Below are 220,476 nucleotides of genomic sequence, written 5' to 3'. Positions count from 1 at the left end.
GTCGCCGCAGTACGTGCTCTGGCTGATCCCCTTCGCGGTGCTGGCCCGGCCCAACTGGAAGGCGATCGCGCTCTGGCAGGTCGCCGAGTGCTGGTACTTCTTCGCGATCTGGCTCTACCTGGTCGGTCTCCAGCCCGGCAACGAGGCGCTGGGCATCTCCGGTGACACCTACTTCACCGCCGTGTGGGGACGCGCGATCACCATCCTGATCATGATGGGCCTCGTCGTGCGCGACATCCTCAGGCCGGACAAGGACGTGATCCGGCAGGGCGGGGTCGACGACCAGGCCGGGGGCGTCTTCGACGGGGCTCCCGACCGGTTCCGCATCGCGCTCTCCTAGCCCCGGTCCGCGCCCGGCCGGTCCCGGGCCGACCCTCGCCTCCGGCCGGTCCCGCGCCGGCCTTCCCGGTCCCGCCCGGCCCGGCGCCCTCCCGGCCGCCACGCCCGGCCCGTGGTCCGCCGGGCGTGGCGGACGCGGCGGGCGCGCCGGTCGGCCACGGTGGTCAACTTCATGGCGTTCCCGGCTGGCAGAAAGCCGGGCTAATCCGCCACAATTCCACCATATGATCACCCCCCTTGAGCCTCCACGCGCCGCCGCGCTTGAGCCTCCACGCGCCACCGTGATGGAGGCGTTGACGCTCTGGCTGGGTTCCCGGCTGGGAACGGTCGTCCTCGCGATCGTGGGAGCCGGAGTCATGTCGGGGGGAGAGACCGTTGCACCGTTCCTGGAGCGCTGGGGGCACTGGGATGCCAAACTCCTGGCCACCATCGCCCAGTACGGCTACGCCGGCGACCCCACCGTGGAGCCGGACAAAGGGCTGCCCGCGTTCTTCCCGGGAATGCCGCTGATGCTGCGCGCGGTGCATCTGTTCGTGGACGACTGGACGCTCGCCGGGCTGCTGATCTCCTTCGTGGCGGGCGGCGTCGCGACGGTGGCGCTGGCCAGGCTCGCCGAGTTCGGGGGGCCGCCGGGAGCCGGGTGGCGGGCGGTGCTGGCGCTGCTGCTGTGGCCGATGTCGGTGTTCCTGTTCACCGGCTACAGCGAGGCCCTGTTCCTGGCGTTCGCGCTCCCCGCCTGGCTGGCGGCGCGCCAGGGCCGGTGGTCGCTGGCCGCCGGCCTCGCGGCGGGCGCCTCCTGCATGCGGATCACCGGCCTCTTCCTGGCCTGCGCGCTGATCGTGGAGTTCTTCACCAGACGGCAGCCCGTACGGCAGGCGGCCTGGCTGGCGCTGCCGTTCGTGCCGCTGGTGCTGTACTCCGCCTACCACTACAGCCGCAGCGGTGACTGGCTGGCGTGGAAGCACGCCCAGGAGGCCGGGTGGGGGCGGCACATGGTGTGGCCGTGGGAGTCGCTGATCACGACGTGGAACTCGGCCATGGGAGACGGCGGCTTCGCCTGGGCGTTCCGGATGGAGATAGCCGGGGCGGTCGTCGGGATCGGGCTCGTGCTGGTCCTGCTCTACCTGCGGCGGTGGAGCGAGCTCGTCTACGTGGGGCTCCAGGTGGGCGCCCTGGTCTGCTCGGCCTACTACCTGTCGATCCCGCGTTCGGCACTGCTGTGGTGGCCGCTGTTCCTGCTCATCGCCCGGGGGAGCACCCCGGGCGCGCGCTGGAGGCAGTGGGTGATCGTCCTCTACGCGCTGGTCGCCGGGCCGCTGATGGCGCTCAACACGCTGACTTTCATGGACGGCGCCTGGGTGGGGTGACTCCCCTTACCCACTCTTGGTGAGAAGTAATCCAGAAAAGTTATCCACAGGCTGGGGATCAAAGGTTCTTCCTGAGGAGGGCGATGTCCTCGGCCTGTCCCTCGAACGGGGTCTCCACCACGATCGGTGCTCCCGCGCTCCGGCACACCGCGAGGATGAGCTCGGGGTCGATCTGGCCCGCGCCCAGGTTGGCGTGCCGGTCGGCGCCGGAGCCCGCCGCGTCGCGCGAGTCGTTGCAGTGGATCAGGTCGATCCGGCCGGTGATCGCCATGATCCGCTCGACCACGTCGGCCAGTTCCTCACCGGCCGCGTGCGCGTGGCAGGTGTCGAGGCAGAAACCCACGTCGAAGCCGTCGAGGGCCTCCCACAGCCGGGCGATGCGCTCCAGCCTGCGGGCCATCGCGTTGCCGCCGCCGGCGGTGTTCTCGATGAGCACGGGGACCTCGTGCTCCTCCAGGCGCTCGAACACCTTGCGCCAGTTGTCGAAGCCCTTCTGCGGATCGTCGCCGGCGCCGACGTGCCCGCCGTGCACGATCAGGCCCTTGGCGCCGAGTTCGGCCGCCGCCGCGAGGTTGGCGCTCAGCAGCTTGCGGCTGGGGATGCGGATCCGGTTGTTGGCGGTGGCCACATTGATCACATAGGGCGCGTGGACGTAGACGTCCACGTCGGAATCCTTGATCTCCCGGGTCTTCTCGCCGATGACGGGGCCCTTCCAGCCCTGGGGGTCGCCCAGGAAGAACTGCGCCACCTCGGCGTCGCGCGCCCTGGCGTGGGCCAGCGGGTCGTCCTGGTCGACATGTGCTCCGATACGCGGCATGTGTTCGAGCCTAGCCGTTTCGAGGCGCGGCCCACGGGCAGTCGCACGACGCGCCCCGATGCCCGCTCCCCCGGCGGGCTGAACCCGAGGAGTCGAAATGGCTTACTACCGAAGAGGGGTCAGCCTGATCGGGCTGATCTACATCCTGGTCGGCCTCTACGTGGCCTGGGTCCACCACTACATCACCCCCAAACTCCTGAAGGACATCGCCGAGGCACTGCTGGCCGTTCTCCTGTGGTTCCTCGTCCTGCTCGGTGTCGACCTGCACCTGGGCGGCTAGCCCGCCGGGCGCGGCCTTCGGCCTTTCGGGGCGCTACGGGTAGAAACCACCGTGGTAGATGCCGAAGGCCACGCCCACGAACGAGGCCACGATGCCCACGATGTTCAGCGAGCGCTCCGCGGTCGTCGCCGAGACGTACTGCGAGTAGAGGCCTCCGACGAACCCCACCGTCCCCAGCCACGCCCCCACGGCGTGCGCGCCCGGGATGAACACACTCACGAAGGCCACCAGCCCGCAGACGAGCGTGACGACGCTCAGCACGTTCTCGACGGGGTGCCGTCGCCCGTCGCTGTTCAGCCTGAACCGGGACGGCCGGCCTCCGGTGGACCGGGACACGCGCGACATGCTCACCACCCCCTTTTTTCCTTGGTAGGGAGGTGCCCGGCGGGGTGACGGCCCAACCCTTGACAGGCTGGTAGGCTGGCACGGCTACGTCGCATGGGCGTGTTATTGCCCGCCCTCCTTCACGGTCGCCGAAATGGGCGTCCGTGGTGAAGACGTCAGCGTCCTCCTGTCACGGCACGGTGTCGTGACCGCAAGAGTCCAGAGGAGGTTGGAAGCCAGCATGCGTCGTTACGAAGTGATGGTCATTCTCGACCCTTCGCTCGATGAGCGTACGGTGGCCCCTTCCCTCGACCAGTTCCTCACGGTGATCCGCAATGACGGCGGCACCGTGGAGAAGGTCGACGTGTGGGGCCGTCGCCGGCTGTCCTACGACATCGCCAAGAAGCCCGAGGGCATCTACGCCGTCATCGACCTGACCGCCGAGCCCGCCACGGTCAAGGAGCTCGACCGGCAGATGAACCTCAACGAGGGCATCCTCCGCACCAAGGTCCTGCGCCCGGACGTGCACTAACCCCCGGCATTTTGTCGGGCGGCAGCCGTACTCTGAGCCGGTAATCCAGCTGAAGCCGCAGGAAGGGCAGCGCTAGCCATGGCAGCAGGCGACACCACGATCACCATCGTCGGCAACCTCGTCGACGACCCGGAGCTGCGGTTCACCCCCACGGGGCAAGCTGTGGCCCGGTTCCGCATCGCATCCACTCCACGGTTCCTCGACAAGACGACCAACGAGTGGAAGGACGGCGAAGGCCTGTTCCTGACCTGCAACGTGTGGCGGCAGGCGGCGGAGAACGTCGCCGAGAGCCTCCAGCGCGGCATGCGGGTCATCGTTCAGGGACGGCTGCGCCAGCGGTCTTACGAGACCAAGGAAGGCGAGAAGCGCACGGTTTACGAGGTCGAGGTCGACGAGGTCGGCCCCTCCCTGAAGAACGCGACCGCCAAGGTCAACAAGACCGCCCGTCAGGGCGGTGGCGGTGGCGGCGGTTTCGGCGGCGGCCCCGCCAACGACCCGTGGGCCTCCGCGGCGCCCTCCGCCCCGCAAGGTGGCGGTTTCGGCGGCGGCGGTGGCAACAACTACGGTGGCGGCGGCAACGGTGGCGGCAACTACGGTGGCGGCCAGCAGGGCGGCGGCAACTTCGGCGGCGGCGACTTCAGCGACGAACCGCCCTTCTAGGTCCGGCGGCCGTCCTCACCGGCGGCCGGGGATCGCATCCTTGAACCCAGTCCATATCCGCAGCGACCATTCCCGCCGTACGGCGGGGCTCTGAAAGGAGCACCACGATGGCCAAGCCGGCACTGCGCAAGCCTAAGAAGAAGGTTTGCCTGTTCTGCCATGACAAGATCTCCTACGTCGACTACAAGGACACGGCGCTGCTTCGGAAGTTCATCTCCGACCGCGGCAAGATCCGTGCCCGCCGGGTGACGGGCAACTGCACCCAGCACCAGCGTGACGTGGCGACCGCTATCAAGAACGCTCGTGAGATGGCGCTCCTGCCGTACATGAGCACCGCGCGCTAAGGAGGTCCGGACAGATGAAGCTCATTCTCACCAGTGAGGTCTCCGGCCTCGGCGCCCCCGGCGACATCGTCGAGGTCAAGAGCGGCTACGGCCGTAACTACCTGCTTCCCCGCGGCTTCGCCATCCTGTGGACGCGCGGCGGAGAGAAGCAGATCGCCTCGATCAAGAAGGCGCGTGACGCCCGCGAGATCCGCGACCTCGGCACTGCCCAGGAAGTCGCCGGCCAGCTCAAGGCCCTGAAGGTGGTCCTGAAGACGAAGGCCGGCGACTCCGGCCGTCTCTTCGGCTCCATCACCACCGGCGACGTCGCCGAGGCCGTCAAGGCCGCCGGCGGCCCCCTGCTCGACCGTCGTCGCATCGAGATCGCCCCGGCGATCAAGAGCCTCGGCTCCCACCGGGTCAGCGTCAAGCTGCACCCGGAGGTCTCCGCCGCCCTCGAGATCGAGGTCGTCGCGGCCTGACCGGTCACGTCTGACGAGGGCCCTTTCCCGGCTGCCGGGGAAGGGCCCTCGCCCGTATGGTGGGACCGTGTTACCGGCGGTCACGATGCGTACGTACAATTCGTGAGTTGCTGCTTGATTCTGGAGGTTTTCATGGTCCGTCCTTCGACGCTGCTCGCGCTCGGCGCCCTCGCGGCTGTCGCCGTGGCCTGTGCGCCGGCCTCGGACACGACGGCCCAGGCCGGTCCCTCCGCCGCCGCGCCGGCGACCTGCGCCAAGGACCAGCTCAAGCTGAAGACCGCGGGCAAGCTGACGATCGGCACGGACAAGCCCGCCTACGAGCCGTGGTTCAAGGACGACGCCCCGGCCAACGGCAAGGGCTTCGAGAGCGCGGTGGCCTACGCCGTCGCCAAGCAGCTCGGTTTCGACGGCGGCGAGGTGAGCTGGGCGACGGTGAAGTTCGACTCCGCGTTCGCCCCCGGCGCCAAGCAGTTCGACTTCGACCTCAACCAGGTCTCGGTGACCCCCGACAGGGCCAAGGTCGTCGATTTCAGCAAGGGCTACTACACGGTCAAGCAGGCCGTGGTCGCCCTGGACGGCTCCAAGGCCGCCTCGGCCACGGACCTGGCCGCCTTCAAGGACGCCAAGATCGGCGTGCAGATCGGCACCACCTCGCTGCAGGCGGTCAAGGACGTCATCAAGCCGACGGCCGAGCCGAATGTCTACAACGAGCAGATCGACGCGGTGAACGCGCTCAAGAACAAGCAGGTCGACGCGGTCGTGGTCGACCTGCCCACCGCGTTCTACGTGACCGCCGCCCAGGTCGACAACTCCAAGATCGTCGGTCAGTTCGGCTCCGTCTCCGGCACGCCCGAGGTCTTCGGCGCGGTGTTCGAGAAGGGCAGCCCGCTGGTGAGCTGCGTGAACGAGGCGATCGACAAGCTGACCTCCTCCGGCGAGCTCGCCAAGATCGAGACCCAGTGGCTCGGCTCGGCCGCGGGTGCTCCGGAGCTGAAGTGACCGGCACGCGCTCAGCGGCCGCCGGCCCGGCGCCGGAGCCGGCCCTCCGGGTGACCGGGGACACCGTTCCCGCCGGGGAGCGGTGATCGCGTGACGGCTCACACCGAGAAGAACGGCGGTCCCGTCACGGTGGCCCACGCCGGGTGGGTGAAGAGCCAACGGCAGGCGGAGCGGGAGCGACTGCGCAGGAACAGGGCGATCCGGTCGGGTTCGATCGCGACCGGATCGACGATCCTGCTGATCGTCCTGCTCGTCTGGGTCTTCACCAATTCGCCCGGCTGGCCGCGGGTCCAGGAGACGTTCTTCGACTCCGAGCAGTTCGTCAAGGCGCTGCCGGACGTGCTGAGCGGGTTCCTGCTCAACGTCAAGATCTTCCTGATCGCCGAGCCGCTGATCCTGCTCGTGGGGTTGCTGGTCGCGCTGGCCCGCAACCTCACCGCCCCGGTGTTCTTCCCGCTGCGCGCCCTCGCGGTGGCCTACACCGACGTCTTCCGCGGCGTGCCGACGATCCTGGTCATCTACCTCGTCGGCTTCGGCCTGCCCGCGCTCGGTCTGCAGGGCATGCCGACGGACCTCGCGACGCTGGGCGTCATCGCGCTCACCCTGTCCTACGGGGCGTACGTGGCGGAGGTGTTCCGGGCGGGCATCGACTCGGTGCACCCGAGTCAGTGGGCCGCGGCCCGATCCCTGGGGCTGAGCCACGGCAAGACCATGCGTTACGTGGTGGTGCCCCAGGCCGCGCGCCGTGTCGTGCCGCCTCTGCTCAACGACTTCGTCTCGCTGCAGAAGGACACCGCGCTGGTCGCCACGATCGGCCCGCTGGAGGCCCTGCGTCAGGCGCAGATCCACGCCGCCAGCACCTTCAACTACACGCCGTACCTGGCGGCGGCGTTGCTGTTCATCCTGCTGACCATCCCGATGGCCCGCTTCACCGATTATCTGGCGGCCCGGTCGCAGCGGCGGCGGGGCCAGTGAGCGCGCGGGGCGGGCGGGCCGTACGGGGTGGCTTCGCCTCACGATCCGGCGAGCCATCGGGCGAGGAGAACCCATGAGCCTTCTGACCGTCGAGGGCGTCTGGAAGAACTACCACGGCAACAGCGTGCTGCGCGGGATCGACCTGTCGGTCGAGGCGCACGAGGTGGTCTGCCTGATCGGCGCCTCGGGTTCGGGCAAGTCCACCCTGCTGCGCTGCGTGAACCTGCTGGAGACGGTGGACGACGGCGCCATCTATCTGGACGGTGACGAGATCACCGACGTCCGGACCGACGCCGACCAGGCGCGCAGGCGCATGGGCATCGTCTTCCAGGCCTTCAACCTGTTCCCGCACATGACCGTGCTGGACAACATCACACTGGCCCCGCGCAAGGTGCACAAGGTCGGCAAGGAGCAGGCCGAGGCTCAGGCCCGCGAACTGCTGGCCCGGTTCGGGCTGGCGGACAAGGCGGACTCCTATCCCGACCGGCTCTCCGGCGGCCAGCAGCAGCGCGCCGCCGTCATCCGGGCGCTGGCCACCCGGCCCAGCCTGATGCTGCTGGACGAGGTCACCTCCGCTCTGGACCCGGCGCTGGTCAAGGAGGTCCTTGAGATCATCCGGGAGCTCAAGGAGGGGGGGATGACCATGATCCTGACCACCCACGAGATGGGTTTCTGCCGGGAGATCGCCGACACCGTCTGCTTCCTCGACGGCGGCGTGCTCCTGGAGCGGGGAACTCCCGAGCAGATCTTCACCGACCCGCGGCAGCCCCGGACCCGCGAGTTCCTGCAGAGCGTGCTGGACGCCCGGCGCCTTTGAGGGCCTCGGCAGGGTCTCGGTAGGGCCTCGGCGGCGGTGCTCCGGCCGCGGCCTCTCGGCAGGGTCTCGGCGGCGGTGCCCCGACCCGGCTCTCGGTGCTCAGCGGCGATGCCTGCCGCGGCCCTCGGCGCCCAGCGGGTCAGTCGATGGGTGCGCCCCGGAGAGCACGCTGTTGCGCCTGCCGTACATCAGGTAGACCAGCACGCCGAAGGCCATCCAGGCGGCGAAGTACAGCCAGGTGATGACCTGGAGGTTCACCAGCAGCCACAGGCAGGCGATGATCGAGGCGATCGGCACGCCGGGGGAGAGCGGGACACGGAAACCGCGGGGCAGGTCGGGCATCGTCTGCCGCATCCTGATCACTCCGGCGGCCACCGCGATGAAGACGAACAGGGTGCCGATCACGACCAGCGGTTCGAGCGTGAGCACCGGCACGAACTCGGCCAGCAGGATCGCCAGCCCCCCGATGAGCAGGGTGACCCGGGTCGGGCTGTGGTAGCTACGGTTGATCCTGGCCAATGGGCGGGGGATCAGCCCGTCGCGGGCCAGGGAGAACATCACCCGGGTCAGGCCGACGAGCAGCACCAGCACGACCGTGGTCAGACCGAGGACCGCGCCGATGTTGATGATGTGCACCATGAAGCCCTCGCCCGCGCGGCGGAAGGCGTTGGCCAGCGGGGCCTTGGGGTCGATCTTGTCGTAGGAGGTCATGCCGATCATCACCACCGCGACCGCGATGTAGATGACCGTTGTGATCACCAGACTGAGGATGATGCCGCGCGGGATCGACCGGGGGGCGTCCTCGGCCTCCTCGGCCGCCGTGGCCACGACGTCGAACCCGATGTAGGCGAAGGCGATGACCGCCGAGGCGGCGAAGATGCCGAACCAGCCGAACGCGCTGGTCTGGCCGAAGAGGATGCCGAGCAGCGGCGAGTGCAGGGTGTCCGCGGCCGTCTCCGCGGGAGCCGGCGGGACCGGGATGGTCGAGAGGTTGCGCTGGTCGAAGTGCGTGGCGCCCACCACGATGACCGCGCCGACGGCCAGCAGCTTGGCGACCACGATGATCCACAGGGTGCGCAGGCCGATCCGCGCGCCGAACGCCACCACGGCCGTCAGCACCACCAGGATGAACAGCGCGAACAGATCGAACCCCTCGACCTGGCCGGTGATCCCGGCCAGCGGGCCGGGCAGGTGGACGCCGAGGTCGGTGAGCATCTGGGCGGCGTAGAGGGACCAGGCGCGGGCCACCACCGCGGCGGCGAGCAGGAGTTCCATCACCAGTGCCCAGCCGACGATCCAGGCCCACACCTCACCGAAGATGACGTAGGTGAAGGTGTAGGCGCTTCCCGAGGTCGGCATGGCCGACGACAGTTCGGCGAAGCAGAAGGCCACGAGCAGGCTGGTGATTCCAGCGATCATGAATGACAGGATCACGCCGGGGCCGGCCATGGTGGCCGCCTGGCGACCGGCGATGCTGAAGATACCCGCGCCGATCATGACGCCGACACCCAGGACGATGAGATCCGTACGGCCGTAGGCCTTGGGCAGACCATGACGTGCGCCGGTCCACCGATCGGTGGCCTCACTCGGCGGCAGGCGACGCACGATGGACAGAGATGTACCTTCGGGCACGGCGTGACCCAATCATGGTGGGTAGAACACCCTTGTATGGATGTGTTCACAGTGCCGCAGGGGATTCGCCGGGACAAGAGGTAGCCGGTTACGTGGTGGACACCACCAGATCACGCACCGATCACCAGCCACGCCCTGCCGTACGCACGTAGGCCCAGAGTGACCAGCCGGGCCGTCATCCACACCCCGAGCGCCAGCCACAGCGCGACCAGCCCGCCACCGGTGACGATCACCAGCAGCGCGGCGGGCAGATAGGCCAGCGTCGTCCACAAGCCCGCCCAGGCGAGGTAGCGCTGGTCACCGGCGCCGATCAGCACCCCGTCCAGGACGAACACCACCCCGGCGACCGGTTGCAGGGACGCTATCACCCACAGCAGGACGGACAGCTCCCCGCTCACTTCGGCTCCGGCGTCGAACAGCGCGGGCACGAACGGCCTGGCCGCGACCACGGCGAGGCCGAGCACCACGCCCGAGCCGATCCCCCACGCGACCATCCGCCGGGTCGCCGCCCGGGTCCCGGCCACGTCACCGGCGCCCAGGGTGCGGCCGGTGATGGCCTGCCCGGCGATGGCGATCGCGTCCAGGGCGAAGGCCAGCAGGGTCCAGATCCTGAGGGCGACCGTGTGGGCCTCGATCTGGCTCTCTCCCATGCGGGTGGCCACGGTCGCCGCGAGGGTCAGCACCACCTGCATGCACGCCGTACGGATGACCAGGGCGATCCCGGCGGAACCCGCGGCTCTGATGCCCGCCAGGTCGGGCCGGAGCGGGGCCCTGTGCCGTCCGAAGATCAGGGCCAGGTAGACCGCGGCGGCGAGCGACTGGGCCAGCACCGTGCCCCAGGCGGAGCCCGCGACCCCCCAGCCCAGGCCGAGGACGAACACGAGGTTGAGCACCGCGTTCAGCGCGAAGGACCCGACCGAGACCAGCAGCGGTGTCGCGGTGTCCTGCATGCCGCGCAGCACGCCGGTTCCGGCCAGGACGAGCAGCATGGCCGGAACGCCCAGCAGGCTGATCCTCAGGTAGGTCACCGCCTGGCCTGCGAGCTCGCCCTCGGCGCCGATGAGGTGGACGAGCGAGGGCGCGAGCGGCCAGACCACGGCGATGATCGCCAGTCCGACTCCGGCGGCCAGCCAGAGGCCGTCCACTCCCTGCCGGAGCGCCCGCCGGGTGTTGCCCGCGCCGATCTGCCGGGCCACCGCCGCCGTCGTGCCGTAGGCGAGGAACACGCACAGTCCCACCAGGACGCTCAGCACGGTGCTCGCCACTCCCAGCGCGCCGAGCGCGGGCGCGGGCAGGCGGCCGACGATGACGGTGTCCGTCAGCAGGAACAGCGGCTCGGCGACCAGCGCTCCGAAGGCGGGCACGGCCAGCCGGAGGATCTGTCTGTCGTGGTCGCGGCCGACTCTGGGGGTAAGAGGCACCTGTCCATTGTGCCTCTTACTCGCGGGGTGGCTCCGCAGTGGATCACGAGGATGGATCACGCTGTGTGAGGAGAGTCTCGGCGTGTCGCTCCAACTTTCTTTCCTCCACAGGCGGTGGATTACGTTTTCCCTGCTCAGGAGCACTTTCCGAGTTGTGGAAAAGAGTTATCCACAGCACTGTCCCCAGGGTGCCCACATCTCTGGGGAAGAACTGCACACCTTATCCACACCTCTGTCGACAGGACGCGTTGCCACGTGGTCCGGGAAGCGGCGAAACTGTCAGACTGGTCGGCTAGTAATAGGGATAGCGCAACTGCGTTCGAAAGAAGGGGTGTGCGGTGAGCATCGCGGAGCCGCCGGTCTTCGAGCCGGGATTCGAGCGCACCCCACCGAACAACATCGAGGCCGAGCAGTCCGTCCTCGGCGGCATGCTGCTGTCCAAAGACGCCATCGCCGACGTGGTCGAGATCCTGCGATCCGACGACTTCTACCGTCCGGCCCACCAGATCATCTACGACATCATCACCGACCTCTACGGCCGCGGCGACCCCGCCGACGCCGTCACCATCTTCGACGAGCTGCAAAAGCGCGGTGAGGTCGCCCGGGTCGGCGGCGGCGCCTACCTCCACACGCTGACCGCCGTCGTGCCCACCGCCGCGAACGCCGGCTACTACGCCAGGATCGTCCGCGAGCAGGCCATCCTGCGGCGGCTGATCGAGGCCGGCACCCGCATCGTCTCCTTCGGATACGGCGGGCAGGACGAGGAGGTCGACGACCTCGTCGACCGGGCCCAGGCCGAGATCTACAAGGTCACCGAGCGCCGCACCTCCGAGGACTACGTCCCCCTGGCCGACATCATGCCGGGCGCCCTCGACGAGCTGGAGGCCATCGGCGGCCGGGGCGGCCAGATGGTCGGCGTCCCCACCGGCTTCCAGGACCTCGACGCCCTCACCAACGGCCTCCATCCCGGCCAGATGATCGTCGTGGCCGCACGACCGGCGATCGGTAAGGCACTCGCCCTCGACACTCCGCTGCCCACTCCGACCGGTTGGACGACCATGGGAGAGGTCGAACCCGGCGACTGTCTGATCGGCGCCGACGGCAAGCCGACCCGGGTCGTTGCGGCGACCGAAGTGATGCACGGACGGCCCTGCTACGAGGTGGAGTTCAGTGACGGGACGGTAATCGTCGCCGACGCTCAGCATCAGTGGCGGACGACCACGCGCGCGAGCCGCCGTCAGAGGCCGGAGAGCGGGCGTGCGCTCCACCGGCCCGCCGAGTCCGTCGCGCGGGTCAAGGGCGCGTATGAAACCTCGATGGCGGAGCCGGACCGGCTCATCACGCACCGGGAAGCCGTCTCCGTCGTCGGTGAGGAGCTTCGTAACGTTCTCCACGTCGTGCAGCGAGAGATCGGTTCGACGGGCAGAGTTCCGCGGCCTGTCACCGGCACGGCTCGGAGCTACACGTGGAACGCCCCCGCGTACTCACACAGGCGTCTCTTCGAAGCCCTGCACGCGCGAGTGCCCCGGCCGAAGAACGTCGCCACGACGGTCGCCCACACGGACGTCGTGACGACAGAGGAGATCGCAGCCACGGTGCGATGCGCCTCGGCGGACAGGCGACCCAACCACGCGGTCGCCGTAGCCGCCCCGTTCGATCTGGATGAGCAAGACCTGCCTTTGCCGCCGTACGCGCTCGGTGTCTGGCTGGGTGACGGTCACAGCGCCGGGGCTCGATTCACCACGGCCGATCCGGAGATCGTTGTCAACCTCGAAGCAGAGGGACTGCGGGTCACCCCCCTGGCTGCGAACCTCGCCTACTCGATGGCCTTCCCCGACCCGCAGCCTGTCGCGTCCCGTCTCTGTGTCGTCTGCGGGGCATCGTTCACCCCCCAGACCTCCCAGGTGCGCACATGCGGTCGTTCCTGTGGAGCGAAGGCCCGTTTCGTTTCGGATCCGGTTCCGGCGCCCACCTGCCCCGACTGTGGTGGCCCGTCCAGCGGATTACGGCAGTGCCAGGCATGCCGAAACCGTCAGGGCACGGTGCAGGCCGTTCTGCGCACCATCGGAGTTCTCGGCGACAAGCACATCCCCCATTCCTACCTGCGTGCCTCCGAAAGGCAGCGGCGAGCGCTGCTGGCCGGGCTCCTTGACACGGACGGCTACGTGAACCGCAACGGTCAGATCCAGTTCGCCGTCACGAACCAGAGGCTGGCGGAGGACGTTTTCGAGCTCGTCCTGAGCCTCGGCTACCGGGCGACCATGAGGACGAAGGCTGTCAAGGGCAGGACGGCCGACTCCTCCACCTCCTACATGATCAACTTTACGGCTGCCGAGAAGGTGTTCCGCCTGACCCGCAAGATCGCTCGACAGGTGACCGAGGCGCACCCGGCGACCCTTGTCCGGTCCATCGTGGATGTGCGAGCCGTACCGTCGGTACCGGTGCGATGTGTGCAAGTGGACAACGCCGACCACATGTACCTTGCGAGTAGGGCGTGTATTCCTACCCATAACAGCACCCTGGGGCTGGACTTCGCCAGATCTGCCGCTATCAAGCACGGTATGACCACTGTCGTATTCTCGCTGGAAATGTCCCGTAACGAGATCACGATGCGCCTGCTGTCGGCCGAGGCGAGGGTGGCGCTGCACAACATGCGCTCGGGCACGATGACCGACGACGACTGGGCCAAGCTGGCCCGGCGGATGGGCGAGGTGGCCGAGGCGCCGCTGTTCATCGACGACTCGCCCAACATGTCGATGATGGAGATCCGGGCCAAGTGCCGTCGCCTCAAGCAGCGCAACGACCTGCGCTTCGTCATCATCGACTATCTCCAGCTCATGTCCTCGCCGAAGAAGACCGAGAGTCGCCAGAACGAGGTCTCCGAGATCTCCCGGGCCATCAAGCTCCTCGCCAAGGAGCTGGAGGTCCCGGTCATCGCGATCTCCCAGCTCAACCGTGGCCCTGAGCAGCGGACCGACAAGCGTCCCATGGTCAGCGACCTTCGCGAATCCGGCAGTATCGAACAAGATGCGGACATGGTCATCCTTCTCCACCGAGAAGATGCCTATGAGCGCGAATCGCCCCGAGCGGGCGAAGCCGACCTGATCGTGGCCAAGCACCGTAACGGCCCCACCGCCACGGTCACCGTGGCCTTCCAGGGCCACTACAGCCGCTTCGTCGACATGGCCCCGCACTAGCGGGCACGCAGCGGGTACGCTCCGGAGTCCGATGGGCGGCTCGGGGCACCGTACGGCGGGCGCGCGATGGGTGAAAGAACGCCCGCCGGTGACGAGTAGGCCGGGGGGCTCCGCCGCGGCGAAACGGTCGCCGTGGCCGGACTCCGGCCGGTGCGGTTCACTCCCGCGGCGCCGGAGTGGTTGACTGCTGCGGTGAGTTCTGATGTGGAAACTCTCTCGTTCCCCTCGGCCGTGGCATTCGAGGAATGGCTCGCCGTCCACCACGACTCCTCGCCCGGCATCTGGCTGAAGATCGGCAAGAAAGGGGCGGGTGTCGAGTCGCCGGACTACGCCCAGGCGCTCGACGTGGCGCTGTGCCACGGCTGGATCGACGGGCAGAAGCGCGCGTTCGACGATCAGCACTGGCTGCAGCGGTTCACTCCGCGCCGGCCGAGGAGCAAATGGTCGAAGATCAACCGGGACAAGGTCGCCGCGCTGGTCGAGCAGGGCCGCATGAGGCCCGCGGGCCTGCTGGAGGTCGAGCGCGCCAAGGAGGACGGCCGCTGGGACGCGGCGTACGACGGATCGCGGACCGCCGCCGTGCCCGAGGATCTGGCGCACGCTCTGGCCGGCAATCCCGCCGCGCAGGAGTTCTTCGCGACGCTCGACAGCCGTAACCGATACGCGGTGCTGTACCGCGTGCAGGACGCCAAGAAGGCCGAAACCCGGGCACGTCGCATCGAGCAGTACGTCACGATGCTGGCCGAGCACAGGAAGATCTATCCCTGACGCGCCCGGCGGGGCCCGCCTACCGCCTGATCAGCGGCAGGATGAGCCGGACGCGCCGCCGCTGATCCTCACCCACGGCCGGCCCGGCTCGATCGTGGAGTTCCTCGACGTCATCGGCCCGCAGGCGGATCCGCGTGGCCACGGTGGCGATCCCGGCAGGGCATTCCACCTGGCGATCCCCTCGATCCCCGGTCACGGCCTCTCCGGACCGACCCGCGAGGCGGACCGTCACGGCTGGTCGGACGGCTTGGGTCCGTACTGCCTGGGGAGCTTGAAGCCGCGTTCGGCCATCAGCTGCCGCAGCCGGTCGGGGTAGTCGGTGATCATGCCGTCGACGCCGTCGTCGATGAGCTTGTTCAGCGTCGGCACGTCGTCGACGGTCCACGGGATCACCTTGATGCCCAGTTCGTGCGCCTGGTCGACCATCTCCCTGGTGACGTAGGGCTGGTAGCCGGGGTCGGTCACCTTCCCGTTCTGCGGGAAACCGTGCACGGGAGAGAACGCGTCGGCGCCGAAGGACTTGATCGCCTTGAGCGGGTCCCCGCCGAAGTCGTCGATGTCGATCCCGCCGAGCCAGGGCGACGCCCCGGGCCGGCCGGTCTGCAGGAAGTCCCGGTTGGTCAGGGCCACGATCGGCAGACGCGGTTCGACCTCCCGCATCCGCATCAGGGAGCCCCAGTCGAAGCTCTGGACGGTGACCTGCCGCAGCATGCCGGCCCTGCGGATCTCCTCCAGCGTGACCTGGACGAACTGCTCCCGGGGCGCCGTCTCCTGCGGGGCGCCCGCCTCCACCTTGGTTTCGACGTTGAGCATGACGTGGCGCGCGTGGTAGCGCCTGACAAGGTCGAAGACCTCGCGCAGCATCGGCATCCTCGCTCCGGGAACCGGCCGCTGCCCGGGAAACTCCGGCAGGGTCCGGGTGCCGCAGTCCATGGTCCTGATCTGTGCGAGGGTCAGGGTGTTGACGTATTTGCCGATGTAGGGAAACTCGGGGTCACCCGGGAAGGCGGGGGTGGTGTCCGCGCACTTCCTGTCGCTGATCTTGCGGTCGTGGGTCACGACCGCCTGACCGTCCTCGGTGATCTGGACGTCGAGTTCGAGCGTGCTGACGCCGATCTCCAGCGCGTTGGCGAAGGCGGGAAGCGTGGCCTCCACCACCAGTCCCAGCCCGCCTCGGTGGGCCTGGAGGTCGAAGGTGCGACGGGACCCGCCGTGGACGTCGTCGGCTCCGGCCGTCCCGGGCAGGGCCGCCACGGCGGTGCCGAGGACCGTGATCGCGGTGATCGCGCGCCATCTGTTCATCGGGCATCCGTTCCTTGCCTCGCGGGTGTTGCGTGGGGTCGGAGCGTGAACGTGACCCCGGCCGTCATCGACAAGATCGACGACAGGGGCGGCCGGAGGGCGTATGGGAGTTGAGCGCGAGACGAAGGTTCGGTGAGTAACCGGAGCCGACGGCACCGGGGTGAACCGGCGTCGCCGCGGTCACGGAGGCGGAGATCCTCCGTTTCCTCCGTCCCGCTGGGTCAGGCGGCCGTCCCGCCGGGTCAGGCGGCGCCCCCGTGCAGCACCAGGGCCCAGACGAGGCAGCCGAACGCGCCCGTGGACGACACCGCGCGGACGATGTTCCAGCGGTTCCACGTCGCTTCGAAGGCCTCGCGCACCGCGGCGAGATCGGCGATGCCGTCGGGGTCTCCGGCCGCGGCGAGCCTGTCGTTGAGCGGCACGTTGACGGCGAAGGTGGCGCCGAGCGTCACCCCGTACAGCACGAGGGCGGCCACGATCCAGGGCAGCGCGGATCGTCCGTTCCCGTCCAGATGAAGCACTCCCGCCGCGACGATCAGCACCGGCGCTCCCATGAAGGCGATCAGGAACCAGCCGTTGAGGATCTTCACGTTGATCCACTGCATCGCGCGGATGAAGGTTCGGTCGTCCGTCTTTCCCAGGCCGAGCATGACCGAGCAGGCGTAGGCGTAGAACAGGCCGGCTATGAGCCCCGTGGTCAGCGTGGCCGCGACAAGGGTGGCGCTTTTCAACATCTCAGACATCGCATTCTCGGTGGGGGAGACGGAAGCCGCCGTGCCGCCCGGCGGCGGATCTCGTCCGTTCCGCCGGAGCCCGGCGTCGTCGCCTGCCGCGTGTTCCTGTTACATCACCAGTGAAGCGTCAGGGAGGCGAGACGGTCCATGGTTGAGAGCCTCAAATCCATGTTTATCCGTCTAAAGTGGATTGATGGACGCACTTACCGGCCTGCTGGACGGTCCGAGAGCCCGGGGAGCGTTCCTGCTGCGGTCGATTCTGGACCCACCGTGGTCCATGAGGATCCAGGATCGGGCGCCGCTCACCCTGCTGGCCATGGCGCGCGGTCAGGCGTGGGTGATCCCCGACGCCGGCGATGCGGTACGGCTGAGCCCCGGAGACGTCGCGATCGTGCGCGGCCCGGACTCGTACACGGTGGCCGACGACCCGGCCACCCCGCCCCAGGTGGTGATCCATCCCGGGCAGCACTGCACCACCCTGCGGGGCGAGCCGCTGGAGCAGGCGATGGATCTGGGCGTCCGCACCTGGGGCAACAACCCGGACGGCTCGACGATGATGATCATCGGGACCTACCAGATGCAGGGGGAGATCAGCGGGCGTCTGCTCGCGGCGCTGCCCCCGCTGCTCGTCCTGCCGGCCGACGCCTGGGACGCTCTCCCGCTCTCGCTGCTCGGTGACGAGATCGTCAAGGACGAGCCGGGGCAGGAGTCCGTTCTCGACCGGCTGCTCGACCTGCTGCTCATCGCCGTCCTGCGGGTCTGGTTCTCCCGCCCGGAAGCGCAGGCCCCGGCCTGGTACCGGGCCCACAGCGATCCCGTGGTGGGCCGAGCCCTGCGGATGATCCACAACAACCCGGCCCACCCCTGGACGGTGGCCGCCCTGGCGGCCGGGGCCGGCGTCTCCCGCGCGTCGCTGGCACGTCGCTTCACCGAACTGGTCGGCGAGCCGCCGATGGCCTTCCTTACCGGCTGGCGGCTGGCCATGGCCGCCGACCTGCTTCGCGGAAGCGACGCCACCATCGGCGCGGTGGCCCGGCAGGTCGGCTACGGCAGTTCCTTCGCGCTCAGCGCCGCCTTCAAGCGCGTGTTCGGGGTCAGCCCGCAGGAGCACCGCGGCTCGGACGAGTCCAGGACGTCGTCGCCGACCGGCCCGCCCTTGACGGGCACCTCGTTCCTGCCGAGGAGGATGGCGGCGAAGTAGGCGTCCGAGGAGCCCGAGGTGCCGGGGTGCGCGGCGACCGGCGCCAGGGCGGCGCCGAGTAGGGCGGCGGTGAGGACGGTGCCGAGTAGGGCGGCGGTGAGGGCGGTGCCGGGAAGGCTCTCACGTCGCTGGAGGCCGCGCGGGCGACGAGGTCAGGTGAGCAGGACGAGGCGGCCGCGGAGGCCACCCTCGGCGAGGCGCTCGTGAGCGGCCGCGGCCTGGTCGAGCGGGAAGGTGCCGGCGACCCGGAAGGTCAGCCGGCCGTCGTCGGCCAGCTTGGCGAGCTCGGCGAGGCGGGCTCCGTCGGCGCGGATCCAGACGTTGGCCACCCGGGTGCCGCGCAACGCGACGGGCGCCGCGCCGCCGCGCACGGCCGCGAAGGAGCCGCCGTTGCGCACCGCGGTGAGCGCGGCCGTGCCGATCGCGGCGGCGTCGATCGCGCCGTGCACCCCACCCGGCACCAGTCCCCGTACGGCGGAGCCCAGCTCGGCGCCGCGGGATACGAAGAACTCCGCGCCGAACCCCCGGACGAGATCCTCGTCCCCGGCGCCCGCCACGGCGACCACCCGCAGCCCCCGCGCCACGGCCAGCTCGACGGCGTAACCGCCCACCGCGCCCGCGGCGCCGGTCACCAGCAGGGTTTGGCCCTCGGCCAGGCCGACGAAGTCGATGGCCTGGTCGGCCGTCAGGGCGTTGAGCGGGAGCGTGGCGGCCTGCACCGAGGTGGCGTGGGCGGGAGCGGGGGCCACCGCGTCGGCGTCCAGCACGATCTGCTCGGCGTAGGCGCCGAGCGACAGATCGAGCCGGTCGGACAGGGCGATCACCCGATCACCCGGAGCGAATCCGGTGACCCCCGCGCCGATCTCCTCGACCGACCCGGCCACGTCCCAGCCGAGGCCGTGGACCTCGCGCCGCTCCGACAGCCCGCCCTCGACGAGCGCTCCGGTCCGGACCGCCACGTCGACGGGGTTGACGCCCGCCGCCTCCACCCGAATCCGCACCTGGCCGGCACCGGCCCGGGGTACCGGGACCTCTTCGACCTTCAGGACCTCCGGCCCGCCGAACGAACGAATCACCACCGCGCGCATCGTCGTCTCCATGTCTCTCGTTCCGATGGAACGAACCTACGGAGTGCTACTCTCCAAAAGGAAGTACGCACGTTAAGGTGCGTATCCCACCAGAAGGGGCGCCATGGCCACCCAGACGGCCGTACAACGACGAGACGACGCGCGAGCCGCGTATGACGCCTATCTGGCGGCCTGCCCGGCCAGGGAGCTGCTCGACACGATCAGCGACAAGTGGGTCAGCCTGGTCCTGAACGCGCTGTCGGGCGGTCCGTTGCGCTACAGCGATCTGGGCCGGATCATCGCGGGCGTCAGCCAGAAGATGCTCACCCAGACCCTGCGCGGCCTGGAGCGCGACGGCCTGGTCTCCCGCGCGGTCACCCCCTCAGTGCCGGTCCGCGTCGACTACGCCCTCACCGACCTCGGCCGCGATCTCCAGCCGGTGATGCTGGCCATCAAGACGTGGGCCGAGGGCCACATCGAGCAGGTCCACAGCGCCCGCGAGGCCTACGACGCCCGCGCTCGACCGTAAGGCGCCCGCGTCTAGCCACGAGGCCCGCGCCTAGCCACGAGGCCCGTGTCTAGTCACGAGGGCTGTCGCCTCGGGGGTCGAGGGGGCGGTCGAAGAAGGTCTCCAGCACCACCACGGTCCGGGTGCCGGTGACACCGGGGACCTCGTGCAGGCGTCTGAGAACGGCCTGCAGATCCTCGGTGCTGGAGGTGCGCACCTTGACCAGCAGCGAAGCGGCCCCCGCGACGATATGGGCCTCCTCGATCCAGGGCAGCGCGGCGAGCGCGGACGCGGTCTCCTCGCCGCCCATCCACGCGTTGGCGTCGATCATCACGAAGGCCGCCACGCCCTTGCCGATCGCCGCCGGATCGACGTCGATCGAGGTGCGCCTGATCACCCCGCGCAGCCGCAGCTTACGCACGCGCTCGTGGGTGGCCCCGCTGGACAGGCCCACGGCCTCGCCGAGCGCGGCGTAGGACCGGGTGGCGTCGGTTTGGAGCAGGGCGAGGAGCTCGCGATCGATATCGTCCACGACGACCCATCGTATCCCTGAACAACAGTCGGTGAATATAGAGCTTGACCGAATGCCATCCTGTGTTCTTAGGTGTATGCAGAACGAGTTCCTGAGAACGGGGATGATTGTGGAGACGATCGAGGCGCGCTTCGAGGTGCTGGACGACCGCTTCAAGGCGTGCCGGGGTGACGATCGCATCGAGCGGCTCCACACGGGCTGCCGCTGGGCCGAGGGGCCGGTCTACTTCCCGGCCGGCCGGTTCCTGGTCTGGAGCGACATTCCCAACGACCGGATGCTCCGCTGGGACGAGCCGACGGGTGCGGTCGGCCCGTTCCGCCGGCCCGCCGGTTACGCCAACGGCCACACCGTGGATCGCGAGGGGCGGCTGGTCTCCTGCGAGCAGGGCGACCGCCGTGTCACCAGGACCGAGCACGACGGCTCCATCACCGTGATCGCCGATCGTTGGGAGGGCAGACGGCTCAACAGCCCCAACGACGTGGTGGTCAGGTCGGACGGGTCGATCTGGTTCACGGATCCGTCCTACGGCATCGACAGCGACTACGAGGGCCAACGCGCGGAGAGTGAGATCGGGGCCTGCCACGTCTATCGCGTGGACCCGGCCACCGGCGAGGTCCGGATCGTGGCCGACGATTTCGTCCGCCCCAACGGGCTGGCCTTCTCCGTCGACGAGTCCACGCTCTACGTCGTCGACACCAGGGTCAACCACATCCGGTCCTTCGGCGTGACCGAGGACGGCGCGCTCACCGGTGGCCACGTGCTCGCCAAGTGCACCGCGGGCAACTTCGACGGCATCCGGCTGGACACCGCCGGGCGGATCTGGGCCGCGGCCGGGGACGGCGTGCACTGCTTCGACCCCGACGGCACGCTGATCGGCAAGATCCACATTCCCGAGGCCGTGTCCAACCTCTGCTTCGGCGGTCTGAAGCGCAATCAGATGTTCATCACCGCCACGTCCTCGGTCTACTCCATCCTGCTCACCGTCAACGGCGCCGCCCGGCCCGAGTAGGCCGGGCGGGAGAGTCGCCCGGCGTCACCAGGTCAGGCGGTGGAGCCGCCGTCCACCACGACGTCGCTGCCGACGGCGAAACCGGCGTCCTCGGAGGCCAGCCAGAGGACGGTGCCGGTGATCTCGTCGAGAGAGCCGACCCGGCCGATCGGGACCTGCCCGCTCATCCGAGCCGCCCGATCGGCCTCCGTCTCACCCGGGCGCAGGGACATCGTGGTGTCGTGCGAGCCGGGGCTGACGGTGTTGATCCGGATGCCCTGTCCTATGTACTCCAGCGCCGCGGTGCGCGTCAGCGCCGTCACCCCGGCCTTGGACGCGGCGTAGGCGCCGAACCCGGGGATGCGCTTGTGCGCCCCGATCTGCGAGCTGAAGTTGATGATGACCCCGCCGCCGGAGGACAGCATCGCCGGGATCTCGTGCTTCATCGACAGGAAGACCCCGGTCAGATTGGTGTCGACGACGCGGGCGAAGTCGGCTTCGGCCAGGTCGGCGATCTGGCCCGCGGCGAGCACCCCGGCGTTGTTGATCGCGATGTCCAGCCTGCCGTACCGCGTCGTGATCTGCTCCACCAGGCCGGCGACCGAGGCGGAGTCGGTGACGTCGACGACCAGCGCGGTGGCCCGGCCGCCCTCGGCCTCGATCAGCTTCACGGTCTGCTCCAGCGCGTCCAGGCCTCGCCCGGACACCACGACCTGGGCGCCCTCACGGGCGAATCCCCGCGCGACGGCCCGGCCGATGCCTGACCCGCTCCCGGTCACCAGAACCACTTTGTCCTGAAATTTCATGACTACCCCAAATGGATTGATCGTTCTATATTACGGGCGCCTGGCGGCGTCGCATGTGCGTTCACATCCGCCGCCCCGCTACCGTTGACCCGCTTCTTCGGGAGAAAACGGAAAGTCAAGTCGATACCATGGGATCGCGGCCTCGATCGCCTGCTCAGAGAAACCGTAGAGCAAACTAGAACGATCAGTCAAATAAGGTACGGCCTGCGCCCCGGAGCGGGCCGTACCGGACCGGAAGCTATTCCCACCTGAACAGCCGCGCGGCGAGCAGGCCGGTGACGAGCACGGTCACCGCCATCACCGCCAGGTGCAGCGGCTGGGGCGCGTGACCCGCCCATGTGTCGCGGAGCGCCTGGGCGAACGGCGCCATCGGCAGGAAGTCGCCGATCCGCCGCGCCAGGTCCGGCAGGAGCTCCCGGGGGACCCACATGCCCGACATGAACATCAGCGGGAACATCAGCAGCGAGCCGATACCGGGGGCGACCTTGGCACTGGGCGCCACGGCGGCGATCAGCAGGCCGAGCCCGAACATCGAGGCGGTGCCGAGCAGGAACACGCCCGCGAACGCCAGGGGGCTCCTGGGCGCGGCCACGCCGAGGACGAGGCCGCCCAGGACGATCAGCAGGACGGTCGCGACGACCGCCACCGCGAGGTTGTTCACGACCTGGGCGACCAGCAGCCGGGCCGGGCCGACCGGAGTGGTCGACATCCGGCGCAGCACGCCGCTCTCCCGATAGGTCACCAGCACTGCGGGCAGCGCGGTCAGCGCCATCGTCACCACCGACAGGATCACCATCATGCCGGGGAGCTGGGTGTCGATCACCCGCTGCCCGCCCAGCTCGGGGCTCGCCTCCTGGAAGTCGGGAATGCTGCCCAGCCCCAGCAGAAGTGCCAGCGGGAGCAGGATCGCGAAGATCGGGCCCGCCGGATCGCGGAGGAAGAGCTTCGCCTCGGTCACGATCGTCTTGTTCATACGGAGAGCTTCTTTCCGGTGAGGGCCAGGAAGGCGTCGTCGAGGGTGGCCTGCTCCACCCGGAGGTCGTTGGGAACGACCCGAGCCGCGGCCAGTGCGGTGGTAACCGCCAGCAGCAGGTCACCGGTTCCGGTGATCTCGACCTGGCCGCCGCCGCGGCTCACCCCGCTCACCTCGGGCAGGGCTCTGAGCGCCGCGTCGTCGAAGGCGCCGGACGGCCGGAACCTGACACGCTGCCCGTGACCGATCCGGGAGATCAGCCCGGACGGGCTGTCGACGGCGACCACCCGGCCGGAGTCGATCACCGCGAGCCGGTCGCAGAGCCGTTCGGCCTCCTCCATGAAGTGGGTGACCAGCACGACCGTCACGCCGTCGGCGCGCACCTGCTCGATGAGCTCCCAGGTGTCCCGCCGGGCCTGCGGGTCGAGGCCGGTGGTCAGTTCATCGAGGATCGCCACGCGGGGACCGCCGATCAGTGCGAGCGCGATGGACAGCCGCTGCTGCTGGCCGCCGGAGAGCTTGCCGTAGGGGGTGTTCCGCTTGCCGGCGAGCCCGAATCGCTCCATCAGCGCGGGCCAGTCCGCGGGGGTCCGATAGAAGGAGGCGTAGAGGTCGAGCGCCTCCCAAACCTTGATCTTCGCGGGTAGCGCGGAGCTCTGGAGCTGCACGCCGAGCCGTTCCTTGAGCTCGGTGCCGCTCAGCCCGCCCAGCACCTTCACGGTGCCGGAGTCGGGGGCGCGCAGGCCGGCGACGCACTCGATGGTGGTCGTCTTGCCCGCGCCGTTGGGGCCGAGAACGCCGAAGATCTCGCCCTCCTCGACGGTGAACGACACATCGTCCACCGCGAGCTGGTCGCGATAGCGCTTACGGAGGTTGCTGACCTCGATGACCTTCATGCCGACGACGTTAGAAACCGCGCGGGTCACGCGGAATCCGTCTGGGCACCAGGCGGGGGTGGAGGTAGCCCCACCTTCGGACGGCGTCCAGCGTCACTGGGCACGGCGGAGCCGATCGCCGACACTTCTGAGTATGAGGCGACACGCGGTGACGATAGGCCGGGCCCTGGGCCTCGGGGCGCTGGCTCTGACGGACGTCTTCCTGGTCGGGATCGCCCTGGTCACCTTCATCCTGATCGGGGTGGGGATGATCTTCTTCTTCACCCCCACGATCCGGCTGATCAGGCGCCGCACGATGGCGGCCAGGAAGCTGACCGGCGAGTGGCTGGGCATCGGGATAGCGCCGTCCTACCTTCCGCCCCCGCCGCCGCCCCAACCCCAGCCCGACGGCTGGTACCGCCATGACCGCCAGCTCTACAAGACGCCGTGGTGGCCCGAGTGGAACAACCGCTGGAAGTGGATGTTCACCGACCCGGCCACCTGGCGTGACATGGTCTGGCTGGTGCTGAACCCGCTCGTCGGCGGAGCACTCCTGCTGCTGCCCCTGGCCATGGCCGGGTACGGCCTGGCCATGCCGTGGTACTGGAGCCCGCTGGTCACGCCCCTCGGGCTGGCCCTCGCCGCCGCCGGGGTGGCCGCGGTGCCGTGGTTGCTGCGTTTCTACGGGTGGTGGAACCGGCTGCTGCTCTCGCCCACCGCGAAGTCCGTCCTGGCCGGCCAGGTCCAGCGGCTCGACCAGGTCAGAGTGGAGGCCGCCGACTCCCAGGCGGCCGAGCTGCGGCGGATCGAGCGCGACCTGCACGACGGGGCCCAGGCCAGGCTCGTCGCCATGGGGATGACGCTCGGCGCGGTCGAGGAACTGGTGGACCGGGACCCGGCCGCGGCCAAGGCGCTGCTGGCCAAGGTGCGCGAGGCCTCGTCCGTGGCGCTGACCGAGCTGCGCGACCTGGTCAGGGGCATTCACCCACCGGTTCTGGCCGAACGCGGCCTCGGCGACGCCGTACGCGCGCTGGCGCTGGACAGCCCGCTGAAGGTCACGGTCACCGTCGATCTGGAGTCGCGCCCGGAATCGCCCGTCGAGTCGGCGGCCTACTTCTCGATCAGCGAGCTGCTGACCAACGCGGCCCGGCACGGTGGCGCGGACCGCGTGTGGATCGACATCAGCACCGAGGGCAGAGACCTGCGCGTCACCGTCACCGACGACGGCTCCGGCGGCGCCGACCCGTCGCGAGGCAGCGGCCTGCACGGCATCGAGCGGCGGCTGGCGGCCTTCGACGGGGTGCTCGCGATCAGCAGCCCGTCCGGTGGCCCGACCACGGCCACGATCAGCCTGCCCCGCGCGCCGGGACACGCCGAACCGGACACCAAGGTGCCTATGCCGCGATGGAAGTACATGGTCGTCGCGCTCGGCTGGGGCCTCGGCTGGCTCCCCCTGTTCCCGCAGGGGCTGGTCACGATGGTCCTCAAGATCGTCGGATTTCAGGAGGACCGCAGCTGGTTCCTCGCCCTCTACCTGCCCGAGCCGCTGCAGTGGCCAATGATCATCCTCAACATCATGCTGGGCATGGCCCTGTACGGCGCGGCCATAGCGCTCCCCATCGTGCACTCACGGCGGCAGTTGCTGTCGGGAGCCTCGACGGCTCCCCTAAGGTCGAAGCCGTGAACAGCCCCCGAGTCGTCATCGCCGAAGATCTCTATCTGCTCCGGGACGGTCTGGTCCACCTGCTCCAGGCCCACGGTTTCGAGGTCGTCGCCGCGGTCGAGTCCGGTCCCGAGCTGCTGAAGGCGCTGCTCGACGAACGGCCCGACGTCGCCGTGGTGGACGTACGGCTGCCGCCCACGTTCACCGACGAGGGGCTCCAGGCGGCGCTGGCCGCCCGCAAGACCGTCCCCGGTCTTCCCGTGCTGGTGCTCTCCCAGCACGTCGAGCAGCTCTACGCCCGCGAACTGCTGGCCGACGGCTCCGGGGCGATCGGCTATCTCCTCAAGGACCGGGTCTTCAACGCCGAGCAGTTCGTCGACGCCGTCCGCCGCGTCGCGGCCGGGGGCACCGCGATGGACCCCGAGGTGATCGCCAAGCTCCTGGCCAGCACCGCCCGGCACGAACCGCTCGGCGCGCTGACCCCGCGAGAGCGCGAGGTGCTGGAGCTGATGGCCGAGGGCCGCTCCAACGCCGCCATCTCCCAGCGCCTGTTCCTCAGCGAGAGCGCCGTCGGAAAGCACACGGCCAGCATCTTCGGCAAGCTGGACCTCGTCCCCTCCGACGACGACAACCGCCGCGTCCTGGCCGTCCTGACCTACCTCAACGCCGCCCGCGCCTAGACCGTCCCTCTGGAGAGGGAGCGTAATCCCCCGAACGAGGGAAGATGGGGAGCACCCGTCCGCTGAGACTGGCGTCATGGCTGAGATCGTGGTGAACGCCCCTTCATCGTTCCGGCGGCGTTGGTCCGCATGGGCCGCCCCCGCCGCGGGTGTGTGGTCCCTGGTCTTCGGGCTGGTGGGCGCCTACTGGGCGTTCGGCGGGAGCGGATTCCCCTTCGGCCACAACGATTCTCGCGCCCGGCAGGTGGGCTCGCTGTTCGGCGCGGCGGAGCCGGGTGCGACGGGTGCCGTTATCGCGGCCCTCGGGCTGCTCGGCGTCGTCGCCGCACTGGTGATGAACAGTTCGGTGCGAACGAGGCTGCCGCTGGTCTTCGCGTCGGCGATGGCGCTCGGCCTGATCGTGATCGTCCCCGATATACGCGTGGTGCAGAACTTCGGTTACCTGTTCATGGGATACACCGGCCTGTGGGACGGTCCGCTGCTGTACATGCTGTTCTGCATCGGCGGTGGCGCGCTCTGGGGGGCGGCGGCCAAGGTCTATGGCAGCCGCCTCGCAGGTGGGTTCGAGGACTCCGCCAGACGTTCGCGGGCGGCGGCGCGCTGGGGGCGGTGGGCCACCTACGCGGCCGCTGTGTTCGCCCTGCCGTACGGCATCGTGCGCCTGGCGTGGGCGGTGAACATCCCGCTCGGTGTTCCGGCGGGATTCCTCGCCGGAGGGTCCGGCGCCGAGAGCGCCAAAAGCTCCCTGGCCTGGCTCTCCGAGTTCGTGCTCGGCGGGTTGTGCGTCGGTGGAGCGATCCTGACGCTCGGCCTGATCCAGCGCTGGGGCGAGATCTTCCCCCGTTGGATCCCCTACCTGCGGGGCCGCCGCGTGTCGATCTCACTCGCCGTCGTGCCCGCGCTGTGCGCCGCCGCGATGATGATCGAAGCGGGACTGCGGATCCTGATGTGGGTCGTGACCGGTGAGGTCACCATAGGTGCCGACACCTGGGGTATGGCCGGACCGGGCCTGTTCTGGCTGCCCTGGGGGACGGCCCTCGCCACCGCCACCTACGCGTACTACCTGCGCCGCCGTGGGACGGCCGGCTGACGCAGAAGCATCACCGGCCACCACCGCCGACCAACGCCGTTCCCGGCGCTGGTCGGTTCCGTCGTCGAGGCGTCAGCCGCGCTGGATCAGCCCGGTCTCGTAGGCGGTGATGACCGCCTGCACCCGGTCGCGCAGGCCGAGCTTGGTCAGCACGTTGCTCACATGGGTCTTGACCGTGTGCTCGCTGACCACCATCGTGGCCGCGATCTCGGCGTTGGACAGGCCGCGGCCGAGGAGTTCGAGGGTTTCGCGCTCCCGGGTGGTCAGCACGTCGAGCCCCACCGCCGCGGCCGCGGGCCTGGCCTGCTTGCGCACCATGTCGTCGATCAGTCGCCGGGTCACCGACGGCGCGAGCAGTGACTCCCCGCCGGCCACCACCCGCACCGCGTGCACCAGGTCGTCGCGGCGCACGTCCTTCAGCAGGAACCCGCTGGCCCCGGCGTGCAGCGCGTCGTAGACATAGTCGTCCTGGTCGAACGTGGTCAGCATGAGCACCTTGGTGGAGGTCTCCTCGCAGACCACCCGGGCAGCCGCGATGCCGTCCATTCTCGGCATCCGGATGTCCAGCAGCAGCAGGTCGGGCCGGTGCTCACGAACCGCGGCGACCGCCTCGGCCCCGTCGCCCGCCTCCGCCACGACGGCGATGTCCGGCTGGGCGTCCAGGATCATGGAGAACCCACCCCTGACCAGTTCCTGGTCATCGGCCACCACCACACGAATGCTCATCTGTTCGGCAACTTTCTCCTTCTGCCCGCACCGGCCGGTGCGACGTCCCGGTTCGGGACGTAACCTGTTTCCAGTCGGCATCCCGACCATATCGGTCGGCGCATTCCGCACTATCCGAAAGCCGTGGTCCGAAAGCCGCTGTTGACGCGAATGCCGCCTCATCGGTGTGAGCCACTGCGAAGGGCGCATGACCGTCGTTCTGTCGGTCCCACCGGATACCGTTCTGAGGACCTACGGCCCCCGCACGAGGTTGTGCCGTTCAGGACGAAGGGATGATCAGGTGAAGTTCCAGGTTAACCGTGATGTCCTGGCCGACGCCGTGGCCTGGGTCGCCCGCGCGCTGCCGAATCGCCCGGCCATGCCCGTTCTCTCCGGCCTCCTGCTGACCGCGGAGGATGACCTCGTGCTGTCGGCCTTCGACTACGACGTCTCCGCCCGCGCCTCGATCGAGGCCGACGTGGCCGAGCCGGGCCGGGTGCTGATCCCGGGCCGGATCCTCGCGGAGATCACCCGAAGCCTGCCCGCCGAGCCGGTGGAGATCGTCACCAGCGGTTCCGAAGCGGTGCTGACCTGCGGCAGCGCCGAATTCGGCCTGCTCACCATGCCCGTGGAGGACTTCCCGACCCTGCCGGCCATGCCGCCGAAGATCGGTGCGATCGGCGGCGGGATCTTCGCCACCGCGGTCGGCCAGGTGGCGCCCGCGGCCAGCCGCGACGAGACGCTTCCCATGCTGACCGGCATCCGGGTCGACATCTCCGGCGAGTCGGTGACCATGGCGGCCACCGACCGCTACCGCATCGCGGCCCGGGAGTTCGGCTGGCGTCCCGAGGAGGCCGGCGTCACGGCCGCGGCCATGGTGCCCGCCCGGGTGCTCGTCGAGGTGGCCAGGTCGTTGCGCGGCGGTGAGGTGTCGGTGGCTCTGGGTGAGGGGGTGGCGGGGTTCGAGAGCGTCGGCCGGAGCACCACGGTCCGCCTGCTCGACGAGCAGTTCATCGACTACCGCTCACGGCTGACCGACGACTGGTCGATCCGGGCCGACCTGCGGGTGGCCCCGTTCATCGAAGCGATCAAGCGCGTCGCGCTGGTCGCCGAGCGCAACACCGCGATCCGGCTGTCGTTCAGCCAGGGACAGGTGCTCATCCAAGCGGGTGGCGGCGACATCGGCCGCGGTGCCGAGGTGGTCGACGCCGAGCTGTCCGGTGACCCCATCCAGATCGCCTTCCAATCCCAGTTCCTGCTGGACGGCCTGGCCGGAGTGGAGACCGAGCTCGTCCGGCTCAACATGCAGTCCCCGAGCCGCCCGGCTCTCATCACCGAGGTTCCCGGCGACGCCGATCCGGTCTTCCGCTACCTCGTGATGTCCCTGCGACTCACCTGAGCGCTCACACGGCGAAGGGCTCCCCTCCCACGTGGGAGGGGAGCCCTTCGCCGTCGATCGGGGGAAGGCTAGATCGGGGGAAGGCTAGGAGGACAGCTCCTGGGCCTCGGTCAGAGCGATCAGGATGTGCTCCATGCACGCGTGGCCGGCGCGCTCGGCGGCGGACACGTCGCCGGCCGCGATGGCGCGGGCGATGGCCTCGTGCGGGATGTAGGTGCTGTTGAGTGAGGTGCCCGCGGCGGTGATGCTGGCCCGCAGGGCGACCGAGAAGTCCTCGTAGAGGTCGATCAGCACACGGTTGTGGGTGGCTTGGACGACTGCGACGTGGAAGGCGAGGTCGGCCTCGACGAACGCGTTGGGCTCTCCGAGCTCCCAGGCTCGCTCCCGTTCGGCCAGGGCGGTCTCGATGCGGACGATGTCGGCCTCGCTGCGCCTGGTGGCGGCCAGCCGGGCGGCCTCCACCTCCAGCGCACGCCGTACTTCCAGGATCTCCAGCTGTTCGGCGGTGCGCAGCCGCCGCAGCATGGCTCCCGACAGCTCGCTCGTCGCGCGGACGTACGTGCCATCGCCCTGGCGGCACTCCAGCAGGCCGGCGTGGGTGAGTGCCCTTACCGCCTCGCGCACGGTGTTGCGTCCGACCCCGAGCTGCTCGGCCAGCACGGTCTCGGTGGGGATCTTCGCGTGCATCTGCCAGGAGTTCGAAGTGATCTGCTCTTTGAGCTGATCGATCACCTGGTCGACGAGGGACGCTCGCTGCGCCGTACGCAGACTCACAGTCCGCCTCCTCCGGGGAAACCAATCATCCTATGAGTCAATGACTGGTCGACCCTAGTTATTCCGGAGGTGGAAAAACAAATCCGGAGCGCCGACAGGCGGTTATCTTTACCGAATCAGCGCCGAATCGACCGTCACACCCACCATCGCACCCCGCACTCCGGCGGCTTCGAGCGCCTTGCGATATGCGCTCGCCTGCTCCTCTCCGGCACCGATGTGGCTGTAAAGATCGCCCAACTCACGCCAGACCCGTGCGGCTTCCCGGTCGGGATTGGAGTTCGCGGAACGCATGCTGGTGAGCAGTTCGTGCGCGCTGCGCAAGATGGCCGCGACGTCGCCTTCGCCACGGCTGAGCGCGACCTGGGCGAGGACCAGGTGTGCGGTGGCCGCCGTGGCGTTGGCCCGACCGACCAACATGTCGAGGGCGGAGCCGGCCAGACCGGCCGCGCCGTCCGGATCGCCGCTCCTGAGCTGGACGTAGGCGAGCACCACCAGGCTCCTGGCGTGATCGTGAAGCCTGTCGGGGAACGTGCCAAAAACCTCCCGCGCGGCGGTCGCGAGCTCGTGGGCCTCTTCCAGCGGCTCCTCGCCGAGAGAGGCGGTCAGGCGCGACCACTCCATCGCGATACGGGCGAGCCGGAAGGACATCCGGGCCGGACGCCCGGTCGCGATCGCGTCGTCGGCGAGGCGGACGGCCAGCGCCGAATCCTCACCCTCGGCCGCGACGACGCTCGCGTCCCACAGGGAGCGGATCTCGGCGAGGCGGTTGGCCACGGCTGGGACGCCGTTGACCGACAGGACATGCCGGACGTAGGACAGGCCGGGCGAATCCGGCCCGCGGGTGGCCTCGGTCTCTACCAGAGAGGCGGCCAGATCCACGGCGATCTCACCCTGGGACAGGGCCAGCCGGTTCACCTGGGCAAGGGCCTGGGCCGCCAGGTCGTGGGCGCGCAGGGTGTCTCCGGCGTACTGGTAGCAGCGGCTCAGCGCCACCGTCAGCGGCAGGTCGGCCAGCCGCTCGGGGTGGGTGGCCGCCTCGCGGCGGAGCCGTTCGAACGCCTCCACCGCCGGGCCGATCCTGCCCTGAGACTCCAGAGCGCGGGCCCGGCCGAGCCGCGCGTGCGCGGCGAGCATGGCGTTCTCCTCGCCGGCGACCTTGACGATCTCGCCGAACCGCTCGGCCGCGGTGGCCGGGTCGCCGTGCTGAAGCTCCAGCTCCGCGTGGCGAAGGCCCAGTTCGGTGTCGATGCGCTGGCGCGGCTCGATGCCGTGCAGCAGAAACTCGGTGGTGCACCCCAGCCGTTCGGCGAGAAGGCGCGCGACAACGGGAGTCGGCGTGCGCTTGCCCGACTCGATGAGGGAGACGTAACTGTCGGAGAGGTCAGGCCCTGCTAGCTGGGCCTGAGACATGCGCCTACTCAGCCGCAGTCCACGGACGCGGTCACCGATGGTTCCCTGACTCGGCATCTGATCTCTCAGGGCGGGGGATGGTCAATGTTCCCGCCATGATTGCATGAAGCAGTCGAATCGGGTAACCCCACGTGAAGAATCCTCAGATGGACTCTTCCGTAGCCCTACGTCATAAAGGACACAGGGGTATTAATCATCCGAGTCGTTTCCTCCGGGGAACAGCATCTGGCAGACCTCGAGGTAGAGGGTCTCCGGATAGGGGATATAGGTCACCGTCGATAATGCCTGATCTTGACCGGCCGATTCCAGGACGAACTCACCGTAACCCAGCATCCGGCCGAGCAGTGAGCGCTGGAAGCTCATATCGGTCACCTTGCCGAGCGGCATCATCGCGACCTTGCGCGTGATGAGGCCGGTGGTGAGCAGCATGCGCTTGGAGGTGACCACGAAGTAGTCGACCGACCACTCCGCCACCTTCCACACGAAGCGGATCAGCAGCAGGAGCCATGCCCACCAGACGATGACGAGCGCGCCGCCACCGCCCTGGTCGCCGAACCACTTGCTGAGCAGTCCGGCGAGGATCAGGCCGCCGAAGACCTCGGCGACCGGACGAAGCAGTACGGCTGGGTGGCGCCGCACCATGATGACCTGGTGTTCGTGGGGGAGTAGGTAGCGGTTGACCGACGAGGGAGCTGAGTCCCCGTGGGTCACCAGCCTCATGACAGATGAGAAACGAATTGGGCCAGCGAATTGGCCGCCGTGTATACCGTGTCCATGGCCCCCCGAACTGCGTTCGCAGCGTCACCTGGTCGTGTGAACAGGAAAAACGCTACGAAGGCGGCACCGCCATACGTTAGAACCTTCTTGACCTGCACTGCGGCCTCCTACTACCACTGACCCACTGCACCCGCCGTATACATTACCCACGCCAAAGGCGGGGTAAAGCGCATCGACCCATCGCGATCTCGGCCCGTCCCGAAGACCTGCTCGGAGCGATGTGACCTTCATCACCCGCGCTCGCTCGCGACCAGCGCGAGGACCTCGAGGTGTTTGCGGGCGATCCGCTCGACCAGCCCGGGATGGGCGTGGCCGGTGACCTCCAGCGCGCCGTAATGTGCCGCCTCTATGCAGCGGGTCACGGTGGTCGCCGGGTGGACTTCGGAAAACTCATCTCGCAACGCGGCGCTGACGTCCTCGTAAGGATCCGGCTCCGCATCGGGGATGACTCGCTCGCTCATGGTTCTCCCTGGTGTGCGCCCGCGACCCCTCGGGCCGGGGACACAGAAGAGATGTCTTCATCACTATCGGTACCCACATAAGCACACTCTGTAACGGAGAAATAGCGAAACGACCCTCCCTTGGGGAGGAAGATTCCTTAAACGACCCCGTAAAGGCGGTCGCCGGCGTCGCCGAGCCCGGGAACGATGTAGCCGTGCTCGTTCAGCCGCTCGTCCAGGGCGGCGGTCACCAGGCGGATCGGCTTGGCGCTGCCGGCGAAGACCTCGTCCATGTGGGCGATGCCCTCGGGGGCGGCCAGCAGGCACAGCGCGGTCACGTCGTCGGCGCCACGCTCGAAGAGGAACTCGATCGCCGCGGCCAGGGTGCCACCGGTGGCCAGCATCGGGTCGACCACGTAGACCTGCCGGCCCGACAGGTCGTCGGGCAGCCGGGTGGCGTAGGTCTCCGCCTTCAGCGTGGACTCGTTGCGGATCATCCCGAGGAAGCCGACCTCGGCCGTCGGCAGCAGGCGGGTCATGCCGTCCAGCATGCCCAGTCCCGCGCGGAGGATCGGGACCACCAGCGGGTAGGGCTGGGCCAGCCGCACGCCCCGCGCGGCGGCGACGGGAGTCTTCACCGTCACCTCGGTCGTGCGGACCTGGCGGGTCGCCTCATAGGCGAGCAGCGTCACCAACTCGTCGGCGAGGCGCCGGAAGGTGGGCGAATCCGTGTTCACGTCCCGCAGCACGGTCAGCTTGTGGGCCACCAGGGGGTGGTCGACGACCAGGGTCTCCATGGGCGTCAACGGTATCCCGAATGGCTGCTCAGGGGATAACAGGCCGCACGCGCGGAGCAGGGCCGACCGCGCGGATTTGATCACAATTTGGTCGGAGGGGCGTACGGTGATGGGCTGGTTCTGAAAGCATTGACATCCGTAGAGAACACATCGGTGGGGATGACCATGGCAGACGAAGACTCGCTGGACTTTGCCATCGTGGTCTATCGCGAGGACGACACCTGGGAAGCGGAGCTGCTCCCGGTGTCGCTCACCTCGGATCTCGACGGCCTGATCCACGCGCTGCGCCAGCAGCCCAGCATGAACGGCACGATTGGCCTGGTCGCCGTGGGGGATGAGTTCTTCGTGGCGTTACGGGTGTTCGGTGAGCGGGTGGAGGTCTTCCTCTCCGACATCGCCGCGTCCTGGGACTTCCCGCTCGCGCAGCAGGCGCTGGAATACCTCGACGTGCCGGTTCCCGACGAGGACGAGCTGGAGGCGATCCTCCAGGACGAGGAGACGGCGCTCCCCGCAGGAGATCTGTCGATCTTCGCCGACCTGGGCCTCGACGAGATGGAGCTCGGCATCCTCTCCGGGGACATCGACCTGCTTCCCGAGGACGTTCTGTCCAGCATCGCCGCGCGGCTGGGGTTCTCCGAGCCGTTCGAGCGCGCCATCGACTCGGTGTTCGGCTGACCTTGGGAGATCGGCCATGTCCTCCAAACCATCCGGCAACAACGTGTTCTCGGCAGCCTTCGTCCGCACCGCGGACGGATGGAACGGCGCGGAGGTCGATCTCAGCGCCGCCGAGATAGCCGACGACCTGGGCGACGCCGTCCAGGAGCACCTCGGGCTCAACGGCGACGAGCTCGCCCTGCTCTGCGTGGAGGTGGAGGACGAATGGTTCGCCATCGTCCGATATCAGGGTGACCAGGAGCCCCGCACGTTCCTGTCCGACGCCCAGGCCGGCCTCTCCGACGCTCTCGGAGAGCTCTTCACCGAATTGGCCGGGGTCGCTCCCGACAAGGACACTCCCGATCTGGGCGTACGGCCGGCGGGTGACTTCGAGCTCCTGAACGACCTCGGTGTGAGCTCCGACGAGCTCATCGAGCTCAGCATGGAGGAGGGCGTGCTGCCCGCGGACACGCTCTCGGTGATCGCCGAGCGGCTGGCCTTCGCCGAGGAGCTCGATCGGCTGCGGTGACGGATACGGATTCTGCGGTGACGGGCCGCGAGGTGACGGACCCCGAGATGACGGATTACATCCCGCAGATGCGACTCGCCCTGGCGCAGGCCGCCGCGGCCGGAGTCCGCGGCGAGGTGCCGGTCGGTGCGGTGGTCCTCGACCGGGACGGCTTCGTGCTGGGGCAGGCCGGCAACGACCGGGAGTCCCTGGCCGACCCCACCGCGCACGCGGAGGTCCTCGCCCTGCGGGAGGCGGCCCGGGCCCGCGGGGAGTGGCGGCTGACCGGCTGCACGCTGGTCGTCACGTTGGAGCCCTGCACGATGTGCGCGGGAGCGTCGGTGCTGGCCAGGGTCGATCGCATCGTCTACGGCGCGGCCGACGCCAAGGGCGGGGCCGCCGGCTCGCTGTGGGACGTGGTCCGGGACCGTCGTCTCAACCACCGGCCCGAAGTCGTCGGGGGAGTGCTGGCCGACGAGTGCGCCGGCGTCCTCACCGAGTTCTTCGCCGTTCGCCGGACGCGCGAGCAATAGCGGTTATCGAGCAATAGCAGTTATCCGGTAAGCTGCTCCGCGGTGGAGTCGCCTAGTGGCCGAGGGCGCACGCCTCGAAAGCGTGTGATGGGGCAACCTATCCGTGGGTTCAAATCCCACCTCCACCGCCACTATGAGAGCCTCTGACCTGCGAAAATAGGTCAGGGGCTCTTCGTTTATCAAGATCATGGGGGCACGGTCCTCAATCTTGAGATGCGGTCCCCGGTGGCGGTGGTGCTCACCTGCCGCTCCGTACGGCAAGAGCGATGCGGCGCTGCGGACGATCCGGATCCCGGACAGCGTCGTGCTCACGCTCAAGCGCCGGATGAAGGGCGTGCCCGACCGTGAGCTGATCTTCACCGCGCCTCGGGGCGGAGGGCGACGTGCCCTCGGCCGTCTTCACACGCCGTCGACCGGCGACAACTCCCGCTCGATGGCGTAGCGCGTGGTCGGGATCGCGATATCGGCTGAACTTCAGACCGCGGCGGGCCCATCGGGCCCCCACCTGACGAGCGTCGCCTGGTGGCCGAGCTGTATGCCGGTGTCGGGGTCGATCTTGAAGGCACCGAACAGCGTGGTCGTCTCCAGCTCTGTGGCAGCCGACCACAAGGCGTCGCGTCCCGTGCCGCCGGCCGCCGCGCAGTGGGTCGCGATGGTCGCGGCGGCCGCCGCCTGAACGGCTGGATAGTCGGGGAGCACCCCGGCGCGGTCCCGATAGGCGGCCAGGAAGTCGGGCTCACCGATGCCCAGCTCGGCCGGGCCTGCGGCGCCTGGGAACCACTGCCCGACTCCGTAGACGCCGCGGGGGTCGTCGAGTGCCTGACCGAACTCGCGGACGCCTGCCGCTACCGCGCACACCACCTGCGGCGGCGTAGGCAGTGACCTGGCCTGCTCGATCGTCTCGATGTCCTCCTCGAAGGCGCCGGCACAGAACAGGGCCCAAGCGTCTCCGGCCGACTGCGGTAAATCGTCTCCGGGGCCGAGCCGGACCGTGTCGATTCCAAGGGAACGCGCGATCGCCTCGGCGCCGGCTGCCACCTGCCGGCCGAAACCGCCCTTGCCCTGGACGATCCGCACGGTGAGCGCTTCGGCGCCGGCCAGGTGCCGCAGGAACGGCTCCGCGTATCGGCTGGTAGGTGTCAAGACCGAGACGACGTGTTCAGGGTGGGCCGCCTCGACGTCGTCACCTGACCCGCCGTGGTTCCAGATCAAGCGGCCGAGCTCGGTGGCGATATTGCCGGCTCTTCGCATCAGCTGGGTCGAGTAAGGGCCGAGCAGGATGTCGCACTGATCCGACAGCCTGCGGAGTGAGACCTGCAGGACCGCGGGGTCACTCCGGTCGTCCTCGATCACCAGATCCAGCGCGCTGTTCGAGGCGTGCCAGATCTCCAGGCCGAGCCGGGCCTGAGTGCCGAACCGGGCGTGCTTGCCCGAGAGGGACAGGCAGGCACCGACGGTGAGCGTCGTCAACGCATCTTCACCTCGTATCGGAACACGTGGCTGTCTGCGGCCACGATCGAGGTTATCCATGTTCGGCTGCTTCAGCCGGTCATGAGCTCCTGGTTTCCGGTCGATGCCCTCGTTAACCGATGGGCTGGTGGTACGACAACTCGTAGAGGTGGCCACCCTTGATCAGAACCGAGACTTCTACGGTCGGTTGGCGTCGCTGTAGATCACTCGAAACTGCCGGAACACCGGGACCCCACCTTCCGCCAGGGGGCGGCCGATCACGCCGCCGACTTCCGCTGAGGAGAACCCCTCCCGGGCCGTCGATCGCCGATCCGTCGACACGCATCGGCGATCTTGGCCTGGGAAGGTTCCGCGGTCCGGTGGGAGACGGGCTCCGCGGCCGGATGCGACCACCGGGAACAGCCTGGGCGGAACTCCGCCTCTCGGAGGCGGGGGTGTACGCCGGTGTGAGTGGATCAGTTCTTTTCGAGCAGGGCTCGCGCGGCGGGCACCACGTCGGTGGTCCAGGCGGCGATCTGGGCCTCGTCGGCGTGTTCGGGCCAGTAGACGAAGGAGTCGAAGCCGACGTCGGTGGCGAGGTGGGCGATGACCTCGGCCCACTGCCGGGCGGAGGCGCGGATGGGTGCGGCGCCTTGCAGGGTGACGTCGCCGGGGGTGTCGGTGATGTGGCCGACGAGCTGGGCGATCCGGGTGATGCCGGAGGGACTGCGCCCGGCGTCGAGGGCCGCGCGGTCGATGATGTCCTGGGACTCGCGCCACTTCTCGTAGGGCAGGTAGGAGGGGATCGGGGCGGCCCAGCCGTCGGCGATGCGGCCCGTCTGGGCGAGGGCGCGGGGGCCGACGCTGCCGAGCCAGATGCCGACGGGGTGGGCGGGGGCGGGCCCGGCCTGGATGCCGTCGACCGTGTAGTGCTGTCCGGTCACCCTGACGGTGGTGCCCGGGATCCACATCGCCCGGATGATCTCTATTCCCTCCTCCAGCGCCGCCTGCGCCGTGCCGGGAGTGTGGGCGGGGCCGCCCATGGCGGTGATGGCCTTCTGGAAGCCACCGGCGCCGAGACCCAGCTCGAACCGGCCTCCGCTGAGTAGGTCGAGGGTCGCCGCGGCCTTGGCGATGACACCGGGACCACGGAGCGGCAGGCTCGCCACATCAGGAAATATCCGGATCTGGGTGGTGTCGGCGAGAAGCGTGGCGATGAGGCTGAAGGTGTCGGCCAGGCCCGCCGCGTAGGGGTGGTCCTGGACGCCGAGGAGGTCGAGCCCCTCCCGGTCGGCGCGTCTGGCCAGCGCGCGGATCCCGGGCAGGTCCCCGGCCGAGGGGTTGAGCTGGACGCCGAATCGATAAGTCATGTCATCCCACCGGGAATGGTCTCAAGGAGCGGAGCAGGGGCGTAGGAGAGCAGGACGACGTCGAGATCGACGCGGACGCGGTCGCCGACGCTCGGAATGCTCAACACGGGCAGGATCTTAGGGCGGATATCGAAATCGCCCAACGCGATGGTGGCGGCCGCCGCCCCGGCCGGAGACAACTTCCTCGTCCGCGGGGAGCGGTGGCACCTGGCCGACGCGCTCGCCGAGGTCGCCACGATGCTGGGCGAGGCGGAGACCACGCCGCCGGGCGAGAGCGCCCGACGACGTCACCGACTACTGCGCGAAGAAGATCTGGGCGCAGGCCGCGGCCGCGTTCAGCGGGCCGGTGATGACCTCCTTCCACGCCTTGGGTGAGGGGATGCGCTTGTCCGCGTGGTCCGCCCAGCGCGCCCTGGTCGAGCTGCACAAGGCGGGCAGGGTGCGGCTGTATCGGTATTTCGCGGCTCCAGAGCGGGGTCGACCCGGCGCAGCTGCACGAGAAGGCTGGCTTCCACCTGGTCCTCGTCGGCCCGCGCCCCGACGGCGAAGGAGAGGCGCCGCGGCTCGCGGTGATCGTGGACCTGTGACCTGATCCCGTCGTAGGGGTGCGCGAAGGGTGCTGGGGACCCGATCCTGACAGGTACGGGGGATGAGGAACATCCGTGTCAGATCGTGCGCTAAGCGTGATCCGTCCGCGCGTGGGCGGCGCCGGCCGGGACCGGCCGCCAGAGCCGCACGCCCGGTCGGCTGGCCGCCGGGCGCAGGGCGGGCCGCGCGGCCGCGGGTCGCCACTGCCCGTGATAGTCGCACCGCAACCAGCTGAGCGCCGTCAAGAACTCGGCAACACAGCCCCGCGGTCTACGCGACCGCTACCACGGCTGACCTGCAAACGCTGTCGCGACTCAGGGTCTGGCGCACATTTCGTGAAGGACCCTGCCGGTCCCGCAGGCGGATCACCATGACCTGCGCCGACAGACCAACCAGACACGCTTCGGTCGCCCGGATCCACTGGTTTCACGGACTTTGAGCCAGAACCGCGACTCATGTACAGAGTCACCAGGACCGGTCATCGCCCCGTTGCCGCTCGTCATCCGCGGTACGACACGGAATCTCCATGATGGCTACTGAAAGAAATTCTCTGATTACTATCAGTAATATCACCGTGGATTTGATCTTGAACGTGTTCCCACGATAGATCGGGAGTTCCATGGCGATATCACAACGGCCCAGGTCCGCGCTCACCACGCTTGCCTGTGCCCTGACCACGCTGCTGGCCGCATGGGTGACCCCGGCGGTAGCCGACACCGATGCGCACACCGGCGCTACGACGCGGCAGGCCACCACACAGGCCGCCGCACCCTGCGTCCGGCACGGACAGCACAACTACCCCGTCGACTACTACTGGAAGAACGTGTTCGGCATGAGGCTGGGCAACGGATCGGTGGCGGTCACCACCTCCCCGTCCCTGTGGGGCGGGCAGATCGCCCCCGGCACCACCTTCACCCTCACCCTGACCCACCGCACGGCTCGCTGGCCACTGCTGGTCAGGACCTACACCACCACCTGGGACCTGTCGTCCCTGCGGGCCAGCGCCGACATCGTCGGCCAGTCCGGGACCGGCGTCATCAACGGCAACACCCTGTCGATCACCTCGCCGGGCACCAAGACCGACCCCGTCTCCAAGACCATCACCTTCCAGGTCAGGCAAGGCACCGTCGGGCGCAGCATGACGATTCGGCCGAGCGGGATCAGCAGCGTCATCGCCTTCCCGGGCCAGCTCGGAAACAACGCCTCCGCCCCGCCGATCCACATCGTCAACGGCCAATCCATCTCGCCCACCAACGCCGCCGACGACACCGCCACCACCACGGAGGGCACCGCCGTCACCGTACCCGTGCTGGCCAACGACACCGCGACCGCGCCGACGATCACCAGCGTCACCCAGCCCCGCCACGGCACCGCGACGATCTCCGGCAACACCGTCATCTACACGCCCAATCCGGGCCTGGGCGGCACCGACACCTTCACCTACACCATCACCACCGCCTGCGGAACTGCCACCGCCACGGTCACCGTCACCGTCACCTGCGTCCGCGAGCCCATCAACCTGGTCAACGGCAGCTTCGAGACCCCCGTCGTGCGCCGGATCGACTGGAACATCCCCGACGCCTCCATCAACCCCGCCGTCGGCTGGCACACCACCGCCTCCGACCACAAACTGGAGTTCTGGAACAGCTCCAGCGGCATCCCGGCCGCGGACGGCCAGCAGTTCGCCGAACTGAACGCCAACCAGGTCTCCACGCTCTACCAGGACGTCCCCACCGTTCCCGGCACCCAGATGACCTGGTCGCTGTATCACCGAGGCCGTCTGGGGACCGACGTGATGCGGGTGCTCATCGGCGCCCCGGGCGCGACCGTACCCCAGACCCCGACCGGAGCCTCCTCCCCGGACATCTCCGACGACAACACCGCCTGGGGCCACTACAGCGGCACCTACGTCGTGCCCGCCGGGCAGACCGTCACCCGATTCGCCTTCGAGTCGGTGTCGGCCGCCGGAGGCCGCCCGACGTTCGGCAACTTCCTGGACGGCGTGGTCTTCCAGACACCGCCCTGCCAGCCCATGACCGAAAGCACGGCGAAAGCGGGCCGAGCCCACAACGCGCGCCGAGCCCGGTGACCATCCCGTCCTGAACGCCCCCGGGTCGGCCCGTGCACCTGCGGCGGGCCGCCCCCGGGGGCACGTCACCGGGCCCCGGTCAGGGTGAGCCGCCCCCGGATCCGCTGTTCCTCAACCCCGGTTCCGGCCCATGCTCGGCCGGCGCAGCTTCGGCGACGACGGCGCGGGCGGCCGGTTCGCCTTCGGCGACGACGAGTTCGGGGTGGGCTTCGGCTACGTCGCCGACCGGATGATCGGCCATGGCGAAGCGCGTGCCGACCGGCTCATCGCGGCAGCACGGGAGTGCTCGACCGGCGGATGAGCCATACGGGGCGCTCGTGGGTGGAGAGCCGTGCTTGGGAACTGCTGGTCGTGCCGGGCGAAGTCGGGAGGCCGGGAAATCGGGAGGCCGGGCCGAATGCCGGGGCAGCGGTCCGGCCAGGCAGATTCTCAGTCGCCCGGAGGAAGGTCCAGGACGCGAGCGTGCAGGACGGAGCGCTGGTGCAGGGCCGAGCGCAGCGCGCGGTGCAGGCCGTCCTCCAGGTAGAGGTCGCCTCGCCACTGCACCACGTGCGGGAACAGATCGCCGTAGAACGTGGAGTCCTTCGCGAGCAGGGAGTGCAGGTCGAGCACCGCTTTCGTGGTGATCAGCGTGTCGAGCCGGACCTGTCGCGGTGGTATCTGCGCCCACTCGCGATGCGAGAGGCCGTGCTCGGGGTAAGGCCGTCCATCACCGATCAGCTTGAAGATCACACTATGTAGTTTAGGAGAGATTCCGACCCTTTGCCTGCTGTGCCGCTCTCATTGCAGGTCAACGGTCTGTTCAGATGCCACCGGAGAAGGTGTCGCACCTGCGGGGATCACCGCTCTCGTAACCGGTGGTGAACCACTTGACACGCTGTGCCGATGTTCCATGGGTGAAGCCCTCCGGGTTGACCCGGCCCTGGGTCCGCTCCTGGATGCTGTCGTCGCCCACGGCCGAGGCCGCGCTGAGCGCCTCCTCGATGTCCGTCTTGGTGAAGGGCTTCTCGAACAGGCCGGTCTCGTAGGCGTTCTTGGCCCACGCACCGGAGTAGCAGTCGGCCTGCAGCTCCAGCCGGACCGAGCCGCTCTCCGGGCCCTGCTGGTCACCCTGGGCCCTGGCGTTGGTGCCGAGCAGGTTCTGCACGTGGTGACCGTACTCGTGGCCGATCACATAGGCCTGGGCGAACGGGCCGCCCTTGGCGCCGAACCTGCTCTCCAACTGCTTGAAGAACGACAGGTCCAGGTAGACCTTGCGGTCGGCGGGGCAGTAGAACGGGCCGACCGAGGAATCGGCGGCGCCGCAGCCGGTGTTGACCTGGTCGGAGAACAGGACGGTCTTGGCCGGCTCGTAGTTCTGCACGGCCTTGGGCCAGTAGTCCTGGACGCTGTTGACCACGCCGACCACCCGGCACTCCTCGCTCTGGTCGGCGTCCTGACCGGTCTTGCACTGTGCGCTCAGGTCGGAGCTGGGGCCGACCGGGGCCGGGTCACCGCCCCCGGTGATGTCTCCGGGGTTGACTCCGAATATCAGCGCCACGATGAGCACGAGGATTCCAGCCGCACCCCCGCCGACCGCGAGGCCGCCACCGGGAATCCTCCCCCGGCCGCCGCTCTCGACCTGCGAGCTGTCCAGCTGGGCATCGTCCTTGAAATCCATCGCCGACGTCCCTTCGATCCGCTTAGGACCCTCCGACTGCCCGCAGGAGGGCCGGACATGCAGGCGGGCTCGGGGACGCGTCCCCGGAGGGAGACATCGCGGCGTCGTGGCCATCGATCCGGTGGCCGGTGGACCGCGCGTCCGGCACCGCCTCGCCCCGTCTCGCCGCGCCCGATCGGACGAGCCCGGTGAACAGGCGAGACCCGCCCCGTTGACTGTCTCAGACATTCCCCGAACGGCCTCGTCTACGCCGCCCGGCGGCAACGCGAGAGGGGCCGGACCGCGGCATGCGGTCCGGCCCCTCTGAGGTGGCGGAGGATAGGAGATTCGAACTCCTGAGGGGTTGCCCCCAACACGCTTTCCAAGCGTGCGCCCTAGGCCAACTAGGCGAATCCTCCGTGGAGAAGCTTACCGAACTTTCAGCGGTGCGTGGACCACATATTCGGGGCCCCGAGTACTCCGTTCAGCGGCTAGACTGTGCCAGGACCCCTCGCGCGGCGTCATCCTGTGAACCTCCCCAGGGCCGGAAGGCAGCAAGGATAAGCAGGCTCTGTCGGGTGTGCGAGGGGTCTCTTCGTTTCAGGCCCCTCGCAGGTGGGAGCGTCGCATGAGTCTTGCGCTCTACCGCAAGTACCGGCCCGGGACCTTCGCGGAGGTCAAGGGACAGGAGCACGTCACCGAGCCGCTGCGGCAGGCGCTGCGAAGCGGCCGGATCAATCACGCCTACCTGTTCAGCGGGCCCCGGGGATGCGGCAAGACCTCCAGCGCCCGGATCCTGGCCCGTTCGCTGAACTGCGAGAAGGGCCCGACCCCCGACCCGTGCGGAGTGTGCGAGTCCTGCGTCGCGCTGGCCCCCACCGGACCCGGCCACCTCGACGTCATCGAGATCGACGCCGCCTCGCACGGTGGCGTGGACGACGCCCGCGACCTGCGTGAGCGAGCCTTCTTCGCGCCCGTGTCGGCGCGCTTCAAGATCTATATCATCGACGAGGCGCACATGGTGACCCGCGAGGGTTTCAACGCGCTGCTCAAGCTCGTCGAGGAGCCTCCTCCGCACCTGAAGTTCGTCTTCGCGACCACCGAGCCCGAGAAGGTCATCGGGACGATCAAGTCCCGGACCCACCACTATCCGTTCCGGTTGATCCCGCCCACGGCGCTGCGCACGCTCATGGAGGAGATCCTCACCTCGGAGAAGGTGCCGTTCGAGCCGGCCGCACTGCCGCTGGTGGTCCGGGCGGGCGCCGGGTCGGCGCGCGACTCGCTGTCGATCCTCGACCAGCTGTTCGCCGGATCCGACGAGGCGGGCATCACCTACGCACGCGCGGTGTCCCTGCTGGGCTACACCGACGGAGACCTGCTCGACGACGTGGTCGCCGCCTTCGCGACCCGGGACGGCGCGCAGGTCTTCCAGACCGTGAACCGGGTGATCGAAGGGGGTCACGACCCCCGCCGGTTCGCGATGGACCTGCTGGAGCGCTTCCGCGACCTGGTGATTCTGGCCAATGTGCCCGAGGCGGCCGGCAGCGGGTTGCTCGACAGGCCCGCCGACGAGCTCGAACGACTTCAGGCGCAGGTCGCCTCCATGGGCCCGGCCGAGCTGACCCGCGCCGCGGAGATCTTCAACGCGGGCCTGACCGAGATGCGCGGCGCGGCCTCACCTCGGCTGCTGCTGGAGTTGATGTGCGCCCGGACGTTGCTTCCGGGGGCCGCGCAGGGTGAGGCCGCGTTGCTGGCCAGGCTGGAGCGGTTGGAGGCCGGTGGTGTCGCGGCGGCTCCCGTCGCTCACCTCTCCGTCGCCCATGCCGCTGTCGTCTCCGCTCCCCCCGCCCCCGCGATCTCCGCCCCGACGGCCCCCGCGATCTCCGCTCCGGCGGTCCGCGCGACGCCGGCGTCCCAGGCCCCGCCGGCCGTACCGGCGACCGCCGGCACGGCCCCGGCCTCTCCCGACGAGCGGCCGTCCGCCCAGAACGGTGGAGACTGGCCCGTCGCGGTCAGACCGGGTGCTCCGGCTGCCGAGCCGCAGATCCAGCAGGCTCCCGGCGCCCAGGCGGTCGCACCGGCGGCACCGGTCTCCGCGACCGGCGCCGGAGGCGGAGCCGTTCAGCAGGCCTGGCCGCAGGTGCTCGCGGTGCTCAAGCAGCGCAGCATCGTCGTCTGGGCGAACGTCAACACCAACGCCCAGGTGGTCGGAGTCGAGGGCAAGGTCGTCACCCTGGGCTTCACCCAGGTCGGCGCCATGCGAAACTTCACCGGCGGCGGCAAGGACGCCGTGGTCGCGGCGGCGCTGCAGGACGTGCTGGGCGGCAGCTGGAAGGTCGAAGCCGTCGTCTCCGGCGGCGGCGGACCGGCTCCCTCCGGCGGTGCCCGTCCTCCGGCCGGGCCGCCCCAGAGTCCTCCACCTTCGCCCCAGAGCCCTTCGCCCCAGAGCCCGCCCGCGCGGCAGGAATCCGCTTCCCGGCCGGAGCCCGTACCGACCGCTTCGGCGGCTCCGGCGGTCGCGCCCGCCCCGGAGGCCACGGTCGCCCCGGTCCGCGAGGCTCCCCCCGCCACCGACGAGTCCTGGCCGGATGCGCCGCTGCCCGACGACCCCGGCTCCCCGCCCACCCCGAGCCCCGGCCTCGCCGCGGCCCGCTCGGCCGCCAGGGCCGCCGCGCAGTCGGGCCCCAGAGCGGCCGGCGGCAACAAGGCGGCCTGGCCGGACGCGGTGCCGAGCCGTAAGCCCGCCGTGGAGACCGACGAGGTGGATCCGCTGAACGACGCGGACGCCGACGTCGACGCGCTCACCGGCATGGCCCTCATCCAGCGCGAGCTGGGCGGCCAGATCATCGGCGAGATCGACCACACCTGACGGCCGGTCGAGGTCGCACCCGGCTATCGGCCGGACATGTCGAGGTCGCACCCGGTCACCGGTCACCGGTCGGGACATGTCGAGGTCGCACCCGGTCACCGGTCACCGGTCGGGACATGCCGAGGTCGTCCAGCCGGATCCGCGCGGCCACGGCGCGATGGTCGTCCGCAGGGAGCGTGGCGACGAGGCGTTCCAGGATCTGGATGTCGTTCCTGGTGTGCTCGGCCCCCGCGTAGGCCCATAGATCCTCCGGGGCGCCCCTGAGGAGGAGCCTGGCGCGGACCTGCCCCTCGAGCTCCTCGCGTTCGCGGCGGACGGCGGGCGCCTCGGAGCGGGGAAGCAGCGGCCCGCCGTACGCGCGGACGATCGCGCCGGCGTCCTCGGTGGCGAGGAGACGCTTGAGGTCGAGGAAATCGGCCTCGACCACGCAGGTCAGGCGGTACGGCTTGGCGGCGACGGTGGGGCCGAGCCGGGCGCGGAGACGGTGGATCTCGGCACGGACGGTCACCGAGTTGCCCTCGTCGCCGTACAGGTGGAAGGAGAGCTGATCGGTCGTCATACCGTGGGGGTTGAGGGCGAGCAGCGCGAGGATGTCGGCGTGGCGCGGCGACAACGGGACGCGGACTCCGTCGAGGCGGGCCGAGGGGTGCTCGGTGCCGAGGAAGGACAGGCTGAGCACGGGAACGCGCGGCCGGTCGCCGAGGCGCAGCAGGAAGCCCTCTCCGAGCGGGTCGAGGAAGGCCGCCCGGCCGTCGGGCAGGAGCACCCGCTCGCCCGACTCGGGCAGCCGGACACGGTACCCCCATCCCTGCGCTCGGTCACCGGCGACGACACGCCCCGTCGCGGTGACCAGCGCGCCCGGTTCGCCCCGCAACGTGCGTAGATGACTGTCTTGGCGGGCGCGGAAAAGGTCGTCGCGTTCGCGCATGCGTAGCGCGAGATGGCTCTCGACCAGGCGCGCGGTGGTCCCGACGAGCGCGACGGTCGCCGGGTGCAGGGCGCGCGTGGTGCCGCTGATGTCGATACAGCCGAGCACCTCGCCGCTGTCGGGGTCGACGATCGGCGCGGCGGAGCAGGACCAGACGTGCAGCACCCTGACCAGGTGCTCGGCGGAGAAGATGTGGACCGGTCGCCGGATCGCGAGCGCGGTGCCCATGCCGTTGGTCCCGATCGCGTCCTCGCCCCAGTGGAAGCCGTCCGCCAGTCCGACCTCGTCGGCCCGGCCCATCACCCGGCGGTCGCCGCCGCGCCAGAGCACCCGGCCGTCGGCGTCGGCGACGATCAGGACGTGCGCGCTCGCCTCGGCGGTCTCCAGGAGCGTCCCGGTGATCAGCGGCAGTAGCGCGCTCATCGGATGCGCCGACCTGACCTCGCGGATGTCCTGCTGCTCGACGGCGAGTGGGGCCGACGGCGCCTCGGGGTCGATACCGGCCTCCAGGGACCGCCGCCACGACGCGGAGATCAGGCTCCGTGGGGCCTCACCCGCCGGCCGGACGCCGGCCGGCCCGGATTCGTGCAGACGGCGCAGCCGTACCGAGTAGGAGTCCAGGTCGGGGACCGCTCTCGGGGGGCCTTCGGGCATGTGCCACCCCCGGATTCGTGCCGATTGCCGAAGCATCGACGGTGGAGGCCCCTGCTCGCAACCCATTCGACCGAACATGACGCACGAAGGGTGATTGGCCGAACGCAACCCGTGTGCAACCTGTGTTGGGCTAGGTTCGGTGTACACGCCGCCGTGTGCGGCCGCTCCGGTGCGTGTGACGTCGGGTCCCGGACGTCTGGAGGGGGGCCGGGGCCCGACCGGGGTTTAGTGCCCGTCCCTGGGGAACACGTGCCCAGGCCAGTACAACACCTGGCCGGAACCCCGTAGGCTCGTGACGACTGATGTCACGGACGAGGAGCACACGACGGTGAACCCAGGGGATGTCAACCTGCAGCAGCTGCTGGAGCAGGCACAGCTCATGCAGCAGCAGCTTGTGAGCGCCCAGCAGGAGCTGAACGACGCGGAGGTCGAGGGCTCGGCGGGCGGCGGACTTGTCGTGGCCACGGTCAACGGTGGAGGTGAGCTGCTGGAGCTGAAGATCAGCCCGGAGGCCGTCGATCCCGGTGACCCCCAGGAGACGGCCGACACCATCGCCGATCTGGTCATCGCCGCGATTCGCGATGCGGTGCGCGCCGCGGCAGACCTCCAGCAGGAGAAACTCGGCCCACTCGCACAGGGACTGGGAGGCGGGAGCGGGCTCGGCCAGCTACCCGGATTCTGAGCCATGTACGAAGGGGTCGTCCAGAACCTGATCGACGAGCTGGGAATGCTTCCCGGCGTCGGTCCCAAGAGCGCGCAGCGGATCGCGTTCCACCTGCTGGCCGCGGAGCCGGCCGACGTGAAGCGGCTCGCCCACGCGCTGCTGGAGGTCAAGGAGAAGGTCCGCTTCTGCCGGGTCTGCGGGAACGTCGCGGCCGAGGAGGAGTGCCGGATCTGCCGTGACGTCCGGCGCGATCCCCACGTGATCTGCGTCGTCGAGGAGTCCAAGGACGTGGTGGCGATCGAGAAGACCCGCGAGTTCCGGGGGCGCTACCACGTGCTCGGCGGGGCGATCAGCCCGATCGACGGCGTCGGCCCCGACGACCTCAGGATCCGCGAACTGATGACGCGCCTGGCCGACGGCCAGGTGGCCGAGCTGATCCTCGCCACCGACCCCAACCTCGAGGGGGAGGCGACGGCGACCTATCTCGCCCGTCTGGTCAAGCCGATGGGTCTGAAAGTCACACGACTGGCCAGCGGCCTGCCGGTAGGCGGTGACCTCGAATATGCCGACGAGGTCACCTTGGGCCGCGCGTTCGAAGGAAGGAGGCTGTTGGATGTCTGACGCATGGGGTGCTCTCGCGGAACGGATCGCCGAGCACGCGGAGAACTACATCGACGGCCTGACCCGGCTCGCGGGCGGTGAGGGCGGAGACGCCATCCTGCCGTTGCTCCTGGTGGAGGTGGCGCAGGTCAGCTCGGCGGGAGCGCAGCTCGGCGCCAGCCAGGACGTGATCCTGTCCGGAAACTGGGAGCCGCACCTGAGCGAGGATCCGGACGTCGACATCGTCCGTACGGCCCTGGCCGAGCGTCTGGGCCCGGTGGACGACTACGCCGAGGTCTTCGACCCCTACAAGGACACCTTGGTCACGCCGTACCGGCTGTCGGACGACCTGACCGCGGTGGCCGCCGATCTCATCCACGGCCTGCGGCACTACCAGGCGGGCCGCCCGCTGGAGGCTCTGTGGTGGTGGCAGTACTCCTATTTCAACACCTGGGGCAACCACGCCGGGGCGGCGATGCGCGCCCTCCAGGCTCTTGTCGCGCACACCCGTCTGGATGTGGCGGAAGAGCGTACAACGGTGTGATCGTCCACATGCTGGGCCATACCAGGAGTGACTTACCAGAGCGCCAGTAGAATGTGAGCTCCACAGCCCTAGATTGCTTCGGAGACATCTCGTGGCGCTCGTTGTTCAGAAGTACGGTGGTTCGTCCGTCGCCGACGCGACCTGCATCAAGCGGGTCGCCCAGCGGATCGTCGCGACGAAAAAAGCCGGCAACGACGTCGTGGTGGCCGTCTCGGCGATGGGCGACACCACCGACGAGCTGCTGGACCTCGCCCAGCAGGTCTCGCCGCTGCCCCCGGGGCGCGAGCTCGACATGCTGCTCACCTCCGGCGAGCGCATCTCGATGGCGCTGCTGGCGATGGCGATCGCCAACCTGGGTTACGAAGCCCGGTCGTTCACCGGCTCCCAGGCCGGGGTGATCACCACCTCCTCCCACGGCCGCGCCCGCATCATCGACGTGACGCCCGGCCGCATCCGGGAGGCCCTCGACGGCGGTCAGATCGCGATCGTGGCCGGCTTCCAGGGCGTCTCCCAGGACACCAAGGACATCACCACGCTCGGCCGGGGCGGTACGGACACGACCGCCGTCGCGCTCGCCGCCGCCCTGGGCGCGGACGTGTGCGAGATCTACACCGACGTGGACGGCATCTTCACCGCGGACCCGCGCATCGTCCCGGTCGCCCGTAAGATCCCCCAGATCTCCTTCGAGGAGATGATGGAGATGGCGGCGTGCGGTGCGAAGATCCTGCACCTGCGCTGCGTGGAGTACGCTCGCCGTTTCAACGTGCCGATCCACGTCAGAAGCTCGTTCAGCACCAAGGAAGGCACGTGGGTCATCTCCGACCCCGACAGCGAAGGAAAAGAGATGGAGCAGCCGATAATCTCCGGCGTCGCGCACGACCGGAGCGAGGCCAAGATCACCGTTGTCGGGGTGCCCGACAAGGTCGGCGAGGCTGCCACGATCTTCAAAACGCTGGCCGACGCCGAAGTCAACATCGACATGATCGTGCAGAACGTGTCGGCGGCGGCGACCGGTCGGACGGACATCTCCTTCACGCTGCCCACGAGCGACGGCTCCACGGCACTCACCGCACTGAAGAAGATCCAGGAGCGCATCGGCTTCGAATCGCTGCTCTTCGACGACCAGATCGGAAAGGTGTCGCTGATCGGCGCGGGCATGCGCTCGCACCCCGGCGTCACCGCGACGTTCTTCGCCGCCATCGCCGACGCGGGCGTGAACATCGAGATGATCTCCACCTCGGAGATCCGCATCTCGGTGATCGTCGGGCAGGACGAGGTGGACGCCGCGGTCACCGCCGCGCACCACGCGTTCGATCTCGACGCCGACCAGGTTGAAGCTGTGATCTACGGAGGTACCGGGCGATGAGCCGCAAGCCCACTCTTGCTCTGATCGGTGCGACCGGTGCCGTCGGCACCGTCATGCGCGACATCATCTCCACCCGGGAGGACGTCTACGGCGAGATCAAGCTCGTCGCCTCCGCCCGGTCGGCAGGCAAGGTCCTGCAGGTCCGCGGGGAGGACCTGGTCGTCCAGGAGCTGACCCCCGAGGTCTTCGACGGCGTCGACATCGCCATCTTCGACGTGCCGGACGAGGTCTCCGCGGTCTGGGTGCCGATCGCCGCCGAGCGCGGCGCGATCGCCGTCGACAAGTCGGGCACCTTCCGGATGAACCCCGAGGTTCCGCTGGTCGTGCCGGAGGTCAACCCGCAGGCCGCCCGCAACCGCCCGCTGGGCATCATCTCCACCCCCAACTGCACCACGCTGTCGATGATGGCCGCGATGGGCGCGCTCCACGAGGAGTACGGCCTGCGCGAGTTGGTGGTCGCCTCCTACCAGGCGGTCTCCGGCGCGGGTGTGGCAGGCTCGGCCCGTCTCTACGACGAGATCGAGGCCCTGGCGGGTGACCGGACGATCGGGCAGAGCGCCGGTGACGTGCGCAAGGCCCTGCAGAACAAGCTGGGCGAGGGGGAGTCGCCGTTCCCGGCGCCGGTGGCGTTCAACGTCGTGCCCTGGGCGGGATCGCTCAAGGACGGCGGATGGGCCTCGGAGGAGATCAAGCTTCGCAACGAGTCCCGGAAGATCCTCGGGATCGACGACCTGAAGGTCTCGGCGACCTGCGTCCGCGTCCCGGTGATCACGACCCACTCGCTTGCGGTGCACGCGACCTTCGAGCGCGAGATCACCGTCGCCGACGCGCACCGGATCCTGGAGGCCGCCCCGACCGTGGTCGTCATGGACGACCCGGCCAACGGCGTCTTCCCGACCCCGGCCGACGTGGTCGGCACCGACCCGACCTACGTGGGGCGCATCCGTCAGGCGCTCGACTTCCCCAATACCCTGGACCTGTTCGTCTGCGGTGACAACCTTCGCAAGGGCGCGGCCCTGAACGCGGCGGAGATCGCCGAACTGGTCGTGGCCGAAATCGTCTAGCCCTCTCCGTCGCGTGGCGGAGGCCGTTCTCTCGCCGTACGGCGGCGCCGAGCGCCGCCGTACGGCCTTTTCACGCCGGACGGGGCTGTGTGTCCTTTCCCGCGGGCGCGGCTGCGCCGTCTTTCCCATGGGGCGCGGCTGTGTGTTCTTTCCCATGGGACGCGGCTGCGCCGTCTTCCCTGCGGGGCACGGTCGTGCGGGCGGGGACGTCGCAGCCACGGGCCTCAGCGGAAGAGGATGTCCCAGTGGTCGGCCTCGCGGGCGTAGATGGTTCCCGAATCCCGGTAAAGGGGGGCTCCGTCGCCGCGGACGCTGTCGAAGACATGTTCGTGCGTGATGTATTGGTTGATGCAGTGGTTGGGCTTGATGTCCAGTTTGTAGCCCCGGTGATGGCTGTAGCGGCCGGGAGCGTGGCCGACCTCGGTGCCGCCGGTGACGACGATCGGGCAGTCGCTTTGACGCTTCAGCGCGATCACGTCGGTCACGGTGGCCGTCCGTATCGCCTCCAGCGAGGTGCACCAGCGCACCTGGCGGTCGGTGCAGTGTCCGGACGACTTCCAGCGCAGGCCGGCGTTCCTCAGCTGTTGGGCGGCCTGCGCGTGAGCGAGCCGGATCGGCTGATCGGGCCTCGTTCCCGACCCCGTTCCCATCACGACCACCCGCTGATATGGGTCTGACAGGCCGGTTTCGCGGTTTCCGGCGGCCGCGGCGAGGCCCGGCGAGGCCAGCGTGATGGACGATATCTGAACAACCAGCAGCATCCCGGCCGTGAGCCGTGCGGCACGCTGCATACAGGGACGTGTCCCCATCTCATTTATCCCTTGTGACGGGAGCCCTCCCACCAAATGGATCAATCCCACATTGGAACCGGTATGACCCCTCTGGGCGGTTGATTTTTGCCCGGTGATGGTGATCATCGTGTGGCGCGATGACCTAACGGCGCCATGGGTCGTAAAGTGACGAACGTGGCCGAGCCGACCCAGAGAAGCCGGGGATCAGACAAGACCCGCGAAGTCATCGTGGAGACGGCCTTACGGCTTTTCCGTGAGCGTGGATACGAAGCCACCACGATGCGGGCCATCGCCGCCGAAGCGGGCGTTTCGGTGGGCAATGCCTACTACTACTTCGCCTCCAAAGAGGCCTTGGTCCAGGCCTACTACGACCGAGCACAGGCCGAGCACGAGGCCGCCTGCGAGGAGCTGCTGGCCACCGAGCGCTCCTTCGCCGTGCGGCTGGGCGGGGTGCTGCGGGAGTGGGTGCGCGTCTCGGAGCCGTATCACGAGTTCGCGGTGAAGTTCTTCAAGCACGCGGCCGAGCCGAGCAATCCCCTCAGCCCGTTCAGCGCCGAATCGTCACCCGCCCGGGACTCGGCGATCGAGATCTACCGCCGGGTGGTGGAAGGGTCGGCGGACCGGATGGACGCCGAGCTCAGGGCCGAGCTGCCGGAGCTGCTGTGGCTGATGTCGATGGGGGTCGTGCTGTTTTGGGTGCACGACACCTCGGAAGGGTGCCGGCGGACCTACCGGTTCATCGATCTCAGTGTGCCGCTGGTGGACCGGTTGGTCGGGTTGTCCCATCTGCCGGGCCTGCGCGGCATCGCCCGTGACTTCATCGCGGGGGTCCACGAACTTCGTGCGTGACGTTCGGCGCGAACCACGAGAATTCGAGTAACGAACACATTACCCTCGGTAGTTAGTTTGATGACGAGTCCGAGGGAGTCTCATGGGCTGGGTAACCATGCTGGTCGTGACATCCGTCGCGATCATGCTGATCGCGCTTCTCGTGCTCAGGCGCAGGGGCAGGGCGGACGAGAGCGGCGGCTCCGCGTCGGTGGACTTCTCCGCCAATCTCGCCCTCGCCGTCTACCTGCTGGTGCTGGCCTACGCCGCGGTGCTCTGCCGCGACGCGCTCTCGACGTCGCAGACCGACGTCCAGGCCGAGGCGGAGACCCTCACCGAGATGTACTGGTCGATCGCGCCGATCCCGGAGGCGGCGCCGATCCGGGCCCAGATCCGGGACTACTCCACCAAGAGCGTCGAGCTCGACTGGCCGCTGATGGCCAGGGGCGGCATGTCCCCGATCCCCACGAGGATGCTGGAGGACATGCGCACCGCGACGATCCAGTTGCGGCCGGCCCAGGAGGAGGGCAAGGGCTTCCAGCAGGACGCGATCAGCCATGTCTCCGAGGTCGCCCACGCGCGCGCCGTCCGCGCGGACGACGCCGACACGGGCCTGGAGAGCATCTTCGTGATCTCGATGATCATCTCCGGGTTGCTGGTCATCGCGCTGCCCTGGACACTCGGCGCGAAGCCCACCCTCCCGTCGATCGTCGGTGACGCCGTCAGGGTGGGTGTGGTCGTCATCGGCATCGGCTTCATCATGCTGATCAGCCGTCCGTTCAGCGGGGTGGGCGCGGTCGGGCCCGAGGCCTTCAAGGCGGCGCAGCACCAGTACGACCAGATCGACGCCCGGTTCCCGGTGCGGTTCCCGGCGCAGTAGCGGCTGCTGCGTTCCTTCGAAAAGCCCGCCGGCGGAAGTGTCCGCCGGCGGGCTTTCGCGTCCGGTCGCTACCGGCGTGCCTTGCCGTTCAGCGCGGCGACCGCGGTGACAGAGATGACGCCGGTGAAGACCACCAGGATGACCATCCGGCGGTCGGTGCCCCGGCGCCGCTCGGCGAAGCGGTCCAGCACCAGGTGTCGCTCCAGCAGGCGAGGGGCGGGAGACAACGTGGGCGTGGGCGTGGGCGTGGGGGGCGGGCTCGGGCTCGGAGTCGGTGAGGGGACGGCCTCCGGCGCGACGGCGATACGGCGAGGCCGGGGTCGCGGCGGGGGCGGTTCGGCGGGCCGGACCGCCGAGGGCCGGGGGGTGGGCGGTTTCGGCGGCATGGGCGTGGGGGGCGGGGGTGCCGTCGGGTACGGCGGCTCGGGTGTGGGGTATCCGGGCTCCGATGGATAGTCCGGCTCCGCCGGGTAGTCCGGTTCCGTCGGGGGGTCGGTCTCCGGATGGTCGGCGTCCGGGGATTGCGACTCCGTCACCGTCGGCTGGGCCTGGAAGGACGGCTCCGGGGTGGCGGGGGACTCCGGTTCGGAACAGGTCGGGGCCGGATCCGTGCGGATCCGCAGGAGACGGCCGAGCAGTGACCTGTCGTGTCCGGACTCCCGGCAGTGGGGGTGATGGGTGCTCTGATCGCCGGCGAACGCCGCGGTGCCGCCGAACCCGGCCAGCGCCGGTGCGGTCATGCAGGTCGCTAGGATCGCCGCGCCGAGCAGCCCTCGTCGTTGTCTCACGCGCCGCTTCATCGTCACCTAAAGGTTCTAACATCTGACGCAGTGTGATGAAGGGATAAGTGTGCGGACGGTAAAGATCGTTCCTCGACTACATACCGTCCGGTTGGTACGGTCAACCCATTGACGACCCCCCAGGCCGGTGCGGCAAGCTACATCAGAACATCGTTCTAGACGGCAATCACGAACACGGAGGCGGCACGATGGCTACGGGCGCACGCTGGGGCATGACGATCCCCTTCCATGACCGCACGCTGGCCGAGTCCAGGGAACTGGTCGCCGAGCTGCCCGGGCTCGGCTACACCGACGTCTGGTCCGCCGAGGTCAACGGCGTCGACGGCTTCGTGCCGCTGGCGCTGGCCGCCGAATGGGCCCCCGGCGTACGGCTCGGCAGCGCGATCGTCCCGGTCTCCACCCGGGGTCCCGGCCTGCTGGCCATGTCCGCCGCCACACTCGCCGACCTCGCCCCCGAACGGTTCGTGCTGGGCATCGGCGCCTCCTCCCCGGTCATCGTCGAGCGGTGGAACGCCGGCGAGTTCGTCAAGCCGTTCGCCAGGACCAGAGACACCCTGCGCTTCCTGAAGAAGGCCCTCGCCGGGGAGAAGGTCACCGAGAAGTACGAGACGTTCGAGGTCAAGGGATTCAAGCTGGAGCGCACCCCCGGCATCCCGCCGAAGATCGTGCTCGCCGCGCTGCGGCCCCGCATGCTCCGGCTGGCCGCCGCCGAAGCCGACGGCGCGATCACCAACTGGCTCTCGCCGCAGGACGTGCGCAAGGTCAGGGCCGAGGTCGCCCCGGACACCGAGCTGATCGCCCGGCTGTTCGTGTGCGTCAGCGAGGACGCGGAGAAGGTGCGTGAGCTCGGTCGTCGGATGCTCGCCGCCTACCTCACCGTCCCGGTCTACGCGGCCTTCCACGACTGGCTGGGACGCGGTGAGGTGCTGCGGCCGATGCACGAGGCCTGGGCCGCCGGTGACCGGCGGACGGCGCTCAAGGCCATCCCGGACGAGGTCGTGGACGCGCTCATCGTGCACGGCGACGCGGCGACCTGCCGGGCCAGGATCCGGCAGTACGTGGACAACGGGCTGACCACCCCGGTGCTCGCCCCCGTTCCCGGAGGAGAGGTTCCCCTCGCGCAGGCCGTACGGGATATGGCGCCCAGCGCGGGTGACCGGACGCGGTGACGGCGCGGCGTGCAGTGACGGCGCGGGACGCGGTGTGCGGTGACGCGGTGCGCCGTGGGAACCGGCCGTGGAGATCACGCGTTATATCGTGAGACGGCGGGGTAGGGCACCGCCAGACGAGCGTGCTCCCAAGGAGGTTCCCCCATGGCGAAGGCGGCGCGTGCGGCACAGGCCTGGCGGACGTACAAGAACGTGACGGAGCCGGGGTCCCCCGCTCTCGGCACCCGCCTGCGGGCCATCCCGAAGATGGTCGGCGCGGTGATGCGCGGGCACTACCCCGGCATGGGCAGGAGCAAGCTGGCCATGCTGGGCCTCGGCGTGCTCTACATCATCTCGCCGATCGACATCGTTCCTGACTTCCTGATGCTCATCGGGGTGGCCGACGACTTCGGCGTCTTCCTGTGGCTGATGGGCTCGCTGCTCGGCGAGAGCGGCCGCTACGTCGACTGGGAGCGCAGGCAGGTCAGAGCTTTTCCATCCTGAGCCAGGCGCGGGAGGGCAGCGGGTGGCCGAACAGGCGGGCGGCGTTGCCGTAGGCGACCCTGGCGATGTCGGCGGGCGGCAGGCTGCCCAGGTTCGTCGCCACGGCCTGCTGCGTGTCGGGCCAGGTGGAGTCGGAGTGGGGGTAGCCGCTCTCCAGCAGGACGTGCTCCAGGCCCACGGCCAGGCGCACCCCGGACAGGGCGTGGTCGTTGAGCGTGCCGAAGAAGAAGTTGCGGCGCAGGACCTCGCTCGGCTTCAGGCCGCCCTCCCATGAGGCCTCGCCCGCGACCGGGTGGTCCAGCGCGTAGTCGGCCCGCTCGGCCAGCATCGGCAGCCAGCCCACGCCGCCCTCCACGATCAGGATGCGCAGCGCGGGGAAGCGCAGCGGCACGCCCGACCAGAGCCAGTCGGCGCAGGCGAACATGGCGCTCGCCGGCATCAGCGTGGTGATCGCCTCGATCGGGGTGTCAGGAGACGGTACCGGGGCCCAGGAGCCCGCGCCGGCGTGCAGGCAGACGACGGTGCCCGTCTCCTCGCAGGCCTGGAAGAACGGGTCCCAGTGGTCGCTGTGGATGGACGGCAGGCGCAGCCGGGTGGGGAACTCGGGAAAGAGCACGGCTTTGAAACCGCGGGCCGCGTTGTCCCGGATCTCCTTGGCCGCGACCTCCGGGTCGGTCAGCCAGGGCAGCTGCAGGGCGATGATCCGCTCCGGGTAGGTGCCGGCCCAGACGTCGACGTGCCAGTCGTTCCACGCCCGCAGGACCGACAGGCCCAGCTCCTGGTCGCGGGTCTTGGCGAAGACCATCCCGGACTGCCCGGCCAGCATGCCGGGGAAGCACAGCGCCGCCCAGACGCCGGCCCGGTCCATGTCCTCGATGCGGGCCTCGATGTCGTGACAGCCCGGCCGCATCTGCTCGAACCGCACGGGGTCGAGCGTCCACTGTTCGCGCGGCAGGCCGGCGCCCACGTCGAGTCCGGCGCAGGGGTAGGTGGCCCCGCCGTATCGCCACACCTGGTGGCCTGAGTCGGTCTCGACCACCTTGGGGGCGAGATCGGCGTATTTCTCGGGGAGCCGGTCGGTGAACATGTCGGGCGGCTCGATCAGGTGATCATCGGCGGAAATGATCACATAGTCCCGCCGCCTGGGCTCAGGGTCGGGCAGCGGCGTAGTCACGCGGTAAACCGTACGTCGCTGGCATAACGCTCATCAAGCTGCGAGGTCTCCGCTTGGTATCTCTCGGCTCCTGGATGGGCCCCGGGACCACCGTCGGGGGAAAGGCAGCGGCCCCGGGGGCGGACCCGCCCGGAGGGTGCTGCTCTTGGCGGGCCCTGATGGCTGCCCCTACCCAGAGATCGTCCAAATATCGGGATTTTTCAGAAGATGGTGTTGGAGGGCGGCTATCACTTTCTCGTCCAGCCCCAGCGTTCCCAGGCAGTAGTCACGGACCGGGCCGAGCTCGGCCAGGAACAGCCGCATCGCCTCTGCGGGCGCCTGGCCGAATCCGGGCCACGGCACCGGCTCGGTGGGATTCTCCCGCCGCCAGTACGCGATCAGCCGGGGAGTGGCCAGCCCGGTCAACGCGTAGTCGGCGATCACGTCTTCCTCCGCCACCGACAACAGGCGCAGGACCAGCGCCGCCAGCACCCCGGTGCGGTCCTTGCCCGCCGCGCAGTGGATCACCACGGGCGCGTTGCCCGCCTCGGAGATCACCTCCAGGGCGCTCCTGATCTCGGTTTTCCCGTCCTGGGCCACCTCGTGGTAGCGGTCGGCGAAGAACCGGGCGAGCCCGGCGTCGGGCCGGTAGTCCCGCTCGACGTTCCAGTACCGGTGCTCCACCGAGAGGTTGTGGTAGCGCGGCCCGTGCGGCGCCCGGCCCCGGCGCTCGATCTCCACGGGGTGGCGCAGGTCGATCACCGTGCGGATGCCGAGGCCGTGGAAGCGCTCAAGGTCGTCGTCGGCGAGCCGGTGCAGCGAGTCCGAACGGTAGAGCCGCTGCCAGCGCACCTCCCGCCCGTCCTCGGTGGCGTAGCCGCCCACGTCCCGGAAGTTGTGCAGCCGCGCGAACTCGATATGCCGGATCACGCGCACCAACTTATCCAGTGGCGGAGATCTTTCAACGGGCGTGCGCGACGGGAGCCGCCCGCGGCAGAGGCGCCGGCCCGCGGTCCTGTCGCCGGGAGGAACGCGGTGTCAGGCGTCGACGGGCTGCGTCTCCTTCTTCCCGGCCTCCTCGGCCCTGAGGTCGGCGGCCTCCCTGCGGATCAGCAGCGCCCAGCCGCCGACCGCGATGCCGATGAACAGCCACCACTGCACGCCGTACGCCAGGTTGAGGCCGCCACCCGCGCCGACGTCCGGCTCGGGCACGGGCACGGGCGCCGCGGCGGCCGCGGGCGACTGCGCGGTCAGCTCCACATATCCGCCGAAGAGCCGGTACGGCAGGCCGCGCCCGATCGACTCGGTGTTGATCAGCAGGACCTGGCCCGGGGGAAGACCGGCACGGTTCTGGATGCCCGAGGACTCCTCGGTCTCGGTGGGACGTAGCCGCCCGGTGACAGTCACCTCACCCGCACTCGGCGCGGGGACCTCGGGAAGGGCGTCGGCCGTGGCTCCCGCCTTGACCCAGCCCCGGTTCACCAGCACGCCCTGGCCGTTGCCGGTGTTCAGCGGGGTGAGCACGTAGAAGCCCAGCACGCCCTCCTGGGGGCGGCGGCGGACCAGGAACTGGTGGGCCGGGTCGAACGTTCCGGTGGCGGTCACCGAGCGGTATTTGTCCTGGACGCGCACGGTGCCGCCGGGGGTGGTCAGCTTCTCCACGGGCACCGGGGCGGCCGCCAGGTTGGCGGTGATCTCGTGGCTGCTGGTGGACCGCTCCTCGTAACGCCCGAACTGCCAACGGCCCAGGAACACGAAGGCGGGAATGACCAGCAGGACCACCACATGAAGGGCGATCCAGCGAGGAGTCAGAAGGAACCGGTACACGTCCCCAAGGGTAGGCACCACGGGTACCGCTCCGTCCTCCGACCACGTCTTTCGCCGTAGTAGGGTGCCCCGGAGCGCTCGATCGTGGAAGTCGGGAAGGCCTGTCGGGCACTCCGGACATCCCGTATGGTCGGGTGGATTCGTCCCCCGGATCGTTCCATCACCTCCGGAGCCCGCGCCTGATGACTCTGCTCCTGTCGCCCCCCGTGGTTCCGGTCGCGCTGCCCCGCCTCGGGGTGCTGCTGCGGCACGCCGCTCCCCGGGTGCTGGAGGGAATGATCCTCCCCGTCGCCGTCTTCTACGCCGGACTGGTGCTCTTCGGCCTGTACGGCGCGCTGGTCGTGGCGGTGAGCTGGGTCTACGGCGGGATCGTCTGGCGACTGGTCAGGCGCAGGCCGGTGCCCGGCACGGTGATCCTGGCGGGTGGGATGATCACGATCAGGGCGGTGCTGGCCGGGGTGACCGGCAGTCCGGTGCTGTTCTTCCTGCAGCCCTGCCTCGGCGTCTTCTGCGCGAGCATGGGCTTCCTGCTCACCGCGACGCTGCGGCGCCCGCTGGTCCAGCGGGTGGCGACCGACCTGGTCCCGCTCCCCGAGCACCTGCTGGAGCATCCGCGAATGCGCCGTTTCTTCGTGTGGCAGTCGGTGCTGTGGGGCGGCGCGCAGTTCCTCAACGCGACGCTGAGCCTGTGGCTGCTGCTCAGCCAGTCCGTGGAGACCTATCTCGTCGTGCGGACCACGGCGGTCGCGGTACTGCTCGGCGCCGCGGCGCTGATCTCGGTGCTCAGCTTCCGGAACTGCCTGCGCGCGCTGCAGCGCGCGGGAGCATGCCGGGTCCGGGGCGCGGGGTGACCTCTCGGGGACCGGCGATCTCGTGGCCGTCGGCGCAGTGGAAGTGCTGCTCGACCGGGGCCCCGCAGCCTCGGTGGGTGAGCAGGACCGGCGGACCCTCCTGGTCGGCGAGATGGCGGTCGCCCCATCGCATCAGCGCCACCAGCGCCGGATAGAGGTCGAGCCCCATCGGCGTCAGCCGGTATTCGTCACGCCTGCGCTGGCCGGGCTCGCGGTAGGGGACCTTGCGCAGCAGCCCCTCCTCCACCAGCCGGGTCAGCCGGGCACTGAGCACCTGCCGGGGGGCTCCGGTGGCCGCCTGCATGTCGGCGAAGCGACGCACCCCCTTGAACGCCTCTCTGAGCACAAGGAACGTCCATTTCTCGCCGACGACGGTCAGGGCGCGCTCGATGGAGCAGTTGTCCACCCGGAAGAGCATGTCGCCCGGGGCCGTCTCACTCATCTCCGCATCGTAAGCCGCCATGGCGTCACCTCCAACGCGCCTAAGTCTAGTTGACATACCCAGCTGATGAGAGAACTCTAGGTTCATGCTACGAACTCAGCTCGCGCGGCCGCACCGCGTTCCGTCGCCGTCCCCGTACGGCGGCGGCGTCGAGATCCGGCCGGCGCGGGCCGACGACGAGGAGCGGGTCCGCCGCTTCCTCGCGGGACTGTCGCCACGCACCCAGACGCTGCGGTTCTTCACCGTGGTGAGCCATCCGGGCGCGGGCTTCGTGCGGGCACTGCTCGCGGTGGACGAGCGGCGCGACGTGCTGCTCGCCGTGATCGGGGAGGTCGTCGTCGGTCATGCGATGAGCTTCAAGGGAGCCGCCACCGACGTCGAGATCGCCCTGGTGGTGGCCGACGAGTGGCAGGGGCGGGGGCTCGGCTCCCGGCTCACCCGGCGGCTGCTGCGCAGGGCCTTCGCCGCCGGGGCCCGGACGCTGGGGATGGACGTGCTCGGCGACAACCGGAAGGTGTTGTCGATGGTCCGGGGGGCATGGCCGGATGCGATCATGAAAGCCTCCGGCGGGACCGTTGAGGTGACCGCCACGGTGGACCTGTGACCTGGGGCGGGGTTTCCCGCCACCGGCAGGGAGCGGGCGGGGCGGCGACCGCCGGGACTTGGCCGGGGCCCGGCTGGGGCTCGGCGCGCGGGGCGGGCCGTTCCGGCCGGGCGTTATGATCGACCTGCTCCGAGGTGGTGCCGCGGTATTTGCGGAATAAGGTTCTGTTGCCTCACCATTGGCTTTGTGAAGAGTGCCAAGAACGGACGCGACGGCCGCACCCGGATCGTCGAGGGCGCCCTGCGCCGATTCAGCCAGGACGGGGTCTCGGCCACCACCCTGGCCAGCCTCCGTGAGGAGAGCGGCGTCAGCGTCGGTAGTTTCTACCACCACTTCGCCAGCAAGGAACACGTCTTCGGCGTCCTGTACGCCGACACCCTCCAGATGTACCAGGAGGCGTTCCTCGCCGAGTTGGGGCGGCACGAAGGGGCGAAGGAGGGCGTCGAGGCCATCGTCGCCATGCACATGGCCTGGTGCGGCGAGAACCGCGAGCGGGCTCACCTGCTGATCAGCGAACGGCCCCCTCGGCGTGAGGAGCCCGGCGGCACCGAGGTGTCGGATTCGCGCAGGGCGTTCTTCCGGCAGGTCGCCGACTGGTGGCGACCCCACATGAAGGACGGCCTGCTCCAGCCCTTCCATCCGACCATGTGTTACGTGCTCTGGCTGGGTCCGGCCAACGAGATGTGTCGTCTGTGGTTCGCCGGGGCTCACCAGCCCACCCCGGAAGAGATCGCGGGCCTGTGCGAGGCCGCCTGGCAGAGCCTGCGCCAGCAGCCCGTCTGAATCCCCGTCAGGGGCCCGCCTGATCCTTCGTCAGGGACCCTATCCCCGTCAGAGCTCGCCTGATCCTTCGTCAGGGACCCTGCCTGATCTCCGTCAGAGCCCGCCTGATCCCCGTCAAGGGGGCCCGCCTGATCCCGTCGGGACCGCCGTCGGGGGTCGTCCGGTCCCGTCGCCCACCGGTGTCGCCGTCGTCGAGGGACGTCGCGGGAGCCGGGGAGGCCGCCGGACGGGAGAGACCGGGCGGGAAGTCAGGGAGGCCGCCGGGCGGGAAGGCGGAAGGGAAAAGAGAAGATCGTCGTTCTGAGTGCTCCGACCCGAATCACGGGGGCTCCTTCGGGCCGGAGCGGTCTCAGTGTGCTCCCACCAGGCGGCGCAGCCGGGTGGGGATCCGCCAGACCTCCTCGTCCAGCGAGATGTCCAGCCGCAGGTCCTGGCGGCGGCGCCGCAGGCCGGGCACGCGCACCCGGTCGCAGACGTCGTACCTGCCGCGCAGGGGATAGCCGAACCCCAGCTCTCCGGGAAGGACCCGTAGCTCGTCGCGGTTCCCGCAGCGGGGACAGGTCCAGGCGACCAGATCCGTTCCCCGGTTGTAGTCGTGGCAGGCACGGAAATACTCATCAGGTAGGAAACGGGACTCACAGGCGAAGCACGGGATCAACATCGCAGATCCTTGGGGGCGGGTGGTGCGGCCCTAAAGAATTACCGCTTCGCGCTTGAGGTCCGCTTGCAGAATGCTTGCTCCGCTCTGTAACAGAATCATCACCATGAGCTCCAGGAGTGTGCTGAGGCTCGTGGTGCGAGGATGATCCGGTGAACGATCTGCCTGACCGGCTCAGAGAGCTGATGCTCGACGCCGGATACACCATCGACGGCGTCCGCGAGCGCCTCGGCGAGGTCGCCGCCACCGCGCTCTCGCGTGAGGAGACGGTGCCCGCGCTACGCGCCACTCGCGACGGGGACCTCCTCGGCACGCTGATCCGGCTGTGGTGGCTGGGCGTGCCGGTGGAGGCGCCCGCCGGGCTCCCGTCGGCCGACCTGGTCGCCGCGGGACTGGTGGCCGCCGACGGCGGCCGGATCACCGCCACGGTCCACCTGCAGCCCTGGGAGACGGGCGGTTACGTCGTTTCCGACCGTAAGGTCAGGCCCGGCGACCCGGCCCTGCGGGCCGACCACGTCGTCGGGGCGGGCGGGGCCTCGGCGAACCTGGCCCAGCTGGTGTCCCGCCGCCCGGTGGAGCGTGCCCTCGACCTCGGCACCGGATGCGGGGTCCAGGTGTTGCACCTGGCCGAGCGGGCCCGGGAGATCGTGGCCACCGACGTCAATCCCCGTGCCCTGGAGCTGGCTCGGCTGAGCTGGGCCCTGTCCGGGATCGAGGGGGTGGACGCCCGGTCGGGCTCCCTGTTCGACCCGGTCGTCGGCGACCGGTTCGACCTGATCGTCGCCAACCCGCCGTTCGTGATCTCTCCCGGCGGCCGGTTCACCTACCGGGAGTCCGGGTTCGAGGGCGACGGTTTCTGCCGCGACCTCGTCGGATCGGCCTCCCGCTTCCTCGCGCCCGGCGGCACCTGCCAACTGCTGGCCAACTGGCTGCACGTCGACGGTGAGGACTGGCGGGACCGGGTGGGCGGATGGCTGACCGGAACCGGCTGCGACGGCTGGGTGGTGCAGCGGGACGTGCAGGATCCGGCCGAATACGTCGAACTGTGGTTGAGGGACGCCGCCGAACAGGGCACCCCTCGCTACCGCGAGCTCTACGACGACTGGCTCGGCTGGCTGGAGTCCCGGAACGTCACGGGAATCGGCTTCGGCTGGATCACCATGCACGACTCCGGCAGCCTCGACCCCGTCGTGCGGGTGGAGGAGTTCGGACAGCGGGTGGAGCTGCCGGTGGGCGGATACGTGGACGAGGTGCTCGGCTCGATCGCCGAGTCCCATCGGCTGACCGACGCGCAGTTGCTGGATGCCAGGCTCGCTCTGGCCGGCGGCGTGCTGGAGGAGCGGATCGGTCCGCCCGGTGCCGAGGACCCGGCGAGGATCGTGCTCAGGCAGACCCGGGGGCTGCGCCGAAGCGCACAGGTGGGAACCGTGGAAGCGGCTCTCGCCGGGGTCTGCGAGGGCGACTATCCACTGGCCCCGCTGCTGGCCGCGATCGCCGAACTCACCGATGAAGACCCCGATGACCTGCGGTCCAAGGCTCCAGAAGTGCTCCGTCCACTGATTGCCGAAGGGTTTTTCCACATATCCACAGGGTGATCCTCCACAGGTTGTGGATATCTTTGCCGATCGGATGTTGATCGGATGTTGAGTGTCGGAGAGCACCCTGAGGATGTGGGCACGGCCCCGGGGGGAAAAGGGGACGTGTCAAGTCCGGCCGGCCGTTAATGTGAGGCGGCCGGCCATCGGGTGACGCACCGGATAACCGGGCCCCCTACGCGTCACCCGATGGTCCGACGGCCGGCCGGGCACCCCACGTCCCTTCCATAGTTCGGACCGACGGGAAAACCGGTGATCAACCACTTCTGGATGACGCGTCTCGACGACGACCTGTACGACGGACTCGAGTCAGTTGCCGACGTGATCACGGTCGAGCAGGGCACGCAGGTCCGTGGCCTCGGGCGCGCCGAGCCTGACGAAGATGTCGTGGGCGCGCTGGAGGCAGTCGCGACTGCGGCTCGCGGTGCCCAGACCGGCGAGCGCCCGGCCTAGCACCCACAGCGACAGCGCCTCACCGTACGGATGACCGATCTCACGGCTGACCGCCAGGGCCTGTTCCGCATGGCGGGTCGCGTCGGAGAACCGGCCGGCGGTGATGAACGTCTCGGCCAGCCGGGAACAGACCCGCTGCTCCCACACCCGCTGGTTGCTGGCCCGGAAGAAGGCCAGGCATTCGGCGTGGTGGTGGACCGCCTCGTTGAGCCGTCCGACCCGCGACAGGATCATCCCGAGGTGGTATCGGGCCCGGGCGGTGCCCGCGCTGGAGCCGAGCTCGATGAAGAGGGCCAGGCCCTGCTCGGCGGCGGTGATCGCCTCCGCCCGCTGGCCCAGGAACAGGTGGTCGCGAGCCGAGTAGCTGAGCGTCAGAGCCTCGCCGCCCCGCGCGCCGACCTCCCTGAACACCTCGCGCGCCGAGTCGAACCAGGCCAACGCCTCCGCGTGGCGGCGCTGGCGGCCGGCCACGACGGCCAGCGCGTTCATCGCCTCGCCGGCGACGATCCGGTCACCTCCGGCGGCCAGATCCAGCGACGCCCGGAACTCCTGCTCCGCCTCGGCCAGCCGGTTGGCGCCGAACAGCACCCGGCCGAGCACGTAGCGGCAGCGCAGCTCGCTGGAGACGGCGCCGAGCCGCTGCGCGGCGGCCAGCACCTCCCGGGTCCGCTGGTCGAACTCGCGGGCGTGGCTGCCCGACTCCAGCAGTGGCTCCATCGCCAGCAGCAGGTCGGCCCCGGGCAGCAGGGCCTCGGCCTCCCCGACGTCGGTCACCTGGGAGATCGACGCGAACAGCGACTCCGCCTCGACCGACAACCAGGCCACGGCCTCGTCGGCGGAGGCGAACACGTGACCCGGTCCGGTCACCGCGAGCTGGTCGGCGATCGTGCTGCCCTCGTAGGCGAGCCGGTGCGCCGACCGCGCGGAGGCCAGATAGAAGTCGAGCAGCCGCCGCAGCGCGGGCACGCCCTCCCCGGCCTCGGGCTCGACCCGTTCCGCGATGCGGCGGGCGAAGAGCTTGAGCAGGTCGTGGAAGCGGTAACGGCCGGGAGCGGGAGCCTCCAGCAGGTTGGCGTCCACCAGGGACTCCAGGACGTCCTCGGTGTCCACCGGGCGCAGCGCCAGCAGCGCGGAGGCGGCGCCGATCGAGATGCCCGGACCCCTGGGCAGGGAGAGCAGCCGGAACGCCCGGGCCTGCACGGGGCTGAGCTGGCCGTAGCCGAGGGCGAAGGTCGCCTCCACCGCGAGGTTGCCCACGCGCATCTCGTCCAGACGGCGGCGCTCGTCGGCCAGCCGGGGCACCAGCGAGGCGACCGTCCAGGAAGGCCGCGCGGCCAGCCGTGCCGCCACGATCCGCACCGCGAGCGGCAGGAAGCCGCAGGCGGCGACGACGTCCATGGCGACGGCGCGTTCCGCGGCCACCCGCTCGGCCCCGGCGACCGTGGCGAACAGGGTCAGCGCCTCGTCCGGCTCCATGACGTCCAGGTCGACCATCCGGGCCGCGGTCAGGTCGGCGAGCTTGCCCCGGCTGGTCACCAGCGCCGCGCAGCCGGTCGAGCCGGGCAGCAGATGGCTGACCTGGTCGGCGTCCCTGGCGTTGTCGAGCAGCACGAGCATCCGCCGGTCGGCCAGGAGTGAGCGGAACAGCGCCGACCGCTCGGCCAGGCCGTCCGGGATGACGTCCGCGGGCAGGCCGAGCGCCCGCAGGAACGCCCCCAGCACCGACTCCGGCGCGGTCGGTTCCTCCCCGTACCCGCGCAGGTCGGCGTAGAGCTGGCCGTCGGGGAACAGATCGTGCATGGCATGGGCGACGTGTACCGCCAGCGTCGTCTTGCCGACGCCGCCGATGCCGGAGATGGCGGCCACCGGCACGCCGTCGGCGCCACCCTGGGCGGACAGCAGGGTGCACAGCCGGGTGACGATCTGGCGACGACCGGTGAAGTCGTTCACGGCCGCGGGGAGCTGCGCCGGACGGGGCAGATCCGGGATGCCGGGCTCGGCGGGCTCCGCATCCCGCGCCGGTTCCGAGGCGTCGGCGGGGGCGAGCCGTACCGGGTCGGCTCCCGTGCCGGGGGCGAGGCCCGGGTCACCGGTGAGAATGCGCTGGTGCAGGGCGGTCAGGTCGGGGCCCGGTTCGATGCCGAGCTCCTCGATCAGCGCGGCGCGGGTGTCGGCGAAGGCGGCGAGCGCGTCCGCCTGCCGCCCGCATCGGTAGTAGGCCAGCATCAGCTGGGCCCGCAGCCGCTCACGGAGCGGGTGGTCGGCGGTCAGCGCGATCAACTCGGAGACGACGTCGGCGTGCCGGCCCAGCTCCAGATCCATGTCCATCAGGGTTTCCAGCACGCTCATCCGGCGCTCGACGAGCCGGCCGCGCTGGTGCTCGGCGTAGGGGCCGACGGCCCCGGCCAGCGGCTCTCCGGTGCACAGCCTCAGGCTCGCGCGCAGGCTCTCGGCGGCTCCGGCGAGATCGCCGGCGCGGCGGGCGACCTCGGCCTCCTGCACACCCTGTTCGAAGAGCGCCAGGTCAAGGGTGCCGCCGTTCAGCCGCAGCGCGTAGCCGCGACCCACCGAGGTGAGGAGTTCGGGACGGGTGCGGGGAGACCTGCCGGGCTCCAGCACGGCCCGCAGCCGCGAGACGTAGGTGCGCAGCGCGCCGAGCGCGCGAGGCGGGGCGTCCTCCCCCCAGACCGCGTCGATCATCTCGGTCGGGGTCACTGCCCGGCTTTCGCGCAGAAGCAACATCGCCAGAATGGAACGTTGCAGAGGAGTGCCCAGGTCAAGCTCGGTGCCGTCCCGCCAGGCCTGCACAGGGCCGAGCACGGCGAAGCGCAATCCGTCTTCGCTGCCCTGAACAGCCATTTCGCCAATCCCCGCCTCAATGGAAAGTTTTATCGCCAATATAGATCCTTCGTTGCCCGCTCCATAGACGGTCGTCGGCCCGTTAACCAAAGCGTTGATTGGCCGTTAATCGGGTGTTGAGCCATGAACGTGATGCTGAAGCAGGTCGGGCATGGCGCCATACGGGGGCTGCCATGCCCGACATGTCAGCAGATTGCAGGTGTGGATAAAGGCGCTGTAAGCGCGGTGCAGGCGGCTCGTCTTATCAATGAGCCATGGCTCCTCGGCCAGGAAAGAGGAGCCCCCACCCTCAAGGGAGAACCACCATGCGCCGCACGACCCGCACCATCCTGGGCCTCGCCGCCGCCACCGCCGTCATCGCGGCCGGCGCCCCGGCCTTCGCCTCCTCCGCCTCGGCCGCCACGACCGCCACGGCCGCGACCGCCGCCGACGGGCATGACTACTGGGGCTACGACTACTCCAAGTACTACGACGACTCCCGCGCCAAGGCCAAGGGCAGCGTCTGGGTCGACGGCGCCGACCGGGTCCACGTCCAGGGCAGGCTCTACGACAAGTACTCGCCGGTATGGCTCTGCGGCTACGTCCAGGTCAAGTTCGAGAACGCCGACGGCGACGAGTCCATCTCCTGGGCCAAGAAGTGCGGCTCCAGCGGTTACCAGCCCTTCCACTTCTGGCAGGACGACGTCGACAACGTCCAGGTCAGGGTCTGCTACTGGGACAACGCCCATGCCAAGAAGACGCTGTGCGGCAAGTGGGACTACGTCTACGAAGTCGACGGTGACGACGAGGAGTAAGGCGGCGACCAGAAGTGAATCGGCCGCCGGATGAACATCAGGCCCGCCCGAAATCCCGGGCGGGCCTTTTGTTCCATGAAGTCATCGAAGTGACGGGAGGTCTCTACGCAGCCTCGACCAGGCCGAGCCGCGCGTGGAGCCGTTCTCGGACCAGCGGCCATTCGGAGCTCAGAATCGAGTAATAGGCGGTATCTCGGACCGTGTCGTCGGCGCCTCGGCTCTCCGCCCGCCGCACACCGTCGAGGTGCGCGCCGAGGGCTTCGATGGCGGCCCGGGAGCGTACGTTCCGTACGTCAGCCTTGAGGGTGATGCGGTGGACCTGCCACGTCTCGAAGGCGAGCGAGAGCATCAGATACTTGCTCTCCCGGTTGACACCCGTTCCCTGGGCCGAAGCGGCCAGCCAGGTGTAACCGATGTCCGCCACGGACGGGACCTCGCCCACCGCACTGCGTGCACCCGGAGGCCAGGGCATGGGGCCCTGCCAATACTCCAGGTTCATGAGACGGGTGGCACCGACGACGCGGTCGGTGTGCAGCCACCGGATGGCGAAGGGCATCGTGCGGCCCTCCGCCTGCTCAGCCAGAGTGGCCTCCACGTAGGAGACCATCTCGCCCCGGCCTTGGGGAACGCGGGTGAAGGCGTAAGTAGAACGGTCTTCACTCGCCGCGGCGACGAGGTCGTCGACGACCGCGAGGCTGAGCGGTTCCAGGCGCACGGAGCGCCCGGACAGGGTGACAAAAGCGGGCATGAGCACATGATGAGGGCTCTCCGAGATGCCTGGTGCCAAATGACACGAGACATCTTGGTGAGCATCCGGGAAAGTGCCCGCCTTCCCGGCGCGTGGAGGGTAAAAGCCCAGGTCAGCCATGCGAACGTTATCTCGGGCGCACCTGGCGCCCAGGTAAAGTTTCCCCAAAGTGGCGTCTTGACGATCACCCCGCCGCCGGGACCGGGGTCAGGGGGTGCGCACGAGCCGGCCGGATGCCGGTCGTGACGCGTTGAGGCTGCTCAGAGCCTCGCTCAGGTGGTCCAGCGAGGCGGCGATCCAGGGCAGTGCGAGCGGGTCGGGAGCGGCCAGCGCGGCCAGCCGCCGCTCGGTCGTCTCGCCGTACAGAAGGCTGGTCGCCACTCGCGCCCGAAGAGCCCGGGGATCATCGCCGAAGACGTGTCCGGCGAGCACCCCGACACCGTGTCTGTCGAGCAGGTCCGCGGCAAGCTCGGCGGAGGTGGCGAAGGCCAGTCCGGCGAAGTCGGGATAGAGGTAGAAGCCGCCCTGCGGCGCGGCCACGCGCACGCCCGCCCGGACGAACCTCTCGTACACGGCCCAGGCCACCGCGCCGTGCAGCCGCCGGCTCTCGTCGATCCGCTCGACGAGCTCCGCCGGCTCGGTGTAGGCGTAGGCCGCGGCCTGCTGGACGGGGGCCGCCGGGCTCGACCAGATCTCACTGGCCACCGCGAGCAGCCGGTCACGCAGCTCCGTGGACGGAAGGCGGGCGACGCCGATCCGCCAGCCGCCGAGGGCGAGGCTCTTGCTGAGCCCGCTGGTGATCACGGTCCGTTCGGGAGCCAGGTCGGCCGGGCTGAGGAAATCCGCGGCGGGGTCATGGACGAGGTCGCGGTAGATCTCGTCGGAGATGATCGTGAGGTCGAGCTCGCGGGCGACCTCGGTGATCCGCCTGATCGTGCGCGCGGCGGCCAGCGTGCCGGTGGGGTTGTCGGGCAGTGTGACCAGCAGGGAACGCACCTGGCGCCCCTGGGATCGCGCGTGCGCGACCGCGGAGGCCACCCGCTCGGGATCCGGCACCCCTCCCTCGCCGGGGGGTGCGGGAACGAGCAGCGGGCGCGCCCCGACCAGGTCGGCCTGGGCGGCGTAGCTGACCCAGCTCGGCCTCGGCAACACGATGTCGCCGCCGATCGCCAGCAGCAGTCCGTAAAGCAGGGACTTGCTGCCGGGGCCGCAGACCACCAGCTCGGGATCGGTGGTCAGGCCCCGCCGGTGCCAGTATCCGGCCGCCGCCTCGCGCAGCGCGGACGCCCCGGCGACCGGCCCGTATCCGTTTTGCTCGGACGCGGCGGTCAGCCGCTCGCGCAGCGCCGGATGAACGGGGAGACCGGCCTCGCCGAAGGCCAGGTGCAGCACGCGTTCACCGGCGCGCCGTCTTCGCTCGATGTCCTCGTTGGCCGCCAGCGTGGCGGAGAGCGTCACGTTCATGAGGAGTCCTCTCGCTCATTGCGGAACGTTCCCAAGCGTGCTGGGCTACAGGCATCAGGACAAGCTTTGGTTGTTGTGGGTAGGCATAAGGAAGTCTGATGCTGGATTTGCGCCGTTTGGCTTTGATCTGCGAATTCGCCCGTCGTGGGAGTATTGCGGCGACCGCCTCCTCCCTCGGCTACAGCCCCTCGGCCGTCTCCCAGCAACTGGCGGCGCTGGAGCGGGAGGCCGGAGCGGTGCTGCTCGACCGGACCGCGCGCAGCGCCGAGCTGACCGACGCCGGACGTCGTCTGGTCGAGCACGCCGAACGCATCCTGTCCATGGTCGAGACCGCCGAATCCGACCTGTCCGCGCAGGCGGCGACCCCGTCGGGCCGGGTCACCGTCACCGCCTTCCCCACCGGCGCGGTGGCCTTCGCACCCGCTCTGGCCCGGTCGCTGCGCCGCCACACCGCGCTGACCCTGCGGATGGGGCAGGGCCGCTCCGGGCGCGGGATGCGCGAGGTGCAGTCGGGCGAGGTGGACATCGCCCTGGTGGACGACTGGTACGGCCGGGTGCGCGAGACCGCCACGATGCGGGTCTTTCCCCTGCTGCACGACCCGCTGGTGCTCGTGGTGCCGCGCAGGCACCGGCTCGCCTCCCTGGAAGAGCCCGTCGACCTGCGCGAGCTTCGTGACGAGCCGTGGATGGCCACCCCGGACGGCGAGCCCTCCCGCCTGGCCGTGGACCGCCTGCTGGCCGACGTCGGCGGTGCCCAGCCGGTACCGTGGGAGTTCGAGGGCCTGGGCACGATACTCGGCCTGGTCGCCAAGGGCATCGGCATCGCGGCCGTCCCCGCCCTGGCCCTGGCCTCCGGGGTCCGCGGCATCGTCGTCCGGGAGTTTCCCGGTGCCCCGGTCGGCCGTGACGTCCACGCGATCGCCCGCGCCTCCAGCGTCCACCGCCCCGCCGTCTCCGTCACCCTGCGCGCCGTCCACGTCGCCGCCCGCCTCCTCGCGGCCGACCTCGCGGCGGTCGAGCTCGCCGCCCGGTAACGTCGGAGGGTGCCTCCCTCCTACACGCTAGAGCGCCTGCTGTCGGCCGGCGGGACGAAACCGGTGGCCGGGATCGACGAGGTCGGACGCGGCGCCTGGGCCGGACCGGTGGCGGTCTGCGCGGTCGTCACGGACCTGTCGGAGCCGCCCGCGGGGCTGACCGACTCCAAGATGCTCAGTCCCGCCCGCCGTACCGGCATGGTCGCCGAGATCACCGCCTGGGCGGCCGGGATCGGGTACGGCGAGGCATCGCACGAGGAGATCGACGCCCTGGGCATGACCGAGGCCCTGCGCAGGGCGGCCAGACGGGCGCTGGCGGAGCTGCCGGTCAAGCCCGACGCGGTCATCCTGGACGGCAAGCACGACTATCTGGGCGCGCCGTGGCCGGTCCGATGCGAGATCAAGGGGGATCTGTCCTGCGTCTCCGTGGCCGCGGCCTCGGTGATCGCCAAGGTCCGCCGCGACGCCTACATGGCCTCACTCGGCCTGGAGGAGTACGGCTTCGCCGACAACGCGGGCTACCCCTCCCCGGTCCACCAGGCGGCGCTGGCCTCCCTCGGACCGACCGAGCACCACCGCCTGTCCTGGTCCTACCTGGACGACCTGCCCCGCTGGCGCCACCTCAAGAAGCACCGCAACCCCCTGGCCGGCGAGGGGCAGCTAGGGCTGTTCGGCTAAGGAGGTCATACGCCGGATGGTTCGAAGTCTTTCGCGAGGTCAGGGTTGATCAGCCAGAGAAGGTCCAGCGCGTGTCCTTCCGGAATCGGGATGTCCATCTCCGCCTCCCTCTCCATCGTGCCATGAGTCCTGGTCCGTACTCGGTTGAGCAAGGGTTTTCCTTGGGATGATGACGATCTCATCATCTATCTCCGTGAAGGTGACATAGTCACCTGTCTAGAGTCCCGACTTTCTGCGAAGTCTGGCGGGAATGGTGATCTGACCTTTCCGGTTCACGCGCACCGTCCCAAAGTACTCACCATGCGTATCGGTGTCTTTCTGATTGCGGCCGGCTTTCCCGGGCGGAGTGCGGGGGAGGTGCTGCGGGACACGGTGGAGGCGGTCGTGGCCGCCGAGGAGGCGGGGTTCGACGACGCGTGGATCGCCGAGCACCACTTCATGTCCTACGGCGTGTGCCCGTCGGCGGTGACGCTGGCCGGGGTGGCGCTGGGCCGTACCTCCAGGATCGGGGTCGGGACGGCGGTGAGCGTGCTGTCCACGCGGCATCCGGTCGACCTGGCGGAGCAGGCGGCGGTCCTCGACCAGGTTTCCGGGGGGCGGTTCACGCTCGGGGTGGGCCGGGGCGGGCCGTGGGTGGACCTGGAGGTGTTCGGCACCGGGCTGGCGAGGTTCGAGCGCGGCTTCGGCGAGTCGCTCGACCTGCTGTGCGCGGCGCTGGCGGAGGACACGGTCGGCGCCGACGGGGAGTTCTTCCGGTTCAGAAGGGTGCCGATGGTCCCGGCGGCCCGGCTCCGGCCGGTCGTGGCGTGCACCTCGCCGCCGACCGTGGCGCTCGCCGCCCGGCGCGGGCTGCCGATGCTGCTGGGCATGCACATCGGTGACGAGGAGAAGGCCGCCATGCTCCGGGACTACCGGGAGACGGCGGCCGTACGGCCGCCGCCGGACGGGCGGGCGGAGGAGCGGGCCGGCGGCGGGACGGACGACGGAGGGGCGGACGGGGGGACGGGTGGGAACGCGACAGGGGCGGGAGTTCCGGGCGACCCCGGGCACGTGGCGGCGGTCGTGGGGCATGTGGCCGACTCGACGGCACAGGCCGTGGGGGAGCTGCGCAGGGCCATGCCGCGATGGCTGGAGCCGGGACTCGCGGGATACGTGCCGGTGGACGGCCGGGCACGGCCGCGGCGCGACGTCCCGGGATATGTGGACTTTCTCTGCGACACGCATCCGGTCGGCTCGCCCGGCCACTGCGTCGAGAAGATCAGGCGGACCACGGAGACCACCGGGCTGGAGCACCTGATCCTCATGGTCGAGGGTGCGGGCGATCAGGCCCGCACCCTCGACAACATCAGACGGCTCGGGGCACAGGTGCTACCCCACGTCCGTGGTGACTAGCAGTCGACAAGCTCCGGCGTCTGGTTGAGGATCTGGGACCTGGCGGTGACGAACTCCGCGTGTGCCTTGGTGGCGGAGGGGTCGAAGACCGCGACCCGGTGGCAGTTCTGGAAGGCGAGCCGCACCCCGAAGTGGCGCTCCAGGGCGCCGCGCATGGAGTCGCTGGCCAGACAGCGCAGGAGCTGGCCTCGGGCGGACTCGTCCGGCGGGGGGACGGTGTTGTCGGCGAACTCCGCGCCGCTCCGGTCGCGCTGCCGGACCAGCTCGGTGATCACCGACCAGGCGTAGGGCAGGGAGTCGCGGACGCAGGCGACGAATGCCGCATCGTCCACCTCGCCGGCTTTCGCCTGGTCGAGAAGATCCTTCGAAACGGTCAGCGACATGCTGCGTTCTCCTCTCAGAAGGGGATCGTTCAGACAGTAGGGCGGGCCCGCCGATCACTCCATCTAGCCCGGGAGCGACACTCGTGTGGGCCCGAAGACGAAGTCCGGGTCGATCTGGGCGGCCAGATCCTCGCCGGTGGCCCTGTTGGCCCAGGCCCTGGCGTTCTTGAGATGGAACTGCACGGCCTGGCGGCCGAAGCGGGGCCAGTCCTTCTCCTGGGCGTCCAGACGCTTCAGCAGCACGGCGAGGGCTTCGCGGTTGGCGGGCTCCAGATCCTCCAGGCCGAAGCGGCGCCCCTGCTCCATCGCCCGGATCGCCGCCGAGTGCTCCAGGCACACCAGCAGATCGTCGCCGACGTGCTCGCGCAGGAACTCCACATCCCGTGGGCCGTGCACCTTGTTGCCCACCACCGCCACCGGCACGTCGTAGTCGGCCGCGTAGTCGCGATACTGCCGGTAGACGCCCACTCCCTGCCGGGTCGGCTCGGCCACCAGCACCGTCAGGTCGAAGCGGGTGAACAGCCCCGAGGCGAAGGAGTCGGCCCCCGCGGTCATGTCCACCACCACGTATTCGCCCGCCCCGTCGACCAGGTGGTTGAGATACAGCTCCACCGCGCCGACCTTGGAGTGGTAGCAGGCCACCCCCAGATCCTGCTCGTCGAACGGGCCGGTGACCATCAACCGCACCCCGTCCCGGGTGGACGCGGTGAAGGCGGCGTGGACGGCGTCGGGCTCCTCCAGGGACAGCAGCCGCGAGCCATGACCCGGCGGGGTGGTCTTGACCATCGCCGCGGCCGAGGAGATGCGCGGGTTGTCTCCCCGCAGAAACTCCTTGATCTCGCTCAGGTGCGCGCCCATCGGCCGGGGCAGCGCCGCCTCCTCCAGGCCCAGGGCCATGCCCAGGTGCTGGTTGATGTCGGCGTCGATCGCGACGACCGGCCCGCCCAGCCGGGCGGTGTGTCTCGCGAACAGCGCCGACAGGGTCGTCTTGCCGCTGCCGCCCTTACCGACGAATGCCACCCTCACGAAGACGATCCAATCTGGTTATGAAAATCATTGCAACCACTGAAGATGATTATCATGCCATGATCGGCCGGTCTTCGTGACGGGTATGACCGGACGAGGGGCTCGTGATCCTGGCCGCCCAAGGTGTCCCCGCGCTGACCCTCAAGGAGCTCCGTACGGTCTACGACCTGGTCCTGCGGCCCTACCCTCCCGGGCAGGTGTGACCGCCGAAGCGCCTGGGCCGCGCGTGCCGCGCCGCGGGACCGGCCGCGCCGGCGTCGGTGCCGTCGTAGGAGGCCCCGAGCTCGGGGAGTTCCCGGCCGGGTTCGTCTTCCGCGGGCCCGCCCGGGCGCGGTACGGCCGGCCCGGCCCGGTCCGCGGTCGCTTCACCGTGATCCGCCCTTTCCACCGCCTGCCGGTACTGGGCGTGGCCGGGGCGGCCGTCCGGAACCGAGTCCTTGGTGATGTGGGCGAGGGTGATCTCGGTCAGCAGCGTCTCCTCGTGCTCGCGCAGCAGGCTCCACACGTCGGCCAGGGGACCGGCGACTCCCGGGTAGCCGCCGTGCTGGGTCCGCTCGGGATTGCCCTCAACCACCATGATCACGTCAGCCAGGGTGATCTCCTCGGCGGGACGGGCCAGCCAGTAGCCCCCCTCGGGGCCGCGCTGGCTGTGGATGAGCCCGGCCCGCCGTAACTGCAGCAGGATGTTGTCCAGGAACCTCCGGGGAATGTTCTGCGCCACCGCGATCTTCTCGGCGGGCACGGGGCCGGGCGGCGCCGCCGCCAGTTCGGTGGCGGCGCGCAGCGCGTACTGGGTTCTGGCGGAGATCCGCATGTCGTCAGTTGCGCACCTGCGCAAGACCCCAGCGGCGGCGCAGAGAGTTGTCGGCGGTCTCGAACAGCAGGTCCACCCCGATGCCGATGAAGAGAATGACGATCATGGTGGCCAGCAGGCCCGCCGAGTCGGCGAGCTCCCGGTCGAAGAACAGCCGTTCGCCCAGCGAGGACTGGTGGGCGATGATGACCACCAGCTCACCGGCCATCAGCGAGCGCCAGGCGAAGGCCCAGCCCTGCTTGAGCCCGGCGAGGAACGACGGCAGCGACGCCGGCAGGATCACGTGACGGTAGAGCTGCAGCCGCCGGAAGCCGAGCACGTGCCCGGCACGCAGCAGGATCGGCGGGGTGTAGTCCACCCCCGCGATCAGGCCGTTGGCGATGGACGGCGCGGCACCCAGGATGACCACGAAGGTGATCGCGCTCTCGGTCAGCCCGAACAGCAGGATGGCCAGCGGAAACCAGGCGATCGACGGCATGGTCTGCAGGCCGGTGATCAGCGAGCCGAAGGCCGCCCTGAGCACCCGGATCCGCGACACCACGGCGCCGAGGAGCAGACCGATCAGCACCGAGACGGCGAAGCCGGTGACCGCGCGGCGCATCGTCACGCCGATGGCCTCCCAGTAGTCGCCACTGGTCAGGCGGTCGGCGAGGACCGGGACGACGTCGGCGGGCCCGGCGAAGACGTAGTCCGGCCAGAAGCCGGCCCACACCACGCCCTGCCAGATCGCCAGCACCATGCCGATCGCCAGGGCCATCGGCCATACGCGGCCCCATACGCGGCCCCAGACGCGGGGGGCGATCCCGCCGTGTGTACCGCCGCCCAACTCCAGCGCGTCGAGCCCGGCGAGCTGCCGGGCGTGGGTGTCGGTGGTCGCCTGGTCAACGGCCATGGCGCATGACCTCCTCGCGCAGGCGCGCGGTTATGGTGCCGGCGATCTCGGCGACCTCCGCCGAGTCCGTACGGCGGGGCCGGTCGAGCGTGACCGCGAAGTCCTCGACGACCCGGCCGGGGCGGCTGCTGAGCAGCACCACCCGGTCGCCGAGCCGTACGGCCTCGCGGACGTTGTGGGTGACGAACAGCACGCTGAGCCCGCGCTCCCGCCAGATCCGCTCCAGCTCGTCGTGGAGCAGGTCACGGGTCATCGCGTCCAGCGCGCCGAACGGCTCGTCCATCAGCAGCACGTCCGCGTCCTGGGCGAGCGCGCGGGCCAGGGACACCCGCTGGCGCATGCCGCCGGACAGCTCGTGCGGGCGCTTGCCGCCGAAGCCGCCCAGGTGAACGATCTCCAGGAACTCCCCGGCCCTGGCCTGGCGTTCGCGCTTGGCCACGCCCTGGGCCCGCAGGGCCATCTCGACGTTGGCCGAGACGGTGAGCCAGGGGAACAGCGCGGGTTCCTGGAACATCATGGCGATCTTGCGGCCCTCGGTGTCGATCCGGCCGGCCGTGGGCCCGTCGAGCCCCGCGACCAGGGAGAGCAGCGTGCTCTTGCCGCACCCGGAGGCGCCGAGCAGACAGACGAACTCCCCCTTTCCGACGGAGAGCGAGACGTTGTCGAGGGCCAGGAGACCGTTCTTGCCCTGGCCGTAGATCTTGGAGACGCCGTCCAGCCGGACCGCGGGCTCGCCACCCTCGGTCCGGCTGTCCGTCCGCTCCCGGAGCGGAGCTGTCACTTGCCCTCCCAGTGGAGAAGGATCCGGCGGTTACTTGTCGGCGACCGCGGTCTCGCCCTTGGCCTTGAGGATCTCGTTGAGGGGGTTGAGGTCGTAGATGCCGTTCAGGTCGACCGGCTGCAGCAGGCCGATCTTGACCGCGTGGTCGGCGCTGCCGACCAGCGAAGAGGCGATCGGGTCGTTGGTGAAGGTGACGTTCTTGAACACGCTGTCCAGGACCTCTTGCTTGAGCGGCTTGCCGGTCAGCTTCTCCAGCGCGCTGTTGACGGTCTTGGCGGCGTCGGCCGGGTCGGCGTTGATCGCGGCGTTGGCCTCGACGTGTCCCTCAAGGAGATGCTTGACCGTCTCGGGGTGCTGGGCCGCGAACTCCTGGCGGACGATCAGGTGAGTGATCACGAACTGCTTGTTCGGCCAGAGGTCGCGCTCGTCGACGAGGATCTTGCCCTTGCTCTCCAGGACCAGGCGGCTGGCGAACGGCTCGGGCACCCAGGCGCCGTCGATGTCGCCGGTGGCGAAGGTCTGCAGGGTCTGGGAGTTCTCCTGGGGGACGATGTTGACGTCGCCGCCGCCCTTGGTGTCGGTCTTCAGGCCCTTCTCCTGGAGCCAGTAGCGCAGGGCCACGTCCTGGGTGTTGCCGAGCTGCGGCGTGGCGATCTTCTTGCCCCTGAGATCCTCGGCGCTGTTGATCTCGGGCTTGACGACCAGGTAGACGCCGCCGGAGGCGGAGCCGGCGATGATCTTGATGGCCTTGCCCTTGGACTTGGCCCAGGCGTTGATGGCCGGGTTGGGGCCGATGTAGGTGGCGTCGATCGCGCCCGAGAAGACCGCCTCGATCGCGGCCGGGCCGGCGTTGAAGGTGCTGGTCTTGAGCTTGGTGTCGCCGAGGTGCTTGGCGAAGAAGCCCTTCTCGACGCCGACCAGCGCCGTGGAGTGGGTGATGTTGGGGAAGTATCCGAGCCGGACTTCCGCGAGTTCGTCTCCGCCGGCGCTGGAGGCCGCAGTCCCCGTCGTCTCCGTGCCCCCGCAGGCGGACGCCAAGGTCGTGAGCGCCAGTGCGGCCAGTGCGGCCACCACCCCGCGAACCCTGCGAGCGTTCATGAGTACTCCCTAATTCCTACTTTGTAAGTCGGCTATAGGTATATAAGAACCCCTAATGGCTACCAGTCAAGTAGGAATCGTAGGGAACGGTCCATCGTTACCGCTCCGTGCCCTTCGAGGGAGGTGTTCGTGGTCTGACGATCGAGGGGAAGATTGCTAAACCGATTGTTAAACTGAGGTGTGATCGCAGAAGAGAACATGCCCGGCGTCGGAGAGGGCCCGGCGAAGGTGATCAGCGTGTCCCTGCCGGAAGGAACGGTGCGCGCGCTCCGTGAGATGGCGGGAAACCGGGGGGTGTCCGCTCTGGTCGCAGCCGCGGTGGAGGAGCACCTGCGCAACCGTGCGACGGCCTCGTATCTGGATGAGTACGAGCGCGAACATGGGGCGTTCGACGAGGATGAGAAGCGTCATGCCGCGAACATCTGGTCATCGGCCGAGGAGCGGGAGGCGGGATGGCGGGCCGCCGGGTAGAGGTCGGAGGCACCCTGGTGCTCGACTCCCAGGGGCTTTCGCTCTACATGGACCAGGACCGCGCGGTGATGAACATGGTGCGATCCGCCCTGGACCGTGGAGCCAACCGTGTGATCAGCGGAGCCACGCTCATCGAGGTGCAGCACGACGGCATCGAACGCTCGCGCCTGAACCGCGTGCTGTCGCAGCTCGTCATCGAGCCGTTCGGCGTCGAACATTTCAAGGAAGCGGCCCGACTGCTCATGGAGACCGGGCTGTACGGTCACAAGTACGCGATCGACGCCATGGTCGCGATCACGGCCCGCCGTCAGCCGGGGCCCGTCGTCATGCTCACCTCGGACCTCGACGACATGTCCGTCCTGTGCGGTGAACGCGTCACCCTGGTGGCTGTCTGAGAGCTCCTCGCGGTGGTCGCCGGTCCCAGGGCTCGCGCGTCGTACGGCGGGCGAGCCCTGCGGCGAGGGTCACTTGCAGGCGACGTCGAGGGTGACGGCCTCCTGGCCGGGGTTGCGGTGCGCGCCCTTGGCGGAACCGGCCGTGGCCGGAGAGGAGGCGGGCCTCGCCAGGATGGCGCTGACCTTGTGCTTGATCAGCCGGTAGTCGGGATCGGCGGTGTTGATCAGCGGAGGGACGAACTGGAAGCTCTTGATCTTCGACTGCTTCACCTTCTCGGACAGGTCGATCAGGTTGGGCAGCAGCCCCTGCGGGATGTCGGTGGAGACCGCGTGCATCGTGGCGTCGGCCAGCTTCTCGAAGCTCCTGAGCACCGTCACCGGATCGGCCTGCTTGGCGACGGCGTTCATCAGGCACTTCTGCCGGCCCATCCGGACGTAGTCATCGCTGTAGGTGCGGGCCCTGCCGAACCAGAGCGCCTCCTCACCCGACAACTTCCGGGTGCCCTCCCGGATCAGGCCCTCGTTCTGCCTGCCGTACACGATGGGGTCCTTGACGGTGAGCTTCACCCCGCCCATCGCGTCGATGATCTCGGCGAAGCCGCTCATGTCGACCATGGCGTAGTTGGTGATGTCGAGCCCGGTGATGTCGCTGATCGTCCGCTTGAGCAGGAACGGGCCCCGCTGACCCTTGGGGACGCCCGGGACCATGCTGGGGTAGTCCTCGGCGTACTGGAAGACCTCGTTGAGCAGACCCGGGGTGTAGGGCGGCTCGCCGCCGAAGCCGTAGGGGAAGTGCTCGCGGGGCGGGCCCGCCGGCATCGGGACGTGCTCCAGGTTTCTGGGCAGGCTGAAAAGCACGGTGTCGCCGGTCCTGGTGTCGACGCTGGCGACGGTCATGCTGTCGGTGCGCACGCCGGGCCTGCTGGGCGCCGCGTCGGCGCCGATCAGCAGAATGTTGAGCCGTTCGCGGCCCTTCCACGGATCCACCGGGATCGGGGCGGTGTTGGCGGCGAACACCGAGGTGACCACGTGCTGGGAGACGAAGGCCAGGCGGGCCGCGTAGGCCATCGGCGCGATCACCGCCGCACACAGCAGGCCGACCGCGAGGGCCGAGAAGTAGCGGGTGAGGCCGGTCGACGACTCCGGACGGACCAGCTGGTAGGACCGGATGATCACGGCGACGGTGGCGGCGGCGAACAGCAACGCCCCCAGCGCGAAGGTCCACAGCCAGCTCGGCTGCACGGCCAGGGAGAGCAGCGCCGACCTGGTCTTCAACAGGGTGACCACGATCGCCGTGACGAGGATCACGTAGGTCCCCATCAGGAAGGCGCCCGCCACGCGCCGGCCCACCCACAGGTGGGCCAGACCCCACAGAGCAGCCGAGCCCAACGTCAACGCCAGACTCGATCCGACGCTCAGATCACCCCGTTTACCTGCCATCTTTCTACGGTCTCCTGTCCATGGATTTCACGTGTCACAGGTTAGTAACGGTTTTCGGATGAATGGGCTATGTGGCGACGCGACGCGCTGAGAAGCCCGGGTCAAGCTTCGGTGAGCGAAGGCTGACGTTTCGGGCAATCGCTGATCTCCAAATCACGGTCAAAAAGAGCGTCGAGCGGGTTTCACCAGGTGGGGGCGGGGATTCCCAGGTAAGGCCGGGGAGGGATGCCGTGTGCGGGCAGTGATCAGCGCGATCTTGATCGTGCTCGGCTGCGTCCTCGCCCCACCCGCTCTCACCGGGTTCTGGGTGGCGGACGAGATCGCCGACGCCGATCACTACGTCGAGGCCATGGCCCCGCTGGCCGTCCACCCCGACGTCCAGGACGCCGTCGTGGAACGCGTCACCGCGGCGATCACCAGACCGCTGCGGAAACGGGTGCTCTCCCCCACCGAGGATCTCATCCACACGCTGGTGGAGGCGGTCGTTATCGGTGAAGAGTTTCCCGCGATCTGGGATCGCGTGAACCGGATGACCCACAGGCAGCTCATCGCGATCCTGTCCGGTGAGGACGGCCGCGCGTCCGAGGGGCGAGGCGACACCGTCAGCCTCGACCTGACCCCCGTGTACAACCTGGTCAAGAACTCACTGGAGGAGCTGGTCGAGCGGGAGCTGGGGGGATCCGTCCCCAATCTGCACCCCGCGCTCGACCTTTTCTCCTCGGCAGACCTGGTCAGGGCACAGACCCTGTACACCTGGCTGACCAGGCTGAAATGGGTGCTGCCGCCGTTGTCCCTGGCCGCGCTGGCGGCCGGGGTGGCACTGGCCCGCGACCGGGTGAGAGCGGTGCTGGGCGCCGGTCTCGGCCTGGCCGCCGGCATGCTCGTGCTGGCCGTCACCCTGACCGTGGTCCGCGACGTCTACCTGCCCGGCTACGTGGAGAACGCGATGTCGGTCGCCGCCGCGACCGCCATCTTCGACGCGCTGACCGGATTCCTGAGGGCCGGCCTGCGCGTCCTGTTCGCGGTCGGCCTGCTCGCGGCCGCGGCCGCCTTCCTCGTGGCCTGCCGGAGGCGGGCCGACGGCGATCACCAGTCGGCCGCGCCCGCGAACGACGTCGCCGCGGGCTGAAAACCCAGCAGGTCGCGGGCCGCGGTGATGTCGAGGGTCCGCTCCACCGCCAGGTGACCCACCGCGTAGCGGGTGAGCCGGGGCGGGCGCGACCGTCCGAGCAGCCGGAACGCGGCCTCGGCGGCACCCGCGAGGGGGTCGGCCAGCTTGAGCGGCAGGTAGTACGGCTCGGCGCCGATGCCGCGCTCCCGCAGGATCGCGCGCAGGGCGTCGTCGAGGACGACCGGCTCGGCGTCGGTCACGTTGAACACGCCGTGCTCGACGGGGCCGCAGGCGGCCAGCAGGCAGGCCTGGACCAGATTGGCCACCGAGGTCAGGCTGATCCGCTGGCGCCCGTCGCCCACCGCCAGGAGCCTGCCGCCCCGGACCGCTCCCAGGACTCGGGGAAGCAGGGTCGTGTCCCCCCTGCCGTACACGGCGTGCGGCCGCAGGACGACGGCCCTGTGCAGGGCCCCCTCCGCGGCGGCCTTCGCGGCGCCGTAGGCGTTGGCGTACCGGCGCACCGGGGCCATGTCCTCGGTGGCCATCACGGTCGGCCGGAACGGGTCGTAGACGCTGGCCGTGCTCACGTGCACGAACCTGGCCCCCGGGAAAGCCGCGGCCGCGTTGCGGGTGCCGTCCACGTTGGCCGCCCAGATGTCCCGCGGCGGCCCCCAGTCCGTGACACTTCCCGCGCAGTGGATCACGGCGTCGACCTCCGGCAGGTCCGGCCTGGCCCCCAGGAGATCCCACGAGGTGTACGGCGCGCCGCCCACATGCGCGCGGTCCACCGACGGCCGCCTGCCGAAGGCGAAGACCTGCCATCCCCTCCGCACGGCCGCACGGCAGACCGCGCCGCCCACGAACCCCGAGGCCCCGCTCACCCCGACCCTCACCGGGCCTGCCCCCGCCCGCGGCCGGCGCGGTGCTCAGTCACGATGGGCGACCAGGTCACGAAGGGCGGCGCGGTCGAGCTTGTCGGCGCGGCCGGAGCGGGGGAAGGCGTCGAGCGGCTCGATCCGGTCGGGAAGGGCGGCGGCGTCCACGATCGCCGGAAGAGCCTTCCTGACCAGGCTCTCGTCGTAGCCGTCGGCGGGGATGACGGCCAGCACGACCTCCTCGTCCCCGGTCTCGGGGTCGGCGAGTCCGACGATCGCGGCCTCGGCCACGCCGGGCAGCGCGGCCACGGACGACTCGTAGAGGCCGGGGTAGATGTTCACCCCGTCGCGAAGGATCATGTCCTTCTTCCGGCCGAGCAGGACGAGCCGCCCGTCCTCGACGCGGACCAGGTCGCCGGTGGCGATCTCCTCCAGCGGGTCCTCGCCGAGATAGCGCTGGGCGAGATGCGGGCCGGAGACGAACAGCTCGCCGTCGTCGGCGATCCGGACGCCGACCCCCGGCAGCGGCGCCCCGAGGAGATCCCCTTCTGCCTGCGCCAGCTTCTCCCGCGCGGAGGCGATCGCGATCGGCAGTGCCTCGGTCATCGCGTAGACGGACAACACCTCCGGCCCGGCCTCGAGTGCCCTGCGCAGGACGGCCGGGGGAGCCGGAGCCGCGCCGAGCAGCAGGTAGCGCAGGGTCGCGGGAAGCGTGGGCGTCCGGCGCAGCAACCTGTCCAGATGCACCGGGACGGCGAAGGTGTGAGTGGCGCCCCTGGCGGCCAGCTCCGCGGCGAGATCCCCGCCGCCGGGCAGCGACCAGGTGGCCCCGGCCAGGAGCGCGGGTAGCCCCAGCATCAGCTGGTCGGTGTGCACGACGTCACCGGGACCCAGCGGGAAGGCGCTGCGGAAAAGCGCCAGCCCCGCGGCCAGGGACCCCCGGGTGTGCACCACGCCTCGCGGGCGCGCGGTGGTCCCCGAGGTGAAGATCACCGCCGCCGGCTGATCCGCGGTGGCGGCGAAGGCGTCCGGGGCGGGCAGTCGGGGCGTTCGGAGAATCCGGGCCAGACGCAGGGCTCCCCGGGGCACTCCGGGCAGCCAGGGGCCCGTGTAGAGGTGGCGGACGGACCGGCCGGGAAGCGGGTCGCGGAGGTTGGGCAGCAGCAGGCCGCGGCGGCGGGCCAGTGCCTTGAGCGGGCCGCTCAGCGTGTAGAGCAGGGACTCGGCGACCACCCACTTCGGGCGGGTGGCGGCCATGCGGGCGGCGAGCACCTCGGGGGCGAGCCCCGGGTCGGCGAGCACGAGCGTCCCGCCCGCCGCCACCGCCCCCAGCGCGAGCGCCACCGCGTCCACTCCCGGCCGCACCGCGAAGAGCACCCCGTCCCCCGGCTGCCCGGCCAGCTCGTCGCGGACCGCGTTCACCCGGCGGGCCAGCTCGCCGTAGGCGACCTCGCGGCCGCGGCCGTCGACGATGGCGGTCCGCGCCGGCTCCCGTCCGGCGGCGGCCATGATCCCGGTGATGACGTCGTCGTTCATGCGGCGGTGATCCACAGGTGCTCGTAGGTGGGGATGAGGACTCCTCGGGCCGCGCGCCGCCGTACGACGCGCACGTGGTGGGAGAGCAGGACCGAGGCCACGGCGCGGATCTCGGCCAGGGCCAGCGGGTAGCCGATGCAGAAGTGCGGGCCGGCGCCGAACCAGAGGCGGCGCAACTCGGGCGGATGCCCGCGCGAGGGATCGAACGGGCCGTAGGCGCGGGCGCAGTTGTGGGTCACGATCAGCACCCTGTCGCCGGGCCGCACCGGCACCCGGCCGATCCGCGCGGCCGAGCCCACCGAGCGCAGCATCACCGGCGTCGGAGTGGTGATCCGCATGGCCTCCTCGATCACCCGGTCCAGGTCGTCCACCGGCGTCCGATGGTCGTGCAGGAGGGCGATCAGCCGGGGCACGAACGTGGCGACCGTCTCGGTGCCGGTCAGGAAGAACGCCCCGGCCGCGCCCCTGGCCTCGGCCGCCGACAGCCCCTGCGCCCGCATCCGGCCCATGACGGTGGACTCGTCCCCGGACTCGTAGGCGGCCTGAGCGACGTCCCCGATCCCGTCCAGCACCTGCCGGGCGATCGCCACCTGCCGCCCCCGCAGCCGCCGGGACCGCAGCGAGACCATCGACACGATCCGCTCCCCGTCCGCGAACAGCTCGCGAGCCCGGGCCTCGGAGACCTCACCCAGCCCGATCACCCGGCAGATCACCGCTCCGGCCATCACCCGCATGGTGTCGACCAGGTCGATCGTCTCGCCACGCCCCAGCCGTGCGGACAGCTCCGCCAGCGGCTCGCGCAGCACGTCGGCGACCAGCGTCGAGACGTAGGCGGGGGTGAACAGCGGCATCAGCTTCCGGCGCAACGCCAGATGCCCGGGGCCCTCCATGTTGAGCAGCACCGAGGGGCCGAGCACCGGCGTCCACAGGTCGCCGGGCGATCCGGGACCGTCCTTGCGGAACCGCTCGTCGGTCAGCACGGCGCGCGCGGTGGCGGCGTCGTTGACCACGACCCCCAGACCGGGCACGCGGACCACCGGCCCGAGGCGGGCCAGCAGCCGCATGAGCGGGTAGACGAAGGGGTGCGCGGCCAGGTAGAGCCGGGCCTCGTGGTTCACCGGATATCGATCACTTCGGGGCGGTAGCGGTGGTCGGCGTACCAGGCCAGGGTTCCCGCCAGGCCGTAGGCCCGCAGGCGCCTGACCGAGCCGAAGACGACCACGTCGCGGCGTGAGCCGTAGGAGGCGGTGAGTTTGCGGACCCGGTTGACCAGGGCGCGGTCCTCGTGGACCTCCTCGATCGCGGTTCTCGGGAAGCCGCCCGCCCGCTCGTAGAGGGCGGCGGTGATGGCCAGGGTCGCGCCGGGCATCATCACGTACGGCCCGAGATACTCCGGCGAGCGGTTGCCGGGCCGGAAGCGGCCGAACGCCGCGGCCACGTCCACCACGAACGGGATGAACCGCCGCTCCCAGAACTTCAGCGGGAACTCGTCGGTGCGGGGCACGAGCCGGCCGCCCACCATCTCCAGCCCGTCGCCGAACGCGCGCCGGATGTTGCGCGCCCAGTCGGGACGGGGCAGGCAGTCGGCGTCGGTCCTGGCCAGATGGGTGGCGCCGTGCGCGATGGCATGGCGCATCCCGGTGTCGGAGGCGGCACCGGTGCCCTTGCGGGTCTCGGTGATCACCTCGACGCCGTGCCGCCGGACGATCTCGGCGGTGTCGTCGGTGCTCGCGTTGTCCACCACGACCAGCGTGAAGTCACGGTCGTCCTGCTCGGCCAGCGCCCGGAGCGTCGCCTCGATGCCCGCGGCCTCGTTGTAGGCCGGAACGATCACCCAGAGGTCCATCACATCTCCGCCAATATCACGCCGGTGCTGATCCCGCCGCCCAGACCGAGCAGCGCGACCCGGTCGCCCGGCTCCCACGTGCCCAGCGTGAGCTGGAGCGGCAGCGTGGTCGAGGCGCAGTTGCCGTGCTCGGTCAGGCTGACCACGAGCTTGTCGTCGGGGATGCCCAGCGCCGTCGCGAGGAAGCGCAGATACGGCAGCGCCACCTGGTGCACCGCCACCACGGCGAAGTCGTCCCAGCTCAGGCCGGTGCGCTTGAGCGCGTTGAGGAAGATGTCCGGGCCGACCAGCTCGAAGGCCTCCTTCAGCCGCCGCCCGTCGCCCTGGAAGTAGGAGTATTCGGGATCACGCGGATGCGCCGAACCGCCTCCCGGCAGGGTGCCGATCGCCCACGCGGTGGAGTCGGCCGAGAAGTCCCGGTAGAAAATGCCACGTTCCAAGTCGGCGGTGACCAGCACCGCGGCCCCGGTGTCGGACAGCGTGTATCCGGCGAAGGAGTCCACGAACTGCGCCCGGTCCCGCACCCGCCACCGGATCGCCCGTGAGGGAATCTCACCCGAGCAGACCAGCACCCTGCGGTGCGCGCCGGACAGGATCAGCGCCTCGGCGACCTGGATCCCGTTGAGCATGCTGTTACAGGCGTTCTTGACGTCGAACACGGGGCAGGACAGGCCCAGCTTGGCCGCGACGATGTGGGCGGTGGCCGGTTCGACCATGTCCTGCGAGGCGGAGGCGAAGATCAGTAGATCGACACCGGTGTGGTCGAGCCTGCGGGCGGCCTCCGCCGCCAGGTCGGACGCCTGCTGGTCGTCGTGGGCGACGTGTCGTGACCGGATTCCCGTCAGCCGCTCGACGACTCCCTGGTAGGGCACGTATCCCTCGATCCGCTGCTCCACCTCCGCGCTGGTCAGCGTCCGGTCCGGCAGATACGTCGCGACGCCCGTGATCCGGGCCTTCATCGCTCCCCCTAGGTCAGGTCAACTCTCCCCATGCCCGCGCAATGTATCGAAAAGACTGGCAATTGTCCTGGTCATGTCGGCGGGATGGGGCCGATGCGCATCAGGGCGTCGATGTGGTCGCGCAGCTCGGCGGGCTGGGAATGATCAAGGGGTCCGGCAGGCGCCTGTGGCGCCGGGTCGGATCGCTGCCGGGCACTGAGGCCGGGCCGGTTCCCGTGGCGGGGTGACCCCGCAGCGGTGCGGGCCGTTCTCCGGCGATCCCGCGGTGGCGTGGGCCGTTCTGCGGGACTGGATCGCCGCCATGGCTTGACCTGCGGGTCCTGGCGGGGTTGGCATGAGCCGATCTCCGATGGGTAGCCGGTGCCGCCATGAGCGACGTTCAGACGGGGACGGTGACCACGAAGGTCCCCGCACGGTTGGACCGGCTGCCATGGTCACGATGGCACTGGATGATCATCATCGGCCTGGGAACCGTCTGGATCCTCGACGGCCTCGAAGTAACGATCATCGGCAACCTCTCGGCCCAGCTGGCCAAGGACGGCAGCGGCCTGGACATCACCCAGGCCCAGGTGGCCGGTACGGCGGCGGCCCTCTACGTGGCCGGCGCGTGCCTCGGGGCGTTGTTCTTCGGCTGGCTCACCGACCGGTTCGGCCGCAAGAAGCTGTTCATCATCACGATGGTCGTCTACCTGATCGCCACCGCGGCGACCGCGCTGTCGTTCTCCGCGTGGTGGTTCTTCCTGTTCCGGTTCCTGACCGGGTTCGGCATCGGCGGGGAGTACGCCGCGATCAACTCGGCCATCGACGAGCTGATCCCGAGCCGGCACCGCGGCCGGATCGACATCGTCATCAACGGCAGCTACTGGCTCGGCGCCGCCGGTGGCGCGTTGCTGACCGTCCCGCTGCTGAACAACTTCGCGGTGAACGTGGGCTGGCGCATCGCGTTCGGCCTGGGCGTGGTCCTCGGCCTGGGCATCCTGATCGTCCGGCGGCACGTGCCGGAGAGTCCCCGCTGGCTGTTCATCCACGGCCGGGACCAGGAGGCGGAGAAACTGGTCGACGACATCGAGAAGGAGATCGAGCGCGACGGGGACGTCCGGCTGGAGGAGCCGTCACAGGCGATGACCATCCACCAGCGCAGGTCGATCGGGTTCGGCCGGATCGCGCACACCATGGTCGCCCGCTATCCCAAGCGCACGATCCTCGGCTTCTCGCTCTTCATCGGACAGGCGTTCCTCTACAACGCCATCACCTTCGGTTACGCCCAGATCCTGTCGACCTTCTTCAAGATCGACACCAGTGCGGGCTACTTCTTCGCCGTGATCGCGGTGGGCAACTTCCTCGGCCCGCTGCTGCTCGGGCGGCTGTTCGACACCGTCGGCCGGGTGCCCATGATCTCCGGCACCTACATCGGGTCCGGAGTGCTGCTGCTCGGTACGGCCTGGCTGTTCGACCAGGGGGCGCTGACCGCGGTCACGCTGACCGCCTGCTGGTGCGTCGTGCTCTTCTTCGCCTCGGCCGGGGCGAGCGCGGCCTACCTGACCGTCAGCGAGATCTTCCCGATGGAGACCCGGGCCATGGCCATCGCGTTCTTCTACGCGATCGGCACCTTCGTGGGAGGCATCGCCGGTCCGCTGGTCTTCTCCGGCCTGGTCGAGAGCGGCAAGCCGGGCGACACCGCGCTGGCCTTCTCCATCGGCGCCGTTCTCATGATCGCGGCCGGTCTGGTGGAGGTGTTCCTCGGGGTCAAGGCCGAAGGCAGGAGCCTGGAGGACATCGCCGAGCCGCTGAGCGCCACGTCGTCCTGACCGGTGGTCCGCGACGGCCGATCCCCACCGCGGCGGATCGGGACGGGATGTGACACCGTCCTGACCGGTCTCCGCCGCCGCGGTGGGGCGACGCGTGAAAACGGCCTTCGGGACGGGTAGCTTGATACGATAGTCATTATCACTTGAGCACCTGTTCAGGAGTTTGCCCCATGAATGTCCTCACCGGCCTGGACGCGTGCACCACCATGGAGCCGGACGAGGACAGGGTCGCGGCGACACGGGACCGGCTCGTCACCCCCGAGGAGGCCACCCAGCTCGCCGAGCTGTTTCGGCTGCTGGGCGATCCGACCCGGGCCCAACTGCTGTACGCGCTGCTCGAAGCCGGAGAGCTCTGCGTCTGTGATCTCACCGAGACGGTGGAGGTCAGCGACACCGCCGTGTCGCACGCGCTCCGGCTGCTGCGCACCGCGGGCATCGTGGCCAGCCGCCGAGCCGGGCGGATGATCTACTACCGTCTCGCCGACGTGCACGTGCGGATGCTTCTCGACCTCAGCCGCGAGCACCTGCGCCACGGCTGACCCTCCCACCGGGTCCGGGATCGGCCGGATGCGGTCCGGACGTCGCCGGACCGCATCCGGCCGGACCGGTTCAGGCCTCCACCAGGTCCAGCCTGGGCTCCACGCGCTCTGGCTCGACCTCCGCCGGGTCCGGCCCGGCCTTCATCGGGCGGAACGTACGGCGGTAGGCCATCGGCGAGACGCCGATGGCCGCCTGCAGGTGCTGCCGGAGCGAGGCGGCGGTGCCGAACCCGGCCCGCACGGCGACGGCGTCCACCGGCAGGTCGCTCGCCTCCAGCAGCCGCCGGGCCAGCTCCAGCCGCTGCACGGTGAGCCACTGCCCCGGGCTGACCCCCATCTCGTCACGGAAGCGCCGGGTGAAGGTGCGCCGGCTCATCCTGGCGTGGGCGGCCAACTCGGTGAGCGGAAGCGGCAGGTGAAGGCGCTCCAGCGCCCAGGCCCTGGTCGCGGTGGTGGTGGCCGCGGACTGTTCGGGGACCGGGCGCTCGATGAACTGGGCCTGGCCGCCGTCACGCCATGGTGGGACGACGCACCGCCGTGCCGTCCGGTTGGCCACCTCGCTGCCGTGGTCGCGGCGGACGACGTGCAGGCACAGATCGACTCCGGCGGCCACGCCGGCCGAGGTGAGGACATCCCCGTCGTCCACGAACAACACGTTCGGATCGACGTCGACCTGGGGGAACAGCTTCTGGAAGCGTTCGGCGTGGCTCCAGTGGGTGGTCGCCGGGCGGCCGTCGAGCAGCCCGGCCGCCGCCAGCACGTAGGCGGCGGTGCAGATCGAGATCAGGCGGGCGCCCGGCCTGATGAGGGCGAGCGCCCGTGCCAGCGGCTCGGGAAGCCGGCCCTCCTCGGCGATCGGGCCGAGCGCGTGGGTGGCCGGGATCACCACGGTGTCCGCGGTGGCCAGCGCCTCGGCTCCGTGCTCCACCGTGATGCGGAAATCGGCGTCGGTGCGGACGGAGCCGCCGTCGACGGTGCAGGTGATCACCTCGTAGAGCGGTTCGCGGTCCGGTCCCCTGGCGATGCCGAAGATCCGGGCCGGGATGCCCAGCTCGAAGGGGATGACACCCTCCAGGGCCAACACGACGATTCTGTGCATGTCCCGATCCTTGCACACAGCGAATTCGGGCCACTTTCACCAGGGGTTAATGTCGGGATTGATTCTTTACGATGTCTCTCAAGGCTTTCCTGTCCTGCCGGGGTATTCATCGCCATGTGATCAAATATCTGGCGGGAACGGTAGTTGTGATGGCGGGTCTGCTGGGGCTCCCTGCTCCGGCGTCGGCCGAGGAGCACGCCGTACATCCCGATGACTACGCGAAGGCCGATGAGCGCGTCGTACATCCCGGTGACTACGCGAAGGCCGTGGAGCGGCTGCAGCAACGGCTACAGGAGCTGCGCTTCTCTCCGGGCCTGGTGAACGGCTACTACGGCGTGGAGACCCAGTCCGCGGTCTGGGCCTTCCAGGAGTCGCAGGGGCTGACGGTCAAGGACGAGGTCGGGCCGGAGACCTGGCAGGCGCTTGAGCACCCGCGCCGGTTGCCGCCGCTGGTGTCCGCGGGACAGCCCCGGCGAGTCGAGATCGACCTGCACCGCGAGCTCCTCACCGTCTACCGTCACAACCGCCCGAGGCTCATCTCGCATGTCTCCACGGGCAGCGGGCCCTACTTCTGCCAGTACGGCTACAGCTCCAACGCGCTCACCCCGACGGGCAACTTCCGCATCGTCGAACGTGATCCGCACCAGGCGGCGAACCCGTTGGAGACGATGTACGAAACGCTCTCCTTCAGCAGGAGCCGCCGTGTCGGCGACTTCAGGAGAGGCGTCACGAGCGGTCTGACCACCGGTCTCAAAGGCGCAGGAACGGGCGTGGTCATGAGTCTGTCGATCAAGGACCCGGTCCTCCCCGTCCGTCCGGTCCCACCGGCCGCGTCGGTCTCCGACGCCGCTCCGGCCGGATCCGTCCCGGCTCCACCGGCCTCCTCGGCGATGCCGGTCCGGGTGGCCTCCGGATGCGCCCGGGTCCCGGAGCACATCGCCGAGCAGCTCTTCCACATGGTCACCGTGGGCGAACGGGTGTACGTCCGCCGCATGTCCTAGATCGGGACGGTGGTGGACAGCGGCAGCCGGAGGACCAGCCGGGCGCCACGGCCGTTGGCGTTGTCGGCGGCGTACAGCTTTCCCCGGTGCGCGTGCGCGATGTCCCTGGCGATGGGCAGGCCCAGTCCCGTCCCCCCGGCGTCACGGCTGCGTGCGGAGTCCAGGCGGGTGAACCTCTGGAAGATCCGCTCGCGCTGGTCCGCCGGGATGCCGAGCCCGTCGTCGGTGATCTCCAGCACGGCCTCGTCGCCCTCGGTGTCGACGGAGACCTCGACCTCGCTCGCCGCGTGCCGGTCGGCGTTGGCGAGCAGGTTGGTCAGCAGCCGGGCCAGCTGGAGCCTGTTGCCCCGCACGGTCACCTCCGGCTTGAGGCGCATGACCACCTCGTGCCGTGCCGACCGCCGGCACACCTCGCCGGTGACCAGCCCGGCGAGGTCGATCGTCTCGGGCAGGTCCTGCGCCCCGGCGTCGAGCCGGGCGAGCATGAGCAGGTCGTCCACGATGGCCTGGAGCCGCTCGGCGTCGGTCAGCACCGACCGCATCGTCTGCGACGGGTCCTCGGCCTCGGGATCGTGGAGCGCCAGCTCGATCTTGGTGCGCAGCCCGGTCAGCGGGGTGCGCAACTCGTGGGAGGCGTCGGAGGCGAGGCGGCGCTGGTTCTCCGTGGTCTGCTCCAGCCGGTCGAGGGTGGCGTTGACGGCCCGGGTGAGCTCCGCCATCTCGTCATCCCGCTCGGGCACGGTCATCCGGCGGCTGAGATCGGCGGTGCCGGTGATCTCCGCCATCTCGGCGCGGATCCGCCGTACCGGCGCCAGGGTCCGCCCGACCACCTGCCAGGTGCCCCAGCCGACCAGTGTCAGGATGAGCAGGGAGAAGGCGCCCAGAGCGATCTCCAGGGCGTGGCCGGCGAGCATCGGGGGCTCGGGCGCCGCCGCGTAGATCATGACGTCTCCGTAGGGGGACCTGCGGTTCTGGAAGCCCACGACGACGAAGCACCTGCGCCCTTGGCCGGCGATCGTCGTGCAGGAGGTCCCGTCCACCCGGCTGTCGTCAGGGGCGGGCCACATGTCGCTGATCGGGGGATGCCCCTTCAGCGCCGGGCTGGACAGCACGATCCGGCCGTCGCGGGTGATGACCTGCAGGCGGTCGACCCCGTTCGTCGGCAGGGCGTCGACCGGGGACCCCTTGCTGACGACCTCGTACGTCTGCCGGGCCGCCTTGGCCACGGTCTCGATGATCTCGTTCTGAACCTTGGTCCGCACACCCAGCGACATCGTCAGCACGCCGATTCCCAGCACCACGGCGGTAAGCACGAGCGCTGCGAGCGTCGCCCGGCCCTGGATCGAGCGCAGGCTTCGGGCTGAAGCCACTTTTCCCCCCGAAAATCCCTTTCGCATATTTATAAGCGGAGGGTATTCATCGGGGAGCAAAGGCGGTCTATGCTCTTATGTCCGTTTAGTTGGAAAGGGTAATCGTGCCGAGTTCGCCGCGGGAGGCGACGCCGAGCTTCGGATAGGCCTTGTAGAGGTGGTAACCGACCGTACGCGGGCTGAGGAAGAGCTGGGCCGCGATGTCGCGATTGGACAGGCCCCGCGCGGCCAGCCGTACGATCTGCAGCTCCTGTGGCGTCAGCCGGGCGAGCAGACCGGGCGCGGGCGCGGCGGGCGCGGCGGATCCGGTGGCGCCCAACTCGGCGCGCGCACGGCCGGCCCACGGCGTGGCCGTCAGGCGCTCGAAGGTCTCCAGCGCGGCGCGCAGGTGGCCGCGCGCGTCGGACTTGCGGCGAGTACGGCGCAGCCACTCGCCGTAGAGCAGCTCGGTCCTGGCCCGCTCGAAGGGCCGCCCGTCGAGCGCCAGCGCCGCGGTGAAGTGGTCTTCGGAGTCTTCGAGCAGCGCCCGGCAGCGCAGCACCAGGGCCTCGGCCCACGGCTGTCCCGTACGGCCGGCCCACTCCCGATAGCGGGCGAAGGCCTCGGCCGCGCGCTCCGGAGCGCCGAGCCGTACGGCCGCCTCCACCAGGTCGGGCACGCAGCGCGTCTCGGACACGTGGTGCCCGCCGGCCATGGGCCCAAGCCGGGAGAGCGCGGCCTCCACCCGGCCGTGGCCGAGGTCGAGCACGCCCAGCGCCCAGGTCGCCCACTGCGTCCCGGCCACACCGTCGGCCAGGGCCTCGTCCGCGAACGCGTGGCAGCGCTCGTCGTCGCCCTCGATCGCGGCGAGATAGGCCAGGAAGCTGTTCGTCTGGCTGGCCCACTGCCGCTGCCCGGTGTCGCGCGCGATGCGCAGCCCCTCGGTGGCGGTGGTCAGCGCGTCGCGGTGCCGTCCGTGGAAGAGCTCGGCCTCGGCGAGGAAGAACAGCAGCGTCGGCAGCACCGCGATGTTGCCCAGGGTCCGCGCCTCGGCGACCAGCGACGCGGCGCTCTCGCCGACCTCCTCGTCCTGCCCGTTCGCCAGCCCGACCCCGCAGGCCTGCACCAGGTCGCGCGGGCTGTCCGCTCCGGCTTTCCGCGCACGGGCGACCATCTCCGTCAGCGACGGCGGAGTGCCGCGCCGGGACAGGGTCGCGATCAGGAACTCGACGACCGGCGCGACCGGGTCGTCGGCGGGAAGATCGAGGGTGCCGAGCGTCACCACGGTGCGGTCGAGCTCGGGCACGCCGATGTACCAGGCGGTGTGCAGGGCCTGCATCAACATCCGCGCCGCCCGGGGGCCGTCCACCGTCGTGGCGCCGTCGAGCAGTGCCTCGTGCGCGCTGCGCAGCGACCCGCGCAGGAAGTCGGCGGTCGCCCGGACATGCGTGAGCCGGGCCCGGAGCGCCGGAATCCCGGCCTCCTCGACGCCCTCCCCGGTCAGCGTGGTCAGCCGCTGGGCACCCTGGTCGGCGAATGCTCCGGCCCGCTCCAGCTCGCCGGCTCCGGCCGCCGTCTCCGCGGCCAGCGTGAGCCGCCTTGCCTGGCTCTCGGGCCGCGCGCTGAGCCGGGCCGCCCGCTCGTAGGTGGTGGCCGCGGCGGCGTAACCGTTGCGCCCGCTCGCTCGCGCCGCGGTCCGCTCCAACTCGGCGGCCACCTCCTCGTCCGGACCGGTCGCGGCCATGGCCAGGTGCCAGGCGCGCCGGTCGGCGTCGTCGGGGCCGTCGAGCGCGGCGGCCAGCGCCCTGTGCACCGCCAGGCGCAGGCTGGGCGGGATCCCCTGGTAGACGGCGGCCCGCACCAGGGGGTGCCGGAAGGTCACGATCCCCTCGTCGACCCTGATCAGGCCGGCGCTCTCGGCCGGATGAAGATCTTCGAGGAAGTCTCCGAACCCGGCCGCCGCCCGCAGGACGACGGCCAGGTCACCGGTGTCCTCGGCCGCGGCCACCGCCAGCAGCCCCTGCGTCGCCTCGGGCAGCTGCCTGACCTGGCCGAGGAAGGCGTCCTGGACCCGGCGGGTGAGCGGCAGCGCCGTACCGTCGGCGGGGGCCGCGGCGGGCAGTTCGATCAGCGCGAGCGGGTTGCCCTGCGCCTCGGCCAGCACGCGATAGCGGACGACGGGGTCGACTCCGGCGCCCAGCAGCGCGGCGGCGGCCGAGGCGTCGAGCCCTTTCACCGGAAGCTCCGCCATTCCCGGCGCGGTGAAGGGCTCCCTCGCGGCGAGGATCAAGGCGACCCCCTCGGCGTCCAGCCGTCGAGCGGCGAACAGCAGCGCGTCGGTCGAGGCCCGGTCGAGCCACTGCGCGTCGTCCACCAGCATCAGCAGCGGGCCGTCCTCGGCCAGCTCCGACAGCAGGGAGAGCACGGCCAGGCCGACCAGCAACCGGTCTCCGGCCTCCGCGGAGGCCAGGCCGAACGCGGCCCGCAGCGCCCGCTCCTGCTGCTCGGGCAGCGCCTCCACCCGGTCGAAGACGGGCCGCAGCAGCAGGTTCAGCCCGGCGAACGGCAGTTCGGCCTCCGACTCGACCCCGGTGCCGCGGATGATCCGCATGTCCCCGGCCGAGCCGGCCGCGTATTCCAGCAACGCGGTCTTGCCGATCCCCGGCTCGCCCCGGACGAGCAGGGAGCCGCTTCGTCCCGCACGGGAGTCCGCCAGCAGCCGGTCGATGACGGCCTGCTCGGCGGCCCTTCCGTACAACATGCTCCGAACCCTACTTAAAGCGGCAATCAGGCGCTTGCGCAGGAGTCATGGGTGGCGTCGAAGCCCTTGAGGTTGTCGGGGTCGTCCGGCCGAAGGGGCTTGAGCCCCTTCCAGTCGTCGCCGATGGTCAGGACGAGCCGCGCCGTGGTCGCCCGGGGGACGGGCCTGGCGGTGGAGGAGAGCAGATCGCGGGTGAGGGTCGGCGCCCCCGGTGCGCCGTTCGGCGAGTAGGCGATGGTGGTCTTCGGGTACGGCTTGCGCGGCGCGTCGCCGATCTTGGCGATGTGGTAGCCCCGCTCCTCCAGGATGGCGGCCACCTGGGTGGCCAGACCGGAACGGCCGGTTCCGTTGCGCACCTCGACCTGGATCTTCGACCGGGCCACCTTGGCCTGACCGCCCTTGACGCCGGAGCCGTCGACGGCCTTGTCCCGGGCGACGATCTGGAACAGCTTCTTGCTCTGCGGCTCGACCCACTCCACCCGGCCGGGATAGGTGACCGAGTACCGCCAGGGAGTGGTGATGAAGTGGATCTGTCCCGCCGCCAGGCCCTGGGCACTGCTGGCCAGATCCTTCATGACGAGGGGGGTGAGAGCGGGGTCGGTGGTGACCGATTTGGTGGCCGCGTCGAGGAAGCCGAAGAGTCTCGTGGGATCGGTGAGCGTCTCGCCGCTCATCACCTTCTTGACCATGGAGGCGATGAACATCTGCTGCCGCTGGATGCGCCCGATGTCGGAGCCGTCCCCCAGGCTGTAGCGGGCCCGGACGTAGCCCAGGGCCTGCTCTCCCTTGAGCGTCTGCCGGCCCGCGGGGAGGGTGAGCAGGGCCTTCTTGTCGTGGATCGGTTCGGGCACGCAGACCTCGACCCCGCCGACCGCGTCGACCATGCCCTTGAATCCGGTGAAGTCCACCTTCACGAAATGGTCGATGCGGATCCCGGTCAGGGCCTCGACGGTCTTCCAGGTGCAGGTGATCCCACCGGAGTTGAACGACTCGTTGATCATGCCCAGGTGCGCCCGCTGGCCGGGCAGCCCCTGTTTGGCCCGGCACTCGGGGAGCGCGACCATCGAGTCCCGGGGGAAGCTGACGACCATCGCGTTGTCCCGCTTCGGCGAGATGTGCGCAAGCATGATGGTGTCGGTCCGCTCGCCGGGGAACTTGCCGTATTTGGCGTTCTTGCCGCTGCGCTGGTCCGATCCGACGACCAGGACGTTCAGCGCCTTGGTCGCGACCTTGACCGGACGGGTGCCCAGGTCCTCCGCCTGGACGTCGATGTGCTTGACGTTCCCGGTCAGCTTGAGATACGCCCCGCCCACCGTGGCGGCCACCGCGACCACGACGGCGGTGACGACGGCCACCAGCCACCACAGCCACCTGCGCCGGCGCCGGGGCGGCCCCTGGTTCGCGGGCCTTGTGGGTGCGTCGATCAACCCGCTGCTCACATGACTCCTGAGGGGATGGGCCAGGGCGTGCACCCATGGCTGAGGAGCCGGATTCCGGCCGTCGCCGAGTGTACTAATCCTCCATAAGGGGTAGATAAGAACCCGCGATTATGATGTGGATGAAGATCACCCCAAAGTGGGACGTCACGGTGGAGACTCCTGCCGCGGGACCGGGTGAAAGCCCGATTTCCGGGCTCCTGTTACGATCCGCCGATGATTATCCGCGACGGTGAACTCGATGACGTCCCGGCGGTTCTGGGCATGTTCGACAGCGCGGTGGCGTGGCTGACCGCGCGGGGCCGTACCGGCCAGTGGGGCAGCGAGCCGTTCTCCGCCAAACCGGCTCGCGTCGAACGGGTCACCTCCTGGGCCGGTTCCGGGGGGATGCGCATCGCCGAGATCGACGACGAGCCCGCCGGATGCATGGTGGTCGGGCCCGCGATGGACTACGTCACCCCGGCCTCCGAGCCCGAGCTGTACGTCCAGGGGCTGGTGATCGACCAGCGCTTCCACGGCCACGGCGTCGGCTCCGCCCTGCTGGCCCGAGCCCGCGCCGAGGCGGCCGAGCAGGGGATCTCTCTGGTCAGGGTGGACTGCTATGCCGGAGACGACGGCAGGCTGGTGAAGTACTACGAAAGCCAGGGCTTCACCAGGACCGAGACGTTCAAGGTCGGCGAGTGGCCCGGCCAGATCCTGGAGGCACGGCTGCCCGGTTGACCTCGAGCCTGCTTGAGGTTGCACGGTGGTCGTCACGGGTCGTCGATTCGACCGGTTCGCCAGTGCCCAACCGACCCGTCAGGGAGGCCGTCGTGCTCGACGTCGCAGTCATCATCGCAAGCATCCGGGAGGGTGGGACCGGGACGATGGTGGGGCGGTGGTTCCTGGAGCGGATCGAGCGGCGGGCCGACATGAACGTGGACGTGATCGACCTGGGCCGGACCCCGCTCCCTCCGTTGCAACCCGCCCGCTGCGGTGACACCGCGGACGCGGCCCGCGGGCTCGCCGCCCGGATCGGCGCCGCCGACGGCTTCGTCGTGGTCACCCCCGAGTACAACCACGCCTACCCCGCCGCGTTGAAGCTGGCCATCGACTCGGTCCGTCACGAGTGGGCGGCCAAACCGGTCGGATTCGTCTCGTACGGCGGGCGCTCCGGAGGCCTGCGCGCGGTGGAACAGCTCCGCCTGGTCTTCGCCGAGCTGCACGTGGTCTCCCTGCGCGACACCGTGAGCTTCCATCTGGAGCGGGACCGGTTCGACGCGGCGGAACCGGACGGGGCGGACAGCAGGGGCGGCACGGGCGGCGCCGACGATGCGGCCAAGGTCATGCTCGACCACCTTGCGTGGTGGGCGACCACCCTGCGGGAGGGGCGGGCGACCCGGCCCTACATTCGCTGAGCGCTGTGGGCGGGGTCACCTCCCCGCTCAGCCTGACCCCGGTGATCAGCAAGGGGCCGGCGTCGGTGCGGTCGATCGGCGAGGTCCTGCAGGCTCCCGACCTGGAGCACAACGCGGCTCTCCGGCGGGCAGAAGCAGCGCCTGGCCATCGCCCGGGCCCTGATCCGCGACCCGCGCGTGCTGATCCTCGACGGGGCGACCTCCGCCCTGGACAACCGGTCGGAGGCGCTCATCCAGGACGCGCCGGCCCGCCTGGTCGCCGGGCGCACGGTCTTCGTCGTCGCCCACCGGCTGTCGACCATCCGCGGCGCCGGCCGCATCGTGGTCATGCGCGATGGCGGCATCGAGGAAGTGGGCACCCACGACGAGCCGATCCGGCTGCGCGGTGTCTACGCCGACCTGCGGAGCGCCTGAAGGGTCTCTCGTGACTCGGTGGGCGGACTGGCGTCGGACCTGGTGTGCAGGTGCCATCGGCGGAGTGTGGATGCGTGCCCACGGGCCCGGTAAGGTAGCGATCTTCGGCTGGCGTGAGCTCCCGGAGTCCTTGAAGGCGAACGCCCATGACGAGCCTCGACCAGAGATCCGCACGACTTCGTCTCGACGCCGCGCTGAACCGCATGGCCGTCACCTTCCGCGGCATGACCGCCCGTCCCGACGAGCGCAACTGCGAGTGCCACTGGGGCAGCGCGGAAGACCTCGCCCAGTTGAAGGTGCCGGATGTGGAGTTGGACCCCGACCTTCTGCGTCGCACCTGGGAGGCCGTCGATTGGGATGACCACGCATCCGTGCTGCGCCGCATTCTGCCCCAGTTCTCCACGGCCCTCGTCTGCGGCCTCGTCGAGGCTCTCTTCGGCATGGACGAGGTCGGACATTCATTCGCTCGGGGCCGGTGGCGGCAGTGGCCTGCCGAGCAGGCCGCAGCGGTGCGGGAATTCCTGTACGCCTGGTGGACCCACACTCTCACCGATCCGGATCCCGCCGTGCCCGCGCACGAGGTCCTCGCCCTGTGTGCCGAAGCCTCCGCCACGCTCAGCCCATGGCTGCACGTCTGGGAAGCGCAGAAGCACACCGTGGCCGACCAGCATCTGGTCGAAGCGGCGGCGCGCTGGGAGTACGACCTGCTGGGCGACCAGCTTCCTTGGGAAACCTGGAACCGGGAGGACCAGGAGGAGACGTGTACCGAGTTGACGGCCTGGCTGATCCGCCACGTCCCTACCCGGCTCCACGCCCAGAACGCCCCCGAAGAGCTGCTCCACCGGATACGGCTGCTCGGCCTCGTCGGCCCCGCCCGCTGGGAGGACCCGCACTGGCCCGGTCACCGCTACTGAGCCACCGCTGATTTCTGCACTCAGCCTTCTCGAAGGTGTGAGCGGGCATGGAAAACCGGCTCAGGCGCAATTCGTGTGGAAGGTCCACACGAATTGCGCCTGAGCCGGTTCCCGGTGACCGTCCACATCCCTCGCCATCCCTCGCCATCCCCCGGCATCCCCCGCCATCCCGGCCGATGGCCGAGGGAGGCGGCCTCAGCCCGTGCCGCCGGCGTCCAGCGGATAGATGCGCAGCCAGTCGACCTCCATCCAGGCCTCTCCCGGGCTGCCATGGCCGGGGAACCAGTCCAGCTGCAGGCAGGCCGACATCGGGCTGCGGGTGGACAGGGGCGAGCGGAACCATTCCCGCCCGTCGAGGTAGCCGACGACCCCTCCCGGACCGTTCTCCACCGCGTAGGTGTGCCAGTCGGTCATGTCCACCTCGGAGTAGGACTGCTCCTCGCCCTGCGGGGTCTCGAGGTAGAAGTTCGCCCGCCACCTGCCGGGACGGTCCATGACCCCGAGGAAGTCGATCTCCTCGCCCGTGGCGCTGTCCACGCCTCCACCACCCCCGTCCGGCCACAGCAGGGCGATCGGATGGTAGGAGTCGGCTCCGTCGTACATGCGGACCCGGGTCTCCCAGCGCCCGTACGCCTGGCTGTGCCGGCTGCCCAGCCCCGCCGTGGTGCCGTCGGCGCGGCCGTACAGGTAGAGCGACCCGTTGCCCAGGAAGAGCTGGTCGGGGGATCGGCGGCCCTCGCCGCCGTGCCCGGCGGAGTCGTAGACCACCCAGTCGGCCGGATCGAGATGGTCGTCGAACTCCGCACACCAGACCGGGGCGCCCCAGCCGTGGGCTTCGGCGGCGCTGGAGGCACCGGTCGCGGTGGAGTCAAGCCCGCCGGAGCCCGTGGAGCCGGCCGCCGTCGGCTCCGACCCGCCGGAACCCACCGGGCCGGCCGGGAGCGGGCAGGAAACCGTGCCTCCCGCGACGGGGGCCACCTCCCCCCGGGCGACGGTGAGAGTGCTCACCGTCAGCGTGGCCACCACGCTGAGCACGGCCAGCCGTACGTGCGATCGGGAGATCATGAGGGCTGCCCCCAGGTCCTGGCGCAGAGCGCCGACGGGCTGAAGGTCCAGCAACCGTTCCTGGCCGGTGCCGGAGCCGCCGGGGCGGACCCGCTCGGTGCGAGGGCCGGGCGGCCGGGCGGCGGCGCGAAGGCCCATCGGGGCGTCGCCTGCCACTTGTCACCCGGCGGGACCGGCGGGAGTTCGAGGGTACGGCCGCGCCAGGGCGCGAGGCTCCAGCACAGAGCCTCCTGGGACCGGCAGAAGTCCGTGGAGGAGACGCGGGCCAGCGGCGGCAGCGGAAGGACGGCCCGCGCGGATGCGGGCGAGGACGGCAACGCCATGAGAGGCCGGAGGCCGTCCATCTCCTCGGCCGGCTTCTCGGCGGAGGCGTCGGAAACGAGGGTGGCGGACGGGCTGGGCGAGGGCCGTACCGTCTGCGCGGACGGCGCCGGTTTCGGGGAGGCCGGGCCGTGCGCCGTCGCGGTGGCGCGGGGCACGGAAGGAGTCGTCGCGCCGACGGTACGGCGCGGAGCGGGCCTGAACGTCTCGGACCTGGTCGTTTCCTTCGGCGGGACCGGCCCGGAGGTGGGCCGAGGAGCCGCCGGCCGGGTGGTCGCGGGTTCGGCGCCGGAGGTCGGCTTCGGCACGGGTCTGAACGTCTTCTTCGGCGGCGCCGGTTTCGCGGTCTTCTTCGGTCCGGTCGAGTGCGTGGGCTTGGTACCGGAGGTCGCGCTCGGCGTGGAGGAATGGTCGGGAGCGGGGTCGGGAGCGGGCCCGTCGGTCGCGGCGGGTGTCGGTGCCGGGGGATCGCTCCTGGCCGGTTCCGGTTCCGGTGTCGGATCGGCTTTGGGAAGTTTCGCCAGGTAAAGCTCGGGGGCGGGGTCCTTCGAGTGCGTGGAGGTCTGCTTGTTCTGGGGACGCTTGCGGGCCGGTGACCCCGACGTCCGCTCGGGCTTCTGCCCGGTCGTCCCTTCGGTTCTCTGTTCGGGCTTTCGCTCGGGCTTCCGTTCGGCCCTCTGTTCGGTTCTCTGTTCGGACCTCCGTTCGGGCTTTCGCTCGGGGGCCTCGTCGGCGCGTTTCTTCCCAGGGGTGCGGGGTTGAGGGGATTCCACCGGCTCTTCCTCCGGTGCTTCGACGACATCCGGCGCGGGTGTCTCCGCCTCGTCCCGGGGGCTCTGCGCGGGATCCTGGTCGTGGGGGCTCTGCGCCGAGTCGGAGGCCCCATCGGTGTCCGAGCCCTCCGAGGGCGCCGGCGCGTGCTCCTGCCTCGCCGGCGGAGGTTGTTCGGCCGCGGCGGGAGGGTCGGCCGCCGGCGCCATCGTCGATGCCGTGCCGGACCGGCCGGGATCCGCGGCGGCGGTCCAGGGACGGGCGATGATCGCGCCGGCCGTCGCGGACACCCCTGCCAGGAGGAGACCGGAGACCAAGGTGACGCGCCGTGACGGGCTGCGTGGGGGCATGGGGCTTCCCTCGATCTTATGGATTGGGGTCGGGGCCGGAGAGGGGCTTCCAGCCCGCGGCGGTGAACTCGGGGGTGCCGGGCAGAGCGACCTCGGGCACCGTGGCGGAGAGGGGATCGGGGACGTTGACCCAGTCTCCGCGGCCCGCACCGCGCATGTCGGGGTGCCAGGTCATGAGCAGGCTCATGGCGTACGGGCTGGAGTAGGTCGGGTCGGTGTCCTGGGCTCCCTTGGTCGCGGTCACCTGGACCAGGACGGAGACCTGGACCTGGTCCTTGGCGCGGGCCCGCCACTGAACCCCGATCGTCCTCGTCTGCATGGCCGCTCCGTCGGGAAGCTTTCCCACCTTGGGCAGGCCGATGGTCTCGCGCCATCCCGCGACGGCTGCGCGCGCGCCGGCGCGGGCCGCCTCCTGCTGCTCCGGCGGGGCGTACAGGGTCGCCGCCTGCTCTGCCTGATCGACGTCGAGTGTCCAGGCCGCCTCCAGCGCGGCGGCCGCCGCGGAGACCGCTCCCAGCTCGGTGTGGGCGAATCCGACGGGATAGCCGGCGTCACCCTTGTAGTCGGAGGGCGGGGCGAGCACGACGGTGCCGGCGGTGGTGTCCAGGGTCTGGACCGTCGAAGGGGGCGGATCGGGGCGCAGGAACTGCCAGACGCCGATCGCCACGAGGATGATCCCCACGATCGAGACGACCACGACGAGCATCCGCCGGGAGCGCCGCGGCGGGGGGCCCAGATCCCAGTCGAGCACCGGGTCCTCGGAGACCGGGCCCACTAGTGGCTCCGGTCGGGACGCAGGCCGAACGCCTGGCCCGCGGCGGCCGCCAGGCGTAGATACGCGCCCCGGGTGGTGGGTCGCAGGCGGACCAGGTCCACCTCCGCGCCCTCTTTGAGATGAGGGTCGTAGGGAACGCGGATCACGGTGCGGCAGCGGGCGCCGAAGTGACGCTCCAGCAGCTCCACATCCACATCCGACTTGGGCTCCACGGCGTTCAGCACGACGATGGCGTTCTTGACCAGGTCCGCGTGCCCATGGGCGGTGAGCCAGTCCAGTGTCGCCGCGGCCGAGCTGGCCCCGTCCACCGCGACCAGGCTGACCAGCACGATCTGGTCGGCCAGCTCCAGCGTCGCCCCCATGGCTCCGTGCAGCAGTCCCGTCCCGCAGTCGGTGATGCAGATCGAGTAGTAGCGCTCGATGAGCCCGGCGACCGTGCGGTAGTCCTCCGCGTTGAACGCCTCGCTCACCGCGGGATCGGTGTCGGAGGCGAGGACCTCCAGCCGCGCGCTCGACTGGGAGGTGAAGGCGCGCGCGTCGGCGTAGCGCACGATGTGGGGGGCTTCGGCGAGCAGCGTGCGGATGGTCGCGGCCGTCTCGGACTTCACCTTGATGCCGAGGGTTCCCCGGTCGGGGTTGGCGTCGATCGCGATGACCCGGTCTCCCCGCAGGGACGCCAGGGTGTTGCCCAGGGCGGCGGTCGTCGTGGTCTTGCCGACCCCGCCCTTGAGGCTCATGACCGCGATCCGGTGGTGCCCGCTCGCCACGGGGGTCTGCGCCTGGGCTATGAGCGTGCGGCGCTCGACCTCCGAGGCCGACTCGGCGGGGATGATCTTCCCGCCGGAGAGCTGCCAGACAAGGCGTCGCCACCCGCCGGTGGGCTCGGGTCGCCGGTTGATGAGCAGGTGTTCGGCGGTGAGCGGGACCGTCTCCTGGAACTGCTCCGCCGGGGCGGACGGCGAGGGCTGAATCTGGGGGGACGTCTCCGTCATGGCCAGGGTCCTTTCAGAGAACTTTCGCAGAGCAGGTGGGACGGCGCCGTCAGCAGGTGCGCCAGCGCACCGTCGTGGTGATCGAGTCGTTGGGGCCGTAGACGGTCAGGGGAGCGGTGACGGAGGAGGGGTTGCCGCACCAGTGGCGGATCCGCAGGGCTCGCAGGGTGATGACGTTCGTGCGGCCTTGCTGAAGAGTGCCGCTGGACGGGCTCACGGCCAATCCGGGGGCCGTGATCCGCCAGTCCAGGGAGTCTTCGGAGAGGGCGAGGACCAGGCTGCCCTGACCGAACTCGTCCAGCGTCACCACCGGCGGGATCCGTAGCCGTTCGGTCAGCCCGTTCTGGACGACGGGCGCGCCACCGCCGGTCGCGGCGGTCTGGGCGGTCGATGACCGCAGGGAACTCGACGGCCTCTCGGCCCCGATGGCGGGCCCGAGGAGGTTCATCCCGGCCAGGGTGCCCGTCGCACCCGCGACCACGATGATGACGATCTTGATGGTCGTGCTCCGTACCCGTTCGCCCGCCCACGCGAGCGCTTCCACGAACCGGACGCCCGGGCCGAACCGCACCCCCTCCGGGTCGCCGATCGTTTCGGCGTAGGCCTTGATCACCGACGCCTGCCGGTCGGCGGACCTGCCGCCGATGGCCGGGAGGTTGGGAATGGTGGCGGTCATGTCGTTCATGCCGGCGCCGACCTCACGCCCCCACGTCTGAGAGAGCAGCGCGTCGTAAAGCGGAGTGTCATGTCCGGATGCGGGTGGCGCGGACGACGTTGACGGCGTGGGTGGCGCTGATGGCGTGGGTGGCGCTGACGGTGTCGGCGACGGGAGAACCTGCCGGGCCGGGCGGGCGGGCGGGGGAGGAGAGGTGGAACGATCCGCGAGGACGGGGCGGTAGGGAAGTGTGGAGCGGTCCGAACGATCCGCTCGGTTCGGTCTCTGCGCGCTTCCCGTGCGCTCCGTACCGTCCTCCCTCTCCGCTCTCTCCGCCTTCTCCGTGCGGTCCGTGCGGTCCGTACGGTCCGGACGCTTCGAGCGTTCGGTGCGTTCGGCACGGTCCGGTCGCCCCATGCGATCGAGACGGTCCGACCGGCCCTGTCGGCCGGGACGATCGGATCCGTCGGGGCGCTCCGGCCGGTCGGAGCGGACGGGCCGATGCGAAGTGGAGCGGTCCGGTCGGACGGGGAGATAGGGCAGGGAGGAGCGGTCCGGGCGAGCGGGCCGTACGGCTCGCACCGGCTGGGTCTCCTCCTGCGACCTTGTCCGCGGCTCGGGCTCCCTCACCTCGGCGGGCGCGGTGACCGTCCGGGCGGCGGGCGGGTCGGCGGCGGGCGGAAGGGAGTCCAGGAGCCGCTGCTTCACCTCGGCGGGCAGCGGCGAGATCCGCGGATTGGAAAGCATCTGCGGGACCGTGTAGCGAATGTTGATCGGCCGCGTGCACGCGGAGCACTCGATCATGTGAGAGATCAGATCCGCCCGGGCGTCGTCGAACCCGGCGGAAGCGGACGTCCGTCGCCGGTCCGGCTCCGCGAGCTTCGGGGGCTCCGCGGGCTCGTCGAGATCCGCGAACCCGTCGGGGTAGAGGGCATCGACCAGCGGGGAGAGCTCCGGACAGGTGTGACGGCCGTGGGCGAGGGCGTCCAGCCCGCTCACGAGGGTTTCGATCAGGTCCTGCGTGCGGGTCGCGAGCCGGACGACCTCCTCCACGGGCATCGCCAGCATGTGGGAGAGATCGATGGTGGCCAGCTCGTGGCGGTACATCAGCCTGAGCGTCTCGGTGCCCAGCGGATCGACGATCGTCCAGACGCGCTCCATCAGCCGGACGTCCGGCATGCCCGGCCCGCCCTCCGGCGTGTACTGCTCCCGATAGCCGGGCGCGGCGCGGCAGTCACGCCGTAGCAGGGCCATCAGGCGCCCACGGGTCGTGATGCCCTTGGGCGCCTGATGGGCACGGCAGGCGGCCAGCACGGACGCGACCACCGCCGGCGCCCGGTCCGCAGCCAGGTGGTAGGCGGCGTAGTCCATCAGGTGCGCGCCGTGCTCGCCCACCCAGGCCGCCCCCTGGCCGGGACCGGGCGCGTCGCGCCCCGCACCGGGGGAGGTGCTCATGGGCCGGTGTACCCGGCTTCGTCCGGCTCGATTTGCCCGGTATCGGGCTGAACTGCCCGATCCTGATGACCCTGTCGGCTGTCAGGCTGAACCGCCTGCTCCGGCTGAATCCGCCCGCTGTCCGGCTGGACCACTTGGCCCGGTCCGCTCTGGCCGCTGTCCGGCTGGACGGCCTGCCGCTCGGGGGATCGGCCGGTGCCGGGCGGGTTTCCCCGGTCCGGCTCGACCTGGCCGGGGCCGGTCTGGGCCGGCGGCAGGGTGGAGGGGTTCGTCACCACGAGTTCGAGGTTCCGCTCGGGCAGCCCGGTGAACTTGGTCCAGTTGCTGACCTGGCCGGGCGCCGGGTCGGCGTAGAGCCAGCGGATGAAGGCGGGCCACTGGCACGAGTCGAGGGGGATGGCCGGGCTGCCGCTCTGGGGCTCCTGCTTCGGAAGTTCGTCGGCCGAGTAGTTACGGCACGGAGGAGTGCCGGGCGGGGCGATGTTGAGATCCCACACGCCGTTCTCGTCCGTGTAGCGCATGTTCTTGTCCAGGCCCAGGGCCTCCTGCGCCCGCCGGAGGAGCTCCGGATCCCGGAAGATGGGCAGTGAGTCACCGGCCTGACCGTCCGGAAGGGGCGGCGTGGCGGGCTGCAGCACGGTTCCGTCGGGAGCCTGGGACGGGTTCTGGGCCGTGTCCGGGGTGGGTGTGGGGAGCTGACCGGTGTCCGGGTCGGGTGTGGGGAGTCGCCGGGTGTCCGGGGTGGGCGTGGGGAGTTGTCCGGTGTCCGGGGTGGGCGTGGGAAGTTGCCGGGTGTCGGGGGACGGTCCCGTCGACGGACGGTTCTGCCGGGCCGACGGGCTGGGCCTGGCGGGATCCGACGGCTGGCCCGGCCGGTGAGGGCGTGCGGTGGGGGTTCCGGGACGATGGTGGCGTCCGTGCCCGCGCGGAGGTCTGGGCGTCGCCGTGGGCTCGGCCGGTCTCGCGGTGCCCGAAGGCGCCGGCTCCCCGGACGCGATGGGCTTGGGGGTGGCCGAAGGCTGGATGGGCTTGGTGGTCGGCTCCTTCTCCGGACCCTTGACCTCGACCTGCTTGGCCTGCTTGGCGGGATAGTCGACCAGGCTGCCGCTCTCCGAGATGTCACCGGCGATCTTCTTGGTCGGCGCAGGAGGGGGTGGAGCCGCGGGGTGGGCGGGTTTCGCCGGGGGCTGCGCCGCAGCCGTATGGACGGGAGCCGGTGGTGGCTGCGCCGGCGGGTTGCGACGCGGATTCGCGACGGGCTGCACCGCCTTCGAGCTCTTGGGCTCCGGAGCCGAGGACGCCTTCTTGGGCGGTGCCTCGGCCGTGCTCCTGGGATTGCCGGGGCGCTGCAGGGGAGCGAGGGCGGCAGCGGCGGCGGCCAGCACGGGAAGGGCGACGCAGCCTTCTCCTCCGCCGCCCACCGCGTGCCCGTCGGCGGTGGTGGTCAGGCAGACCCGTGTGTCCTTGGAACGGTTCTTGGTGATCGTGCTGCCCTCGTCCGCCCCGGAGAGCGGAACGGCGGGGTCGCCGGCGGCCGAGCCGCCGGACTTCCATACGCGCGCGTCCTCGTCCAGACGGTATGTGCCCGCCGCAAGGCGCAGCACCTGCCCCTCGACGGGCTGCGAACGAGCGGCGATGACGGTTCCCAGCCCGGCGCCGGCCCCGAACACGCCGATCGCAACGCTCGCGGTGATTATCGTCGCGCGCGAGGGCTTACGTGAGGGTGTCACCATGGATGTTCCTCTTCTTTCAGGGGGGTGTCAGTCGCCGTGGCTCTCCAGGACGTCGCTCCACTCGCCCAGCACGCGTACGGGCTCGGTGGAACCGGCGGGAGGGACATGGGCTACGTACATGCGTCCGTAGGTCGCGCTCACCGAGTGGGTGAAGGACCTGTTGGCGGTGCGAACGGCGGCCGAGCCCTTCAGGGTGACCTTCGCTCCCACACGCTGCGCCTTACGTGTGTCGACGGAGCGGGCCGCATACCAGATCAGGGCTCCCCCGTCGGTGGTCCGCAGCGCCCGCACCGGGCCCTCGGGCAGGTATGACAGCTTGAGCGTCCACCCGGCGTCCTCCAGCTGGGCGCGCTCCTGCTGCCAGAACAGCACGGCGTCGCTCGTCCACGGCCCCTCGGCGAACATCGGGTCGAGCTCGGCGCCCTGCATGCTCGCCAGGTGGGCGCGGGCGATCTGGCGCGGAGTCGCGAGCAGTCCGGGAGCGTTCTCGGGCAGGCTCGTGGCCAAGCCGTCGGAGTCGACCGCGATCTTCGGGAACCGGGCGGGAGTCGCTCGGGTGTCGGCCGCGGACGCCACCAGCCGCCATCCGGCGGAGGTGGAGCTCATCACGTCGATGATCCGGGCGACCCCGGGTTCGTAGGAGACCGCCACGAACCAGTCGGGGCTGCCTTCGACATGGCGGGGAATCCATACCTTCGGGTTGGGCCATATCCCCGATGCCACCGACGAGCCTTCCAGGCGGGCGGTCTTGAAGCTCGACCGTGTCATCTCCAGCGCGAGCCCGTGTTCCAGCCTTCCCATCGCCACCTGGTCCAGCGCCGCCTGTGCCTTCGACAGGTCGCGCTGGTAGCGGCCATGGATGCGGTACACGTCTTTGACGGAGAGCCGGGAAGAGCCGGCCTCTGCCGGTGGAGGGGAGCCGGTCCTGGCCGCCTGGGGCAGCTCGGCACGGGCCGAGGAGACGACGGACGGCGGGGCCGTGACCCTGGCCCGCACCTCCTCCCTGGCCTCCCTGGGGACGGACCTGGGCTCGGCGGACGGGCCTGCCGTCCCCTTTCCGCCCGATGCCGGGGCGGAGGGCGCCGGGGTGCTCTCGCCGTCCGGCGCCGTGGGGGCCGGCACACCCTTTCCGCCAGGTGCGGAGGGGGTCGGTGTGCCCCTGTCGCCCGGTGCGGACGTGGCCGGGGTCGGCGGCGGGGGAACCGCGGCCTCCCAGCCTGATCCGGAGGGCCGGGGAGTCGGGTTGGCGACCAGGGCCTGCGAGTCGGTGGGGTTTCTCGTGGTGATCCAGATCCCCGCTCCAACGAAGATCGATAAAACCGCCCCGGACAGAATGACCTTCCGCCAATCGAATGCGGCGAGTCGCTCGGGATGCCAGTCTGGCGAGTGCTCCGATTCATACCCCGCGGAAGCATCACCGCGGCCAGAGGGCCCAGCCTGCCTGTCTGGGAAATCTGATGCGCGCCATGACATAGGTCCAAATATTAGACTGACCGTGATCTATTGGGAAGGTAAAGGGGTCGAGTAACCAGCAGTTATGGCTATTGGTTTATAAATAACACCTAACCCTCGATAGGGTCCGTCCGAAACCCGTGCCGCGGTGACCTGCGATTGCCTGGCCAGCAGGCCTTATCGTGACTTCTCCAGAGATTTGTGGCTATCCGCTGGTTTCGACCGCTCGTTCGGTTTTCTGGTCGATCTGATATTTCCCTGACGTGGGGCCGCCGTTCGCCCGCCGTTGATTTCTCCGTTCCCGGCTGTCCACCGGAGATGCCAACGATCATGGAATCGTTTTCACGATCGGATTGTCGTGCCACTCCTGTCGCACTCGATATGAATGGCCTTCATATATTCGCGAGAGAATCAGGTTTCGATCACCCGGATGTCGGGCAAGCGGCCGGATCCGGGATCCGGAATCGTCGCCCGACACGACGGAGGCCCCGGCCGGTCGCGCGAGAGCGCTTCCGGTCCGGGGCCTCCGGTGTCCGCCGATCGAGGTCCCGCCTCGCGGGTCACCCGTGGTGGGCGGGAGCCTCCTAGCGGAGACCGCGCCTGCCGTAGGCGCTCACCGTGATGATCACGCCGACCGCGGCGAGACCGATCTGCATGAGCAGTTCGATCCAGTCGATGCCCTTGGTCGAGGCCACTCCCAGCGCTCCGGCGATGGCGGTGCCGATGAGTGCGGCGACGATACCGATCACGATGGTGAGCCAGATCGGAATGTTCTGCTTGCCCGGGACCACCAGACGGCCCAGGGCCCCGATGATGGCTCCGATGACGATGGCGGTGATGATTCCGGTGACCGTCATTTTTTACGCTCCCTGTAGGTCGGCTGACAGACGAGTGCCCGAGGAAAGGGTGCTGACACGTCACAGATCGGTTGCGAACGGCTCGGCTCGCGAGGTTCCTCCGAAGAGGGCGTCCGGAGGTGCTCATGACAGGCATCGCCTCCGGACCCCATAATTCATACTAAACAGGTTGGTTATGTCCGGTATGGTGGATCGGGGATGGATCCGCAGTGCGGCCGCCGCGGGTGAATCGGGCGGCAGCGCAAGGAGGAGGCGTCTTTCATGTGCGCTACCACGCAGCTTCAAGGCTTCCTGGACAGGCTGGGCTGGTCGCCCGAACGGCTCGCGCGAGAGATCAATCACATCCGCGGCAACGAGGGCGTCAGCCCGAAGGCGCCCTATCACTGGCTGAGAGGGGCCTATCCGCGGCGCGACATACCGCACGCCGTGGCCGAGGTCCTGTCCGAACGCCTCGGCGAGCCGATCGACGTCGGCATGATCTGGCCCGGCCGTTCCATGCCCGGCCTCGGCTCCCGGCCGCTCGCGCCCACCGCCGCCGTTGCGGATGTTTCGCCGGACCACTCCGGCCTCACACCGTTGATCAAGGACTCCTGCGATTCGATCCTGCTGGCCAGGCGCGTTTCCATCACCAACATGGACGAGGCCGCCCTGGAGCGGGTGAGCAACGAGCTCACGGCGATCTCGGTGTCGTATTTTCACGTGCCGCCGAGTTCGCTCGTCCACCGGGCGATTCTCCTGCGTGACCGCATATCGACCTCGCTCGCGGGACCCCAGCGGCCGTCACAGAAGAGGAAACTGCTCTCGCTCGGCGCCAAGTGCTGTGCGCTGCTCGCCTGGATGGCCGACGATCTCGGGGACCCACGGGCCGCCCAGAACCACTCCTCGGCGGCGTGGGAGCTGGCGGAGCTGGCCGATCATCACGAGGCGCGGCGCTGGGTCCGTCTCACACAGGCCAGGCAGGCCTTCTGGATGGGCGACTTCATGGAGGCCGCCCAGCGCACCACCGAAGCGCTGGCGTACACCTCCGATGACGGCCTCGACGACTTCCTCACGCTCCTGCGGGCCCGATCGTGGGCCGCCATCGGCCTGGAGAAGGAAGCGCACCAGGCGATATCCGGGTGGATGGAGACACGGCGCGACGACCTGCCGAAGGACGACGGCCTCTTCGTGCTGCGAAAGGACAGGCAGTCCTATCTCGTCGGCGCGACCTACCTCGCACTGGACCAGCCGGACCGGGCGCTGCGGGAGTTCCGCCACTTCTTCGACCACTTCGCAGCGCTCGCGCCGAACCAGCGTTTCTACGGCGTCGAGGCCCTCGCCCGAATAGACGCGCTCCGCGCCCATTTACGGTGCCAAGAGGTCGATGAGGCGGCCGGGGCGATCGAGCCCGTCTTCGGTATGAAGCCCGACAAGCTCATCAACATGACTCGCGTCGCGTTGAGGGAGGCCCTCGGCGAGCTCGGCCGGCACGCGGAGGCGGACGCGAGCGTCCGAAACCTGACGAACCGGGTGGAGAGGTTTCTGTCCGGCATCCCCGCGACGCGCTCACGGACGCTCTGATCAGCCGATCGCCCCTGTGACCGGGGTGAACAGCCGGGTGCGGTCACCGGGAAGGTCATCGCCACGGACCATGACCGTCGTGTCGTCCCCTTCCCGCAGGCCGTGCTCTTCGAGCCAGGCCCGCAGCTTCGGCCGGTGGCCGTCGAGGTCGATCCGTACCGGGCCCTCGACGGCGGGGGCCAGACCGGACAGCAGGGCCGCCGCGACATCGGGGCTCTCGGCGACCAGCGGCCCGATGACCGCGCTGTCCACGCCACGCCACAGGCCCGCGAACCCCCGGACGCCCGCCGGCCCCTCGACCAGGCGGATCTGCTCGGCGGCGGAGAACAGGTAGGTCATCAGCCCGGTACGGTCGGCACCGAAGACCTCGGTGTCGAGGGCGATGATCCCCGGCAGGTCGGTCCGGTCCGCCTTCCGGGATCGATGTCCCGGAAGGTCGTCCGGGCGTAGGCGCCCGGCGTACCGGGTGCACGTGCCGGTCGTCCGGTAACCGAGACCCGCGTACATCCGCCGGCCGTACTCGGTGGCGGTCAGCCAGATGCTCGGGGTCCCGGCACGTTCCGTCGCGTGCCTCATCAGCCGCTCACCGAGGCCGCGGCGGCCGTGTCGGCGCGCGACCAGCAGGCCGCCGACCGTGGTGAGCGTGTCGCCGTGGCGGGCCAGCGCCACCGTCGCGGCCAGCCCGCCGGCGGGGTCGTCGATCCCGTACACCTCGCCGAGCGCGAACAGCAGATCCCACGCCCGGTACTCGGCCGGCCAGCCGCGGTCCTGCGCCAGCCGGAGGCAGCCGGCGAAGTCCTCGTAGCCGAGCCGACGGACCGCCTCCTCCGGAGCCGTCACGGCACGCGGCCCACGACCGATGCCACCACGCCGAACCACTCGGCCAGATGAGGGCCGTCCTCGGACAGCAGGAACCGTTCGAGCTCCTCCGTGGTGACGTAGCCCTTCTGCACGAGAGTCGGCCCCGCCTGCTGGATCGTCGGGCGGATCCACCGGTGGAACTGCTCGCCCCATCCTTCCCATCCCGCGAGTGACGGCGCCAGCCGCACACTGACGTCCGTCAAGCCCAGCCGGGCGACGAGCCCGGGCAGGCGCCGGGTCCAGCGCATGTCGCCGCCTTGCGCGTTCATCTGCTCGACGATCGCCTGCAGGACCCTGCCCCATTCCGGATGGGCCGTGTCGTCGGAAGGGAACCAGTAGCCGTCCACGACGACCAGCCATCCTCCCGGCGCCAGCCATCGAGCCAGCCGGGCCAGCACCTCCTCGCGCTCGGGCAGGTGCTTGAGCACGGAGCGGGTGTGGATGAGGTCGAAGGAGCCGGCGGGGAAATCCTCCTCGCGTACGTCGAAGGTGCGCACCGTCAGGTTCGGCGCGCGCTCCGCGTCGAGGTAGCGGGGGTCGATGTCGGCCGACACCACGCTTCCTCCCGGATGGCGGTCCGCGAGCCAGTAGGACATGGAACCCGCTCCCGAGGCCATGTCCAGGCAGCGTGGGGCGGAACCGAGGGGAAGCTTCTCGATGGCCGCGATGCTCAACGGGTCCAGGGCGTTCTCCAGCAACCGGAGCCGCCGCAGTTCGGTGGGGATGTCCTTGCTCAGGACGCCCACCCCATAGGGATCGTGTCTCATGTCAACCCTTCCGTGCCGTGAGCCTGTGCCGTGAGTCCGTGCCGTGAGTCCGTGCCGTGAGAGGTGAAACGGTGGTCGTTTGCGGTGACGATCGAATTCGGCCGTGTGGCCGGTACTCCAGGGCGGTGATCCCCCAGCTGAAGCCCATGGCGCTGGTGGCGAGCAGGATCAGGTCGCCGGGCCGCAGCCGGTGCTCGTCCATCAGCCCGCGAAGCGCGATCATGGTGTCGGCCCCGCCCATGTGCCCCAGCCGGTCGTAGTTGAAGACGCTCCGCTCGGCGGGAATGCCGATCTCCCGCAGGAGACGCTCGTGCATGGATCTGTCCCCCTGATTGATCAGGAAGTGGGTCACATCCGAGATGCCCTTGCCGAGGGACTCCAGCGTTTCGCCGATGAGCGAGGTGAAGTTGTCCACGTAGGCCGCGGCGAGTCCCCTGCGATGCCCGCCGCGGCGGATCACCACCCGGTCCGGCCGATGCTCGCCAAGGTAGTAGTCCGACCAGCTCGGATCGGTCCGCATGGCCGAGTGCAGCACCTCGAACGTGTAGTCGTCGCGCGCCAGGAGCACCGCCGCGGCGGCGTCTCCCAGATTGAACAGCGCCTTCGCGGCGGGATCGCCGTGGTCGACCATCCTGCCCAGGCGATCGCCGACGAGCACCAGCGCATATTCGGTACGGCCCGCCGCGATCCCGTCCAGCCCGGTCCGGACCGCCGTCATGCCGGCGTTGCAGAAGTTCGCTATCTCGAAGCAGTGGGCGTGTTCGATGCCGAGCTCGGAGGCCACCTTGGCCGCCGGCGACCAGAACGGGACGTCCCACTCGCCGGAGCCCGCGAATATCACCTGCCCGATGACGGCGGGCTCCACCTGCTCGCGCTTCAGGACCGCCCTGGCGGCTTCGAGTGTCAGCTCCCACGACTGCTCGTCCGGGCCGAGGATCGGGAAGCTCTCGGAATGAGTGATCTCCAGAATGTCGGGGATCGGGACGCCCGACACGGTGGACATCTGCTGCGCGCTGATGCGCGAAGCCGGAAAGGCGACGTCGAGGTCGGCTATCCCGCCCATGGCTACCGGGCTTCGATGCTGACGCGGTGCACGGTCCGCGCCACGCCGGGCTCGACGTCGGTCGCCGCGTGCAGGGTCGTCGCCGTCTTCCACACCACGAGGTCCCTGGGGGTCCAGCGGTGGGTGTAGACGTGTTCCGGATCCTGGATGAGGCTGTCGAGCAGGGCGAAGAAGGCCTCGTTCTCGTTGGCGTCGAAGCCCTCGACCGAGTCCAGGTACTCCGGGGCGCCGTAGAGGTAGGTCTTGCCGCTGAAGGGATCCTGCCGCACCAGCGGGTGCCGGACCTTCGGGTGGTGTTCCTCGATCCAGGCCTTGTACTCGGCCGTCGACAGGCCCACGTGCTCGCCGCGGATGCGCAGGCGCTTGGCCACGGTGTGCCAGGCCTTACGATCGTCGATCTTCTTCTTCCAGTCGTCGGGCAGGCGGTCGTAGACGTCGGTGGCACTGGCGAACAGGGTGTGGCCGCTGGTCTGCGGCACGTTCACCCCGTGCAGCATCGTGTACTCCGCCGGTTCGGCCACGAAGGACGAGTCCTGGTGCCAGAAGTTGCCGACCCGGGCCACGCCGATGGGCTTGGCCTCCCGCACCTCGTTGGAGGAGATCATGATTTCCGGCAGCTCCGGGAACCGGTACTGCTCCAGCACGAAGGGGATCGGCCTGCCGATCCGGGCCGCCAGGTCCACCTGCTGCCGGGGTGTCACGTCGATTCCCCGGATGATCACCAGTTCCCGCTCGTGGAGAGCGGTGACCAGCTCATCGAAGACGTCGTCCTTATGGAGGTCCTCATAGGTGACGCCGGTCAGTTCCGTGCCGATGAAGGGGGTGAGCTCGATCTTGTCCACTGCCGTCTCCTGATTCACACGAGAGTGAGGCACTCTTTGAGGGCGTACGCGAAGTAGGCGATCTGTTCGGCTGTCCGGTGCGGGGCGACGGTGACGCGTAGCCGCTCCGTGCCGAGGGGGACCGACGGGAAGTTGATCGGCTGGACGTAGACGCGGTGCTTGTCCAGCAGGAGGTCGGCCACCTCCCGGACACGGTCGCTTCCGGGCACCATCACCGGAATGATGTGGTGCTCTCCGTCGATGAACGGGATGTCCGCCGCCCGCAGGGCGGCTTTCATGCGCAGCGAGTTGTCGGTCAGCGCCCGGCGAAGGTCGGTGCCGCGCCGTACGAGCTCCAGCCCCTTGAGCGTGGCGTCCATGCACGCCTGCGGCAGCGAGGTGGTGAAGATGAAGCCGGGCGAGTAGGAGCGCACGTAGTCCAGGGCCGCGTCGGGGCCCGCGACGTATCCGCCGACGGTTCCCAGGGCCTTGCCGAAGACGCCCTGGACGAAAGTCGGCCGGGTCTCGCCGATCTCCTCGCAGATCCCCGCGCCGGTCGGGCCCTTGACGCCGATGGCGTGGGTCTCGTCGAGGTAGGTCAGGGCGTTGTACCTGTCCGCCAGGTCGCATATCTCGCTGATCGGGGAGGTGTCGGCGTCCATCGAGTACACCGACTCGAACACGATCATCTTGGGTCGCGACTCGTCGTACTCGGCCAGGCAGCGTTCCACGGACGCTACGTCATTATGTTGAAATATCCGTTTTTCGCAGTTCGCTCGGCGGATTCCCTCGATAAGGGAGCGGTGATTGTTCTCGTCCGAGAGGACCACCATGTCCGGGACCGCCGACAACAGCACGCTGAGCGTCTCGAAGTTCGCCACGTAGCCGCTGGAGAATATGAGCGCGCGCTCCTTCCCGTGCCAGACGGCCAGCTCGGATTCCAGTTCGACGTGTGTGGTGCTCGTACCGCCGATGTTGCGCGACCCGCCCATGCTGGTGCCATGTCGTCCGGTCGACTCGATCTGCGCCCGGATGAGCTCCGGATGCTGGCTCAGACCGAGATAGTCGTTGCTGCACCACACCTGGATCTCATTTCCCACGCGCAGCGTCTGCCCAGGGCTGGCGGCCATGTGCGCGGTGGGGAAATAGCTCCGGTAAAGCCCGCTGCTCTTCAGCTCTCGCAGCTTTTTCTCGAAGGTCTCGAAGACGTCGGATCGGGTGGAGACATCGGTGAGCATACGTGTCCTTCGCTGATCGTCCTTCGCCCGCACCGCGGTGGTGTTCCGTCATCGCGGCGATCGGCGAACGTTTTCGGAATCGGGCTCGCTGTGGCTGGCGAACGCATGTGACCGGACAGCGTTGGAATCACGTCCTGGTCCTCAGGACGGATGATCTGCGAGACGGGGTGGACATACGGATCGGGCGCAGGAGACCGCCGTGGGGAGGTCGCCGTGCTGTGGTGCGCCGGGCTCGGGGGCCGGCTTCCGGGGAGGGCTCCGCGTTCAGCCGGGACTCTTACCGGGGGCTGTCGCGCCGGTGGGACGCCGGGACCGGCTCACCGTCCTTCACGGTGTCGCCTTTCACGGTGTCGTTTTCCACGGTGTCGTTTCCCACGACGCCGGCTTTCGCGTCGCGGACTTCCCTGACGAGGGCTTCCACGTCGCCCCCTTCTTCACCGCCTTCCGCGACGAGGCCGCTTCCTTCCGTGACGAGGCCGCTTCGCCGGTCGGCGGCGCCGGCGCGGTCGGCGCGCGTCTCCAGCGCACCGGACGCGAGGGTCAGCGCGAGCGCGGCCGCGGCCATGATCGCACCGACCCGGTTGGGCGCGGTGTAACCGAGCCCGGCGTCGATGGTCAGGCCGCCCAGATAGGCGCCCAGGGCGATGCCGACGTTGGAGGCGGAGACCGTGACGACCGCGGCGAGGGTCGGCGCGCCCTCGGCCTTGCCGATCACCCGGGTCATCAGTCCCGGGACGGTGGCGAAGCCGGCGACGCCCAGCAGAGCGAAGGTGATCGCCGCCGGCACCCGGTGGGCGGCGGTGAAGGTGAAGACGGCCAGCACGACCGTGAGCGCGGCCAGGGCGACGGCGAGGGTGGGCATCAGCGCGCGGTCGGCGAAACGGCCGCCGAGCGTGTTGCCCACGACCAGCCCCGCGCCGAAGAGGGCGAGCAGCGGGGTGAGCGCCTCCCCCGAGTAGCCGGTCACCTCGGTCAGCATCGGCGCGACATAGCTGAAGGCGGCGAACAGCGCGCCGAGGCTCAGCGCCGTCATGCCGAGGGCGAGGCCCACCTGTGGCCGGCGGAAGACCGCCAGCTCCCGGCCCAGCCGGGCATCGGTTCGAGCCCGCTGTACGGGGATCAGCCTGGCGATGCCGGCCAGGCCGACCAGCCCGATGCCGACGAGCATCCAGAAGGTGACGCGCCACCCGAAGTTCTGCCCGACCCAGGTGCCCAGAGGCGCTCCGACGACGTTGGCGGCCGCGCCCCCGGTGAAGACCATCGCGATCGCCCGGGCCTTCCTGCTGTCATCGACCAGGTCGGCGGCCACGACGGAGGCGACCCCCAGGAAGGCGCCGTGGCAGATCGCGGTCGTGACGCGGCCCAGCATCAGCAGTGCGTAACCGGGTGCCAGGGCTGACAGCAGGTTGCCGAAGATGAAGATCACCATCAGCAGAAGGAGCATGCTCTTGCGGGGCATGCGTATGCCGGCCGCGACCAGCAGCGGCCCGCCCACGACCACACCCGATGCGTATCCGGAGATGAGGAATCCGGCTGTCGTGATGCTGACCGACAGATCGCCGGCGACATTCGGCAACAGCCCCATCACCACGAATTCGGTGGTTCCGATCCCGAAGGAACTCAATGTGAGCGCGAGCAGGGCGAGCGGCATCCCGGTGGACTCCCTCGATGCGTTTGCCGAGTGATGGACGGTGCCGGACACCACGCGGACGGCCGATGACATCCGGAACACGGAGAAGAGGAGAACAGGACTGCTTTCTCCGAGGAGAATTCCCGGAGGTGATGCCGCCTCCACCGCAGGATGTTTACATTTCCTACCGGTTTAGGCGGGTCACTCTTGACGAAGTCAACCTCACGTTCACGCTTCTCCGCAATCTGTCCGGCGGTCAGTTTGGTCAGCATGCGGTCAGAATCGTCAGAACGGTCGGCGTCTGCGTTTCGGCTGTATGTCGTTCCGCATCGGCGGCGTGGCCGGCCGGTGGTTTCCGGTGTCCCCCGCATCGAGCCTTCCGGGCTCGACGGTCCCTGAATTGACGGTCCGCGCGAGGCCGCCGCGAGTACGGCGTCCGCGGGGACCGGGACGGCGGCGTCCGCCTGCCGGTCGCCGGTGCTCGGCGCGGTTCCAAGCGCATCCCAGTTATTTACAAGAAGTCAGCAAGTGGACCCTTCTAGCTTTCTCGTACCGGACGGGCACACAGGTGCTCATAAGTCCGGTGAGACAGATTCCTCGCCGCGAGGCGAGGAGCCCGGAAAGACGCCGCCGTGAGGCGGCGGGGGGAAGGAAGATCAATGTCCGAGATCAAGATTGACGACATCGCTCCGCTCGGTGCCGAGCTGAACGAGAACGACCTGCGTCTCGTGAGCGGTGGCCGCATGCCCGACAAGTCCAAGTCGAGCCTGGTCATCGATGGTGTCGACGCCTCCGGCGACGGCACCACCGGGACCGACGCCGACTTCTGAGGGCCCGCCGCCGCGAACGCGGCGACGGCGAGTCCGGCCCGGTCCGGCCGTCGGCGGTGCCTCGACCGGGGGCCGGCCGCTGACCGGCCGGCCCCCGGCCGGTCCTATATGAGATGAACCGCGCGGGGCACGCTCCGAAGGGGGCTGCCCCGCGCGTTCCAAGTGAGGGGAGGCCCGAACATGTCAGGTGAGATCCTCGTGCTCACTCGGCCCGATGACACCCACGCTCTCCACGTGGGCGAACTGCTCACCCGGCGTGGCGCCGACGTGGTGTTCTTCAACCCGGAGGACTACCCGGCGAAGGCCGTCATCGATCTCTCCTACGCGCCGTCGGGCGAGGTCCGGCGGACGTTGCGCACGGGATCACGCCGGGTGGACCTCGACGCTCTGACGGCGTTGTGGATCCGCCGGCCCCAGCCGCCGGCGTGCCATCCGGAGATCACCGATCCGGTGGTGCGGGCCCACCTGGAGCAGGAACTGGCGGTGTTCGCCGGTGATCTGTGGAACCGGCTCGACTGCCCGATGGTGCCGGGGCCGTACGAGGTCATCAAGAGCGCCGGACGCAAGCCGTCCCAGCTCGCCCTGGCGGGCAGGCTCGGGTTCGAGCTTCCCCCGACCCTGATCGGCAACGATCCGGAGGAGTTCCTCGACTTCTACAGCCGTCACGACGGCCGGATCATCACCAAACCGCTCCACATGCCCTGGGTGCCGAAGAACGACGGAGAGAGCGTCAGCCGGCTGTCGGAGCTGGTCTCCCCGCGGGACATCGGTTACGCCGACGCCATCCGCTTCGCGCCGATGATCATCCAGGGGTACGTCCCCAAGAGGGTGGAACTTCGCGTGACGGTGGTGGGCGACCGGGTGTTCGCCGCGGAGATCCACTCCCAGGAGAGCAACCACACCAGGTTCGACTGGCGCCGGTACGACTCGGCCATGACGCGGCATGCCGTACACGAGCTTCCGCCGGAGCACGCCGAGCGGTGCGTGCGCCTGGTGCGGCGGCTGGGCCTGGTGTACGGGGCCATCGACCTGATTCTGACGCCCGACGGCCGTTACGTGTTTCTCGAGATCAACCCGAACGGCCAGTGGCTGTGGATCGAGGAGGCCACCGGCCTTCCGATCAGCCGGGCACTTTGCGAGGTGCTGCTGCGCGGTGGCACCCCGACCCCGAAGGAGGTCGACGATGCTGGATCGCGCGCGTGAGTTCCTGCGGAGCATCCAGGGACTCGAACCCGATCGGGCCCGCGAGGCGCTGGAGGACCTGCGAGGACGGTACCCCGACGCCGTCTTACGGCTGCTGTGGCAGCGTGAGGAGTACGACGGCTCCCTCCACTACGACCTTCTGATCAAGAAGCCGGGGTGCGGGACCGTATCGCTGTCATGGTGCCCCGACCGGGCGCTGCCGTGGCCGCTGCGGGGCGTGCACCGCACGAGCGAGCAGGTCCTGCTGCGGGTGAACGGCGTGGACATGAAGGTCCCCGACGCCGTCGCCCGGCTGGACTTCCTCTGGGACGAGGCCCGTCTGACCGACAGGCTGGTCACCGCCTGCCTGTTGCAGGAGGAGCTCTACGAGTCGCCCGTCACCCTTTCCGAGACCGAACTGCAGCAGGCCGTGGACGCCTTCCGCCGGGCGCGAGGCCTGATCACCGCGCGGGCCACCCGCGAATGGATGGAACTGCACAGCCTGTCCGTCCAGGGCCTCGAAGAACTCGTGGCCGGTGAGGCCGCGGTGGAGCGGCTGCGCGACCGGGTGACCGCCGGGCGGGTGGAGCCGTACTTCGCCGAGCACGAGAGCGAGTTCGCCCGCGTCCGGGTCGCCCGGCTCGTCTACCTCGACCGGGCCCTCGCGCGGCGCGCGGCGGAGGAAGCGCGCTCCGGCGCCGGCTTCTACGACGTGGCGGAACGCGAGTTCTCGGCCGGCCGGGTCGCCGGTGATCTGTTCGCCGACCTCGCGGCCGACGAGCTGGGCATGGACGCGCACGGCCCGGTGGAGGCCGGAGCCGTGCTCGGGCCGGTACCTCTGGGAGACGGGTTCGCGGTGGTCAAGGTGCTGTCGGTGGAGCCGGCCGTGCTGGACGAGCGGACACGGCGGCTCGTCGGCAGACGTCTGTTCGACGAGTGGATCGCGGAACGGCGGGAGTCCGCCAAGATCGAATGGTTCTGGGGCAACACGGCTCGGACCAGCGCGCTGTGACAAAAGTGATCTTTCGCGAGGAGGCGCTCAGACGCCACGCGCGGCGGGAGAGGCATGTCACCCGTCCGATCACGATCGGCGGCCGGTGGCTGGCCCTGCTCTGGGCGGCCGTGGCGGTGCTCGCTCTCACCACGGCCGGCCTGGTCCTGCTCGCCGCCTCCCGGCTCCCCGGGACGACCTCATGAGAGGACTCCGGCCGGGCCGTCGCGTTCCCGTCATCCGGCAGAACGGCATCACCGAGTGCGGCGCCGCCTGCCTGGCGATGGTGCTGGCCTATCACGGTCACCGCACGTCACAGCACGAGGTCACCGAACGGCTTCAGATCGGCCGCGACGGGCTCAGCGCGCTCGCCATCGTGGCGGGCGCCACGGAGTACGGGCTGAGGGCGAAGGCCTTCTCGCTCGACCCGGAGGATCTCGCCCGCGTCCCCATGCCCGCGATCGTCCACTGGCGGTTCGACCACTTCGTCGTGGTCGAGCGATGGGCGCCCGACAGGGTCGAGGTGGTGGATCCGGCACACGGCAGGCGCCGTCTGACGGCCGAGGAGTTCAACGAGGGATTCACCGGAGTCCTGCTGGCCTTCGAGCCGGGTCCCCGGTTCCGTCGAGGCCGTTCCAGCGCGGCGAGCGCCTGGCGGCAGTTCGTCCGCACGCTCGTGCTGCGCAGGCGTGGCCTGCTCGCCCAGGTGGTGGCGGCCTCCCTGATCCTGCAGCTCCTCGGACTCGCCCTGCCGGTGTTCTCCGAGGCGCTGGTGGACCGGGTGCTGCCGGCCGGAACCGGCGGGACGTCGGCCGGGGCGGCCGGGCTGCCGGCCGTCCTGGGGGCAGGGCTCCTGCTGGCCGCGCTGACGCAGTTCGCGGTCGGCTACCTGCGCTCGGTTCTGCTGCTGGCGGTCAGAGCGGGAGCGGATGCCGAGCTGACCCGGGGCGTGGTGTCGCACCTCATCGCCCTGCCGTACCGCTATTTCGCGCTGCGCGGCACGGGCGACCTGGTCACCCGCGCGAGTAGCGTCGGGGTGCTGCGCGACATGCTCACCGGTCAGATCCTTTCGGCGTTGCTCGACGGACCGCTCGCCGTCGGTTATCTCATCCTGGTCTTCGTCCGGGATCCTCTGTTCGGCACGTGTCTGGCCGCACTGGCCGCGACGCAGATCGTCCTGTTGCTGGCCACGGCGCGCCGGATGAAGCACCTGACCCAGCAGGAGCTCGTCGCGTTCGCCGCCACCCAGAGCCGCCTGATGCAGGTGATCGACGGCATCGAGACGCTGAAGGCGTCCGGCGCCGAGACGCGGGCGGCCGAGCAGTGGTCGGATCACTTCTCCGAGCAGCTCAACGCCGACATCCGTGGCGGGCTCACCCAGGGGCTGCTGGATTCGGCGCTGGGAGCCATCCGGCTGCTCGCGCCGCTGGGCCTGATGTGGGTGGGGGCCTGGCGGGTGCTCGACGGCGAGCTCACCCTCGGCGCGTTGATCGCGCTGAACGCGATCGCCGTGGCCGCGCTCACGCCGCTCTCCTCGCTGATGGCCGGCGTGCAGAGCCTGCAGCTGGCGGGCGCCCACTTCGAGCGGCTGTCCGACATCCTCACCTCCGAACCCGAGCCCGCGGGAGGCATCGAGGTGCTGCGGGTGCGCGGCGCGGTGGAGCTGCGCGGCGTCGGCTACCGCTACGACCCGCGCTCCCCGTGGACGCTGCGGGACATCTCCCTGACCATCGCTCCCGGGCAGAAGGTCGCCCTGGTGGGTCCGTCGGGCTCGGGCAAGAGCACACTGGCCCGGCTGCTGCTCGCCCTGCACACCCCCACCACCGGGGAGATCCGCTACGACGGGGTCCCGCTGAGCGAGCTCAACCTGCGCACGCTGCGCCGCCGGTTCGGCGTGGTCACCCAGGAGCCGTCGCTGTTCACCGGCTCGATCAGGGAGAACATCGCGCTCAACGACCCCGACGCCTCGCTGGAGCGGATCGTGCAGGCGGCGCGGACGGCCGACGTCCACGACGAGATCGAGAACATGCCGATGGGGTACGAGACCATGCTCACCGAGGGCGCCGGTCTCTCGGGCGGTCAGCGGCAGCGCGTGGCGCTGGCCCGGGCGCTGCTCTCCCGGCCGAAGATCCTCCTGCTCGACGAGGCCACCAGCAACCTCGACGGCGAGAGCGAGGCGGCGATCGAGGGCCGTCTCGGTCGGCTCACGCAGACCAGGATCATCATCGCCCACCGGCTGAGCACGGTCCGGGACGCGGATCTCATCCTGGTGGTCGACGGCGGCCGCATCGTCGAGCGCGGCACTCACGAGCAGCTCCTGGCTCTGCGCGGCCGTTACGCCGCTCTGGTGGCAGCCCAGACCGTCGGTGCCGTCTCGTGATCCCGTGGCGGGCGATCCGCCGTCGTCACCGCGCTCTCACCGGTGCGTCACCACAGTGTCATCGGCGCGTCACCGAGCTCTCACCGGTGCATCATCGCAGTGTCATCGATGCGTCACCGCGCTCTCGCCGATGCGTCACCGCGCTGTCATCGCGTCGATCGCAGTGTCATCGCGTCGAGGGTCTCGGCCATGTGCTTGCGCAGCTCGCCCAGACGGACGTCGAGGATCACCGAGGCGAGCTCGGGGTTGCCCCGGATCATGTCGCGCAGGCCGCTCTCTCCGGATTCGTGGACGAAGCTGTGCCGGACCAGGGTCCGGTCCGGTGAGTCTCCCGGCTCCAGGTCGTAGCGCCATCTCGACGAGGGGCGCTCGGGGTCGTTGTTCCGGTCGAGGACCATCCAGGCGAACGTGCGCGGGCGCTGCGCCTCGGTGACCACGCACGTCACCGTCCAGATCCTTCCCTCGCGGCTGTTGCGCCCCTGGAACCGCACTCCCTCCCGCATCTCCGAGTCGTCGGTGCCGTCGGTGTCGAGCCAGCCCGCGAACTCGCACTCCGGGCTCCACTCGCCGAGGCGGGGCACGGCCGTGATGAGATCCCACAAGCGCTCGGGTGACATCTCGACGGTGGTCTCCAGATCCACTCGCGCGCCCGTGACCCCGTAGTCCTCCATGCAGGCCTCCGCATGCTCATGGCACTCACGCAGTGCCTCCGTCGCCGATCGACTCCTACGATGAACGATCGGCCCGCCCGTGGACAGAGGCTTTCCGCCACGACCGACCCCTATGATGCGGCCGGCACCCCTATACATCCGGGGATTTCGATACCGGTTGAGGCTTTTCGGGCGATAGTCGGTGCTTTGTGGGGTGAGCAGGCCCGTGTCGTCCGGGCTGCGGCGGGTTCAGGCGTCGGCGCGGAGCTCGTCGGTGGCCTCCTGGTAGGCGGCGGCGGCGCGGGTGAAGTAGTCGAAGAGCGTTTCGAGCTGCTCGGGCGAGTAACCGCGGAGGATCTCGCCGACCCTGTGCCGGGCGGGAGCCATCACCGCGTCCAGGCCGGCGGGCTTGCCGATCAACTCGACGATGACTTTTCGGCGGTCGTCGGGCGAGGGGACCCGGCGCACGTAGCCGGCCTGTTCCAGCCGGTCGATCAGCCGGGTGGTGGGCCCGGTCGTCAGTCCCGTGCGCACGGCCAGCTCGCCGGGGGTCATCGCGCCGGTCAGCTCCAGCGTGTTGAGCGCGTAAAGGTCGGTGGCGCCCAGCTCGCAGGCTTTGGCGCTGGCGTGGCCGTGCAGCATGACCGCGCTCAGGTAGCGACGGTAGAGCGCGCCGGCGTCCGGTCGCATCGCAGGTGTTGACATCGTCCCGCCCTCTCCATAATCTCTTCCTCAGAGCAGATAAATCTTAAAGGAAGATTCTGCTATAAAGAAGTTATCATGGAGAGGGTCACCATCATGAACCACACCCCCGACGTCCAGGCCGACATCGCCGCCGTCCGCGCCCTGCTCGAGCGGACCTGCGACGCCTGGAACCGCGGTGACGGCGCCGCCTACGGCACGGCCTTCACCGACGACGCCACCGACGTGACCTTCGTCGGCACCATCTACCAGGGCGCCCAGGAGATCGGAGCCGCCCACCAGGTGCTGTTCGACAGCTTCCTCAAGGGCACCCGGCTGGCCATGGAGATCGTGGACATCCGCTTCTACGGTGCCGACACCGCCGTCGCCGTCACCCGGGGCGACACCTACAAGGGCAGGCCGAAGAAGCTGGGCAAGGTCCAGACCTACACGATCGTCCGCGGCGCCGACGGCCGCTGGCGGATCGCCGCCATCCAGAAGACCAAGCACCAGAGCCTGATGGAGGCCGTCTCCTTCAGGTTCCAGCCCGCCAGCAAGCCCCGGGCGCGGCGCTGACCGCCGCCGCCGAACGGAGCACGGAACAGAGAGCACGGAACAGGGAGCAGGGAGCACAACGCCATGGCATCCATCGCCGTCGTCGCCGCGACCGGCCGGACCGGCCGGATCATCGTCGAGCAGGCCCTGGCCGCCGGGCACGCGGTCACCGCGATCGCCCGCCGGCCGCAGGCCCTCGGCCTGGATCACCCCCGTCTCACCCCGCACGCCGCCGACGTCCTGCGGCCCGGATCCCTGGAGGGAGTGCTGACCGGCCACGACGCCGTGATCTCGGCACTCGGCGCCACCGGGCGCGGGCCCACCACCGTCTACTCCGCCGGTACCGCCGCGATCGTCTCCGCGATGGCCCCGGTCCGGCGGCTGATCGTGCTCTCCTCGGCCGGTCTCGCCGTCCCGGCAGACGCCGCCGCCGGCGCGCGGCTGTTCGGCCGCGTCCTGCACCGCGTCATGCGTCACCCCTACGCCGACATGGCCCGCATGGAACGGCTGCTCGCCGCGACCGACCTGTACTGGACCGCCGTGCGTCCCACCGGCCTGAACGACGGACCCGCCGGCGGCCACCCCCGCGTCTCGATCGGCGCCGCCCGGACCGTCGGGCCCCGCACCTCCCGCGCCGACCTGGCCGCCTACATCCTCGGGCGGATCGACGACCCCGCCACCTACCGCGTGCCGGTGGCCGTCTCCTCATGACATCGGGCCCCTGAGCCGGTCGAGCCGTCCTGCCTCGACGGTTACCCGGGGGTCACGCGGTTACGAAAAAGTGCGATCTACCTTCGAAGAGCGCCCGGAGTCATGCTCCTTTCCATGACCATCATCGATCGGCTGGACTACGGCCCTTTCCCCGAAGACCCGCACAACCACAAGCCGGGCTCCCGCTACTGCCTGGTGCTCGATCCGGTCCGCCCCGACGGCGCCTACGTCAAGGATCTGGTGCTGAACTTCGAGCATCTCGCCTCGGACGAGGTGATCCCGGTGCACGTGCACACCAACGAGGAGGTCCTCATCGTCGACGAGGGCCAGGCGGAGGCGTTCTACGACGGGGAATGGAGACCGGTGGGGCCCGGGGCGGTGATCCTGGTGCCGCCGGGCGTTCCCCATGGGTTCCGCAACAGGTCGGGTGCCACGGTCAGGCTGCACGCCGTGTTCGCCGGGCACGTGGTCGGCACCCGGTTGCTGGAACGCAGTCCGGCGCCGGGCACGGAGGACGAGCCGCTTCCACCGCCGTCCATCATCGATTTCCGCGCCTTCGGCCATTCATCGCCGCATCATGGAAAATAACCAAATGCCCGATCCGGCGGGCCGGAGCGCCGTCCCGCTCACTTCGGCCCGTTTCGACTTGTCATCACGATTTCGCTTGTTATCGGGAAAAAGTGCGTGACGCCGGTTTCCCGCGATCCCGGACGGCTACCAGCCGACCACCGGGTACCAGCCGTAGCCGAACATCGCCGGAAGTCGCACGTCCCAGTAGAGGAAGGTGAAGGAGCCCGCGATGATGAAGGCGGCGGCCGTCACCGTCACCAGGCGGCTCGGCCGCGCCGTCAGCCATCGGGCGAATCCGCCCTTGGCAGCGAGCATGAGCACGGTGAACAGCACCGCCATCACCACGACGTTGCCCAGGGACTGCAGGATGAACACGGCCGCGCCGTACAGAGGGTCGTGGTTCTTTGCGGCGTAGGTGAACAGCTTGTGGAACAGCGGGAACGGCCGGCCGATGAGGAAGCCTCCGACCAGCGCGCCGAGGACAACCAGGCGCGCGTGCGGAAATCGCCGCTCAAGCCGCGCCAGCGGATCGGGCAGGAGCCGCAGCGCGGCCAGGCCGAACCAGATGAACGCCAGGCCGATGACCCCGAAGACCACGCAGGCCTGGAGCAGCCGGACGGGCACCCCGTCGCCCACCGTGGCGGTCGACAGCTGCGGCAGCCGTTCCCCGAAGAGGGCGCCGACGGCGCCGTAGACTCCGCTGACCGCGATCATGCCGATCGCGAGCCGGCCGAGCGGGCGCAGCGTCTCGCGGAGCCGGTCGCGCCGCGAGTCGCCGTGCCGTACGAGGGGGACCACCGCGCCGAAGGCGGCCACGTTGCAGGCGGTGAACGTCCCGGCCAGCCCGGAGACGAAGGCGAAGACCGCCCCCGCCACGGCACTGGTGATCGCTGTGCCCTTGGCGTTGTGACCGAGCAACGTGTTGGCGACGTTGTCGCCGATCACGCTGTCCACGAAGTGGTAGGACCACAGGGCGGCGACGGCCGCGCCGGCGAGCACGCTGAGAACGATCAGGCGGGCCCGGTGGTTCGGTACGGCGGAGGCGGGAGGCTGGTGACGGCTCTCAGTGGAATCGGTAAGCATCATGACACATCCTTAAAAAGGATAGAAAGTTAAGAAATGTGTTGATCAGTTGCCACTCACCTGACTGTGAGGCCGCGATCTTCCTCCGTCAAGCCGTCATTTCCGGCCGGGATTCGTGCGGAGGGGAAATTTCGCACGTGTTCGGCCGCGGCCTTTTCCTCCATCCACTTTTCACTGGACAATGAATGATTTATCCTGATTCGCGAAATTTCTGGAAACGGCTGCCGGGGCCGGGCGCTCAGGGCGCCGAAGCCGCCGGAGGGAGCGGCGGGATCAGACGATGCCGCCGGAGGGAGCGGCGGCCGGGTCAGACGATGCCGCCGTTGGCGCGGATGACCTGGCCGTTGACCCAGTGGCCGGGGCCGGCGAGGAAGGCGACGACCTCGGCGATGTCCGCGGGGGTGCCCAGGCGCTCCAGCGGCGGCTGGGCGGCCATGCGGGCGATGGTCTCCTCGTCCTTGCCGTCGAGGAACAGGTCGGTGGCGGTGGGGCCGGGGGCCACGGCGTTGACGGTGATGTCGCGGCCGCGTAGCTCGCGGGCCAGGATCAGGGTGACCGCCTCGACGGCGCCCTTGGTCGCGGCGTAGGCCGCGTAGCCGGGCAGGGCCAGTCCGAGGACCGAGGTGGAGAAGTTGATGATCGCGCCACCGTCCCGCACGCGGCGGGCGGCCTGCTGGTCCACGACGAAGGTGCCGCGGATGTTGGTGCGGTGCATCCGGTCCAGTGCGTCCAGGTCGATGTCCACGACCGGCGCCAAGATCATCACGCCGGCGGCGTGCACGACGACGTCGATGCCGCCGAAGGCCTGCTCGGCCGCGTCGAACAGCGCGGCCACGGCCTTCTCGTCGCCGACGTCGGCGCGTACGGCGATGGCCTGGCCGCCGGCCTCGGTGACGGCGGCGACCGCGGCGTCGGCCTCGGCCTGGTTGCCGGCGTAGTTGACCACGACGGCGTAGCCGTCGGCGGCCAGGCGTTCGACGGTCTGGCGGCCGATGCCGCGTGATCCTCCGGTGACGATCGCTACGCGGGATGACGTGGTGTTCATGATCGTTTCCCCCTTGAAAAGCTATGTACATTATGTACATATATATTGTTATGAACACAGTGTCCATATGAATCGCGGAGGTAGACCGTGACCCAGTCCACCGAGCCCATCCGCCGGGGGCGTGGCCGCCGCCCGGCCGACCAGGTGCGCCGGGAGGTGCTGCGGGCGGCCGGTGAGCTCCTGCTCGCCGAGGGCATGGCCGCCTTCACCATCGAGAAGGTCGCGGCGCTGGCGGGCGCGAGCAGGGTGACGCTCCACAAGTGGTGGCCGTCCAGGGGAGCGTTGGCGCTGGAGGGCTACTTCAGCGTCGTCGGTCCCACGCTGGCCTTCCCCGACACGGGGGACATCGCCGCCGATCTCACCGCGCAACTGCGGGCCTTCGTCCACCTGATGCGCGACACCCCCGCCGGTCGTGTCATGCCCGAGCTCATCGGGCAGTCCCAGACCGACCCCGAGCTGGCGCGGGCCTATCGCGAGCGCTACTCGGCCCCGCGCAGGGAGCTCGCCGTACAGGCCCTGGAGCGGGCCAAGCGGCGTGGCCGGCTACGGGCGGACATCGACCCCGAAGTGGTCGTCGACCAGCTGTGGGGTGCCTGCTACCACCGTCTCCTCATCCCCGACCAGCCGCTGACCGAGGAGTTCGCCGAAGCGCTCGTCAAGAACCTGCTGACCGGGATCGGCCTGCCCTGAGCGGCCTGTGCCCGCGCCGTAGCCGGCTGACGTGAGCCGGCTCACGATGCCGACCGACGCCGTCGGCTAAGGCTGCCGGATGAGGTTGCCGGATGAGGTTGCCGGCGCGCCGGTCAGCCGCCGACCGGCTCGCAGGACTGTACGCCCTTGACGACGAGGGCGAGCAGCCGGTCGGCCTGGTCGGCGTGGTCGGGCTCGTTCTCGGTGGCCAGGGAGATGGCGTGGACGAGCTTGAGCAGGTCGGCGATGGCGACCTCGCGGCGTATCGCTCCCGCCTGCTGGGCACGGGTCAGCAACGCCCCTCCGGCGTTCGTGATCATCGCGTGGCAGTCGGCGCCCAGTTCCGACCGCCCGTTCCGGGCCCCCGGCATCAGTGACGCGGCCAGGCCGCGATTGGCGGCTGCGTGCGAGACCACGGCACGCAGCCAGGTGACCAGCGCGGAACCGGGAGAGGGGGCGGTGAGCAGCTCGCCCGCCCGGGCGCAGAGGATCTCCACCCGCTCCCGGAAGACGGCCTCCAGCAGGGCCTGCCGGGAGGGGAAGTGGCGGTGCAGGGTGGCGGATCCGACGCCAGCCCGCCGCGCGATCTCCTCCAGCGAGGCATCGGCTCCGTGTTCGGCGATGACCTCTCCGGCCGCCGCGCGGATCCGGTCGTGGTTGCGGCGCGCGTCGGCGCGCGTCGGCCGCCTGGCCGGGATCGACGTCGCGCTCGCCTTGGTCAAGGATGCCTCCTGCGGACTGCGAAACGGGGCGGTTTCTTACGTTACCGAAGCATGACCGGAGGGGCGCTCCACCCGCGTGGGGCCGCCCGCGGGCGGCCCCACCTCCCCGGGCCCGTCGTCCTCCCCGGGCCCGTCGTCCTCCCCGGGCCCGTCGTCCTCCCCGGGCCCGTCGTCCTCCCCGGGCCCGTCGTCAGCGGAGGGCGGCGAAGAAGGCGCGTACGTCACCGACCAGCGCCTCGGGCTGCTCCAGGGACAGGAAGTTGCCGCCGCGCTCGAACTCGGCCCAGTGGGTGACGTTGCTGTCGCGTTCGGCGAAGCGGCGGATGGCGACGTCGGTGCTCAGGGCGACGGCCACGCCGGTAGGCACGGTGCCGCGCTCCTTGGGGGCCCAGGCGCTCGGGTCGTGGGCCATCTCGTAGTAGAGGTTGGCCGAGGAGCCGGCGGTGCCGGTGAACCAGTAGAGGCTGACGTTGGTCAGCAGGTGGTCACGGTCCACGGCGTCCTCGGGCAGTTCGGCGGCCGCGTCGGTCCACTCCTTGAACTTCTCCACCACCCAGGCGAGCTGTCCGGTCGGGGAGTCGTGCAGCCCGTAGGCGAGGGTCTGCGGGCGGGTGGACTGGATGGCGTTGAAGCCCATCATGTCGTCGCGGAAGTTCTGCAGCCGGGCCAGGCGCTCCTGTTCGGCCTCGGTCAGGTCGGCGAAGTCGGCCGGGTCGTCGGAGGGGAAGGTGACCAGGCCGTTGAGGTGGACGCCGATGACGCGCTCGGGTGCCTGGCGGCCCATCTCGATGGCGATCCAGGCGCCGCCACCGCCGCCCTGCACGCCGTAACGGTCATAGCCCAGGCGGTCCATCATTTCGACGAACGCGCCGGCGATCTTGCCGGTGTTCCAGCCGGGGCCGGTCAGCGGGCCGGAGAAGCCGACGCCGGGGGTGTCGGCGGCGATCACGTGGAAGTCCTGCGACAGCGGCTCGATGACGTCGACGAACTGGACGAACGAGCCCGGCCAGTCGTGCAGGAGCAGCAGCGGTGTGGCGTCGGGGTTGGCCGAGCGGACGTGCGCGAAGTGGATGTCCTGGCCGTCGATCTCGGTGGTGAACTGGGGGAACTCGTTCAGCCGGGCCTCGGCCTTGCGCCAGTCGTAGTCGTTGGCCCAGTAGTCGGCCAGCCCCTTGAGGTAGTCCACCGGCACGCCCCGCGTCCAGCCCTGGCCGGGGATCTCGCCGCTCCAGCGGGTGCGAGCCAGACGCTCGCGCAGGTCGTCGAGGTCGGCATCGGGGATGGCGATGTGGAAGGGCTTGATGCTCATCGGTTTCACCTTTCGAAGGGCCGTTCGGCTCTGCCTTTACTCTATCAGAACGGAATGCTTTATTCCACAAAATCGACGAACCTGCCGACCGTCGCCATCCCGTCTCTCGCCCGGGCGTGCCCGTGGCGCCCCGCCCGCCGGGGACGATACGTAGTGTGTTCTCCCGTCACCTGTCACTTCCTTCTTGTAAGTAAAGGCGTCATGCGCCACCATGAGGGGTGATGGAAGAAGGCACTTCGAGGTCGCCGGCCTACTGCTCCGGCACCGATGACGACTACGACGCCCGTCAATGGGACACCCGGGAGGACTGTGAGGTCCGCCAGATCCTCGACCGGGTCGCGGACAAGTGGTCGTTGCTGGTCATCGCCCTGCTGGACCGGCGTACCCTGCGCTTCACCGAGCTGAGCCGGAAGATCGACGGCATCAGCCAGCGGATGCTCACCGTGACCCTGCGTCAGCTCGAGCGCGACGGCCTGGTGCGCCGCACCGTCCACCCCGTGGTGCCTCCCCGGGTGGACTACGAGCTCACGCCGCTGGGCGTGACCCTGCACGACACCATCCAGTCGCTCGTCACGTGGACGGAGGAGCACCAGAGCGAGATCGCCGCCGCGCGCGCCGAGTACGACACCCGTGCCGACGTCGCGCCGGTCGCGACGAAACAGGAGAGCGTGGCCGTCGGCCGTAACGAAACCCGTCCTCCGGTCGCAGACCGTAACGCAACCCCGTTCGCGGATCGCGACGCGATCCGTTCCGGGGCCGTCGGTCGTGACGCCGATCCGTCCGCGGTCAACGGTCGAGACGCGATCCGGGCGGTGGCCGGCGGCGACGTGAGCGCCATGGTGGTCGCGGGAGGCGAGGTGAGCCGGGCCGGCGGGAGCGCGTCGCGGTGCGGGGTGTGCGGTGCGCCTCTCAGCCACGCCCGCACGGGCCGGCCCGCCCGGTTCTGCGGTACGGCCTGCCGGCAGAAGGCGCATCGCGCCCGTTCCCGCGCCGGCGGACACGAGACGGGCTGACCTCGGAACGAGGCCACGGTCCCGACGGTCATCGGGCCGCCTCGGCGGCCAGCGGCAGCCGTACCGACACCTGGAAGCCCGGTCCGTCGGTCCGGCGTCCCGCGGTCGCGGTGCCGCCACAGGCGGCGGCGCGCTCACGGATGCCGATCAGGCCGTTGCCGCCCGACGGGAGGGAATGCCCGGACCCCAGGCCGTCGTCGGTGATGTCGATCGCCAGGACGTCGTCCTCCCAACGGAGCCGGACGTCGGCGCAGGAGGCGCCCGCGTGCTTGACGATGTTGGTCAACGCCTCCTGGGTGATCCGGTAGGCGGCGATACCGACGTCGGGAGGCAGCGGCCGAGGTTCGCCCCGGGTGCGGTAGGCGACGTCGACTCCCGCGCCCGTGACCTGGTCGACCAGCGCGGGCAGGTCGTCGACGGTCGGTTGCGGCGCGCGCGGCCCCTCCTCCTCCTTGAGCACGCCCAGCATCCGCCTCAACTGCACCATCGCGTCGCGCCCCGCGGAGGCGATCGCGTCGAAAGCGGCCTCGGCCCTGGCCGGGTTGCTTCTGACCACCACGGGCCCGGCCTCGGCCTGCACCACCATCAGGCTCACCGCGTGGGCCAGGATGTCGTGCATGTCGCGGGCGATCCTGGCCCGCTCCCGCTCGGCGGCCCGCTCCGCCTCGACCTGGCGCTCGTGCTCCAGGCGGGCGGCCCGCTCCTCCAGCGCCGCCGCGTAGGCGCGGGAGACGGCGGTGGCCCTGCCGGTCGCGTAGGCGGCGGCGAACAGCACGATGCCGCGCAACGCGGTGTCGGAGGAGCCCACGAGCAGCATGCCGCCGCCGAGCGCCGTGACGAGCATGATCACACGGGGCCAGTAGGAGGAGTACGCGGCGACGGTGTAGAGCGCGATCATCCCGCCGTACCAGACCGGCTGCGAGGGCACGTTTCCGGAGAGGTCGTACAGGGAGGTCGCGCCGAGGCTGATGATCAGCACGGTCACCGGCATCCTGCGCCGCCAGGCCAGCGGCGTCACGGCGGCGATCACGACCGCGTACCCCCACCAGTGCCAGGGCACCTGATAGGGGTTCTCGCGGGACAGGAAGGGCCACAGTTGCACCACCATCACCAGGGCGGTGAGCGCCACGTCCAGCCACCGGGGCGGGAGAGCTCGTAGCCGGCGGCGAAAGGTCACCAGGAGCGGCCAGTCAGACATGGTGCCCAATCCTTGCTTCCTCTTCTGTTCGCCGATGCGGCGGGGTGGTTATGCGCGGGCGGCGACGGGCTCGGCGGAGCGGGCGGCGGGCTCGGCCGTGGTGGTGAGCCGGCGGGCGAGGGGGACGAAGGAGACGAGCAGGAAGATCGCTCCCACCGGGATCAGGTCGCGGTCGATGATCGGCAGGAAGAGGTCGAGCATGACCAGCAGGGGAGTCCAGACCTTGACGCGGCCGATGACGGCGAGCTGGATGACGAGGGCGAGCTGGCCGAGGTAGAAGAGGTAGGGACCGCCGTCGTAGATCGCGATGGAGACGCCGGGGACGGCCTGGATCCGGTCGAACAGCACGCCCATCTCCGCATGGTCGGTCGAGAGGAATCCGACCACGAGGTCGATGGTGAACTGCGCGGAGACGGCCAGGATGCCGGCGAAACCGGTTGCGGCGCCCACCGTGGACAGGACGTTGCGGCCCGCCATCCGGCGCATCTCCCAGAAGATGGGCACGAACAGGGCCAGAGCGGCGAGGAAGGCGAGGTGACCGGTGGTCCAGGCGAGGCCGGGACCTCGGCTGCCGTCCAGCCCGTCGAGGATTCGGATGATCCCGTAGACCAGGACGAACAGGGGGGCGGCTACGAATGCGAGGCGAGAGTTCACTGGGTGGCTCCGGGGGTCGGTGTGTGCCTCAATCCTGGATTTTTCCCGCTCGAAAGTGATCGCCGGGGAGAGCGATCCTCGTCCTCACCGGCGGGAGGGAGCCGATATCCCTCGCACGGGCGATGCCGCGGCCTCCGGGAGCCGGTCCGGGCCGTTCCCGTCCGCGGGCCGTTGTCATGGAGCCCCACGGGCCGTTTTCATGGAGCCCCACGGGCCGTTTTCATGGAGCCCCACGGGCCGTTTTCATGGAGCCCCACGGGCCGTTTTCATGGAACGGCGGGCACACCGCAGGGGTCCAGGAGAAATTCCCTGAGCGCCCGGTAGTAGGGCGCGACCGTGGTCGTGTCGACGTATTCCTCGGGGCCGTGCTGGCCGTCGCCCCCGACGCCGAAGATGACGGCGTCGACGCCTCGCCGGTAGTAGAAACGCCCGTCGGCGGCGCCGTGCTTGCGCAGGAAACCGGCGCGGTATCCCTGGTCCCACGCGGCCCGCTGGAGTCGGCGCACCTCCGGACGGTCCCGGTCGGCGTGGTGCGGCGGATCGACGTGGTGGACGACGGGGGTGACCCCGGGTTCGCAGAAGGTCGCCAGGTGAGCGGTGACCTCCTGAACGGTCCTGCCGTTCAGGTCCGTGTCCTGGGGCGGGAAGCGGATGTCCAGCCACGCCTCCGCCAGGGCGGGAACCTGGTTGCGGGCCTCGTTCGGGGTTTCGATCCGGGCGAGGTTGACCGTGGTCCGCCAGACCTCTTCGGTGGCGACGGGGTAGGCGGCCAGCAGGTTGTCCACCGTGCGATGCAGTTTGAGCAGGGCGTTGTCGCCCAGCCACGGGTAGGCGCCGTGGGCGCCCCGGCCGACGGCCCGCAGGCCGGCGGTGACCATGCCCTTGGAGTCGGTCACGACGCGTAGGCGGCTCTGCTCGCCGATGACCACGAAATCGCCGATGACGCCCTGTTCCAGCTGGTGCAGCGTGCCGTCGCGCCCACCCACCTCCTCGTCGGTGACCAGCTGCAGCGCGAGCGGGTACGGCAGGCCGCCGGCCAGCTCGCGGAAGACCTGGGCCTGCACCAGCGCCGACACCTTCATGTCCTGGGCGCCTCTGGCGTAGAGGCGGGTGCCGTCGCGGCGCGGCCGGAACTGGTGCGGAGCGGCCGGTACGACGTCGAGGTGGGCGTTGAGAATGATCCGGAAGCGCGGGCGTTCCGCGTGCCGGTGGACCAGCGCGCTCGGTTTGCCGCCCGACTCGAACCGCTCCACGGTGAAACCGGGCCCGACGAAGCCGAGCACGAGGTCGAGCGCCCGGTGCAGGTCGGCGGGCCGATCGGCGGTGGAGGGCACGGCGAGCAGATCCTGGGCCGCGGCCAGCAGGGATTCGAGATCCATCACCTCATCCTGCCCTTCGCATCGTGCCTCGGTCCTGCGCCGTGCCTCGTGCGCCTCGGTCCGGCGCCGTGCCTCGTGTGTCCCGGTCCTGCGCCGTGTCCCGGTTCGTCGGCAGGGAACCCCGGTTCATCGGTCGAGAACGCGGGCGAGGGCGTGCAGGTCCTCCTGACGCGTGCCCGGGGACGGGGAGATCCGCAGCACGGGTGTGGGCAGGTCCGCGGGGGCCCTGCCGACCGGCACGGCGCCGACCAGGATGGACTCGTGCGCCGCCCGGGAGCGGGCGTCCTCGACGGCCGCCGCCGGATCCGCACCCGGCGGCGGCCTGAGGGTGACGATGGCGGACGGCTCGTCGAGCGGCTCGCCCGCCCGCCAGCCACCGATCCCGTCGAGGAGGCGTCGCGCCCTGACGCCGAGCTCGGCCAGACGGGCGTGGACCGCGGAGGGGCCGAGAGCCCGGTGCTCCAGTACGGCGACGCCGAACCCGGCTCGCGCGGCGATCGGACCCTCGGAGGTCTCATAGCGGGCCGCGCCCGGCAGCGGCGACGGCTCCTCGCCCGCCCAGACGTGCCCGCCGAGCGCGGGAGCCGCGGTGTCCATGTCCGCGGTGAGGCCGGGCACGATCAGGAAGCCGACCCCGCGCGGACCGGCGAGCCACTTGCGGGAGGTCCCGACGTACGCGGTCGCGCCGACACCGCCGGCGTCCACGTGGCCGAAGGACTGGCAGACGTCGAGGACCAGCGGCACCCCGGCGGCGCGGCACAGCCGCCCGGCTTCGGCCGCGGGCTGCACGATGCCCCGGTGGGAGGGGACGTGTGACAGGACGACCAGATCCAGCCCGCCGGCCAGCGCCGAGGCCAGGCCGTCCGGGTCCAGGCGGGAGTCGTCGTCCACGGGCAGGTCGAGGAGCTTGTAGTCGTGGAGCCGGGCCAGGCGGCGCAGCAGCATCAGCGTGCTGCCGTACTCGGCGCGCGTGACGCCGATCCGGCTGCCCGGCGGGAGCCGCCAGCCGCCCAGCAGCGCGGCCATCGCCGCCGTCCCGCTCTCCAGGAGGGCGACGTCGGCCGCCGCGGCGCCGGCCAGGGCGGCCAGGGCCGACCTGGCCGCGTGGAGATCGGTCGCCGCCTGGTAGCCGCCCGTCTCGCGTTCGCGCCGGAGGTGTTCGACGACGGCGTCGAGTGTCCGATCGCTCGGGACGTTGCATCCGGCGGCGTCGAGGTGCCCGGGCGGCGCGCAGGACCGCGCCGCCCGCCAGCTCTCAGCGATCACACGTGGGCCAGGACGAGGCTGAAGTCCCCGGTGGGGTCGGTGTAGTGGCGGCTCACCGAGAATCCGGCCGCGGCGAGCTCCCGCCGCAGGCCCTCGGGGTGGAACTTCGCGCTGATCTCGGTGCGCATCTCCTCTCCGGCGGTGAAGGAGACGGACAGGCCGAGGCCGCCGATCCGCACGCGCATGGCCCGGCCCGCGCGAAGCCGCATCTCGATCCAGTCGTGCTGCATGTCGTACAGCGCGACGTGCTCGAAGGCGTCCGGCTCGAAGTCGGCGTCGAGCTCCCGGTTGACCACGTGCAGGACGTTGCGGTTGAAGGCGGCGGTCACCCCGGCCGCGTCGTCGTAGGCCGCGACCAGCCGCCCGGTGTCCTTGACCAGGTCGGCTCCGAGCAGGAAGCTGTCGCCGGGGCGGAGGGTGCCGCGCAGCTCCTTGAGGAACATCTCGCGCGCCGCCGGGTCGAGGTTGCCGATGGTGCCGCCGAGGAAGGCCACCATCCGCCGTCCCTCCCGCGGCAGCAGCGCCAGGTGGTGCTCGAAGTCGGCGCAGACCGCCCGCACGGCCAGGCCGGGGTAGCGGCCGGCGAGCCGCCGGGCGGCGTCGCCCAGGGTGACCGCGTCGACGTCCACCGGTGTGTAGGCGCGCAGCGTCCCCGTCGAGGAGAGGGCGTCCAGCAGCAGGACGGTCTTCTCGCTGGTCCCCGAGCCGAGCTCGACGAGGGTGTCCGCACCGCTGCGCGTGGCGATGTCGAGGGCCTGTGCGCGCAGGATGGCCAGCTCGCGGCGCGTGGGATAGTACTCCGGCAGCCGCGTGATCTGGGAGAACAGGTCGCTGCCCGCGGCGTCGTAGAACCACTTGGGCGGCAGCCATTTGGGCGTGGACGTCAGTCCGGTGCGGACGTCGTGTTCGAGCGCCTGGCGCAGGTAGTCATGGCCGAGATGGTTGACCAGATCTGTGGCTGATCGGCTGACGGACACGGGGCCTCCTGAGTCGGTGGGTCACGGTCCCCCTGGCCTGCCGGCTCGCCGGCCCGTGACCGGGGTGCTGTGTTTTCCGGTGTTTTCCGGTGTTTTCCGGTGGTCTCGCTGGTTTCCGGTGGTTCAGTTCCGCTCGTTCACAGGGGCTGGACGTGCACGCCGCGGGGAGAGGCGAGGACCAGGCTCCGTTCCGGTACGGCCTGCCAGCCGGGCCGGTCGTCCAGCGGCTCGCTCGCCACGAGCACGCCGTCGAGCTCGCCGTCGCCGAGACGGAGATGGAGCGTGTCGCCCCAGACGGTCGCGGCGATCGACGTCCCGTCGCAGGCGAGCAGGTTCAGGCGGCCTTCGGGATCCTTCGTCCCGGCGTGGACGACGACTTCCGCCAGCGCGTCGCCGAGTGGGTGGCCGGCGCGCCGGCGTGCGAACACCGCGGCGGCGACCCAGGCGGCGTCGCAGGGACTCTCCGCGTCGTCGGCGAGCTCACGGACCGCCTCCCGCGCGACGCGGCCGTTGTGGCTGAGCATCCACGGCCCGTCGGCGAAGGGAGCGGTCGCGCCCTCCTCGATCGGCATGCCGACGGTCGCCGAGCGCACGGCGGCCAGCAGGCAGCTCGAGCGGGCGACCTGCGCGAGTCCGGGCAGGTTGGCGTCGGTCCAGATGGGGACCGAGCGGCGGTAGCGGACCGGTTCGGCGCGGCCGGTGTCGTACCAGCCCATGCCGAAGCCGTCGGCGTTGATGGTGCCGTAGCGCTGCAGGCGCGGAGCGTAGGACTGCCGGAGCAGGCCGTGCTCCGGCTCGTGGATCAGCGAGGCGAGGGTGCGGGGCGCGCCCAGCCAGGCCGTGTGCCGGCACATCTAGGCCTGCTCCGGGGAGGCCGGGCGGGCGCAGCGGAAACCGGAGAAGATCTGTCGGCGGATCGGGTGGTCCCAGTTCCTGAACGTCGTGCGGACCGCCGCCGGGTCGGCCGCCCAGGACCCGCCGCGCAGCACCCGGTAGTCCTTGCCGAAGAAGACCTCGCTGTACTCGCGGTAGGGGAAGCTGCGGAAGCCGGGGTAGGGCATGAACCGGGAGGCGGTCCACTCCCACACGTCCCCGATCATCTGCTCGACGCCGTAGGCGCTCGCTCCGGCGGGATAGGCGCCGAGCGGCGCGGGCCGCGCCGCCCGGTGGCCGAGGTTCGCCCGGTCGGGTCCGGGGTCGTCGTCACCCCAGGGATACTTCCGCGCCCGCCCGGCCGCCTGGTCCCAGCCGCAGGCCTTCTCCCATTCGGCCTCGGTGGGCAGACGCTTTCCGGCCCAGCGGGCGTAGGCGTCGGCCTCGTACCAGCACACGTGCTGCACGGGTTCGTCCATCGGCACGGGCTCGGCCCGGCCGAAGCGGGTACGCCACCAGGTGCCGCCGTCCCCGGTCCAGAACAGCGGGGCGAAGGCGCGCTCCTCCTGCCGCCAGCGCCAGCCCTGCGGGGTCCACCAGCGCGGATCGTCGTAGCCGCCGTCCTCGATGAAGGCGGCGTAGGCGCGGTTGCCGACGGGACGCCGGTCGATCCAGTAGCCGGGCAGCTCGACCCGGTGCGCGGGGCGCTCGTTGTCGTAGGCCCACGGCTGGGTGTCGGTGCCCATCAGGAAGGGACCCGCCGGGACGAACACCTCCTCGGAGTCCGAGGGCCGGCCGGGTGGCAGGTCGCCGTCGCGGACCAGGCCCGGCTCTTGTGACAGCTGCAGGGTGGCGAGCATCGTCTCGTCGTGCTGGTGCTCGTGCTGGATCACCAGGCCGAAGACGAAGGCGTCACGCTGGAGGGGGTCGGGACCGTGCAGGTCGATCGTGTCCAGGACGTCCAGCACCCGGCCGCGCACGCCCTCGATGTAGCGGCGCGCCTCGATCGGCCCCAGGATGGGCAGGCTCGGACGGTTCTTGCGCGGATGCTTGAACGCGTCGTACAGGTCGTCGATCTCGGGACGGAGCGGGGTGATCCCGCCGGCCTCCCGCAGCACCCACAGCTCCTCGTAGTTGCCCACGTGCGCCAGATCCCACACCAGCGGCGACATCAGCGGCGAGTGCTGCCTGACCAGCAGGTCGTCCTCGGCGTCGGTGTAGGCCAGCGACCGGTCGCGCACCGCGGCCAGCTCGGCGGCGATTCGCTCCTTGAAGTCGTTCATGCCCGTCCTTCCTCGGTCAACCAGGCCGACAGGCGTCGCGCCGGCCCTTTCACCAGGTCAAGCAGGTCCGCGGCCGGAGGGCGGCCGGGTGTCACGTGACGGTCGGCGAACGCGGCCACCTCGCGGACCAGGTCCGCGGGTGCGCCCAGGCGGGGCAGTGCCGCGAGGGCGGCCCGGAAGCAGGTCTCGGCGGCCTCACGCAGCCGGGGGTCGGCCAGGCCGTCGCGCGCCGCCTGCGGCCACATCCTCGCGTACGGCTCGGCGGCGGCCAGTGCCGTGTCGGCCGCGCGGTCGTCCATCACCAGGGCGTGGGTCACCGCCACGCACACCGGCCAGTTCGCCGGATGCTGGGCGTCGAGGTAGCGGATCTCCAGCCAGCCGCGCGGCCGTACCGGAGGGAAGATCGTCGTGGCGTGGTAGGCGAGGTCGGCCAGGGTCAGCGGGCGCGCGGGCGCGGCCAGCCAGTCGCGGAAGGTCGAGCCGTCGCGGACCGTGCGGCACCGCTGCCCGTCCTCGCGCACCAGCATGAGCCGGGCGTCGAGCAGGTATTCCGTCCAGGCCGCGACGGGGTCGCCGGTCGCGGGCACGGGGGCGGTCCTGGTGCGGTCGAGGTTCTCCCAGACCGCCTGGCGACCCGACATCCATCCGCACGGCCGGCTCCGGCTGAGCGGCGAGTTGGCGAAGGTCGCCATCAGAACGGGTCCCAGCAGGTGCGCGCGCTCCCACCGCGCCGACGGTTTCTCACCCAGATCCAGGTTGACCTGGATCGACGCCGTCGAGCACATCATCAGCGCCCCGTACGGCACGCCGAGGAACTCCGCCATCGCCTCGTAGCGGGGCAGACGCAGCTGCCGCCGTGCCGGCCGTACCGGATCGAGACCCACGCCGGCCAGCGCCAGGCCCGCCTCCCGCAGGGCCGCGCGTGCGGCGTCCACGTCGGCGGTGAGGCGGGCGACGGCCTCCGGCAGAGGGCCCGCCGGTCCGGAGAGCTCAAGCTGGCCGCCCGGCTCGAAGGTCACCCGGCTGCCGCCGGACAGCGGCGGCAGGGCGTCGGCGATCCGCGCGAGCGGGACCTGGCCGGCGGGAGCCGCGCGGTCGAAGACCAGGAACTCCAGCTCGACTCCCACCTGGTCCCCGGCGGAGCCCAGGAAGCAGCCTCGCGCGAAGTCCGCCACATCCGCGGCGTCCCGGACCAAGGTGTCATCGGCGGCCAGCTCGGTCATCGTCCCTCCCCTCGCCCTGTGCGTACGGATCTATAGACCCGCCAGGGGCGCAGGCGTTACAGCGGGACGGGGTGTAACGGATCGATCCCCATGCGGCACTAGGTCACATGGAACACGGGTGGGAATGATGCGAGCCGGATCACGATGCGAGGAGTCCGCCGACTGCCGTGAGGTCGTGGGGCTCGTCACCGACTATCTCGACGGGGCGCTCTCCGCCGGGCGGCGGCGGCGCGTCGAATCCCATCTGGCCGGATGCGCCGGGTGTTCCGTTCGCCTGGAACAGATCAGGGTGACGGTCGAGGTTCTCGGCTGTCTCGGGACCGGCGACATTCCGGAGCGGGTGCTCAGGAGGTTGTGCGGGACCTTCTTCGGGTCAGGAGGTCCGCCGGTCGCGGAAGGCGGACAGTAGCCGCTCGCGCCGGTCGTCGGGCAGGCGCTGGGGCCGCAGCTCGCTCAGCGCGGTGACGGTGGTGCGGAACTGGCCGAGGTAGCGTTCACAGCCCTCGCAGCCGCCGAGGTGCTCTTCGAACCGGCCGGCCGTCACCTGGTCGAGCTCTCTTTCCAGGTAGGCGGTGACGAGCTCAACCGACTCGTCGCAGCTGAACCGCTTCACGACGCTGACCGCCTTACCGTCTCGATGCCGAACCCATTCCACTACGCCGACCGCCTCGCCGTCTCGAAGTACTCCTCCAGCCGGCCGCGCACCGACGCTCGGGCACGGTGCAGCAGGACACGCTGGTTGGCCGCAGAGATCTCCAGGATCTCGCAGACCTCCTCGGACGTGCACCCCTCGACGTCGCGGAGGGTGATCACGGCCCGCTGCCGGGGCGGCAGCTCGGCCAGGGCCGCCGAGATCCGGTCGCGCACCTCGGCGGCGAGCACCTCGCCCTCCGGAGTCGGCCAGGCCGCGGGGAGGTCCTTCCAGTGGCCGGGGAAGGGATCGTCCACGCCCTGGAAGCGCGCGCGGTCGACGGTCGGCCTCTCCTGCTCGAAGAGGCTGCTCCACGGGACCGTGCGGTTCTCGCGCAGGCCTCGCTTCTTGGCCGTGTTGACCAGGATCCGGTAGACCCAGGTCTTGACCGACGAGCGGCCTTCGAAGCCGGAGATCCCCTTGATCACCGCCAGCCAGGTGTCCTGCACGATCTCCTCGGCCGAGTCGTTGGTGGACACGTGCGACCGGGCCAGCCAGAGCATCCCCCGGGACCAGGTGTCCAGCAGCGCCGCGAACATCGCTTCGTCCCCGGCGCGCAGGGCCGCGACCACGACGTCGTCCGGGGGCAACCTACCGCCCGTCAAGGACTCCACTGTTGTCTCCTCCTGATCGGGCACCTAAGGCATCCATGACATCGTGGCGTGTCCTCTCCGCTGGAGCGCTCCCGGAGCGTGACCGGTCCGGGAGGTAGAAGATTCCCGCCCCGAACCGGGCCGACACCTCTTCGTGCCCGGCCCGGACGTCCGTATGCCGTCGTCTCCTGCCTGCACTGTTCCGCGAGCGCGGCCTTTCGTTACGCGGTCCGGCCGGGGTCCGCGCCGTGCCCGGCGGCCTGCAGGGCCTCGTGGGAGGATCCGGTGGTCGTCTTGGTGCGCCTGCCGAGACCGAAAGCGGTGACGGCCGCGGCCAGGGCGACGGCGACGAGCGGCACGACCAGGGCCGCGCGGAAACCGTCGAGCCCCGCCTGGGAGGAGTCGCCGGCGGCGGCGTTCACCGCGGCCACCACCGACAGGCCGAGCGCCGAGCCGAACTGGAACGAGGTGTACAGCAGGCCGCCGGCGAGCCCCTGCTCCTCCTCCGCGACGCCGTCGGTGGCGGCGATGGTGAGCGGTCCGTAGACCAGGGCGAAGGCGAGGCCAAGAATGATCATGGTCGGGAACATGGCCGCGTAGGTCCAGTCGAGGCCGACCGGCAGGAACAGCGCGTAGGCCACGGTGGCGAGGACCAGGCCGCCGAAGATCACCCGGACGTTGCCGAAACGGTTCACCAGTCGCGGCGTGACGGTCGGCGCGAGCACGGCGTCGACGCCGACGGCCAGGAGGGCGAGGCTCGTCTCCAGCGACGACCAGCCGCGCAGCTCCTGCAGGTAGAAGACGACCACGAACTGGAAGCCGAAGAAGGAGCCGGCGAACAGCATCGCGCCGAGGTTGGCGCGCACGAGCGAGCCCTTGCGCAGGATGCCCAGGCGTACCAGCGGGGCGGCCGACCGCCGCTCGAGCGCCACGAAGGCGGCCAGCAGCGCGAGGCCGCCGGCGAGCGCGGCGGCCGTCCAGCCCCATCCCGCGCCGGGCTCCTCCAGCCTGACCACGGTGAGGACGAGCAGGAGCATCGCTCCCGTCACGCTGATCGCTCCGGCCACGTCGAAGCCGTTGGAGGGGCGCTCCGGGCGGCCCTCCTTGGGAAGGAGGAAGAGAGCGGCCAGGAGGATCAGGGACGCCAGGACCACCGGGGCGAAGAACACCCACCGCCAGTCGACCGCGGTCAGCAGGCCGCCGACGACGAGTCCGAGCGAGAATCCGGCCGCCGCGGTCCCCGCGTAGAACAGCAGCGCCTTGTTGCGCGGGCGGCCCTCGGCGAAGCCCGTCGTGATGATGGACAGGCCGGCGGGTGCCATGAAGGCGGCGGCCGCACCCGTCACGAACCGGGCGGTGATCAGGACCCACCCTTCGGTCGCGAACCCGCCCAGACCGGAGAAGGCGGTGAAGACGGCGAGCCAGAACAGGAACATCCGCCGCCGGCCCAGCAGGTCGGCGGCCCGCCCGCCGAGCAGCATGAAACCGCCGTAACCGAGTACGTAGGCGCTCATCACCCAGCTCACCGACCCGGTGGACACGCCCAGGTCGGCGCGGATCGTCGGCAGCGCCACGTTCAGCATCGCCACGTCGATCCCCTCCAGGAAGATCGCGCCGCACAGCACGAGCAGCACGCCCCAGGCGCGTGGGCTCATGCGGTCGGCGCCGTCGCCGAGGGTCGGGGGTTGCGGTGTGGACACGGGATGGCTCCTTCGTGATGCGGGGAGAGGAACCGGCGGGCCGTTTCAGTTCTCTTACGGCCTGTCGGTTCTCTCTTGTAAGTGAGTGCATCATGCGACATCCGTGAACGGTGGCGGAAGACGGCACTTCGGAGTGACCGACTCACTTCCCGGGTACCGAGCCCGGCCGCGAGGCCCGCCGCCGGGGACGCGCGGTCCGTCAGTTCGTCGAATCCATAGCGCTCACACAGGTGTTCGCGGTGTTCGCCCCGCGAAGCGGGCATCTTCGCGGCCGGTCGCGCGAGGCGACGCGACCGCCTGGCGGGGCGGCATCAGACCGCGACGAAACTCGGATCGCCGCCCTGTGTGTAACGAAACGAATCGTACCGCCGAAGCCGTAACGAAACCTGGGTGGCGTCGAGCCGTAACGGAACCCGGGTGAGGAGCGTGCGCCATGACGAAACCCGGGCGGTGGCCGCCTCCGGACCGGGAGCGCGTCAGTGCGCGGTCCAGCCGCCCCCTGATCGAGAACGCGTCAGCGCGCGGTCCAGCCGCCGTCGACGGGCAGGACGGCGCCGGTGATGTAGGAGGCGGCGGGCCGGCCGGCAGGAGAGCGGCGGCGGTGGGCTCGCCGAGGTCGGCCCAACGGCCCGCGGCACCCACCAGGCCGAGGGCGCCGGCGAGGGTGATGATGCGGCCGTATCCGGCGGAACGGACGCCCCGGCTGGGCTCAGTCCACCGGTATCGGCCTGGGCTCCTCGGCCGCGCGGAGGTCGTAGGCGCCACGGGCGGCCAGGATCTCCGCCATGTGCTCCTCGGACCAGTGCTTGATCCCCTCCATCAGCGCGACGACGCTCTGTCCCAGCTCGGTGAGCTCGTATTCCACCCGGGGCGGGATCGTCGGGTAGACGCGCCGCAGAACCATCCCGTCGCGTTCCATGGCCCGCAACGTGTGGGTGAGACTCTTCTGGGTGATCCCGTCGAGGCGGCGGCGCAGCGCGCCGAACCGGACCGGGCCGTCCCGCAGGGCGTCCACCAGCAGGCAGGTCCACTTGTTGGCGATGGCCTCCAGAACGGTCCGTGAAGCGCAGTCCCTCAGATAGGCGTCGACGACGCCGTACTCCTGCAGATGGGGCATGGTATCCATGAGGTACCTATATATCCTAAAGGTGCCTTCTTTCATAGGGGTACCGACCTCGGCATGATTGATCTCGACAGGGGCTCCCCGAACCAGCAGGGACTCCCGCGAGAAGGAGATCGCAATGCGTGCCGTTACCCAGTCCGCTTTCGGGGACCCGTCCGTGCTCAAGATCGTCGAGATCGACCGGCCGGAACCGGATTACGGACAGGTCCTGATCAAGGTTGGAGCCGCCGGTGTCAACCCGGTCGACCTGGCCGTCAGGTCCGGCGTCTACCCGCTCCTCGGCGAGCCGCCGTTCACCCTCGGCTGGGACGTCGCGGGCGTGGTCGAGGCGGTGGGGCTCGGTGTTTCGGCGTTCTCCCCCGGAGACGAGGTGCTGGGTCTGCTGGCCTACCCTGGCGCGGGCAACGCCTACGCCGACTACGTGACGGCCTCGCCCAACGAGATCATCCGCAGGCCCGCCGGGCTGACCGTGCAGGAGGCGGGCGCGCTGCCGCTGGCCGGCCTGACCGCCTGGCAGGCGCTGGTCGGCATCGCGCGTGTCGCCGAGGGGCAGCGGGTGCTCATCCACGCCGCCGCCGGTGGTGTCGGCCACCTGGCCGTCCAGATCGCCAAGGCGCGTGGGGCGCACGTGGTCGTCACCGCCAGCGCCGCCAAGCACGACTTCCTCCGCGACCTCGGCGCGGACACCCTGATCGACTACACCACCACCGACTTCACCACGGCGACCGAGCCGGTGGACGTGGTGTTCGACCTGGTGGGCGGCGAGTACGGCGAGCGTTCCGCGGCCGTCCTGAAGCCCGGCGGCGTGCTCGTCGGCGCGGTCGGCGGCAACCTCGGCATCACCCCGCAGCGCGCGGCCGAGCACGGGGTGCGGCTGGCGGTGGCCAACGTGCGCCCCTCGGCGGCCGACCTGACCCAGCTCGCCGCCCTGGTGGAGTCCGGGCGTCTGCGGGTGCACGTGGACCAGGTGCTGCCGCTGGCCGAGGTGGTCAAGGCGCACGAGCTCACCGCGGCCCGCCGTACCACGGGAAAGATCGTCCTGGTCCCGTGACGCCGGGGGGCGTGTGGCTCCAGCTCACCGACGCCGGTCGCGCCGCCTACCGCGCCCATGTCGCCGCCCTCCGGGCGATCGTCGGGGAATCGCCCGGATAGTCGCCGCTCCCGCCGCGCCCGGTCCCGGCCGCTCCCGGAGATCTATAGTAACCCCATTGTGGGTATCTATGGGTTATAAATGGGATGACGGCTGTGCCGATCGGCGGCTCCGACCACCGGCGGCGTCATGGCCGCCGTGTCCTTCCGCGACGGGACGGGTTCCGCCGCGCCACCGAAGGGATCATGTGGTGAAGCGTGTGCTGCTGCTGGCGACCGGTGACACCATCGCCCACTCCCGCAGTCCGGCGGGTGTCGCGTCCGGAGCCGACCTCCTGGAGGCCGTCCCCTCCGGCTCACTCGAGGTGGAGGTGGTGGCGGAGGACGTGATGGCGGAGCCCAGCTGGGACACCTCGCCCTCGACCATGCTGGCGCTGTGCCGCCGGGCTCGTTCGGCCATCCTGGAGCGGGGATTCGACGGCGTCGTGATCACTCATGGCGTCGACACCTTGGAGGAGACCGCGTTCCTCGCCGATCTGCTGGCGGGCCGGGCGGCGGAACGCGGCGGGATCGTCCTGACCGGTGCCGTGCGACTCCTGGACGATCTGTCCGCCGATGGTCCGCGTAATCTGGCCTCGTCCATCGTGGCCGCCGCCGATCCCGCGCTGCGTGGCGCCGGGGCCGTCGTGTGCGTCAACGACGAGGTGCACGCCGCCCGCTGGGTCACCCTGGCCGACGCCGCGAGTGTGGCGGCCTTCTCCTCGGCGCCCTTCTCCGCGTTGGGTCGCGTGGCGGACGGGCGGGTCGAGAGGCTGGCCGCGCCCCCGTCCCGGCCGCCCGTGGCGGAGGGGGAGCCGGAAACGGACGTCGCTCTGATCAAGACCTATCCGGGGATGGACTCTGTGCAGCTCAGTGCGGTCGTGGACGCCGGCGCGCGGGGTGTCGTGCTTGAGGGAACCGGGATGGGCAACGTGCCGGTCGGCCTCCTGACGACGATCGGTGAGCTGACGGAGTGGGATGTCCCGGTGGTCGTCGCCTCCCGTTCCCGCACGCGCGGGGTCCCGCTCGACGAGCTCCCCCTCGGCGTGGGACTCGCCGCGAAGGTGGGGGCGATCGGGGCCCGCGGCCTCGCACCGTCGAAGGCGCGCTGCGCGCTGATGGTCGCGCTCGGCTCGGGCGGGGGAGTGCGGGCCGTACGGGACTGGTTCGGTGGGCTGTGAGAGGTGCGGGTCGTACGGGGACCGGCCCGATGGGCTGTGAGAGGCGCGGACCGTACGGGACTGGTTCGGCGGGGTTCAGGAGGCGCGGGCCGTACGGGGACCGGCCCGGCTGCCCCTGACGCGCCGGGTGCCGTGGCCGCCGTCGCCGTGGTCACGGCACCCGCGACGCCCGCTTCGCCGTGCTCAGCCGAGCGGGTCGGCGCAGTCGACCGGCCAGTAGGCGGTCAGAACGCCGAGCTCGTTCAGCACGATCCGGTGCACCACCGGGTCGAAGTCGACGCCGAGGTGGGCGTTGGTGTCGCTGGGGCACTTGTCCTGGAGAAGGATGTTCTTGACACCGGAGCCGTTGAGGAAGGACGAGGTGTAGGGGGTGACCACCTCGTCATACTTCGTGGCGATCACCGTGTGCTCGACGCCGGGCAGGGCCTCGTCGCCCGCGTTGAGGTCGCGCAGGAAGTCCGAGCCGACGATCTGCTGCCCGCAGGCGGGGCACGCCTCGACGACCGGACCCAGCAGGCCGAGCGACCTGCCCAGTGTGACCAGCCCCGAGGCCGTGGTCCCGTGGTTGGAGGGCACGATGCCGATGAGCTTCCTGACCTTGGCCGCGCCGCCGAGGAGCTTCACGTAGTAGCGCGGCATCATGCCGCCCTGGGAGTGGCCGACGATGTCCGCCTTCGCCGCTCCGGTGGCCTGCAGCACCCGGTCGACGAAGGCCGACAGCAGCCCGGCCGACCGCACGATGTCGGCGGTCCCCTGCACGGGCGCGTCGGGGGCGCCGCCGTGATTCAGCGCGAAGACGCAGTAGCCGTTCTTCTTGAGAACCGGCGAGAGTTTGCTCCAGTTGAACGCCATGTTCTCGAACGTGCCGTGGACCAGGATCACGGGATGCGGATGGAAGAACGACGGTTCGCAGCCCCAGTCGTTCGCTCCGTCCGGGGACGTCTCGGCATTCGCGGTGCCGGTCAGCACGGTCGTGACCAGGGCGGTTCCGATGACGATCGAAGCCAGACGCCGAAGCCGCGATGATCGCATGGTTTCTCCTCACAGCCGGGTGGCTGTGAAGTTAGACCCGTGCGAAAAGAAACTCTTATCGCTGGAAATCAATTGTCGGCGGCTTTTTGTCAGGCGCGGACAGCGCGAAGAAAAAGGGGAGGCAGGGGCATCCGGACACCCCGGCGGCCGGTCGCGGCCTCCGTCGTCCGGCGGGTCACCCGACGCGGGAACGACGCGGTGAGACACGCCTGTTGACCATACTCTGTAGAACGAAGTATGGTCTCCGCCATGCCAAGAGGATCATCAGAGGTGAGCGAGCCGATGTACTACGTCCTCGCCACGCTTCTGGACGGCCCGCTCCACGGTCACGCGATCATCAAAGGGGTCGCCGAAACCTCCCGGGGTCGCGTCAAACCGTCCGTCGGCACGCTGTACGGCCTCCTCGACCGGCTGGCCGCCAACGGTGTGATCGTCGTGGACCGGGAGGAGACCGTGAACGGGCGCAAACGGCGCTACTTCCGGATCACCGACTCCGGCGAGGCACTGGTGCGGGCGGAGGCCGAGCGCATGCACGAGGCCGCCTCGGTGATCAGAGGGCGTGCCCTCGGAGCGTCCTTCGCATGACGGCCGCTCCTGCCGGGACGTCGCTCGAACGGCGTTACAGACGGCTGCTGCTGGCCTATCCCCGCGGCTACCGGTCCGACTACGGGGACGAGCTCGTCGGCCTCCTGCTCGACACCGCCGAACCCGGCACCTCCCTGCCGTCGCAGAAGGAAGCGGCCGGGCTGATCGCCGGCGGCCTGCGCGCCCGCGTGACGTACATGACCGAAAGCCCTCCCTGGGCCGACGGGCTGCACCTGGGCGCCACGGTGCTGACCGTCGTCAACCTGGCGACGCTGGTGCCGTACGCGCGCTCCCTCCCGCTGTGGGTGGCGCTGTCCGCGCTCGCCGTGCTCGCCGTGCTGCGCGGGTGGGTACGGCTCGCGCTCCCGCTCGTGCTGCTCACCGGCGCCAAGGCGGGCGCCCTCGCCACCGCCACGCCCGTGCTGGGCCACACCCTCCTGCCGGTCTTCCCCGACTCCCTCATCACCGGAGCCCTCTACTCCACCGGCGGGCTCTACGGCGCGGTCGCCGGCCACGCGCTCGCCGTGGCGAGCCTGTCGGCGCTGGCCGTGCGCCGGCGGCCGGTCCGCGCGCGGTCATGGTGGTGGCTGTCGCTGGTCCCGGCGATCGCGGTCGCCGACCCGACCTGGCTGGGTCGTCTGGAGGGAGCCTCCCCGCCGCCGGTCAGGGCCGCCGCGGAGATCATCCTGCTCGGTCTGGCCATCTGGGCCGGGCGGCTGTCGCGGGACCCGCGCTGGGCGCTGGCCTCGGCGACGTACCTGGCCGCGGTGTCGGTCTCGTTCGCCGAGAACATCGACAACCTCTCCCGGCAGGGCGTGGCCTACTGGGGCCTGCTGGCCTTCCTGACCCTCGCGGCCGTGGCCGTGCCGTACGGCTACCGCCGGCACGCCCTGCGCTGATCCTCATCTGACCCTCTCTGTCCCCAGGCGGCGTCGCCCCGCGACGCACGCCCTTCTCACCATGCCTTCCAACTGACTGGAGCGAAGAACCATGTCCGCCAGACCCATGCCCATGAGAACCGCCGTCACCGCCGCCCTGTCGCTGGCCGTGCTCGCCGGATGCGGCTCGCAGGCCGCCCCCGAATCCGCCCCCGAATCCGCCGCCGGGTCCGCCGTCTCGAAGTCCGCCGCCCCCGAGCAGGGCGCGGGGACGCCGGAGGATCGGCGGATCCAGCAGGTCAAGGCCGACTGCATGAAGCAGAAGGGCTTCACCTACATCCCGTTCGTCCCGCAGCCGCAGAAGCGGACCGAGACCGAGCGGAAGTCGGATGAGGGCGACTACGCGGCGATGAGGAAGTTGCGAGCGAAGTACGGCTTCCAGGTCTTCGCCGCCCACGTCTACCCCGACGACCCGGCGTCGGGCGCCCTGGTCGTGGAGGCGCTCGTCCCCGATCCCAACAGCCGCGTCCTGGGAGCGCTCAACAGCACGCAGTTCGGCGCCTACAAGAAGGCCGAAGAGGGCTGTTTCGGCAAGGCCCTCAAGGAGGTGCTGCACAAGGAGGTGCCCGTCGGGGGGAAGTTCGGTGGGGCGATGGGCTACTTCCAGCAGCGCCAGGCGAAGGCCAAGCAGCTCAAGGAACGCGAACTCGACGGCGATCCCAGGCTCGTCGAGCCGGCGGCGTCCTTCGGCGACTGCCTGAAGGCCAAAGGGTATCCGGTGACCTCGCTCAAGCCGACCACGCTGGCGGAACGCGGCTGGCAGGCGTTCTGGGCGGAGGAGAAGAAGTTCCCCCGGGGAAAGGACGGCAACCCGCCCGATCTCACCCCCGCCCAGGCCCGGCCGTACCTCGTCAGGGAGGTCAAGGCCGCGCTCGACGACCTGGAGTGCGGTAAGGACTTCTACGCCGTCTACATGCCCAAGAAGCGGGAGATCGATCTGCGGGTGAATCGCGAGTTCGGCGAGGCGGTGGGCTGAGGCCCGGCGCGGACCCGGGCAGGCGACGGGAGGCCTCGTGCGCCGGGACCCCGCGCCACCGGCGGACGCCTATCTGAGCGGGTCGTGTCCCCAGTTCATCAGGGAGTATCTCCACGGGGCGTCCTGGACGTCGCCCGAGGGACGCTGTGCGAGATGGCGCCGGACGTAACCGGTCACCTGCCGCATGTGGGCATAGTCGTCGTCGGACAGGTCGCCCTTGTCCTTGCGGAGGATCACCGTGATCCGGCGGCCGGACTCGTGGCCGATCGACTCGCCGCCGCCGGACTTGTCCCCGACACCCTTGGACTCGGGCGTGTCCAGCCAGCTCTCCAGTTCGCCGGCCGTCATGTTGACCGCCTGGTGGAAGTCCACGGCGATCTGCTCCCTGTCTTCGGTCATGTCAGTTCTTCCTCCGTGGCGCCGGTGGTCTGCGCGCGGCGCTCTCGCCGCCGCCATCGCCGACGGCCGGCTCGTCCCCGCTCCGGTTGTGACTCACCCCCGTACCTACCCAGCTCGCCGAAACAGACATCAGGCGCCATGTCTCCGAGCTACCGGTACGGCTTCGCGGCGCGGGGGCGACCCCTGCCGCGAGGCCGTACCGGCTAGCGCTTGTGGTCGTCGAAATTGCGGGTGTCGCGGGGCTCGACGTAAGGCTCCTCGTCGGCCGGCCGGCCCGCCTCGATGGCGCGCTCGCGGGCGAGTTCGGCGTCGAACTCGACCCCGAGCAGCACGGCGATGTTGGTGATCCACAACCAGATCAGGAAGACGATGACGCCGGCGAGGGCGGCGTAGGTCTTGCTGTAGGAGCCGAAGTTGGCGACGTAGAACCCGAACGCGGCGGACGCGACGATCCACAGCACGACGGCGAGCATGCTGCCGGGGGTGATCCAGCGGAATCCGGGGTGCTCGACGTTGGGCGCGGCCCAGTACAGCAGGGCCAGGACCAGCGCCACGATGATCACCAGGATCGGCCACTTGACGATGCCCCAGATGGTGAGTCCGGTCTCGCCGATCCCGAGGACCTTTCCGGCCTGTTCGGCGAGCCCGCCGGTGAAGACGACGGAGACCGAGCCGATCGCCATCAGGATCACCAGGACGGCGGTGATGGCCAGGCGCAGCGGCAGCGTCTTCCAGATGGGCCGGCCCTCGGGCATCTCGTACATGACGTTGGCGGCTCGCATGAACGCCCCCACGTAGCCCGAGGCGGACCACAGCGCGATGGCGATACCCATGATCGCGGCGATTCCGGCCGCCCGCTGGCTGCTCTGCAGGGCCTGTAGCACGCTGTTGAGGGTCTGCCGAGCCGGGCCGGGGGCCACGGCGCCCAGGTTGTCGATGAGCGACTGGGTGGCCGACTGGCCGAAGAGCCCGAGGACGGAGATCACGGCCAGCAGCGCAGGGAAGATCGACAGCACCGCGTAGTAGGTGAGCGCGGCGGCCCAGTCGGTGAGATCGTCCTCCTGGAACTCCTTGGCGGTGCGTTTGAGCACGTCCCACCACGACCTCTTCGGCAGTTCGGTCGGGCTCTCGGGCGCCGCTTCGTTCTCCGCGCCGCCACCGGGACTGACTACTGAACGTTCACTGTCGTGATGTGACATGGCGCACCATCTCTGGATGAAGCCGCCGCCGTCCCCGCCTGTGACGGGGACGGCGGCGCTGCCGGTAACGGCTAGGAGCCGAAGGATGAACGGTCGGAGGAGGTCACCTGCCGCGACTGGTCGCGCGCTGGGCGGTGTCCTTGGCGTCCTGGCCGGCTCTGGTGCCGCGCCTGCTCGTTGACGCGGTCGCGCAGCTGCCCCACCACGTGCTGCGCCTGCTGCCTGGCCTCCCTGGCCACCACCTGCGTCCGGCCTTTGGCGGTTTCGGCTACTTCCCCCGCGGCCGCCCCGGCTCGTTCGGTCGTCGTCCGGGCCTGCCCGCTTGAGTCTGGGCGCTCCCCCGCCCCGATCGGAAATTCACTCACCGATGCCTCCAAAGGTTATGCATCTTCGCTTGGGGTCGGCGCTACCCTCGACAATCCGATACATACGCAAACAAGCAGAAAGAGGGAGAAACTTCTTTCGTTCCGGAGGTCAGGGCCCTTGAATTCGCCGCCGCTCCGGCGGGAAAGCGGCGCGGACGGTGTCAAGGGCAGTGTCACGGACGGTGCCGCGAATGGCGTCCGGCCCCGGTCGCCGGGCCCGGACGCCCGACGCGGGCGGGAATCGAGAGTCGGACGAGGTGCCGGACAGACCGCCGACCGGCCCCGGCTGTCCGGGCGAACTGCCTTACCCCGCCTCCACGCCCCCAACCCGGGGATTCCTCCGGCGCCTCCGTCGTCCGGCCTTTTCCCAGGTGAGCGGTGCAGTTTTGAGAGGAAAAGTTCGGTATACGGCGAAACGTCCGACCCCTAAGGTGTCGCATATGAACCAAATCATCACCACTGAGGCTCGTGTGGACCGCCGGGCAATCGTGGCGGCGGGTATCACCGTGCTGTTGTGGGCCTCGGCCTTCGTCGCCATCCGCAGCGCCGCGCAGTACTTCACTCCCGGCGCCCTCGCCCTGGGGCGGCTGCTGGCGGGTTCGGTGGTGCTCGGTGCCATCTGGCTGGCGCGAGGCGGAGGGCTGCCGCCGCGTGCCGCCTGGCCTGGCATCGTGGGCTCGGGAATCCTGTGGTTCGGCCTCTACATGGTCGTCCTGAACTGGGGCGAGCAGGAAGTGGACGCGGGAACCGCGGCGATGGTCGTCAACATCGGTCCGATGGTGATCGCGCTCCTTGGCGGCTGGCTGCTCAAGGAGGGGTTCCCGTCCCGCCTGCTGGCGGGGATGGCGGTGTCGTTCGCCGGCGCCGTGGTGGTGGGCATCTCGATGTCCGACGGCGGGCGCGCGTCGATCCTCGGTGTCCTGCTCTGCCTGCTCGCGGCCGTGGCGTACGCCGGTGGCGTGGTCTGCCAGAAGCCCGCGCTGAAGCACGCCTCGGCGTTGCAGGTCACCACCTTCGGCTGTTTCGTCGGGACGGTGGGCTGCCTGCCGTTCGCGGGCCAGCTGGTGTCGCAGGTCGCCGCGGCCCCGCTGCCGGCGACGCTGAACGTCGTCTACCTCGGCATCTTCCCGACCGCTCTGGCGTTCACCACTTGGGCCTACGCGCTGGCCCGCACCACCGCCGGCAAGATGGGCGCCACGACCTACGTCGTTCCCGCGCTGGTGGTGCTGATGGCCTGGATCGTCCTCGGCGAGGTCCCCGCCTGGCTGACCCTCGCCGGCGGCCTGCTCTGCCTGGCCGGTGTGGCCGTCTCCCGTGGAGGGGGGAAGACGCCGGCCCGGTAACGTGGCGGTCCACTAGGTGATCAACGGGTGGCCGCGGTTCGCCTCGGCCTCCCGGACGACTCGGGGAGGCGTGGATGCGCGACCAGACGATCAGTGGTTTCCTGGACCGGTTGGCCGACCGGGTTCCCGCGCCGGGCGGGGGCGCCTCGGCGGCCCTGCACGGCGCCCAGGCCGCCGCGCTGCTGGGCATGGTGGCCCGCTACAGCGACGGCCCGAAACACGCCGAGCACGAGCGGGTGATCGGCCGCATTCTCGCCGAGGCCGACACGCTCCGCGAGCGCGCCCTTCAACTCGCCGAGGACGACGCGGCGGCGTTCACCGCCGTGGCCGACTCCTACCGGATGCCCAAGGACACCGACGAGGAGAAGGCCGCCCGCTCGGCGGCGATCGCCGGGGCGCTGGCCGCCGCCGCCGAGCCCCCGGCCCGGACCATCGATCTGGCGCGCCGGCTGGTCGAACTCGCCGAGGAACTGCTGCCCGTCGGCAACCGTAACGTCGTCACCGACGTCGCCGCCGCCGCGGAGGCCGCCCGCGCCGCGGCCACCACCGCGCGGGTCAACGTCGAGATCAACCTCGCCGGTATCAAGGACGAGCGGGTCCGCGCCGAGCTGGCCGGCCGGGCGGCCGGGGTGGACGAGATCGCGGCCAGGGCCGAGAGGGTCACCGCCGCCGTGCGCGAGGAGATCAACCGATGAGCGCGCGACCCCTGTCCGGCAAGGACCTCGCCGCCGCCATCCGGGCGGACACCGCCGAACGGGCCGCCGAGCTCACGGCCGCCGGCCGTCCCCCGAAACTCGCCGTGGTCACGGCCACCGCGGACGAGTCCAGCGCCTGGTACGTGCGCTCGATCGTGAACGCGGCGAGCAGGGCGGGCATCGCGTGCGAGGTCGTGGACCTGGGGCCGGAGGCGTCGGCCGCGACGATCCAGCGGAGCCTGGAATCGCTGAGCGCCGACGACCACGTGAGCGGGATCATCCTGCAGACCCCGCTTCCCGGCGGCGCGAAACTCGAGGATCTCGCCTCCGCCATCATCCCCGCCAAGGACGTCGACGGGGCCAATCCGCTCTCGCTCGGTCGCCTGGCCGCCGGGCTTCCCGCCTTCGCTCCGGCGACCGCCGAGGCGGTGGTGCGGATCCTGGAACACCACGGGGTGGAGCTCGCCGGCCGCCACGCGGTCGTGGTCGGACGTTCCACGGTCGTCGGCAAGCCCGCGGCCCACCTGCTGCTGGACCGCAACGCCACCGTGACGGTGTGCCATTCGCGCACCGCCGACCTGGCCGCGGTGGCCTCGGCGGGCGACATCGTGGTCGCGGCCGTCGGCCGGGCGGGGCTCATCACCGCCGAGCACGTCAAGCCGGGAGCCGTGGTGGTGGACGTGGGCACGAACCCCACCGAGGACGGCGGCCTCGTCGGCGACGTCGACTCGGCGGCGGCGGAGCGCGCCGGCGCGCTGACGCCGGTGCCCGGCGGGGTGGGGCCGGTGACCACCGCCCTGCTGCTGCAGCACACCGTGCGGGCCGCCCGGAGGTAGGCCATCGCGCTGGTGGGGCATGGGCGGGGCGCGGGCCGCAAGTTGCCGCGCCCTTCCCCGGCTCGTCATCCGGCCCGGCGAGCCGTCCGGGTCCGCTGGATGTCGTCTACCGCTCCATGGTGTCCGGGCCGGGATGTTCCGCGGTGGTCCGTGCCGATCGGCGGGTGGCCTGCTGTCTGGTACGGGCGCGATAGGCGCTGGCCTTGGCCCGGTTCTGACATGACAGGTCGCAGAATCTGCGCGAGGCGTTGCGGGTGGTGTCGAAGAAGACCAGGTCGCACCCGTCGGCCTGGCAGACGCCGAGCCGGGCGGCCTGGCCGACGCCGACGACCATGGCCAGCGCCGTGCCCATGTCGGCCGCCCACGCGTCCACCCGCGTCGCATCGGCCCGGTGGAAGGCCAGCGTGTGGGGCCGGTCGGGGCTGCCGTGCAGGTTGGGTACGGCGGCGTGCCGTACCAGCAGGTCGTTGAGCGTGGCCGCCGCGTCGGCGAGGGCGTCGCCCGCGCCGAACACCGGGCGCAGTTCGGCGGCGATCCCGGCCAGTTGGTCGGCGTCGGTGGTGGTGAGGGCGCGCGGAGTGCCGCCGGTCGTGACCGTCTCCTCGTTGATCGCGGCCAGCCGTTCGGCCCCCGTGGCCGGCGGTCTGACCTGGCGGCCGTGTGCCGAGGTGACGGCGAGGAGGTTCACCACGAGCACGGCCAACTCGACCCTGCTGCCGACATAACTGTCTATCTGGGATTGACCAGTGATTCTCCATGGATCTAAAGTCACTGTCGTATCTTACATAGACAGTGATGTTTGAGGTGTGTGATGTCGGGATTTCCCACGCTGGCACGGCAGATGTGGCACCAGATCGAGCCGGTGCACGCGACGATCTACTACTCCCCGGAGGCGTTCGAGGAGGCGGAGCGGCTCGGCTATGACGTCGAATCGCGCTGGCCGAGCTACTTCGCCTGGCGTACGGCGCCGCTCGGCGCCGCCGGACCGAAGCTGGTGGCCGCCACCTACTACAGCTTCAGCCCGGCGATGATCGCCGAGTACGTGCCGGGCGTCTGGGCCACGGCGCAGCCCGGCCAGGTGCTCCAGGCCCGGTTGCGGGCGATGGACCGCACCCTTCGCGCCCTCCTCGGCGACAGGATCGCCACGCCCGAGATCGTTGAAGCCGCCGAACTGGCGGTCAGGGCCGCGGAGAGCGTCACGGTCGCCCATCGGCCCCTGGCCGCCGCCAACCTCGACCTGCCCTGGCCCGAAGAGCCGCACCTGGCACTGTGGCAGGCCTATGTCGTGCTGCGTGAGCACAGGGGCGACGGGCACCTCGCCGCCCTGGCGACCGCGGACCTGGACGCCTGCGAGGCGCTGGTCTCGTTCGCCGCGGTCGGCGCCGCGCCGGTGGGCAACTTCGCCGGCCGTGGCTGGACGGCCGAGGAGTGGGCGGCGGCCCACGACCGCCTGGCCACCCGTGGCCTGCTCGACGCGGACGGCGCCGCCACCCCGGCGGGCCGGGCACTGCGTGACCGGGTCGAGCGGACCACCGACGAGCTGGCCGCCGGGCCGTGGCGCGCACTCGGGGCCGAGGCGGCCGAGAGGCTGGCCCTGCTCAACCGGCCTCTCCTGGGCGCGGTGTTCGAGTCGGGGATGCTGCCGGCGGTCAGCACGCTGGGCATCGGCAGCGTGCGGGCACCCGAATGAGGAGGCGGTGACCGGCGGTGAGGGCGCTCCCGGATGTCTTTTCGGGAATCGAGGCCTCGGGAATCGAGGCCGATCGACGCTCTAGCTGTCGTCTTGACGCTCTAGCGGTCGTCGCGCGCGGCGAGCGAGCGCAGCGTCGTCAGCAGGGCGGCGGGATCGGGGGTCGCCCGGAAGAACGCCGCGTCGGCGGCCTCCACGGCGACGATCGCCCGCTGGGCCAGCTCGGCGCCGCGGTCGGTGACCCTCAGCCTCTTGGCCCGGGTGTCGGCGGGATCGACCTCGCGCCGGACGAGGGCCTTGTCCTCAAGCTTGCGCAGCACCTGCGAGGTCATCTTCACGTCGGTGCCGGCCTGCCTGGCCAGGCTGAGCTGGTTGGGGTCCTCTCCTCGGGAGTTCAGCCACCAGGTGGTCGCGAGCAGGACGAACTGCACATGGGTCAGGTCCAGTGGAGCCAGGACGGCGGCGATGTCACGCTGCCAGCGCAGCGTGACATGCCACAGCAGAAAGCCCATGCTCTCCTCGGGATCGGCCGCCACGGCTCAGCCCTCGGCCAGCTTCACCAGCGCGGCGACCACCTCGGGGAAGTCCGCGGTGATCGCCGGGCCGAGCTCCGGGCCGACCTGGTCGGCGGCCGGTCCGGTGATCTCCGTCCGGTAGACCACTCGTGTCCGCCCCTCCTGCGGCCGCTCCAGCCGGTGCACGGTGCGCACCACGAAGTCACCCGCGTCCATCTCGTCGACGAACAGCTCACCCCGCACGATCTCCGTGATGCGCATCCGGATGGGATCGTCCCCGGGCGGGGTCATCGTGAACCCGGTGCCGACGGCGAACGGGCCGTCGATCTCGATCTTCTCGATGCCGTCGTTCCACCGGGGCCACGCCGCCATGTCGGACCAGTGGCGCCAGAGCGTGTCCGGGGCGGCGGTGGTCTCCACGCTGTACTCGTACTCCCACATGGCTCTCTCCTTCTCAGATGAACTACGCGGAGATTATCTGCGCATGGACTATCTGTCAACGACTTCGCGGGTCATCGATGACTCATCGCGTAGGAGGTCGCTTATGCCCCTTATAAGGTGAAAATTATGTCTCGGCTTCTTTCTGTGAACCTCGCCCGCCCGCACTCCGCCGACTACACCGACATGGACTTCACCGGGATCGACAAACGCCCCGCCGACGGTCCGATCGCCGTGGCCGCTCCCGGGCCGATGGGAACGGCGGGCAGCGGTGTCGCCGGGGACACCGTGTGCGACCTGCGGGATCACGGCGGCGACCACCAGGCGGTCTACGCCTACGCGCGTGAGGACCTCGACGCCTGGGAGGGTGAGCTGGGGCGGAAGCTGTCCAACGGGTGCTTCGGCGAGAACCTCACCACCTCCGGTCTCGACGTCGGCGGAGCCCTGGTCGGGGAGCGGTGGCGAATCGGGGCGCACCTGATCCTCGAAGTCACCTCGGCCCGCATTCCCTGCCGCACGTTCGCCGGCTGGCTGGAGGAGAAGGGATGGGTCAAGCGGTTCACCCGGGCCGCGCGGCCCGGCGCCTATCTTCGGGTCATCGAACCCGGAGAGATCCGGGCGGGCGACGGCATCGAGATCGTCCACCGGCCGGACCACGAGGTGACGATCGAGTTCCTCTTCCGCGCCCTGACGAGCGAGGCCGAACTGCTGCCGCGGGTGCTCGACGCCGGCGACGCGCTCAACCCGTACTTCGCGGTGAAGGTGCGCAAGCGGCTGGGGAGGCAGGCCCAGGACGCCTGATCCGTGGCGGCCGACGGGTCGTGATCCGTGGCGCCCGACGGGTCAGGACCTGTGGCGCTGGTAGTAGCGCGCGACCCGGACCCGGTTGCCGCACAGGTCGGGGGAGCACCAGCGGCGCCGGGGGTGGGCGGGCAGGAAGAGCATGCGGCAGCCGGGTCCCTCGCACGAGCGCACGGAGACGACGGGGCCGGCCAGCAGGTCGATCGCCGCGCTCGCGAGCGCGGCGACCAGTGTGGACCGGTAGTCACCCGTCCGCTCGGCGCTGACGACCACCTGGCCGTCCTCCCAGCCCAGACTCCGGTACGGCGGGGCCAGCCGGTCCGCCTCGCTCAGCGCGCGCAGCGCCGAGACGGGCGGCTCGGCTCCCCGTCGGACGTGGTCGATCACCGTATCGACGGCCTTGCGTAGATCCCGGACGGCGACCAGGTCGGTGTCGGTCAGCGGCGCCTCGGGCTGGGGGAGCCGGTGGGCCTGTGCCCGCAGCCAGCCCCTCAGCGTGTCGACCGTGGCCAGGTGGTCCACGGGGCCGTCGGGAGGGCCGCCCAAGGTGTTGATCAGGTCGAGGGCGAGCGGTTCGCCGGTCAGGGGTGAGTCCATGACCTAATGGTACTTTAACTTTGTAACACATTAGAAGGTGAGGTCGCGGCTGATTCTCCTCCCTGGTGGAAGAGATGTTCTGGACGGACACGCCCGGACGGAGTTGTTCCCGGCCGACATCCGGGCATCTCGCACGTGAGGCGAAGGTTCCGCGGATCGCCCTCCGTCGCGGACTTCCTCCAGGTACGAGAAAGGACGCAAATGAAGATCGCAGTCATCGGAGCCAGTGGCCATATCGGGTCGGCCGTCGTTCGTGAGGCCCGTGAGCGAGGCCATGAGGTCACCGCCATCGCCAGGGACGCCTCCTCGCTGGGGAACGGGGTCAACGCCGATGTGCTCGACCGCGAGGCGATCGCGGGGGTGCTGGACGGGCACGACGCGGTGGTGCTGGCGGTGAAAGGACCCGAGACCGTGCCGGCGGCGGTCCGGAACCTGATCGACCTGCTGCCCGGCATCGGGGTGAGGCGGCTGCTGGTCGTGGGCGGCGGCGGCAGTCTGGAGCACGCCCCCGGGCAGCGGTTCGTCGACAGCCCGAACTTCCCGAAGGAATATCTGGCCGAGGCCCGTGCCCAAGGCGAGGCCCTCGAACTGCTCCGCGCCGAGGGGGACGCGCTGGACTGGTCCTACGCCAGCCCGCCCCCGGTCTACCTCGTCGAGGGTGAGCGCACCGGCGCCTATCGGGTCAAGGCCGGTGACACCCCGATCGGCGGCGCCGACACCCGGATCACGGTGCCGGATTTCGCCGCCGCCGCCATCGACACCCTGGATAGGGGCGCCTTCGTCCGAGAGCGCTTCACGGCCGGTTACTAGCCGCCCGCGATCACCGCCTGCCCGCGATCACCGCCTGCCCGCGATCATCGGCTGTCACGGCCACCGGCCGCCCGCGATCACTGGTCGCCCGCGGTCACCGGCCGCCGCAGCACCCTGGAGCTCACCGATCTCGGCGGCGCGCAGGCCGACCAGGTCCACCGCTTCCGGTGCGAGGTCTTCGGTACGGCGATGCGCGGCTGGCCGGAGCACGACCGGCGGGAGTTCGCGCGCCTGCTCGGGGCTTTCGTGGAAGCGCCGGGACGACGCCACCGGGGCGACTGAGACGCCGACGCGGAGGTCCCGGACCGGGGACGCCGCCGAGTCATGCGAAGACTGGTGTGTTTTGACCCGATCCTGCTCGCCCGTTGACCCGATCCCGCTTGCCCGCGCCCGCCGGCGGGGGTGAAGTCGGTTAGTAGTGGGCGCGAGTAAGGAGGGCCTCATGAGCTTCATACAGGTCATCGAGTTCGACACCGCCAAGGAGCAGGACGTCCAACGCCTGATGGACGAATGGCGGGACTCGACCGGAGGTGAGAGGACGGTCACCCACACCACCCTCACGCGCGATCACACCCGGCCCGACCACTACGTCGCCATCGTCGAGTTCCCCTCCTACGAGGACGCGATGCGCAACAGCGGCATGCCGCAGACCGACAAGCTGGCCCATCACATGCGGGAGTTGTGCGACAAGCCGCCGCGTTACATGGATCTCGACGTGATACGTGACGAGGATCTGTGACGGCTCCCCGCGGAGCGGGCCCTGACCCCGTGCCGGTGGGCGGTCCTGCCGCCCACCGCCCGAGGGCCGGGACATGTCCTCCTTGATCGTTCGGGATGGTGGTTTTTCGCAAGTGACACGGAGGAATCTCGCAATGTTGCCGACAGGGTGCGGCCGGGACCGACCATGCCGGCGACGCAGATCCAGCCGAGCTCGACGAGACCGGTCACCATCCCCGTGAGCAGGCCGACGGCGTGGAGGAGTGGTGCCGCGGCCGCCCGGCGCATGGAGGGAGTCCAAGCACTCGCCACCGCCGGAGATGAGCGGCCTCCGGCCCGCCGCACACGCCCTGAACGGCTCATGAGACGCGCTCGGCGCTGATGATGAACCCGGGACGCTCCCGGTTGAGCCGCTCGACGGCATCGGCCGAGAGCCGTATGTACAGCCCGTCGGGGACGTCGAGCAGCAAGTCTCTTACCTCGCCGTGGAGGACGAGGGTGACGGCACATCGGTAGTACGTGGTCGTGGTCTTCGCCTCCAGGTTGCGCTCGCGGATGTTGCTGTTGCGCGACCCCAGCTCCTCACCGGATCCCCGTCCCGTGCCGGCGCCGGCGATGCCCACGACGCCTGCGGAGGACGGGGCACCGGATGCGCCCGCATGGCGGTCGCGCTCGCTGTCGCCGTAGTGGCCATGGCCGGTGCTTTCCGTCGTCTGGCTGTACACGCGCTGCTTGACCGACGCCTCGGCGACCGGTTCGGCCCGGTGGACCTGGATTCCGACCTTTCCGAGACCGGGGATCACGTATTCGTGCGCGAGCAGTGCCTTCAGGTTGGCGCGCGTCGTCCTCGGGCTGCCGGCCTCGTCGAGGAGCATGCCGGATGGACGGCTGAGCTCGTATCCGAGGGGGCGGTCGGACAGCCGGGGCACCGGCCCCTGAAGTTTCGGCGGCAGGGCGGCGACCGGGGCCCACTGCTCGATCAGGGAGGCCGCCGGAAAGGCGACCTGATTGGCGACTTCGCCCAGCGTCGCGTTCACCTTGAGCGGCGTGACAGGCTTCGACCAGCGTGGCGCCTCGCCCGCGACGACCGTCTGCGCCGTGACCGGTGTGCCCTCGGCGACCGGAACGGTGACGTGTTCGGGCACGATCAGGCGGAGCTCGCCGTCCACCATCCGAGTGGACGTCGACGCCGCATGATGCTTGTACCAGAATCTCTCGGCCGCGTCGTTACCGGTCAGCTCGGCCCATTTGTGCGTGGCGTTGCGTGCCCCGCGGTTCAGATGCTCCAAGCCGGGTGGCGGCTCCTGACTGCGCACCACCTCGATCTCGAACCGGACGGGGTGGGTGAACTCGTGCGAGGGGTCGGAGGTCTGAACCCGGTCGATCTCTTTCACATTGCGGCCGTGGACGTCCGAGGTTCCGGAGGCGGAGGTGTTCCTGGCCGACATCTCGGCTCCGGAGATGGTGTCTTCGCCATAACTGCCGTAGCGCGCGAGCGCTCTGGCTCCATGGCTGGAACCGGCCTCCTGCATGGTTCCGTCGCCGCTGAGGCCCTCGCTGCGGAGCATGAGCTTGACGTCGGGACGTTCCGCGGTGTGCGCTCCGTCCAGCACCACGGCCTTTACCCGGACTCCTACGTAGTCGGTGAAACCACGGCCACGCTCGATGGGGAGCCAGGCCGTCACCCCGGTACGGAGCGACAACAGGTTCGCCGACAGGGCCTGTTCGCTGTACTGGGAACGCAGGGCCTGCATGACCGGACTTGTCGTGTGCTCCTCACCCTCGAACAGGAGGCGCTGCTCCTGGAACATCTTGACGAGCTCCGGGAGCACGTTCCTCGCGCCGAGATGCTCGACGTACGCCGAGCTCATCGCCAGTTCGGGGGCGACGTAGGCGCGGGGTCGCGTCTCGACGGTCTCGTTGGGGGCCGGGTCTTCGGCGCCCTTGGTGGGGGCCGGAGCTTCGGTGGTCTCGGTGGGGGCAGGGCGCTCCAGTCCGAGGTGCCGTGCCACCTGGTCCGGCGTCATGAAGTCCACGATCTTCTCCACCCGGAGACCGGTGGTCGGGCCCTGCTCGACCGAGTCCCCCTTCCACCGGATCGGGGTCACCTCCACGACCAGGTCGCCGCGGTACCAGTGTGACTCGGCGCCGTAGGTGGCCCGGGCGACGTCCGAGCCACCGGCGTAGGCACTCTCGTTTGAAGTTCGCCCGGCCGAGTAGGTCGCCGCGGCCATCGCCACGAGCTTGTGCTCGGTCCCGCCTCCCTCGGAATCGCCCAGGGCGGCGCGCCCCCCGATCATCGCCTGCCCCTCCAGGCCCCTCGTGTGGCCCTTGCCGGTGATGACCCTGGAGTTGGCGCTCCTGTAGTGCTCGTACTCCACCTCCGAGCCCGACGTGGTGTGTTCCAGGCCGGCCATGTGGACCTTCACGCGCAGCGCCTGGTTATAGCCCTCGTGCGGAGGCAGCTCGATCGTCATGCCGTCCGGCGAGGTGAGCTCACCGATGTTCGCCTCCAGGGAGGAGGGCCGGGTGAGATCCAGGATCTCGGCCGGAACGTCTCGACGCCCCTGCGGCGACGGCAGTCCGGTCCACTCGGCGTGCGCCTTGGCCAGCTCCAGGGCCAGGTCGGGCATGGCGCCGATGCGGAGCACACCGGCGGGATGCTCGTTGAGGTCGAGCACGTCGTCGGGACGGCGGTCCAGGGGCTCGATGCGGCCCACACCAGCCGCGTCCTGCGCACTCACCGGTTGCTCCGGGACGTGCTGGTGAGGCACCACGATCTCCGCCGTGCTGCCGTCCACCCGCCAGGAGACGTCCACGGTCTCCTCGCCCTTCTTCGTGACATGCAGTTCCACCTCGATGGGAACCGCCCGTTTGAACACGCTGACCGTACCTTCGGTCTCGGTCCGGCGGTAGACACTGTGACCGGACGCGAAGGCCGTCTTGTCGGTGGATCCCGCCATCGCCCTGGTCAGCATCTTGGGGAAGTCGATTCCCAACTTGGGAAGCTTGATCCCGAACACTTCTTTCACGGCCACCTGGAATCGCAGGTTGCCGGAGACCTCGAAACCGGCCGCCTTGACGGTCGTCCATCCGGTGTTCAGCGCGGCCCCCACGGTCCTGCGGTCGTTCACCGTCAGGTTGTACTCTTCGACCCCCTGCAGCGTGTCGAGGGTGCCGCGGACCGAGACCTCGATGTGGTGGCCGCTGACGGTGGTCCTGTAGTCGATCCCGTTCAGGAGATGGGTGAGGTCGGCTTCCAGGGCGGGACGGCCGAAATGTGCGTTGAGATCCTGGAGGACCTGTCGTAGCGCGGACGGTGGAAGTCCGGGCGCGGCCTCGGCGAGGGCACGCTGGAGCCCCGTGACGAGGTGCTCGCTTCCCGTCAGGCGGGCCGGTGTGCCCAGTCCCGGTCCGCGTCCGGCGGCCAGCATCAACGGTTCCTGCGGATGGGGCTCGTACACCGCGGGCGCGTTCTCGCCGTGTGGGTGGACGAGTTCGGCGTGCGGGATGCCGAACTCCTCCCGCACTTCCGCGAGCTCGTCGCGCAGTTCGGCGAGCTGATCCCGCACGTTGGCGAATTCCTCCTGTACGGGGGTCAGCTCCTCGCCGAAGACGTCGCGCTCGAACCCATCCGCCTCGCGCACCGGCAGCGCCATCTCCATGCGCACATCGACGTCGAAGGAGCCCATGTTCTCCGAGGTGACGTGGAGCCGCACCACCGCGTCGTAGAGAACGACGTCGGTCTTGTCGATGAAATTTACCTTCGTCACGTCTGTGTCGGATGTCCCCACGGAGTGGTTCTTGCCGATCCTGCCACTGGCGCCGACCCTGGCGACGACCTTGTCGGCGTGGCCCACGTCGACCTTCAGGCCGACCAGGCCGTTCAGCGCGTTGCCTTCCTGGCTCGTCGAGTTCGCGACCGTACGCCGCCCCAGGTCGCTGCGGATGGGCGTCTCGATCGGCATCTCCCTGCTCCCCGGCCTGTTCCCCGTCACCGGCTCCATGCGCAGGACGGTGGAGGTGATGTGGAGGGAGTCTTCGGTGGAGCGCAGCCGGGAGGGCTTGTACCGCACCGCCTCGGAGGTGAATCCGCTCGTCAGCAACCACTGGCTGCGGTTCTTCATCGCCTGCTCGCTGAGCGCGGTGGACATGAGGTGGTCGATGACCTTGACGATCTGGTGCGGCGGCACGCCCGCCGCCACCAGCTGGCGCTGCACCTCCAGGATCAACGGCGTGGTGTCCACCGCGGTGATGACGACGCCGTGGTCCGGTATTCGCTGGGCCGCGTCGGACGGGACCTCGTGCCGGGGGAGAGCCGGCGGCCCGTCGCCGCTGGTGAGCTGCCCCGTGCGGCGGAAGTCCGAGGGGAAGGGCACGACCACGGACAGGTCGGGAACGGCGGCGCCGTACGGTACCTCCGAGCCGTTGCGGTAGATCCCGAACGAAAACCCGGCGTCGAAGAAGTCGTGGCTGAAGGCGACCTGCTTGCGGCCGCTCATGACGTCGACGCCCTTCGCGTCGCTCGTGCGTGACGAATGCCTGATCCCCACGCCGGGCAGAGCGAGCGCCTCCACCTCATCGGTGGTGTCCCACACCTTCGCAACGGCGGAGCTCTGTTCGGAGTGGCGGGACCCGGTGCTTTTGCTCTCCACGCCGTCACCGCCGAAGGAGACGGGGTAGTCGCGCGGGCCGCCGGGGGTCGGCGCGTGAGAGAAGTCGCGCAGCTCCGGCTTCAGATACACCACATCGTCGCCGACGCTCAGCGCTGCACCCTTCTGCAGCAGATCGGTCCACTTCTCCCGATCGGCGTTGGACAGTTGTTCGGTGAGCCACGTCTTGATCTTTGTGCGGATCTCGGGGCTGAGATCGCCCGGGATGCCGTCCACCCACTTCTGCGCCGCGCTCGCGGGATCCTCCGGGAGCCGGACCTCGTGCAGCGCCGTCTCCCCGACGGCGCCGATCTCAACGTATCGGGGCGGATTGATCGTGGACGGCTGGGCCGGCGGAATCGTCGCCACCTCGCCCGGCCTCCCGGAATTCCCGGTCGGGGACATGGAATCGCCGGAGGGCCGCTCCGGCTGGGGGGAAGGAAGCTCACCGGTCGGAGCGGAACGGACGGGTGGCCTCTCCGGCGTGATCAGCTGGACCGGGCCGCCCTGGTTCGGGTTGAGGAGTTCGTCGATGGTCGGGCGCGAGGCAGGGGAACTGCCGGTGCGTTCGGGGCCGCGCGGCAGACTCTGCGGAGCGCCTGGCGTCTCCCCCTGCCCGTCCACGGAGTGCGGAGCGGACCGATCCGCCAAAGAAACGGTGTCCGTCGTCCGGGCCTGGTCGCCATGCGGCACCGGCGGTGCCGGAGGGTGCACCGGCGGGGGAGCCGGGAGGGCCGGGGCCTTGGCCTGGTGTGGCGCGGCGGTGTCGGTCGTCTGAGCCTGGTCGTCATGGGGCATCGGGGGTACCGGCGGTGCCGGGGGTGCCGGGGGTGCCGGGGGTGCCGGGGGTGCCGGGGGTGCCGGGGGTGCCGGGGGTGCCGGGGGCACCGGCGGTGCCGGTGGTGCCGGTGGTGCCGGGAGGGCCGGGGCCTTGGCCTGGTGTGGCGCGGCGGTGTCGGTCGTCTGAGTCTGGCCGCCCGCGAGGTCCACCTCGCTCGACTGCCTGGGGACCACCTCGTTCGGCTGCCTGGGAACCACGGCGGCACCGTGCGCCGTGTCACCGGGAACGGCGGGTGGCGGTGAGTCCTGGCGCCGCACGACCTCGCCCGTACCGGTCGGCCGGTCGCTGGAGCCGGTGGGTCTCGATCCGGAACCGTCTCCCTCTCCGAAGCCACTCCTGCCCAGGCCACCGTCGCCTCGGGGCGCCGGAATGTGCGTGCCGGCCGGGTAGACCACGGTGTCGGCGTCGATGCGCACCGGACCGGGCAGCGACTCGGCCGGTGGGGTGTGCCGCGTCACCGCGCTCGGGGACTCCGGGCGGCCACCGTCCAGGACGTGCCCGTTAAGGTCCAGAAGAACGAGAGGCTGCTCCGCGACACCGGCCAGCGTCGTGTGCGACGGCTGAACGGGGGGCCCGTGTTCGGCCGGCGTCATGTGCGGTGCCTGGTAGATGGTTCCGTCTCCGCTGACCACCAGATCCGGCCGGCGCCCCGCCCCACCGCCGGGGGGCGGGAAGGGGCCGCCACCGTCGGGGGGCGGCGTGCCGTACGAGCCGGACCGATCCCCGGCAGTGGGCCCGCCGAGTTCGGCGACGGCGATCGGATGGTAGGTGGAGCGGGCGCCGGCCGGGACGTCGAGGCCTCCCGCGACTCCCGAGACGAAGGTGTAGAAGAGATGTGACGAATCGAGCTGGCCGCTCATCGCGAGCCCGGGAACGCTGCCCACGGTGCCCGCGATGCCGCCCATCAGGGCGCGCCCGTACAGGCCCTGCCCGAACGCCGCCACCTTCTCCCGCAGGGCCAGCTCGGCGCTCGAGGCGACGTATCGCACTTCCTGCGCGAGCAGGCGGCTGAGGCCGAAATCCATCCCGGTGAACACCGCGCCGGTGAGGGCGCCGCTGCCCGTGGACAGCAGGAGAGAGCCGACGTCGTAGTGCTCCCGGTGCCCCCAGCCTTCCTGCGCGGTCTGCACGCCGAAATCCAGGCCGCCCATGATCTTGGCGAACCTCGCCATGTTGGCGAGCACCTGCCGCTTCAGCTCCTCGATCGACATCTTCGTGAGCAGGGTGCGCTCGTAGATCGCGGCGAGGACGCCCGGGCCGTTGACGTAGATCCATACCAGCAGGCGCGCGATGGCGAGGGCGAGCAGTGCCAGCGACGCGTAGATCATCCACTGGGTGTGCTCCATCTGCACGCCGTACTCGCGGAGGTTCGCGGCCTCCGACCGGATCGCATCCTCCAGCCGCTTCATCAGCGACCGACCCGAGACGTCGCCTCGCGAGGCCTCCCCGGTGAGCTGCGCCAACACCGCCTGAAGGGCGTTCTTCGCCTCGCCCTTCCACCCGGGGCCGCGCAGGGCGGCGAGCAGTTTGTCGACGTCCTCGGCATCGATCTTGGAGATCATGGCGGCGATCTGGTCCAGCGCGTCCGCGTCGCGCATGACCCGGTCGACGTCGACCTCGGGGAACGCCCCTCCGGCCAGGACCGGTGCCACGCTTTTGACCAGGTCGGGGACGAAGTCGAGATTCAGCCCCATCAGAGTGAGTGCTGCCGCTCGGGCGAGGTGGCGGGCGCCGTCGTCATGGGCGCTCTCCACGACCCTTCGGGCGCGGCGTCATGGCCTGTGCCAGGAAGGACGGGAAGTCGACTCCCTCGCCGAAAAGGTCTTCGAAAGAGGGGAGATCCGCCGGCGCGAGCGGCTGCATGGTCTCCTTCAGCTCGCCGGAGACCGTCCGGGTGGCCGCGCCGATCTGCTCGATGAGCGTGGCTGACAGCTCCGACGGGGACAGCTTCCGGTAGACCCGCGGATCAAAGTCGATCTTGCGTACGTCCCCGCGAGCCCCCACGGTGACGGTCACCATGCCGTCCTCCGACGTGGCCGAGGCGGACATGTCCCGGGCCTTCTCGTGCATGTTTTGGACCTGCTCGGTCTGCCGGTTCACCTCCTGGATGAGCTTTTCAAGCACAGTCCAGGGCTCGTCCATGATCACGTTGACACCCCCATGAGACGAATCACCCCTGTCTCGATCACATCAGGATTATCGTTCGCCTCAGAGGAACGTGCAGCCGTCCTCGCGTTAACTTCTGGCCGCCCCCGCGTTAACGTCCGGTTGCCGTGAATGGTGACGTCCGTGACCACTGGCGTCTGACCAGCACATTGACAAGCCGAGCGCGGCGCACCCCGGCGATCGCGCCGTGGGTTATCTCTCATTTTTGGTTATCCGCGTATGGTGCCGGCCTCATCGCTTGCCCGATAGGTGGCGGAGGCCGCTCTGACATTGGGCTCCTGCGCGCCCACCGCCTTTTTCAACAGGTTCAGGGCCTCACCGATGGCGGCCAGCCGCCTCCCGCCCGACTCCCAGTAACTATGGGCGAACTCGTCCCCGCCGAGCGCGGCCCGCGTGGACTCCGCGACCTCTTCGAAACGGTTGTGCATGTTGAAAAGGCCGATGGCCGTGTCACGAATCCCGCCGGCCAGACCGTTCAGGTGACTGGTGCTGTAGCTGAAGCCGTTGGATTCCATGGAACAACCCTAATGATCGGCTCGGATCCGAGGAAGATCGGCCCGGGTTTTCCGGGGAATCGAGCCGCGCCACGACGGCTCCCCCCCGGTCGATCGGAATCGGGCCGCGGGTCACGCCGTACCGGGTGGAAATCGGGATGCCCACCGGCGAAAACGGCATGCACCCTGCGCGAGGACCTAGGGAAGGGAATCGTCGTGGGGCACGTAGAGGTCGGGCAGCCCATCTGCATGCCATGACCCCTTACCGGGCGGTGGTGAGCTGACGGCAACCTTGTGTCCAACCAGAACAGGGTCGTACACGGCGGTTATGAGCGCGATGCGTGAGGAACTCCGTCTACTGGTGGACCGGTTGCCTGAGGGTCGGGTGCTTCCGGCGCTCGCGCTCGCCCGGGAGAACGTGTCGCCTTGAAGCGCTACGTGGGGCGAGCGAACCGCGCCATTCGTGCTGTGATCATGTCCGGGCGGTGTGCCCCGATCGATCCAGACCGCACGAATGCCGCGGCGGACCACCCAAAGATGATCATTAATGATCTAGATCACCCTGAAGACGAGCCTTATCGAAGCCAAGCTCTAGGAATTCAGCGGGGCCTGTGACGGTGTCGGGAAGGCGAACCGTGTCTCCGCTCCGGACCACCACACCCCGATCGCGAACGCCGCCGTCGCCTCGATGTAGACCGCACGGGCCAGCCCCCCGCAGGGCACAGGCGTGCAGTCCATCGACGTGATCAGCGCGGCGACCTGGTCAAGGCTTCCCGGGTCGTCACCGCAGAACGGCACGGCCAGCGGGGCGCCTTCGAACGTCGGGAGTGGCAGCGTCCAGATGCTTTCATGGCACAGGTTGAACGCCTTGACCACATGGGCCCCTGGCGCGGCGTCCGCCATCCGCCGGGCGATCGACGTCGTGCCGCCTGTCGTCAGCATCAGCCCATCGTCGGTCGGCGCGATGGGGTTCGTGCAGTCGATGACCGTCCGCCCGGTGAGGGTGCCGGCGAGACCCCCCACCACCTCCGGTGCCACGTCCGCGGGGACCGCCACGAGGACGAGATCGCCGTGGGCCGCCCCGTCCGTGAGGGTTCCGTGCCCTGCGGCGCCGATGCGGGCCGCCGTCGCGGCGGCCGCGGCCGGGTTGCGTCCGCCGACGAAGACGTCGTGCCCCGCACGGACCCACGCGCCGCCCAGCGTCGTGGCCATCATGCCCGTGCCGAGGATGCCGATGCGCATGGTGTGACTCCTGACTCCGGATCGTCAGTGATCCGGCACGCTCCGAGATGATGGTGATATGGCAGGTGATGCCGGTCCCTGACGCTAGGTGGTCCGATGCACACCACATGGTGTCCGTCGGACCGGGCAGAATGGAGGCGTGGAGAATCTCCCCGACCTGCCGGAGCTCGCGTACACCTCCGACTGCCGGGCGCGCCTCGCATTCGAGGTGCTCGCGAACCGCTGGGACAGCGTTGTCATGTACACACTCGGCGAGACCAGTCCGATGCGGCCACGTGAACTGGTCGCCCGGATCGGTGGGATCCATCCCAAGGTTCTCAACGAGGCGCTGCGGCGCCTGGAGTACAACGGCCTGGTCGAACGCCGGGCGTACGCGGAGGCGCCACCCCGCGTGGACTACGCGCTGACGGAGGCCGGTGTCGCGCTGCTCGGCCCGATGCGGGCGATGGGCGTGTGGGCCGCGCGTTACGGAGATGCCGTACTGAACGCGCAGGACCAATTCATGGAGCGAAGTCAGGCATACCGCCGCACCGGCACCTGACTTCGGGCCTGCTCCATGATGCGCTTCGATCGTTCAGGGCCGTGTGCCCGTGGTGGCCGGCCACGGAAATCAGAGTGTCGGCGGGCGAAAACGGCATGTACCCTGCGCGAGGACCTAGGGAAGGGAATCGTCGTGGGGCACGTAGAGGTCGGGCATCTGACGTATGTGTTGCCGGATGGGCGGCCGTTGCTCAACGACGTGTCCTTCCGGATCGGTGAAGGGGTCAAGGCGGCGCTCGTCGGGCCCAACGGGGCGGGCAAGACGACGTTGATGCGGCTGATCTCGGGGGACCTGCAACCGATCGAGGGCAGCGTGGCCGGCTCCGGCGGGCTGGGAATCATGCGCCAGTTCATCGGCAGCATCCGCGACAGGCGGACGATTCACGACCTGCTGGTCAGCGTCGCCCCCCAGCGCGTACGGCAGGCGGCCGAGCAACTCGACGCCGCCGAGCTGGCGATGATGGAGCGCGAGGACGAGAAGTCCCAGATGCGTTACGCGCAGGCCATCACCGACTACAGCGACGCGGGCGGCTACGACATCGAGGTGCTGTGGGACACCTGCACGATGGCCGCACTCGGCATGCCGTACGACGACTGCAAATACCGCGAGGTCAACACGATGTCGGGCGGTGAGCAGAAGCGGCTGGTGCTGGAGGCGCTGCTGCGCGGGCCGGACCAGACACTGCTGCTGGACGAGCCGGACAACTACCTGGACGTGCCCGGCAAGCTCTGGCTGGAGCAGGCCCTGCGCGAGACGCCCAAAACGGTGGTGTTGGTCAGCCACGACCGTCAGCTTCTGGCCAACGCCGCCGATCGGATCGTCACCGTCGAGTCCGGCGGCGTCTGGATCCACGGCGGAGGCTTCGGCACCTACGCCCAGGCCCGCAAGGACCGCAACGAGCGCCTCGACGAGCTGAAGAAGCGCTGGGACGAGGAGCACGCCAAGATCAAGCGTCTGGTCCTCATGCTGAAGCAGAAGGCGAAATACATGGACACCATGGCCGCCGCCTACCATTCGGCCCAGACCCGGCTGCGGAGGTTCGAGGAGGCTGGGCCGCCGGAGGTGGCGCCCAAGGAGCAGTTCATCAGCATGCGCCTGCGCGGCGGGCGAACGGCCAAGCGCGCGGTGATCTGCGAGCAGTTGGAGCTCACCGGCCTCATGAAGCCGTTCGACCTGGAGATCTGGTACGGCGAGCGGGTGGCGGTGCTGGGCTCCAACGGCTCCGGCAAGTCACACTTCCTGCGCCTGATCGCCGGGGAGGACGTCCGGCACACCGGCGTGGCGAGGCTCGGCTCCCGGGTCGTCCCCGGCCACTTCGCGCAGACCCACGCCCGCCCCGAGCTCGTCGGCCGGACGCCCTGTGAGATCGTCATGTCCGAGCACGCCAAGCTGAAGAACGAGGCGATGAAGGCGCTGTCGCGCTACGAGCTGGCCGGGAGCATCGCCGAGCAGCGGTTCGAGACGCTGTCCGGCGGCCAGCAGGCGCGGCTGCAGATCCTGCTGCTCGAACTGTCCGGGACCACGTTGCTGCTGCTGGACGAGCCGACCGACAACCTCGACCTGGCCAGCGCCGAAGCGCTGCAGGAAGGGCTGAACGCCTTCGACGGCACCGTGGTCGCGGTCACCCACGACCGCTGGTTCGCCGACGACTTCGATCGTTATCTCGTCTTCGGCTCGGATGGAAAGGTATACGAATCTCCCGAACCGGTCTGGGATGAGGCCAGGGTGGTCCGTCAGCGTTAAAGAGTGAGCCCGGTCTGGGCGTGTCCCCTGGAGAGGGGGACGTTCGCGGGTTATCACCACTAGGTGACGTACAGCACCCGAATCGTCGGCGCTCTCGCGCTGCTCCTTCTCGCCGGATGCTCCGCCAGCCCCGAGCAGAAGCAGGCCGCCTCGCTCAAGCCGCTCTCGGTCAAGGAGGAGACCTCCTCCATCCTCAAGGGGGATGACGGATATGTGGTGAATTGGGCGGGCGTGCTGGCCAACAGCAATCCGTGGCATTTCGGCGAGCACGTGGTGGCCACGGTGATCGCCAAGGACGCCAAGGGCAAGGAGGTCGTCCGGCTGGAGCAGCCCCTGGACGCCGTGCCACCGGCCGGGTCGCTCTCCTTCACCGGGCAGGTGGTCGCCACGGAGAAACCGTCCCAGGTGAGCATCCAATACCGCCCGGCCCAGTGGCGCCAGGCGGGCCGGATCGTCTCGGCCTTCAGGCCGTTCCCCGTCTCCGACGTGCTGACCGAACGCAGGGACGACAGCTATCTGGTCACCGGATACGTCGGCACGCCGTACCGGTTGCCGGCCGGCAGCCTGGCGGTCACCGCGCTCCTGCGGGACAAGGACGGCAAGCTACTCGGCGGCGGCAGCACGTTCGTGGACGACGTCCGCGCGGGGGGCAAGCGCCGGTTCATCCTGAACATCGAGAGCGTCCCGGACACCCGCAAGATCGCCAAGACGGAGCTGGTCGCGCGCACCTGGGGGTCGAGCAGCCGCCCCTATGAGGAACTGGCCCTGGGAGGCATCGTCCCGGTGCGCGTGGCCAAGCCGACCACGGCACCCTTCGCCAAGGACCGGGGCAACCAGATCGCGTCCAACGGCGACGCTCGGCCGTAACCGTGCCTGCCACGCGTGCCGTACGGCGAGGCGGTCCGGCGGTGCCCGCCGGACGCGGGCGTGCCGTACTCATCGGGGGTGGGCCGGTCGCGTTCCCCGGACGCGAGTGTGCCTTATTCACCGGGGGTGGGCCGGTCGCGCCCGCCGGACGTGGTCCGGCGACGCCGGTCGCCGGAAGAAGGTGACCGGCCGTCATCGGGTGCCGGGGGGAGTCCTGCCGGTCTCGCCGGCCCTGCTGCTGGCCCTGCCAATGGTCCTGCTGGCGGCGGGCTGCGGTCCGCGCCCTGGTACGCCGGACGTCCTCGCGTCGCGGAGGCCGAGTGCCATGGCGGGGTCCGCCCCCTCGCTGTCCCCCCACGTGTCGATGACGCTCGTCCCGACGCCGGAGCCGACCCCGAGCTCGCCACCGCCGCGCCCCAAGGTGCTGGTCGTCGGGCTGGACGGCGTGCGCTACGACCGGGTTCTCGCCACGAAGGCGGTTCACTTCCGGCAGCTCATGCGGGCCGGGACCTTCACCACCGGGTATCTGGACGTGCTGGAGAAGGTCCACTCCAGCAGCGGCCCGGGGTGGTCGACCGTGCTGACCGGGGTGACGCCCGACAAACACGGGGTGTACAACAATTCATTTGTCGGTCGCCAGTTTACGAAATATCCGGACTTTCTCACGCGGCTGGAAACGATCCGCCCGAGCCTGCACACCGCGGCCGTGACCGCCTGGCGATATCTGCTCGACACCGGGGCGGTCGGCGCTCTGGTCGACTGGCACGCCACCGGTCAGCTCAAGCCCTACGAGGTCGGGGCCAAGGACGCCGTCATCGTCGACAGGATGACCGATCTCATCCGGGCCAGCGATGTCGACGTCGCGTTCATGCATCTTGAGGTGACCGACGCGGTCGCGCACCGGGCGGGAGTGCTCGGTCCCGACTATCGCGGGGCGATCGAGACGGTGGACGGCTATCTCGGCCGGCTGTTCGGCGCCGTCCGCGCCAGGCCGGCCTTCGCCTCGGAGAGCTGGACGATCATCGTCACCACCGACCACGGTCACAAGGACGAAGGCGGTCACGGTGGCGTCACCCCGCACGAGCGTATGATCTTCCTGCTCGCCGCCGGGCCGGGAATTCCGCAGGGGGTACGCAGGCAAGGCGCCCGGCAGGTGGACGTGGCGGCCACGGTCTTCACCCAGCTGGGCATTCCCCTCCCGGAAAGCCTCGACGGGAAATCGCTCAGCACGATACGGCCTATCGAATAGCCATTTGTCGCAATTTACGGTGACGCGCCATAGGGTGCTATTTACTCTTGGAGATGACAGTATGGACACAGCATGTGTCAACGGATGGGAATCGCTGGAACTATCAGTTACTGACCATTTACCTTCTGTCACATGAATGACAGGGTTCTGGTCGAAGCACTTCGCGCGCGGGATCCGGGCGCCCTCGCCGCGCTCTACGATCTCCATGCCGAGAGCGTCTATCGATACTGCTGGTTCATGTCGGGCGGCCCCGACGGCGCGCAGGTGGCGCTCCGCGACACCCTGATCGCGGCCGAAGCCCACGTTCACGCGCTCGCCGACCCCGATCGGCTGAAGGCGTGGCTGTACGCGCTCGCTCGGGGGGAGTGCGTACGGCGCCGCCTGGCGACCCGCCCGGACCGGGGGCCGGCGGACCCGGTGCTCGTCGACATCGGTGACGCCGACCTGCGGGCGACGGCGCGCGCCGCCGTCGGCGGCCTTTCGCCGGAGGAGCGCGAGATCGTCGAGCTGGTCTCCCGGTACGGGCTGTCCGTCGCCGACCTCGCCGCGGTGCTGGGAGTCACGGCCAAGGCCGCCGGCACGGCGTACGAGTCGGCGCGGGAACGGCTGCGCGACGTGGTCACCGCTGAAGTCCTCGTCCGCAGGGGGCCCCACGACTGCGCGAGCCGGGCGCGGCTGCTGTCGGGCCTCGCCGGCGAGCTCACCCCGGACGCGCGCGAGCGCGTGATCCGCCATGTGAGCCGATGCGACGCCTGCACGCCGCATCGGACCAGACAGGTCTCGGCGGCCAAGGTTCTCGGCCTGCTGCCCGAGGTGGGGCTGCCGGAGACGCTGCGCGTGCGGGTGATGAGCTGCTTCGCCGATCCCGAACTCGTCCCTTACCGGCGTTACGTCGCTCGTAGGGTCGGTGCCCTGGACGCCGCCGGCTTTCCCATCGAGAGGGTTCGCCGCAACCGTCGCCGGCCTTATGCGCTGGTCGGCGCGGCGGTCGCGGTCGCGGCGGTGGCCGCGCTGGCCCTGATCTTCACGCAGTCCGTTGTGAGCCGGGAGGGGGCGATCGTCGGAGGTGCGCGGGAGACGTCCTCCGGGACCGGCGTGCCGCCGGGCGTGCGCCCGCCGTGGAGCCCCGATCCGGGAGACGCGCCGATGACCTCGGAGTCTCGCCGGGGGTGGTCGTCGGTCCGACCGATCGGCTCCATCGGTCCGGTCGTGCCGATCGCCGTCGCCAGGGACGAGCCCGTGCCCGAGTGGCGTGTCCCGACGCCCACCTCGACCGGGCGGCCACCGACCGGCCCTGACGGCTCGTCCGGCCCGACGGCGCCGCCGGTGAGGCCGTCCCCTCCCGCGGAGCCTGGTGGACCGGTGCCCGTGGAGCCGGGTACGCGGACACCGCCGGTGCTTCCCGGCCCTCCGCGGATGGGTACACCGCAAAGACCCCGACCGCCCCGTGACCACCACGGGGGCCGGCCGCCCCGACCCTGCCGCACCACTCCCGGGCCGGTGCCCACGGCATCCGAACCCGCGTCCACCCCGCCGAAACCCGCGCCGAGACCCACGCCCACTGCTCCCAGGCCCGCGCCGACCGCTCCCAGGCCCGCGCCGACCGCTCCCAGGCCGGCCCCGCCGACCGGCCGGCCCGTCACCCCGAGGCCCGCGCCGACGGCCTCGACCCCGGCCCCCACGGACCGGCCCACCGCGGCGCCGTCGCCGGCCACGCCGCCCGACCGGTCTTCGCCGGCGGGTGGACCGGCCACCTCGCCGGGAAAACCCGGCCCCAATCCTGCCGGACCGTCGCCCGCCGGGGCCTCGGCCATGAAGCCGGAAGCTTAGCCAAAACCTGCCCTCACCTCTATTGATTACGTTACGTGAGTTACATGTGTGCGAAGAGTGACTAAGGGGAATCCTGAGCTAGATCGATTGTCACGAAACGACATGTAGCGATACACGACGATTCGGGGGTGAGTGCATGCAGTCCATCGAAAGGTGCTGTCGCGCCGGCGCGGTGGTGGCGAGCCTGGCCTGCTGCCTGATCACGGGGGTGGCCGTTCCGGCCGTCGCCATGCGGGACAGGCTGGGCCCTTCGGCCGAGGAGGTCGCCAGGGCACGGTCGAAGGCCGGCGAGCGGAGTAAACAGCTCGACGAGACCACGGCACTGTTGGCGGAGGCCCGGGCCAAGCTCGGGCAGTTGTCCAGCCAGGTCAAGACGCTGATCGAGGTTGCCGACGGAGAGCGGGCCAAGGCGGCCCGAGCCGAAGACCTTCTCCGAAAGGTCAGGGGACGGCTCGGCGCCGCGAAGGCGGAGACAGAGCCGATCGCGGAGACAGCGGCGGAGCCGGTCGTGGAGGCGGCGACAGAACTGGTCGCAGAGCCGGTCGCGCCGGCGGAGACCACCCCGGAGACGGCGAAGGTCCGCAGGGCGGTGACGCTCCCCGCCGGGGACGGTGGGAGGGCCGTGCTTCCCACCGGCGGTGATGGAAGAACCGTGCTTCCCACCGGGGACGACGGAAGGACCGTGCTTCCCACCAGGGGTGACGGCGGAGCGGTCATGATCCCGCCGCACGACGACACCGCGACGGATGTGATTCCCACCTCCGGAGCAGCCCTCCCCGTTCCCGCGACCGCGGCTGTCGTCCGGGAGACGGCGGGCACGCGAGAGACGGCGGGCACGTGGGAGACGGCGGACACCCGGGAGACGGCGGCCGACCTCCAGGCACGGGCGGAGGCGGAGGCGGCCTACGCCGAGCGGTGGGCGGCTGCGGAGCGGGCGGCCGAGGCGAGAAGGGCGGCCGAGGAGGCCATGGCCGGGCAGGCCGCCGAGATCCTGCGGATCGAGGAGGAGATGGCAGGGCTGGGCAAGCAGGCGAAGACGGAGGCGAGCATCGCCCGCCGGCTCGCCGGCAAGCGGGAGGCGGTGCTCAAATGGAGCGGTGTCGCCAGGGAACGCGCCCGGCGGGGAAATCCACTCGGCGCCGCGGTGGCGCGTAAGCGGGCGCGGTTCGTCGCGGCTCGCACGGAGATGGGGCAGAGCTGGCCGCTCAACACGACCTTGCAGGCGGCGCGGGGCGACATCGCCGCAGACTGGGCGCTCACCCAGCTCGACAAGCCGTACGTGTGGGCGGCCACGGGGCCTCGCAGCTACGACTGCTCGGGCCTGACCATGCAGGCGTGGGCGCGGGCCGGGGTGACCATCGAGCACTGGACCGGCACCCAGTGGACCTCGGGGCAACATGTGCAGATCAGCCGGCTCCGCAGAGGCGACCTGCTGTTCTTCGGCCGGCTCACCCGCAACCCGGGTGACATCTCCCACGTGGGCATCTACATCGGCAGGGCCCTGATGGTGCACGCCCCGCAGACCGGCGACGTGGTCCGGGTCGCGCCGATATGGCGAAGAGATCTCATCGGCGCGACCCGTCCGGCCTGATGCTCAGTGCTCGCTGTTCTCGGCGCGCCTGATGGAGCGGACGATCTCCTCCTCGGCCTCGACCCGGCCGACCCAGTTGGCGCCCTCGACGGACTTGCCGGGCTCCAGGTCCTTGTAGACCTCGAAGAAGTGCTGGATCTCCAGGCGGTCGAACTCCGCGACGTGGTGGATGTCGCGGATGTGCTCCATCCGGGGGTCGGTGGAAGGGACGCACAGGACCTTGTCGTCGCCGCCCTTCTCGTCGGTCATCCGGAACATGCCGACGGCGCGGCACTTGATCAGGCAGCCGGGGAAGGTCGGCTCCTGAAGCAGCACCAGGGCGTCGAGGGGGTCGCCGTCCTCACCGAGGGTGTTTTCGATGAAGCCGTAGTCGGCGGGGTACTGCGTGGAGGTGAAGAGCATCCGGTCGAGCCTGATCCGCCCGGTCTCGTGGTCCACCTCGTACTTGTTCCGTTGCCCCTTGGGAATCTCAACGAGAACGTCGAACTCCACCGCTGTTCCTCCGCTCAAGCCCTCCGGGCACCCCCGGCTGGGCGTTAGTGTCTCGTAAGCGTTAATACCTGTTGGATACCGATAGATGAGAGGTCGGCGACGTCATGCGGCGCGAGCGGTGGGTGGCCTTGGTCACTCTCGTCTTGCTGCAACTGTTCGTCGTCGCGGCCGGTGCCCACCTGCTCACCAGCGGTCTGCTGGATGAGAGGGAGCAGGACGTGGCCGCTCCGGCGAAGCCGCCTCCCGTCCCGGTCATCACCGCGAGTCCGGTGCTGGCCGCGGGGGGAAGCGGACCTCTCCCCGCCAAGGGTACTTTGGCGGGGAGGCTCACCAGGGCGCTGGGTGACCCCGCGCTGGGCGGACACGTCGGCGCCGCGGTTCTCGACGCCCAGACCGGCGCCACGCTGTTCGGCAGCGGCGCCGACACCGGCATCACGCCGGCCTCCACCACCAAGCTCGTCACCTCGGTCGCCTCGCTGGCCTCCCTGGGACCCGACGCCAGGCTGAGCACACGCGTGGTCCGGGGCTCCTCGCCCGGCTCGATCGTCCTGGTCGGCGGGGGCGATCCCACCCTGACGGCCCGCAGGCCGTCCGGGGTTCCCGTCTACCCCCAGCCGGCCTCGCTCGTCGTCCTCGCCCAGCGCACCGCCCAGGCACTCAAGGCCGCCGGGACCACCAAGGCGACCGTTTCCTACGACGACAGCCTCTACACCGGGCCGCGCACCGCCACGACGTGGAAGCCCAACTACGTGCCCGAGGGCAGCGTCGCTCCCGTCACGGCGCTCATGGCCGACGAGGGCAGGGTCGCGCCGGGCAGCCGCCAGCGGGTCTCCGATCCCTCTCGCGCGGCCTGCACCGCCTTCGTCTCGTTGCTGTCGAAGTACGGCGTCTCGGTCTCCAGGTCCGCCGGCCGGTCCAAGGCCCCGGCCGGCGCCCAGGAGATCGCCAGGGTCGAGTCCGCGCCGGTCTACGCCCTCGTCGAGCGGGCGCTGACGCTCAGCGACAACGACCTGGCGGAGGCCCTGGCCAGGCAGGTGGCCCTCAAGGAGGGCAGGCCGGCCTCCTTCGACGGGGCCGCCGAGGCCGTCCGCCAGGTGCTGACCCGGCTGAAGGCGGCCGAGGGCGTCCAGATCTTCGACGGCAGCGGGCTGTCGCCCAAGAACCGCATCGCTCCCGCGAGCCTGGCCCGCCTGGTGGCGGTGGCGGTCTCTCCGGCCAATCCCCACCTGCACCCGATCGTCAGCGGCATGCCCATCGCCGGGTTCAGCGGCACCCTCGGTCACCGCTTCGCCAAGAGCGACTCCGCCTACGGGCTGATCCGCGCCAAGACCGGGACCCTCGACGGGGTCAGCGCGCTGGCCGGCATGACCACCACCGGGGACGGCCGGCTGGTGACCTTCGCCTTCATGGCGGACGACGTCCCACCGGGGTGGGGCAAGGCCGAGGCGGCCCTCGACAGGCTCGCCGCCGCCGTCGCCGCGAGCTGACCGTCGGCTCGGGGCGCGCGACTCGGAAGGAGACCGCGTACGGTGGACGTTATGCAGGTGATCGATTGGGATCTTGCCGTAGCGACCGGAACGCGCCTGGTGCGCCCCGGACCGCAAGTGAGCCGAGAGGAGGCCCGGCAGGCGGTCGCAGAGCTGCGACAACTGTCCCGTGAGGCCGAGGGGCACGTCCGGGAGTTCACCCGAATCGACACCGAGACCGCGCCGCAACCCGCGACCATCGTCGACCGGTCCGGCTGGATCAAGGCCAACGTCGAGGGGTTCCGGGTGGTGCTGGAGCCGCTGACCGCGCGGATGGCCGCGCGCAGGGACCAGACGCCGGCGATCGTGACCGCGGTGGGCTCGCGCATCACCGGGGTCGAGGTCGGCGCCGTGCTGGCCTTCCTCGCCTCCCGCGTCCTGGGCCAGTACGAACTGTTCCTCCCGCCCGACCCCTCCGGCCGGGCGGCCGCGGGCCGGCTCACCCTGGTCGCGCCCAACATCGTGCACGCCGAGCAGGAGCTCAACGTCCACCCGCGCGACTTCCGCCTGTGGGTCTGCCTGCACGAGGAGACCCACCGGGTGCAGTTCACCGGGGTCCCCTGGCTGCGGGAGTACGTCCGTTCCCAGATGACCGAGTTCCTGCTCGCCTCCGACATGGACCTGCCCATGCTCCTGGACCGGCTCCGTTCGGCGGCCGACGCGGTCGCCGACGCCGTCCGGGGTGGCGAGGGCAATCTGATCGACGCGATCCAGACCCCCGAGCAGAAGGAGATCCTCGACCGGCTCACCGCGGTGATGACCCTGGTCGAGGGCCACGGCGACTACGTCATGGACGCGGTCGGCCCCTCGGTGGTGCCCTCGGTCGCCGACATCCGGGCCAAGTTCCACCACCGCAGGGAGGGCGGCTCCCGGCTCGACCGCACGGTCCGCAAGCTGCTGGGCGTCGACCTCAAGATGAAGCAGTACGCCCAGGGGTCCACCTTCGTCCGCGCCGTCGTCGACCGCGTGGGCATGGACGGCTTCAACAAGGTCTGGACCTCCCCGGAGACCCTCCCCACGCAGGACGAGATCGCCGGTCCCGAGCAGTGGATCGCCCGGGTGATCGGCGACCGGGCCCTGCCGGAGGCCGAGGCCGGCGGCGCCGCGGGCTGAGGTCCGGGCGGAGGCGGCGGGCGCGGGCGGAGGCCGGCGACCCGCGGGTCAGGTCCGGGCGGAGGCCGGCGTCGCGGGCCGAGACCGAGGCCGGACGGCGAGTGCGGGCCGAAGCCGGACGGCGGGCGCGGGCCGAGGCTGGACAATGGCGGCATGGGTCCACCTCCCGTCGTCGCCGACGTCCGCCGTGCCGTACGGCATGCCTTGGACGATCTGGAGCCCGGCGCTCTGGTGCTGGTCGCGTGCAGCGGCGGCGCCGACTCCCTGGCGCTCGCGGCGGGGCTGGGGTTCGTGGCGCCCCGCGCCGGGCTCCGCGCCGGGCTGCTGACCGTTGATCACGCCCTTCAGGACGGCTCCGCCGACCAGGCCGCCGAGGTCGTGCGGCTCGCCGCGGGCTTGGGGCTCGACCCCGCCGAGGCGCTGGACGTGCGCGTCGGGGTCTCCGGGGGGCCTGAGGCGGCGGCCCGGGAGGCACGGTACGCGGCGCTGTCGCGGGCGGCGGGGCGGCTGGGGGCGGCGGTGGTGCTCCTCGGGCACACCAGGGACGACCAGGCCGAGACCGTGCTGCTGCGGCTGGCGCGGGGAAGCGGGACGCGGTCGCTGGCGGGGATGCCCGCGCGGGCGGGGCTCTACCGCCGGCCGCTGCTGGATCTCGGCCGGGAGACGACGGTGGCGGCCTGCGCGGCGCTCGGGCTGTCGCCGTGGGACGACCCGCACAACCTCGATCCCCGTTACACCCGCGTCCGGGTCCGCGAGCGGCTGCTGCCCGCTCTTGAGGAAGAGCTCGGTCCCGGGATCGCCGAGGCGCTCGCCCGGACCGCGGCCCTGTGCCGGGACGACGCCGACGCGCTCGACGGCTGGGCCGACGCCGCCTACGCGCGGGCGGTCGTGTCCGATTCCGCTCTAAGCGATATCGGGGCGGTGGCCGTGGCCGTGGCGGAGCTGAAAGATCTACCCGCCGCGGTGCGGCGGCGGGTTTTGCGGCGGGCCGCGATCGAGACCGGGGCTCCGCCGGGCACGCTCGCCGCCTCGCACGTCCTGCAGGTGGACCGTCTGGTCACCGGCTGGAAGGGGCAACGGCGGGTGGAGGTGCCCGGGGGGATTGGGGTGGTCCGCCGGTATGGCACCCTGATATTCGCCAGACAGTCAGTCAGCCCCTTCTCGTAAGGAAATCCCAGGTGGACGCAGCCGACATGGGCAAGGACCTCTCGAAGGTCCTCATCCCGGAGGAAGAGCTCCAGGCAAAGATCAAGGAGCTCGCGAGCCGGATCGACGAGGATTACGCGGGCAAGGACCTGCTGATCGTGGGGGTGCTCAAGGGCGCGGTCATGGTCATGGCCGACCTGGCCAGAGCCCTGCACGTGCCGGTCCAGATGGACTGGATGGCCGTCTCGTCCTACGGCGCGGGCACCAAGTCCTCGGGCGTCGTGCGCGTGCTGAAGGACCTCGACACCGACATCGCCGGCCGGCACGTGCTGGTCGTCGAGGACATCATCGACTCCGGCCTGACCCTGTCATGGCTGGTGCACAACCTGAAGTCGCGCAACCCCGCCTCCGTCGAGATCTGCGCCGCGCTGCGGAAGCCGGACGCGGTCAAGGTGCCGATCGATGTGAAATACATCGGTTTCGACATTCCCAATGAGTTCGTCATCGGTTACGGCCTCGACTACGCAGAGCGATACCGCAACCTTCCTTTCATCGGGACCCTTGCTCCGCATGTGTATGGAGCGGGCTGAAAAAGTACGCCCTGCGCGAAGCACGCCCCTCCACGGGGGCGACATTGCTCATAGCGGCGGGGAACACGGGCCTACTTGACGTACGTTGGTAGGGCAAAGCCGGTACCGTCCGGGCAGTTACCGTGCCCGGCACACCGGTGTACCTTCGGACACCGAAGAGATGACCTTGCGAGGCGTCTCTGGGGAGTCAGTTGGAGCGGTTAGGGATACCGCGAACCCCGGGTCAGCCCGGGGTGCCAGGCCTTGGTCAGGAAGGGACGGGCCCGCCGGGGTTCCGCATCGGATGGATCTCAAGCGATTTACACGTGGCCCACTGCTGTGGATCCTGGGCATCGTCGTACTGCTTCTTCTCGTCACCACGATGTGGAGCGGAGACGGCAGCTTCGAGAAGAAGGACACCTCCCAGATCATCAGCTGGATCGATGAGGGCAAGGTCTCCAACGCGAAGATCATCGACAAGGATCAGCGCATCGAGGTCACTCTGACCGACAAGAAGCGCTATTACTCCTCGTGGGTGACCGGGCAGGGAGTCCAGCTCGCCGACAAGCTCGAAACCGCCTCGAAGAGCGGCAAGCTCCCCGATGGTTACACCGTCGACGTGCCGAAGGAGAATTTCCTCCTCGGCCTCCTGGTGAGCTTCCTGCCGATCGTCATCATCGTGCTGATCTTCCTGTTCATCATGAACCAGATGCAGGGCGGCGGCTCCCGGGTGATGAACTTCGGCAAGTCGAAGGCCAAGCTCATCACGAAGGACACCCCGAAGACCACCTTCGCCGACGTCGCGGGCGCCGACGAGGCCATCGAGGAGCTCCAGGAGATCAAGGAGTTCCTCCAGGCCCCGGCCAAGTTCCAGGCGATCGGCGCCAAGATCCCCAAGGGCGTCCTGCTCTACGGCCCGCCCGGAACCGGTAAGACCCTGCTCGCCAGGGCCGTCGCCGGTGAGGCCGGTGTGCCGTTCTACTCGATCTCCGGTTCCGACTTCGTCGAGATGTTCGTCGGTGTCGGCGCCTCGCGAGTGCGTGACCTGTTCGAGCAGGCCAAGGCGAACGCGCCGGCCATCATCTTCATCGACGAGATCGACGCGGTGGGCCGCCACCGCGGCGCCGGTCTCGGCGGCGGGCACGACGAGCGTGAGCAGACGCTGAACCAGCTCCTGGTGGAGATGGACGGCTTCGACGTCAAGGGCGGCGTGATCCTGATCGCCGCGACCAACCGGCCCGACATCCTCGACCCGGCGCTGCTGCGTCCCGGTCGTTTCGACCGCCAGGTCACCGTCGACCGCCCCGACCTGGAGGGCCGCAAGGGCATCCTCCGGGTGCACGGCCGCGGCAAGCCGTTCGCCGAGGGCGTCGACCTCGACGTCATCGCCCGCCGGACGCCCGGGTTCACCGGTGCCGACCTGGCCAACGTGATCAACGAGGCCGCGCTGCTCACCGCCCGCGCGGACCAGAAGCTGATCACGATGGAGATGCTCGAGGAGTCCATCGACCGCGTCATGGCCGGCCCCGAGCGCAAGTCGCGCGTGATGTCGGACCAGGAAAAGAAGATCATCGCGTACCACGAGGGTGGTCACGCCCTGGTCGCGCACGCGCTGCCCAACTCCGACCCGGTTCACAAGATCACGATCCTGTCCCGCGGTCGCGCCCTCGGTTACACGATGACGCTGCCGATGGAGGACAAGTTCCTCGCGACCCGCTCGGAGATGCTGGACCAGCTCGCGATGCTGCTGGGCGGCCGTACGGCGGAGGAGCTCGTGTTCCACGAGCCCACCACCGGCGCCTCCAACGACATCGAGAAGGCCACCTCCATCGCCCGCCGTATGGTCACCGAGTACGGCATGAGCGAGCAGCTCGGCGCCCGCAAGTTCGGCTCCGGCCAGGCGGAGGTCTTCCTCGGCCGTGAGATGGGTCACGAGCGCGACTACTCCGAGAAGATCGCTTCCACGATCGACGAGGAGGTGCGCCGCCTGATCGAGGCCGGGCACGACCAGGCCTGGGAGATCCTCGTCGAATACCGCGACGTCCTGGACAACCTCGTGCTTGAGCTGATGGAGAAGGAGACGCTCTCCCGCGAGCAGGTGCTGCAGATCTTCGCGCCGGTGGTCGTCAAGGAGAAGCGCCCCTCCTACTCCGGTTACGGCAAGCGGCTCCCCTCGGACCGCCCGCCGATCCTGACCCCGAAGGAGCAGTCCGGCAACGGCGCGCTCCCCGCGGGTGCGGGCCACACCGACTCCGTGCCCAGGGACGGGAACTGAGCGTGAGCGTCAATCCGCTGCGGGTCGACTCGGCCCGGATCGAGAAGGCCGTCCGCGAGATTCTGATCGCGCTCGGTGAGGATCCGGACCGGGACGGTCTGCAGGACACCCCGGCCCGCGTCGCCCGCGCCTACGCGGAGCAGTTCGCCGGGCTGGGGCAGACCCCCCAAGACGTGCTGACCACGGTCTTCGACGTCGACCACGACGAGATGGTGCTCGTGCGCGACATCGAGGTCTACTCGACCTGCGAGCACCACCTGGTGCCGTTCCACGGCGTCGCCCACGTCGGCTACATCCCGAACGAGAAGGGGCAGGTGACCGGCCTGTCCAAGCTCGCCCGGCTGGTCGACGTCTACGCCCGCCGCCCCCAGGTGCAGGAGCGGATGACCTCCCAGATCGCCGACGCGCTCATGAGCGTGCTGGAGCCTCGCGGGGTCATCGTCGTGATCGAGTGCGAGCACCTCTGCATGACCATGCGCGGTGTCCGCAAGCCCGGTGCGAAGACCATCACCTCGGCCGTGCGCGGGGACTTCCGTACCAGCGACAAGACCCGCGCCGAGGCGATGGCGCTCATCCTGCGCTGAGCCTTCGAACCCTTGCCCGTAGAGATCTCACCTTGTTCGGGCCGCTACGGCGGCCTGAACAAGGTTTCTGCGTTATGGCCCGGTTCGAAAGGCCTCCAACCCCACCTCGCTCGGGCTAATATCTCCACACTTGCCAAGGTCCGGCATGCTCCGAACGCCCTTCGATCGGCTGACCGAGACAGACGCGGAGCTCGACGAAGGTTCAGGATCTGGGTGAAAGAACGCATGGCCGGCGGATGCCCGCGGTGGCGGGCCGACCGGCGGCCGCCTGCCGTGAAATGGACGGGCTGATTCGTTATGGCACAAGCTGGACCCGCGAGATGGGCGAAGAGTGGGCAACGCCTAGGCTTGTCCGCATGACTACGTGGAATGTGCCGGGGATGCCCGATAAGGGCAGATGCCTGGTGATGGGCGTGGTCAACGTGACCCCCGACTCCTTCTCCGACGGCGGGCAGTGGTTCGACCCGGCGACGGCCGTACGGCACGGCCTGGATCTCGTCGAGCAGGGCGCCGACATCGTCGACGTGGGCGGGGAGTCCACCAGGCCCGGGGCGGCGCGGGTGTCGCTCGAAGAGGAGCTGGCCAGGGTCGAGCCGGTCATCAGGGAGCTGAGCCGTGCGGGTGTCACGGTCAGCGTCGACACCATGCGGGCCGAGGTCGCGCAGGCGGCTGTGGCGGCCGGGGCGAAGCTGGTCAACGACGTCAGCGGAGGCCTGGCCGACCCGGCGATGCCACGGGTCGTCGCCACGTCCGGAGTGCCGTATGTGGTGATGCACTGGCGGGGTCACAGTCACGCCATGAACAGCCGGGCCGTCTACGGTGACGTCGTCACCGAGGTCCGGGAGGAGATCTCCAAACGGATCGCCTCCGTGCTGGCCGAGGGGGTGGCCGAAAACCAGATCGTGCTGGACCCGGGACTGGGCTTCTCCAAGAACCCCGAGCACAACTGGGCGCTGCTCGCAGGGCTGGACCAGCTCGCCGAGCTGGGCTACCCGCTGATCATCGGAGCGTCGCGCAAGCGTTTCCTGGGCCGGCTGCTCGCCGGCCCGGACGGCACGCCGCGTCCTTTCAGCCACAGTGATGACGCCACGCTCGCCGTGACCGCCCTCGTCGCCCAGGCGGGGGCATGGTGCGTGCGGGTCCATGACGTACGCCCGAACGCGGACGCCGTCCGCGTGGCTGCCGCAGTTCAGGGAGCGAGAGTATGAGCGTCGACACCACCGCCGTCGAGACGGTCAATCAGGCGTTCTACACCGCGATCGAGAACGCCGACCTCGACCGGATGACCGAGATCTGGGCCGAGGACATCGACGGTGAGCAGGTCAGCTGCGTGCATCCGGGATGGCCGATCGTGAACGGCCGGCAGGAGGTGCTGCGCTCCTGGGCGCTCATCATGGCCAACACCCCCTACATCCAGTTCGTGCTGACCGACGTGCGTGTCATGGTCCTGGGCGACGTGGCCATCCTCACCTGCGAGGAGAACATCCTCACCGCGGGCGAGGAGGGTGACTCCAGCTTCGCCGCGGGCAAGGTGATAGCGAGCAACACCTTCGTCAGGACGTCGGCGGGATGGCGGCTGTGGCTGCACCACGGCTCACCGGTGTTGCAAGGTGAAGAGGACGAGGAAGAGGAAGCCGCGTGACGGACCGGATCAGCGTCAAGGGACTGCGGGCGCGAGGGCGGCACGGCGTGCTGGCGGCCGAGCGCGAGCTCGGTCAGGAGTTCATCGTCGATGCCACGCTCTTCCTCGACACCGCGCCCGCGGCGGCCGGAGACGACCTGACCAGGACCGTGCACTACGGCGAGCTCGCCCAGGACCTGGTGAAGGTGGTGGAGGGCGAGCCGGTCAACCTGATCGAAACCCTGGCGCAGCGTCTGGCGGACGTCTGCCTGGCCCGCGAGCAGGTGCTGGCGGCCGAGGTGAGCGTGCACAAGCCGGCCGCGCCGATCCCGCTGCCGTTCGACGACGTGATCGTGACGATCACGCGGAGCCGGGCATGAAGGTCGTGCTGGCGCTCGGCAGTAACCTGGGCGAGCGGTTCGACACGCTGCAGGGCGCGCTCGACGTGCTCTTCGACGCGCCCGAGCTCGACTTCGTCGAGGTCTCGCCGGTCTACGAGACCGATCCGGTCGGTGGTCCCGAGCAGGGCCCCTACCTCAACGCGGTGGTGATCGCGCAGACGACCCTGGAGCCCCGGACACTCCTCGATCGTGCACAGGGTGTGGAGAACGCCTTCGGCCGGGTCAGGGCGGAGCGCTGGGGAGCGCGCACGCTCGACGTCGACCTGATCGCGGTGGGCGACGTCGTCTCGGACGACCCCGATCTGACGTTGCCGCACCCCCGGGCGCACGAGCGCGCGTTCGTGCTGGTGCCGTGGTCGCAGGCCGATCCGGACGCGGTCCTGTCCGGGCGCAGGGTCACCGACCTGCTGGCCGGGCTCGACCAGGACTACGTGCGGCTGCGCGCCGACCTCACGCTGCAGAGGCCTCTGTGAAACCCACCCGTCCCGGCCTGCTGGTCGGTCTCATCGTCGTGTTCGCGATCCTCACCTGGGCCCTGCTGAACCAGCTCTACTCGTCTCTGCCGACCGTGCCATGGACGGCGATCCCCACGGTGCTGCTGCTGGCGATCGGCGAGATCTACAGCGGGTGGATGACGAAGGCCAGGATCGAGCGCAAGGGCGACACCAGACCCGTCGAGCCGCTGGCCGTGGCCCGGCTCGCGGCCCTCGCCAAGGCCTCCGCGTACGGCGGAGCGGTCTTCGGCGGCGTCTTCGCCGGGTTCACCGTCTACACCGCCGACCTGCTGGAGCAGGGCGTGCCCCGTCGCGACTTCCTCATCGCCGGCGGTTCGTTCGTCGGCTGCGTGCTGCTGGTCTGCGCGGCCCTCTACCTGGAGTATTGCTGCAAGGTGCCGAAGGACTCCTCCGAGGAGGGACGCTAGCCTCCCCGCCCGGCTCCGGGAGCCCCGGGGCGCGGCCCCGGGGTCATGCTCCGCGCAGGTGGGCGGCGTGGTCGTGGGCGAACGTGTGGTTCGGCGGCCCGGTCGGGAGGGAGACGCGTGTCATCCCTCCTGGCCTTCCTCGGCGCTGACCAGCGCGTCGATCACGGCGAAGAAGGCCGCGATGCCCGGCAGGTTCGCCCCCTTGGCCCGCGAGGCCGCGAAATCCTCGGGAGAGCGCCAGTCGACGATGTCCAGCCATTCGTCGTCGGCCAGGCGAACCAGCCTGGCCCCCAGGAATCCGGCGCGGTCGGCGTCGAAGTCGGCCAGCATCGCGGGTCGCGCGTCGAGAAGTGCCTGGGCACGGTGCGGTGCGACCCGGAAGCGGGTGAGTTCCACGGTGGTCGTCATCTCTGTCTCCTCCTTGGTGAGCAGGTAAGAATCACGGTATAGTAAAAAATAGTGATAGTCAAAGTTGGTGATTAAATTTCTGGAGGGACGGTCATGCGTCGCAGTGAACGCAAGCGGATAACTTCTGACCTGGGGATCTTGGCCGGCAACGTGCTGTTCGCCGTCCAGAAGGAGATGTTCGAGACCCTCTCCGAGGAGGGGCACTCCCGGCTCCGGCCCCGGCACGGGGCGGTGCTGGCCTACCTCGACGCCGAAGGGAGCAGGGCCACGGAGCTGTCCCAGCAGTCCGGTCAGCACAAGCAGGTCATCGGCACCCTCGTCGACGAGCTGGTCGCCCTCGGCTACGTGGAGCGCCGCCCCGATCCCCAGGACCGCCGGGCCAAGCTCATCTTTCCCACGGCCCTCGGCCTCGACCAGATGACCAGATCGGACGCCATCATGGCCGCCATCGAACGGCGGCATGCGGAGGAGCTGGGCGAGGAGGCCTACGCCGACTTCAAGCGCTCGCTCCAGCGGGTGGCCGACCTCCAGCGCGCCTGGCGCGAAACCCGCGAAGCCGGGGAGGCCGGGGAGGCCGGAGAAGTCGGGAGGACCGGGGAAGTCGGGAGGACCGGGGAAGCCGGGAGGACCGGGGAAGCCGGGGAGGCAGGGGAAGCCGTAGAGACCGGGGAGGACTCTGTCAACGGCCTGCCCGCGGAGCGCTGACCGGCGGCTTCGTGCTCCGGCCGCCGGCGGTCACTTGTCGATGTCGCCGACCACGAAGAACATCGAGCCGAGGATGGCCACCATGTCGGCGACCAGATGACCGGGAAGCATCTCGCGCAGCACCTGGACGTTGTTGTAGGAGGCGGAGCGGAGCTTCATCCGCCACGGGGTCTTCTCGCCGCGCGAGACCAGGTAGTAGCCGTTGATGCCGAGGGGGTTCTCGGTCCAGGCGTAGGTGTGGCCCTCGGGGACCTTGAGCACCTTGGGAAGACGCTGGTTGACCGGCCCGCGCGGCAGCTCCCGCAGCCGCTCCAGGCAGGCGTCCGCCAGGTCCAGGGAGACCTTGGCCTGCTCCAGCAGCACCTCGAACCGGGCATGGCAGTCTCCGGCCGACCGGGTGACGACCCGCACCGGCAGCTCGTCGTAGGCGAGGTAGGGGTCGTCCCTGCGCAGGTCGACGTCCACCCCGGAGGCGCGGGCGATCGGGCCGCTCACGCCGTACTGCATGATCGTTTCACGGTCCAGCACGCCCACCCCGAGCGTGCGGGCCAGGAAGATCTCATTGCCGGCGATCAGGTTCTCGATGTCGGGCAGCCGTCGCCGCACGTCCGCGACGGCGCGCGCGGCCCGGTCCGTCCACCCCTCGGGCACATCCTCCTTGAGGCCGCCGACCCGGTTGAACATGTAGTGCATCCGGCCACCGGAGATCTCCTCCATCACCGCCTGGAGGGTCTCGCGCTCCCGGAACGCGTAGAAGACCGGGGTGATCGCGCCGAGCTCCAGCGGATAGGAACCGAGGAACATCAGGTGGCTGAGCACCCGGTTCAGCTCGGCCAGCAGGGTGCGCATCCAGACCGCCCGGACCGGCACCTCCATGCCGAGCATCCGCTCCACCGCGAGCACGACGCCCAGCTCGTTGGCGAACGCCGACAGCCAGTCGTGCCGGTTGGCCAGCATGATGATCTGCCGGTAGTCGCGCACCTCGAACAGCTTCTCCGCGCCGCGGTGCATGTAGCCCACGATCGGCTCGGCCGCGCTGATCCGCTCCCCGTCCAGCGTGAGCCGCAACCGCAGCACCCCGTGCGTGGACGGGTGCTGCGGCCCGATGTTGAGGACCATGTCCTCGGTCGCGAGCTCCTTGCCGCGCACCGCGTGCACGGCGTCCGCCCCGGCGCCGATCCCCACGCTGATCTCCCGGGGCGCCTCTTCGGCACGACGCTCAGTCATAGGGCCATGCTGTCACGTCAGCGCCGGGTGACGAGATCCCGCAGGGCGGCGATGAGACGGTCGACGTGCTCCTCGGTGCTGCCGATCCCGATGGAGGCGCGGACGGCGGAGGCGGTGACGTCCTCGCAGCCGCCGTCCTTGGCGCCGAGGAGGTGGCGGACGAAGGGGTGGGCGCAGAACTTGCCGTCGCGCACGCCGATGCCGTACTCGCCGGACAGGACCTCGGCGACCTCGCGGGCGGTGAAGCCGTCGACCACGAAGGAGACGATGCCGACGCGGGGGTGGTCGGGACCCCACAGGGCCAGCTCGTGGACGCCTTCGACGGTGGCCAGGCCGGCGCGGAGGCGGCCGATCAGGCGCTCCTCCTCGCGGACCAGCGTGTTCCAGCCGGTGGCGCTCAGGGCGTCGCAGGCGGCGGCCAGGGCGATGGCGCCCAGGACGTTCGGGGTGCCGGCCTCGTGGCGGGCCTCGGGGTCGGAGTGCCACTCGGTCTCGTCGTCGTTGACGGCCTTCACCGCGCCGCCGCCCCGCAGGTACGGCTCCGCCTCCGCCAGCCAGTCGGCGCGGCCGATCAGGGCGCCCGTGCCGAACGGGGCGTAGAGCTTGTGGCCGGAGAAGACCACGTAGTCCAGGTCCAACGCGGTCAGGTTGAGCCTGCGGTGCGGGACGAGCTGGGCGGCGTCGACGAGGATGCGGGCGCCGTGGCGGTGGGCGATGTGAGCCAGGGCGGCGATCGGCCACAGCTCGCCGGTGACGTTGGAGGCCGCGGTCACGACCAGCAGCTTGGGGCCGTCGATCGCGGCCAGCGCCTCGTCGGCGGCGCGGACCGCCTCACCGGGGAAGGCGGGAGGCGCGAGCCGTACGGCGTCGGCCCAGGGCAGCAGCGAGGCGTGGTGCTCGGTGTCGAAGACCACGGCGGTGGTCCCCCGGGGAAGGCTGCGGGCCAGCAGGTTGGTCGCGTCGGTGGTGTTGCGGGTGAAGACCACCGAGTCGTCGGGGCGGGCCCCGACGAAGGCGCGCACCGTGTGCCGGGCCTGCTCATAGCGGGCCGTGGTGAGCTGGGAAGCGTAGCCGGCGCCGCGGTGGACGCTGGAGTAGGCCGGGAGCGCGGCGGCGACGGCGGCGCTCACCGGCTCCAGACAGGGCGCGCTGGCCGCGTAGTCGAGGTTGGCGTAGGAGACGAGCCTGCCGCCCCTGACCGGGACTTCCAGGTCCGTGCCGAGCACGGCGGGGATGTGCCGGTCGTCGGACACGCGGGTCGCGGGGACAGCCGCGGCGGCGGCGGCGATGGCTTCGGTGGCCGTGGTTGCGGCGACGGTGTTCTCGGCGACGGCGACGGCGGCGGAAGTGAAGATCGTCAGTGCGGACACGCCAAGGCTCCTTCGAGGTCATCGGACCCCAAGCCGTGGCGTTGGTGCGTGGAGCCCGCGCTTGCCCGACACACCTCGTGCCGGACCAGGTCCTCACCCGGGGCACCCCGCCGCGGACGCGAGGGTTGCCGGCCAGCGAGCCGGGGCTTGTCACTGGCACTCATGACCTACAGGGGAACTATAACCGACTCTTGGCCCGGCTCCGCAAGTACGCAAAGAGGGCGATGTTCCCCTTGTCGAGGAACTCCTGAGGCCTCCCGTTCGTCGAGGCTGTAACCCCGGTGAAGCCTGATGGAGCCGGGACGGTGACCCCGACGACACCTGGCGAGGTCGGGGCGACGACCCCGATGAGGCCTGCTGGAAGCCGGGGCGGTGCCCCGACGAAGCCTGACGAAGACGAAACCTGACGAAGGAGCGGACGATGGATTGGGTGAGCAACCCGGAGATCTGGATAGGGTTCGCCACCCTGGTCGGCCTGGAGATCGTCCTGGGCATCGACAACATCATCTTCATCTCCATCCTGGCCGGGAAACTCCCACCCGAGCAGCGGGACAACGCCCGAAAGCTCGGCCTCCTCGCCGCCCTGGTCAGCCGGCTGGCACTGCTGCTGGCGCTGTCGTGGGTGGTGAAACTCACATCACCGCTGTTCGAGGTCTTCGGGCAGGCCATCTCGGGGCGCGACCTGATCCTGATCTTCGGGGGCCTGTTCCTGCTGGGCAAGAGCGTCTACGAGATGCACGACAGCCTGGAGGGCGAGTCCGGTCACGCCGGTGGCAAGGTCGCCTCCTCCTTCACCGCCGTGATCCTCCAGATCATGGTCCTGGACATCGTCTTCTCCCTCGACTCCGTGATCACCGCGGTGGGCATGGTCGACGAGCTCGGCGTCATGGTCGCGGCCGTCGTCGTCTCGGTCGTCGTGATGCTCTTCGCCTCCGGCCCGATCAGCCGCTTCGTGGACAAGCACCCGAGCATCAAGATGCTCGCCCTGTCCTTCCTGGTGCTGATCGGCGTCGTGCTCCTCGCCGAGGGCTTCGAGCAGCACATCCCGAAGGGCTACATCTACTTCGCGATGGCGTTCTCGCTCGCCGTGGAGATGCTGAACATCCGGGCGCGCGGCAAGGCGGGCCGGGAGGAGCCGGTCGAGCTGCACCAGCGCTACGAGCCGGACCAGCGGATCGAGTCATAGCAAGCGCGGTGACGCCGTTGCCGGGCGGGTGACGCGCTCGTCAGGCGGCGGACGAGGCGGACGAGGCGGGCGAGCGGGGCGCCGCCGCCGTACTCGTGTCGGTCGGGGCCAGGCGGCGGATCCCGGCGGCGGCCAGACCTGTGGCGACGGCGAGCGTGATCCACAGGATCCCGTGGCCGAGGGAGAACAGGGCGGTCAGGACGGCGGGGGCGAGCGCGCGGCCGACGCCCGTGGACAACTCGAAGCGGGCCAGCGCGCGGCCGACGCGTCCCGGCGGGGCGGTCGCGATGACCAGCGCCGGCCCGCTGCCCGTGTAGAGGATCTCCCCGACCGTGTACACGACGGAGATCAGGGCCACGGCCGCCGCGCCGGAGTTGCCCGTGACCGACGTGGCCAGGCCGTACAGGGCGTAGGAACCGGCCAGGAACAGCCCCGACAGCGCGAACACCGACCTGCGGGGCCGGCCGGCGAGCCGGGTCACCAGCCCGACCTGCAGCGCGATGACGAGGACGGTGTTGCCCACGAAGATCCCGCTCGACCAGGCCGGGCTCACGTGGAGCTGCTCGACCAGAACCGCGGGGAGCGCGACCTCCAGCACGTCGAAGGCCAGCGCGTACGGCAGGTTCAGCAGATACAGCGCGAGCAGCCCCCGCCCGAGGTCTTCGGAGCCCGCGGTCTCCGCGACGGCCTCGTGGGCCGTGGGGCGGAGTGTCCGCGTGCGCAGCACGAGCAGGGCCGCCACCAGGAATCCGGTCCCGGTGGCCAGGGCGAGCGTCTTCAGCGCGGCGGTTCCTCCGGCGAGCGCGAGGGTGGCCAGCAGGGCGCCCGCTCCCAGCCCGGCGTTGCGCAGCGCGCGTCCCGCGGCCAGCGCCGCGTCCCGCGCGCGACCCTCGACCAGCTCGGTCACCAACGCGGCGTGCGCGGCAGGCCAGACCTGGGTACCCAACCCGAGTAGGACGGCCGTCGCCACGAAACCGGCCGGGCTGTCCAGCGTCAGCAGCGCGGCCACCCCGCCGAACCGGGCCAGCAGGCTGGCGACGACCACGGGACGGCCGCCGATCCGGTCGATCAGGCGACCGGCGTACGGCAGCGCCGCCAGGCCGGCGAGCAGCCCCGCGGAGAGGGCGACGCCCGCGACCGCGACGCTCATGCCGAGAGCGGTCACGCCGTACAGGAGCAGGAAGGGCCGTAGCAGGCCGGCGCCGAGGGCGTCCACGAGCAGGGCGGCCGAGTAGCGGCGGCTGCCGCCGACCGCGGCGAGCGATCGAATCGTCTTCACGGCACCCAGGGTCTTCGACGTCCCGGCGAAGTCCCGCGTCATTTGACGGATTCCGTCAATCCGATCCGCGTCATTTGACGGGATCCGTCAAATGATTCCGGTGCGAGCCGGGCGGTCCGGGGAGAATGCCAAGATGAGCTTCACGATCGATGGCGTGACGGACGGCCGCGTCACTTTCGGGCCGTCACCTCTCGGGGAACTGGCCGCCATGCTGCATGTGCTGTCGGAACCGGCCCATCACCCGGCGCTGCATTCCTGGGTGGTCGCCACCAGTGCCTCTCTGCCCGCCGATCTCGCCGACCGTGTCCACGCGGCCGATTTCCTCTGGCAGGTGGGCCGATCCGACTTCCTCCTCCCCTACCGCGTGCGCGGGAGCCTGAAGGAGGATCTGGACGACCTCGACGCCATAGATGATGATCGGTTCCTCGCCGCCGCGCTGGTCCCGGCCTGCGGCACTTACCGGATCGTCGACAGCGCCGTCGAAGCCCGGCAGGTGAAGGAGCGCGCCGAGGCGAGAGGTCCCCGGCAGGCCGCTTTCGTCGAGCGGCTGTTTCGGGATCTGGGAGGTCTGCGCCGGTGGCTGCGCAGGCTTCTGGAGGACTGTGAGGACGCCTTCTTCGCCGATGCCTGGCGGCGCGTCCAGGTGTCCCTCGCCGCCGATGCCCGGCACAAGGCCGACCTCGCCGGGCACAGGAGCCTGGCGGAGGCGGTGAACGCGATGTCGCCCGCGCTCAGCCTCAAGGACGGACGGCTGACCATCGACAAGGTCGCCGACGCCCACCTGTCGTCCGCACACGACGGGATCACTTTCAGCCCGACCTCGTTCGGCTGGCCGCACCTCGTCCCTCCGCTAGGCCCGTTCTCCGTAGGCCTGTGATCGTCGACGGAGTCGTCGTGGATCCACCGCGAGTGGACCAATCTGGCCCTTCATATATGAGCAATGCTCATATATGGTCGTCGACACTATGAGGAACCGCTGGTTGTCGCCGATCGCCGTCATGGTGCTGGCCGCCGTCATCGTGCTGGGGGCGGCGTTCGACCCGTCGGGGCTGGCCGCGCCGTACACGTGGACGGGCGCCGACCTGCTACCCGTCGCCGGGCTCTGGCAGGTGGCCGCGCCGGCCGTCTACGTGCCGCTGCTGCTGGCGGGGGTCGGGGCGCTGGCGTGGGCGGTCGCGGGCGGGCGTGCCCCGCTGCGTACGGCACTGCTGGTGTGGGGTGCGGTGGTGTGGTCGGCGATGGCGGCCAAGCTGATGATGTCGCTGGTGATGGCCTTCGGCGATGTGGTCTATCTGGCGTGGTCGACCGGCTTCACCGGCGTCAAGGCGGCGGTCTTCGGCCTGCCGGTCCTGGTGGCCACCTGGATCACCCAGCTCCTACACCGCCGCCCCACCCCACCCCCTTCGAGCTCGACCTCCCCCGGGTCGGGTGCTGGACCCGCTGCGGCCTCGGGGTCGTTCTTCCGGTCGGCTTGGGGGCCGGGGTGGGTGGCGGCGGGGGTGGCCGTGGTCTTGGGCGCGTCGGTCGGTGGGGTGTGGTGGGGCGGCTCACCCGTCGGGTACGCCATCGGCGACTCCCCGCTGGCACCGGCGCCCGAGGCGGGACCGCTGGGCTGCCTCGCCGCCGTCACCCTGCTGGGCGTGATGACCTGGGTACTGAACCGCTGGCTCGGTACCACCACCTCGCCGCGGGCCGTCGTGGCCGGGATCTCCGCGCTGGGAGCGGCCGCGACGCTGGGCCTGGTCGAGGTGGCCATCGGGCTCCCCGGAGACCTGGCGGGCGGCGACACGTTCTGGGCACCGGCGATCATGCTCCGCCTCGCCCCCGCGCTCTCCCTCGGCGCCCTCCTCGCCCTCGCAACGGCAACCCTCGTCGCCTTCCTCCCCGCCACCCTTTCGGCGCGAAGAACCGCCCTTCTCCCGGCGCGTAAGGGCGTCGCCTTTTCCGCGCCGATACGGATGACGGCTGTCGTGGCCGTGGCGGCGCTCGCCGTATCGCTCCTGCAGCCCGGCACCACCACCGCGCAGCCACCACGCACCAAGGGCCTGACGCTCTCAGCCGACCGCAGGATCGTCGACGCCGATGGCAACGAGGTGCTGCTGCGCGGCGTGAACGTCAACCAGCTCGAAGACTACTTCCAGAAATTTCCGGACAAGGCGGTGACGCGACCGCTCACCGAGGCCGACTTCGCCGGCATGGAGCAGATGGGCTTCAACGTCATCCGCCTCGCCCTGTCCTGGTCGGCCCTGGAACCCCGGCCCGGCCACTACGACCCGGCCTACCTCGCCAGGATCTCCTGGGCCGTCGAGACCGCGGCCGAGCACGGCCTGCGCACGGTCATCGACATGCACCAGGACGCCTGGGGCAAGGGCGTCAACGCCGCCCCTGGCACCACCTGCGAGAACGGTTCCCCGATGCACGGCTGGGACGGCGCCCCCACCTGGGCCGACCGCTTCGACGGCGCCCCCAAGTGCGAGTTCACCGGACGCGATATCTCTCCGGCCGTCGCCCGCGCCTTCACTAACTTCTACCAGGACAGGGACGGCATACAGACCCGCCTGGTCGCCGCCTGGGGCATGCTGGCGGAGCGGTTCGCGAGCGAGCCGATGGTCGCCGGATACGACCTGCTGAACGAGCCCGGCTTCGGCGAGGCCCCGCCGATCACCTCCGGTGTCCTGCTCGGCCGCTACTACGACCGAGCGATCAAGGCCATCAGGGCGGGCGAGAAGCGCGGCTTCCCGCACCTGGTCTTCTTCGAGCCGTCCGTGCTCTGGTCGGGTCTCGGCTTCGAGGTCTCGGTGCCCAAGGACTTCACCGACGACCGGCTGCTCGTCTTCGCCCCCCACCTCTACAACGAGTCGATCACCATCGACCAGGGCACCGGCCTCACCGTCACGAGCATCGAGCGCGGCTTCGACCTGGCGAGCAGGGCGGCGGCGTACTACGGCGCCGGGCTCTGGTCGGGGGAGTGGGGCTGGTTCGGCGACCCCGCCTCTGCCCCGATCACGAAATACACCGACCAGGAGGATCGGCACCGCATCGGCGGCGCATTCTGGGTCTGGAAGCAGTCCTGCGGCGACGCCCACGCCGGAGCCGGGTCCAAGACCGGCGGCAATCTCATGATCGAGGACTGTGTCACCGGGAAGGACCTGCCCCCGACCCCCGAATACGTCGCCGAGCTCTCGCGCCCCTACCCCCGCTCCGCCCCCGGCCGCCTGACCGGCTTCACGTCGGACCAGGCGAGCCTCACGGCCCAGGGCGAGGGCGCCGGATGCGGCCTCGACGTCTGGTTCCCCGGCGGCGCCCGGCCGGTCGTCCGTGGTGCCGGACTCACGGGCGTCGCCGCCCGGCAGGCACCGGGCGGCTGGCGCATCACCGGCTGTGCCCGGGGCGCCTACACCCTGACGGCACACCGCTAGTCCCGCTTTCCGTACGTCTTTCCGCGCGTCACCGAGCCTGAGCCGCGCCGATCACGACCAGCGCCGGATCAGGTGGAGCGCCTGACCCGCGACGGAGCGCCATGTGCGGAAAACGGGGCCGGGGCGAGCGGCCCGGTCCGTCGTCGTGTGCCCTCACAGGCGTCACCGCGGGGTGCACGACACAGGTCGTCTCGGCGCTCGGCGGGAAGCCGCCGGTCAGCGTGGAACCTTCGTGGGGGGACATTACGATGTTTACGTGCTCTTTGATCCCTGGAATCCGGAATTCGTCGCCCACCCCTACGACGTCTACGACGAGCTGAGACGGGAGCGGCCGGTCAGCTTCTTCGAACCGACCGGCCAGTGGCTGATCGCCCGGCACGCCGACGTCAACACGCTGCTGCGCGACCGCCGACTCGGCCGCTCCTACCTGCACGTCGCCACGCACGCCGAGTTCGGCAAGCCGGACGACCCCGACTTCCAGGACCCGTTCTGGCGGGTGGTCCGGGCGGGGATGCTGGACGTCGAGCCGCCGGTCCACACCCGGCTGCGGCGGCTGGTCTCCAAGGCGTTCACCCCGCGCATGGTCGAGGCGCTCCGTCCCAAGGTCGCCCGGATCGCCGGGGAGCTGGTGGAGGGGTTCGTCGAGCGCGGCGGCGGAGACCTGATCGCCGAGGTGGCCGAGCCGCTGCCGGTCACGGTGATCGCCGAGATGCTCGGCGTGCCCGAGGCCGACCGGCATCTGCTGCGGCCCTGGTCGGCCGACATCTGCGGGATGTACGAGCTCAACCCGTCGGTCGAGGCCCAGCACACCGCGGTGCGCGCGGCCGAGGAGTTCTCCGACTACCTCGTCGGGCTGGCCCGCGCCCGCCGGGCCGACCCCGGCGACGACCTGATCAGCGCGCTGGCCCTGGTGGCCGACGAGGGCGACAAGCTCACCGAGGAGGAGCTGGTCGGCACCTGCGTGCTGCTGCTCAACGCCGGGCACGAGGCCACCGTCAACGTCACCGGCAACGGCTGGTGGTCGCTGTTTCGCAACCCGGCCGAGCTGGAACGGCTCCGCGCCGACCATGGCCTGCTGCCCACGGCGATCGAGGAGCTGATGCGCTGGGACACCCCGCTGCAGATGTTCGAGCGCTGGGTGCTGGAGGACGTCACCGTGGGCGGGGTGGACATCCCGCGCGGCACGGAGGTGGCGCTGCTGTTCGGCTCGGCCAACCGTGACCCCGAGGTGTTCGCCGATCCCGGCCGCCTCGACGTCGGCAGGACCGACAACCCGCACATCTCCTTCGGCGCGGGCATCCACTTCTGCCTGGGCGCCCCGCTGGCCAGGATCGAGCTGGCCGAGTCGTTCGGCGCGCTGCTGCGCAGGGCTCCGAAAATGGAGCTCGCCGCCGAGCCCTCGTGGGGACCGGGTTACATCATCCGGGGCTTGGAATCCCTTCAGGTGCGGGTCTGAGCCATGCGATCGCCCCCGAAGGGTTCGGGGGCGATCGACTCACCCAGTGTGACGTGGGTGTGGGGGTGCTCTTGTTCCGCTTTGACGGACACCGTCGGTGGTGTGGTCAGGCCGCGAAAGCGGCCTCGTAAGCGGCGGGACCAACGTGGCCGAGGCTGCGGGGTCGCGCCCCCGGGCGGCGGAGGCAGACGAGGAAGAAGCCGCCTGAGCCGCGGGCGCACGTTCACCTGCCGGTAGTAGGACGCCTCGGTCTCATCCCGGCGAAGAGGGCTTCGAGCATGCGGTCGACGTAGTCGTGCGTCAGCGGTTGTTGGGCGATCAGCACCCGGAAGTACAGGGGGCCCGAGAGGATCTCCATGGCCAGGTCCAGGTCGAAGTCGGGCGCCAGCTGCCCTTGGTCACGGGCCGCCTTCAGCCGGGCGACGGTCTTGTCCGCCTGCGGGGTGATGAAGCGGTCATTGAGTTCAGCGGCGACCGCGGGATTGTGCTGGACCTCGCCCACCAGGGCCTGATACAGCGGGCCCAACGGTGGCCGGCCCAGCAGATCGACGGCCGCGTAGATCTGCTCGCGCAGGTCAGCCATGACATCGCCGGTGTCGGGGTAGTCGAGTGCGGTCTCGTTCAACGACAACACTGAGTCGAGGAACAGAGCGCCCTTGGACGGCCAGCGGCGGTAGATCGTGTGCTTGCCGACGCCGGCGCGAGCCGCGACCGCCTCGATGCTGAGCTTGGCGTAACCGACCTCCTGGGCCAGGTCCAGCGTGGTCCGCATGATGGTTTTGGTCCGGTCGGCGGCTCGCGCGTTGGGGTTGACAGCCATACCGGCACTGTACTGGAACGGCACGGCACGTGCCGTATTGACAGTAATTGCCGTACTCCATCAAACTGGCCGCGTTCATCGAACGGCACGACACGTGCCGTTCTGTAGGTCGATAGGAGTAACCATGCTTAGCGTCGCCATCGCCTCCGCCGCCGCCCTCATAGCCGCCCCAGCCGCAGGCCTGCTCGGCTACCGACAGCTCAAGCGCGCCGCCCACGCCCAGCGGCTGCGCATCACCGCCCCCTACGGCATCGAGGAGTCCGGGTTCGTCCGCATCGGCGGTATCGACCAGTGGATCTCCATCCGGGGCGAGGACCTGCGCAACCCGGTGATCCTGGAGATCCACGGCGGCCCCGGCGCCACCAACCTCATCTACGCCGCGCGCACCCGCGCCTGGGAGCGGCACTTCACCATCGTGCGCTGGGACCTGCGCGGCACCGGCAAGACCTTCGGGCACGGCGGCCCCGACGGGCAGGGCGAGATGAGCCTGCGGCAACTACAGAACGATGCCCTAGAGGTCACCCAGCACATCCGCACCCGGCTCGGCGTCGAGAAGGTCATGCTGGTCGCCAACTCCTTCGGCTCCTTCATCGGCCTGCGGCTGGCCCGCAACCACCCCGAGCTATACTCCGTCTACGTCGGCACCGACCAGAACATCAGCGCCGGAGGCCGTGACCGCACCGCCTACCAGGCGCTGGTGGACCGGCTCACCAAGGCGGGCAAGAACAAGGACCTGGCCGCCGTCACCGCCATGGGCCCAGACAGGTCGGCCTGGGACATCGAGACCTGGTCGCAGTACAACAAGCACACCGTCGGCTCCGACCCGCTCACCTTCGCCACCGTCAAGACCGTGGTGATCGGCTCGCTGCTGACCTCGCCGCTGCACACGTTGCGCGAACTGCCCGTCTACATGAAGGCCATGACCTTCTCCGAGCGCCTCGCACCCGAGTCCGTGACGATCGACGAGTGGGCCGAGGGCACCACGTTCCGGCTCCCGTTCTTCATCTTCCAGGGCGAGCAGGACGTGATCACCCCCGCCACGTCGGCCCGGCGGTTCTTCGACGACGTCACCGCCCCGGTCAAAGACTTCGCGCTCATCCAGGACGCCGGCCACTTCGCCTCCTTCCGCCACCCCGACCGGTTCCTCGACCTGATGCTCACCAAGGTTCGCCCGGCGGTCACCAGGGAGCCGGTCACCTCGTGAAGCACGGCCGCTACACGCGAGTACGTCCGCCTGGACTCCACTGAGGCGATCAAGCTCCGCCGTTGGCGCCGTCCTCGGCCGTGTGGGTCAGGGTCGAATGCCGTAGCCGATGCAGCGTCCAGCCGCCGGTGGCGGCCTCGAACAGCTCGGCCGCCCGCCGATACGACAGCCGCACCTTCCCGCTGCCCGCATCGATGGCGGTCGGTGGCAGCTCCACCCGAGCCCGCCTGCCGGTGGTGAGCACCGGTCCCGCCCGGCGCCCATCCAGCAGGCGGGGCAGCGGCCGGGCAGTGCCCGTGCGCCACACAATATGGTCGCCACGGTGGTCGGTGGTGGCCGGATCAGGATGATTTGCCTAGGTTGGAATAATCTTAGTACTAAGCTACTTGATACTAATATTCTTACTTAGGAGTGATCGATATGGAGCGCATCGCCGAGCCTCCTGCTGTTACCTCCTCCTCCGACCATGTGCCACTCAGGAGGTGGTTCGCCGTTGCCGCCGTGGCAGTGGGAACCTTCTCCGTCGTGACCGCCGAGCAGCTGCCCGTGGGCCTGCTCACCTCAGTCGGCGGAGCGCTCGACGTCTCCGAGGGAACGGCGGGCCTGATGGTGACGGTGCCCGGCCTCGTCGCCTCCGCCACCGCACCGATACTTCCCGTGGCGATCGGACGCCTGGACCGCCGCATCGTCCTGCTCGGCCTGATCGCCCTGATGGTCGTGGCCAACCTGATGTCCGCCCTCGCCCCGAACTTCGCCGTCCTCCTCGCCTCGCGTTTCCTGGTCGGGATCAGCATCGGCGGGTTCTGGGCGCTCGCCGCCGGCATCGCCGTCCGCATGGTGCCCGAGAGGTACGTGCCCAGGGCCACCGCCATCGCCTTCGGCGGAGCCACGGCCGCCAACGTGCTCGGCATACCGGCAGGGACACTGATCGGTGAACTCACCGACTGGCGCATCGCGTTCGCGATCCTGGGCGGGCTCGGCCTCCTGGTGGTCGTCGCCCTGCTCCTGCTGCTGCCGCAGATGCCGGCCACCTGGCCCGTACGGCTGCGCACACTGGCCGAACAGTTCCGCAACCCCGTCGTCCGCGCCGGTGTGCTCGCTACGTTCCTGCTGGTGAGCGGCCACTTCGCCGCCTTCACCTTCATCAGTCCGATCATGCAGACCATCTCCGGGATCGACAAGAGCATGATCGGCCCAGCGCTCCTCGCCTTCGGCGTCGCCGGCATCGTCGGCAACTTCATCACCGGCGCGGCCGCAGGCCGCAACATCCGAGCGACCATCATCACCATCAGCGTTCTGCTCGCCGCCGTCCTGGCCCTCTTCCCGATCGCCGGCGGCAGCCCGATCAGCGGTGTGACCCTGCTGATCCTCTGGGGCCTGGCCTTCGGCGGCGTACCGGTAGGCGTCCAGACCTGGATTCTCAAGGCCGCGCCGGACAGCACCGAGGCCGCCACCGCCCTGAACACCTCCATGTTCAACCTGGCCATCGCCCTCGGAGCGCTGTTCGGCGGCATCATCGCCGACCACGTCGTCCTTACCGCCGTCCTCTGGTTCGGAGCGGCCCTCGGCATCCTCACCTCCCTGGCCGTACGGACCACCCGGACCACCGAGACCACCCACCACTGACCGGCCCCATCCACCGCCCCTTCGACCACCAACCACAAAGGTGATCTTCATGACCGCAACACCCCAGGCCGAGATCGAAGCGATCAAGGCAGTCATCGCCAAGCTGGAACACTCCCAACGGAACGAGCTCCCCGACGAGTTCATCGGCCTGTTCCGGCCTGATGCGATCTGGACGACCCTCCACGGCAAGCGCCTCACCGGACGCGACGAGATCGCGGCCTTCACCCACCAGGTGCTCCCAGGCGCCTTCAAGGACTCGACCGTCACCTACGAGGTGGTCCACGTCCTGTTCATCCGTCCCGACGTGGCCGCCGTAAAAGCCCGCGCGCAGTACCTGACCCTCGACGGCCGGCCCATCGGCAATCCGAACACTCCTCTCTACGTCATGTCCAAGGAAGACGGTCAATGGAGCCTGGTCGCCTGCCAGAACACCGAAATGCAGGACTCCTAGCGTGCTGAAGGCAGTCGCCTCACACCGTCAACCATCTCGAAGGAGCATCTCCATGTCCGACAGCAAGACGACCTCCGAGGTCATCGCCCAGTTCAACGACGCGTTCACCAAGCACGACCCGGAACTGCTCGTCGGCCTGGTCGCCGACGACTGCGTCATGGTGAGCGTCCAGCCCGCACCCGATGGCACCCGATACGAAGGCCAGGACGCCTGCCTCGCCTTCTGGCAGGAGCTGGCCGCCGACACGAACACGAATTTCACACCGGATGAGGTGTTCGTCTTCGGAGACCGGGCCGTCATCAAGTGGCACGTCGCCTTTAAGCACGGTGAAGTGAACGAGGTGTTCGGCGACGCCCACGCGCAGTCCACCTCCGTGGCCGGAGTCAACCTCATGCAGATCCGTGACGGACGCATCGTCGAGGCCCTCGGCTACAGCAAGACCCCATGACCGGATGACCGCCGTTCATCGAGGAATCGACGGACGTAGGGGGACGACGCGGGCGGGTCGGGTAACGACTCCGCCCGCCCGCGTCACGCATCGGCCCGTGCACCCCTCCGTGCCGGGCCGGTGCGGGGACGGCGGCGCGGCGGCACGGGGGCGTGGGGGAAGGATGCCGCCGCGCCCGTTCATGGGAGGCGCCGGTCGCTCGGTGGGGATGTCTCCGGTGCGAGCCGGGTGATCACGGTCATCTCGGCCTCGTGCATCCGCCGTTCCAGGCCCTCCGGTGTGGGGTCGGAGACGATCAGTGACTCCGGCGCGGGCCAGGCCGCCACGGCGTAGAAGCACCGGCTGCCTGCGCCGTACAGGACGGTCCACCCCGGCCAGGCGCCGTCCAGCCGTTCGGCCTCGGGGCGGGCCGGGCCGTCCCAGACGCGGTGGTGCACGACGGCGTGGGCCTGCCCGGCGCGGTGCCGGCCGGGGACGCGGTAGGGATCTCGCCCGATCACGAGTCCACCCCCCGAGCGGCCTCCTCCTGCCGGGTGACCTCGGCCTGGAGTTGATCGAAGGTGTCGGCGTCCACGGTGCGGAAGGGCGGGCCGTCCCACATCGAGCCGTCGGGGAAGGGGCGCTCGCGGCTGGCCCAGAAGCGCCCGGCGTCGCTGCGGATCACCCGCCAGCCGGGGATCGCCGAAGCCGGTGCGGTGGATTTAAGGTGTTCCACGGGTCGGACCTCCTGAGTCCGGTCAAGGGCCCGCCCGGTCGTCGGTGGCGACGGGCGGGTCCGGCTTACGGGGGAGAGAAAGGGGTTGGGCCCGCCGTACGGGGTGGGTGATCGGTGCCGGGACGGAGCGAACCGGGTGCCGTGCGCGCGGGAAACGGCGACTCGGGTGCAGCGGGGCCCCGGACGCCGTCCGTCGTCGCGCCGGGGCGGCATGGTGGCGGCCGGCCGGGGTGCCACACGCCGTACGGGGCGTGGCGCTCTCTTGGGCATTGGCAGCGGCAGCGGCGTTGGTGTCGGTACGGCGGGGGCGGCCGGAGGCGGATCGGGACGGCGCTGCGCGGGGACCAGCGGGATCACCTCGCCGGGGGCCACGGTGGCGGGTGGTGTGAAGCGCGGCAACTGATGCGGCCCGAGCCGATGGCGCGTCTCCAGCCGTTCGGCGATCAGTGTGCCGGACGGCTGCGCGTAGTCGTGGTCGGCGGGCCGGCCGGGGCAGCCGTGGGCGTACGGCGGGTGGCCGCAGAGGGCGCACCCCATCGGCATCGGCGGATCGCCGGTGAAGCAGTCACAGTCGTTTACCACCTGCCGGTCGAGGACCGGAGCACTAAGGTTCGTCATGGGTCAGGAGTCACTTCCTGATCAAGGGCCCGTCAGGCGGTGCAAGCGTCCTGGCGGGCCTGCCGTTACTTCACGATTTCGCAGCTAGAAGAGCTGGTATGCCATGCCCTGCCATGCTCTACCATGCCCTTGCGAGCCCTGCCTTGATTGAGCACGGGAGAGCATGCACATCTACGGTCTGCCATATGATCAAGCGGCAGGAACCGGTGTCGGAGTGGCGCCAAGACAGGGCACGCTGGAAGCAGGTGTACGACATCCTGCGCCAGGAAGTAGAACGCGGGGAGTACAAGACCGGCTCTCCTATCCCGAGTCTCACCCAGCTTGAACAGGCGTTTCCCGATCTCGCCAGGAACACCATCCGTAAAGCCGTAGATCGGTTGGAACAAGAGGGCTTCGTCCGGGCTGAGCGAGGAGTCGGAACTTTCGTTCGCCCACAAGATGAGTGGCAGCCCACGGGGGACTGAAACCATACAAATCCGACGGGTAGGCCGATCTGCCTTGCCGACCCATTCCAGAGTGTCATGATGATCTCACCTACAGTAGCTGCTTGATGGGGCCATCATGTGCGTGCAATCCGCACATGCGCAAGCGGTATGCACATAGAACTTTCGGGAAGGGCGACGGCAGAATGCCATCATGCCGATGAAGTCTCCTACCGTTCGACATCGCCGTCTTGGCCGTGAGCTGCGGCGACTTCGAGAGAACTCAGCCCTCGGCGTGGCGACGGCGGCCGTCCAACTGGGCTGGTCGCCCAGCAAGGTGAACCGCATCGAAAACGCGCGGATCGCAGTTTCCGGCGCGGATGTCGCTAACGCCTGCGACCTGTACGGAGCGGACTCCTCCACAAAAGCCGGGCTGATTCAGTTGGCAAAGGACGCCAGCCAACGCGGCTGGTGGACCGCGTACTCCGATGTGCTCGGAGGCTCATATGTCGTTCTGGAAGCGGAGGCGACGGCCATCCGGACCTGGGAGCCGTTGTTGGTTCCCGGCTTGCTCCAAAGCGAGGACTACACTCGCGAGCTCATTCGTGCTGCCCGTCCAGGACTGGATGACTCCGAGCTGAAGCGTCATGTGGATGCCCGGATGGCGCGCAAGATCACTCTTCTTGGATCAGCCGCACCGACGCTGCATGCCATCGTGGACGAGGGCGTCCTATGTCGTCCGGTTGGGCCGTCCGGCCTGATGGCCGATCAGCTCGACTACATCCTCCAGGTCATGGACCGACCCAACATCGTGATTCAGGTTCTGCCGTTGCGGGCTGGCGCGCACGCTGGCCTGGATGGTTCTTTCTCGGTTCTGGCGTTCGATGCGGAGGATCCGGATGTGGGCTACATCGGTTGTCCCGGTGGTGACATCTATGTGGAGGCGGTGGATCAGGTCCGTGAGCTTAAGCTGACGTTCGAGCGGCTTGCTGGAGAGGCGTTGTCCCCTGAGGAATCCGCAGCGGTCATCACTGCGGTCAAGGAGTGATCATGGTTGACTTTTCCGAGCTGCATGGCGCCGAATTCCGCAAGAGCAGCTACAGCGGCGGTACCAACGACAACTGCGTGGAGGTGGCCATGAACCTTTCCGGCGTCGTCGCCGTGCGCGACAGCAAGGATCCGTCCGGGCCGGTGCTGACCTTCACCCCGGAGGTCTGGCGTGACTTCCTCAAGGGCGTCCGCGATGGAGAACTCTGAGAGAGCCCGTGACGTTCGTCGTCGAGGTTGCGAAGACCGCCGTCGCCGCCGATCCGAACGGCGGATCATGGCCGCCGGATTCCCACGCGAGAAGTGGCTGACCGACTTCGAGGCCGGCTCCAACGTTGAACCTGCTCTGATCCACACCCTGGCCGAGTGCGAGTGGATCCGCGACGGCAACCCGCTCGGCCTGATCGGCGACTCCGGAACCGGCAAGTCCCACCTGCTCATCACTCTGGGCGCCGAAGCCGCGCACCAACCTCGCCTGACCTCCAGCACAGCCCGGCCTGGTCATGACGGCCTGACCCGGCCTCACCCCGAGACGCGTCATCGGGGCCGCGCGGACTCCAAGAAGGACAGCCAAGATAGACCGGAAAGGACGACGCCCTGGCTGGAACCGGGCGCCGTCCCCCTATTGCGGGCTCAGTCCGGCATGTCGTACCACTGTGGTTCGGGGTGGGGGCTGGGGGCGGGGCCCGCGTCCTTGCCGGGGGTCACGTACAGGTCGACGGTGTCGGAGCTGTGGAACACGGTGGACGCCACGGTCCAGTCGTCCTTGACCCGGCTCCTCGGCACGGCCTCGTCGAACCACGAGATGCGGCCGTCGCCGCCGTCGGGGTACTGCCACACCAGCCGGTAGCCGGCCTTCAGCCCGCGCCGGTTCAGCTCGGCCCGTACGTCCGCCACTGTCTTGCCGTGACTGGGGTAGCCGGACAGGGCCTCCTCGCCGTTCGGGTCGACGGGGCTACTGTCGGCGTACGGCTCGCCCGGCTTGGCGGGACGGCCGACGCCGAACACCACACGGCCGGGGAAGTCGGCCGGCATCCACACCTTCGCGCAGAACACCGATGAGCACGGCGTGATCCCCTGCGTGCCGATGCTGCCGTGCCACTTGAAGCCGTCCGGGACGATGGGGCCGACCAGCTTCCCCACGTCGTTCGGCGCCACCGGGATCACCTTGACCGTGACGTTCAGCCCGACCGCTCGGAACGCCTCCTCGAAGCGTTGGCGGTCGGCCGTGGGGTCGGTGATGCTCACGCTGAAGTACTCATCGGTCTTCTCGATGGAGACGGCCGCGTTGGCGTAACTGGTCACCGGGCCGCCGACCAGAACGATGCCGACGGCGACCGCCGCGGCCGTCGCCATGGTCGCGAGGCCCAGAACCAGCCTCCGGCGGACCTTGTGGCCGGGCTGTGTCACGGTGACCGGCTCCCGCTCCTCGGACATGATCGCGTGCATGAGAGCCCGTGTCTCCGGCGCGGACGTCTCTCCGGCGAGGTCCTTGTCGTGTACGCGGGCGAGATCGGTGAGGTTCACAACGAGTTCCCTTCCAGGACGACGGCACGAGGGTGGTCGATCCCGGCTTTCGCCAGGCTCCGAGCGAAACGCTTGCGGGCGCGGTAGAGCCTGATCCGTACCGCGTTGCGGGAGATGCCGAGCATGCGGGCGATCTGCCCGTGGTCGAGCTTCTCCCAGGCGACGAGGGAGAGCAGTTCCCGGTCGTCGTCCGGCAGGCCGCGGAAGACCCTCCCCATCTGCGACATCTCGTCCTCCGGCGAGCGGGCCAGCGCTGGGGAGGCGGCAAGCCGCTCGCGCAGGGCCGCCGTACGCTGCTCATGGCGCCGCTCGCCACGCCGCTGGTTGGCGAGCACCCGGCGCGCCACGCCGTACAGCCACAGCCTTGCCTCATCGCCCTTGGGCACCTCCTCGATGCGCCGCCACGCGATGGTGAACGTCTCGGCCACCACGTCGGCGGCGTCCTCCGGGTGCGGGTATCGGCGCAGGACGTACCCGAGTATGGGTTCGTAGGAGGATTCGTAGATCTCCACGAACCGGCTACGGGGATCGGATCCCATCCGGTCTCCTTAACTGGATCATCGGTCATCTACGTCCATGTCCGGAATTCTCGGGGCATTTCCATAAGGTTTCGACGCACGAGGGTCGGTCTGACCCCACCGACGAACCGCTCCCCCCCGCCTGCCGGGAGATCCTGGATGTCTTCATCCGTACCGACGGCGGCCCGCGTGCCAAGGACCGGTGCCGAGCCCTGAACGTCGGAGACCGGCTACGCCACGTCGAGAGCATGCGCGCCAAACTCAAACGCCTGGTCGCCTGGGGCACTTTCGCCGAACCAGAACCCGATCTGTTCGCAATGAATCGGCGCGAAAGCCAACAAAACTTCCTATGACAGATATGAGAATTTTTTGGGTTTAGTGTGCCTTATGTATTTGCCCCGAACCGGCCGTGCGATCGGAGCTTTCGCGGCCACCGTGTGCCTGCAACGGGGGTATGGACGATGGAGGAGGCAGCATGACGCATGGCGCTTTCGCGACCGAGCTCGGTCGTCGGCTGGTCGAGAAGGTCGCTCCCGATGAATCGGCGATGTTCGAGCAGACCTGGAAGGCCCTGGGACGGCGTCCGACCTGGCCCCGCAGGCGCTCTCCAGAGCCACTCGGCTTCGGCCTGCCGGAGGCTGGTGCGGTGCTGGTCACAGCGATCGTCTCCGGCATGCTGACCACGGTGATTGAGGATTTGGCCAAGGATTTCGGCTCATGGTGGGGTCGTGCGCTGGCCAGGCTGCGCCGCCGTCCGGAGGACTTGCTGCCCGACCCCCTACCTCCGCTGTCCGCCTCACGCCTTGAAGAGATAAGGAAGATCGCCTACAAGCGGGCGCGGAAGCTCGGCTTATCCGAGGCCAGGGCGAGCGCGCTGGCCGATGCTCTGGTCAGCGAGCTCGCGATCGGCGGCTCGGATTCTTGAACTCTCCGGAACCACGGTCACAGAGCCCATTCCTCTTCGTTTCCGGCACCAGCTCGGCTTTCGTCCTGCTGATCGCCCTGGCGTTCTCGACCACCGCGATCTATGCTCCACAGATTTTCCACCTGGTGTCCATCGCCGGGTCACCTATCCCCGCGGCCGTAAGGGAAGAATGCAACCGGGCGGCCTTGGACGGGACGGACAAGGATCGGTATATCGAGGCGTGTGCCGCGTTGAAGGCCGGCGTACCGCAAGATCTCAGACCGGGAATCCTGCTCTGCTTCGCGACCCTGATTCTCCTGACCGCCGTGCAGTACCGGCTTGGGCCGGCTTGGAGGATCAGGCGGCGGCGGTTGTCGGAGCTGGATCGGGATCCATATCGCGAGCAGCACGACGAGCTTCATCGCATGGCGGGTGAGCACCTTCCCGGCCGAAAGGTACAGTTCCTCGTCGACCTCCTCGACACGTCCGTGGGCGGTCTGGCGTTCGGCCGTCTGGGCCGCAGGTATGTCGTGCTCAGCCGCGGCACCCTAGACCTGTTCGAGCAGGACCGATCTATGTTCCGAACGGTCGTGCTGCACGAGTTGGCTCACATACGGAACCGCGATGTGGATATCACTGCGCTGACCATCGCGCTGTGGCGCTCGTACTTTCTCGTGATATTGCTGCCGGAGTTGCTGGCCGCCTACATCAGCGTGGCCATGGGCGTCCCTCCGGTCAAGAACCCCGAGGGGGTCCCGTTCGTGTCCGGGCCGGCTCTGTCGTGGCAGTTGGCCGCCCAGATCACGGGGCTGACCTTCCTCTCCCGGCTTACCCGTTCAACGGTCCTGCAGGCCCGCGAACTGCAGGCAGACGCGCGGGTCCTGGCATGGCTGCCAGGTGCAGGGTCGCGGCTTCTCCGGTTGTTCGGCGCTACCCGGGACAGCCATCGGCCGGTCATCACTCTGCGCCACCGCACGCATCCGCACCGGAAGGTGCGCATGGCGGCGATCACCGAGCCTGGAATCCTCCTGCGCCAGGGATTCACCTTCTCATTCGCCCTGGGTGCCTGCTTCTCCTTGACCATGGACCCGGCGATGTCCCTGACCGCAACTGTGCGCGGTGACAAGTTCTACTGGCCGGCCGAGCTGTTCGTCCTCCTATTGGCCGTCACGCTCGGGATCAGGGCGCTGCGGGCGTCCGCAACCCCGGCTGACGGACCGGGTGCCCCGCTCGGCCTGGCCGTGGGCATGGCGACGGGCTGGATGCTGGCGCCGAGCCGGATGACCGACCATGGCATAGCCCCCTTCCCTGTGACAGTGCAACTGGCCGGCGTGGTGGTGCTCGCGGCCGGTGGCTGGTTGCTCGGCCTGTGGGTGAGGTGGGTGGCGGCGCATTGGGAACCGGCTGCGCACCACGCATCTCAGCGAACTCGTATCGCCGGCATGTCGGTCGGACTGGTCGCCCTGGTGGTCCTGCTATCGGCGAAAACGCTCTACGCGACTCAGAGTTACATCATTGTCGCGTATGGTCAGCACGATCCCGCGGTGTCCGATCCCCTGGCACTGGTCTTGCTCACCGCGCAGAGGATTCTGGACAGACAGATGATCTCCGGGATCTGGCTACCGGCTGCCTTGGTGCTGCTGATGGCGTTCCCACTGCTGTTCGGAGCCGCCGCGAAGAAAGTCGTCGGCTACCGACGAACTCCGCATCGACGGCACCGGCGAGTCGGCAACCTGTTTCTCGCCTTCACGGCCGGGGCGGGAGCGGCGATCCTCTCCGTAGCAGTGTCGAGTGCCGCCAACGAGATCCTGTTGGGACGGTCCGCCGAGCTGCTCGATCAGGCAGCCGGTATCGGCGCTGGGCTGGCCGCTGCCGCCGCCTATCGGGCACGGACCTCACCAGTCGCCAAGGGAATTCTCGCCGCATTGGTCGGCGGTCTCCTCCTCTTGGCATTGCGAGAGCTGCTGCCGTCGACCGTGACGCCCCGGTGGGCAGCCCTCATGTGGATCTTGGGACGGCTGTTGGAATCCGCACTCCTGGCAGCATTACTCGCCGGCCTGCTACGACACCTACGGACCTATGCCCGTCGAGCTGAACGTCCCCTCGGCCCACCCGCTCCGTGAATCCAGCTCATCACAATCGCCCCCACCTCGCACGAGAAGCCCCCGCCCGCCCCGACCGACCACCGCGCTGAGATCCTCGCGGAGTCCGGCCTTCTCCCGGACCTGGCAGCGCAGCGGGTCGTGGATGGTCTGGTCGCCGCCACCGGCAGCCGGTCCGCGCCTGGCACAAGATCACGTTGACGATCTCCCGCATCTGGTAGCGGTCCTGGCGCCCGCCGACTGGAGGGGTGCCGCCGCTTCCATGCCGTGATCACCGGTTCGATCAGCGCTGACCTTCACTCCGGCGGCCTGGTGTGACCTCCTCAGGGGCGTCCGCGACCGAGGCCTCTGACCCGTGGGTCTGTACGGTGGCATGCCGCCGGAGGTTTTCGCGGCGGACCTTCGGGGGTCTCCGCGCGATCGATCGTCAAGTGGGCTGAATCCTTTTCCGCCGGGACTCCCTCTTATACGCATACCGGCACTACGGCCGGTCGACGAAGAGGAGATTCCCTTGACCACCGTGATCGTTATCGCTGTCGTGGCCGTGCTCGTCTGCACGTGCAGCATGGTGCTCCTGCGCAAGAGGGCCCGGTCTCGTCGTGACTAGGGCCTCCCGATCCCAGTGGCCCGGCCGGCAGTTGATCGCGGCGGCGCAACGTGGGGATCAGGCGTCGATCGCCGCACTGGTCAGCGGATCCCATCCGCACGTGCAGCGGTTCGCCTTCTCACTGTGCGCGAGCCCGCAGGACGCCGAAGACGCCGCTCAGGAGGCGCTCATCATCCTCTTCCGCAAGATCGGCACCTTGCGGGCGTCCGGCGCGCTGGCCTCTTGGATGTTCCAGATCGTGCGCAACGAATGCCTGCGCCGCTCCCGATCGCTGGTGCGGCGGGCCGAACCGGTCGAGGACGAATCCTCCTGGTCCGTGGAGGACGAGGTGTTGCGGAACATCGAAGTCGATCAGGTCGCCACCGCGATCGCGGCTCTGCCGGTCGAGCAGCGTCTCGTGCTCATCATGCGCGACGTCCAGGGCCTGCCGGGCCATGTCGTCGCGAAGTCCCTCGGGCTGAGCGGTGCCGCCATGAAATCCCGGCTGCACCGCGCCCGGGCCGCCGTCCGTGGCGACCTGCGAACTCAGAGCTGGGGAAGGGCCGAATGAAAGGCACGAAGATGACCAGTGGCACCGATTTCGCCAGTAAGTCCGTCTTCCGGCACCTGCTTCGCGGCGGGCTCGGATTCGGTTTCCTGATCGGATCCATCGCACTGGTCCCGGCGGTCGGATTGGCCGGCCTGCTCCTGGCCCCGCTCGGCTTGGTGGCCTTGCGCGGCTGCCCGACCTGCTGGGCTGTCGGTCTGGTGCAGACGATCTCGATGGGACGGCTTCAACGCTCCTGCGTGGACGGCCGCTGCCAGCTCACCACCGAGAGGCCGTAACGCGTGTGGCCGGGCGATCCGTCCAGCACGTCGCCCGGATCGTGGGTTCCGGCCGGAAGGGCTGTCTTCGTGAAGCCCTTCCCGGCCTCGGCCGAGCCGTTCGGCACGTTCCGGCCGCGGGTCCGGGACGGCCGGTCAGAGGCGGGTCTGGGACAGCCAGCCGAAGCCGCCGAGCCCTTCAGAAGCGATCAGCTCCGCCTCCTGGGAGGCCAGGGCCAGGGCCTGCAGATAGCCCCGGGGGTCGCTGTGGGCGCGCTCCACGGGCGGGCGGGCCCCGGTGACGCCGAGGGCGCGCAGGGCCTCCCGCTGGGTGGTCAGGGTCGTCATGGCGGCCCCGGCGCGCTCTCCCGCCGCCGCGCAGGCGTCCAGGGCCACGTGCGCGGTGATGTCGCACGATCCGTCCGGCACGGGCGCCACGGCCGCTCCGTCGCGGTAGCCGGCCAGCGTCCCGTACGGCGGGCGGTTGTCCACAGGGTGTGCATAGTCGATCGCGATCGCCCGGCCGCGTGCCAGCCGTACGATCACCGACGCCCAGGCCTCGTCGCGCGGCCTGCCGATCTCGGCCCGCTCGCCCACCGCCCGCATCGGCCACCAGCGGGCCAGCCAGGCGAGGTCGGGCTCCGGCGGGACGTCCCCGAGCCGCTCCGCGCCGTCCGAGGGATCGACCAGGACCAGCCGGGGGCCGTCCGCCGTCTGCTCGGCGACGTCCACGGGCACGTTGTCCAGCCACTCGTTGGCGACGACGAGCCCGGTGATCCCGTCCGGCACGGCCGCCGTCCAGCCGATCCCCCCGGGCAGCGAGCCGGGCCGGCACGCCAGGTCCACCGCGGTCACCCGCAACCGGGATCCGAGCTCGGGCGGCGCGGCGGCGAGCACGCCTGCCGCGAGCTCGCCCTCACCCGCGCCGACGTCCACCAGATCGAGCACCGGCGGGCCACCGAGCGCACGGTCCACCACGAGGAGTTCGCCCAGCACGGCCCCGGCGAACACGGAGGACGCGCCGACCGAGGTCCGGAAGTGTCCTGATGGGCGTTCTCGCAGGTAGAAGCCGTTGTCGCCGTAGAGCGCCCGCTCCATCGCGGCGCGCCAGGTGAGCCACACGCCACAGACGTTACAGCGCCCGGCGTCACGGAACCGGCGGATGGCGGGCGCGGATCCCCTGGCGGGGAAAGGCTTCGGAATCGAGTGCCGTTTTCGGACACGCGCCTTGACGTGGCTGTGGCGGCCGCGCCCGTTACGCTGGTCAACTGGGCACGGAGCCCCCATCTGGTCGAAGGACGGGACGTCATGGACGCAGTCGATCGCCCGGCACGGCTGGCCGTCGGAGTGGTTGGAGCCGGCCGGGTCGGCTCGGCGCTCGGCGCCGCCCTCGCGCGGGCGGGCCATCGGGTCGTCGCCGCCAGCGGCGTCTCCGACTCCTCCAGGGAGCGGGCGGCCGAACGGCTCGGCCTGGCCCCCACCCGCCCGGAGGACGTGGTCTCCAAAGCCGACCTCATCCTTCTGACGGTCCCCGACGACGTGCTGCCCGACCTGGTCTCGGGCCTGGTCGGCACCGGCGCCGACCTGCGGGGCAAGCTCGTCGCCCACACCAGCGGCGCGTACGGCCTGGCCGTGCTGAACCCGGCGATCAAGGCGGGGGCGCTCCCGCTGGCGCTCCACCCGGTGATGACCTTCACCGGCAGGGACGACGACCTCCGCCGGCTGGTCGGCATCTCGTACGGGGTCACCGCGCCCGACCCGCTCCGCCCGGTGGCCGAGGCCCTGGTCATCGAGATGGAGGGCGAGCCGGTCTGGATCGAGGACGAGGACCGGGCGCTCTACCACGCGGCCCTGGCGGGCGCGGCCAACCACATGGTGACGCTCGTCGCGGAGTCCTCCGAACTGCTGGGGAAGATCGGCGTGGACCAGCCGGGCCGGATGCTCGGCCCGCTGCTGAGCGCGGCCCTGGACAACGTGCTGCGGCTCGGCATCGCCGGGCTGACCGGCCCGGTGGTGCGCGGAGACGCCGGAACGGTCCGCAAGCACGTGGACGCGCTGATCCTGGCCGCCCCCGAGGCCGCGGACGCCTATGTGGCCCTCGCTAGGCTCACGGCGGACCGGGCGCTGGCGGCCGGACTGCTCAAGCCCGAGGCCGCCGAGCGCCTCCTGGACGCGCTGGGAGGCAACATATGGACGTGATCGTGGCGGGCGACCGCGCCAGACTGGCCGAGGCGAGGCGACTGCTGTGGATCGGCGGCAGGAGCGTCCACGACAGCGGCGGAGGGTTCCCGGCGAGGGCCTCCCTGGCGCTGGTGCCGACCATGGGCGCGCTGCACGAGGGTCACCGCTCGCTCATCCGGCTGGCCCGCGAGCGGGCCGAGCACGTGGCCGTGAGCATCTTCGTGAACCCGCTGCAGTTCGGCCCGAACGAAGACTTCTCCCGCTACCCCCGGACGTTCGACGCCGACCTGGAGATCTGCGCGGAGGAAGGCGTGGGCGTGGTGTTCGCCCCGGCCGCCCGCGACATGTACCTGCCGGACCGGCAGGTCGGCGTCTCGGCAGGGGAGATGGGCACGATCGTCGAGGGGGCGTTCCGGCCCGGACACCTCGACGGCGTGCTGACCGTCGTGCTCAAGCTGTTCAACCTGGTCCAGCCGGACGTGGCGGTGTTCGGGCAGAAGGACGCCCAGCAGCTCGCCATGATCCGCCGGATGGTCGCCGACCTCGACCTGCCGGTCTCCATCGTCGGGGCGCCCACGATCCGGGAGGCGGACGGCCTGGCGCTGTCCAGCCGTAACCGCTACCTGTCCGCGGAGGACCGCCGGGCGGCGCTGGCGCTGTCGCGGGCCCTGTTCGCCGGGGCCGCCCAGCGGACGCCACAGGAGATCCGCCGGGCCGCGCGCGCGGTGCTGGAGAAGGAGCCGGCGGTGGCCGTCGACTACCTGGTCCTGGTGAACCCCGCGACCTTCGCCGACGTCGGGGAGGACCACACGGGCGAGGCGATCCTGGCCGTGGCCGCCAAAGTGGGCTCCACCAGGCTGATCGACAACGTGACGATCGACCTCTAGCGCGACGGCCACCGAGTCGGGGAGTCGGTGGCCGGCCGCCTCCGCGGCGACCTCGGCTGAGACCGCCGCGGAGATCCGGTGCCGGGCCCCTTGGCTCCCCTGCCTCATCGCGTGTCCGCGTCGTCGAAGGGTACGGCCCTTTTCCCGCCGAGGCCCGCGTCATCCGCGCGGGAGAGATCGAAAACGCCGCTGGAGAACCCCACGTGGAGAGCGGCGGCGATGGCCGGATGGGATTCCGTCCCGGCGCGGATCACGACTTCGACCATACGGCCCTTGCCGGGCAGGGGGATCAGGGCGATGCCGGGCGGCGGGGTACGGCACAGCATCATCGGCAGGATCGTCACCCCCTGGCCCACGGCTACCAGTGCCAGCGCGGATCGCAGGTCACGATAGCTGTGCTCGATGACCGGGGTGAATCCGGCGCTCTGGCAGGCGTGCACCATGACGTCGCGGCAGGCGCTCGGCGCGGGCGTGGTGATCCACGAGTGGTGCCGGAGCGCGGCGAGCCCATCGATCCCGCGCAGGTCCTCCGGTACGGCCAGGACGAGCGGATCGTCGAACAGTTCGTGTGCGGTCAGACCGTCGGGTAGCGGCGTACCGAGGTGGGGATATCGGTATGTCAGGGCCAGGTCGAGGTCGCGCTGTTTGAGCAGGGGCAGCGATTCCTCGGGCTCGGCCTCGATGATCCGGGGTCGCAGCCGCGGATGCCGGCGGACCAGTGCCGCGGCCAGCGGCGCGGCCAGCGCCTCCAGGCCGCTCGGCAGACAACCGATCATCAGCTCGCCGCCGACCTCGCCGTCGAGCGCGCGTACGGCACTCTGCGCTCGTTCCAGGGCCGCCACCACCTGCTCGCACTGCGCGGCGAGCGTGGACCCGGCGGCGGTGAGCCGTACCGTACGTCCCTCCCTGCGTAGCAGAACGGCACCAGCCTCGGCCTCTAGGGTCCTGAGCTGCTGAGACACGGCGGACGGGGTGACGCCGTGAATCTCGGCGACGGTCGTGACGGTGCCGTAGGCGGCGAGATCCCTGAGCAGTATGAGCCGTTTCACGTCGATCACAAGAACAGCTTAAAAGGTTATGAAGTATAGGTAGCTGGACTTCATTGTGGATTGCGGCCAAGCTTGCGCCATGAGAATCTTGCTGGTCGGAGCGTCTGGAATCCTTGGTCAGAGCGTCCTGAAGGTCCTGCGAGAACGCAGCCACGAAGTCGTCACGGCGTCCCGCAAAGACTCGGACGTCTCGGTCGACATCACCGATCCCGAGTCGATCCGCGCGATGTATGAGCAGGTGGGCCGGGTGGACGCCGTCGCCTCGGCTGCGGGCAGTGTGCCGTGGCTGCCGTTCGGCGAACTTCGCCATCAGGACGTGCTGGACGGTGTCGTCGGTAAGGTGATCAGCCAGGTCGAGCTTGTCCGCCAGGGCGCCGCCCACGTCACTGGATCGTTCACGCTGATCACCGGCGTCCTGGCTCGCGATTTCCTGCGCACCGGCACCGTCGCGTCACTCGCCAACGGCGCGATCGAGTCTTTCGTGCGCGCCGCCGCGATCGAGCTGACGCAGCGCGTCAACGCGGTGAGCCCTACTATTTTCACCGAGTCCGTCGACGCGTACGGCGATCTCTTCGCCGGTTTCGAGCCTGTCCCGGTGCGCCAGGCCGCGAACGCCTACGTGCGCTCCATCGAGGGCCACCAGACCGGGCAGGTCTACGAGATCGGCTGACTCGTACGGGCCGGCAACTGGCGCACCACCTTGGAGTCGAACGCGGCGCCCCCGCGCCCACCCGCTCCAGCGCGTCCAGGAAGTCGGTCGCCTGCGCGACCCGGTCCTTGAGCAGATAGCCGACGCCCGCCACGCTCGAGCTCAATGGCAGCTCCACCATGATCGTGGTCGGCCCGCCCGGCGGGCCGGTCACCGTGCAGGTCCCGTCCAGCGCGGCGACCCGCCCTGCCAGACCCGACAGTGGGCGGTTTCCTCGCGGGTCGCCGTCGGGGGGTGCACGGTGCCCACCCGCTTGGCGTAGCCGGTGACCGGTACGCTCTCCATCTGCTGGACGCCGGGCAGCGTGCCGACCCTGCGGGTCAGGTAGTCGTACATCGCGTCCATGTCGCGGCAGACCACATAGGCCACGAGGCCGGCCTGCCCGGTCGTGGCCGCGGCAAAGGCGATCTCGGTGTCCCGGACCAGCGTCTCGGCGACCGCCGGCACCCGCCCCGGGGCCACGGTCAGCCACATCATGCACTCGGCGGTGTAGCCGAACAGCCGGGGATCGGTCTCGACGTTGAAGATGAGCGCGCGGGCGCGGCGCAGCTCCTCGAGGCGGCGGCGGACGACCGACTCGGACCAGCCGACGGTCCGGGCCATCCGCGAGTAGGGAGCCCGGCCGTCTACGGCGAGGACGGGCAGCAGCCGCTCGTCCAGCTCGGTCAGGCCGATCCGCGACCCATCCTCGTCGCCCGCCGTGCGCGAGACCTCGTCCCCGCCGTAGGCCGGGCGCAGCGCCTCGGTCTGCTCTTCGGTCAGTGCCGAGGTACGGACCCGCCAGCCGCTGTCGTCGTCGGCGAAGCTGCGCAGCACCTGCTGCGCGCCGACCGAGACGACCCGCGGGGTGCGGGTCAGCTTCTCCAGCAGGATCGGCCCGTCGCTCTCCACCCGGTCGGCGCTGCGGACGAGGCAGGAGATCTCGGTGCCGCCGGACAGCAGGGTCACCCACGAGACGTCGGGACGCCGCGCCAATGCCGCGCCCACCGCCCTGGCGCCGTCCGGCAGGCACCGGATGCGCACGAACCATTCGAACCGGCCGGTTCTCCGGCTGTCGGCCAGACCCAGCACCCGTGCCGCGCCCGCGGCGTGCAACCGGGCATAGCGGCGGGCGACCGTACGGTCGGAGACGCCC

219 protein-coding genes, 2 tRNA genes, 1 other RNA gene, 4 pseudogenes and 1 riboswitch (2 of these 227 running past the window's edge) are annotated in these 220,476 nt (G+C 70.0%); of the genes and pseudogenes, 117 read left to right on the top strand and 109 right to left on the bottom strand.

Going from position 1 to position 220,476, the window contains the following annotated elements; genetic code table 11:
* On the top strand, nt 1–340 hold the final stretch of the coding sequence (locus ACQPYK_RS48175; protein ID WP_433248076.1) for a glycosyltransferase family 87 protein. The gene continues 968 nt to the left of window position 1, outside the view; 340 of the gene's 1,308 nt are visible here — the last part of the coding sequence; its start codon lies off the left edge, out of view; the stop codon is at nt 338–340.
* Nucleotides 341–563: 223 nt separating this feature from the next.
* Nucleotides 564–1,706, top strand: coding sequence for a hypothetical protein (locus ACQPYK_RS48170; protein WP_433248073.1), 1,143 nt, complete (start codon nt 564–566; stop codon nt 1,704–1,706).
* Between the two features lie 58 nt (nt 1,707–1,764).
* Here the strand turns inward: ACQPYK_RS48170 and ACQPYK_RS48165 are convergent, their stop codons facing one another.
* Nucleotides 1,765–2,523, bottom strand: a complete 759-nt coding sequence (locus tag ACQPYK_RS48165) for a deoxyribonuclease IV (RefSeq protein WP_433248070.1) — start codon at nt 2,521–2,523, stop codon at nt 1,765–1,767.
* A 97-nt stretch (nt 2,524–2,620) separates the two neighbouring features.
* Between ACQPYK_RS48165 and ACQPYK_RS48160 the strand changes: the two genes are divergently transcribed.
* On the top strand, nt 2,621–2,803 hold the full coding sequence (locus ACQPYK_RS48160; protein ID WP_433248067.1) for a hypothetical protein: 183 nt from the start codon (nt 2,621–2,623) through the stop codon (nt 2,801–2,803).
* Nucleotides 2,804–2,836: 33 nt separating this feature from the next.
* Here the strand turns inward: ACQPYK_RS48160 and ACQPYK_RS48155 are convergent, their stop codons facing one another.
* Nucleotides 2,837–3,148: a hypothetical protein gene (locus ACQPYK_RS48155; protein ID WP_433248064.1), complete on the bottom strand. Its 312-nt coding sequence runs from the start codon at nt 3,146–3,148 to the stop codon at nt 2,837–2,839.
* A gap of 220 nt (nt 3,149–3,368) precedes the next feature.
* Between ACQPYK_RS48155 and rpsF the strand changes: the two genes are divergently transcribed.
* The 7 genes from rpsF to ACQPYK_RS48120 all read left to right on the top strand — a co-directional run bounded on the left by rpsF (nt 3,369) and on the right by ACQPYK_RS48120 (nt 7,915).
* Nucleotides 3,369–3,659: a 30S ribosomal protein S6 gene (gene rpsF / locus ACQPYK_RS48150; RefSeq protein ID WP_189789792.1), complete on the top strand. Its 291-nt coding sequence runs from the start codon at nt 3,369–3,371 to the stop codon at nt 3,657–3,659.
* 78 nt (nt 3,660–3,737) lie between these two features.
* Complete coding sequence (locus ACQPYK_RS48145; protein ID WP_433248061.1) at nt 3,738–4,319, top strand: single-stranded DNA-binding protein; 582 nt, start codon at nt 3,738–3,740, stop codon at nt 4,317–4,319.
* Nucleotides 4,320–4,426: 107 nt separating this feature from the next.
* A complete protein-coding gene (rpsR, locus tag ACQPYK_RS48140; protein WP_012895699.1) occupies nt 4,427–4,663 on the top strand; it encodes a 30S ribosomal protein S18 in 237 nt (78 codons plus the stop codon).
* A gap of 14 nt (nt 4,664–4,677) precedes the next feature.
* Entirely contained in the window at nt 4,678–5,124 is a 447-nt protein-coding gene (gene rplI / locus ACQPYK_RS48135; RefSeq protein ID WP_433248056.1) for a 50S ribosomal protein L9, read from the top strand.
* A 132-nt stretch (nt 5,125–5,256) separates the two neighbouring features.
* A complete protein-coding gene (locus ACQPYK_RS48130; protein WP_433248053.1) occupies nt 5,257–6,123 on the top strand; it encodes an ABC transporter substrate-binding protein in 867 nt (288 codons plus the stop codon).
* Nucleotides 6,124–6,213: 90 nt separating this feature from the next.
* Complete coding sequence (locus tag ACQPYK_RS48125; protein WP_433248050.1) at nt 6,214–7,098, top strand: amino acid ABC transporter permease; 885 nt, start codon at nt 6,214–6,216, stop codon at nt 7,096–7,098.
* Between the two features lie 73 nt (nt 7,099–7,171).
* Nucleotides 7,172–7,915, top strand: coding sequence for an amino acid ABC transporter ATP-binding protein (locus ACQPYK_RS48120; RefSeq protein WP_433248047.1), 744 nt, complete (start codon nt 7,172–7,174; stop codon nt 7,913–7,915).
* A 99-nt stretch (nt 7,916–8,014) separates the two neighbouring features.
* Here the strand turns inward: ACQPYK_RS48120 and ACQPYK_RS48115 are convergent, their stop codons facing one another.
* A complete protein-coding gene (locus ACQPYK_RS48115; RefSeq protein ID WP_433248044.1) occupies nt 8,015–9,547 on the bottom strand; it encodes an APC family permease in 1,533 nt (510 codons plus the stop codon).
* A gap of 110 nt (nt 9,548–9,657) precedes the next feature.
* Complete coding sequence (locus ACQPYK_RS48110; protein ID WP_433248041.1) at nt 9,658–10,968, bottom strand: MATE family efflux transporter; 1,311 nt, start codon at nt 10,966–10,968, stop codon at nt 9,658–9,660.
* A 338-nt stretch (nt 10,969–11,306) separates the two neighbouring features.
* On the opposite strand from ACQPYK_RS48110, the gene dnaB reads away from it, so the two are divergent.
* Nucleotides 11,307–14,165 carry a replicative DNA helicase gene (gene dnaB / locus ACQPYK_RS48105; protein WP_433248038.1) on the top strand — a complete coding sequence of 953 codons (2,859 nt, stop codon included), beginning with the start codon at nt 11,307–11,309 and terminating at the stop codon, nt 14,163–14,165.
* A 192-nt stretch (nt 14,166–14,357) separates the two neighbouring features.
* The gene (locus tag ACQPYK_RS48100) at nt 14,358–14,933 is read left to right on the top strand and encodes a YdeI/OmpD-associated family protein (RefSeq protein WP_433248035.1); all 576 of its coding nucleotides are present in this window, start codon (nt 14,358–14,360) and stop codon (nt 14,931–14,933) included.
* A gap of 19 nt (nt 14,934–14,952) precedes the next feature.
* Here ACQPYK_RS48100 and ACQPYK_RS48095 read toward each other — a convergent pair whose 3' ends face one another.
* From ACQPYK_RS48095 to ACQPYK_RS48085, 3 genes are all read right to left on the bottom strand, one after another.
* On the bottom strand, nt 14,953–15,129 hold the full coding sequence (locus ACQPYK_RS48095; protein WP_433248032.1) for a hypothetical protein: 177 nt from the start codon (nt 15,127–15,129) through the stop codon (nt 14,953–14,955).
* A gap of 32 nt (nt 15,130–15,161) precedes the next feature.
* A complete protein-coding gene (locus ACQPYK_RS48090; protein ID WP_433248029.1) occupies nt 15,162–16,235 on the bottom strand; it encodes a glycerophosphodiester phosphodiesterase family protein in 1,074 nt (357 codons plus the stop codon).
* Between the two features lie 242 nt (nt 16,236–16,477).
* Nucleotides 16,478–16,978, bottom strand: coding sequence for a DUF1772 domain-containing protein (locus tag ACQPYK_RS48085; RefSeq protein WP_433248026.1), 501 nt, complete (start codon nt 16,976–16,978; stop codon nt 16,478–16,480).
* Between the two features lie 184 nt (nt 16,979–17,162).
* Between ACQPYK_RS48085 and ACQPYK_RS48080 the strand changes: the two genes are divergently transcribed.
* Nucleotides 17,163–18,170, top strand: a complete 1,008-nt coding sequence (locus ACQPYK_RS48080; RefSeq protein ID WP_433248023.1) for an AraC family transcriptional regulator — start codon at nt 17,163–17,165, stop codon at nt 18,168–18,170.
* A gap of 152 nt (nt 18,171–18,322) precedes the next feature.
* Here the strand turns inward: ACQPYK_RS48080 and ACQPYK_RS48075 are convergent, their stop codons facing one another.
* A complete protein-coding gene (locus ACQPYK_RS48075; RefSeq protein ID WP_433248020.1) occupies nt 18,323–19,258 on the bottom strand; it encodes an NADP-dependent oxidoreductase in 936 nt (311 codons plus the stop codon).
* A gap of 103 nt (nt 19,259–19,361) precedes the next feature.
* On the opposite strand from ACQPYK_RS48075, the gene ACQPYK_RS48070 reads away from it, so the two are divergent.
* Nucleotides 19,362–19,766 (top strand): winged helix-turn-helix transcriptional regulator, encoded by a 405-nt coding sequence (locus ACQPYK_RS48070; RefSeq protein ID WP_433248017.1) that lies wholly within the window; start codon nt 19,362–19,364, stop codon nt 19,764–19,766.
* A gap of 49 nt (nt 19,767–19,815) precedes the next feature.
* Here the strand turns inward: ACQPYK_RS48070 and ACQPYK_RS48065 are convergent, their stop codons facing one another.
* Entirely contained in the window at nt 19,816–20,277 is a 462-nt protein-coding gene (locus ACQPYK_RS48065; protein WP_433248014.1) for an Lrp/AsnC family transcriptional regulator, read from the bottom strand.
* 76 nt (nt 20,278–20,353) lie between these two features.
* Between ACQPYK_RS48065 and ACQPYK_RS48060 the strand changes: the two genes are divergently transcribed.
* Nucleotides 20,354–21,286, top strand: coding sequence for an SMP-30/gluconolactonase/LRE family protein (locus tag ACQPYK_RS48060; RefSeq protein WP_433248011.1), 933 nt, complete (start codon nt 20,354–20,356; stop codon nt 21,284–21,286).
* A 32-nt stretch (nt 21,287–21,318) separates the two neighbouring features.
* On the opposite strand, the gene ACQPYK_RS48055 is transcribed toward ACQPYK_RS48060, so the two are convergent.
* From ACQPYK_RS48055 to ACQPYK_RS48045, 3 genes are all read right to left on the bottom strand, one after another.
* Complete coding sequence (locus ACQPYK_RS48055) at nt 21,319–22,071, bottom strand: SDR family NAD(P)-dependent oxidoreductase (protein WP_433248008.1); 753 nt, start codon at nt 22,069–22,071, stop codon at nt 21,319–21,321.
* Nucleotides 22,072–22,309: 238 nt separating this feature from the next.
* Entirely contained in the window at nt 22,310–23,044 is a 735-nt protein-coding gene (locus tag ACQPYK_RS48050) for an ABC transporter permease (RefSeq protein WP_433248005.1), read from the bottom strand.
* Nucleotides 23,041–23,940 carry an ABC transporter ATP-binding protein gene (locus ACQPYK_RS48045; protein WP_433248002.1) on the bottom strand — a complete coding sequence of 300 codons (900 nt, stop codon included), beginning with the start codon at nt 23,938–23,940 and terminating at the stop codon, nt 23,041–23,043. The genes ACQPYK_RS48050 and ACQPYK_RS48045 overlap by 4 nt, the downstream gene beginning before the upstream one ends.
* 148 nt (nt 23,941–24,088) lie before the next feature.
* Between ACQPYK_RS48045 and ACQPYK_RS48040 the strand changes: the two genes are divergently transcribed.
* From ACQPYK_RS48040 to ACQPYK_RS48030, 3 genes are all read left to right on the top strand, one after another.
* Nucleotides 24,089–25,603 (top strand): sensor histidine kinase, encoded by a 1,515-nt coding sequence (locus ACQPYK_RS48040; protein ID WP_433247999.1) that lies wholly within the window; start codon nt 24,089–24,091, stop codon nt 25,601–25,603.
* Complete coding sequence (locus ACQPYK_RS48035) at nt 25,600–26,262, top strand: response regulator (RefSeq protein WP_433247996.1); 663 nt, start codon at nt 25,600–25,602, stop codon at nt 26,260–26,262. Before ACQPYK_RS48040 ends, ACQPYK_RS48035 begins: the two co-directional genes overlap by 4 nt.
* A gap of 76 nt (nt 26,263–26,338) precedes the next feature.
* Entirely contained in the window at nt 26,339–27,352 is a 1,014-nt protein-coding gene (locus tag ACQPYK_RS48030) for a hypothetical protein (RefSeq protein WP_433247993.1), read from the top strand.
* A gap of 72 nt (nt 27,353–27,424) precedes the next feature.
* Here the strand turns inward: ACQPYK_RS48030 and ACQPYK_RS48025 are convergent, their stop codons facing one another.
* Nucleotides 27,425–28,078 carry a response regulator gene (locus tag ACQPYK_RS48025; RefSeq protein WP_433247990.1) on the bottom strand — a complete coding sequence of 218 codons (654 nt, stop codon included), beginning with the start codon at nt 28,076–28,078 and terminating at the stop codon, nt 27,425–27,427.
* A gap of 280 nt (nt 28,079–28,358) precedes the next feature.
* On the opposite strand from ACQPYK_RS48025, the gene dnaN reads away from it, so the two are divergent.
* A complete protein-coding gene (dnaN, locus tag ACQPYK_RS48020) occupies nt 28,359–29,456 on the top strand; it encodes a DNA polymerase III subunit beta (RefSeq protein ID WP_433247987.1) in 1,098 nt (365 codons plus the stop codon).
* Between the two features lie 84 nt (nt 29,457–29,540).
* Here the strand turns inward: dnaN and ACQPYK_RS48015 are convergent, their stop codons facing one another.
* The 5 genes from ACQPYK_RS48015 to upp all read right to left on the bottom strand — a co-directional run bounded on the left by ACQPYK_RS48015 (nt 29,541) and on the right by upp (nt 33,654).
* Nucleotides 29,541–30,230 carry a FadR/GntR family transcriptional regulator gene (locus ACQPYK_RS48015; protein ID WP_433247984.1) on the bottom strand — a complete coding sequence of 230 codons (690 nt, stop codon included), beginning with the start codon at nt 30,228–30,230 and terminating at the stop codon, nt 29,541–29,543.
* Nucleotides 30,231–30,338: 108 nt separating this feature from the next.
* Nucleotides 30,339–31,697 carry a tetratricopeptide repeat protein gene (locus tag ACQPYK_RS48010; RefSeq protein WP_433247981.1) on the bottom strand — a complete coding sequence of 453 codons (1,359 nt, stop codon included), beginning with the start codon at nt 31,695–31,697 and terminating at the stop codon, nt 30,339–30,341.
* A 132-nt stretch (nt 31,698–31,829) separates the two neighbouring features.
* Nucleotides 31,830–32,360: a PH domain-containing protein gene (locus tag ACQPYK_RS48005; RefSeq protein ID WP_012895669.1), complete on the bottom strand. Its 531-nt coding sequence runs from the start codon at nt 32,358–32,360 to the stop codon at nt 31,830–31,832.
* A gap of 287 nt (nt 32,361–32,647) precedes the next feature.
* Entirely contained in the window at nt 32,648–32,878 is a 231-nt protein-coding gene (locus ACQPYK_RS48000) for a hypothetical protein (RefSeq protein ID WP_433247977.1), read from the bottom strand.
* Between the two features lie 137 nt (nt 32,879–33,015).
* Nucleotides 33,016–33,654 carry a uracil phosphoribosyltransferase gene (gene upp, locus ACQPYK_RS47995; RefSeq protein WP_433247974.1) on the bottom strand — a complete coding sequence of 213 codons (639 nt, stop codon included), beginning with the start codon at nt 33,652–33,654 and terminating at the stop codon, nt 33,016–33,018.
* A 165-nt stretch (nt 33,655–33,819) separates the two neighbouring features.
* Here upp and ACQPYK_RS47990 point away from each other — a divergent pair, with 165 nt between their 5' ends.
* The 5 genes from ACQPYK_RS47990 (at nt 33,820) to ACQPYK_RS47970 (ending at nt 35,791) form a co-directional block, all read left to right on the top strand.
* Nucleotides 33,820–34,329: a tRNA adenosine deaminase-associated protein gene (locus ACQPYK_RS47990; RefSeq protein WP_433247971.1), complete on the top strand. Its 510-nt coding sequence runs from the start codon at nt 33,820–33,822 to the stop codon at nt 34,327–34,329.
* A 16-nt stretch (nt 34,330–34,345) separates the two neighbouring features.
* Nucleotides 34,346–34,837 (top strand): tRNA adenosine deaminase-associated protein, encoded by a 492-nt coding sequence (locus tag ACQPYK_RS47985; protein WP_433247968.1) that lies wholly within the window; start codon nt 34,346–34,348, stop codon nt 34,835–34,837.
* A gap of 47 nt (nt 34,838–34,884) precedes the next feature.
* A complete protein-coding gene (tadA, locus tag ACQPYK_RS47980) occupies nt 34,885–35,349 on the top strand; it encodes a tRNA adenosine(34) deaminase TadA (protein ID WP_433247965.1) in 465 nt (154 codons plus the stop codon).
* A gap of 41 nt (nt 35,350–35,390) precedes the next feature.
* Nucleotides 35,391–35,480: transfer RNA gene (locus tag ACQPYK_RS47975), tRNA-Ser, on the top strand.
* A gap of 77 nt (nt 35,481–35,557) precedes the next feature.
* Complete coding sequence (locus ACQPYK_RS47970; protein WP_433247962.1) at nt 35,558–35,791, top strand: hypothetical protein; 234 nt, start codon at nt 35,558–35,560, stop codon at nt 35,789–35,791.
* 32 nt (nt 35,792–35,823) lie between these two features.
* Here ACQPYK_RS47970 and ACQPYK_RS47965 read toward each other — a convergent pair whose 3' ends face one another.
* From ACQPYK_RS47965 to ACQPYK_RS47955, 3 genes are all read right to left on the bottom strand, one after another.
* A complete protein-coding gene (locus tag ACQPYK_RS47965) occupies nt 35,824–36,819 on the bottom strand; it encodes a hypothetical protein (RefSeq protein ID WP_433247959.1) in 996 nt (331 codons plus the stop codon).
* 455 nt (nt 36,820–37,274) lie between these two features.
* Nucleotides 37,275–38,168 carry an LLM class flavin-dependent oxidoreductase gene (locus ACQPYK_RS47960; RefSeq protein WP_433247956.1) on the bottom strand — a complete coding sequence of 298 codons (894 nt, stop codon included), beginning with the start codon at nt 38,166–38,168 and terminating at the stop codon, nt 37,275–37,277.
* 294 nt (nt 38,169–38,462) lie between these two features.
* The gene (locus tag ACQPYK_RS47955; protein ID WP_433247954.1) at nt 38,463–38,597 is read right to left on the bottom strand and encodes a hypothetical protein; all 135 of its coding nucleotides are present in this window, start codon (nt 38,595–38,597) and stop codon (nt 38,463–38,465) included.
* Between the two features lie 778 nt (nt 38,598–39,375).
* Between ACQPYK_RS47955 and ACQPYK_RS47950 the strand changes: the two genes are divergently transcribed.
* Nucleotides 39,376–40,845: an Ig-like domain-containing protein gene (locus tag ACQPYK_RS47950; RefSeq protein WP_433247951.1), complete on the top strand. Its 1,470-nt coding sequence runs from the start codon at nt 39,376–39,378 to the stop codon at nt 40,843–40,845.
* 130 nt (nt 40,846–40,975) lie between these two features.
* Nucleotides 40,976–41,146 (top strand): hypothetical protein, encoded by a 171-nt coding sequence (locus ACQPYK_RS47945; protein ID WP_433247948.1) that lies wholly within the window; start codon nt 40,976–40,978, stop codon nt 41,144–41,146.
* A gap of 128 nt (nt 41,147–41,274) precedes the next feature.
* On the opposite strand, the gene ACQPYK_RS47940 is transcribed toward ACQPYK_RS47945, so the two are convergent.
* The 3 genes from ACQPYK_RS47940 to ACQPYK_RS47930 form a co-directional block, all read right to left on the bottom strand.
* Entirely contained in the window at nt 41,275–41,577 is a 303-nt protein-coding gene (locus ACQPYK_RS47940; RefSeq protein ID WP_433247945.1) for a type II toxin-antitoxin system VapB family antitoxin, read from the bottom strand.
* 70 nt (nt 41,578–41,647) lie between these two features.
* Nucleotides 41,648–42,505: a KPN_02809 family neutral zinc metallopeptidase gene (ypfJ, locus tag ACQPYK_RS47935; protein WP_433247943.1), complete on the bottom strand. Its 858-nt coding sequence runs from the start codon at nt 42,503–42,505 to the stop codon at nt 41,648–41,650.
* 309 nt (nt 42,506–42,814) lie between these two features.
* A tRNA-Ser gene (locus tag ACQPYK_RS47930) sits at nt 42,815–42,903 on the bottom strand.
* Nucleotides 42,904–42,986: 83 nt separating this feature from the next.
* Between ACQPYK_RS47930 and ffs the strand changes: the two genes are divergently transcribed.
* An RNA gene (gene ffs, locus ACQPYK_RS47925) (signal recognition particle sRNA small type) lies at nt 42,987–43,082 on the top strand.
* Between the two features lie 30 nt (nt 43,083–43,112).
* Nucleotides 43,113–45,353, top strand: coding sequence for a DNA polymerase III subunit gamma and tau (locus ACQPYK_RS47920; protein WP_433247940.1), 2,241 nt, complete (start codon nt 43,113–43,115; stop codon nt 45,351–45,353).
* Nucleotides 45,354–45,408: 55 nt separating this feature from the next.
* Here the strand turns inward: ACQPYK_RS47920 and ACQPYK_RS47915 are convergent, their stop codons facing one another.
* On the bottom strand, nt 45,409–46,935 hold the full coding sequence (locus ACQPYK_RS47915) for a GAF domain-containing protein (RefSeq protein WP_433247937.1): 1,527 nt from the start codon (nt 46,933–46,935) through the stop codon (nt 45,409–45,411).
* A 328-nt stretch (nt 46,936–47,263) separates the two neighbouring features.
* On the opposite strand from ACQPYK_RS47915, the gene ACQPYK_RS47910 reads away from it, so the two are divergent.
* The 5 genes from ACQPYK_RS47910 (at nt 47,264) to ACQPYK_RS47890 (ending at nt 51,173) form a co-directional block, all read left to right on the top strand.
* The gene (locus tag ACQPYK_RS47910) at nt 47,264–47,617 is read left to right on the top strand and encodes a YbaB/EbfC family nucleoid-associated protein (RefSeq protein WP_306861406.1); all 354 of its coding nucleotides are present in this window, start codon (nt 47,264–47,266) and stop codon (nt 47,615–47,617) included.
* A gap of 3 nt (nt 47,618–47,620) precedes the next feature.
* Nucleotides 47,621–48,220 carry a recombination mediator RecR gene (gene recR, locus ACQPYK_RS47905; protein ID WP_433247934.1) on the top strand — a complete coding sequence of 200 codons (600 nt, stop codon included), beginning with the start codon at nt 47,621–47,623 and terminating at the stop codon, nt 48,218–48,220.
* On the top strand, nt 48,213–48,743 hold the full coding sequence (locus ACQPYK_RS47900; RefSeq protein WP_433247931.1) for a DUF5063 domain-containing protein: 531 nt from the start codon (nt 48,213–48,215) through the stop codon (nt 48,741–48,743). Before recR ends, ACQPYK_RS47900 begins: the two co-directional genes overlap by 8 nt.
* A gap of 91 nt (nt 48,744–48,834) precedes the next feature.
* On the top strand, nt 48,835–50,109 hold the full coding sequence (locus tag ACQPYK_RS47895; protein WP_433247928.1) for an aspartate kinase: 1,275 nt from the start codon (nt 48,835–48,837) through the stop codon (nt 50,107–50,109).
* Complete coding sequence (locus ACQPYK_RS47890; RefSeq protein ID WP_433247925.1) at nt 50,106–51,173, top strand: aspartate-semialdehyde dehydrogenase; 1,068 nt, start codon at nt 50,106–50,108, stop codon at nt 51,171–51,173. The genes ACQPYK_RS47895 and ACQPYK_RS47890 overlap by 4 nt, the downstream gene beginning before the upstream one ends.
* A gap of 224 nt (nt 51,174–51,397) precedes the next feature.
* Here the strand turns inward: ACQPYK_RS47890 and ACQPYK_RS47885 are convergent, their stop codons facing one another.
* Nucleotides 51,398–52,090 (bottom strand): hypothetical protein, encoded by a 693-nt coding sequence (locus ACQPYK_RS47885; RefSeq protein ID WP_433247922.1) that lies wholly within the window; start codon nt 52,088–52,090, stop codon nt 51,398–51,400.
* Nucleotides 52,091–52,138: 48 nt separating this feature from the next.
* Between ACQPYK_RS47885 and ACQPYK_RS47880 the strand changes: the two genes are divergently transcribed.
* Both ACQPYK_RS47880 and ACQPYK_RS47875 read left to right on the top strand, forming a co-directional pair.
* Nucleotides 52,139–52,813: a TetR family transcriptional regulator gene (locus ACQPYK_RS47880; RefSeq protein ID WP_433247919.1), complete on the top strand. Its 675-nt coding sequence runs from the start codon at nt 52,139–52,141 to the stop codon at nt 52,811–52,813.
* Nucleotides 52,814–52,895: 82 nt separating this feature from the next.
* Complete coding sequence (locus ACQPYK_RS47875; RefSeq protein WP_433247917.1) at nt 52,896–53,672, top strand: hypothetical protein; 777 nt, start codon at nt 52,896–52,898, stop codon at nt 53,670–53,672.
* Between the two features lie 68 nt (nt 53,673–53,740).
* Here the strand turns inward: ACQPYK_RS47875 and ACQPYK_RS47870 are convergent, their stop codons facing one another.
* Nucleotides 53,741–54,460, bottom strand: a complete 720-nt coding sequence (locus tag ACQPYK_RS47870; RefSeq protein WP_433247914.1) for a hypothetical protein — start codon at nt 54,458–54,460, stop codon at nt 53,741–53,743.
* Nucleotides 54,461–54,660: 200 nt separating this feature from the next.
* Here ACQPYK_RS47870 and ACQPYK_RS47865 point away from each other — a divergent pair, with 200 nt between their 5' ends.
* Together ACQPYK_RS47865 and ACQPYK_RS47860 are read left to right on the top strand one after the other, a co-directional pair.
* Nucleotides 54,661–55,641 carry an LLM class F420-dependent oxidoreductase gene (locus tag ACQPYK_RS47865; RefSeq protein WP_433247911.1) on the top strand — a complete coding sequence of 327 codons (981 nt, stop codon included), beginning with the start codon at nt 54,661–54,663 and terminating at the stop codon, nt 55,639–55,641.
* Between the two features lie 144 nt (nt 55,642–55,785).
* Nucleotides 55,786–56,124 (top strand): YkvA family protein, encoded by a 339-nt coding sequence (locus tag ACQPYK_RS47860; RefSeq protein WP_433247908.1) that lies wholly within the window; start codon nt 55,786–55,788, stop codon nt 56,122–56,124.
* Here the strand turns inward: ACQPYK_RS47860 and ACQPYK_RS47855 are convergent.
* The 3 genes from ACQPYK_RS47855 to ACQPYK_RS47845 form a co-directional block, all read right to left on the bottom strand.
* Complete coding sequence (locus ACQPYK_RS47855; RefSeq protein ID WP_433247905.1) at nt 56,105–57,298, bottom strand: amidohydrolase family protein; 1,194 nt, start codon at nt 57,296–57,298, stop codon at nt 56,105–56,107. The two genes, ACQPYK_RS47860 and ACQPYK_RS47855, sit on opposite strands and share 20 nt — an antisense overlap.
* Before the next feature lie 168 nt (nt 57,299–57,466).
* On the bottom strand, nt 57,467–58,207 hold the full coding sequence (locus ACQPYK_RS47850; protein ID WP_433247902.1) for a tyrosine-protein phosphatase: 741 nt from the start codon (nt 58,205–58,207) through the stop codon (nt 57,467–57,469).
* A gap of 108 nt (nt 58,208–58,315) precedes the next feature.
* Nucleotides 58,316–59,104, bottom strand: a complete 789-nt coding sequence (locus ACQPYK_RS47845) for an SURF1 family cytochrome oxidase biogenesis protein (RefSeq protein ID WP_433247899.1) — start codon at nt 59,102–59,104, stop codon at nt 58,316–58,318.
* 182 nt (nt 59,105–59,286) lie between these two features.
* Between ACQPYK_RS47845 and ACQPYK_RS47840 the strand changes: the two genes are divergently transcribed.
* A complete protein-coding gene (locus tag ACQPYK_RS47840; RefSeq protein WP_433247896.1) occupies nt 59,287–59,955 on the top strand; it encodes a VC0807 family protein in 669 nt (222 codons plus the stop codon).
* On the opposite strand, the gene ACQPYK_RS47835 is transcribed toward ACQPYK_RS47840, so the two are convergent.
* Nucleotides 59,888–60,397 (bottom strand): winged helix-turn-helix transcriptional regulator, encoded by a 510-nt coding sequence (locus ACQPYK_RS47835; protein WP_433247893.1) that lies wholly within the window; start codon nt 60,395–60,397, stop codon nt 59,888–59,890. The genes ACQPYK_RS47840 and ACQPYK_RS47835 overlap by 68 nt on opposite strands.
* An 85-nt stretch (nt 60,398–60,482) precedes the next feature.
* Here ACQPYK_RS47835 and ACQPYK_RS47830 point away from each other — a divergent pair, with 85 nt between their 5' ends.
* Nucleotides 60,483–61,001, top strand: a complete 519-nt coding sequence (locus ACQPYK_RS47830) for an N-acetyltransferase family protein (protein ID WP_433247890.1) — start codon at nt 60,483–60,485, stop codon at nt 60,999–61,001.
* A 186-nt stretch (nt 61,002–61,187) separates the two neighbouring features.
* The gene (locus ACQPYK_RS47825) at nt 61,188–61,784 is read left to right on the top strand and encodes a TetR/AcrR family transcriptional regulator (RefSeq protein ID WP_433247887.1); all 597 of its coding nucleotides are present in this window, start codon (nt 61,188–61,190) and stop codon (nt 61,782–61,784) included.
* A gap of 349 nt (nt 61,785–62,133) precedes the next feature.
* Here the strand turns inward: ACQPYK_RS47825 and ACQPYK_RS47820 are convergent, their stop codons facing one another.
* Nucleotides 62,134–62,445, bottom strand: a complete 312-nt coding sequence (locus ACQPYK_RS47820) for a hypothetical protein (RefSeq protein ID WP_433247884.1) — start codon at nt 62,443–62,445, stop codon at nt 62,134–62,136.
* 182 nt (nt 62,446–62,627) lie between these two features.
* On the opposite strand from ACQPYK_RS47820, the gene ACQPYK_RS47815 reads away from it, so the two are divergent.
* Nucleotides 62,628–64,037 carry a DUF7059 domain-containing protein gene (locus ACQPYK_RS47815; protein WP_433259125.1) on the top strand — a complete coding sequence of 470 codons (1,410 nt, stop codon included), beginning with the start codon at nt 62,628–62,630 and terminating at the stop codon, nt 64,035–64,037.
* Between the two features lie 309 nt (nt 64,038–64,346).
* On the opposite strand, the gene ACQPYK_RS47810 is transcribed toward ACQPYK_RS47815, so the two are convergent.
* On the bottom strand, nt 64,347–67,349 hold the full coding sequence (locus ACQPYK_RS47810; RefSeq protein WP_433247881.1) for an AfsR/SARP family transcriptional regulator: 3,003 nt from the start codon (nt 67,347–67,349) through the stop codon (nt 64,347–64,349).
* 305 nt (nt 67,350–67,654) lie between these two features.
* On the opposite strand from ACQPYK_RS47810, the gene ACQPYK_RS47805 reads away from it, so the two are divergent.
* Nucleotides 67,655–68,143, top strand: coding sequence for a hypothetical protein (locus tag ACQPYK_RS47805; protein ID WP_433247878.1), 489 nt, complete (start codon nt 67,655–67,657; stop codon nt 68,141–68,143).
* A gap of 103 nt (nt 68,144–68,246) precedes the next feature.
* Here ACQPYK_RS47805 and ACQPYK_RS47800 read toward each other — a convergent pair whose 3' ends face one another.
* Together ACQPYK_RS47800 and ACQPYK_RS47795 are read right to left on the bottom strand one after the other, a co-directional pair.
* Nucleotides 68,247–68,891 (bottom strand): GNAT family N-acetyltransferase, encoded by a 645-nt coding sequence (locus ACQPYK_RS47800; RefSeq protein WP_433247875.1) that lies wholly within the window; start codon nt 68,889–68,891, stop codon nt 68,247–68,249.
* Nucleotides 68,892–69,098: 207 nt separating this feature from the next.
* On the bottom strand, nt 69,099–70,355 hold the full coding sequence (locus tag ACQPYK_RS47795) for a pyridoxal phosphate-dependent aminotransferase (protein WP_433247872.1): 1,257 nt from the start codon (nt 70,353–70,355) through the stop codon (nt 69,099–69,101).
* Nucleotides 70,356–70,453: 98 nt separating this feature from the next.
* Between ACQPYK_RS47795 and ACQPYK_RS47790 the strand changes: the two genes are divergently transcribed.
* The 3 genes from ACQPYK_RS47790 to ACQPYK_RS47780 all read left to right on the top strand — a co-directional run bounded on the left by ACQPYK_RS47790 (nt 70,454) and on the right by ACQPYK_RS47780 (nt 73,459).
* Nucleotides 70,454–71,389, top strand: a complete 936-nt coding sequence (locus tag ACQPYK_RS47790; RefSeq protein WP_433247869.1) for a LysR family transcriptional regulator — start codon at nt 70,454–70,456, stop codon at nt 71,387–71,389.
* Between the two features lie 9 nt (nt 71,390–71,398).
* The gene (locus tag ACQPYK_RS47785) at nt 71,399–72,067 is read left to right on the top strand and encodes a ribonuclease HII (protein ID WP_433247866.1); all 669 of its coding nucleotides are present in this window, start codon (nt 71,399–71,401) and stop codon (nt 72,065–72,067) included.
* 300 nt (nt 72,068–72,367) lie between these two features.
* Nucleotides 72,368–73,459 (top strand): LLM class flavin-dependent oxidoreductase, encoded by a 1,092-nt coding sequence (locus ACQPYK_RS47780; RefSeq protein ID WP_433247863.1) that lies wholly within the window; start codon nt 72,368–72,370, stop codon nt 73,457–73,459.
* On the opposite strand, the gene ACQPYK_RS47775 is transcribed toward ACQPYK_RS47780, so the two are convergent.
* From ACQPYK_RS47775 to ACQPYK_RS47750, 6 genes and pseudogenes are all read right to left on the bottom strand, one after another.
* Nucleotides 73,456–73,842, bottom strand: a complete 387-nt coding sequence (locus tag ACQPYK_RS47775) for an SCO5389 family protein (protein ID WP_433247860.1) — start codon at nt 73,840–73,842, stop codon at nt 73,456–73,458. The two genes, ACQPYK_RS47780 and ACQPYK_RS47775, sit on opposite strands and share 4 nt — an antisense overlap.
* A gap of 63 nt (nt 73,843–73,905) precedes the next feature.
* Nucleotides 73,906–74,868 (bottom strand): ATP-binding protein, encoded by a 963-nt coding sequence (locus ACQPYK_RS47770; protein WP_433247857.1) that lies wholly within the window; start codon nt 74,866–74,868, stop codon nt 73,906–73,908.
* Nucleotides 74,869–75,292: 424 nt separating this feature from the next.
* Nucleotides 75,293–75,682, bottom strand: a pseudogene (locus ACQPYK_RS47765) (RrF2 family transcriptional regulator); the annotation flags it as partial.
* A gap of 4 nt (nt 75,683–75,686) precedes the next feature.
* Nucleotides 75,687–76,574, bottom strand: a complete 888-nt coding sequence (locus ACQPYK_RS47760; protein ID WP_433247854.1) for an ABC transporter permease — start codon at nt 76,572–76,574, stop codon at nt 75,687–75,689.
* Nucleotides 76,564–77,355, bottom strand: a complete 792-nt coding sequence (locus ACQPYK_RS47755) for an ABC transporter ATP-binding protein (RefSeq protein WP_433247851.1) — start codon at nt 77,353–77,355, stop codon at nt 76,564–76,566. The genes ACQPYK_RS47760 and ACQPYK_RS47755 overlap by 11 nt, the downstream gene beginning before the upstream one ends.
* Before the next feature lie 30 nt (nt 77,356–77,385).
* Nucleotides 77,386–78,453, bottom strand: coding sequence for an ABC transporter substrate-binding protein (locus ACQPYK_RS47750; protein WP_433247848.1), 1,068 nt, complete (start codon nt 78,451–78,453; stop codon nt 77,386–77,388).
* Between the two features lie 198 nt (nt 78,454–78,651).
* On the opposite strand from ACQPYK_RS47750, the gene ACQPYK_RS47745 reads away from it, so the two are divergent.
* Nucleotides 78,652–78,924, top strand: a complete 273-nt coding sequence (locus ACQPYK_RS47745) for a hypothetical protein (RefSeq protein ID WP_433247845.1) — start codon at nt 78,652–78,654, stop codon at nt 78,922–78,924.
* A complete protein-coding gene (locus ACQPYK_RS47740) occupies nt 78,906–79,319 on the top strand; it encodes a PIN domain-containing protein (protein WP_433247842.1) in 414 nt (137 codons plus the stop codon). The genes ACQPYK_RS47745 and ACQPYK_RS47740 overlap by 19 nt, the downstream gene beginning before the upstream one ends.
* Nucleotides 79,320–79,388: 69 nt before the next feature.
* Here ACQPYK_RS47740 and ACQPYK_RS47735 read toward each other — a convergent pair whose 3' ends face one another.
* Nucleotides 79,389–80,759 (bottom strand): LCP family protein, encoded by a 1,371-nt coding sequence (locus ACQPYK_RS47735; protein WP_433247839.1) that lies wholly within the window; start codon nt 80,757–80,759, stop codon nt 79,389–79,391.
* 232 nt (nt 80,760–80,991) lie between these two features.
* Between ACQPYK_RS47735 and ACQPYK_RS47730 the strand changes: the two genes are divergently transcribed.
* A complete protein-coding gene (locus ACQPYK_RS47730) occupies nt 80,992–81,888 on the top strand; it encodes a hypothetical protein (RefSeq protein ID WP_433247836.1) in 897 nt (298 codons plus the stop codon).
* Here the strand turns inward: ACQPYK_RS47730 and ACQPYK_RS47725 are convergent.
* Genes ACQPYK_RS47725 through ACQPYK_RS47705 form a run of 5 tightly spaced genes read right to left on the bottom strand, consistent with a single transcriptional unit; the run spans nt 81,846 to nt 87,086 of the window.
* The gene (locus tag ACQPYK_RS47725; RefSeq protein WP_433247833.1) at nt 81,846–82,751 is read right to left on the bottom strand and encodes an NAD-dependent epimerase/dehydratase family protein; all 906 of its coding nucleotides are present in this window, start codon (nt 82,749–82,751) and stop codon (nt 81,846–81,848) included. The two genes, ACQPYK_RS47730 and ACQPYK_RS47725, sit on opposite strands and share 43 nt — an antisense overlap.
* Nucleotides 82,752–82,796: 45 nt before the next feature.
* Nucleotides 82,797–84,281, bottom strand: coding sequence for an AMP-binding protein (locus ACQPYK_RS47720; protein ID WP_433247830.1), 1,485 nt, complete (start codon nt 84,279–84,281; stop codon nt 82,797–82,799).
* Nucleotides 84,278–85,399 carry a cytochrome P450 gene (locus ACQPYK_RS47715; protein ID WP_433247827.1) on the bottom strand — a complete coding sequence of 374 codons (1,122 nt, stop codon included), beginning with the start codon at nt 85,397–85,399 and terminating at the stop codon, nt 84,278–84,280. Before ACQPYK_RS47715 ends, ACQPYK_RS47720 begins: the two co-directional genes overlap by 4 nt.
* Entirely contained in the window at nt 85,396–86,127 is a 732-nt protein-coding gene (locus ACQPYK_RS47710) for a glycosyltransferase (protein WP_433247824.1), read from the bottom strand. The genes ACQPYK_RS47715 and ACQPYK_RS47710 overlap by 4 nt, the downstream gene beginning before the upstream one ends.
* Complete coding sequence (locus ACQPYK_RS47705; RefSeq protein WP_433247821.1) at nt 86,127–87,086, bottom strand: 3-oxoacyl-ACP synthase III family protein; 960 nt, start codon at nt 87,084–87,086, stop codon at nt 86,127–86,129. The genes ACQPYK_RS47710 and ACQPYK_RS47705 overlap by 1 nt, the downstream gene beginning before the upstream one ends.
* A gap of 368 nt (nt 87,087–87,454) precedes the next feature.
* On the opposite strand from ACQPYK_RS47705, the gene ACQPYK_RS47700 reads away from it, so the two are divergent.
* Nucleotides 87,455–88,894 (top strand): MFS transporter, encoded by a 1,440-nt coding sequence (locus tag ACQPYK_RS47700; protein WP_433247818.1) that lies wholly within the window; start codon nt 87,455–87,457, stop codon nt 88,892–88,894.
* A gap of 170 nt (nt 88,895–89,064) precedes the next feature.
* Nucleotides 89,065–89,433, top strand: a complete 369-nt coding sequence (locus tag ACQPYK_RS47695) for an ArsR/SmtB family transcription factor (RefSeq protein WP_433247815.1) — start codon at nt 89,065–89,067, stop codon at nt 89,431–89,433.
* A gap of 70 nt (nt 89,434–89,503) precedes the next feature.
* Here ACQPYK_RS47695 and ACQPYK_RS47690 read toward each other — a convergent pair whose 3' ends face one another.
* Nucleotides 89,504–90,532 (bottom strand): GlxA family transcriptional regulator, encoded by a 1,029-nt coding sequence (locus tag ACQPYK_RS47690; RefSeq protein WP_433247812.1) that lies wholly within the window; start codon nt 90,530–90,532, stop codon nt 89,504–89,506.
* A gap of 149 nt (nt 90,533–90,681) precedes the next feature.
* Between ACQPYK_RS47690 and ACQPYK_RS47685 the strand changes: the two genes are divergently transcribed.
* A complete protein-coding gene (locus tag ACQPYK_RS47685; protein ID WP_433247809.1) occupies nt 90,682–91,533 on the top strand; it encodes a L,D-transpeptidase family protein in 852 nt (283 codons plus the stop codon).
* Here the strand turns inward: ACQPYK_RS47685 and ACQPYK_RS47680 are convergent.
* The 3 genes from ACQPYK_RS47680 to ACQPYK_RS47670 form a co-directional block, all read right to left on the bottom strand.
* Nucleotides 91,530–92,903 carry a sensor histidine kinase gene (locus tag ACQPYK_RS47680; protein ID WP_433247806.1) on the bottom strand — a complete coding sequence of 458 codons (1,374 nt, stop codon included), beginning with the start codon at nt 92,901–92,903 and terminating at the stop codon, nt 91,530–91,532. The genes ACQPYK_RS47685 and ACQPYK_RS47680 overlap by 4 nt on opposite strands.
* An 85-nt stretch (nt 92,904–92,988) precedes the next feature.
* Entirely contained in the window at nt 92,989–95,643 is a 2,655-nt protein-coding gene (locus tag ACQPYK_RS47675; RefSeq protein WP_433247803.1) for a helix-turn-helix transcriptional regulator, read from the bottom strand.
* A 26-nt stretch (nt 95,644–95,669) separates the two neighbouring features.
* The gene (locus ACQPYK_RS47670) at nt 95,670–97,082 is read right to left on the bottom strand and encodes an LCP family protein (RefSeq protein ID WP_433247800.1); all 1,413 of its coding nucleotides are present in this window, start codon (nt 97,080–97,082) and stop codon (nt 95,670–95,672) included.
* Nucleotides 97,083–97,295: 213 nt separating this feature from the next.
* Between ACQPYK_RS47670 and ACQPYK_RS47665 the strand changes: the two genes are divergently transcribed.
* The 4 genes and pseudogenes from ACQPYK_RS47665 (at nt 97,296) to ACQPYK_RS47650 (ending at nt 99,804) form a co-directional block, all read left to right on the top strand.
* The gene (locus ACQPYK_RS47665; RefSeq protein WP_433247797.1) at nt 97,296–97,799 is read left to right on the top strand and encodes an N-acetyltransferase family protein; all 504 of its coding nucleotides are present in this window, start codon (nt 97,296–97,298) and stop codon (nt 97,797–97,799) included.
* Between the two features lie 92 nt (nt 97,800–97,891).
* Nucleotides 97,892–98,476, top strand: coding sequence for an NADPH-dependent FMN reductase (locus ACQPYK_RS47660; protein ID WP_433247794.1), 585 nt, complete (start codon nt 97,892–97,894; stop codon nt 98,474–98,476).
* A gap of 117 nt (nt 98,477–98,593) precedes the next feature.
* Nucleotides 98,594–98,890, top strand: a pseudogene (locus ACQPYK_RS47655) (ATP-binding cassette domain-containing protein); the annotation flags it as partial.
* Nucleotides 98,891–99,036: 146 nt separating this feature from the next.
* Nucleotides 99,037–99,804 (top strand): hypothetical protein, encoded by a 768-nt coding sequence (locus ACQPYK_RS47650; protein ID WP_433247791.1) that lies wholly within the window; start codon nt 99,037–99,039, stop codon nt 99,802–99,804.
* A gap of 195 nt (nt 99,805–99,999) precedes the next feature.
* On the opposite strand, the gene ACQPYK_RS47645 is transcribed toward ACQPYK_RS47650, so the two are convergent.
* On the bottom strand, nt 100,000–101,025 hold the full coding sequence (locus ACQPYK_RS47645) for a glycoside hydrolase family 16 protein (RefSeq protein ID WP_433247788.1): 1,026 nt from the start codon (nt 101,023–101,025) through the stop codon (nt 100,000–100,002).
* 165 nt (nt 101,026–101,190) lie between these two features.
* Between ACQPYK_RS47645 and ACQPYK_RS47640 the strand changes: the two genes are divergently transcribed.
* Nucleotides 101,191–101,718: a hypothetical protein gene (locus ACQPYK_RS47640; protein WP_433247785.1), complete on the top strand. Its 528-nt coding sequence runs from the start codon at nt 101,191–101,193 to the stop codon at nt 101,716–101,718.
* 609 nt (nt 101,719–102,327) lie between these two features.
* Here the strand turns inward: ACQPYK_RS47640 and ACQPYK_RS47635 are convergent.
* From ACQPYK_RS47635 to ACQPYK_RS47610, 6 genes are all read right to left on the bottom strand, one after another.
* The gene (locus tag ACQPYK_RS47635) at nt 102,328–103,086 is read right to left on the bottom strand and encodes a hypothetical protein (protein WP_433247782.1); all 759 of its coding nucleotides are present in this window, start codon (nt 103,084–103,086) and stop codon (nt 102,328–102,330) included.
* On the bottom strand, nt 103,086–104,078 hold the full coding sequence (locus ACQPYK_RS47630; protein WP_433247779.1) for a MinD/ParA family ATP-binding protein: 993 nt from the start codon (nt 104,076–104,078) through the stop codon (nt 103,086–103,088). Before ACQPYK_RS47630 ends, ACQPYK_RS47635 begins: the two co-directional genes overlap by 1 nt.
* 49 nt (nt 104,079–104,127) lie before the next feature.
* A complete protein-coding gene (locus tag ACQPYK_RS47625) occupies nt 104,128–106,188 on the bottom strand; it encodes a hypothetical protein (RefSeq protein WP_433247776.1) in 2,061 nt (686 codons plus the stop codon).
* Entirely contained in the window at nt 106,185–107,921 is a 1,737-nt protein-coding gene (locus ACQPYK_RS47620) for a hypothetical protein (RefSeq protein ID WP_433247773.1), read from the bottom strand. The genes ACQPYK_RS47625 and ACQPYK_RS47620 overlap by 4 nt, the downstream gene beginning before the upstream one ends.
* Before the next feature lie 27 nt (nt 107,922–107,948).
* Nucleotides 107,949–109,043 (bottom strand): hypothetical protein, encoded by a 1,095-nt coding sequence (locus ACQPYK_RS47615; protein ID WP_433247770.1) that lies wholly within the window; start codon nt 109,041–109,043, stop codon nt 107,949–107,951.
* 914 nt (nt 109,044–109,957) lie between these two features.
* A complete protein-coding gene (locus ACQPYK_RS47610) occupies nt 109,958–110,230 on the bottom strand; it encodes a GlsB/YeaQ/YmgE family stress response membrane protein (protein WP_433247767.1) in 273 nt (90 codons plus the stop codon).
* A gap of 261 nt (nt 110,231–110,491) precedes the next feature.
* Here ACQPYK_RS47610 and ACQPYK_RS47605 point away from each other — a divergent pair, with 261 nt between their 5' ends.
* A complete protein-coding gene (locus ACQPYK_RS47605) occupies nt 110,492–111,790 on the top strand; it encodes a hypothetical protein (RefSeq protein WP_433247764.1) in 1,299 nt (432 codons plus the stop codon).
* On the opposite strand, the gene ACQPYK_RS47600 is transcribed toward ACQPYK_RS47605, so the two are convergent.
* The 6 genes from ACQPYK_RS47600 to ACQPYK_RS47575 all read right to left on the bottom strand — a co-directional run bounded on the left by ACQPYK_RS47600 (nt 111,791) and on the right by ACQPYK_RS47575 (nt 118,191).
* The gene (locus tag ACQPYK_RS47600; RefSeq protein ID WP_433247761.1) at nt 111,791–112,630 is read right to left on the bottom strand and encodes a GNAT family N-acetyltransferase; all 840 of its coding nucleotides are present in this window, start codon (nt 112,628–112,630) and stop codon (nt 111,791–111,793) included.
* Entirely contained in the window at nt 112,627–113,418 is a 792-nt protein-coding gene (locus ACQPYK_RS47595) for a class I SAM-dependent methyltransferase (protein ID WP_433247758.1), read from the bottom strand. Before ACQPYK_RS47595 ends, ACQPYK_RS47600 begins: the two co-directional genes overlap by 4 nt.
* A gap of 1 nt (nt 113,419) precedes the next feature.
* Complete coding sequence (locus ACQPYK_RS47590) at nt 113,420–114,481, bottom strand: 3-oxoacyl-ACP synthase III family protein (RefSeq protein ID WP_433247755.1); 1,062 nt, start codon at nt 114,479–114,481, stop codon at nt 113,420–113,422.
* Nucleotides 114,482–114,483: 2 nt separating this feature from the next.
* Nucleotides 114,484–115,323 (bottom strand): TauD/TfdA dioxygenase family protein, encoded by an 840-nt coding sequence (locus ACQPYK_RS47585; protein ID WP_433247753.1) that lies wholly within the window; start codon nt 115,321–115,323, stop codon nt 114,484–114,486.
* Between the two features lie 14 nt (nt 115,324–115,337).
* A complete protein-coding gene (gene hemA / locus ACQPYK_RS47580; protein ID WP_433247750.1) occupies nt 115,338–116,540 on the bottom strand; it encodes a 5-aminolevulinate synthase in 1,203 nt (400 codons plus the stop codon).
* Between the two features lie 277 nt (nt 116,541–116,817).
* Nucleotides 116,818–118,191 carry an MFS transporter gene (locus ACQPYK_RS47575; protein WP_433247747.1) on the bottom strand — a complete coding sequence of 458 codons (1,374 nt, stop codon included), beginning with the start codon at nt 118,189–118,191 and terminating at the stop codon, nt 116,818–116,820.
* A 638-nt stretch (nt 118,192–118,829) separates the two neighbouring features.
* On the opposite strand from ACQPYK_RS47575, the gene ACQPYK_RS47570 reads away from it, so the two are divergent.
* The 5 genes from ACQPYK_RS47570 to ACQPYK_RS47550 all read left to right on the top strand — a co-directional run bounded on the left by ACQPYK_RS47570 (nt 118,830) and on the right by ACQPYK_RS47550 (nt 123,553).
* Nucleotides 118,830–119,000 carry a putative ATP-grasp target RiPP gene (locus ACQPYK_RS47570; RefSeq protein WP_433247744.1) on the top strand — a complete coding sequence of 57 codons (171 nt, stop codon included), beginning with the start codon at nt 118,830–118,832 and terminating at the stop codon, nt 118,998–119,000.
* A 180-nt stretch (nt 119,001–119,180) separates the two neighbouring features.
* Nucleotides 119,181–120,203 (top strand): MvdC/MvdD family ATP grasp protein, encoded by a 1,023-nt coding sequence (locus ACQPYK_RS47565; RefSeq protein ID WP_433247741.1) that lies wholly within the window; start codon nt 119,181–119,183, stop codon nt 120,201–120,203.
* Complete coding sequence (locus ACQPYK_RS47560; protein ID WP_433247738.1) at nt 120,184–121,194, top strand: TIGR04500 family putative peptide maturation system protein; 1,011 nt, start codon at nt 120,184–120,186, stop codon at nt 121,192–121,194. Before ACQPYK_RS47565 ends, ACQPYK_RS47560 begins: the two co-directional genes overlap by 20 nt.
* Nucleotides 121,191–121,379, top strand: coding sequence for a hypothetical protein (locus ACQPYK_RS47555; RefSeq protein ID WP_433247735.1), 189 nt, complete (start codon nt 121,191–121,193; stop codon nt 121,377–121,379). Before ACQPYK_RS47560 ends, ACQPYK_RS47555 begins: the two co-directional genes overlap by 4 nt.
* Nucleotides 121,376–123,553 carry a peptidase domain-containing ABC transporter gene (locus tag ACQPYK_RS47550; protein ID WP_433247732.1) on the top strand — a complete coding sequence of 726 codons (2,178 nt, stop codon included), beginning with the start codon at nt 121,376–121,378 and terminating at the stop codon, nt 123,551–123,553. Before ACQPYK_RS47555 ends, ACQPYK_RS47550 begins: the two co-directional genes overlap by 4 nt.
* 146 nt (nt 123,554–123,699) lie before the next feature.
* On the opposite strand, the gene ACQPYK_RS47545 is transcribed toward ACQPYK_RS47550, so the two are convergent.
* Together ACQPYK_RS47545 and ACQPYK_RS47540 are read right to left on the bottom strand one after the other, a co-directional pair.
* Nucleotides 123,700–124,224 (bottom strand): SRPBCC family protein, encoded by a 525-nt coding sequence (locus tag ACQPYK_RS47545; protein WP_433247729.1) that lies wholly within the window; start codon nt 124,222–124,224, stop codon nt 123,700–123,702.
* Nucleotides 124,225–124,452: 228 nt separating this feature from the next.
* The gene (locus tag ACQPYK_RS47540) at nt 124,453–124,908 is read right to left on the bottom strand and encodes a MarR family winged helix-turn-helix transcriptional regulator (protein ID WP_433247726.1); all 456 of its coding nucleotides are present in this window, start codon (nt 124,906–124,908) and stop codon (nt 124,453–124,455) included.
* Between the two features lie 75 nt (nt 124,909–124,983).
* Here ACQPYK_RS47540 and ACQPYK_RS47535 point away from each other — a divergent pair, with 75 nt between their 5' ends.
* From ACQPYK_RS47535 to ACQPYK_RS47525, 3 genes are all read left to right on the top strand, one after another.
* Nucleotides 124,984–125,460: an SgcJ/EcaC family oxidoreductase gene (locus tag ACQPYK_RS47535; protein WP_433247723.1), complete on the top strand. Its 477-nt coding sequence runs from the start codon at nt 124,984–124,986 to the stop codon at nt 125,458–125,460.
* Between the two features lie 63 nt (nt 125,461–125,523).
* The gene (locus ACQPYK_RS47530) at nt 125,524–126,150 is read left to right on the top strand and encodes an NAD(P)-dependent oxidoreductase (RefSeq protein WP_433247720.1); all 627 of its coding nucleotides are present in this window, start codon (nt 125,524–125,526) and stop codon (nt 126,148–126,150) included.
* Nucleotides 126,151–126,264: 114 nt separating this feature from the next.
* Nucleotides 126,265–126,738, top strand: a complete 474-nt coding sequence (locus ACQPYK_RS47525; RefSeq protein ID WP_433247717.1) for a cupin domain-containing protein — start codon at nt 126,265–126,267, stop codon at nt 126,736–126,738.
* Nucleotides 126,739–126,864: 126 nt separating this feature from the next.
* Here the strand turns inward: ACQPYK_RS47525 and ACQPYK_RS47520 are convergent, their stop codons facing one another.
* A complete protein-coding gene (locus tag ACQPYK_RS47520; protein WP_433247714.1) occupies nt 126,865–127,806 on the bottom strand; it encodes a hypothetical protein in 942 nt (313 codons plus the stop codon).
* A gap of 304 nt (nt 127,807–128,110) precedes the next feature.
* Nucleotides 128,111–128,848: an SDR family oxidoreductase gene (locus ACQPYK_RS47515; RefSeq protein ID WP_433247711.1), complete on the bottom strand. Its 738-nt coding sequence runs from the start codon at nt 128,846–128,848 to the stop codon at nt 128,111–128,113.
* An 87-nt stretch (nt 128,849–128,935) separates the two neighbouring features.
* On the opposite strand from ACQPYK_RS47515, the gene ACQPYK_RS47510 reads away from it, so the two are divergent.
* Nucleotides 128,936–129,538: a TetR/AcrR family transcriptional regulator C-terminal ligand-binding domain-containing protein gene (locus tag ACQPYK_RS47510; protein ID WP_433247708.1), complete on the top strand. Its 603-nt coding sequence runs from the start codon at nt 128,936–128,938 to the stop codon at nt 129,536–129,538.
* A gap of 113 nt (nt 129,539–129,651) precedes the next feature.
* Here the strand turns inward: ACQPYK_RS47510 and ACQPYK_RS47505 are convergent, their stop codons facing one another.
* Together ACQPYK_RS47505 and ACQPYK_RS47500 are read right to left on the bottom strand one after the other, a co-directional pair.
* The gene (locus tag ACQPYK_RS47505) at nt 129,652–130,260 is read right to left on the bottom strand and encodes a TetR/AcrR family transcriptional regulator (protein WP_433247705.1); all 609 of its coding nucleotides are present in this window, start codon (nt 130,258–130,260) and stop codon (nt 129,652–129,654) included.
* Between the two features lie 190 nt (nt 130,261–130,450).
* The gene (locus ACQPYK_RS47500; RefSeq protein ID WP_433247702.1) at nt 130,451–131,569 is read right to left on the bottom strand and encodes an epoxide hydrolase family protein; all 1,119 of its coding nucleotides are present in this window, start codon (nt 131,567–131,569) and stop codon (nt 130,451–130,453) included.
* A gap of 221 nt (nt 131,570–131,790) precedes the next feature.
* Between ACQPYK_RS47500 and ACQPYK_RS47495 the strand changes: the two genes are divergently transcribed.
* On the top strand, nt 131,791–132,582 hold the full coding sequence (locus tag ACQPYK_RS47495) for a winged helix-turn-helix transcriptional regulator (protein ID WP_433247699.1): 792 nt from the start codon (nt 131,791–131,793) through the stop codon (nt 132,580–132,582).
* A 28-nt stretch (nt 132,583–132,610) separates the two neighbouring features.
* Here the strand turns inward: ACQPYK_RS47495 and ACQPYK_RS47490 are convergent, their stop codons facing one another.
* From ACQPYK_RS47490 to egtA, 8 genes are all read right to left on the bottom strand, one after another.
* Nucleotides 132,611–133,780, bottom strand: coding sequence for a sensor histidine kinase (locus tag ACQPYK_RS47490; protein WP_433247696.1), 1,170 nt, complete (start codon nt 133,778–133,780; stop codon nt 132,611–132,613).
* Between the two features lie 48 nt (nt 133,781–133,828).
* The gene (locus tag ACQPYK_RS47485; protein WP_433247693.1) at nt 133,829–134,434 is read right to left on the bottom strand and encodes a hypothetical protein; all 606 of its coding nucleotides are present in this window, start codon (nt 134,432–134,434) and stop codon (nt 133,829–133,831) included.
* A gap of 266 nt (nt 134,435–134,700) precedes the next feature.
* Entirely contained in the window at nt 134,701–135,813 is a 1,113-nt protein-coding gene (locus tag ACQPYK_RS47480) for a M20 family metallopeptidase (RefSeq protein WP_433247690.1), read from the bottom strand.
* Between the two features lie 126 nt (nt 135,814–135,939).
* Nucleotides 135,940–137,079: an ergothioneine biosynthesis PLP-dependent enzyme EgtE gene (gene egtE, locus ACQPYK_RS47475; RefSeq protein ID WP_433247687.1), complete on the bottom strand. Its 1,140-nt coding sequence runs from the start codon at nt 137,077–137,079 to the stop codon at nt 135,940–135,942.
* Complete coding sequence (gene egtD, locus ACQPYK_RS47470) at nt 137,076–138,056, bottom strand: L-histidine N(alpha)-methyltransferase (RefSeq protein ID WP_433247684.1); 981 nt, start codon at nt 138,054–138,056, stop codon at nt 137,076–137,078. The genes egtE and egtD overlap by 4 nt, the downstream gene beginning before the upstream one ends.
* Nucleotides 138,057–138,193: 137 nt before the next feature.
* Nucleotides 138,194–138,910, bottom strand: coding sequence for an ergothioneine biosynthesis protein EgtC (gene egtC / locus ACQPYK_RS47465; RefSeq protein WP_433247681.1), 717 nt, complete (start codon nt 138,908–138,910; stop codon nt 138,194–138,196).
* Nucleotides 138,911–140,212 carry an ergothioneine biosynthesis protein EgtB gene (egtB, locus tag ACQPYK_RS47460; protein ID WP_433247678.1) on the bottom strand — a complete coding sequence of 434 codons (1,302 nt, stop codon included), beginning with the start codon at nt 140,210–140,212 and terminating at the stop codon, nt 138,911–138,913.
* A complete protein-coding gene (egtA, locus tag ACQPYK_RS47455) occupies nt 140,209–141,435 on the bottom strand; it encodes an ergothioneine biosynthesis glutamate--cysteine ligase EgtA (RefSeq protein WP_433247675.1) in 1,227 nt (408 codons plus the stop codon). The genes egtB and egtA overlap by 4 nt, the downstream gene beginning before the upstream one ends.
* 124 nt (nt 141,436–141,559) lie before the next feature.
* Between egtA and ACQPYK_RS47450 the strand changes: the two genes are divergently transcribed.
* Nucleotides 141,560–141,844 (top strand): anti-sigma factor family protein, encoded by a 285-nt coding sequence (locus tag ACQPYK_RS47450; RefSeq protein WP_433259123.1) that lies wholly within the window; start codon nt 141,560–141,562, stop codon nt 141,842–141,844.
* On the opposite strand, the gene ACQPYK_RS47445 is transcribed toward ACQPYK_RS47450, so the two are convergent.
* The 4 genes from ACQPYK_RS47445 to ACQPYK_RS47430 form a co-directional block, all read right to left on the bottom strand.
* Entirely contained in the window at nt 141,809–142,048 is a 240-nt protein-coding gene (locus ACQPYK_RS47445; protein WP_433247673.1) for an anti-sigma factor family protein, read from the bottom strand. The genes ACQPYK_RS47450 and ACQPYK_RS47445 overlap by 36 nt on opposite strands.
* Nucleotides 142,049–142,089: 41 nt before the next feature.
* Complete coding sequence (locus tag ACQPYK_RS47440; RefSeq protein ID WP_433247670.1) at nt 142,090–142,740, bottom strand: RNA polymerase sigma factor; 651 nt, start codon at nt 142,738–142,740, stop codon at nt 142,090–142,092.
* 200 nt (nt 142,741–142,940) lie between these two features.
* The gene (locus ACQPYK_RS47435; RefSeq protein ID WP_433247667.1) at nt 142,941–144,419 is read right to left on the bottom strand and encodes an MFS transporter; all 1,479 of its coding nucleotides are present in this window, start codon (nt 144,417–144,419) and stop codon (nt 142,941–142,943) included.
* A gap of 709 nt (nt 144,420–145,128) precedes the next feature.
* On the bottom strand, nt 145,129–145,545 hold the full coding sequence (locus tag ACQPYK_RS47430; RefSeq protein ID WP_433247664.1) for a winged helix-turn-helix transcriptional regulator: 417 nt from the start codon (nt 145,543–145,545) through the stop codon (nt 145,129–145,131).
* A gap of 115 nt (nt 145,546–145,660) precedes the next feature.
* Here ACQPYK_RS47430 and ACQPYK_RS47425 point away from each other — a divergent pair, with 115 nt between their 5' ends.
* Entirely contained in the window at nt 145,661–146,593 is a 933-nt protein-coding gene (locus ACQPYK_RS47425) for an NADP-dependent oxidoreductase (RefSeq protein ID WP_433247661.1), read from the top strand.
* Between the two features lie 289 nt (nt 146,594–146,882).
* On the top strand, nt 146,883–147,851 hold the full coding sequence (locus ACQPYK_RS47420) for an asparaginase (protein ID WP_433247658.1): 969 nt from the start codon (nt 146,883–146,885) through the stop codon (nt 147,849–147,851).
* 183 nt (nt 147,852–148,034) lie between these two features.
* On the opposite strand, the gene ACQPYK_RS47415 is transcribed toward ACQPYK_RS47420, so the two are convergent.
* Nucleotides 148,035–148,883 (bottom strand): esterase/lipase family protein, encoded by an 849-nt coding sequence (locus ACQPYK_RS47415; protein ID WP_433247655.1) that lies wholly within the window; start codon nt 148,881–148,883, stop codon nt 148,035–148,037.
* A gap of 270 nt (nt 148,884–149,153) precedes the next feature.
* Here ACQPYK_RS47415 and ACQPYK_RS47410 point away from each other — a divergent pair, with 270 nt between their 5' ends.
* The 3 genes from ACQPYK_RS47410 to ACQPYK_RS47400 all read left to right on the top strand — a co-directional run bounded on the left by ACQPYK_RS47410 (nt 149,154) and on the right by ACQPYK_RS47400 (nt 151,382).
* A complete protein-coding gene (locus ACQPYK_RS47410; protein ID WP_433247652.1) occupies nt 149,154–149,468 on the top strand; it encodes a PadR family transcriptional regulator in 315 nt (104 codons plus the stop codon).
* Nucleotides 149,465–150,367 (top strand): hypothetical protein, encoded by a 903-nt coding sequence (locus ACQPYK_RS47405; protein WP_433247649.1) that lies wholly within the window; start codon nt 149,465–149,467, stop codon nt 150,365–150,367. The genes ACQPYK_RS47410 and ACQPYK_RS47405 overlap by 4 nt, the downstream gene beginning before the upstream one ends.
* 112 nt (nt 150,368–150,479) lie before the next feature.
* Complete coding sequence (locus ACQPYK_RS47400) at nt 150,480–151,382, top strand: hypothetical protein (protein ID WP_433247646.1); 903 nt, start codon at nt 150,480–150,482, stop codon at nt 151,380–151,382.
* A 69-nt stretch (nt 151,383–151,451) separates the two neighbouring features.
* On the opposite strand, the gene ACQPYK_RS47395 is transcribed toward ACQPYK_RS47400, so the two are convergent.
* From ACQPYK_RS47395 to ACQPYK_RS47385, 3 genes are all read right to left on the bottom strand, one after another.
* Entirely contained in the window at nt 151,452–151,781 is a 330-nt protein-coding gene (locus ACQPYK_RS47395; RefSeq protein WP_433247643.1) for a DUF3140 domain-containing protein, read from the bottom strand.
* Nucleotides 151,782–151,984: 203 nt separating this feature from the next.
* Nucleotides 151,985–152,872 (bottom strand): YihY/virulence factor BrkB family protein, encoded by an 888-nt coding sequence (locus ACQPYK_RS47390; protein ID WP_433247640.1) that lies wholly within the window; start codon nt 152,870–152,872, stop codon nt 151,985–151,987.
* A 179-nt stretch (nt 152,873–153,051) separates the two neighbouring features.
* On the bottom strand, nt 153,052–153,345 hold the full coding sequence (locus ACQPYK_RS47385) for a hypothetical protein (protein WP_433247637.1): 294 nt from the start codon (nt 153,343–153,345) through the stop codon (nt 153,052–153,054).
* Between the two features lie 440 nt (nt 153,346–153,785).
* Here ACQPYK_RS47385 and ACQPYK_RS47380 point away from each other — a divergent pair, with 440 nt between their 5' ends.
* The 3 genes from ACQPYK_RS47380 (at nt 153,786) to ACQPYK_RS47370 (ending at nt 156,219) form a co-directional block, all read left to right on the top strand.
* On the top strand, nt 153,786–154,688 hold the full coding sequence (locus ACQPYK_RS47380; protein ID WP_433247634.1) for a DMT family transporter: 903 nt from the start codon (nt 153,786–153,788) through the stop codon (nt 154,686–154,688).
* 74 nt (nt 154,689–154,762) lie between these two features.
* Complete coding sequence (locus tag ACQPYK_RS47375; protein ID WP_433247631.1) at nt 154,763–155,383, top strand: cyclodeaminase/cyclohydrolase family protein; 621 nt, start codon at nt 154,763–154,765, stop codon at nt 155,381–155,383.
* Nucleotides 155,380–156,219, top strand: a complete 840-nt coding sequence (locus tag ACQPYK_RS47370) for a bifunctional 5,10-methylenetetrahydrofolate dehydrogenase/5,10-methenyltetrahydrofolate cyclohydrolase (protein ID WP_433247628.1) — start codon at nt 155,380–155,382, stop codon at nt 156,217–156,219. Before ACQPYK_RS47375 ends, ACQPYK_RS47370 begins: the two co-directional genes overlap by 4 nt.
* 106 nt (nt 156,220–156,325) lie before the next feature.
* On the opposite strand, the gene ACQPYK_RS47365 is transcribed toward ACQPYK_RS47370, so the two are convergent.
* The gene (locus ACQPYK_RS47365; protein WP_433247625.1) at nt 156,326–156,991 is read right to left on the bottom strand and encodes a CGNR zinc finger domain-containing protein; all 666 of its coding nucleotides are present in this window, start codon (nt 156,989–156,991) and stop codon (nt 156,326–156,328) included.
* A 39-nt stretch (nt 156,992–157,030) separates the two neighbouring features.
* On the opposite strand from ACQPYK_RS47365, the gene ACQPYK_RS47360 reads away from it, so the two are divergent.
* The gene (locus ACQPYK_RS47360; protein ID WP_433247622.1) at nt 157,031–157,909 is read left to right on the top strand and encodes an SCO6745 family protein; all 879 of its coding nucleotides are present in this window, start codon (nt 157,031–157,033) and stop codon (nt 157,907–157,909) included.
* A gap of 101 nt (nt 157,910–158,010) precedes the next feature.
* Here the strand turns inward: ACQPYK_RS47360 and ACQPYK_RS47355 are convergent, their stop codons facing one another.
* Both ACQPYK_RS47355 and ACQPYK_RS47350 read right to left on the bottom strand, forming a co-directional pair.
* The gene (locus ACQPYK_RS47355; RefSeq protein ID WP_433247619.1) at nt 158,011–158,421 is read right to left on the bottom strand and encodes a MarR family winged helix-turn-helix transcriptional regulator; all 411 of its coding nucleotides are present in this window, start codon (nt 158,419–158,421) and stop codon (nt 158,011–158,013) included.
* A 27-nt stretch (nt 158,422–158,448) separates the two neighbouring features.
* Nucleotides 158,449–158,865 (bottom strand): SRPBCC family protein, encoded by a 417-nt coding sequence (locus ACQPYK_RS47350; RefSeq protein WP_433247616.1) that lies wholly within the window; start codon nt 158,863–158,865, stop codon nt 158,449–158,451.
* Nucleotides 158,866–158,991: 126 nt separating this feature from the next.
* Between ACQPYK_RS47350 and ACQPYK_RS47345 the strand changes: the two genes are divergently transcribed.
* A complete protein-coding gene (locus ACQPYK_RS47345) occupies nt 158,992–159,663 on the top strand; it encodes an MOSC domain-containing protein (protein WP_433247614.1) in 672 nt (223 codons plus the stop codon).
* A 42-nt stretch (nt 159,664–159,705) separates the two neighbouring features.
* On the opposite strand, the gene ACQPYK_RS47340 is transcribed toward ACQPYK_RS47345, so the two are convergent.
* Nucleotides 159,706–160,260 (bottom strand): CGNR zinc finger domain-containing protein, encoded by a 555-nt coding sequence (locus ACQPYK_RS47340; RefSeq protein ID WP_433247611.1) that lies wholly within the window; start codon nt 160,258–160,260, stop codon nt 159,706–159,708.
* 201 nt (nt 160,261–160,461) lie between these two features.
* On the opposite strand from ACQPYK_RS47340, the gene ACQPYK_RS47335 reads away from it, so the two are divergent.
* Nucleotides 160,462–161,070, top strand: coding sequence for an NAD(P)-dependent oxidoreductase (locus tag ACQPYK_RS47335; protein WP_433247608.1), 609 nt, complete (start codon nt 160,462–160,464; stop codon nt 161,068–161,070).
* Between the two features lie 54 nt (nt 161,071–161,124).
* Here the strand turns inward: ACQPYK_RS47335 and ACQPYK_RS47330 are convergent, their stop codons facing one another.
* The gene (locus ACQPYK_RS47330) at nt 161,125–161,340 is read right to left on the bottom strand and encodes a hypothetical protein (protein WP_433247605.1); all 216 of its coding nucleotides are present in this window, start codon (nt 161,338–161,340) and stop codon (nt 161,125–161,127) included.
* Between the two features lie 172 nt (nt 161,341–161,512).
* On the opposite strand from ACQPYK_RS47330, the gene ACQPYK_RS47325 reads away from it, so the two are divergent.
* Nucleotides 161,513–161,809, top strand: coding sequence for a hypothetical protein (locus tag ACQPYK_RS47325; RefSeq protein ID WP_433247603.1), 297 nt, complete (start codon nt 161,513–161,515; stop codon nt 161,807–161,809).
* A 337-nt stretch (nt 161,810–162,146) separates the two neighbouring features.
* On the opposite strand, the gene ACQPYK_RS47320 is transcribed toward ACQPYK_RS47325, so the two are convergent.
* The 4 genes and pseudogenes from ACQPYK_RS47320 to ACQPYK_RS47305 form a co-directional block, all read right to left on the bottom strand.
* Nucleotides 162,147–169,034 carry a hypothetical protein gene (locus tag ACQPYK_RS47320; protein ID WP_433247600.1) on the bottom strand — a complete coding sequence of 2,296 codons (6,888 nt, stop codon included), beginning with the start codon at nt 169,032–169,034 and terminating at the stop codon, nt 162,147–162,149.
* Nucleotides 169,018–169,422 (bottom strand): YbaB/EbfC family nucleoid-associated protein, encoded by a 405-nt coding sequence (locus tag ACQPYK_RS47315; protein ID WP_433247597.1) that lies wholly within the window; start codon nt 169,420–169,422, stop codon nt 169,018–169,020. The genes ACQPYK_RS47320 and ACQPYK_RS47315 overlap by 17 nt, the downstream gene beginning before the upstream one ends.
* A 233-nt stretch (nt 169,423–169,655) precedes the next feature.
* The gene (locus tag ACQPYK_RS47310; protein WP_433247594.1) at nt 169,656–169,961 is read right to left on the bottom strand and encodes a hypothetical protein; all 306 of its coding nucleotides are present in this window, start codon (nt 169,959–169,961) and stop codon (nt 169,656–169,658) included.
* A 570-nt stretch (nt 169,962–170,531) separates the two neighbouring features.
* Nucleotides 170,532–171,191: pseudogene (locus ACQPYK_RS47305) on the bottom strand (NADPH-dependent F420 reductase); the annotation flags it as partial.
* A 130-nt stretch (nt 171,192–171,321) separates the two neighbouring features.
* On the opposite strand from ACQPYK_RS47305, the gene ACQPYK_RS47300 reads away from it, so the two are divergent.
* The 6 genes from ACQPYK_RS47300 (at nt 171,322) to ACQPYK_RS47275 (ending at nt 179,003) form a co-directional block, all read left to right on the top strand.
* Entirely contained in the window at nt 171,322–171,723 is a 402-nt protein-coding gene (locus ACQPYK_RS47300) for a winged helix-turn-helix transcriptional regulator (RefSeq protein WP_433247591.1), read from the top strand.
* A 132-nt stretch (nt 171,724–171,855) separates the two neighbouring features.
* Nucleotides 171,856–173,466 (top strand): ABC-F family ATP-binding cassette domain-containing protein, encoded by a 1,611-nt coding sequence (locus ACQPYK_RS47295; protein ID WP_433247588.1) that lies wholly within the window; start codon nt 171,856–171,858, stop codon nt 173,464–173,466.
* Between the two features lie 63 nt (nt 173,467–173,529).
* Nucleotides 173,530–174,333, top strand: coding sequence for a hypothetical protein (locus ACQPYK_RS47290; RefSeq protein WP_433247585.1), 804 nt, complete (start codon nt 173,530–173,532; stop codon nt 174,331–174,333).
* Nucleotides 174,334–174,514: 181 nt separating this feature from the next.
* The gene (locus ACQPYK_RS47285) at nt 174,515–175,582 is read left to right on the top strand and encodes an alkaline phosphatase family protein (protein ID WP_433247582.1); all 1,068 of its coding nucleotides are present in this window, start codon (nt 174,515–174,517) and stop codon (nt 175,580–175,582) included.
* Between the two features lie 132 nt (nt 175,583–175,714).
* On the top strand, nt 175,715–177,412 hold the full coding sequence (locus ACQPYK_RS47280; RefSeq protein WP_433247580.1) for a sigma factor-like helix-turn-helix DNA-binding protein: 1,698 nt from the start codon (nt 175,715–175,717) through the stop codon (nt 177,410–177,412).
* A 136-nt stretch (nt 177,413–177,548) separates the two neighbouring features.
* Nucleotides 177,549–179,003: an NlpC/P60 family protein gene (locus ACQPYK_RS47275; protein ID WP_433247577.1), complete on the top strand. Its 1,455-nt coding sequence runs from the start codon at nt 177,549–177,551 to the stop codon at nt 179,001–179,003.
* 3 nt (nt 179,004–179,006) lie between these two features.
* Here ACQPYK_RS47275 and ACQPYK_RS47270 read toward each other — a convergent pair whose 3' ends face one another.
* Nucleotides 179,007–179,495: an inorganic diphosphatase gene (locus ACQPYK_RS47270; protein WP_433247574.1), complete on the bottom strand. Its 489-nt coding sequence runs from the start codon at nt 179,493–179,495 to the stop codon at nt 179,007–179,009.
* 122 nt (nt 179,496–179,617) lie between these two features.
* Here ACQPYK_RS47270 and dacB point away from each other — a divergent pair, with 122 nt between their 5' ends.
* The 11 genes from dacB (at nt 179,618) to ACQPYK_RS47215 (ending at nt 189,652) form a co-directional block, all read left to right on the top strand.
* Nucleotides 179,618–180,982 carry a D-alanyl-D-alanine carboxypeptidase/D-alanyl-D-alanine endopeptidase gene (dacB, locus tag ACQPYK_RS47265; RefSeq protein WP_433259121.1) on the top strand — a complete coding sequence of 455 codons (1,365 nt, stop codon included), beginning with the start codon at nt 179,618–179,620 and terminating at the stop codon, nt 180,980–180,982.
* Nucleotides 180,983–181,033: 51 nt separating this feature from the next.
* Entirely contained in the window at nt 181,034–182,134 is a 1,101-nt protein-coding gene (locus tag ACQPYK_RS47260; protein WP_433247571.1) for a zinc-dependent metalloprotease, read from the top strand.
* Between the two features lie 153 nt (nt 182,135–182,287).
* The gene (gene tilS, locus ACQPYK_RS47255; protein ID WP_433247568.1) at nt 182,288–183,301 is read left to right on the top strand and encodes a tRNA lysidine(34) synthetase TilS; all 1,014 of its coding nucleotides are present in this window, start codon (nt 182,288–182,290) and stop codon (nt 183,299–183,301) included.
* A gap of 11 nt (nt 183,302–183,312) precedes the next feature.
* Nucleotides 183,313–183,870, top strand: a complete 558-nt coding sequence (gene hpt, locus ACQPYK_RS47250; protein WP_218919784.1) for a hypoxanthine phosphoribosyltransferase — start codon at nt 183,313–183,315, stop codon at nt 183,868–183,870.
* Between the two features lie 283 nt (nt 183,871–184,153).
* Nucleotides 184,154–186,124 carry an ATP-dependent zinc metalloprotease FtsH gene (ftsH, locus tag ACQPYK_RS47245; RefSeq protein WP_433247564.1) on the top strand — a complete coding sequence of 657 codons (1,971 nt, stop codon included), beginning with the start codon at nt 184,154–184,156 and terminating at the stop codon, nt 186,122–186,124.
* Between the two features lie 2 nt (nt 186,125–186,126).
* Nucleotides 186,127–186,708, top strand: coding sequence for a GTP cyclohydrolase I FolE (gene folE / locus ACQPYK_RS47240; protein WP_433247561.1), 582 nt, complete (start codon nt 186,127–186,129; stop codon nt 186,706–186,708).
* 356 nt (nt 186,709–187,064) lie between these two features.
* Nucleotides 187,065–187,916, top strand: coding sequence for a dihydropteroate synthase (folP, locus tag ACQPYK_RS47235; RefSeq protein WP_433247558.1), 852 nt, complete (start codon nt 187,065–187,067; stop codon nt 187,914–187,916).
* On the top strand, nt 187,913–188,350 hold the full coding sequence (locus ACQPYK_RS47230) for a nuclear transport factor 2 family protein (RefSeq protein ID WP_433247555.1): 438 nt from the start codon (nt 187,913–187,915) through the stop codon (nt 188,348–188,350). The genes folP and ACQPYK_RS47230 overlap by 4 nt, the downstream gene beginning before the upstream one ends.
* Nucleotides 188,347–188,709, top strand: a complete 363-nt coding sequence (folB, locus tag ACQPYK_RS47225; protein ID WP_433247552.1) for a dihydroneopterin aldolase — start codon at nt 188,347–188,349, stop codon at nt 188,707–188,709. The genes ACQPYK_RS47230 and folB overlap by 4 nt, the downstream gene beginning before the upstream one ends.
* Entirely contained in the window at nt 188,706–189,203 is a 498-nt protein-coding gene (folK, locus tag ACQPYK_RS47220) for a 2-amino-4-hydroxy-6-hydroxymethyldihydropteridine diphosphokinase (protein WP_433247549.1), read from the top strand. The genes folB and folK overlap by 4 nt, the downstream gene beginning before the upstream one ends.
* Entirely contained in the window at nt 189,200–189,652 is a 453-nt protein-coding gene (locus tag ACQPYK_RS47215) for a DUF3180 domain-containing protein (protein WP_433247546.1), read from the top strand. The genes folK and ACQPYK_RS47215 overlap by 4 nt, the downstream gene beginning before the upstream one ends.
* Before the next feature lie 120 nt (nt 189,653–189,772).
* Here the strand turns inward: ACQPYK_RS47215 and ACQPYK_RS47210 are convergent, their stop codons facing one another.
* Nucleotides 189,773–190,060 carry an antibiotic biosynthesis monooxygenase family protein gene (locus tag ACQPYK_RS47210; protein ID WP_433247543.1) on the bottom strand — a complete coding sequence of 96 codons (288 nt, stop codon included), beginning with the start codon at nt 190,058–190,060 and terminating at the stop codon, nt 189,773–189,775.
* A gap of 93 nt (nt 190,061–190,153) precedes the next feature.
* Here ACQPYK_RS47210 and ACQPYK_RS47205 point away from each other — a divergent pair, with 93 nt between their 5' ends.
* Nucleotides 190,154–190,765, top strand: coding sequence for a MarR family winged helix-turn-helix transcriptional regulator (locus ACQPYK_RS47205; protein ID WP_433247540.1), 612 nt, complete (start codon nt 190,154–190,156; stop codon nt 190,763–190,765).
* A 30-nt stretch (nt 190,766–190,795) separates the two neighbouring features.
* Here ACQPYK_RS47205 and ACQPYK_RS47200 read toward each other — a convergent pair whose 3' ends face one another.
* Nucleotides 190,796–191,992: an NADH-quinone oxidoreductase subunit D gene (locus ACQPYK_RS47200; RefSeq protein ID WP_433247537.1), complete on the bottom strand. Its 1,197-nt coding sequence runs from the start codon at nt 191,990–191,992 to the stop codon at nt 190,796–190,798.
* 17 nt (nt 191,993–192,009) lie between these two features.
* Nucleotides 192,010–193,281, bottom strand: a complete 1,272-nt coding sequence (locus ACQPYK_RS47195; RefSeq protein WP_433259120.1) for an aminotransferase class V-fold PLP-dependent enzyme — start codon at nt 193,279–193,281, stop codon at nt 192,010–192,012.
* A 133-nt stretch (nt 193,282–193,414) separates the two neighbouring features.
* A riboswitch (SAM riboswitch) is annotated at nt 193,415–193,530 on the bottom strand.
* 253 nt (nt 193,531–193,783) lie between these two features.
* On the opposite strand from ACQPYK_RS47195, the gene ACQPYK_RS47190 reads away from it, so the two are divergent.
* The gene (locus ACQPYK_RS47190) at nt 193,784–194,548 is read left to right on the top strand and encodes a TerC family protein (protein WP_433247534.1); all 765 of its coding nucleotides are present in this window, start codon (nt 193,784–193,786) and stop codon (nt 194,546–194,548) included.
* Between the two features lie 40 nt (nt 194,549–194,588).
* On the opposite strand, the gene ACQPYK_RS47185 is transcribed toward ACQPYK_RS47190, so the two are convergent.
* A complete protein-coding gene (locus ACQPYK_RS47185) occupies nt 194,589–195,827 on the bottom strand; it encodes an MFS transporter (RefSeq protein WP_433247531.1) in 1,239 nt (412 codons plus the stop codon).
* A 133-nt stretch (nt 195,828–195,960) separates the two neighbouring features.
* Here ACQPYK_RS47185 and ACQPYK_RS47180 point away from each other — a divergent pair, with 133 nt between their 5' ends.
* From ACQPYK_RS47180 to ACQPYK_RS47170, 3 genes are all read left to right on the top strand, one after another.
* Nucleotides 195,961–196,704 (top strand): DUF5937 family protein, encoded by a 744-nt coding sequence (locus ACQPYK_RS47180; RefSeq protein WP_433247528.1) that lies wholly within the window; start codon nt 195,961–195,963, stop codon nt 196,702–196,704.
* 88 nt (nt 196,705–196,792) lie between these two features.
* Nucleotides 196,793–199,246: a cellulase family glycosylhydrolase gene (locus tag ACQPYK_RS47175; protein ID WP_433247525.1), complete on the top strand. Its 2,454-nt coding sequence runs from the start codon at nt 196,793–196,795 to the stop codon at nt 199,244–199,246.
* Between the two features lie 256 nt (nt 199,247–199,502).
* Complete coding sequence (locus tag ACQPYK_RS47170; protein ID WP_433247522.1) at nt 199,503–200,702, top strand: cytochrome P450; 1,200 nt, start codon at nt 199,503–199,505, stop codon at nt 200,700–200,702.
* 223 nt (nt 200,703–200,925) lie between these two features.
* On the opposite strand, the gene ACQPYK_RS47165 is transcribed toward ACQPYK_RS47170, so the two are convergent.
* The gene (locus ACQPYK_RS47165) at nt 200,926–201,522 is read right to left on the bottom strand and encodes a TetR/AcrR family transcriptional regulator (protein ID WP_433247519.1); all 597 of its coding nucleotides are present in this window, start codon (nt 201,520–201,522) and stop codon (nt 200,926–200,928) included.
* A gap of 124 nt (nt 201,523–201,646) precedes the next feature.
* On the opposite strand from ACQPYK_RS47165, the gene ACQPYK_RS47160 reads away from it, so the two are divergent.
* A complete protein-coding gene (locus tag ACQPYK_RS47160; protein ID WP_433247516.1) occupies nt 201,647–202,726 on the top strand; it encodes an alpha/beta fold hydrolase in 1,080 nt (359 codons plus the stop codon).
* Nucleotides 202,727–202,775: 49 nt separating this feature from the next.
* Here the strand turns inward: ACQPYK_RS47160 and ACQPYK_RS47155 are convergent, their stop codons facing one another.
* On the bottom strand, nt 202,776–203,033 hold the full coding sequence (locus ACQPYK_RS47155) for a hypothetical protein (RefSeq protein ID WP_433247513.1): 258 nt from the start codon (nt 203,031–203,033) through the stop codon (nt 202,776–202,778).
* A gap of 194 nt (nt 203,034–203,227) precedes the next feature.
* Here ACQPYK_RS47155 and ACQPYK_RS47150 point away from each other — a divergent pair, with 194 nt between their 5' ends.
* From ACQPYK_RS47150 to ACQPYK_RS47140, 3 genes are read left to right on the top strand one after another with little or no spacing between them, the layout of a single operon-like run.
* Nucleotides 203,228–204,352 (top strand): MFS transporter, encoded by a 1,125-nt coding sequence (locus ACQPYK_RS47150; RefSeq protein ID WP_433247510.1) that lies wholly within the window; start codon nt 203,228–203,230, stop codon nt 204,350–204,352.
* A 49-nt stretch (nt 204,353–204,401) separates the two neighbouring features.
* A complete protein-coding gene (locus ACQPYK_RS47145; protein ID WP_433247507.1) occupies nt 204,402–204,803 on the top strand; it encodes an SgcJ/EcaC family oxidoreductase in 402 nt (133 codons plus the stop codon).
* Nucleotides 204,804–204,855: 52 nt separating this feature from the next.
* Entirely contained in the window at nt 204,856–205,251 is a 396-nt protein-coding gene (locus ACQPYK_RS47140; RefSeq protein WP_433247504.1) for a nuclear transport factor 2 family protein, read from the top strand.
* Between the two features lie 179 nt (nt 205,252–205,430).
* On the opposite strand, the gene ACQPYK_RS47135 is transcribed toward ACQPYK_RS47140, so the two are convergent.
* Together ACQPYK_RS47135 and ACQPYK_RS47130 are read right to left on the bottom strand one after the other, a co-directional pair.
* Nucleotides 205,431–205,751, bottom strand: a complete 321-nt coding sequence (locus tag ACQPYK_RS47135; protein WP_433247501.1) for a hypothetical protein — start codon at nt 205,749–205,751, stop codon at nt 205,431–205,433.
* Nucleotides 205,748–206,584, bottom strand: a complete 837-nt coding sequence (locus tag ACQPYK_RS47130) for a hypothetical protein (protein ID WP_433247498.1) — start codon at nt 206,582–206,584, stop codon at nt 205,748–205,750. Before ACQPYK_RS47130 ends, ACQPYK_RS47135 begins: the two co-directional genes overlap by 4 nt.
* Before the next feature lie 185 nt (nt 206,585–206,769).
* Here ACQPYK_RS47130 and ACQPYK_RS47125 point away from each other — a divergent pair, with 185 nt between their 5' ends.
* The 4 genes and pseudogenes from ACQPYK_RS47125 to ACQPYK_RS47110 form a co-directional block, all read left to right on the top strand.
* Entirely contained in the window at nt 206,770–207,048 is a 279-nt protein-coding gene (locus ACQPYK_RS47125) for a GntR family transcriptional regulator (RefSeq protein ID WP_433247495.1), read from the top strand.
* Nucleotides 207,049–207,220: 172 nt separating this feature from the next.
* On the top strand, nt 207,221–208,054 hold the full coding sequence (locus ACQPYK_RS47120; protein ID WP_433247492.1) for a helix-turn-helix domain-containing protein: 834 nt from the start codon (nt 207,221–207,223) through the stop codon (nt 208,052–208,054).
* A gap of 2 nt (nt 208,055–208,056) precedes the next feature.
* Nucleotides 208,057–208,263: a DUF397 domain-containing protein gene (locus ACQPYK_RS47115; protein WP_433247489.1), complete on the top strand. Its 207-nt coding sequence runs from the start codon at nt 208,057–208,059 to the stop codon at nt 208,261–208,263.
* Nucleotides 208,250–208,507: pseudogene (locus tag ACQPYK_RS47110) on the top strand (ATP-binding protein); the annotation flags it as partial. The gene ACQPYK_RS47115 and the pseudogene ACQPYK_RS47110, both read left to right, overlap by 14 nt.
* Nucleotides 208,508–208,686: 179 nt before the next feature.
* Here the strand turns inward: ACQPYK_RS47110 and ACQPYK_RS47105 are convergent.
* Both ACQPYK_RS47105 and ACQPYK_RS47100 read right to left on the bottom strand, forming a co-directional pair.
* Nucleotides 208,687–209,580, bottom strand: coding sequence for a hypothetical protein (locus tag ACQPYK_RS47105; RefSeq protein WP_433247486.1), 894 nt, complete (start codon nt 209,578–209,580; stop codon nt 208,687–208,689).
* Nucleotides 209,577–210,119: an RNA polymerase sigma factor gene (locus tag ACQPYK_RS47100; protein ID WP_433247483.1), complete on the bottom strand. Its 543-nt coding sequence runs from the start codon at nt 210,117–210,119 to the stop codon at nt 209,577–209,579. Before ACQPYK_RS47100 ends, ACQPYK_RS47105 begins: the two co-directional genes overlap by 4 nt.
* 454 nt (nt 210,120–210,573) lie before the next feature.
* On the opposite strand from ACQPYK_RS47100, the gene ACQPYK_RS47095 reads away from it, so the two are divergent.
* From ACQPYK_RS47095 to ACQPYK_RS47080, 4 genes are all read left to right on the top strand, one after another.
* Nucleotides 210,574–211,023 carry a hypothetical protein gene (locus ACQPYK_RS47095; protein WP_433247480.1) on the top strand — a complete coding sequence of 150 codons (450 nt, stop codon included), beginning with the start codon at nt 210,574–210,576 and terminating at the stop codon, nt 211,021–211,023.
* Nucleotides 211,020–213,125, top strand: a complete 2,106-nt coding sequence (locus ACQPYK_RS47090) for a M48 family metalloprotease (protein ID WP_433247477.1) — start codon at nt 211,020–211,022, stop codon at nt 213,123–213,125. Before ACQPYK_RS47095 ends, ACQPYK_RS47090 begins: the two co-directional genes overlap by 4 nt.
* A gap of 578 nt (nt 213,126–213,703) precedes the next feature.
* Entirely contained in the window at nt 213,704–214,261 is a 558-nt protein-coding gene (locus ACQPYK_RS47085) for an RNA polymerase sigma factor (protein WP_433247474.1), read from the top strand.
* An 11-nt stretch (nt 214,262–214,272) separates the two neighbouring features.
* Nucleotides 214,273–214,536, top strand: coding sequence for a hypothetical protein (locus ACQPYK_RS47080; RefSeq protein WP_433247471.1), 264 nt, complete (start codon nt 214,273–214,275; stop codon nt 214,534–214,536).
* A gap of 135 nt (nt 214,537–214,671) precedes the next feature.
* Here the strand turns inward: ACQPYK_RS47080 and ACQPYK_RS47075 are convergent, their stop codons facing one another.
* On the bottom strand, nt 214,672–215,637 hold the full coding sequence (locus tag ACQPYK_RS47075) for an SAM-dependent methyltransferase (protein ID WP_433247468.1): 966 nt from the start codon (nt 215,635–215,637) through the stop codon (nt 214,672–214,674).
* A gap of 186 nt (nt 215,638–215,823) precedes the next feature.
* Here ACQPYK_RS47075 and ACQPYK_RS47070 point away from each other — a divergent pair, with 186 nt between their 5' ends.
* Nucleotides 215,824–216,714, top strand: a complete 891-nt coding sequence (locus tag ACQPYK_RS47070; protein ID WP_433247465.1) for a Rossmann-like and DUF2520 domain-containing protein — start codon at nt 215,824–215,826, stop codon at nt 216,712–216,714.
* On the top strand, nt 216,705–217,583 hold the full coding sequence (panC, locus tag ACQPYK_RS47065) for a pantoate--beta-alanine ligase (protein ID WP_433247462.1): 879 nt from the start codon (nt 216,705–216,707) through the stop codon (nt 217,581–217,583). The genes ACQPYK_RS47070 and panC overlap by 10 nt, the downstream gene beginning before the upstream one ends.
* 104 nt (nt 217,584–217,687) lie before the next feature.
* Here the strand turns inward: panC and ACQPYK_RS47060 are convergent, their stop codons facing one another.
* A complete protein-coding gene (locus ACQPYK_RS47060; RefSeq protein WP_433247459.1) occupies nt 217,688–218,632 on the bottom strand; it encodes a LysR family transcriptional regulator in 945 nt (314 codons plus the stop codon).
* Between the two features lie 55 nt (nt 218,633–218,687).
* On the opposite strand from ACQPYK_RS47060, the gene ACQPYK_RS47055 reads away from it, so the two are divergent.
* Entirely contained in the window at nt 218,688–219,302 is a 615-nt protein-coding gene (locus tag ACQPYK_RS47055; protein WP_433247455.1) for a short chain dehydrogenase, read from the top strand.
* Between the two features lie 189 nt (nt 219,303–219,491).
* Here the strand turns inward: ACQPYK_RS47055 and ACQPYK_RS47050 are convergent, their stop codons facing one another.
* Nucleotides 219,492–220,476: the 3' portion of an Lrp/AsnC family transcriptional regulator gene (locus ACQPYK_RS47050; RefSeq protein WP_433247452.1), read on the bottom strand. 95 nt of this gene lie beyond the right edge of the window; only the last 985 of its 1,080 coding nucleotides appear in the window; the start codon falls outside the window, past its right edge — the gene reads right to left on this strand; its stop codon occupies nt 219,492–219,494.

This window comes from Streptosporangium sp. CA-135522, assembly GCF_050949235.1.
Classification (GTDB): domain Bacteria; phylum Actinomycetota; class Actinomycetes; order Streptosporangiales; family Streptosporangiaceae; genus Streptosporangium.
Note: the sequence above shows the minus strand (reverse complement) of the source record. Positions and strands in the feature narration are given on the sequence as shown.

What these genes read in the sequence shown, in the direction of transcription:
- ACQPYK_RS48170 (WP_433248073.1), top strand. Translation starts at nt 564, where the DNA reads ATGATCACCCCCCTTGAGCCTCCACGCGCCGCCGCGCTTGAGCCTCCA.
- ACQPYK_RS48165 (WP_433248070.1), bottom strand. Translation starts at nt 2,523, where the DNA reads ATGCCGCGTATCGGAGCACATGTCGACCAGGACGACCCGCTGGCCCAC.
- ACQPYK_RS48160 (WP_433248067.1), top strand. Translation starts at nt 2,621, where the DNA reads ATGGCTTACTACCGAAGAGGGGTCAGCCTGATCGGGCTGATCTACATC.
- ACQPYK_RS48155 (WP_433248064.1), bottom strand. Translation starts at nt 3,148, where the DNA reads ATGTCGCGCGTGTCCCGGTCCACCGGAGGCCGGCCGTCCCGGTTCAGG.
- rpsF (WP_189789792.1), top strand. Translation starts at nt 3,369, where the DNA reads ATGCGTCGTTACGAAGTGATGGTCATTCTCGACCCTTCGCTCGATGAG.
- ACQPYK_RS48145 (WP_433248061.1), top strand. Translation starts at nt 3,738, where the DNA reads ATGGCAGCAGGCGACACCACGATCACCATCGTCGGCAACCTCGTCGAC.
- rpsR (WP_012895699.1), top strand. Translation starts at nt 4,427, where the DNA reads ATGGCCAAGCCGGCACTGCGCAAGCCTAAGAAGAAGGTTTGCCTGTTC.
- rplI (WP_433248056.1), top strand. Translation starts at nt 4,678, where the DNA reads ATGAAGCTCATTCTCACCAGTGAGGTCTCCGGCCTCGGCGCCCCCGGC.
- ACQPYK_RS48130 (WP_433248053.1), top strand. Translation starts at nt 5,257, where the DNA reads ATGGTCCGTCCTTCGACGCTGCTCGCGCTCGGCGCCCTCGCGGCTGTC.
- ACQPYK_RS48120 (WP_433248047.1), top strand. Translation starts at nt 7,172, where the DNA reads ATGAGCCTTCTGACCGTCGAGGGCGTCTGGAAGAACTACCACGGCAAC.
- ACQPYK_RS48090 (WP_433248029.1), bottom strand. Translation starts at nt 16,235, where the DNA reads ATGAACAGATGGCGCGCGATCACCGCGATCACGGTCCTCGGCACCGCC.
- ACQPYK_RS48085 (WP_433248026.1), bottom strand. Translation starts at nt 16,978, where the DNA reads ATGTCTGAGATGTTGAAAAGCGCCACCCTTGTCGCGGCCACGCTGACC.
- ACQPYK_RS48080 (WP_433248023.1), top strand. Translation starts at nt 17,163, where the DNA reads ATGGACGCACTTACCGGCCTGCTGGACGGTCCGAGAGCCCGGGGAGCG.
- ACQPYK_RS48075 (WP_433248020.1), bottom strand. Translation starts at nt 19,258, where the DNA reads ATGCGCGCGGTGGTGATTCGTTCGTTCGGCGGGCCGGAGGTCCTGAAG.
- ACQPYK_RS48070 (WP_433248017.1), top strand. Translation starts at nt 19,362, where the DNA reads ATGGCCACCCAGACGGCCGTACAACGACGAGACGACGCGCGAGCCGCG.
- ACQPYK_RS48060 (WP_433248011.1), top strand. Translation starts at nt 20,354, where the DNA reads ATGCAGAACGAGTTCCTGAGAACGGGGATGATTGTGGAGACGATCGAG.
- ACQPYK_RS48055 (WP_433248008.1), bottom strand. Translation starts at nt 22,071, where the DNA reads ATGAAATTTCAGGACAAAGTGGTTCTGGTGACCGGGAGCGGGTCAGGC.
- ACQPYK_RS48050 (WP_433248005.1), bottom strand. Translation starts at nt 23,044, where the DNA reads ATGAACAAGACGATCGTGACCGAGGCGAAGCTCTTCCTCCGCGATCCG.
- ACQPYK_RS48045 (WP_433248002.1), bottom strand. Translation starts at nt 23,940, where the DNA reads ATGAAGGTCATCGAGGTCAGCAACCTCCGTAAGCGCTATCGCGACCAG.
- ACQPYK_RS48030 (WP_433247993.1), top strand. Translation starts at nt 26,339, where the DNA reads ATGGCTGAGATCGTGGTGAACGCCCCTTCATCGTTCCGGCGGCGTTGG.
- ACQPYK_RS48025 (WP_433247990.1), bottom strand. Translation starts at nt 28,078, where the DNA reads ATGAGCATTCGTGTGGTGGTGGCCGATGACCAGGAACTGGTCAGGGGT.
- ACQPYK_RS48010 (WP_433247981.1), bottom strand. Translation starts at nt 31,697, where the DNA reads ATGCCGAGTCAGGGAACCATCGGTGACCGCGTCCGTGGACTGCGGCTG.
- ACQPYK_RS48005 (WP_012895669.1), bottom strand. Translation starts at nt 32,360, where the DNA reads ATGAGGCTGGTGACCCACGGGGACTCAGCTCCCTCGTCGGTCAACCGC.
- ACQPYK_RS48000 (WP_433247977.1), bottom strand. Translation starts at nt 32,878, where the DNA reads ATGAGCGAGCGAGTCATCCCCGATGCGGAGCCGGATCCTTACGAGGAC.
- upp (WP_433247974.1), bottom strand. Translation starts at nt 33,654, where the DNA reads ATGGAGACCCTGGTCGTCGACCACCCCCTGGTGGCCCACAAGCTGACC.
- ACQPYK_RS47990 (WP_433247971.1), top strand. Translation starts at nt 33,820, where the DNA reads ATGGCAGACGAAGACTCGCTGGACTTTGCCATCGTGGTCTATCGCGAG.
- ACQPYK_RS47985 (WP_433247968.1), top strand. Translation starts at nt 34,346, where the DNA reads ATGTCCTCCAAACCATCCGGCAACAACGTGTTCTCGGCAGCCTTCGTC.
- tadA (WP_433247965.1), top strand. Translation starts at nt 34,885, where the DNA reads ATGACGGATTACATCCCGCAGATGCGACTCGCCCTGGCGCAGGCCGCC.
- ACQPYK_RS47960 (WP_433247956.1), bottom strand. Translation starts at nt 38,168, where the DNA reads ATGACTTATCGATTCGGCGTCCAGCTCAACCCCTCGGCCGGGGACCTG.
- ACQPYK_RS47950 (WP_433247951.1), top strand. Translation starts at nt 39,376, where the DNA reads ATGGCGATATCACAACGGCCCAGGTCCGCGCTCACCACGCTTGCCTGT.
- ACQPYK_RS47945 (WP_433247948.1), top strand. Translation starts at nt 40,976, where the DNA reads ATGCTCGGCCGGCGCAGCTTCGGCGACGACGGCGCGGGCGGCCGGTTC.
- ypfJ (WP_433247943.1), bottom strand. Translation starts at nt 42,505, where the DNA reads ATGGATTTCAAGGACGATGCCCAGCTGGACAGCTCGCAGGTCGAGAGC.
- ACQPYK_RS47920 (WP_433247940.1), top strand. Translation starts at nt 43,113, where the DNA reads ATGAGTCTTGCGCTCTACCGCAAGTACCGGCCCGGGACCTTCGCGGAG.
- ACQPYK_RS47915 (WP_433247937.1), bottom strand. Translation starts at nt 46,935, where the DNA reads ATGCCCGAAGGCCCCCCGAGAGCGGTCCCCGACCTGGACTCCTACTCG.
- recR (WP_433247934.1), top strand. Translation starts at nt 47,621, where the DNA reads ATGTACGAAGGGGTCGTCCAGAACCTGATCGACGAGCTGGGAATGCTT.
- ACQPYK_RS47900 (WP_433247931.1), top strand. Translation starts at nt 48,213, where the DNA reads ATGTCTGACGCATGGGGTGCTCTCGCGGAACGGATCGCCGAGCACGCG.
- ACQPYK_RS47890 (WP_433247925.1), top strand. Translation starts at nt 50,106, where the DNA reads ATGAGCCGCAAGCCCACTCTTGCTCTGATCGGTGCGACCGGTGCCGTC.
- ACQPYK_RS47885 (WP_433247922.1), bottom strand. Translation starts at nt 52,090, where the DNA reads ATGATCACCATCACCGGGCAAAAATCAACCGCCCAGAGGGGTCATACC.
- ACQPYK_RS47875 (WP_433247917.1), top strand. Translation starts at nt 52,896, where the DNA reads ATGGGCTGGGTAACCATGCTGGTCGTGACATCCGTCGCGATCATGCTG.
- ACQPYK_RS47865 (WP_433247911.1), top strand. Translation starts at nt 54,661, where the DNA reads ATGGCTACGGGCGCACGCTGGGGCATGACGATCCCCTTCCATGACCGC.
- ACQPYK_RS47860 (WP_433247908.1), top strand. Translation starts at nt 55,786, where the DNA reads ATGGCGAAGGCGGCGCGTGCGGCACAGGCCTGGCGGACGTACAAGAAC.
- ACQPYK_RS47840 (WP_433247896.1), top strand. Translation starts at nt 59,287, where the DNA reads ATGACTCTGCTCCTGTCGCCCCCCGTGGTTCCGGTCGCGCTGCCCCGC.
- ACQPYK_RS47835 (WP_433247893.1), bottom strand. Translation starts at nt 60,397, where the DNA reads ATGAGTGAGACGGCCCCGGGCGACATGCTCTTCCGGGTGGACAACTGC.
- ACQPYK_RS47830 (WP_433247890.1), top strand. Translation starts at nt 60,483, where the DNA reads ATGCTACGAACTCAGCTCGCGCGGCCGCACCGCGTTCCGTCGCCGTCC.
- ACQPYK_RS47820 (WP_433247884.1), bottom strand. Translation starts at nt 62,445, where the DNA reads ATGTTGATCCCGTGCTTCGCCTGTGAGTCCCGTTTCCTACCTGATGAG.
- ACQPYK_RS47815 (WP_433259125.1), top strand. Translation starts at nt 62,628, where the DNA reads ATGCTCGACGCCGGATACACCATCGACGGCGTCCGCGAGCGCCTCGGC.
- ACQPYK_RS47810 (WP_433247881.1), bottom strand. Translation starts at nt 67,349, where the DNA reads ATGGCTGTTCAGGGCAGCGAAGACGGATTGCGCTTCGCCGTGCTCGGC.
- ACQPYK_RS47805 (WP_433247878.1), top strand. Translation starts at nt 67,655, where the DNA reads ATGCGCCGCACGACCCGCACCATCCTGGGCCTCGCCGCCGCCACCGCC.
- ACQPYK_RS47800 (WP_433247875.1), bottom strand. Translation starts at nt 68,891, where the DNA reads ATGCCCGCTTTTGTCACCCTGTCCGGGCGCTCCGTGCGCCTGGAACCG.
- ACQPYK_RS47795 (WP_433247872.1), bottom strand. Translation starts at nt 70,355, where the DNA reads ATGAACGTGACGCTCTCCGCCACGCTGGCGGCCAACGAGGACATCGAG.
- ACQPYK_RS47790 (WP_433247869.1), top strand. Translation starts at nt 70,454, where the DNA reads ATGCTGGATTTGCGCCGTTTGGCTTTGATCTGCGAATTCGCCCGTCGT.
- ACQPYK_RS47780 (WP_433247863.1), top strand. Translation starts at nt 72,368, where the DNA reads ATGCGTATCGGTGTCTTTCTGATTGCGGCCGGCTTTCCCGGGCGGAGT.
- ACQPYK_RS47775 (WP_433247860.1), bottom strand. Translation starts at nt 73,842, where the DNA reads ATGTCGCTGACCGTTTCGAAGGATCTTCTCGACCAGGCGAAAGCCGGC.
- ACQPYK_RS47760 (WP_433247854.1), bottom strand. Translation starts at nt 76,574, where the DNA reads ATGGCCGTTGACCAGGCGACCACCGACACCCACGCCCGGCAGCTCGCC.
- ACQPYK_RS47750 (WP_433247848.1), bottom strand. Translation starts at nt 78,453, where the DNA reads ATGAACGCTCGCAGGGTTCGCGGGGTGGTGGCCGCACTGGCCGCACTG.
- ACQPYK_RS47745 (WP_433247845.1), top strand. Translation starts at nt 78,652, where the DNA reads ATGCCCGGCGTCGGAGAGGGCCCGGCGAAGGTGATCAGCGTGTCCCTG.
- ACQPYK_RS47740 (WP_433247842.1), top strand. Translation starts at nt 78,906, where the DNA reads ATGGCGGGCCGCCGGGTAGAGGTCGGAGGCACCCTGGTGCTCGACTCC.
- ACQPYK_RS47735 (WP_433247839.1), bottom strand. Translation starts at nt 80,759, where the DNA reads ATGGCAGGTAAACGGGGTGATCTGAGCGTCGGATCGAGTCTGGCGTTG.
- ACQPYK_RS47720 (WP_433247830.1), bottom strand. Translation starts at nt 84,281, where the DNA reads ATGAACGACGACGTCATCACCGGGATCATGGCCGCCGCCGGACGGGAG.
- ACQPYK_RS47710 (WP_433247824.1), bottom strand. Translation starts at nt 86,127, where the DNA reads ATGGACCTCTGGGTGATCGTTCCGGCCTACAACGAGGCCGCGGGCATC.
- ACQPYK_RS47705 (WP_433247821.1), bottom strand. Translation starts at nt 87,086, where the DNA reads ATGAAGGCCCGGATCACGGGCGTCGCGACGTATCTGCCGGACCGGACG.
- ACQPYK_RS47700 (WP_433247818.1), top strand. Translation starts at nt 87,455, where the DNA reads ATGAGCGACGTTCAGACGGGGACGGTGACCACGAAGGTCCCCGCACGG.
- ACQPYK_RS47695 (WP_433247815.1), top strand. Translation starts at nt 89,065, where the DNA reads ATGAATGTCCTCACCGGCCTGGACGCGTGCACCACCATGGAGCCGGAC.
- ACQPYK_RS47690 (WP_433247812.1), bottom strand. Translation starts at nt 90,532, where the DNA reads ATGCACAGAATCGTCGTGTTGGCCCTGGAGGGTGTCATCCCCTTCGAG.
- ACQPYK_RS47685 (WP_433247809.1), top strand. Translation starts at nt 90,682, where the DNA reads ATGGCGGGTCTGCTGGGGCTCCCTGCTCCGGCGTCGGCCGAGGAGCAC.
- ACQPYK_RS47675 (WP_433247803.1), bottom strand. Translation starts at nt 95,643, where the DNA reads ATGTTGTACGGAAGGGCCGCCGAGCAGGCCGTCATCGACCGGCTGCTG.
- ACQPYK_RS47665 (WP_433247797.1), top strand. Translation starts at nt 97,296, where the DNA reads ATGATTATCCGCGACGGTGAACTCGATGACGTCCCGGCGGTTCTGGGC.
- ACQPYK_RS47650 (WP_433247791.1), top strand. Translation starts at nt 99,037, where the DNA reads ATGACGAGCCTCGACCAGAGATCCGCACGACTTCGTCTCGACGCCGCG.
- ACQPYK_RS47640 (WP_433247785.1), top strand. Translation starts at nt 101,191, where the DNA reads ATGAGAGGCCGGAGGCCGTCCATCTCCTCGGCCGGCTTCTCGGCGGAG.
- ACQPYK_RS47630 (WP_433247779.1), bottom strand. Translation starts at nt 104,078, where the DNA reads ATGACGGAGACGTCCCCCCAGATTCAGCCCTCGCCGTCCGCCCCGGCG.
- ACQPYK_RS47625 (WP_433247776.1), bottom strand. Translation starts at nt 106,188, where the DNA reads ATGAGCACCTCCCCCGGTGCGGGGCGCGACGCGCCCGGTCCCGGCCAG.
- ACQPYK_RS47620 (WP_433247773.1), bottom strand. Translation starts at nt 107,921, where the DNA reads ATGGTGACACCCTCACGTAAGCCCTCGCGCGCGACGATAATCACCGCG.
- ACQPYK_RS47610 (WP_433247767.1), bottom strand. Translation starts at nt 110,230, where the DNA reads ATGACGGTCACCGGAATCATCACCGCCATCGTCATCGGAGCCATCATC.
- ACQPYK_RS47605 (WP_433247764.1), top strand. Translation starts at nt 110,492, where the DNA reads ATGTGCGCTACCACGCAGCTTCAAGGCTTCCTGGACAGGCTGGGCTGG.
- ACQPYK_RS47595 (WP_433247758.1), bottom strand. Translation starts at nt 113,418, where the DNA reads ATGAGACACGATCCCTATGGGGTGGGCGTCCTGAGCAAGGACATCCCC.
- ACQPYK_RS47590 (WP_433247755.1), bottom strand. Translation starts at nt 114,481, where the DNA reads ATGGGCGGGATAGCCGACCTCGACGTCGCCTTTCCGGCTTCGCGCATC.
- hemA (WP_433247750.1), bottom strand. Translation starts at nt 116,540, where the DNA reads ATGCTCACCGATGTCTCCACCCGATCCGACGTCTTCGAGACCTTCGAG.
- ACQPYK_RS47575 (WP_433247747.1), bottom strand. Translation starts at nt 118,191, where the DNA reads ATGCCGCTCGCCCTGCTCGCGCTCACATTGAGTTCCTTCGGGATCGGA.
- ACQPYK_RS47570 (WP_433247744.1), top strand. Translation starts at nt 118,830, where the DNA reads ATGTCCGAGATCAAGATTGACGACATCGCTCCGCTCGGTGCCGAGCTG.
- ACQPYK_RS47565 (WP_433247741.1), top strand. Translation starts at nt 119,181, where the DNA reads ATGTCAGGTGAGATCCTCGTGCTCACTCGGCCCGATGACACCCACGCT.
- ACQPYK_RS47560 (WP_433247738.1), top strand. Translation starts at nt 120,184, where the DNA reads ATGCTGGATCGCGCGCGTGAGTTCCTGCGGAGCATCCAGGGACTCGAA.
- ACQPYK_RS47550 (WP_433247732.1), top strand. Translation starts at nt 121,376, where the DNA reads ATGAGAGGACTCCGGCCGGGCCGTCGCGTTCCCGTCATCCGGCAGAAC.
- ACQPYK_RS47545 (WP_433247729.1), bottom strand. Translation starts at nt 124,224, where the DNA reads ATGGAGGACTACGGGGTCACGGGCGCGCGAGTGGATCTGGAGACCACC.
- ACQPYK_RS47540 (WP_433247726.1), bottom strand. Translation starts at nt 124,908, where the DNA reads ATGTCAACACCTGCGATGCGACCGGACGCCGGCGCGCTCTACCGTCGC.
- ACQPYK_RS47535 (WP_433247723.1), top strand. Translation starts at nt 124,984, where the DNA reads ATGGAGAGGGTCACCATCATGAACCACACCCCCGACGTCCAGGCCGAC.
- ACQPYK_RS47530 (WP_433247720.1), top strand. Translation starts at nt 125,524, where the DNA reads ATGGCATCCATCGCCGTCGTCGCCGCGACCGGCCGGACCGGCCGGATC.
- ACQPYK_RS47525 (WP_433247717.1), top strand. Translation starts at nt 126,265, where the DNA reads ATGACCATCATCGATCGGCTGGACTACGGCCCTTTCCCCGAAGACCCG.
- ACQPYK_RS47520 (WP_433247714.1), bottom strand. Translation starts at nt 127,806, where the DNA reads ATGATGCTTACCGATTCCACTGAGAGCCGTCACCAGCCTCCCGCCTCC.
- ACQPYK_RS47515 (WP_433247711.1), bottom strand. Translation starts at nt 128,848, where the DNA reads ATGAACACCACGTCATCCCGCGTAGCGATCGTCACCGGAGGATCACGC.
- ACQPYK_RS47500 (WP_433247702.1), bottom strand. Translation starts at nt 131,569, where the DNA reads ATGAGCATCAAGCCCTTCCACATCGCCATCCCCGATGCCGACCTCGAC.
- ACQPYK_RS47495 (WP_433247699.1), top strand. Translation starts at nt 131,791, where the DNA reads ATGGAAGAAGGCACTTCGAGGTCGCCGGCCTACTGCTCCGGCACCGAT.
- ACQPYK_RS47490 (WP_433247696.1), bottom strand. Translation starts at nt 133,780, where the DNA reads ATGTCTGACTGGCCGCTCCTGGTGACCTTTCGCCGCCGGCTACGAGCT.
- ACQPYK_RS47480 (WP_433247690.1), bottom strand. Translation starts at nt 135,813, where the DNA reads ATGGATCTCGAATCCCTGCTGGCCGCGGCCCAGGATCTGCTCGCCGTG.
- egtC (WP_433247681.1), bottom strand. Translation starts at nt 138,910, where the DNA reads ATGTGCCGGCACACGGCCTGGCTGGGCGCGCCCCGCACCCTCGCCTCG.
- egtB (WP_433247678.1), bottom strand. Translation starts at nt 140,212, where the DNA reads ATGAACGACTTCAAGGAGCGAATCGCCGCCGAGCTGGCCGCGGTGCGC.
- egtA (WP_433247675.1), bottom strand. Translation starts at nt 141,435, where the DNA reads ATGACCGAGCTGGCCGCCGATGACACCTTGGTCCGGGACGCCGCGGAT.
- ACQPYK_RS47450 (WP_433259123.1), top strand. Translation starts at nt 141,560, where the DNA reads ATGATGCGAGCCGGATCACGATGCGAGGAGTCCGCCGACTGCCGTGAG.
- ACQPYK_RS47430 (WP_433247664.1), bottom strand. Translation starts at nt 145,545, where the DNA reads ATGGATACCATGCCCCATCTGCAGGAGTACGGCGTCGTCGACGCCTAT.
- ACQPYK_RS47425 (WP_433247661.1), top strand. Translation starts at nt 145,661, where the DNA reads ATGCGTGCCGTTACCCAGTCCGCTTTCGGGGACCCGTCCGTGCTCAAG.
- ACQPYK_RS47415 (WP_433247655.1), bottom strand. Translation starts at nt 148,883, where the DNA reads ATGCGATCATCGCGGCTTCGGCGTCTGGCTTCGATCGTCATCGGAACC.
- ACQPYK_RS47405 (WP_433247649.1), top strand. Translation starts at nt 149,465, where the DNA reads ATGACGGCCGCTCCTGCCGGGACGTCGCTCGAACGGCGTTACAGACGG.
- ACQPYK_RS47400 (WP_433247646.1), top strand. Translation starts at nt 150,480, where the DNA reads ATGAGAACCGCCGTCACCGCCGCCCTGTCGCTGGCCGTGCTCGCCGGA.
- ACQPYK_RS47395 (WP_433247643.1), bottom strand. Translation starts at nt 151,781, where the DNA reads ATGACCGAAGACAGGGAGCAGATCGCCGTGGACTTCCACCAGGCGGTC.
- ACQPYK_RS47380 (WP_433247634.1), top strand. Translation starts at nt 153,786, where the DNA reads ATGAACCAAATCATCACCACTGAGGCTCGTGTGGACCGCCGGGCAATC.
- ACQPYK_RS47375 (WP_433247631.1), top strand. Translation starts at nt 154,763, where the DNA reads ATGCGCGACCAGACGATCAGTGGTTTCCTGGACCGGTTGGCCGACCGG.
- ACQPYK_RS47370 (WP_433247628.1), top strand. Translation starts at nt 155,380, where the DNA reads ATGAGCGCGCGACCCCTGTCCGGCAAGGACCTCGCCGCCGCCATCCGG.
- ACQPYK_RS47360 (WP_433247622.1), top strand. Translation starts at nt 157,031, where the DNA reads ATGTCGGGATTTCCCACGCTGGCACGGCAGATGTGGCACCAGATCGAG.
- ACQPYK_RS47355 (WP_433247619.1), bottom strand. Translation starts at nt 158,421, where the DNA reads ATGGGCTTTCTGCTGTGGCATGTCACGCTGCGCTGGCAGCGTGACATC.
- ACQPYK_RS47350 (WP_433247616.1), bottom strand. Translation starts at nt 158,865, where the DNA reads ATGTGGGAGTACGAGTACAGCGTGGAGACCACCGCCGCCCCGGACACG.
- ACQPYK_RS47345 (WP_433247614.1), top strand. Translation starts at nt 158,992, where the DNA reads ATGTCTCGGCTTCTTTCTGTGAACCTCGCCCGCCCGCACTCCGCCGAC.
- ACQPYK_RS47340 (WP_433247611.1), bottom strand. Translation starts at nt 160,260, where the DNA reads ATGGACTCACCCCTGACCGGCGAACCGCTCGCCCTCGACCTGATCAAC.
- ACQPYK_RS47335 (WP_433247608.1), top strand. Translation starts at nt 160,462, where the DNA reads ATGAAGATCGCAGTCATCGGAGCCAGTGGCCATATCGGGTCGGCCGTC.
- ACQPYK_RS47325 (WP_433247603.1), top strand. Translation starts at nt 161,513, where the DNA reads ATGAGCTTCATACAGGTCATCGAGTTCGACACCGCCAAGGAGCAGGAC.
- ACQPYK_RS47315 (WP_433247597.1), bottom strand. Translation starts at nt 169,422, where the DNA reads ATGGACGAGCCCTGGACTGTGCTTGAAAAGCTCATCCAGGAGGTGAAC.
- ACQPYK_RS47310 (WP_433247594.1), bottom strand. Translation starts at nt 169,961, where the DNA reads ATGGAATCCAACGGCTTCAGCTACAGCACCAGTCACCTGAACGGTCTG.
- ACQPYK_RS47280 (WP_433247580.1), top strand. Translation starts at nt 175,715, where the DNA reads ATGAATGACAGGGTTCTGGTCGAAGCACTTCGCGCGCGGGATCCGGGC.
- ACQPYK_RS47275 (WP_433247577.1), top strand. Translation starts at nt 177,549, where the DNA reads ATGCAGTCCATCGAAAGGTGCTGTCGCGCCGGCGCGGTGGTGGCGAGC.
- ACQPYK_RS47260 (WP_433247571.1), top strand. Translation starts at nt 181,034, where the DNA reads ATGCAGGTGATCGATTGGGATCTTGCCGTAGCGACCGGAACGCGCCTG.
- tilS (WP_433247568.1), top strand. Translation starts at nt 182,288, where the DNA reads ATGGGTCCACCTCCCGTCGTCGCCGACGTCCGCCGTGCCGTACGGCAT.
- ftsH (WP_433247564.1), top strand. Translation starts at nt 184,154, where the DNA reads ATGGATCTCAAGCGATTTACACGTGGCCCACTGCTGTGGATCCTGGGC.
- folP (WP_433247558.1), top strand. Translation starts at nt 187,065, where the DNA reads ATGACTACGTGGAATGTGCCGGGGATGCCCGATAAGGGCAGATGCCTG.
- ACQPYK_RS47230 (WP_433247555.1), top strand. Translation starts at nt 187,913, where the DNA reads ATGAGCGTCGACACCACCGCCGTCGAGACGGTCAATCAGGCGTTCTAC.
- folK (WP_433247549.1), top strand. Translation starts at nt 188,706, where the DNA reads ATGAAGGTCGTGCTGGCGCTCGGCAGTAACCTGGGCGAGCGGTTCGAC.
- ACQPYK_RS47210 (WP_433247543.1), bottom strand. Translation starts at nt 190,060, where the DNA reads ATGACGACCACCGTGGAACTCACCCGCTTCCGGGTCGCACCGCACCGT.
- ACQPYK_RS47205 (WP_433247540.1), top strand. Translation starts at nt 190,154, where the DNA reads ATGCGTCGCAGTGAACGCAAGCGGATAACTTCTGACCTGGGGATCTTG.
- ACQPYK_RS47200 (WP_433247537.1), bottom strand. Translation starts at nt 191,992, where the DNA reads ATGACTGAGCGTCGTGCCGAAGAGGCGCCCCGGGAGATCAGCGTGGGG.
- ACQPYK_RS47190 (WP_433247534.1), top strand. Translation starts at nt 193,784, where the DNA reads ATGGATTGGGTGAGCAACCCGGAGATCTGGATAGGGTTCGCCACCCTG.
- ACQPYK_RS47180 (WP_433247528.1), top strand. Translation starts at nt 195,961, where the DNA reads ATGAGCTTCACGATCGATGGCGTGACGGACGGCCGCGTCACTTTCGGG.
- ACQPYK_RS47175 (WP_433247525.1), top strand. Translation starts at nt 196,793, where the DNA reads ATGAGGAACCGCTGGTTGTCGCCGATCGCCGTCATGGTGCTGGCCGCC.
- ACQPYK_RS47165 (WP_433247519.1), bottom strand. Translation starts at nt 201,522, where the DNA reads ATGGCTGTCAACCCCAACGCGCGAGCCGCCGACCGGACCAAAACCATC.
- ACQPYK_RS47160 (WP_433247516.1), top strand. Translation starts at nt 201,647, where the DNA reads ATGCTTAGCGTCGCCATCGCCTCCGCCGCCGCCCTCATAGCCGCCCCA.
- ACQPYK_RS47145 (WP_433247507.1), top strand. Translation starts at nt 204,402, where the DNA reads ATGACCGCAACACCCCAGGCCGAGATCGAAGCGATCAAGGCAGTCATC.
- ACQPYK_RS47140 (WP_433247504.1), top strand. Translation starts at nt 204,856, where the DNA reads ATGTCCGACAGCAAGACGACCTCCGAGGTCATCGCCCAGTTCAACGAC.
- ACQPYK_RS47130 (WP_433247498.1), bottom strand. Translation starts at nt 206,584, where the DNA reads ATGACGAACCTTAGTGCTCCGGTCCTCGACCGGCAGGTGGTAAACGAC.
- ACQPYK_RS47125 (WP_433247495.1), top strand. Translation starts at nt 206,770, where the DNA reads ATGATCAAGCGGCAGGAACCGGTGTCGGAGTGGCGCCAAGACAGGGCA.
- ACQPYK_RS47120 (WP_433247492.1), top strand. Translation starts at nt 207,221, where the DNA reads ATGCCGATGAAGTCTCCTACCGTTCGACATCGCCGTCTTGGCCGTGAG.
- ACQPYK_RS47115 (WP_433247489.1), top strand. Translation starts at nt 208,057, where the DNA reads ATGGTTGACTTTTCCGAGCTGCATGGCGCCGAATTCCGCAAGAGCAGC.
- ACQPYK_RS47100 (WP_433247483.1), bottom strand. Translation starts at nt 210,119, where the DNA reads ATGGGATCCGATCCCCGTAGCCGGTTCGTGGAGATCTACGAATCCTCC.
- ACQPYK_RS47095 (WP_433247480.1), top strand. Translation starts at nt 210,574, where the DNA reads ATGACGCATGGCGCTTTCGCGACCGAGCTCGGTCGTCGGCTGGTCGAG.
- ACQPYK_RS47080 (WP_433247471.1), top strand. Translation starts at nt 214,273, where the DNA reads ATGACCAGTGGCACCGATTTCGCCAGTAAGTCCGTCTTCCGGCACCTG.
- ACQPYK_RS47070 (WP_433247465.1), top strand. Translation starts at nt 215,824, where the DNA reads ATGGACGCAGTCGATCGCCCGGCACGGCTGGCCGTCGGAGTGGTTGGA.
- panC (WP_433247462.1), top strand. Translation starts at nt 216,705, where the DNA reads ATGGACGTGATCGTGGCGGGCGACCGCGCCAGACTGGCCGAGGCGAGG.